Origin of the sequence: Mesorhizobium sp. B4-1-1 (assembly GCF_006439375.1) — a bacterium.
Taxonomy (GTDB): Bacteria; Pseudomonadota; Alphaproteobacteria; order Rhizobiales; family Rhizobiaceae; genus Mesorhizobium.
This window is the reverse complement of the sequence record NZ_VFTH01000002.1, coordinates 1-230686: the sequence shown is the minus strand read 5'-3', so window position 1 is coordinate 230686 and position 230686 is coordinate 1. Positions and strand designations below refer to the sequence as shown.

Below are 230686 nucleotides of genomic sequence, written 5' to 3'. Positions count from 1 at the left end.
CGGCTCGGTGACGACGCCCAAGGGTTTCAAGGACGCTTACGACCAGTATCGCGAAGGCGGCTGGATGGGGCTTGCAGCGCCTGCCGAGTTCGGCGGCCAGGGCCTCCCTTACGCCGTCCACACCGCCGTCTCTGAATATATGATCTCCGCCAACATGGCGTTGATGATGTATCCCGGCCTGACGCAAGGCGCGATCGCGGCCATCGTCACCCACGGCACGGACGAGCAGAAGGCGACATGGCTGCCCAGGCTGATCGAGGGCACCTGGACCGGCACCATGAACCTGACCGAGCCGCATTGCGGCACCGACCTCGGCCTGCTGCGCACCAAGGCCGTTCCCAACGGCGACGGCACCTACAGGATTTCCGGCCAGAAGATATTCATCTCCGCCGGCGAGCACGACATGTCGGACAACATCGTCCACCTGGTGCTTGCCCGCGCCGAGGGCGCGCCGGAAGGCGTGAAGGGCATCTCGCTGTTCATCGTGCCGAAGCTCAAGCTCGATGCCTCGGGCAATCCCGGCCAGCGCAACACGCTCTCCTGCGGCTCGATCGAGGAGAAGATGGGCATCCACGGCAACTCGACCTGCGTCATGAATTATGACGAGGCGGAGGGCACGCTGCTCGGCGAATTGAACGGCGGCCTGAAGGCCATGTTCACGATGATGAACGAGGCCCGCCTCGGCGTCGGCCTGCAGGGGCTTTCGGTCTCCGAGATCGCCTATCAGAACGCGGTCTCCTACGCCAAGGACCGCCTGCAGGGCCGCTCGCTGTCGGGCGCCAAGGCGCCGGACAAGAAGGCCGACCCGATCATCGTCCATCCCGACATCCGCCGTTCGCTGATGACCATGAAGGCGTTCAACGAGGCCGGCCGCGCGCTGGCGTTGTGGACGGCGATCAAGTCCGACGTCGCGCATCGCTCCGGCGACGACAAGGACCGCCAGGCGGCCGACGACTACACCGGCTTGATGACGCCGGTGGTCAAGGGCGTGCTCACCGATAAGGGTTTCGATCATGCGGTGATGGCGCAGCAGGTGTTCGGCGGCCACGGCTACATCGAAGAGCACGGCATGAGCCAGTTCGTGCGCGACGCCCGCATCGCCATGATCTATGAAGGCGCCAACGGCATCCAGGCGCTCGACCTCGTCGGCCGCAAGCTGGCGCAAAATGGCGGCCGCGCCGTGCAAGCCTTCTTCAAGGAAGTCGGCGAGTTCTGCGAGGAAAACCGCGCCGACGAGAAGATGGCGTCCTTCACCAAGGCGCTGAAGAAGGGTCTCAACGATTTGCAGGCGGCCACCATGTGGCTGGTGCAGAACGCCATGGCCAAGCCCGACAATGCCGGTGCAGCCTCGACCGATTACATGCATCTCTTCGGCCTGGTGGCGCTGGGCTACATGTGGGCGCAGATGGCGAAGTCGGCGCAGGCGAAGCTCGCCGAAGGCGCCAATGGCGCTTCGGCGTTCTACGATACCAAGCTGGTGACCGCACGCTTCTTCATGGAGCGCGTCATGCCGGAGACGGCGACGCGTCTTGCCCGCATCTCGAGTGGCGCGGACACGCTAATGGCGTTGCCGGCGGAAGCGTTCTAGGTTTGTCGGGCCGGGATCGCCGGTCCACCAAAATCGGAACGCGGAGGAAATCGTGGCGACAAATCCAGCCGAAATTCTTGGCCTGCCGAAGCCCGCCTGGGCGGCGGACGAAGTCGGCATGCTCTACGACATGGCGTCCCGCTTCATGTCGGAAGAAATCGCGCCGCGCTATGACGAGTTCGAGAAGAACGAGATGTTCGACCGCGAGAGCTGGCTGAAGGCTGGGGCCGCCGGCTTGCTCTGCGCTTCCATGCCGGAGAAATACGGTGGCTCGGGCGGCACCTTCGCCCATGAGAGCGCCATCATCGAGGCGATCGGCCATGTCGGCGTCGACGGCTTCGGCATCGGACTGCACAATTCGATCGTGGCACCCTACATCCTGCATTACGGCTCCGAGGAGCAGAAGCAGAAATGGCTGCCCAAGCTCGCGACCGGCGAGCTGATCGGCGCCATCGCCATGACGGAGCCCGGCGCCGGCTCCGACCTGCAGGGCGTCAAGACCCGCGCCGAGAAGGACGGCAACCATTACAAGATCAGCGGCTCGAAAACCTTCATCACCAATGGCCAGCTCGCCAACCTGATCATCGTCGTCACCAAGACCGACCCGGACAAGGGCGCCAAGGGCACCTCGCTGATCGTCGTCGAAACCGGCGAGGTCGAGGGCTTCGAGCGCGGCCGCAATCTCGACAAGATCGGGCTGAAGTCGAACGACACCTCCGAGCTGTTCTTCAACGACGTGCGCGTGCCGACCTCGAATCTGCTCGGCCACGAAGAGGGCAAGGGTTTTGTCCAACTGATGCAGCAGCTGCCGCAGGAACGGCTGCAGATCGGCACCGGCGCGATCGCCATGATCGAGCGGGCGCTGGCGCTCACCATCGACTACGTCAAGGAACGCAAGGCCTTCGGCAAGGCCGTCATCGATTTCCAGAACACGCAGTTCAAGCTGGCCGAATTGAAGACCGAGGCGACCATCGGCCGCGTCTTCTACAATGACTGCGTCGCCCGCCACATCGATGGCGGGCTCGATCCGGTGACCGCTTCGATGGCCAAATACTGGCTCAGCGACCTGCAGGGCAAAGTCGTCGATGAATGCCTTCAACTGCATGGCGGCTATGGCTACATGAATGAATATCCGATCGCCCGCATGTACCGCGACGCCCGCGTCCAGCGCATCTACGGCGGCACCAACGAGATCATGAAATTGCTGATCGGGCGCTCTCTCTGAGCGCGGCGGCCGGCAAAGCCAAGGAGCACGAAAATGACTGAGGCTTACGTCTATGACGCCGTGCGCACGCCGCGCGGCAAGGGCAAGAAGGATGGCTCGCTGCACGAGGTGCCGGCGGTCAGGCTCGCCGCCAGGACGCTCGAGGCGCTGCGCGACCGCAACGGGCTCGACACCGGCACTGTCGACGACATCATCTTCGGCTGCGTCGACCCGGTCGGCGAGGCCGGCTCCGTCATTCCGCGCGCCGCCGCCTTCGAGGCCGGCTACGACACAAAGGCGCCCGGCATGCAGATCTCGCGCTTCTGCGCCTCCGGCCTCGACGCCATCAATTTCGGCGCCGCCAAGATCGCGCAAGGCGCGGACGAGATCGTCATTGCCGGCGGCGTCGAATCCATGTCGCGCGTCGGCATGGGCATGTCCGGCGGCGCCTGGTTCATGGACCCTTCCGTCGGCCTGCCCGGCTGGTTCGTGCCACAGGGCATCTCGGCCGACCTGATCGCCACCAAATACGGTTTTTCCCGCGACGACGTCGACGCCTATGCCGTCGAGAGCCAGAAGCGCGCCGCCAAAGCCTGGGCCGACGGCCGTTTCAAGTATTCGGTGATCCCGATCAAGGACCAGAACGGCCTCACCATTCTCGACCATGACGAGCACATGCGGCCCTCGACCGACATGCAGTCTCTGGCCTCGCTCAACCCGTCCTTCGTCATGCCGGGCGAAATGGGCGGCTTCGACGCGGTCGCCGTGCAGAAGCATCCTGAGGTCGAGGAGGTCAATCACGTCCACCACGCCGGCAATTCCTCCGGCATCGTCGACGGCGCCGCCGCCGTGCTGCTCGGCTCCAAGAAGGCCGGCAAGGCGATGGGGCTGAAGCCCCGCGCCCGCATCCGCGCCTTCGCCAACATCGGCTCGGAACCGGTGCTGATGCTGACCGGTCCGGTCGACGTCACCGAGAAACTGTTGAAGCGTGCCAAGATGAAGCTGTCGGACATCGACCTGTTCGAGCTCAACGAGGCTTTCGCTTCGGTCGTGCTGCGCTACATGCAGGCCTTCGACATCCCGCATGACCAGATCAACGTCAATGGCGGGGCGATCGCCATGGGCCATCCGCTCGGCGCCACCGGCGCCATGATCCTGGGCACGGTGCTGGACGAGCTGGAGCGCCGCGACCTCAACACCGCGCTGGTCACGCTGTGCATCGGCGCCGGCATGGGCACCGCCACCATCATCGAACGCGTCTGACGGGGAGAGAAGAAGATGACCTATACCAATTTCACCCTCGACACCGACGCCGACGGCATTGCGCTGATCACCTGGAACATGCCGGACCGCTCGATGAACGTGTTCACCGAGGAGGTGATGCGCGAGCTCAACGCCATCGTCGATCATGTGGCCGGCGATGCCGCCATCAAGGGCGCCGTCATCACCTCCGGCAAGGACAGCTTCTCAGGCGGTGCAGATATCACCATGCTGCAGAAGATGCTGGCGACCTTCGCTGCCGAGAAGGAGAATGATCTCGACAAGGCGACCAGGACTCTGTTCGAGAATGCCGGCTACATGACCGGCCTGTTCCGCAAGATCGAGACCTGCGGCAAGCCGTTTGTGTCGGCGATCAACGGCACTTGCATGGGCGGCGCCTTCGAGATGTCGCTTGCCTGCCACGGCCGCGTCGCCGCCGATTCCGACAAGGTGAAGATGGCGCTTCCCGAGGTGAAGATCGGTATTTTCCCCGGTGCAGGCGGCACCCAGCGCGTGCCGCGGCTGACCGACCAGCAGCAGGCGCTGCAGATGCTGACCACCGGCCAGAACCTGACGCCGCAGAAGGCGAAGGCGATGGGCCTGATCCACGAGATCGCCGAGCCTTCGAAACTCGTCGAGACCGCCAAGGCGATGATCAAGAACGGGCTGAAGCCGGTCGCTCCCTGGGACGAGAAGGGTTTCAAGCTGCCCGGCGGTCCGATCTATTCGGCCGCCGGCGCCAATCTCTGGCCGCCGGCGATCGCCATCCTGCGCCGCGAAACCTACGGCAATTATCCGGCCGCGGCCGCGATCCTGAAATGCGTCTATGAAGGCCTGCTGGTGCCCTTCGACACGGCGCTCAGGATCGAACAGCGCTATTTCACCGAGATCATGCAGTCGGAGGAGGCGGCGGCGATGATCCGCTCGCTCTTCCTGTCGCTGCAGGAACTGAACAAGGGCGCGCGCCGCCCGGCCGGCGTGCCGGACACCAAGTTCAAGAAGATCGGCATCCTCGGCGCCGGCTTCATGGGCGCCGGCATCGCCTATGTCACCGCACGCGCCGGTATTCCGGTGGTGCTGCTCGACCGCGATCTGCCCTCGGCCGAGAAGGGCAAGGCGCATTCCGACAGCCTGATGGCCGATCAGGTCAAGAAGGGCCGCGCCAAGCCGGAAGACAAGGACAAGCTTCTGTCGCTGATCACGCCGACGGCGGATTATGCCGACCTTGCCGGCTGCGATCTCGTCGTCGAGGCGGTCTTCGAGGATTCAAGCGTCAAGAAGGAAGCCACCGAGAAGGCGGAAGCGGTGCTGAAGTCGTCGGCGATCTTCGCTTCGAACACGTCGACGATCCCGATCACCGCTCTGGCGAAGAACTCGGCGCGGCCGAAGAACTTCATCGGCATCCACTTCTTCTCGCCGGTCGACAAGATGATGCTGGTCGAGATCATCCTTGGCAAGAAGACAGGCGACAAGGCCTTGGCCGTCGCCTTCGACTTCGTGCGCGCCATCAAGAAGACGCCGATCGTCGTCAACGACACGCGCGGCTTCTACGTCAACCGCTGCGTGCTACGCTACATGTCGGAAGCCTACAAAATGCTGATCGAGGGTGTGCCCGCGCCAATGATCGAGAACGCCGCAAAGGCTGCCGGCATGCCGGTCGGCCCGCTGGCGCTGACCGACGAGACGGCCGTCGACCTTGCCCAGAAGATCATGAAGCAGACCATCCGGGATCTGGGCGAGAAGGCCGTCGATCCCAGGCAGATGGCGCTGATCGACACCATGGTCGACACGCATGGCCGCTTCGGCCGCAAGAACGGCAAGGGTTTCTACGACTATCCGGCCAAGCCGGCGAAGAAGAAGCTGTGGCCGGGCCTCAAGGACCTCTATCCGCAGCTCAACCCCGACAAGGTTGACTATGAGGAGCTGAAGCAGCGCCTGCTGGTCGCCATCGCGCTGGAAGCGGCGCGCGTGATGGAAGAGGGCATCGTCACCGATCCGCGCGAGGCGGATGTCGGCTCGATCCTCGCTTTCGGCTTTGCGCCCTTCACCGGCGGCGCGCTGTCCTACATCGACGGCATCGGCGCCAAGCGTTTCGTCAAGATCGCCAAGGGCCTGCACAAGAGATACGGCGCCGAGTTCAAGGCGCCGAAGCTGTTGCTCGACATGGCCGAGAAGGGCGAGACCTTTTACCAGCGCTTCGACCCCTACCAGAAGGGTGAGGTCAAGCAGGCGGCCTGACCAGCCCCGAATACTATGTTCCGGGCGTATGGCGCGCACGATGGCCACGGCGTCCAGCCGTGGCCCCTATCAGGTCGGCAATGAAGCCGGCTGGCGTTCCGGGGCCTGCCGAGCGGGCGTTCATGCTCTCGCATCGCAACCTGCGCGAACAGGCCAAGGCGGCCTGATCGTGCAAGACGGTCCGTCGGTCGCGTCAGGCAGAAGCGCCGAGCAGGAAATCGGTCACTTCGTCCGAAAAGCGCATCTTGCGGTCTTCGAAGACGACACAGCCCGTGCCTTCGGGATCGGGGCGTCCGGTCGGCATCCCATGCGCCGCAAGCGCTTCGGCGCAGCCGACCCAGTCGCCATTCGGCTCGGGCTCGTTGACAGACGCCCAGGCCAGCGTTCCGCGCGAATTATCGCCATGGCCATGCCGCTCCCTCCAGTCCGCGCCATGGTCGAGCAGGAACCGCGTGAGGCTGGCATCACCGCGAAACACGGCGTGGTTCAGCGCGGAGGCGTCCCAGTCGCCGCCGCGAACGGCGATCGGCCAGCCCAGCGTGACCATGACCTTGACTGCTTGCGCGCAGCCTTGCGCGGCAAGTTCCGGCAGCAGGCGCAACTGCCGGTCCGACAGGGAGCCCGGCAGGCCGGGCCGCCTGGCTTTGATGTCTCGCGCCATCGCTTCGTCGCTCGCCGCGCAGGCTGCAATGAAGCGCTCGTCGTCGGGAAGAGGACCGTCGTCCCATTGCCTCAGCAAGGCGGCAACGTCGGTCAGTCCAAACCGCAGCGCCGTCCGGTAGGCGCTGACCCCGTCAGGTGTCCGGACAGAGGGATCGGCGCCGGCCGCAAGCAGCGCTTCGATATGAGCGGGAGACCGCCGTCGCCGGATGGACCACAGCAGCGGCGTCCCCCAATCGGATGTGGGCTCACTCCCGGCCGGTTCGTTCGGATTGGCATCGGGAGCGGCAAGCAGGAGACGCAGCGCCTCGATGCTGTCGAGATCGAGGACCCGGTAGAGCGCGTTGGAGCCGGTGACGCGCGCGCCGGCCTGGAGAAGAAGCCGCGTGCAGGCCGGGTTCTCCAACGAATGATAGAGCGACTCGCCATCGTTCGGGTTGGCGCCGGCATCGAGCAACAGGTTCGTCAGCGCGGGATCGTGATTTTGTCCGGCCGCGCCGTAAAGCGCGGAAAGCAGGAAACTCTCCGACGGCCTTGCAAGACTGTCCGGCGGCCACCGGCTGCCGGCCGCCTGATCGGGATCGGCACCGGCTTCGAGCAGCAGCCTGGCCGAGGCGTGGAGAGCGTCGCGAAAGCGCGGCAGCCGCACAAGGCTTGAATGCGTCACCGCGACCAGCGGCGGCAGGTTGAGCGGGCCGCCGGGCCGATTGACCCATCCGGCATCCCGGATCGTCATGTCGCGCAGCCCGGCCGCGTCGCCGATTGCGCAGGCGAGATAGGCGTCGCCGCCAACCAGATCGGGCTGCTCCTCGACCATGCGGGCGGCAGCGGCCGGGCTCGCCCGGTTGGTGCTGCCGCTGATGTCGCCGGCATAGACGAGGCCTGCCCAGTTGCGGATCGAACCGGCGCGGTCGGCGCCGTAGCTGCGACGCACCGCGACGAAGCGGCTCATCTCCGTCCAGGACGGGAAGCCGTATTCGCGCGCCAGGCAGGATTGAGCATCATGGAGGCGTAGGCCGAGTGCGCCGATCGCGGCGTCGTCCTTGCCCATGGCCGCCGGCAAGGCTTCGCGAAAGCGGGCGAGTGCTGTTGCGTCGCCGCGTCTACAAGCGGCGAGCAGTTCCTTCGCCTGCTTCTTCAACATGTCGAGATTGGGACGGTTGGGGAGTTGGCTCATGAAAACCTCCGTGCGCTTGTCGCCGAAGGTCCGCAAATCGGCTGCACAAAGGTTTGGCTACCAGTTCATCGAGGCAAGTGGGTTCAACCCTTCCCGCGGACCCGGATGCGGCTTGCACCGCGACCGAACCATAGAGTCATTCCGCGGCATGGGTCAACAAGTCGGCCCACCTGCGTCACGTCGAGAAATTGCGACGACATTCCGTCGTGGCACGGGCAGTCAGACTTTCTTGAGTTCCGCCGGTCGTGTCGGTGGACAATCACATGGCCACGCGCTAGACAGCACTGAGGTATTTTTTCCTGTTCTGAAGGAGAGCGCGCGTGCTCTCACACGACCGCGTATGGGCCGCAATCGACGCTCTCGCCGAGCGCTATTCGCTGTCGGCTTCCGGTCTTGCCCGGCGCGCGGGCCTCGATTCGACGGCCTTCAACAAGTCGAAGCGCCTGTCTTCCGACGGCCGGCCGCGCTGGCCCTCGACCGAATCGCTGGCCAAGATCATCGAGGCCACCGGCGCTTCGCTGGAGGAATTCACCGGACTGGTCGAAGGACGCGGCGGGGCCTCCGTCGCCCAATATCGCAGCGCGGTCCCGTTGCTCGGCTTCGCCCAGGCCGGCGCGGGGGGCTTCTTCGACGATGCCGGCTATCCGGCGGGGCAGGGCTGGGATCTGGTCGAGCTTCCGGCGCGGGCGACCGAGACGTCCTACGCGTTGCAGGTCCAGGGCGATTCCATGCTGCCGCTCTACCGCAATGGCGACGTGCTGATCGTCGAGCCTGGCGCACCGACCCGCAAAGGCGACCGCGTCGTCGTCAAGACCACCGCCGGCGAGGTGATGGCCAAGGTGCTCGACCGGCAAACGGTGAAATCGATCGTGCTGGTTTCGCTCAACCCCGCCCACCCGGACCGTGACATCCCGACGCGCGATATCGAATGGGTGGCGCGCATCGTCTGGGCGAGCCAGTAGGTCCGGACCGGTGCGGCTTCTTCAAACAGCCCTGGCGGTTCTGGCGCTTCCGGTCATGGCGGCGCTCGTCGTGACCGGCGGGCGTGCAATCAAAGGCCATGAGAGCACGATCGCGGTGGATCAGATCGATCCGGACGCGCTTGCAGATCCAGGCACTGAGACGCCGCCGGACGAGCCGGCGACCTCGGCCATTCCCGCGCCCGCCGCTCCGCAGCCACCTGTTTATTCGAGGGCCATCGATCCCCAAGTGGTGGCGCCGCCTGCTCTCTCGGGCAACGAGCTCGAACGGGTGGAACCGCGCGCGCCGCTCAGCGAACTGGCGCTGGCCGGGCCGCCCAAGCCGCCCAAAACGAAGATGCCAGGCGACTGGAACGGCACGAAATTGTTCCAGCCGGTCGCCACCGCCGCCGGGCTGATCGAGTCGAAGGGCTATGCGGTCGCCGTGTCCGGCGTGGACGTCGTCAAAGCCGATGAAACCTGTAGCGACGCGGGCAAGACCTGGGCCTGCGGCGCGCGGGCCAGGACAGCTTTCCGCGCCTTCCTGCGCGGCCGGGCGGTCGCCTGCACCGTGCCGCCCGAGGGCGGGCGCGACACCATTTCCGCCGAATGCCATATCGGCAATCAGGACATCGGCCAGTGGCTGGTCGAGAATGGCTGGGCACGCGCCGCGCAAGGCGGTCCCTATGTCGATGCCGAGAACAAGGCCCGCACGGCCAGGAAGGGTATTTTCGGGTCGGCGCCGAAGCTCGACGGTCTGCCGGCGCTGCCGGCCGCGCCAGGTCCGGCGCAGGTTGCGCCGGATTCGATCCTGCCGGCCGATGGCGGCGACGTTACGCCGCCAACTGACCAGCCAGCGCCCGCTCAATGAGCGCGCGTGTCTCGGCAATGCCGTAGAGCGCCGCGAAGGAACCGAAGCGCGGCCCGCGCTCCTGGCCGATCAGCACCTGGTAGATCATCTGGAAGAAGGCTACCGACACGCCGGGCCCGCCCTCCGGGCTCAGCTTGGAATGATCCTGGTAGCGCTCGATCTTGCGCGCGACGTTGAGCGCCGCGTTCTGGATCGCCTCGCCGTCGGCGCCCTGCGGCAGCGCGGCGAGCGCGTCGGAAAGCTTGGCCAGCGCCTCGCGCTCCACCTCGTCGGCGGCGCGGAAAACCTTGGTCGGCTTCACGAAATCGTCGAAATAGCGGATCGCGTAGCCGGTCAGCCGGTCGAGTTCCGGATGCGTCTTCGGCGTCACGCCCGGCGCATGCCGCGAGATGAAGCCCCACAGCACGGCCTTGTCATGCGCGTTGGAGGCGCTCACCAGGTTGAGCAGCAGCGCGAACGGCACTGGCAGGTCGATGGCCGGCGGGTTGCCGTCATGCATGTGCCATACAGGGTTGCCGAGCCGCTCCTTCCAGTCCTGGCGCGGATAGGCGCCAAGGAAAGCGTAATACTCGTCCACCGCCTTCGGGATGACGTCGAAATAGAGCTTCTTCGCCTGCCGCGGCCGCTGGTACATATAGAGGCCGAGGCTCTCCGTCGGCGCATAGGTCAGCCATTCGTCGATGGTCAGCCCATTGCCCTTCGACTTCGAAATCTTCTGGCCTTCCTCGTCGAGGAACAGTTCGTAGACGAAATGCTCCGGCGCGCGTCCGCCGAGGATGTTGCAGATGCGGTCGTAGGTTGCCGCATTGGTCTGGTGGTCCTTGCCGAACATCTCGAAATCGACGCCGAGCGCCGCCCAGCGCATGCCGAAATCCGGCTTCCACTGCAGCTTCACATGGCCGCCGGTGACCGGCAGCGTCGTCTCGGTGCCTTCGTCGTCGAAGGTGATGGTGCCGGCCTTGGCGTCGACCTGCTTCATCGGCACGTAGAGCACGCGGCCGCTCTTCGGCGAGATCGGCAGGAAGGGGCTGTAGGTCGCCTGGCGCTCCGGCCCGAGCGTCGGCAGCATCACGCCCATGATCTCGTCGTAGCGCTCCGCGGCGCGCAGCAGCACCTCGTCGAAGCGGCCGGCCTTGTAATACTGCGTCGCGCTGGCGAATTCGTAGTCGAAGCCGAACGTATCGAGGAAACGGCACAGCATCGCGTTGTTGTGGTCGGCGAAGCTCGCATAGTCGCCGACGAACGGATTGGGCACCGAGGTCAGCGGCATATGCAGGTAGGGTTCCAACGCGGCGCGGTCCGGCACGTTCTCCGGGATCTTGCGCATGCCGTCCATGTCGTCGGAGAAGCACAACAGCTTGGTCTTGACCTTGTCCTGCGTCAGCACGCGGAAGGCGTGGCGCACCATGGTCGTGCGCGCCACCTCACCGAATGTGCCGATATGCGGCAGGCCGGACGGGCCGTAGCCGGTCTCGAACAGCACGGTTTCGGGAAAGTCCTTGCCCTTGTAGCGGGCGATGATCTTCTTGGCTTCCTCGAACGGCCAGGCCTTGCTCTCGGCCGCCGCGGCAAGCATCTCGGGATTGAGATCGATGATGTTTGATCCCGTCATGTCAAAGTTCCAGTCATGGCCGTCTTCGCGGCGGATAAGGATTTGTCGACCGGTCTCTAGGCGCGCGAGACCGGAGCGTCAACGATTTGCGGCGGTTTTCCTTGCGGCGCCACAATCGCGCTCCTACGTTCGAGCCTCACTTTCAAGGAGTGTTGAATGCCTTTACTGACGCCGCACGAAGCCCTGATCTATCTGATGGTCATCACTTCGGCTTCTGACCGCGACATGACGGATGTCGAGCTGGCGCGGATCGGCGATGTCGTCCGCTCATGGCCGGTGTTCGTCGATTTCAACCACGACAGGCTGATCAATGTCGCGCAAGCCTGCCAGAAGGCGTTGCATGACAAGGACGGGCTGGAAGGCGTGCTCGCGCGCGTCGCCGAGGCACTGCCCGAGCGGTTGCGCGACACGGCCTACGCCGCCGCCTTCGAGGTCGCCGCCGTCGATCTCGAAATGCGCATGGAAGAGGTCAGGGTGCTGCAGCTCGTCCGCCTCAAGCTCGATCTCGATACGCTGACCGTCGCCGCGATCGCGCGGGCGGCCAAGGCGCGCCTGCGCACTCTCACCTGAAGAAGCCTGCGGGCTTAAAAGAAGCTGACAGGAAAATATCGAAGGTAGAACTCGGCGAAGCTGCCCTTGATCGAGATTTCCTGCAGCGCGTAGTCGAAGGCGGCGGCAAGCGCGGTGTCGCTCTTGCGGGTGGCGATCGCCATGCCCGAGCCCAGATACTCCGGCGCCAGATACGGACCGCCGGCGAAGCGGCAGCAGCCGGCGGCGTCCGAACCGCCCAGCCAGAAGGCGAAGCGCATGCCGTCGCCGAAGGCGGCGTCGACCTTGCCGGCCTTGAGGCCGGCATAGAGGTCTTCCGGTGTGTCGAAGGTCACCACCTGCACGGTCTTGAAGTAATCACGCAGCATTTTCTCATGCGCCGAGCCGGCGATGACGCCGACCCGCTTGCTGCGCAATTTGTCGAGGATCGGCTCGGCGAAGGCTTGCGCCTTCGGCATGATGAAGCGCGCTGGGAATTGCATGTAGGAGCGCGAGAAGGCGTATTTCTCACGGCTCTCCGGCGTCGCGGCGATGCCGGCGATGATCGCTTCGCCTTCGCCCTTCTGGAGAGCATCCTCCAACTCGCTCCACGGCAAGGCCTGGACCTGGCATTTCTCGACGACGCCCAGTTCCGCGCAGATCGCCCGCGCCAGATCGATATGGAAACCCGACAGGCGGCCAGCGCCGTCGAGGAAGTTGAAGGGCGGAAAATCGGTGGTGGTGAGGAATCTGAGCCGCGGCAGCGCGGAGAGGTCGGGCTTCGGCAGCCGCTCCTTGGCGTCCCACAGCACCGGCACCTGCGGCTCCGCCGCCTGAGTCGCATCGGCGAGAGGCAACGCGCCGCCCACCAGCGACATCAGGGCCAGAAATATCCACCGCAAGATCACGATATGGCTCCGCGCTTGTCCCTGTTCCTCGGCTTTTCGTATGAAAATGGGGCAGGCACAACGGTTTTTGATTTCAAGCCGCCGAATTAGGCGTATGATTCAGCGCGTTTGCAAGTGACCTGCGTGCCGGAAGGGGGAAGCTACCGGCTTTGCTGAGGCAATTGCGACCCGAGGTTGATGGCGAAGGGGTGTTCGGGCATCTACCGTCGGCAACGAGAAAAATAGAAGCAACATGGGGTAGATGTTGCGATGGGCCTGTTTGACAGAACTCTGGAATACATAGACCAGTTGCAGCATGCTGGCACCGCAGCCGCGGTCTGCGAGAGGCTGCTCGGCGTCACCTCGAACTTCGGCCTGACCGCATTGATGGCGGGAACCGTGCCGCAGCCGGGCACGCCGCGTGGCCGGCAGAAACAGCACGTGATGCTTTGCGATTGGCCCGGCGATTGGCTGGAGCGCTATGTGGCGCGCAACTATGTCGATCACGATCCGGTCGTCAGTCACATGAAGCAGCTTCAGGCCCCGTTCCAATGGGGGGACGCTTCCAAGAACGCCCTGATCGACAAGAGCAGCGACGAAGTCATGGGCGACGCCCGCGAGTTCAAGCTGCGCGACGGCCTGGCATTTCCGCTGGTCACGCTCGATAGCCAGATCGTCATGGTCTCGCTGGGTGGCGAATCCGTGGAATTGTCGGATGCGGAATTCGGAATGGTGTCGCTCGCCTCGACCTATGCGATCGGCCGCGCCATGCAACTGCACACCAAGGCCGACAGCGTCATCGATCACATTGAATTGACGGCGCGTGAGCGGGAGTGTCTGCAATGGGCCGCCGTCGGCAAGTCCGAATGGGAGATATCTCAAATTTTAGGCATCTCGGAACACACTTCCGAGAAACATCTTCTTAACGCCAAGAGCAAACTGGGCGCAGCCAACCGTGTGCAGGCAGTCGCGGAGGCGATTAGACGTGGCTATATTAGCTAGGTCGGCCGTGCCGACCTAGAAGTTCTTGCCTGCGCATTCGCGCAATATTTTAAGGGACATCACGGCCGTATCTTCCTCTTAAGCCTAGGAGACGGCTAATGCTTTTTGCCCTTACCACTCAGGAACTGATGGAACGTCCCGACCTGTGGGAGGCGGTCCATCGCTTGCGCTACAAGATCTTCGTCGAGGAGATGGGATGGACCGATCTCGATCGTCCGGACCAGCTCGAGATCGACCAGTTCGATCATGACGAGGCCGAGCACCACCTCGTCATCCGCAATGGCGAACTGGCTGGCTACCAGCGCATGCTGCCGACCACACGGCCGCATCTGCTCACCGACGTGCTGTCGGATCTCTGCGAGGGACCTTCCCCCTCGGGGCCGAATGTCTGGGAACTGACCCGCTACGCGGTGGCTCCGGGTTTTCGCGACGGCAAACGCGGCGTCTCGACGGTCGGCACCGAACTGATCGCCGGCTTCGTCGAATGGGGCCTCAAGCGCTCCGTCAATCAGGTCATCATCGAGTTCGAGCCGATGTGGGTCCTGCGGGCGCTGCAACTGCACTTCCTGGCAAAGCCGCTCGGCTACCAGCGCACCTATGGCAACCAGCAGGTCGTGGCGACGCTGCTCACCTTCACCGAGCATACGCTCGATGTCGTGCGGGCCCGCCGCAACCACCACCTGCCGGTGCTGAACCGGGGTTATCCCGGTCTGCTCGGCCTCAAGCAGGCTTCGTGATGGAGGCGGTCATGAATTTCCATCCCGAACCGGAACTGCGCGGCCATACGCTGGTCGTTACCGTGTCCTCGCATGATGGCCGGCCGGTGCTCGACAGGCATGCCTATGCGAGCCTTGCCAGGACCTTGCACGAGGCAGCCGTCAATGACGAGGTCCGTGTCGTCATGCTGCGCGGCCTTGCCGGATGCTTCTGCCTTGGCGGCGACTTCTCGGAATTTCTCGATGCCAGCAAGCACCGAGAGTTGATCGCCGCCGTCACCGACATGTTCCGCATGTTGGCGACCTTCCCCAAGCCGGTCCTTGCCTGCGTCGACGGCGATGCCGTCGGTGTCGGCTGCACCATCCTGTTCCATTGCGACATGGTGATCGCTTCCCGGGGCAGCACCTTCAGGGTGCCGTTCGTCGATTTCGGCCTGGTGCCGGACGCGGCGACCAGCATCCTGGCACCCCAGAAGCTCGGCTATGCCGGCGCTTTCCGCTTCTTCTGCCTGGGCGATACGCTGGGCGTCGAAGACGCCAGGGCGCTCGGCCTGGTCGGCGAGATCGTGACGCAAGGCAGCGCCGAGGAAGCGACGCTGGCGAGGGCAAAACAGCTGGCCAAGAAGCCTGTGGCGGCACTCCTGCAGACGCGCAGCCTGCTCAAGGGCGACACGGACGTCTTGTGCGACCGCATCGACCACGAGATCACGCTGTTCCAGCAGGCGCTTCAGGATGACACGACGCTGAAGCGGCTGCAGCGGATCGCCCGCCTGGCTGCCTGAGCGCCTGGCTTAAAAACCTCAGCGCCGCGCGAGCCGAAAGGCGCGCGGCGCTGTAATTCGTCTGGAACTGCATAGCAACGCAGATCGCTCAGGCCAGCGCTTCCTGGTGCGGGGCAACACCAGAGCAGTTCCCGGAAAAGTGTGAGCGGTTTTCCGTCCGGAATTGCGTAAAAACAAAGAGATAGGCGTTTCGCCGTTTCCATGAAACGGGGAAAAGCACTAGTCCTTCAGGAATTCCGGTCCGTCGCCGATGATCTTCTTGTCGGACTTGCCGATGGCATCGAGGTCGCGGCCGTCATAGGGCAGGGAAGACAGGATACGCTGGATCACCGCGAGCCGGGCGCGGCGCTTGTCGTTGGCCCGCACGACGATCCAGGGCGAGAATTCCTTGTGCGTGCGCTCGATCATCTGATCGCGCGCCTTGGTGTAGTCGTCCCACTTGCCGACGCCGGCGATGTCGATCGGTGAGAACTTCCAGTTCTTCAGCGGCGACCAACGGCGGTCATGGAACCGTTCGAGCTGGGTCTCGCGGCCGATGTTCAGCCAGAATTTGAAGAAATGGATGCCCTCGTTGGAGATCATCCGCTCGAAATGCGGCGTCTCGTCGAGAAATTTCTCGTGCTGCTCCGGCGTGCAGAACCCCATGACCGGTTCGACGCCGGCGCGGTTGTACCAGGAGCGGTCGAAGGTGACGAACTCGCCCGAGGTCGGGAAATGGTCGACATAGCGCTGGTAATACCACTGCCCCGCCTCGGTCGGCGTCGGCTTGGTCAGGGCGACGTTGCGCGCCGTGCGCGGGTTCAAATATTGCCGCAGCACGAAGATCGTGCCGCCCTTGCCGGCCGCGTCGCGCCCTTCGAAAAGCGCCATCACCCGCTTGCCGGTGGCCTGCAGCCAGGCCTGCGCCTTGACCAGTTCGATCTGCAGAGCCTCGAGCTCTTTTTCGTACTCCTCGCCTTTCATCTTCTTGTCGTAAGGATAGCCGCCGGCGGTGAGCTTGTTGTCCTCGATCCAGTCCGGGAGCACCGGATTGTCGATGTCGAACTCGCGCTCCTTGCCGCCGATCTTGATCTTGATCGGTGCCGTGGCCGGCACCGCTTCAACCGTTTCCTTGGCCTTTTTCATCCAGACGAACCTTTCCAGTTTGCGGACTCATGCTATGGAGCCTGTGCAGCGCAGCGCGCATTCGGGCGCAAAAACGCTGTAGCATTTTGATTTTGCGCATGAACCTTCGCGAAAATCGATCCTGATTTTCAGGGTCCCATGCGTCAGGCCGGTCCAGCGAGCCGCTGGCCGGTCGAACGGGATGCGGGGTGGCGCGGGCCTATGGCAGAGACGGGCGCGGGACAAAACAACAGGGGGCAAGCCTTGGCGGCGCGGCTGTCACGCAACCGCTGGCTGCTTGGCGCGGGTGTTCTCGCGGTCCTTGCCGTTTATTTTTTCGCCGGCGCCTCCGTCTATGTGCTGATGCTGGCCCTAGCCGCGCTGGCGGCTGCCGCGATGCTGCCGGCAAATGCCGAACGCCAGCCAGCCGATACGGGAGCAGCGATCGAGGCAAGCGGGCTGCAGCGGCTGTCCGGCGAGTATCTGGCGGCCGCCGTCGCCGATCCGCTCATCATATTCGATCGCTCCGCCGCCATGGTTCACGCCAACGCCGCCGCCTTCGCCGCCTTCGGCGGGCTGGCTCCGGGGATGTCGCTGGCATTGAAGTTTCGCGCGCCGGAAATGCAGGCGCTGCTCGACGGCATCCTGTCGGGACAGGTCGCCGCCGATGCGGTCGACTACACAGAGAAGCTGCCGGTGGAGCGGACATATCGGGTCAGCGCGTCCACGGTCGGCCATGCCACCGGCCTTTACGTGCTGGTGTTCAAGGATCAGAGCGAGACGCGTCGCATCGATCGCATGCGCGCCGATTTCATCGCCAATGCCAGCCATGAACTGCGCACGCCGCTCGCCTCGATCGCCGGCTTCATCGAGACGCTGCGCGGGCCGGCCCGCAACGATCCGGCGGCGCGCGACCAGTTCCTGCAGATCATGCAGAACCAGACCGGCCGCATGGCCCGCCTGATCGACGATCTGCTCTCGCTGTCGCGGTTGGAGATGAAACCCTATCTGAGGCCGGGCACGGAGGTCGATCTTCGCCAGACGATCGATAGCGTCATCGATTCGCTCGGGCCGCTGGCCGGTGAGAACGGCGTCGTCATCGAGCGGGAATTCGCCAACGGGCCGCTCGTCGTTCCCGGCGATCGCGACGAACTGTTCCAGGTTTTCGAGAATCTCCTGGAGAACGCCTGCAAATACGGCCAGTCAGGCGGGCACGTCACCGTATCGATCGCCGGCGGCGAGGATAGCCAACAGCCTGGCTTCGACGTCACGATAAGGGACTATGGTCCGGGCATTGCCGAAGAACACATCCCGCGCATCACCGAGCGCTTCTACCGCGTCGATGTCGAAAACAGCCGCACCCAGAAAGGCACCGGGCTTGGCCTTTCGATCGTCAAGCATATATTGACCCGTCATAACGCAAGGTTGTCGATCAAGTCGGAAGTCGGCAAGGGCGCGGCGTTCACGGTTCATTTGCCGGCTCGCTGATCGTGTATCGGTTGCCAACCGCGATTTTCTTCTTTCTGTCATGCGGTTCGCGTATCAGCGACGGATTGAGGGAACGCACCAGCCGGCATAAACCGGGAAGGCATATCCATGCAGTCCGTCCATATCGCCAGTGCCTATGATGAAGAGCTGAAGTTCCTGTCGAAGCGCATCGCTGCGATGGGCGGCCATGCCGAGCGCATGGTCGAACAGGCGGTTGCGGCCCTTGTGAACGTCGACCATGGCCTCGCGCAGAAGGTCATCCAGGACGATCTCGTCCTCGACGAAGGACAGCGCGAGATCGACGACAAGGCCATCATCATCATCGCCAGGCGCCAGCCGATGGCGACGGACTTGCGCGAGATCGTTGGCGCGATCCGTATCTCGGCCGATATCGAGCGCGTCGGCGACTTGGGCAAGAACGTCGCCAAGCGCGTGGCCTCAGTCGACGGCCGCCAGCCGAACAGTCTTTTCCGCGGCCTGGAGGCCCTTGCCAATCTGGCGCTGACGCAGCTCAAGGACGTGCTCGACGTCTATGCCTCGCGCTCGGTCGAGGGGATTGGCCTCGTGCGCGACCGGGACGACCAGATCGACGCCATGTACACCTCGCTATTCCGCGAGCTTTTGACCTACATGATGGAAGATCCGCGCAACATCACGCCCTGCACGCATCTTCTATTCTGCGCCAAGAACATCGAGCGCATCGGCGACCACGCGACCAATATCGCCGAGACCATCTACTATATCGTCACCGGCGACCAGATGCCCGCGGACCGGCCGAAAGGCGACAAGACCGACAAGGTTGTGCTTCCGGGCATGGTATCGGCTAAGTGAACCGGCGCCTCTCGAACGGCGTTCTAATATAGGCTAAGCTCCTCCGAGCAATTCCAGGAAAAGTGTGAAACGGTTTTCCGTCCGGAATTGCGTGAAATAAGAAGATTGGGCGGTTCGCCGTTTCGATGAAACGGTGAAACGTTCCAGGGACAGCGATTTTGTCAGTCGCAGTCTCGGGAGGTTTGCGATGGAACAAGTTCGAAACCTGACCCCGGCCCTAACGTCGGGCATCATTGCATCCAGCGTCTATTCGGGCGGCAAGCGCATCGCCGACATCACCATCGAACAGGCCGGCGAATGGGCGGCAAAGCCCGGCCATGTCGTCTGGATCGGCCTGCTTGAGCCCGATCGCAACCTTCTGCTGCGCGTGCAGGCGCAATTCCACCTGCATGATTTGGCGATCGAGGATGCCGAGCATCCGCATGCGCGCCCGAAGATCGAGCAATATGGCGACGCCCTCTTCATCGTTGCCCGCACCGCGCAATTGATCGACGGTCGCGTCACTTTCGGCGAGACGCATCTGTTCGTCGGCACCGGCTACATTGTCAGCGTCCGGCACGGCCCGTCGACCTCTTACGCCGCCGTGCGCCAGCACTGGGAGAGCTGCCCGCATTCGCTCGCCAAGGGCGAGGACTTCGTCCTCTACGCCATCCTCGATTTCATCGTGGACAACTACATGCCGGTGCTGGAGCAGATCGAGGACGAGGTGGAGGCGATCGAGGACAAGGTGCTTTTGAAGCCGATGACAGGTTCCGATATCGAGCGGCTTTACATGCTGCGCCGCGATCTGCTGCGCCTGCGCAATGCGGCGCTGCCGCTGGTCGAGGTCTGCCGTCGGCTGACCAGCGCCGACCTGCCGCAGATCCATGCCGCCATGCATCCGCTGTTTCGCGACGTGACCGACCACATCCGCACCGTGCAGGAAAAGATCGACTCGCTGCGCGAGGTTCTGGCCTTCGCCTTCGAAGCCAGTCTGCTGGTGGGGCAGAGCCAGGAAACCGCAATATCCAAGAAGCTCGCCTCATGGGCCGCCATTCTGGCGGTGCCCACGGCCTTCGCAGGCATCTACGGCATGAACTTCTCCGACATGCCGGAACTGAAGATGGAATACGGTTATCCAATCATCCTGCTGGTGATGGCCGCGATCTGCTCGTTCCTGTACTGGCGGTTCAAGAAGAATGGGTGGCTGTGAAGAGAGCGAATAGCGAATAGGGAACAGCGAAAAAAACGGCTTGCTCCCTGTTACAGAAGCCAAGCCGTTCTATTCGCTATTCGCTATTCGCTATTCGCTATTCGCTATTACCTTGCCCGGCGCCGCTCGCCCGCCGGCTGGAACGCCACCCGGGAATGATACTTGCAATAGGGTCCCGTTTCGGCGGCGTCGTTGCCGCAGAAGTTGAAGTCTTCCGACAGCGGATCTCCGTTCGGCCATTTGCAGGTGCGTTCGGTCAGCTCGACGAGTTGCAGATGCCGCGAGATCGGCACGACCACGTTCTCGACCGGTCGGATATAGTGGCGCGCGACCGGCTCGGCGTCGAACTGCACCTGCAGCGCGGTGGCGCCGATGGTGGCGGTCACGTGACGCGCGGCACTTGAAGCGCGGGCCACCGATTTCTGCATCGAGGCGCCTTGCGTCGCCTTCTTCTGGCGCGCCGGGGCGGCCGTCGCGCGGCCGCGGCCCGACAGCTTCAGGCGATGCACCTTGCCGATGACGGCGTTGCGGCTCACTCCGCCAAGCTGTGCGGCAATCTGGCTGGCGCTCAGACCCTCCGACCACAGTTTCCTGAGAAGTTCTACCCGCTCATCAGTCCAGTTCATGGGGCCGCGCTCCTGCTGAGGCGTGCGGTAGTCAGAATCCGTTCCCGACCCGGCTTCCGCCGGGCAAACAACACCACATATACCGGGTGATCTAGGTCCGCCGCACGAAATCTAGTTATTTCTCGACTACAAATACCTTAAGCGCTGACTCGGTGACAAGAGTCCCCAGGGCAACACGATTCGGTTTTTTCGGTTTTCCCCAACTTGCCGGTCTACTTATGAGCCGGCGTGGCGTCGGAGGATCGCCACGCGCTTCTGCGTGACGTTTTCGTTGACTTCATGGCCGAAAAACATGATAAGCCGCAAAGGCCGCCGCATTGGCGGCTTTTTTGATTTCCGGTTCCGGAGATGCATATAATGAGCGGTTCGGCGCTTTACGAGACCTTTGCTCGCGCCCCCCTGGCTTTCGACCGCGGGGAGGGGACCTGGCTGGTCACCGACAAGGGCGAGCGATATCTCGACTTCGCGGGCGGCATCGCGGTGAATTCGCTGGGCCACGGCCATCCGCATCTGGTTGCGGCGCTCACCGAGCAGGCCGCCAAGCTGTGGCACGTCTCCAACCTCTATGAGATCCCGGAGCAGCGCCGGCTGGGCGAGCGGCTGGCCGAAGCGACCTTTGCAGACAAGGTGTTCTTCACCAATTCCGGTGCCGAAGCGCTGGAATGCGCCATCAAGACGGCCCGGCGCTATCAATTCGTCAAGGGCCATCCCGAGCGTTTCCGCATCATCACGTTCGAGGGTGCCTTTCACGGCCGCACGCTGGCGACGATCGCCGCCGGCGGCCAGTACAAATATCTCGAAGGCTTCGGTCCGAAGGTCGAGGGATTCGACCAGGTCGCTTTCGACGACATCGACGCCGCGGAAAAGGCGATCACGCCGGAGACCGCGGCGATCCTGATCGAGCCGGTGCAAGGCGAGGGCGGCATTCGCCCGGTGCCGACGCAGTCCTTGAAGCGGCTGCGGCAACTCTGCGACAAGCACGGCCTGCTGTTGATCTTCGACGAGGTCCAGTGCGGCATCGGTCGTACCGGCAAGCTGTTCGCGCATGAATGGACGGGCGTCACGCCCGATCTGATGGCGATCGCCAAGGGCATCGGCGGCGGTTTTCCGATGGGCGCCTGCCTTGCCACCGACGAGGCGGCGACCGGCATGACGGCCGGCGTGCACGGCACCACCTTCGGCGGCAATCCGCTGGCGATGGCCGTCGGCAACGCCGTGCTCGACATTGTTCTGGCCGACGGCTTCCTCGAGGACGTGCAGCGCAAGGCGCTGCTTCTGAAGCAGGGCCTTGCGGCGGTGGCCGATGAATTCCCCGACGTCATCGAGGGCATCAGGGGAACCGGCCTGATGCTCGGCCTGAAATGCGCCATGCCCAACACCAAGGTGAACATGGCGCTGCGCGACCAGCACCTGCTTGCCGTGCCGGCGGGCGACAATGTCATCCGCCTCCTCCCGCCGCTCACCGTCACCGACGAGGAGATCGGCGAGGCGCTGGAGCGCATTCGCGGCGGCGCCAAGGGCCTGACCGACGCGACTGCGGCCGAAGCCGCCAAATAATTTCTGGAACCTGCCGATGAGCGTTCGCCACTTCACCGATCTATCCGCCGTTTCGGCGGGCGACCTGCGCATCATGCTGGACGACGCGGTGGCGCGAAAGACCAGGCTCAAGGCGGGCGAGCGTTCAAAACCGCTCGATGGCAAGGTGCTGGCCATGATCTTCGACAAGCCGTCGACGCGCACGCGCGTATCCTTTGATGTCGGCATGCGCCAGCTCGGCGGCGAGACCATCATGCTGACCGGCACCGAGATGCAGCTCGGCCGGTCGGAGACGATCGCCGACACGGCAAAGGTGCTGTCGCGTTACGTCGACGCCATCATGATCCGCACCACCTCGCATGACCGGCTGCTGGAGCTCACCGAGAACGCCACCGTTCCGGTGATCAACGGGCTGACCGACGACACGCATCCCTGCCAGCTCATGGCCGACATCATGACCTTTGAGGAACATCGCGGGCCGGTGGCCGGCAAGACCTTCGCCTGGACCGGCGACGGCAACAATGTGCTGCATTCGCTCCTGGAAGCCTCGGCGCGGTTCCGCTTCAGCCTCAATGTCGCTGTGCCGGAAGGCAGCGAGCCTTTCGAGAAATATGTCGACTGGTCGAAAGCCAATGGCGGCAAAGTCCGGTTTTCCAGGTCCGCCGAGGAGGCCGTCGACAAGGCCGACTGCGTCGTCACCGACAGCTGGGTCTCGATGGGCCAAGAGCATCGCGCCCGCGGCCACAACGTCTTCCTGCCCTATCAGGTCAATGCGGCGCTGATGGCAAAGGCCAGGCCCGATGCTTTGTTCATGCACTGCCTGCCGGCGCATCGCGGCGAGGAGGTCACCGACGAGGTGATCGACGGGCCGCATTCGGTGGTCTTCGACGAGGCCGAGAACCGGCTGCACGCCCAGAAGGCGGTGCTGGCCTGGTGCCTGGGCGCTTGAGAAGGGCCGAGCTGACCGCTTCCGGCCCGATCGGGCTCAACTTGATCTGGGGATATGTGATGCCTATTTGCGGGCCATCACGTAAATTGAACGCGCTTCGACGCATGCGGCTCACCGGGCGGCATGGCTGCGCCCCGGAGTATTGTCATGTTGGAAACCCAGACCTTGGCTGAACATAAACCCCAACTCGGTGAATTCGGCTTCGCCGGCGACGATCACGTCGTGCCTTACGAGGTCGCGCCGCTCGATGTGCGCGGCCGCACCGTGCAGCTCGGGCCGATGCTCGACGCTATTCTGAGCCGCCACAATTATCCCGAGCCGGTCGCCCGCCTGCTGGCGGAAGCCTGCGTGCTCACCGTGCTGCTGGGCACGTCGCTGAAATTCGAAGGCAAGTTCATCCTGCAGACCCGCACCGACGGTCCGGTCGACATGCTGGTGGCTGATTTCACCACGCCGCATGCGTTGCGCGCCTATGCGCGCTTCGATGCCGACCGGCTGCAGGCGCTGACCGCCGCCGGCGAGACCTCGCAGCAGACGCTGCTTGGCGACGGCGTCTTGGCCTTGACCATCGACCAGGGCGCGCATACGCAGCGCTACCAGGGCATCGTCCAGCTCGACGGCACCTCGCTGGAGGATGCCGCGCGCACCTATTTCCGGCAGTCGGAGCAGATCCCGACCGAGATCAAGATGTCGGTCGCCAAGCTGGTCACGCCCGGCCCGGCCGGCGCGCGCGAGCAGTGGCGCGCCGGCGGCATCCTGGCGCAATTCCTGCCGCAATCGCCGGAGCGCATGCGCGTCCCCGATATTTCCGGTGGCGACGGCGATCCGCGTGACGTCGTGGACCACCCGGCCGACAATTCCTGGCAGGAGTTGCTGGCGCTGCTCGGCACGATCGAGCCGACCGAGTTGATCGACCCGACGGTGGGCGCCGAGCGGTTGCTCTATCGGCTGTTCCACGAACACGGCGTGCGCGTCTTCCGCGGCGTGCCTGTCGCCGACCAGTGCTCCTGCTCGCGCGACAAGATCCGCGGCATTCTCGAAGGCTTTTCGGCCGAGGAGATCAAGGACTCGACCGAAGACGGCGGCATCCATGTCGCCTGCGAGTTCTGCTCGACGCAATACGACTTCGACCCCGCCGAATTCGTGAAGTAGGAACCTTTCCTTCTCCCCGTTTCACGGGGAGAAGGTGTCACGAAGTGACGGATGAGGGGCGGCGCCAACCTCGAAGAAGATTACGCCGGCACCTCAAGGCTTTCGTCCGAGCTCGAAGGCAATCTCGAGAAGTCGGCGCCGCCCCTCATTGCCCTGCCGGGCATTTCTCCCCGTGTAGTGACGGGGAGAAAGGCCTCAATTCACCGTGCGCCTCGTCCCCGGCATATCGAGCGAGAAAGCCGGAATGGCGATATCGAACGTCTCGCCGCGGCCGTTGCGCATCGTGTAATGGCCGACCATGATGCCCGACGGCGTCGAGAGCGGGCAGCCCGAGGTATACTGGTAGCTGTCGCCGGGATTGAGTTCCGGCTGGTCGCCGACGACGCCAGCGCCGCGCACCTCCTCGACCCGGCCCCGACCATCGGTGATGTGCCAGTAGCGCGACACAAGCTGCACGAACTCGTCGGAGCGGTTGTCGATCGTCACCTGATAGCCCCAGACATAGCGGTTCTCGGATGGATCGGAGCGGTCCTCCAGAAAGAAGGGCCTGACCAGCACTTCGATGTTGCGCGTCACTGCGCGATACATGGGCCACTCCGGTTGCCGCCGCGGAATATATGTCACGCTCCGCTCTTGTTAGACGTAGCGCCGACCATCCTGCCAGCCTTGTAAGCGCAGGTGCCGAAAAACAATGTCATTTAAGTGACACATGACAATGTTGGTGTGCACAAACCGTGCCGGGCGACTCGAACGCTGTGTAACTGATGAAACGGCCGCGTGCGGCCCAGGGCAATTCCAGGAAAAGTGTGAGCGGTTTTCCGTCCGGAATTGCGTAAAAACAGGGAGATAGAGTGGTTCGCCGCTTCCGTGAAACGGTGAAACTCTCTATCGGGAGTGACCAGATCTCGATGGAACTGACTCTCGCAGCCGGCCTGGCTTCGTCAGCCCTTCTTTTCTCCAATCTCGCCAGCATCCTGCTCGCCTCGTCGCGGCTGAAGCGGCGGCATATCATTGCGCTGCCGGCCGCCGCGCAGCCGGTCTCGATCATCGTTCCGTCGCGCGGCGTCGAGCCGTTCACGCAGGAGACCTTGCAGCGCGCCTTCTCGCTCGATTGGCCGCGCTACGAGCTGATCTTCTGCGTCGCGCATGCCGAAGACCCGGTGGTCAAGCTGATCGATGCGGCGATCGCGCGCTATCCGAAGGTGCCGGCGCGGCTCCTGATCGGTGACGACCGCGTCAGCGCCAATCCCAAGCTCAACAACTGCATCAAGGGCTGGCAGGCTGCGCGGCACGATTGGGTGGTCCTCGCCGATTCCAACGTGCTGATGCCGAGGGATTATGTCCAGCACCTGATGGCGGCATGGCGCCCGGATACCGGCCTCGTCTGCTCGACGCCGGTCGGCTCGCGGCCGGACAGGTTTTGGGCCGAAGTCGAATGCGCTTTCCTCAACACGCTGCAGGCGCGCTGGCAGTATGCCGGCGAGGCGCTTGGGCTCGGCTTCGCCCAAGGCAAGAGCATGCTGTGGAACAAGCCGATGCTCGATGCCAATGGCGGTATCCAGGCTTTGGCCGCCGAGATCGCCGAGGACGCAGCCGCCACCAAGCTGGTCAACAGCCTGGGCCTGCGCGTCAATCTCGTCGCTTCGCCTTTCGAGCAGCCGCTCGGCCAGCGCCGGCTCGCCGAGATATGGTCACGCCAGGCGCGCTGGGCGCGGCTGCGCCGCGTCACCTTCCCGCTGTTCTTCGCGCCGGAGATCCTGACCGGCGCCGCGATGCCGCTGCTTCTCGCGCTGATTTCGGCCGCAACGGCCGGCGTCAGCCTGCCGACCACGGCGCTCTGCGTGCTCGCGGCCGCCTATCTGCCGGAATGCCTGCTTGCCTGGGCAAAAGGCTGGTACCTGTCGCCGCGCAGCGTCACCGCGATGCTCACGCGCGACGCGATGCTTCCGGCCATCTGGGTGCGCGCCTGGTTCGGCGGCGCCGTCGAATGGCGCGGCAATGCCATGACCATCCGCACCAAGGCGATGACCGAACTGGAGGAGCTTGCCTGAAGTCCTGTGTAGCGACGGTCGCCGCTACAGGTCTTATTTGGCCGCCTTCAGCGCCTGCTCGATGTCCTCCAGCAGATCGTCGGCGTCCTCCAGGCCGACGGAGAGCCTGAGCGTGCCCGGCCCGATGCCGAGTTCGGCCCGCGCGTCGTCGCTCAGGTTCTTGTGCGTGGTCGTCGCCGGATGGGTGATCAGGCTCTTGGCGTCGCCGAGATTGTTCGAGATCAGCACGATGTCGAGCGCGTTCTGCAAGGCGAAGGCCGCCTGCTTGCCGCCCTTGACGTCGAGGCAGATCAGCGTCGAGCCACCCGACATCTGCTTCTTGACGATATCGGCCTGCGGGTGGTCGGCCCGGCCCGGATAGATGACGCGGGCGATCTCCGATCGGCCGGCGAGGAAATCCGCGATCTTGCCGGCGCTCTCGGTCTGCTGGCGCACGCGCAGCGGCAGCGTCTCCAGGCCTTTCAACAGCGTCCAGGCGTTGAAGGGCGACAGGCTGGGGCCGGTGTGGCGGAAATAGTCGTGCAGGTTCTCGTCGATCCATTTCTTGTCGGACAGGATGACGCCGCCAAGGCAACGGCCCTGGCCGTCTATGTGCTTGGTCGCCGAATAGACGACAATATGGGCGCCGAGCTGCAGCGGCTTCTGCTGCAGCGGCGTGGCGAAGACATTGTCGACGATCACGCGCGCGCCGATCGAATTGGCGAGCTTGGCAACCGCGGCGATGTCGACCACTTCCAGCGTCGGATTGGTCGGGCTTTCGAGGAAAAACAGCTTGGTGTTCGGCCTTATCGCCTTTTCCCAATTGGCGATGTCGGTGCCGTCGACCAGCGTCGCCTGGATGCCGTAGCGCGGCGCCAGCGTCTCGACCACCCAGCGACAGGAGCCGAACAGGGCGCGCGCCGCAACGATATGGTCGCCAGCCTTGGCGCTGCACAGCAACGCGGCTGAGACGGCCGCCATGCCGGAAGCGGTAGCGCGGGCATCCTCGGCGCCTTCGAGCGCGCACATGCGCTTTTCGAACATGTCGACCGTCGGGTTGGCGTAGCGCGAATAGATGAAACCGGGCTCCTCGCCCTTGAAGCGGGCTTCCGCGGCTTGCGCCGTCTCGTAGACATAGCCCTGGGTGAGGTACATCGCCTCGGATGTCTCGCCGAAGCCGGAACGCAGCGTTCCGCCATGCACGAGTGCCGTCTGAGGTTTCCAGTTGCGCTTTTTGGTGCTCATAGCCCTGCTTCCAGACACAAAAAAACCGGCCGCGAAGTCGCAACCGGTCCATATAGCCTTGCGGCTCGACGGTCCTTTAGCGACTTGTTTAACGTGGCTGCAAGCCGACCGGCCAAATCACCACGGGATAACGACCCTTTAGACCCGCGCCGCGCTTGCGTCAATTGCCGGCTTCATTAAGAGGTTTGTACCAGCAGAGCGGAGTAAGACTTTGCGGCAGACAGGCATTCTTCCCGACCAGGATATTTCCGCGCTGTTCCAGTCCGCCGCGCTGAAGTCGCCGCGCGCGCTGGACACCAACCAGATCCAGCCGGCCAGCCTTGACCTCAGGCTCGGCGACACGGCCTTCCGCGTGCGCGCCTCCTTCCTGCCCGGCCCCGATCATCGGGTAGCCGACAAGCTCGAGCGGCTGAAGTTGCATGAATTCAGCCTCGCCGAGGGCGCGGTGCTGGAGACGGGTTGCGTCTACATCGTGCCGCTGCTCGAAAGCCTGGCGCTGCCCTCGAATGTGTCCGCTTCCGCCAATCCCAAGAGCTCGACCGGGCGGCTCGACATCTTCACCCGGGTGATGACCGATCGCGGCCACGAGTTCGACAAGATCGCCGCCGGCTATCACGGGCCGCTCTATCTCGAAGTCAGCCCGCGCACCTTCCCGATCGTCGTGCGGGCCGGCTCGCGGCTGTCGCAGATCCGTTTTCGCACCGGCAACGCGGTGCTTTCGGAAAGCGAGCTGCGCGACCTTCACCGCGCCGAGATGCTGGTCGCCACCGAGCCGCCCAATATTTCAGGCGGCGGCATCGCGCTCTCCATCGACCTCGACGGCGACAAGGACGGCCTTGTCGGCTACCGCGGCAAGCACCACACCGGCCTCGTCGATGTCGACAAGCGCGCCGCGCAGGATGTCGTCGATTTCTGGGAGCCGATCTACAAGAGCGGCGCCGGCGAACTCGTGCTCGACCCCGACGAATTCTACATCCTGGTCAGCCGCGAAGCCGTGCATGTGCCGCCGCTCTATGCCGCCGAGATGACGCCTTTCGATCCGCTGGTCGGTGAGTTCCGCGTCCACTATGCCGGCTTCTTCGACCCGGGCTTCGGCCACTCCGCCGCCGGCGGCAGCGGCAGCCGGGCGGTGCTGGAAGTGCGCAGCCACGAAGTGCCGTTCATCCTCGATCACGGCCAGATCGTCGGCCGCCTCATCTACGAGCACATGCTGCAGCGGCCGCAGGCGCTTTACGGCAGCGACCTCGGCTCGAACTACCAGGCGCAGGGCCTGAAGCTCTCCAAGCATTTTCGCGCCGCGCGCTAGTCTAAGGTCTGAGCTGCTGATCTCCCCTTGGGGGAGATCACGCTCTCACAACGCCTTCACCGCCACCTTGACCGGCTTTTCGATCTCCAGCGGATTGCGCAGCGGCAGGCCGAAATCCGGCGCCTCGATCTCGAACATATCGCCGGCCTCGGTCCTGATGCCGTCGGCAAACGACAGCGTCGCCGTGCCGAACATGTGCACATGCACGTCGCCCGGCTGGCGGAAGGCCGAATATTTGAAATGGTGATGCTCGAGATTGGCGATCGTGTGCGACATGTTCGCTTCGCCCGACAGGAACGGCTTCTCCCAAAGCAGCTTGCCGTCGCGCCAGATGCGCGATGCGCCGCGGATGTCGGCCGGCAGGTCGCCGATCAGGATCTCGGGGCCGAACGAGGCGTTGCGCAGCTTGGAATGGGCAAGGAACAGGTAGTTCACCCGCTCCGTCACGTGGTCGGAAAACTCGTTCGACAGCGTGAAGCCGACGCGGAACGGCGCGCCGTCATCGCCGATGACATAGATGCCTGCGATCTCCGGCTCCTCGCCGCCGTCCTGCGCGAAAGCCGGCGACATCAGGGGCGCGCCGGGGGCCACCGCCATCGTGCCGTTGCCTTTGTAGAACCATTCCGGCTGCACGCCGACCTGTCCCTTGGCCGGCTTGCCGCCTTCCAGCCCCATGCGGAACATCTTCATGGAATCGGTGAGGTCCTCCTCGCCGCCCTCGCTGAGCTTCTTGTGCATGGAATCGCGCGTCGCCGCGGAGCCGAGATGCGTCAGGCCCGTGCCGGTGAGATGCAGATGCGCGGGATCGGGGTGGTTGATCGGCGAGACCAGCCTGCCCCTCTTGTAGGCGGCATCGAGATCGACCGTCTCGCCATAGCCCTTGCGCTCGATCAGCGCTTCGAGCCCGGTGCCAGTGCGCGCGGCCTCCATCGCCAGCGAATAGACGCTGCGCGCGCCGTTGATGATCCTGGTCTTGCCGCCGCCGTTGCGGGCGACGACGCGGATCGTCTCGGCGTCGTCGAGGATCTGGGAGATCAGCATGTTGAAATCCTCTCTCATTTTGCCGGCCGCCCGCGGGCAAGCCTTGACTGGCGCGGCGCGGAGCGATCCCCGCCACGGTTGAAACTCTTCGTCCGGATTGCGTTCGCGAGCCTGGTCCTTGCTGGGCCCTCGGCGCCGACGGGTTGCCGGCAGCTTCGCGATCTGAAACCCGTATGCCTCCTTAAATCCGCTTCCGGCCTTCAGGCCTTGTTCTTGTTGTAGACGTCGAAGATCACGGCCCCGAGCAGCACCAGGCCCTTGACCACCTGCTGCCAGTCGACATTGACGCCCATGATCGACATGCCGTTGTTCATCACGCCCATGATGAAGCCGCCGACGACGGCGCCGATCACCTGTCCGACGCCGCCCATCGCCGAGGCGCCGCCGATGAAGACAGCCGCGATGACGTCGAGCTCGCTGCCGAGACCCGCCGCCGGCACCGCCTGGCCGAGGCGCGCCGCGATGATCAGGCCGCCCAGCGCCGAAAGCACGCCCATGTTGATGAAGACCAGCAGCGTCAGCCTCTCGGTATTGATGCCCGAAAGCTGCGCGGCCTTGGCGTTGCCGCCCATGGCGTAGATGCGGCGGCCGATGGTCATGCGCTTGGTGACGAAGACGAACAGCGAGATCAGCACGCCCATCACCAGCAGCACGACCGGCAGGCCCCTGTAGCTCGCGAACTGGAAGACCAGGAACAGCGCCAGCGCGCTGCCGACCAGCGTCTTGACGACGAATAGCGGGAAGGGCTCCGCCTCATAGCCATGCCGCTCGCGCTTGCGCCGCGTCCTGAAGCCGAAATAGGCGTAGGCGAGCACCGCGACCAGGCCCAGCACGATCGTCGTCATGTGCAGCGTCAAGCCGCTGCCGACGATGGTCTTGCCGGCGGCATTCACCGTCGGCGGGATCAGCGTCAGCGGGCCGATCACGTCCGGGATGAAGCCCGAGCTCAGTGCCTTGAAGCTGTCCGGCAGCGGGCCGACCGAGGAGCCTCCGCCAAGCAGCGCCTGGCAGATGCCGCGGAAGATCAGCATGCCCGCCAATGTCACGATGAAGCTCGGTATCCGGTGATAGGCGATCCAGTAGCCTTGCGCCGCGCCTATGAGACCGCCGACGATCAGGCAGACGATCGAGACCACCAGCGGATTCGAGAATATCCCGAGCGGCCAGATCACCATCATCATCGCCGCCAGCGCGCCGATGAAGCCGGCGACCGATCCCACGCTGAGGTCGATATAGCCGGCGACGATGACCAGGAGCATGCCGAGCGCCATCACGATGATGAACGAGTTCTGCTGCACCAGATTGCTGAGGTTGACCGGTTTGAACAGCGTTCCCGACGTCGTGTACTGGAAGAACAGCATGATGACGATCAGCGCGATGATCAGGCCGTATTCGCGCAGGTTCGTCGTCAGTGCCGAGACGGCGACGCGCGGTCCCTGCTTGACGTCCTCGGCGACGCCGCTCTGCGGCGCGGGAGCGCTGTCTGTGCTCATGATGCTTTTCCTTCTCCGCGAACGATGGCGCGCATGATTTTTTCCTGGCTTGCGTCGCTTGCCGCCATTTCGCCGACGATACGCCCTTCATTCATCACATAGATGCGGTCGGAGATACCGAGCAGTTCAGGCATTTCCGACGAGATGACGATGATCGCTTTGCCCTCGGCGGCAAGGCGCGCGATGATCGTATAGATTTCGTACTTCGCGCCGACGTCGATGCCGCGGGTCGGCTCGTCCAGGATCAAAACTTCCGGATCGGCGAACAGCCATTTGGACAGCACGACCTTCTGCTGGTTGCCGCCCGACAGGTTGCCGGTCAGCTGGTAGACGCTGGAGGCGCGGATGTTGGTCTTCTTGCGATAATCGTTGGCGACGCTCATCTCGCGCATGTCGTCGATGACGCCGCGGCTCGAAACGCCACCCAGATTGGCCAAAGTCACATTGTGCTTGATATGGTCGATGAGGTTGAGGCCGTAGGTCTTGCGGTCCTCGGTGACATAGGCGATGCGGTTCTCCACCGCCTTGCTTACCGTCGAAAGATCGAGCGGCTTGCCCCTGAGCAACACCTCGCCGCTGATGCGCCGGCCGTAGGAGCGGCCGAACAGGCTCATCGCGAATTCGGTGCGGCCAGCGCCCATCAGCCCGGCGATGCCGACAACCTCGCCCTTGCGCACATTGATATTGATGTTCTTGATCACCTGCCGCTCGGCATGGATCGGATGGTAGACCGACCAGTCCTTGACCTCGAAGATGACCTCGCCGATCTTTGGCTCGCGCGGCGGGTAGCGATCGTCGAGCGAGCGGCCGACCATCGAGGTGATGATGCGGTCTTCCGAGATGTCCTTCCTCGGCAGGGTCTCGATGGTGCGCCCGTCGCGGATCACCGTCACCTTGTCGGCGACGCGGTTCACCTCGTTGAGCTTGTGCGAGATCAGGATCGAGGTCATGCCCTGGCGCTTGAACTCGAGCAGAAGGTCGAGCAGCGCCTGGCTGTCCTTTTCGCTGAGCGACGCCGTCGGCTCGTCGAGGATCAGAAGCTTCACTTCCTTGCTCAGCGCCTTGGCGATCTCGACCAGCTGCTGCTTGCCGACGCCGATGTTGGTGATCAGTGTCTTGGGATCTTCGTTGAGGCCGACCTTCTTGAGCAGGGCGCTGGTGCGCGTCTCGTTGGCGTCCCAGTCGATGACGCCGTAGCTGGCGTGCTCGTTGCCGAGGAAGATGTTTTCCGCGATCGACAGCATTGGCACCAAGGCAAGCTCCTGGTGGATGATGACGATGCCGATATGCTCGCTGTCGTGAATGCCTTTGAAATTGCATTCCTGGCCGCGAAAGATGATCTGGCCCTCATAAGTGCCGGATGGATAGACGCCCGACAGCACCTTCATCAGCGTCGATTTGCCCGCGCCGTTCTCGCCGACGACGGCGTGGATCTCACCTTCCTCGACGCTGAGATTGACGTTCGACAACGCCTTCACGCCGGGAAACGTCTTGGTGATGTCGCGCATCTCCAAAATCGTCGAGGCCATCAGGATCTGCTCCCTGGCGCACGCCTCCCAAATCGGAAAAGGCTCATGCGCAAAATCAACATGCTGCGGCGGTTTCGCGTTGCGGATCGGCGCGTGACGCTGCAGAAGCCGGCAAAAACAATACCGGGGTCGGCTCTGAACGAAAAGGGGCCCCGCGTTGCGCAGGACCCCTCCCTTCGAGGCTGGACTACTTCAGCTCGTCGGCCTTGATGTAGCCGGAATCGACGACCTGCGCCTGGTAGTTCGACTTGTCGACCTCATGCGGCGTCAACAGGATCGAGGGAACGACCTTGACGTCGTTGTTGTAGGTCTTTTCGTCGAGGCCGTCCGGCTTGCCGCCGGAGAGCACCTTGTCGACCAGCTGCACGGTGGCCTTGGCCAGTTCGCGGGTGTCCTTGAACACGGTCGAATACTGTTCGCCCGAGATGATCAGCTTGACCGAGGCGGTCTCGGCGTCCTGACCCGTCACGATCGGCCAGGGCTGCGCATCCGTGCCGTAGCCGACGGCGCGCAGCGAGGCGGTGATGCCGCGCGACAGGCCGTCATAGGGCGACAGAACGCCATCGACGCGGCTGCCGTCCGAATAGTTGGCCGAAAGCAGGTTGTCCATGCGCGCCTGGGCGGTGGCGGCGAGCCAGCGCAGCGTGCCGACCTTGTCCATGCCCGTCTGGCCGGACTTGATCTTGATCGAGCCGTCGTCGATCAGCGGCTGCAGGACCGACATGGCGCCGTTGTAGAAGAAGAAGGCGTTGTTGTCGTCCGGCGAGCCGCCGAACAGCTCGACGTTCCACGGCTTGGTGTTCGGGAAACGCTCCTTGAGGCCCTTGACCAGCGAGTTCGCCTGGATGACGCCGACGCCGAAATTGTCGAAGGTGGTGTAGTAGTCGACGTTGCCCGTCTTCTTGATCAGGCGGTCGTAGGCGACGACGACGACGCCTGCGTCATTGGCCTTCTGCAGCGCGTCGGCCATGGTGGTGCCGTCGATCGAAGCGATGATCAGCGCCTTCGGGCCCTTGGTGATTTCGTTTTCCAGCTGGCTGAGCTGGTTCGGGATGTCGTCCTGCGCATATTGCAGGTCGACGGTGTAGCCGAGCGCTTCGAGCTGGGATTTGACGGCGTCGCCGTCATTGATCCAGCGCTGCGAGGTCTTGGTCGGCATCAGCACGCCGACGAGACCCTTGTCGGCGGCATGCGCCGAATAGGTCATGGCGGCGATGCCAAGGGCCGCCACGGCGGCCAGCGTCTTGATGATCTTCACGATTACTCTCCCTGGTTGATGGACGCGACACCTCGGGGCTTCGCGGGCCGCGCAACCGAACAGGTGCGCTGGCGCGCCACTGTCGGCTTTATCGATCTCCGGTATCCTCCCAATCGGCCCCGCGGCGCACTTTAAATCGATACGAATTTGCTCGTTGCCGACCGTTGCGCCTCGGAACGCGCGAAGGGTGGGTCCCTTTGACATAACTGTCAAATGCGATCTTTGCTGGTTGCTATATCGAAACTGATATAACTTAAGGAGCTCATAGAAATCCGGATAAGAGACCGAAACCATGGCGGCATTGCGCGATCCCGATGCGATTTCAGGGAGTTACGAGAAGTTGCCGGGAGATGGCGAGACGCTGCTGCGCAGCGGCCTCAGTCTTCGCCATATGCGCATGATCACCGCCCTGGACGATCACGGACGGGTGAGCGCCGCCGCCCAGGTCATGAACATCTCCCAGCCGGCCGCCTCGCGCATGATCGCCGAGATGGAGGCGGTGCTCGACGTGAAGTTGTGCGAACGGCTGCCGCGCGGCGTGACGCTGACCCCTTATGGCCAGGCGCTCGCTCGCCGTGCCCGCTCCATTTTGCTCGAGATGCGGGAGGCTGACCGAGAGATCTCCGAGCTCAAGGCCGGCAAGGGCGGCTCGGTCTTCCTCGGCGCGGTGACGGCGCCGGCGATCGAATTGGCCGTGCCGGCGATCCGCGAGATCCGCCGCATCTATCCGCGCATCGAGATCACCATGCAGGTCGAGACCTCGAACGTGCTTGCTCGCGAGCTGATCGCGTCGCGTCACGACTTCATCATCGCCCGCGTCCCCGACGACCTCAATCCGCGGCTCTTCGAATCGCGCGTCATCGGCGTCGAGAAGGCCTGCCTCATCGTGCGCCGCGGCCACCCCTTGGCGAGCGGCCGGATGGTCCGGCTGGAGGAGACGGCGAGCTATGACTGGGTGTTCCAGTCCGGCGGCTCGCCGCTGCGCCAGGCCATGGAAAGCAACTTCTTGAACCGCGACATTCCGCTGCCCGACCGCATCCTCAACACCTCTTCGCTGTTGCTCACCTTGGTGATGGTGGCGCAGTCCGACGCCATCGCGCCGGTCTCGATCCAGGTCGCCAAGTTCATCCAGGGCGGCGACGGGCTGGCCGGCGCCATCGATGTCGTGCAGACCGAGTTCGACATCGAGGTCCGGCCCTACAGCCTGATCACGGTCAAGAACCGCGTGCTCTCGCCCGCCGCCAAAATGCTGCACGACTTCATCCTGCGCGAAGTGGGGTAATGGAACGAGAATGCTACTTGTGCGTTCAAACCGATCGGCCGCTCGCTGGAGCCCGTTGCGGGTGAGGGAAGGCTGCCGATGCTCAACAGCTCGGGAGGTTTCGATGGAACGTCGGTTGTTTCTGACCGGAATGCTTGGGGTTGCGGGGGCGGCAGCGCTTGCAAGCCTGGCCGGACCAGCCAAGGCGGTTGCCGGCATCCCCAAAGGCAACGGGATTCTCGATGAATTGGACAAGCCGGATCCGGCCATCTACGAGGAGGATGACCAGGCCGATCTGCTGCAGCCAGCTCAGTATTACCGCCGCCGGTATTACCGTGACCGGTACTACCGCCGCCGCCGTCGGCGCGTTTGGAGACGGGTCTGCCGCCGCTACTGGCGCTATGGCCGGCGCCATGTCCGCTGCTGGCGCCGCCGCGTCTGGCTCGGCCTCCGGCTCTAGGTCATGGCAACCACCTGCCCGGGGCCTGTCGGGTGAATCGCTGACTGGGTCTTGCGTTGGTGTGCAAGACCCAAAACGCTCGCTTTACAACAGCCGAATTCACCCTCGCGCAAACTGATCGGCCTGAGGGTCGACCCGTGCAATTGCGCCCCGCGATCCCCGGCAGTCGACCCGAATCGGTCGCGTAATTTGGCCCCTTGGTGACGTCTGACTCGAACCCTTGCAGCGCAAGCTTGTCGGGCGACAAGGAATCCTGGACAGACGCTGCATAAAAATCAACGGGTTAGCTCCCTGTAGCGTCATTTTCATGGACTGATTTGGCCACAAAAGATTGGACGTTTGTCCTAACGCGTCAACAATTAATGGACTCGCGACGGACCTAGCCCCCGTTACTACCTTCTGTACGGTGCGATCGTATCAAACGCGTGCTGAATCTGAGGGCGCAAATGCTCGATGAGCTGAGAGATGTGATGCTGTAAATGTGAATTTTCTGCTGCAGCGTGCTGCTTGTCGAGGTCGCGCAACTGCTGAAGAAGTTCAGCATGACGAACACGCGCCTTCTCGATCTTTGCCAGCGTCAAGCGACTCATTCCGGCAAGTCGCAATGGATTCAACGAAACGAGCGAGTCCTCGAGATGACCAAGCTTGTTATAGGTATCCATTGATGTCTCCTTGCCAAACATTTGATAGGCAAATAATCCTATCTTCGAGGTCGAAAGTCAAGGAAATCGGTGAAGTGGCTCATCTAGCGTGCGGGACGCACTGTCGCTATCAATCGGCTAAGCGCCCCGCCGAGGTGATCGGCAATGCCGGCTCCGCCACGCACAGCATTGCTGCCGGGGAGGAAGCTGACGACGCAACGGACGGGGGCAAGAGCGCCGCGGCCGAATAGTCGCAGACGCTTTGGTCGACGGATGATCTTTGCGAGAAGATAGACGCCGTTGCACATAAGCCGAGCAAGCGCGGTCCTTACAAGAAGACCCTCACTGACTAGGACATATTGAAAACTTCGCGGAGACGATGCAAGGCATCGTCAGATAGAACCTGCGCAATTATCTCAACCGTGGCAAACTCTCCTGAGCCACGCTGCTCAAAGAGAAAATAGCCACTTGTGTCTGCTATTTCTTGGCCAGACATAGAGATGCGTCGCTCAGTAAGCGGAGCCAAACATAACGTTCTACCCTCTTCTAGATTTACGCTAAAATACAATTGGTCCATCATAGGGCACCGGAGGGCGAATCATGGTCGAGCAAAAGACACATCGGCTTGTCGAAAAACCCCAAATCTCTGCGCGATTCCTCGCTGACTATATGTCGGCTTCACCGATAAAGCGCCGCTCAATACTTGCTGGCTGCAAATACCAATCACTCGCTCGGGTCGTCCAACATAACGAGGCGAAGCAGAACATAGCCAAATTCCTTCGAACGGAGAATCCCCAGATTTCAGACCTCAAAATTGCTGCTGAAAAATTGAGGGTACGGTTGGCGGACGATGAGTTTGACCGCGATCTCTACGACCACAACGCTGATTACATTGACCGATTTGTAAAGAAGGCAGACGATATTGAGCTGCCCCCAGACGCCGAACGGTTGGTGCCTGGCAAAAGCCCCGCGATGATCCTCGGCAATGTGAAGGTCACAGCCGACCTTCAGATGCGACTGAGGCGATTGACCAAAACCAACAAGGTCAAGATCGGTGCGTTGACGCTTCGCTATTCGAAAGGGAAGGCATTGAGGCCAGAAACCGGCACATGGCAGTCAGCCTTTCTCATGGGCTATCTTGGCCTGACGAATATTGAGGATGGCGCGGAGCCGGAGCAGAAACTTTGCATCACCATTGACGTCTATGGCGGCGTATCTCACTGCGCGCCGACCGATAGCGTAACCAAGTTCAAGCACTTGGAGGCTGAATGCCTAGGGATCGCAGAGCGGTGGGACAAAATACCGCCACCGGCCAAAGCCGTGTTCTAATTTCAAATTGAGACACTACCAGAATGCGCGTGCGGCTCACATGCCGGCTGCCTTTTGCAAGGATGAGCCACAACAGAGCGCAACGATAAGGCGCAACGTTCGAGCCAATCGAAAGTTCGCTCTTGGGACCCGGCTAGGCCCTCCAATGGATAACTTTGGCTGATGGTAGCCCTCCCACCCGAGCGAGCACGGATCGATGATTTCCGCCACAAAACTTGAAATGTCTCGTCGGCCAGAGCCAGCATTTTTTCGGAAACGGAACTTGAGATCAGCAGCGTGGCGACTGTGTCGGGTTGCTGGCTCTGATATGTCATTAAAAGGCGGACCCTTCCTCCGATCCCGAGGATGGTAGCTTCGCTTTCACCTTCAAACCAGCGCAGGCAATGGCCATAGTTAGAGGTCAAAAAACGTGCTCTCATTTCGCTGAAGAAGCTAGCGGCAAAATCATTGCCCTGCCTCAGGGCAGGCAGGATACGCGCGATGTCGGATCGGCGGACGATCGTTACGCCAACTTGACGGGTGCTGAAAACAATGGGAACTCCCAGCGATTGAAGCTTGGCAGGTAGTTTGCAAAGAGGACATTGCAACTGCTCAGCGAAGAGCTTTGCCGGCGTAAACTCACGAGCAAACTTATCAAGCGACTGAACGTTTACCGACCAAGCTTTTCCAGACTTTACTTTGCCGGCAACTACGCGCAATCTGACCAGATTCTTGACGACATCAGGTTGAACACAAAGGCGCGCAGCCGCCTGCCCTGCTGTCACATGTCCAACGTCGAGAGTTGTGCGTCGCATCCGATGAATCTTTGGGCGGAGGACAAAGATTGCGGTCAAGCCACGCTTGGTTGGATCCCACCCCGATATTGGCAGCTCGCCACTTAGTACTCGTCTTACGGCCGTCGCGTAGGAGCATTGCGCCACCCGTTGATACTGCTCAAGCGTCAAGTTCTGTTGATGCGTTCCGTCGGTGGGGGTCCGCACGCTCAAATTTTCTATCAGGCAGCGTATTGCCTCACCATCGTACTTGGCTGGATTGCCAGCAAAGCCCCTAAGAAGGGGCTTGACGAGCCGCGCTTTTCGGAGGGCCGCAAAGCGTCTGCCGTCGACGCCAAGCACTTCTGCTGCCGCTTCTTGACTGCATATCTTAGACGTCACTCCGGAAATCACATCGGCGTTCAAATTCGCAATGGTATCACCGCACGCGATCACAAGTTGTCGAACTTCGGATGATCTCAGCTTCAAGGATTTCGCGATATTATCAATATCGCGAACAGCAGGATCGGGCTCGGCTTCAGCTCGAAGTCGCTTACGCCTGATCGATGGATCCATTGCGACAAGGACCCCGCTCATATGTTCGCGCAGTTGGGCGACGCTCTTGAGGCGACGATAGTTGTTCATCGGGGAGTGGAGCCAGCCCAGCAGATGGCGTGGGTTTTTCGAAGTAAGTTTCCCGTTGATGAAATAGGGACCTGCTCGTACATATTCGCCACACAAGTCGCCCAGCGACTTGTCTGCCAGCAAGAAGCGAACCCCATGGTCAGCAGCTATCTGCGTAGTCTGCATGCGGCTAGGTTCTGGCCGCTCCGACCGCCAGCCAAATTGGGCCATATCGCCGATTACAGCACTCAGGAATATGGCATCGGTTAGGTCGAGAGCGTCCAGCGATGATAGCTTTAGGCGTGGGAGAATACCCAAACGACCACCCAGATATCGAGCTAGGCCGGGCCCTCTGAGTTCACCGCTTGCACTTTCTGCTGGCGTTGATGGAGAGCCTGCCGATCGGCCCCACGCCCACACCATTCCATTCTTTTCGACCGACATCTCTTGGCCATGAACCGGGCAGTGCGAAATTGCCACGATGTCGAACCAGAACCTATGATGCGACGATTCTTCGAGGCATTTGGAACAGTACCGGCGATGGCGCGTCGACCAGTCGCAACCGATCCTGAGACGCTCTCCTCGTACGTAGACTGATCCACGATCACCCATCACCGGAGTTGCGTCGCGTAGGATATCGAGCCCGGGAATAGGAAGCTCCTCACAGAAGCTCAGCATCTCCTGCGGTTTGATGTTTCGCCCATTGATGCCAAGAGCCATAGCAAAGGGTCGGATTGACACTTGGCCGTTTAGCGCGGCGAGTCTCAGAAAGAACCCATGTGCAGGTTCATCGGCAAGAGGATGAATGCCCCAGCGGCTAACAACGGGCACGAGCCGTTCTGAATCAACTCGATCAAGCATGCGCAACGCTTTTCTTGGAGAGCGCGCGTTGCGCGGCTGACAAGGGCAGTTCAGTTTGGTCGACCGGTCTCAAGCTCCAATCGTCGACAAAGGGGTTAAAGGTTGTCTTCGGTGGCTTAATGGCGCTGTAAGCCATGGCAAGATGCTCGAAAGTCACGTGCTCGCAGCCGTCGTTGATCGCAAGACAGCCCGCTTGGAATAGGAAGTTCTTTAGCTTGCCGATGATCCCATCGGAAACCCAATGAAGACGCTGTGCGACGGCAACTGATCCCAAGCCTGACTTTTTGCGAAACGGCATGCCGTCGTCGAACATGTCGCACAAGAGTCGAAACGACTTCCGCTCGTCATCACTATCCCATGTGTAGGGATGAAGGTGGGCATGTTGCAAGCCGCCGCGCCCGACAAGCTGCTTGTCGTTGGCCAGGATTTGATACGTCTCTGGAAGGCCGATGCAGATGATGTTGAGAGTGTCGAGATTGAGGATTTTACGAAGCAGGCGCTTCACGTCCACCGCCAAACGAATATTCCGGCTGTCGCACACATCTTGGAACTCATCAAAGATCAAAAGTTGCACCTGATGATATTTCAGCCCCTCAAGGATGTTGTTGGTCAGCAGGGCATTGTTCATGCGCTGGGAGTGAAGCATGCCGAGAGCGTTGGCGAGGTTCTCGAGGACAGGTCTCATGCCTCCCGTCGGTGCCGTTTCGACCAAGAGAACTGGAAAGATCATTCCCTTTTCGCCTTCAGCAGGCGGAAATCGCCGGACATACGCCGACGCGGCAAAGGATTTACCGGTCCTGCTATCTCCCACGATCGCGGACACGCACCCCGTATCGTGGATGCCGCCTTTGACCGGCATGTGAAATCGCGCCAAAGCTTCCATCCCATCGACGAGCCGGTCGTGATTGATGATCAGTTTTTTGAGGATTGACTGCCGCTCTGCCGCAGCCAGTTGTGCGGTTCTTAGCCGGTCAGACGTTTCGCCCATCTGATACGCTCCATGCTTTACGCTTCTTGAACTCTTCCAAATCTTCCATTTCGTCGAGCGACGTGCCCGCAGTTTCCGAGCCGAGGCTTACGAGGTTCGTCGTGATTACCGCCCCTTCGACTTCTTTAGTCTCTTGTGCCGTGGCCCGAGCTGTAGGCTGAGGGGACAGCGAAGCTGCGAGCGGCCGTGAGGCCTCCAAGAACGGTAGATCCGACCCGAGGAAATCTGACGCAGCCGTATCCGGGACGGTTACGACGTGACTTGCCAAACGGTAGGCTGACTCCTTCTGCAAAAACCGCGCGAGCTTCTTCTGGACCGTCTTTGGGCGTTTGCCGAGGAGGCGTGTCACCAGGTCAATCAATTCGGCACGAACGCGCACCAAAGCGTGGATGTCTACGCTTCCTCGCATTTGTTCTCTGGCCCGTGCCAGGATGACACGATGCTGGTGAAGCGTAACGCTTGATGCATACTGTTGATGTGCAGCGGTCGCCGGCACACGGATGATTTCACCAGCGTGGTGATTGACCACACTGATCTCCCCCAACCGATAAGGATCGCGTGCAATCCTATATTTGGTCGAGACTCGTCCTTCTCGCCTCAGCCCATGCCGCGGGTCTGTCAGTAGCGCTGACAATTCTGGGCTCTCATATTTGATGTAGTCCCAAGCTATGCCCTCGCGTTGTACGGTTCGGTACTGCGTGTCTCCAGCGAGCGACGTGAACAAGTCTCGGTTGGGTGGAAGAGATGCCGGACATTTTGCTGCAAGCTCGTTCCACACCTTCGACGGGATGTCGCCGTGACCACGAATGACCCCCAGACCCTTCGTTATGCGTTGGTGATAATCGTCACAGATCCACTTCGTGATAACGCCTTCGAGTTCAGGAAGTGTCAGAGTCGCCGTGCCAAGGTTCTCATAATCTCGTCTCGCGAGGACGTTCTCCAACGTGGTTCCGGGCAGGAGGTGTAGAAGGCCCAACCCCATCGATCGGAAGAACCTTTCTAACGCTCCCTTCATCCAAGGAGACCGTCGCGGTAGTCGCTCGATATTGATACCAAGCTCTCGCCCGGCCTCGGCGATGTTGTTGCCTATGAAATGGAAGGCGTTGTCGACCCAGAGGTTCTCGATGCGCCCATAGCAGGGCCAATCGCTGGATACTCCTGCCAGGCTGTCCGGTGACTTCGGATAGATTGCATGTCGCAACCCCTCGAGGAATGAAGCGTAACTTGGCGCTTCGAAGCCGATCGAAAAGCCGGCGATCATAGCCGTTGCCCGGTCCCGAAATACTACCACATCAGGACGTCCGAAAATGCAGCCGCGCTCTCCGTCGACGACAATCACGTCAAGGGTGCAGTGGTCAACCTCCACGTCCTCATATGGCCTCGCGGGTCGAGGACGTGTGGAGTAGGTTCGATTATTATTGGCAGCAAAATGCGGGCCGCGCTTATAGTGGTCGCGGGTCTGCCTATCAATCTGGGCGCATCTACGCTGAAAGGTTCTTTCGGAGGGCGGTACCAAGCTACCGTCTGACGCTAGGAGCTTCGAAGGTAGGGTGCTCTTGTCGAGCGATGGTCCGACCGATTCGTCAAACTCACGAATGGCTTCGCAAACTTTTGCGTATGCCGTGCCCTTGGTCATGCGGTTGACTGAGAGCCATAACTCTATCCCGCATTGTATCGCGTCTTCCTGCCAAGTCGGCAGATGCGGTCCTCGTCTTCCCTTGAGATAGTGACGATCAGAATAGGCGGCAGTGCCAAAGTGCTCGCCGAACTGCTCCGCTTCGTCAAGCCACGAAAGGACCGTTGTGAATCCGGGCGCTTTCTCGCCACGTCGCGACGCCAGGTCTTCGATGACGGGTCTAAGTATCGATCTGGACCGCCGGAGATGGTCGCCGAGCTTGCGGCACTCGTCTACGTAGGCATGCTTTCGAAGATTCTGGCCGTGAGTTGTCTCACTTGTCAACAACGGCGACCGGGGGACGGTGACGGACTTGGCCCCTGCAGCCATACGTTCGACCACAAAGTCCCCTGCCGACATGAGCGCCCCGATCTGCGCGTCCGAAAGGAGAGCTGGGCGTGCGTTCTGCCGGTCGATGAAAACCCACTGATCTCCTAGGCGCTGCTGCACGAAATAATGGCGGTCATGCATCTTGATCTCGGAGAAAAGTGGGATCTCAAAAGATCGTGCTCCCTCGGGCGTGTTCAACGCGGATCCCAATTCTCGCGCCGCCTCTCTTCCGTTCATCGAGAAAGCGCCTCAGAAAAGGTCGACGTTTCGCTCACCGGCTGCGCCAGATCGAACTGGGCCTTACCTCGGTAAACCAGCGCCATGATAGTGGCGAAGACCGATGCCTTCGGCGCCGGCATGATGCGATACAATTCTCCGAGCGTGTGTGGGCGAAGCCGGATTGCATCGCCAAGACGGAGTGCCAAGTCAGGGTCGTCGGCTCCGCGTGCGCGGCTGACGATGACCTTGCAGTTCGAAAGTCGCGGCTCCTTCCGGATGTCGAACTCCGTCAGCACGCAGAACCGAATACCGTGATCATACCAATATGCTTCGCGGATCAGATGCTCCTTCTCGGCCCAGTTCGTCTTTGCCCGGAGAGCCGCTGCCTTTCCCTCAAGCACCACGATTTCGCCGTAAGTTGTTCGGGCGACGACGTCTGGAGTGTAAGTGCGCCGTTGGAAATGACCGTGTTCCGCAGGAGCGAAGTAAACGAGGGAGTGTGCCTCAAGCGCGAAACTCTCAAATGAGGGGTCCGCTTCCAGCAGAGTATGGAGATCACGCTCCAGCAACGATCCGTGCTGACGAGAACCTAACAGCTTTGATGCGCACGACATCCCGACGATCAATCCGCGGCGACTAAACCTCAGAGGCTGGCGCATTCGGGATGGGGCCTCACAAAGCCCGAAATATTCGGGCGTGATCGAGGATCGCGGCCGCATTCAGCCTCCTGTTGTTTTTGCCACCTCCGCACCTTGTTGCTTCGCGGCGGGTGAGTTTCCCTGGGTTAAGATTTTTATCCGAACGATGTCAAATGATTTCATAAGATCAGTTTTTTAAATTATGATGTAAAGAATTGCTGGACAGGCAATGCCGTCTATAGCTATCCGAGAATTAACCAAGTAAGGTTATGGTTAAGAAAAATTTATACTTGCAACGGTGCATAAATGTGGTAGGAGTCTGCCCGACAACATGGATTATTGAAATGGAATGCGACTTTCAGGAATATCCTTTGCTGGGGCTGGCTTCCGGCCGCCTGCCATGGCGACGACAATTCACTGAGGTGGGCACAGGCGCGCTGTCGGGGCACTTAGGCCGCTTCACGCCGCGCGGAAACTGACATCCAGAACTGACTCACCCGATTGAAAAGGCCCTGCAAATGAATGCGTACGCAATTCTGCAAAATCTGCAGCTCGCGATCTTCGATTCTGAGGAGGAATTCTTCAGGTATTACCTGTCCTTGGGGCCTTACATGGCTTCCAACGAAATCCCGTATAAGGATGGAAGGTTCATCCAGTTTTTTGAGTGTTCTTTCGCTCGTGATCGTCTCTCTGACTTGACGGAAATCGACTCGAACACACTGGACGATTGGGCGAAATCAGGGATCCGGATTATGCCGGAAGGCAAAAGGCGGCCTTGCTCCTCCGATGTCGCCAGACTCTGCGCTATCCGCGATATGTTGGCTCTCGATATCCCGCTCCTTCACGCAGCGAACATCGCCGGGAAGGTTTCCCAAAGCATCCTATATCATGCGCTACGGCGGTCAGCGTCGCTCACCCGCGTGATCAAGGAATCTGAAACAGGAATGTTTCGAACAGTTGCTTCAAGTCTGGGAACCGACGAGGCGATCCTAAGCCGCGCCTTTGTCGATCGGACCGGAAAATTCGCGGTTATCAAGCAGGCAAACCTTGCGGTTAAGCTTAGGAGGCGGATTTCGGATGACGAGCATGCGAGGGGCGTTGTCCTCGATCTCGATGCCGCCGGAAAACGGCTTGCAGAGCGGGCAGGCAGCTTCCTCGCGAAGATGGCGATCCGCTTGCCCAGGCGAGGCAACTCTGCGTCACACGATTTGGTGGCAATGGCGGCTTTCCCGACGCTCCAATAGCTCTCAGCAACGACATCGTTTCTAAGCGGTGTCGTTGCTGGCTCTGAGCACGCATCAGAAGAGGACGACTATGCATAAAGACATTTCTTTCCTTGACGACGGATTTTCGCTTGTAACAGGGGCTTCGCTTCAGCGGTTTCCCGAGGCCATTCCGGCATTTCGTGGCATTTTCATTCTGTTTGTTAAAGATGGTCAAGAAATATTGCGCAAGTCCAACTGCAACGTCGGTGACAACTCATCATATTGTGGAGTTGGATACTTTCACCTGTTCACAGGTCAGACATTTGATCTGCGACAGGAATTGCAGCAACATTTGGTTGGGATGGCGTTGACGTCTGCTTTCAAAACGGCCCTCATCGCACTTCAGTACGAGCATCTCTCGATCTGGCCCGAGATGGACGCATTGATGGGAATTATGGACAGGAAGTTGGGGCTATTCCTAAAAGACAACCTTTTGGTCGCTTACAAGCACGAGAAGATTTCTAAAAATGGCGAGGCTGATCTGATTGAAAGGTTGGGCGGTCCGCTCAACCTTGGGTCCAAATTTCAAAGGGCACAGCTGGCAAACTTGAAGGCACTTCAACAGAAATTTCGAGAGGAAATGTTTGGCCCTGTTTTTCCCGTTTAGGGCAATCAGGGCGGGAACTCAGCAGACGGAGCGACACATGGCCTATTTCCCGTCTAATCCTGTCAGGGCGACACCGCCGGTCATCGCTAGGGACGAATGCTAGCACCCGGTCGGTTAGGAATGCGGCGCCGGACAGCCGCTGCGAAGACAGACAGTCTTCAGGATATAGCGAACTATCCAGCGTCAGAGCATCAACTCACTTCTCATAGGATGATAAGGCTTCGACAATAGCGGTGGCTCGAATGAGAGCTGTGCGAGCGGCGGAGAGTTCAATTGCCAATTCGAACCCTTGCCGATCGGCCAGCCGCATTACCGTCCTCATTACCGCTGGCGAGTTCCTAGCCAGTAGGATGAGGTGCAATCCTCCAGGCCCATGATCTCCGTTCAACCAGTGCCTTGCACTACGGTCACTCGCACCCGTCCAGAGCATTACGGTTTTCGTCGCTAACCGGCTGGTGCCGACCTCGGTTGCCAATGCTTTGGCAACTGCAGCCGCATAGGCGATTTCGGTCGCGTGAACGGGTCCCTCTGGAAGTTTATTGCCGCTTTTCGGAAACATATTTCCGGCTCCTTGAGCTAAAGTATCTTGCAGCTTCCTGCTTTTCCGCACGTGGCCCGAGATGGTAATCAATTGGAACCAGACGGGTGGGAGCGAAGCCCGGGCCCCGCGTTCCAGGATTCGAGCCGCCCAATACGTTCGCATGTCGACTGAACACCAGAAGTATTCGACCGACAACCAAGCGTCGGCAATACAGCGGTACGCTGATGCGCGCGGCTTCGAGATCGTCCGGACTTATGCGGACGAGGGCAAAAGTGGCCTACGCCTCGTTGGAAGGGACGCCTTGCAATCCCTGCTGGGCGACATTGAAAGCGGTCGCGCGGACTACGCAGCAATCCTTGTTTACGATGTCAGCCGATGGGGACGCTTTCAAGACCCTGACGAAGCGGCCGCTATCGAGCTTAGATGCAAGCACGCCGGAATCCGCGTGCACTACTGCGCCGAGCAGTTTGAGAACGACGGCAGCATTGGCTCTTCCATAGTGAAAACCGTCAAGCGGGCGATGGCCGGCGAATACAGCCGCGAACTCTCGGTGAAGGTTTTCGCAGGTCAGGCCCATCTGATCCGGCTCGGGTTCCGGCAAGGTGGCGCCGCCGGATATGGCCTGAGGCGGATCCTTGTCGATCAGAACCACAATCGAAAGGCGGAACTTGGACGAGGCGAACAAAAAAGCATCGCGACCGACCGGGTCATCCTGATCCCTGGACCGAAACATGAGGTCGACACCGTCCGAGAGGTCTATCGCAAGTTCGTAACTGAGAACCGTTCCGAGCTGGAAATTGCCCAGGCTTTGAACGCTCGGGGCATCATTTCAGACCTAGGTCGGCCTTGGACGCGAGGAACGGTCCATCAGCTCCTCATTAACGAGAAATACATCGGAAACAACGTTTGGGGGCGTACGTCGTTCAAGCTCAAACAGTCGCATGTTCAGAATCCAGATGACGCCTGGATACGCGCCGATGGGGTGTTCGAGCCGATTGTCGACAAAGATTCCTTCATCCGGGCCCAATCCATTATAGCGGCAAGGTCCGAGCGTCTGTCGGACGAGGCCATGCTGGGCCTCCTCGGCACAATTCTGGCCACGAACGGCTATCTCTCCGGCATCATTATCGACGAGGCAGAGGACTGCCCCTCGAGCAGCTCGTATCTGTCGCGCTTCGGCAGCTTGCTTCGCGCCTATGCTCTCGTCGGGTTCGTTCCGGATCACGACTATCGCTATCTGGAGACAAACCGAGCCCTGCGACGCATGCATCCTAATGTGGTGGCAGAAGTGATCCAGGGAATTAGGGCGGCCGGAGGAACTGTCGAACAGGAACCGTCAACGGATATGCTGACGGTGAACCACGAGTTCACCACCTGCATTGTAATCGTCAGGTGCTTCCATACTGGGGCGGGTTCACTTCGCTGGAAGCTGCGGCTGGATACGGCGCTGAACCCCGATTTGACGGTCGCAATACGCATGGACCCAAGAAACGCTCAGCCGCGCGACTATTACCTGCTTCCCCGTTTGGACATGCATACGGCCGTCTTGCGCCTCTGCGAGCACAACGGGCTGTCACTCGATGCATACCGTTTCGATACTCTCGAAACCCTTTATGCAATGTCGCAACGAACTCCCATAGAGGAGGCAGCGTGATGACCGCAATGCCGGCGCAGCGGGTTGAGATGATCCCAGTCGATAGGATTGCGGTCGTCAATCCCAGAATACGCAACAAACGAGTCTTCAGAGATATCGTCGACAACATCTCTGAAATCGGCCTCAAAAGGCCGATTACAGTCGCGCGCCGGCCCGAGGCGGGAGGACCGTATTACGATCTGGTTTGCGGACAGGGTAGGCTGGAGGCTTACAAGGCGCTTGGCCAACAGCAGGTCCCAGCTCTTGTCGTCACTGCCGACCCCGAAGACTGTCTCGTAGCCAGCCTGGTGGAGAATTGCGCTCGGCGCAAACATCAAGCCATCGATCTTCTGAACGATATCGGCAGAATGAAACAGCAAGGGCACCCGATACCTGACATTGCAAGGAAGACGGGACTTACGACGGAGTACGTTCATGCCGTGGTCAAGCTTCTTGAGAAGGGTGAGCAACGCCTTCTGCGAGCGGTCGAATCTGGCCAGATCCCCTTCAGCGTCGCGCTTGATATCGCCGAGGCGGATGACCAGGATATACAGAGCGCGCTTCAGAATGCTTATGAGAAGAACCTTCTTCGCGGGCGAAAGCTGCTTGCGGCGAAACGGCTTGTGGAGCAACGGCGCGTTCAGGGCAAGCGCCTGAAGAGCAATCCTCATTTGAAACCAAGGAAGCTTTCGACCGATGCCCTCGTTCGCGCGTATCAACAGGACACTGATAGGAAACGCCTGCTGATCAGGCGTGCGCAGGCGGCGAGCAACCGCCTCATTTTTATCGCTGAAGCGCTGCGAAGGCTGCTGCAAGACGAAGAGTTCCGGGACCTTCTCACCAACGAGGGGCTAACGAGCTTGCCCAAGAATTTGGCGAAGCGTCTAGACCGGTTAGAGGCATCAAATCCATGAGCACAGCGGCAAAAACAGCTCTCGTGAAAATCGCATTCGAAAAAGCGAGCCTCCGTATTTCGATCGATGAGATACTGCCTCTTAGGCAACTCACCCCCTCGGTATTAAAGTCCGTGAAGTATGCCCAGATCGCTGCTTCCATTGCCGAGGTCGGCATCATCGAGCCGCCGGTGGTGGTCAGGGACGGCACTGACAGAAATCGCTTCCACCTGCTTGACGGCCACATACGCGTAGACATCCTGCGAGCGCGTGGCGAGACCGAAGTCGTGTGCCTCGTGGCCACCGAAGACGAGGCGTTCACATACAACAAGCGCATCAGCCGGATAGCTATCATCCAAGAACACAAAATGATCCTGAAGGCCATTGAGAAAGGCGTGTCTGAGGAGCGGCTCGCGCGGGCATTGAACGTCAATATAACCAGCATCCGCCACAAACGCAGCCTGCTGGAGGGCATCTGTCCGGAAGTCGTGGACTTGCTTAAGGACAGACACGTGCCGATCAACACGTTCGGAGAGCTGAAAAAACTGAAATCGATCAGGCAAATCGAGGCAGCCGAGCTGATGATAGCAATGAACAAATACTCGATCAGCTACGCGAAATCTTTGGTCGCCGCGACGCCCGAGAGCCAGCTGGTGAGGGGCACCAAGACGGTAAAGGGCTTAAGCCAACAGCAGATCGACATGATGGAGGGCGAATCCGCCACACTCGACCGAGAGTTCAAAGCGATTGAGCAGGATTATGGAAGCGATCATTTGGATGTAATCCTCGCCACCGGCTATGTGGCCCGGCTACTCGAAAACGCCAGGGTGGTGCGGCACCTGGCACACCGCCATCCGGACATTCTCGCGGAGTTCCAGAAAATCGCGGAAGTGCAGAAGGCAGCGTGACCTGGAGTGAACCGCGATAAGCCCGGAGACCGCGGCGAGGATTGCAATCCTAGGGTCGATTGCAGGTGAATGCCGGCGGAAGCGCCCGATCTCACCTGGTCACTGACCAGCGCCCTAACATCGCGTCGGCTAGCCGACTTGCATTATTTCCGCACATTCTTGGCGCCTCTCACGAGCAGCACTAGTGCTTTGTGTGTATAACAAGGGTTCGGATTCTCACGCTGCTTAAACCCTCTTGAAGATAACGCCTCGATGTGGTTGTCATCCAGCGGGGAGTGCTGGAATGTCCTTGAAGAAACTACCATTTGTCAGTTCGGTGCAGTTGGCGCGGATTGACGAGAGCCACGTGATTCCGACTGCATTGTTCTACGAAGGGAAAAAGCCGCATGTCGGCCGAGACGCGCGCGAACGTTGCACCTCTCCTGAACTGCTGATCGAAGATTTCAAGATCGAACTCGGGAACAATGACCCAGACCGTTTGGTCAGCCGTTCCAGCTTGACTAATGTTCCGCGACGCACGCCGGTAGGGTTAGCCAAAGACTTCTTCGATGAGACACTAAAGAAGATAAACGGCTGGCTTGCTTCGCAAGGGTTGCCCGTCCCGACGCGGATTCTAATCGCCGAGCCTCTCTCCCTCGGGGGCTCTGAACTCGCAGACGAGTCATGGCTCTCTCATTATCGAAAATCCATCAAGAAGGCTCTTTACGGGAAATTCGAAGAGATTGACTTCATGCCGGAGCCCTTCGCGGTCTTCCAGTACTATCGATATGGTCTACGCCATCCGGCTGTTGCGGAGCAAAGAAAGCACGTCGCACTGGTTCTTGATTTTGGTGGCGGAACTTTTGATGTTTCCGTGGTTGAAACGACGAAAGCTGGCGACATCAGTGGCGGCGGGGTCAACTCACGGCCTCTAGGCGCGACCTCTATCCAGGTTGGAGGTTTCTTCATCAACAGGATTCTGGCCGAGGACCTATTATTCTCGGTAATCGGACCTCGCGTAGAGAAATCCAAGGTGCGGAAGGCGCTCACCTTCTTCTATGAGCACAAGAATGCCGATGAAGAAGAAATGGGTGAATGGAGCGAGGAGAAGAGGGCGTTCTTCAAACATATGAAGGTATTGCTTCAGGAGGTTGAGCGCGCGAAGATAGCGATTTGTAACAGTATTGCAAATTGGAGTCTTTCGGCTGACTTGTCGGGGATAGCCCCTTATCCTATTTCAATTCCGGTAGATCCGTTCGATGAGCGCTCAGCTCGTGGGAACAAGAGGCTAGATGCTGCCAAAATACAGAAAGTTTACACGGATCGCGTGTGGTCAGAGAAGCTTCGAGATGCGGTGTCTCGAACAATTGACAGGTCAAAGGACGACCTGGCCGGGCAAGATATATCGGTCGTTTTGCTATCAGGAGGATCGTCAAACATCCGGTGGCTCCGATCTTTGCTTGAACGAGATCTGAAGTCTCAGCTTGTTAATGCTCAGATATTGGAGCTAAACGAGAATTTCGCGGAAATAGTGGCGAAGGGCCTGGCGACTGAATGCGCGCGTCGGTACTACACTGGCGGTCAAGGTGATTTTCGTGCTGTAACCTACAACCGCCTTTGCTTGCTCCTCAGACCTGATGAAGGAGAGCTTGAGAGAAAGCGCTTTAGACCAGTCAGCGAAAACCTAAAAGATGACGGGCGCGAGCCAAAGGAATATGACGACGCGGTATTGCTTCCCGCAGCGAGTAGCCTGCGGGGGCTTATGGGCCAACCTTTGCGCTGGAAGGTCCGCCTTTCCAAACCGCCCAAGCACAACTTGAATTACTATTTCATGCGGTCGTCTTTCGACCCCGATGACTTGGAATCGCGCCATAACATTGTCGAGACTAAGGTGCAAACTCCACGGGGTGCCGTATTCCAACAAGGGATCGAAATCGAGCTGGTCGTGCGGGAGGACGGCACAGCTGAGCCGCGCTTTTTTTATGGGAAGGACAATCTGAGAGACGGAAGCAGTGCCGTTGGCAACCCATTTTTCATGGACATGACGTTTGCTGCCGAAGAAGTACAAGGGGAAACATATCTCGGCTTTGATTTTGGAACGAGCACGTCAGCCTGTTCATTCGTGAGCAGTGCTGACATCCAGTGGATTGAAGAGCGATCAAAAAGCGCCAATTGGCTTGAGCTAGCCGAGCTTGTGAGTGAGCTGCCCTATCCCGCAGCAGCGCCGTTGGCCAGGTATATGTCCGAGAAGGATGCACTCCGGCGGCTTGACCGAGGTAGAGAAGCGGTCGAAGCAATGCTGACGTTGTCAGCCTACTTGGTTCTGGCAGAGCACTGTACCTTAGCGAAGGTGAACAGCTCGCATTTTAAGGGGATGGGACATCGTTCGGCAGGTCCCCTTTGGGCAATTCTGAAGAATTGCCTTAAGACCGCACGCACCGATCTGCCCTATTGTTCAGCGTTGCTGCCCTTGACCCAAAAGCACTTGCCCACAATAAACCAGTGGATTGATCAGATTGCCAATTCAAAACATGGACGTAGCTCAAACGTAGACTATGTGAGCTTCTTGGGTCTGCTGGGTAACGTTATTGCCAAGGCGTTTAGCGACAGTTGTCTAGGCGTGTTCGAGGGAGTAACCCCGAAAAGATTTAGCCAGGGAAGTTTCAAAGGGCTGTTCCGAGAGTTGCGAGGTCCATCACAGACGTTCATTCATGTACATGAATACGAGGGTCTCATCCCGTTCTCTGATGAGGATGTCTATGTTGCCAACCCGAAGAATGGAACGGCGATCAACCTTGCCCCATGGTATCTTTGGGGGCTAAACGCTTCCGGTCACCACAGTGAGATCGACCTCTTCGAGTATGACACCTCCAAACCAAATGGGTTTATTTTCAAATCCGTGCAGCCAGGCGGCGAGTTCATGATTTCGCCAGATGGGCAGTTGGAGGGTACGGCAGCTTTCATATCCGCAATGCGTGAGCGGGAGCAGCACAGAGATTTATTGCGAGGTTTGGCATTCTCCGGACTGGAATAATGACGCAACATCGGGGGGTGGCAGATAACGCCTGAGATTTGGTGACTGGCGTTTAACATAACACGCCTGCTCGGACTTCTTGGCGGATCTGATATTCAAATTGCGGATCCAATGTTTGAAAGGCCGCTCATCTTGATGGCAGGTATTGCGGCAACGCGGCTCAAGGGAGACGATCCGCCCTTCGATGACGTGGTGCGAGGCAAGGCTATCTACACGTGTGGCTTGTGATTTGGCGAAACCGGTCTACGGTCAGGTCGCATGAAACCGAGCGGGTGGCTGCGCTTTATTTGGGCATGACGGAACCGTTCGCGCTGATCGCATCCGCGAGAGCGGTGACAACATGATCAGAAATGTTTAGTTCAATCAGCTGGTGCTCGATATTAAGGACGTAGTCCATTGCTTTCCCGTCTGTGCCACGCGCGCGGACAGCCATGTCGGCGAGTTCACTCGCGGGAAGATCAGGAAGCAGGTTCTTGCCGCGATACAGCGACGTGATGGCATTCACTTGCCGTCCGTCATGAAGCCGAAGGGCAACGGTGAAAAAGAGGAAACCACCCTCGCGTTCTTTCAGATAGGCGAGTGCATCGGCATCGTCGGCAAAGCCAAACGCAATGCCAGTGCATACTGCCCCCTCTGTTTCCCTGATGTTCAGTGTGGGGCCTGGCTGCAGCTTCGTTCCCCAGTTCCGAACCGATGCCTTGTTGAAAGCGCGGCTGTATCCTTTTAGGTCGGCGACCTGACGCTCCGCGCACTCAAACCGCGCCTCCCAGCCGTCCCACATCAGCGAGCCGTATCCGAATAGCCACCTCATACTTCAGCCCACAGATCATCCGGCCCCAGATAGCGCAGCGCAACCTTCCCGCCCTTCATCACGGTGGTTCTCAGGAGGCCGCAACGTCCCGGGCTCAAGATACGATCGACGGTGCCCAAAGGCCGAAATTCGGCATCGGTCACAATCGTCTGACTATCCTCTTCATCTTCGATCAGGCGTAGCGGGGTGCCTTCTGACGGCGCGTCGTCTGTCCATGTGACATCACAGACTTCCCGTTCGGCAGACCAGCGTGCCGAAGATGTATGAACGACGCTCTGGATGTACTCGAGCCACAGCCGGTGCGTTTCTGGCGTCGGGAACGCCCTGTCTTCCGTGGCCTTCCGGACTTCAGGGATTCGCAGCCACCGACGCAACGACTTTGTGGAATCAAAATTCGGGTCCATGTCCGCAATGATCTTTATGGCCGCGCTGCGCGATGCAAAGCCGGTGCGCATGATCAGCGCTGCCCTCACATCAAGCGAACCGGTCTCAACAGCTGCTACGGCAACGCCAAGTTCCATATCCTCCAGCGTCGTGTCGGGCAGCCCTTTGGTCGGCGCAAGGATGTCACCATTGGCCATCCCTCGCACACGAACGGATTCCATCGCCCAGGGCAGCATGTAGACAAACCCCTGCTCGACAAAGCGTAGCACGGAGTCCTGATCCTCTGCTACGAAGCTCTGCAGCGCCTGACCACGAAGCCAGGCATCGAGAATCGCCTTCCAGTTCTTGGGAAGATTATCCGGTACAAAAGGCACGATCGCGAAAACGATCTTTGCAAAATCAGTGATCGCCTTGATCGCCTTAATGTCATCCTTGCTCAGGATCGCGCCATTAGCCTCAACTAGCAGCTGGTTGAGCTTGGGCGAGTTCGCATCAAGCGCCTTGCCCGTCGTAAGCCCGACACCAGATAGGAAGTAGCCTTTGCGCTGCTTAGGCGTGCTGTTAGCCCAGATGAGTTTTGCGCGGCCTAGAAGGACGGCCCGGTACACCTCATGCTGATTGGCCCTCCGACGCGCAAGCCGACGCTGGAACAGCGACGAGTTCAGCACATCGTCCAGCGCATCTTCCAGATCGGCCTCTGCAACATCGCCATCGCTCAGCAGGCTGAGGATGGCCGTATCCAAACTGGCCAGATGACTGTTCCACTGCACCTGTCCTGCGGCGGCTGCTTCAGCAGTTTCCGCTCTCAGTCGTACAAAATCCCATGCTGACGTGTTGTTGAGCACGTATTCACTCAAGCCCTTGACCGATTTGTCACCGGTCCGAAGAGCCAGGCGCGCAAGCAGGGTAAAAATCAGGCGAAGCAGACCACTTTCCATCTCGTGACCGGCCTGGTTTGCGATAAGCGCGTTCCACTCGGCTTTTCCCGTCATCTGATTGTCGTACATAGGGAAGAGCACCAGCCCCTCCACATCGACATAGGCGCGACCCGCGCGACCCACGATGTTCCTAAATTCCGACGAGGCCAGCTCTTTGCGGTTTCGCTTGAGGCCATGGAAAATCACGGCAGATGCAGATAGGTTTAAGCCCTGTGCCAGCGTTGGCGAAGATATTGTCACGGGGAGAATACCTTCCCGTAGCAGCCGCTCAACTTCCTTGCGGTAGGGCGTGGGCAATGCGCCGTGATGTACCGCAACCCCAAGCTCCAGGCATTTTAGCAGGTCGTGATTCGGGCCAAGCCACTCCGCACCGATCGCGAGCGCATCGGCCAGGACAGCCTTATCCCCCTTGAACAGAGATCGAAGCGCGCCCTGGCGATGCAGGGACACCACAGCTTCCGCAAATGGTTGGACCGATCGGCGTAGCGGACAGAAGATTAGCGCAGACTGACCCTCCTCCACCGACCGCCAAGCTGTTGCAAGGCACAGCTCGCGCTGATCACGCGGAAACTGCGTTCTGCGACCTTTCGGAACAAAGCCTCTAATATAGTTCTCGACCCAAGGAGCTTCATCGCCAATGCGCGCATCAAGGCGCGCATGTGTGCCCCGCCAAGTGACCTCGCCATAGCGCAGTCTTGTGGGGCGCCAGTTTTTTCGAATTAATCCATCCTTGGCGTCACCCGTCAGCCAGTTACAGAAGTCATCAAGCTGGTCGCCATCGGGCAGTACGGCGGACAGACACACGATGCGTCGGCTGCCGGCATCGCTTCTGCGCAGCAGCCGCTGGATCTGGACCTCGTAGCGGATTTCACGCTCGCCAAGCCCGATCATGTGGCCTTCGTCGAGAACGACGAGCCCCACATCGTCCAGCAGCGATGGATCATTGCGCAGCGCGAAATCCAGTTTCTCGGGCGTGGCTACGATCACATCGCGGTCCTCGAAGAAACTGGAATCCGTTTCCGATACACCAATGCTGCCGTAGAGGCTTGACACTGTTTTGCCCAGCGGGGCCAGCGTCTTCTGCAGCGATACCTCGGTCTGGGCTGAGAGGGCCCGCAGCGGCGTTACAAAGACGACACGCTCGCCCTTCGCAAGGGCGCGAAGAATGCACAGCTCTGCGACACGGGTCTTGCCGGCGCTTGTGGGCAGTGAAACAACCATATTACCATTGCTGCTGATCGCCTGCTCAACCGCGTCCAGCTGTGAAGGCCAAAGCTCGATTTCGGCACGCGAACGCCGTAGGGCCGAGGCGACGAAGAGCTCACGCAGCTGCTTCCATCCCTCCGCGTTATCTAGATTGTTTGGACTTAGCGGCAGGCGTTGATGAAAACTCGTATCCCACAGATCGCGTAGCAGATGGGCGGTCAGACGGTGGCACCACCACTGCGGAACCATGCTGACCCCGGCTGCTTCCTCGCGACCAATATCGACGCGGTCAACTGCCTGTCCCATCAGCTCTGCATCTCCGCGCTCGAGTGCAAGGAAAGCCATCGCAAGCGCGCCCAGCAGATTGTCGGTCAGTGCCAGATCGATGACATCGGCACCGACGTCTTCGTCGTCATCGCCACCATCATCAGTAATCTCGTCGCCGGTCGGGATGGCAGCCAGCATCTCCGTCAGATGGCCGTCTTCAGCACTGCCTTCCCGTCGCCACTCAAGAATCTCTTGCTGCGCCCGATCGAGGTCGCGCAGCATCAGAAGCGCAAGGCAGCGTTCTCCACGCGAAAGATTGGCATCGTCGATGGTGGCCCGCAGCATCGAATACGCGCGCGCAGAGTAACGGCCAAGGTGATAGGCGGCGGCCGCCACAAAGCGGTGAAAATCCCGATCCGGATTCGGCGCACCGTGCGCCACGAGGGATTCCAGGGCTTCGCCGGCCTGCTCAAAGGCGCTGCGGGCAACATCGGAGTTTCCGTCTCCGTCAAGGAGACGCAGGCCCATATCCAGAAGACTATATCCGTAGGACAGCAGGTCATAGGAAAGCTGGGCCGCAAAGTTCGGAGCATCCGGCGGCAGTTGTCCGTCACGCCAGATCAGCGACCGGGCCTGGCCACGTGCCAGCAGACGGCCGCGGAAGCCACCCTCGGTGGCCGTACGGACCGCAGACTCGATGGCCTCATTTCCCGTCGGCATTCTTGATCACCTTTCCAAATACCGATCTGATGAACTTCTGGTGGTCCTTGACACGAAGACCGACAACACTCTGCGCAACCTGTCCAGTGTAGGTCTGTACGTTCGCGCCCAGCAGGTTCGATGCATCGTTGCCCGTGAAGGCAAAGATCATGTGCGAGACCTGCGAAAGCTTGATGCCATCCCGCCAGAGCGCGTCGTCTATGAGGTCCGCAAGCTCATCGTTTCCTTCCTCGTGCAGGCGGTCTGCAATGAACCCGAGGGCGTGCGCCGAAGGACGTGAATGGGATTTCTTCAGTGCCGTGCGCGCGGTATCCAGAACCTTTGCCGTTATGTTGGCGGCGCTTTTGACCTCGCCCTTCAGGAAGCGGATATTTCCTGCGCCGGCGGCCGGCTGTATGCCAACCAGGTCATCACCGCGCATCGCCATGTTGCGGTGATCTTTCCAGCGCAGCTTGTTGATACTGGTTCCAAATGGTGTCGATTCCTGCACATAGGTCGCACCCAGGATTTCACCAAGGTCGCCGGAGCGCACCTGCGGGGACTTCGGAAGCTTCTCTTTGAGGTGTGCAGCGGCCTTCGTCTTCCCCAGACGTTTCAGCAGCTTCGCTGTGCGTTCATCTGACGCATAATGTGAAGGCACAACCGCCGCTACTGTATCACTAGCAACGTCAAACTTGCCGCTTTCCAGCTCAAGAACCGTGAGGTGGTGTTTTCCTACCTTCTCGCTTTTGATTGTGCACCAGTCTGTTATTTTTGTCATTTTCAGCCCCACAGCTGGCACCAAATCGCATCTATCGGGCCGCAAGTATCAGAAACAGTGTTCCTTGACTATAACCGGCCCTAAGCTCTAACACGACACAGTCGTCAGGTCGTCATCATGTATGGCCTTACTCTTTGCCATCGGGCGCAGCGGGCTATTTTCACACTTTGGCATAGAATGACGGAGGTCCGCTTTTTGCGTTGAGTGTCGTAGCAGCCGACAGTCTGTCTGCTTTCTACCCCTAAAGCCAAATGCGGAACGTTGGGGGGTAGGTTTTGGAAACTGACTGTGGTCGTCGAAGGCTGGGATTAAGGTATCGGATGCGGCGCTGAGCCCCTCGCGTTTGCCGCGGCTAACTAGTTTTACGCAGCCGAAACCCGCCGGTCTAACCAGCGTCCAAGCAGGACGGACATGGTGGTTTTGGGCCGAATCGAACGGCTGACCGAGTTGTCGAGGTAGGCGCCGACGAAGCGCAAGCGCCGTCAAGCCAAGAATCGGGTATCGGCGCACGCTTCTGGGAAAAGCTGACGACCCTGGCACGTCCTCTATCAAGACGATGAAAGCGACGAGCAATGACGCGTCATACGATCAGAACACTTTTACGAGGCTTGGCGCCTCGCAATCCAACGATATGGTATCTACAATCCATTCACTGGACGGGGCGCAATTGCTGGCCTGCTCCCTCACGGGCCGCACAATGTCCGTGATGTGTTGGCTACGAACATCCTCAAGCGGACAGGCTCTTATGAACAAGCGAGCTACGCCATCAGGACACTCCCGATATGGTTGCGCATCATTACGGGCGTTTCCTGCCCCAGGACAAGGCCGCTCTCGCAGCGCGGATATTGAACCAAGTGTGGGAGGCGGCATAGCCCAGTGCAGCTACAATGTAACTTTCTTTTCGCCGCGCGTATCCGGTCTAAGTGGCGGCTTTACGAAGGGGGTGCCCTCTTGGCACCTTGGCCCACGCGTTAGGCGAGGCAAAGGACGGACGAGGAGCCAGAAGGCCGCCGGGTCTCGGCGCGTGTAATCGTGCTAGATCAATCACAATCTCGGTGGAAGTGGCTGGCATTCCTTGCTATGCCTTGGCCTCGCATGGGGAAAGATTCGCGTCTATCGAGCCCAAGAAGAACGAAGTTCGGTTCCTCGTTTTAGCTTGCCCGCAAAGTGCTGGGCAAGAATTGGATGAGCGTTGCCGATGAAGGACCGTAGGTTCGTAGATTTGTTCTCTGGATGCGGTGGATTGTCGCTCGGGCTCTCGATGGCCGGCATGCAAGGCCTGTTCGCAGTTGAGCGCGACCATATGGCATTCCGGACCTTCCATGCGAACTTCGTTTCCAAGTCCTCCAATAGGGGCCATGCTTTTGAATGGCCGACTTGGCTTGAACAACGTGCTTGGGGCATTGACGAACTGTTGGAGGAGCACAAGGCCGACCTGTTGGAGCTGCGCGGCAAGGTCGATGTGCTCGCGGGTGGGCCGCCGTGCCAGGGCTTCAGCTTCGCCGGGCGGCGGGTCGAGGATGACCCGCGAAACCAGCTTTTCCACAAATATGTCGAAGCGGTCGACGCGATCCGGCCCGCGGCCCTCATCCTAGAGAACGTACCCGGGATGCGCGTCGTGCATCGGCCCTCGAACGTCGTCGAGTTGCAGGTCGGTCCCGCGCCCAAGAAGCGTTCCTTCTACGACAGGCTCGTCGAGAGCCTGGATGGTGTTGGCTACAGGGTCGAGGCAGAGCTGGTCGACGCCTCTCGCTTCGGGGTGCCGCAGAAGCGGTCTCGCCTCATTGCCATTGGAGTCCGGCAGGATCTGGCAGGCTGGCTGGAAGGGGGTGTTCGTCGCCTCTTCGAACTGCTCGAAGAGGTTCGCGCATCCCAGCTCGAGCAGCTCGGCCTGCCTGACGCTATATCCGCCAGGGAAGCGATCTCGGATCTTGAAATCGCCGGAGTGCAACTACGCCCTTGCGAAGATCCTGAGTCCCCTCGCGGCTTTCAGGAGGCGCGCCGGGGCGAGCCTGCAACTCGCTATCAACGCCTTATGCGCGGCGATCACGAGCGCCAGCCTGATAGCATGCGCCTCGCCCGGCACCGCGACGACGTGCGCGAGCGCTTTGGGCGAATCCTTGCGGAATGCCGGCGTGGTGTCCGCATGGACGACGAAGCGCGGCGCGGCTACGGACTGAAGAAACACCGCATCTACCCGATGTCTCCGACTGAACCGGCGCCAACGATTACGACGCTTCCAGACGACGTGCTGCATTATTCAGAGCCTCGCATCCTGACGGTCCGTGAGAGCGCGCGTTTGCAATCCTTCCCGGATTGGTTCCAGTTCAAGGGCAAGTTCACCACTGGCGGCGATCGCCGAACCAAGGAATGCCCTCGCTATACCCAGGTCGGTAACGCGGTGCCGCCCTACCTCGCGCGGGCAATCGGAAGTGCACTCTGCAAGGCGCTCGACGAGATAGAGATTGGCAGGAAGGTCTTCGGGCAGGCCCGAAAGCGCCCGACCATGGCGGCGTTAGGCTAGCGCATGGAGATCACCGAAACCGCGGCGACTTACCCTGCGCAATTGCTCAGGTGGGCGGGAAACCGCTCCGGCGGTGTCCGTCGCTTGTTCGATGAGAAAAGCGGCCGGCCGGGTGCTGCGGTCTTCAAGACGAACCTGCTATCGCGCCTCCAGCAATGGTGCGCGGACATTGGCGCCGGCAAGGAGGGAACGCCGCGGGTCATTCTCCTCGTCGGTGGGCCGGGCAACGGCAAGACCGAAGCAATCGAGTCGACGATGATCTGGCTCGACGCTGCCCTCGGCTGCGACGGTAAGCTGCTCAGCGCACTTGAGATCGCCTTCAGACCCGAGGGAGAGAAAGTACCGCGGACGATCACGATCGATGCAGGGGCGTTTGCATCGCGGACCAGAAGCCTGCCACTTTCCATTGTTCAGGACGCCTCGGTCATCGCAGGCTCGTCGGGCCAGTCGCCGGCCATGATGCTCCTTAGCGAGCTGGCATCCGCAACCACGGATTCGCGCGAGCTTTACCTTTGCTGCGTAAACCGAGGCGTGCTCGACGATGCGCTTATAACTGCCATCGAGGCAGGCGCGGACGAAGCGCGCAGGCTTCTGGAATGCACCAGCCAGGCGGTAAGCCTGTCGCCCGACGCTCCTGCCTGCTGGCCTCTCGACGATTATCCGGACGTTGCAGTGTGGCCGATGGACATGGAGTCGCTGCTCGCTGGTACCGAGAACGGCGACCCGGCTCCGGCCGTCGAGATCTTCCGGAAGGCCATTGACGCCAGTCTCTGGCCGCAGCCGGGCACGTGTGCCGCCGGAGCGCATTGCCCATTTTGCGGAAGCCGGTCGCATCTCGCGCAGGAGCGGCCGGCAGCAGCGCTGCAGCAGATGCTAAGGTGGTTCGAGATAGGGAGTGGGAAGCGGTGGAGTTTCCGTGACTTGTTCTCGCTCGTTTCATACCTGCTGGCAGGGCATCGCGAGGATGCTTCCCTCGACGAAAGTTCCCCATGCGAATGGGCGGCGTCACTCCTGCAGCTTGACCAGGAGGCCGTGGCAAACGCTCGCCCGCGCAAGGACAGCTCCACCGCCCTCTTCCGGCTCGTCGGCTCGCAATACCAGCACGCCCTCTTCCACGGCTGGGACAAGGAGGCGGGTCAGGCCCTGCTGCGCGACCTCACCGAGCTCGGCCTCAAGGAAAACAACACTGCCATGGGTCTGCAATGGTTCCTTGCGTCTCGTAGAGCTTCCTATTTGCCAACAATGATCTCCGGCCTACTTGACGGTTTCGACCAGCTGCTCGACCCGGCGCTGGCAAGCCCAGAAAGCGAGGCGGCGGCAACGCACGGAAGGACCTACGTGCTCCGTGACTTCGACACACGGTTTAGCCGCTCGGTCGCTGAGGGGCTGGACCACCTCAAGAAGTCGCGCGTGCTCTCCGGCATCGAGACCGACCTCCTCGGTAGGCTTGCTGAGCTGGATTCCTTCCTCTCGAAGCAGCAGGTGCGCCGGAAAAAACCTGCCGTCGCCACTCGCGTGCAGCGTCTAGTCCGTGATTTTGCCTGCCGCTTGGTACGGCGGAGCATTGGCGCAAGGACCGCTACTGTCTTGGATGCTGAGGTGCTTCGTGAATTCCAGAAGATCGTGGACGATGGCGGCGATGGGGTCTTCGAAGTGGCGCGGGATGTAGAGCGGCTCCTTAACAAGAATCAGGACTTTGAGGTGTCACTTACGACGACGTTCGGGCAGCCATTGCCCCCACCGACGAGGCGCGCGACGCTTGTCGTCCAACGGCGCCACGTTCAGCCAACAGATACCGTGCAGGAGGGACGCCCACGCTCGCCGCTCCGCTTCCTGGAAGTCGGCGATGGCGCGTCAGCCCAGAAGATCGCCCTGACCTACGACCTATTCAAGGCAGTGAAGGAGGTCGATCGCGGCATGTCGGTCGCGTCCCTTCCGCGGTCCGTCCTTGCGCTACTTGATACAACGGGCGCTCGCCTTGGCGGTCCGATCGTCCGGGATGCGGTGGTACTACCTCGCGCCGAGATCAGGCTCGGCACTGGCGGAATCACTGTCCAGCAGCGGCGGGAGGGATTTGGCTTGCTCAGGGAGACTGGGCGGCGATGACGTTTGCGCAGTTCCGCGATGCACCATGGGCGAACTCGCACGAAGCCTACTCGAAGGCACGGCTAGCGATGACGCCAGCGCCGGAATACGCCAGCTCGGAGGTGATCCTCTCCTCCGTGTACCGGGTGATCGGCCTCGAGGGCGCGACCGAACGTACGGTGCCACAGAGCGGCCGCGATCTCGACCGCGCGATCAAGCGTGCTCGGGAACGCGGAAAGGGACCTGACCGCTCCACTCTTGACCCGGATTCCTTCAGCTCATTGCTCGGCTCTATCCTTGAAAGCCCAAAGCTCCCGAACCAATCGACCAAGCGCTTCCTCCAGGTGATGCCGCTGGTGCCGCAGCTGAGCGTCTTCTCTGGGTCGGCGCGACTGGCTGGCAATCCTTGGACCGCCGGCCAGCTTGTCAAGCGAATGGTTTGGCTGGGGTCCAGCGATTCGGCTGCAGCAGAGGCTATCTGGCGAGCCTTCTTCGAGGCGCTGTCAGTTGGCACCGAGGATGATGTGTTTGCCCGGTTCCTGCAAGCTGAGGTGGAGGCGTGGGTGCCGAAGCCCAACTGGCATCTAGCAACCCCGCGCGCCGACCCCGTAATGGCGAGGGATGACGCCAGCATCGACGTGTTTCCCGCGCGCCAGTTCGTCCATGACGTCCGGGCCGTGATCGCGGCAAAGTCGGCAATGACGCGCCGCCAGTGGACCAGCTTGCTGGAGGCTGTCATTCGCCTAGGTGCGGTCGCCCACGTCGTTTGGCTGTGCGAGGTCCACTCTCGCGCGTGGATAGCGCTGTCTTCGGCCCTAGACGGAGAAGGTCCCGAGGGCGCGGAGGCCTCGCGCGTTGCATTGTACCCCGAGCGCCTCGCTTGTCTTCCCTACGGAAACAAGGCCTTGCCCTCGATCCGAGACAGCGTCTCCCGCTTCCTTGCTGCGCGCCTCGGTATTAATACAACCCTGTGGGCTTTGGATTCATTAGGGATCGCGCCAGCGGATGGCCTGTCGTCCTCGCATGGCCTGGCGGAACTTTGCGACCAAGTCCGCGCAAACCGGACTCGCCTCGAAGGGACCGGGGTTCGGGATGTCGTTGCCAGTCTAGAGGACAGGGAAACGCGCACGCTCCTTTGCCGGAAAGGCATCGGCTCGAATATTAACGAGTTCGTCCGACACGTGCTTGGTCAGCGCCAAACAGCTAATCCCACGCTCAGGGGCTACGACCAAGGTTACGTCCTGAAGAAGGCTGGCGCCAGTGCGAATAGCCCGTGGATCGTGTCTCTCGGCCCGGTGGCCGTACTTGCACTGGTGCATTGTTCCCTTGCTGGCGTTGGCGGCCCTCGATCGGTCCACCGGCTCGCCCAGCATCTGGCGCAATATGGTGTCAGCATGGCCCACAGGGACATCCCCCAGAATGACCTCGGCCAGCAGCTGAGGATGCTCGGCCTCGTGCTCGACAGCCCTGATGCTGAGAGCGGCATGCTGCTCGTGCCGCCGTTCCGGTTGTCGCCGGTTAGCGGAAGGGGGCAGCCATGAATGCAATCGCGCAAGCGCTTGCCGACTATGTTTCTGCGCAGGTAGGCATCGCGCCACCGGATCGCAGGACTACGGGGCAGGCTGAGGTTAGGCTTGTCTTCCACGGGCCGCCGCTCGAGATCCTCTCGAAGGTGTTCGACCATCTCGTCCGCGAAGCCGAGTCCGTTGCGGGATCGCGGCCGCCCTATCTTCTGCAGGTTCCGCGTGCACAGCTGCCAGGGGGAAACCCTGGTATCGGTGAGTCGGGCAGATGTGACGAAACGCATTTGCTGGACCTCAGGAACCTACCCGAGCTGCCGAGCTTCGTGGCACTCGTGCCGCCGGGCGAGCACAGTATCCTGTCCGTGTCGTCGACGACCGACAGGTTTGGGGTCGCGGAGGCCAGCAACGGAGGAAACGCAACTTTCGAGAGCTGGTGGGACGACGCCTTCGTCCAACGCGTCGTCTCCGATGGCCTCGCGCGCGCCGGCTTGACCGAGGCAATGGTGGAAGAAGGTCGCCTGCTAGTCGAAGCCGCTGCTCGCGCGGCCGACGAAGTGGACCCCGACCGCTCTGTCCGCAAGGGGGCGTGGAACGTCGTCGCCCGGCTGTTCGCGATCGACCGGGGACTCAGCCTCTCGGCTGGATTTGGAGTGAGCCTAGCGTGCGGGGTGCCTCCACGGCGCGATGGGTCCCTGTCGGCTCGCGACCAGCTTGGAACGCTGGACAAGATTGCCGACGCGATGGCTGACGGGTTCCGCAATGGCATCGACCGTCTGGCAGACGGTGCCACGGACGATGAGCGGGCCGCGCTCGAGCAGTTCCACGCCCATATAAGGGCAGGCTGGCAGGTCCAGAGCGCCTTCGATCGTGCGACCGCGGCCTTCTATGCGCCGATGCAGGGCCTGGAGCTTGGCCGTCCGCCAGACTGGTGGAGCTTTCTGGACGTCGAGAAGTGGTCGGAGTTACTCGCCGAGGAGCCGGCGGTCTCTGGCGACATTGTCATGGAATGCGTCAACGCAATTGCTGCGCTTGGGAAGGCAATGCCTGCCATTGTAACGGATCGGGTCGACCTGAAGTTCACAACGAAGGGTAGCGATCAGAGCGGTGCCCGAGTCGAGGTGCAGCGCACACCGGCCGGTGGATCAAAGGGGATAGGTGAGATCGAGGCCGACTCCGACAAGGTTCTGTCGGACGCGGCTCCGCCGCAGCACAAGAATCCGATTAGCTACAAGGCGACGGCCGAGGGATTCAAGCCGGGCTCGATTAAGGTCGTGTCGCTAGCGACGTGGCAACCCGGAATACTCGTAGGTTGTCGTCTAGCAAGGAAGTTCACCGGTCCTCGCAAGCCCGCGAGGGGTGCCGCGCGAAATGGAGCCGACTGGGAATCGAGCCTTACATTGCCAGGTCAAGGTCGCTATGAGCTCCTCGTCTTTGTTTCGCCCGGAATTGAGCTAGAGCTATCGGCGACGAGCACTGCGGAGCAAGCGGACGGGCGGGCCGAGGCGGCTACGCAACTGGTGGTGCGCGGCCTCCGGGATTCGATCTTCCAGCTCGAGGTCGAGGCGGAAGGGAACCTGCAGGTCGACTTCAGGTTTGGCCGCCCGATCCGGGATGGCTCGTTCTCCAATGAGACTTGCCGCGTCTACCTGACCTGCGAAGACGTGCCTGAAGTTGGGTGCCGAAGCGAGTTCGAACGCCTCATACGGGCCAACAGGCGCCCGATCGAGCCTTTCGACGCCAAGGCGGTTATCCAGGTCAACCGCGCGGTCCGATCGACGATGCTCCAGGACTGGCTGCTGGCGCCCGAATCCGTTCGGCATTCCTACCAGCCAATTGTGCTAGCGGAGGACTATGGCGAGCACTGGGCGCCGCCAAGGTGGGGATTCGAGACTGGGCCCATCATGTCCGGAGGGAAGTTCATCTGCGACCCGCGCCCCGCGCCTGACGAATTCAATCCGCCGGAGGAATTCCTCGCCTTGCGCGAGGAGATTGCCAATCGCGTGCGTGGGGACGGCGACCAGTCCGGGGTCTTCGAGATCGCCCGACTTGGCGAGTGGGCCGCGCGCGATGAAGGGTTCAGAGCGGTCGTCGAGCGGTATGTTGATGCATATCATGCCTGGCTAGCTGCAGCACCCGAGGTCGCTTCCTGGTGCGATGTCGTCGCCGTGTCCTCGCTTGATGGAAGCGGTCGCAGCCTGACCCGGGTGCCGGATGCCATCCTGCTCTCTCCCTTCCATCCACTGCGGGTGGGCTGGCATGTGGTGGCGCAGGGTGTCCTGTCTGACGCCGACGAGCAAGGCAAGCCATGCCCTGCCGCCAGTGTGCTCGACCCTGACTGCGTCCCCGATATCATGACCTTGTTCGTGCGATCGCCATCGGGGGTGGACCAGGTCGAGTACCTCGCGGTCGAAAATGGCACCGACTATTGGTCAGTGCTTTGGAACGGGTCGAACCTCGCGAGCCTTGCTCGCCGGTCAATGGGCGCCCCGTTTGGCGACGAGTTCGGAATCAGCGTTGGCGGCATATCGGTCGGCTTCAGCGCCGCCCAGGTCGTCAGGGCGCTAGATGACGTCTCCGAGCTGCTTGCCGCCAAGCCGGTATTCTCGATCGCTGTGTCAAGTGCCGGTGGCGCCACGGATGCGTGCAACGACGGGCTCATCGAATGGTGCACGACACGCTTCCAGCCGGAAGCGAAGCGGCCGCGCTCGCGAGCAACAGGACAAAGATTGGTCGAGATATTCGACGACAGAACGGATGATGCCCGCCCGGATGATGCCAAGATCGCTAACCTATCCGAAGATACGCGGAATGCCGTTCGCTGGTACAGCGTCCAGCCACCCCGCAGCATCCCTGACCTCGGGATCATTGCGCAGCTCGACATGACCGAACCGGGGATCGCGGCAGTGGATCAGCGGACCCCGCTCGGCTTCGGCGCCTTATCACGGCACCGGATCCGCCGGCAGCTGCCGCGCATATTCCTCAATGAGTCCCGCCAATCCACTCCGCCGGCACAGTCCGGCGATGTTCTCGCCGACAAGATCGGTGGATTGACCGCAGCAATGGAGAACCTGTCGGCAACCCGAGTCGGCCTGCAATTCGCCCCTAATGTGCACGAGGTAAGGCACATGCTGCAGGGACGGCGGACCGACTTCGTGGCAGTATCATCATCGGCGATCGATCCCGCATGCTTCCTGGGGGGCTGGCTCGATGGAGCCTACCTCTGGGACTATGAGTTGCCGTCCTATTCCCACCGCTCCGGCGACACAAATGGCTACTATCTCATTTCGCAAGTGACCGATGCCGACCGGGAAGCGCTTGCCAAAGCCCTCGACCGCCTGCCGGGCTGCAAAGGCATAGAACCAGCCAAGGTCAAGGATGTGCTGCTCGAGGTGGCTCGGCGGGGCATTCCGACGATCAAGGGCCTCGCAGGCGACGATGCGGGCGCGACGGGTGACCTTGGCGTCCTCGTTGCCGTCCGGCTCCTTCAGGACAAGTTCCGAGCGGAGGCTGGTTGTTCCGGTGGAGTGCTCCCTGTGCTCAAGGGAAGCGAGGACGAGCCGGCGATCGCGATCGTGGTCCCAGTCGATCCATTCCGAGGATACATCGGGGACCTTTGCCGTACTCTCGGGAAGGACCGGAAAGACCTGACGCTTCTAAGACCTGACTTGATGGTATTAGGCATCGACTTCGCCGGCGGGCTGCGCATCAAGCTGACGCCGATAGAGGTCAAGTGCAGGCCCACGGCTTCCTTTGCGGCAGGCGATGCCGTCGAGGCGCTCGAGCAGGCCAAGGCACTATCATCGCTGCTTCACGCGATGGCACCCCATCCCGATCAGCCCCGACTTTGGGGGCTGGCTTTCCAGCACCTGATGCTTTCGATCATCGGATTCGGCATGCGGGTCTACAGCCAACAGGACGATGTCAAAGGGCACTCCGCCGAATGGTCGAAACTGCATGAACGAGTCGCGAAAGCGATCCTCGACGGCGATGACTGTGTCGAGATCGACCAGCGTGGCCGCCTTGTCATTGTAGACGAATCGCCATCGAGCGCGCCGCGCGACCATGATGGTGATGGGTTCGATGAGACGATCGTCATAGGGCGCGAGGACGCGGGCCAGATCGTGGCGGGCGATCCTTCGAGCTTCTACGCCATGGTCAAGGCCCGCGTGGGCGACTGGGCGCTCATGCCCGTGCCCGCTGGCCAGGTAGCGAAGGCTGACTCCGACGAGAGCGGGAAGCCAACGACACTGGCGTCGCCCCCGGTCGAAGCGCCACCAGATGAAAGCAATGGATCGGAAAGCGATCCGGCTTCACCGACGTTGCCGCCAGCCATCTCCATTGTCACTAATTCGCCCTCGGCGGCCGTGGATTGCAACGCGGAGGAGCAAGGCAGCGGGGTCGTCCTTGAGGTTGGAAAGGCCGTCGATGGCTTCAAACCGAGGGAGCTATCGCTCAATATCTCGGACACGAGGCTCAACCAGTTGAACATGGGCGTGGTCGGGGACCTCGGGACAGGCAAGACACAGTTGCTGAAGTCGCTCATCGCGCAGATTTCTGCTGCAGGTCCAGCGAACCGAGGGATACGACCGCGCTTCCTCATTTTCGACTACAAGCGGGACTACAGCAGCGAGGATTTCGTCGCGGCTACGGGCGCGCGCGTGGTGCGCCCCCACCGCCTGCCGTTGAACCTTTTTGACACTAGGACCATCGGTGACGTCCCCACACCTTGGCTCGACCGGTTTCGCTTCTTCGCCGACGTGCTTGGCAAGATCTATCCCGGCATCGGCCCGGTCCAGAGGGATAAGCTCAAGCGCGCGGTGCGGGAAGCATATGACGCAGCTCCGCAAGGGGCGCCCCCGACGCTCCGCGACGTCCACGCGGCCTATGCTGCGATTCTGGACGGAAAGTCCGACTCGCCAATGGCGATCATCGACGATCTCATGGATATGGAGATCTTCGAGCCGGATCAGACGCGGACCGTACCGTTCGACCAGTTCCTCAACGGCGTCGTTGTGATCGCGCTGGATGCCCTCGGGCAGGACGATCACAGCAAGAACATGCTCGTGGCGGTGATGCTGAACATGTTCTACGAGAACATGCTGAGGACGCCGAAGCGGCCATTCCTCGGAAGCAACCCGCAGCTCCGGGCAATCGACTCGTACCTGCTGGTCGACGAAGCTGACAACATCATGCGTTATGAGTTCGACGTACTCCGAAAGCTACTTCTCCAGGGTCGTGAGTTCGGCACTGGTATAATCCTAGCCTCGCAATACCTGCGGCACTTCAAGGCGGGTGCTACCGACTATCGCGAGCCGTTGCTGACCTGGTTCGTGCACAAGGTCCCAAACGTCACGGCGGCAGAGCTGTCCGCGCTCGGGCTAGCGGCAAGCGCGGGCGAGGTCGCAGAGCGCGTGAAGACGCTAGCGAACCACCAGTGCCTGTACAAGTCGTTCGACGTTCCGGGAGAGATCATCCGCGGTTTCCCGTTCTTCGAGCTTCTGCAGACCCGACTGCCTCGAGAGGAGTAGCGACAGCGGTGGCCGACTTCCTTTCCCCAGAGCAACGCTCGGAACGGATGTCGCGCATCCGGTCGAAGGATACGTCGCCGGAACTGGCACTGAGGCGGGCGCTCCATGCACTTGGCTTGCGGTTCCGTGTGCATTATCGGCGCCTGCCAGGGAAGCCGGACATCGCCCTCCCGAGATTCAAGACCGTCATTTTGGTACACGGCTGCTTCTGGCATCGCCATGCTGGATGCAAGATCGCGTCGACGCCGAAGAGCAAGACGCCATTCTGGCAGGAGAAGTTCGACCGCAATGTCCAGCGCGACCAGCGAAACACTGCGGCCATCGAGGAGCTTGGCTGGAAAGTGATCGTCGCCTGGGAGTGCGAACTGGGATCCCAGCGAAAGGCGGAGGAGGTTGCTCGGCGCGTTGCGTCGGAGATCGGCCAAAGGCGCCCAGCCTAGCCGGCGCCGTTCGGTCCGCGCTTTGGCCGATTTATCTGCGACAGCGTACAGAAAATTGCAGAATCAGCCTAAAAGCACGCCGCGATCACGGGTCCAACCTTCTGCGACGGAGTCCACACTTCTATGTCGTCCGACAAAGCTGGAGCGGGTAGCGGGAATCGAACCCGCGCGTTCAGCTTGGGAAGCTGACAAGCTACCATTACATCATACCCGCGCGAGCCCTCGTTACCATGATGGCGGGGCCTCAAGCAATCGGCAAAGCGGAGCCGGCGGCGGTACTGCTTGATGGTGGCCTGTCGAGTGCATATCTCTGATGTCGCGCTGCCGAATCGGGCGGCTCGAACCGGAGAATGGCCTTGTCCGCAATGACGCGCTTTCTTGGCGACACGCCGCTCAGGGTGTTCCTGAAGCTGCTGGTGGTCTCCTTCCTCGTCGGTCTCGTCATGCATGCCTTCGGCTGGTCGCCGATGGACGTCTTCTATGGCATCCGCCAATTCTTCGTCGATCTGTGGAATCTCGGCTTCCACGCCATCGACCGCTTCCTGGGCTATATCCTGCTCGGCGCGGCGATCGTGGTGCCCGTGTTCATCCTGCTCAGGATCGCCAGCTACAGGAAATAGCTCGGCGCAGCATCACGCATATCGGGAGGCGACCTCGAACAGGATGGCGTGCCGTGCGGCCAGCGCCGGCACGTCGGTCGAGTAGCCGCCGCCGATGACGCCGCAAAACGGCACGCCCTGTTTACGGAAATGGCCGATGACCATGTCTTCGCGAGCGCTGAGGCCATCGTCGCTCAGTGCCAGCCGACCGAGCCTGTCCTCGGCATGGACATCCACGCCGGCATTGCAGAAGACGAGGTCCCAGCGCCTTTGCCCGGATAGATCCGGCAGGATGGCGGCGAGCCGCTCGAGATAAGCGCCGTCGCCGGTGCCGTCCGGCAAGGCGACGTCGAGGTCCGAGGCGATCTTGCGCACAGGGTAATTGCGCTCGCCATGCATGGAAAAGGTGAAGGCGCGAGGCTCGTCCTTCAGGATGTCGGCGGTGCCGTCGCCCTGATGCACGTCGAGGTCGACAACCAGCACATTTTCGACGGCGCCTTCGGCCAGCAGCGCCAGCGAGGCGACGGCGACATCGTTGAAGGTGCAGAAGCCGGCGCCTTGCGCGCGCCTGGCATGATGGCTGCCGCCGGCCGCGTTGCAGGCGATGCCGTGTCTCAGCGCCAGCCTGGCGGCCAGCACCGTGCCCGCGGTGGCAAGCTGCGCCCTCAGCGACACGCGCGGACCGACCGGAAAGCCGATCTCGCGCTCTATTGTCTCCGGCACCTGGCAGGCGATTACCTGGTCGACATACTCGGCCGCGTGCGCGAGCTTCAGCCGTGCGGCGGGCGCCGGTTCCGGCATCGAGAGCGCGCCCGGTGCGGCCAGCCCGCGCATATGCAAGGCTTCCATCAAAAGCGGATATTTGCTCATCGGAAAGCGGTGGTTGACGGCGAAGCCGGCGTCATAGTCGGGGTGATGGACGATCTGCAGCGGCATGGATCGGGAGGCCTGCGCCAGCTCTGGGCAATTCCAGGAAAAAAGTGAAACGGTTTTCCGTCCGGAATTGCGTAAGGCCAGCGGAAAATTCGGTTGGCAGTTCGGCGGATGGTGGTTGCGTGGCGCCGGCAAACTGAGGCACATCGGGTTCACGATCAAGCCGCAATCAGCCAGGCAGCAATGGACGCAACCCAAGCCAGCGCCAGATCCTTCGCGGTCACCAACCGCTCGGTGCTGGCGATCGCCGTGCCGATGACACTTGCCTATCTGACGACGCCTCTGCTCGGCATCGTCGACACGGCGGTGGTCGGCCAGTTCGGCGACGCGGCCTTGCTTGGCGGCCTGGCGGCGGGATCGCTGGTCTTCGACGTCGTCTTCACCACGTTTAATTTCCTGCGCTCCGGCACCACCGGCCTCGTCGCCCAGGCGTTCGGGCGCGGCGATTCGCTGGAGGAACAGGCGGTGCTGTGGCGCGCCGTGCTGATCGCGGTCGTCGCGGGCGTCATACTTGCCGCCCTTTCGCCGCTCTTTGCCGTCGCCGGCCAATGGTTCATGGGCGCCGAGCCGCGCGTCAGCGCGGCGATGTCGGTCTACATTCGCATCAGGCTGCTGGCAGCGCCTTTCTCGCTCATCAACTACGCCATACTCGGCTACGTGCTGGGGCGCGGCGAAGGCGGGCTCGGGCTGATGCTGCAGGCGGTGCTCAACGGCATCAACATCGCGCTCTGCTTCCTGCTCGGCCTCGAGCTTGGCTGGGGCGTCGCCGGCGTCGCCTGGGCGACCGTCACCGGCGAGTTCCTGGCCATGCTGCTTGGCCTTGCCATCGTGCTCAACCGTTTCCGCAAGCTGGAGCGGCCGTCACGCCGCCGCATCCTCGACCTCCCGGCCTACCGGCGCATGCTGTCGCTCAACCGCGACATCATGATCCGCTCCTTCTCGCTGCTTGCCGCCTTCGCGCTGTTCACCAGGCAGGGCGCGCAATTCGGCACAGTGACGCTCGCCGCCAACGCCGTGTTGATGAACTTCTTCCTCATCGCCGGCTATTTCCTCGACGGTTTCGCCACCGCCGCGGAGCAGCTGGCCGGTCGCGCCATCGGCGCGCATGCGCCGGCCCCGTTCCGGCAGGCCGTCCGGCTGACGCTGATCTGGGGCTTTTGTCTCGCCGGCATCGCCACGCTCATCCTGTTGACCGCCGGCACCAGTCTGGTGGCACTGGTGACGACGTCTCCAGAAGTCCGCGCGGTCGCCGACACCTATCTGCCCTGGGCGGCCTTCACGGCGCTGAGCGGCGTGCTGGCCTTCCAGATGGACGGCGTCTTCATCGGCGCTACCTGGTCACGCGACATGCGCAACATGATGCTCTTGTCGTTCCTCGTCTTCAGCGCCGCGCTCATCACCCTGGCCCCGGCCTTCGGCAATAACGGCCTATGGGCATCGCTGCATGTCTTCCTGCTGGTGCGGGGAGTGAGTTTGCTTGCGGTGCTCAGGCTCAGGGTACGCACGGCATTTTAGTGCCGATTGTTTCAGCTCGGGCTAAGTGCCGGCGTTTCTCAGCTCCAGAGATCGGTCGAGAGGTACTTCAGGCCGGAGTCGCAAATCACGACAGCGATCGTCTTGCCTGATTGATCGCCGCGCAGGAGACGTAGCGCGGCGGCCACATTCGCTCCCGAGGAGAAGCCGCCGAAGATACCTTCGCTGCGCGCGAGCAGGCGCGTGGCCTCGCGTGCTTCATCGCCGGAAATCTGAAGATAACCGTCGACGGGCGCGTTGTTCAGAAATGCCAGGTCCGGCATGGCGTAGCCGCCGCCTTGAATGGGATGTTCGGGCTGGGTGACCGTCTCTCCCGCGGCTGCCGCGGCGCCCTTCGGCTCGACGATGAAGCACTTGATCAGAGGGTTGCGTTCCTTCAGCGCCCTTGCCACCCCGGCATATGTGCCGCCCGAGCCGATGAAGTCGACGAATGCATCGACGGCGCCATGGCTGGCGTCCCAGATTTCCGGCCCGGTTCCGTGATAATGCGCAAGCCAGTTCCCGTCGCGATGGAACTGGTCGGCGCGGTACGCGCCACGTTCCGCCGCAACCGCTTTGGCGGCCTGCTCGACGAGCGCGAGATCGCCACCCGAGACCTGCCCCGGCACCGACCCCGGCAGCTGGTCCGCGAGGATGACTTCCGCGCCGAGCGCCGTCATCATGCGTGCACGCTCCTCGGAGTTGCCCTTCGACATCACGGCGACGAAGGGGTAACCCCTGACGGCGCAAATGATGGCGAGCCCAGTGCCCATGTTTCCGGAGGTAAGCTCGACCACCGTTTGACCCGGCTTGATGGCGCCGGATCTCTCGGCCTCCTCGATTATTCCAAGTGCCGCACGGTCCTTCTTGGAAAAGCCTGGATTGAGATATTCCAGCTTGGCGAGGATTGCGCCGTCGACGCCCGCCCGCGCCGTCAGCCTGTCGAGCCGGACCAATGGCGTTCCACCGATCGAGTCAACGACGGAGTCCAGAATTTCGGCCATCGTTTGCCCTTCTGATTGGCGGGAACTCTCAGAGTTGTTCGGACCATCTTGCGCAGCCGGTGTCGCGCAGCTCTCCGATGGATTTGAGGTGTTCCCTCTCCGCAAAGCGCGCCATGCCGGCAACGATGCGCCCCGGCAGCGCCGGGCCGGCATAGATCATGCCGGTGTAGAGCTGGACGAGGTCGGCGCCGGCGCGGATCTTTTCCAATGCGGCCTCGGTGGAATCGACGCCGCCGACACCGATAATGGCCATGTCGGGTCCGAGCAGCTTGCGCATGCGAGCCAGCACAGCGGTGGAACGCCCGAACAGCGGCTTGCCCGAAAGGCCGCCGGCTTCACCGGCCGCGGTCGCGCTCCGCAACCCGGTCCGCGCCAGCGTCGTGTTGGAGACGATGACGCCATCGATTTTCTTCTCGGCGACCTCGGCGGCGATGTCTTCGAGTTCCGCCTCGACGAGATCCGGCGCGATCTTGAGGAAAACCGGCGGCTGCGCCGACGCGGCCGCACGCGCGGCCATCACCCGCGACAGCAATTCGCCGAGCTGCTCGCGCGCCTGCATGTTGCGAAGGCCTGGCGTGTTGGGCGAGGAGATGTTGACCGTCAGGTAGGAGGCATGTTGCGCGAAGCGGGCGACGCCGCGCTCATAGTCGGCGATGCGGTCGGCGCTGTCCTTGTTGGCGCCGATGTTGACGCCGACGATACCTGGACGGCCCTTGCGCGCGGCAAGCCGTTTTTCGGCCGCCGCATGGCCTTCATTGTTGAAGCCCAGCCGGTTGATCACCGCTTCGTCCGCCGTCAGCCGGAAGATGCGCGGCTTCGGATTGCCGGGTTGCGGCAGCGGCGTGATGGTGCCGACCTCGGCGAAGCCGAAGCCAAGCTCCAGCAGCGCGTCCGGCACTTCGGCGTTCTTGTCGTAGCCGGCGGCCATGCCGAGCGGATTGGGGAAGTCAAGGCCGCAGAGGCTGACTTTCAGCCGCGCGTCACGCGTCGGCAGCCGCGCGCCGCGTGGCGAGGTCCCGCCAACCGGAAGCCCGCAGCGCAGCGCCGCGATCGACAGGCCGTGCGCGGTTTCCGGATCGAAGGAGAAAAGCAGTTTCTGGCCGATCCGGTCGAGCACGCTCATTCGCCCTCCAGCGCGGGGAATTCGTGACCGCCGGCGCCGTGCGGCAGCGGTTTCACCCAGAGAACGGCATCGAGAGCGAGCGCGGCGTAGAGATGCGGGAACAAGGCTCCGCCGCGCGACACCTCGTATTTCAGCGCATCCCCCAGTTTGGCCCCGTCGATGGCGATCAGCAGCAGGTCCGTCTGTCCGGCGAAATGCTTGGCCGCCGTCTCGCGCAGCTGACCGGTGGTGGAGAAATGGATGAAGCCGTCGGCGATGTCGATCGGCGCGCCGGTGAAGCGCCCGTTCCTCTCGGCTTCGCGCCAAAGCGCCTCGGGCGCGATCTTGTAGATAATCTGAGACATTGTCGCGCTATAGTCCGAACCGAAGGTAGGGGGAAGGCTCGAGCTCGACTCTTCCCCATTTCCGGCGCAAACCTGTGATATGCCGCCTTCACTGGCTCATGGAGGAACAACATGCGTCTGCAGCACATCCTGATCCCCGCGGCGCTTTGCTCGCTGGTTGCCGCTTCCGCCTATTCCGAGGAGACCGACCACTACCGCTTGGAGAAGTCCGCCGACGGTTATGTCCGCATGGACACCCGAACCGGCGCCATGTCGATCTGCGAGGAGCGCTCCGGCCAGCTCGTCTGCAAGATGGCCGCCGACGAGCGCGCCGCCTACCAGGACGAGATCGACCGGCTGGACAATTCGGTCAAGGCGCTCGACGCGCGCGTCGCCAAGCTCGAGAATTCGCTCTCCGCCCGGCTGGAATCCAACCTGCCCAGTCAGGAGGATTTCAACAAGTCGCTGGGCTACATGGAGCAGTTCTTCCGGACCTTCAAGGACATCGTCAAGGACATGGACAAGGACGATGGTGACGGCGGCACCAAGCTGAATCAGAAGACCTGAACCGGGGGCGCGGCCGAGCCGTCCTGGGGAAAACCCCGAGTGCGGCCTTTGCCGCTTGAAAACGCGCCGCGTCGCCGCATAATCATTCCGGTCCCCGCAAGAAGCACACAACGATGATGGGATCGGGGGAGGAATATTTGCCGTCGGGCCACACTTTCGTCATTGCCGACGACCATCCGCTTTTTCGCGGCGCGCTGAAGGAGGCGCTGGCCGGCATCGGCGACGTCGCCGCCATCCATGAGGCTGGGGATTTCGAAAGCGCCAAGGCGCTGGTGGTTGCCAACGAGGATGTCGACATGGTGCTGCTCGACCTGTCGATGCCGGGCGCCAGCGGCCTGTCCGGCCTGATCTCCCTGCGCGGCATCCATCCGGCGGTGCCGCTGGTGGTGGTATCGGCGCATGACGATCCCGTCACCATCCGCCGCGCGCTCGATCTCGGCGCATCCGGCTTCATCTCCAAATCGGCGAGCATGGAAGAGATACGCGCCGCCGTGCAGGCGGTGCTTGCCGGCGATATCGCGGCACCCACGGGCATCGAGCTCGGCGTCGAGCGCGATCCCGAAATCTCCGACCTGATCAAGCGGCTGCAGGCGCTGACGCCGCAGCAGACGCGGGTGCTCGGCATGCTGGCGGAAGGCCTGCTCAACAAGCAGATCGCCTATGAGCTCGGCGTTTCCGAAGCCACCATCAAGGCGCATGTCTCGGCCATCCTGCAGAAGCTCGGCGTCGACAGCCGCACCCAGGCTGTCATCCAGCTTTCGAAGATCGGCGGCGACCCGCTGCAGCCGGTCGGCTGATCATTCCGCCGCCGGCGCCAGCGGCCTGACACGCGCCATCATCGAGCGCAGCACCGCCGGCTTCAGCGGCTTGTTGACGACCGGAATGTCGAGCCGGTCGGCAGCCGAGCGCACCTCGCTGGAGCGGTCGGCGGTGACCAGCACGCAGGCAAGGTCCCGTCCGTAGGCGGCGCGCAGTGTGGCGATCGCATCGAGCCCGGTGCCGCCGTCGAGATGATAGTCGGCAAGCACCAGGTCAGGCTTCGGCGCGCCGGGGTCCAGCAGATCGCCTAATCCCGAAGCCGTCTCGACATGGCATCCCCAGCCTTCGAGCAGCAGCCGCATGCCGTCGAGGATGCGCGCGTCATTGTCGATGCACAGCACATTGAGCCCGGCAAGCGTCGAGGCGGAGCGGGCCGGCGCTTTGCCGGCCTCGCGCGGCGGCGCGGCGACCGCCGCGACAGGCAGGATGACGGAAAAGCGCGTGCCCCTGCCGGGGTTGGAGTAGATGCGGATCTCGAGCCTCAGCACCCTGGCGATACGGTCGACGATGGAGAGCCCCAGGCCAAGGCCTTCGGCCTCGCGCACGCCCTCGTCGAGGCGCGTGAACTCGTGGAAGACCGTGTTGAGCTTGTCGCCGGCAATGCCGATGCCGGTGTCGATCACCTGGATCTCGGCCAGTTCGCCGCGTCGCCGCACTCCAACCAGGATGCGGCCCTGGCGCGTGTATTTGATGGCGTTGGAGACGAGGTTCTGGATCAGCCGGCGCAGCAGGTTGCGGTCGGTCATGACGCCGAGCGAGGATGGGATGATCGTGAGTTCGAGCTTCTTTTCAGCGGCAAGCGGGCGGAAATCATTGCCGATCTGGCCGAGCAATCCGCCGAGGTTGAAGGCGGCGTTCTCGGGCTTCATGGCGCCGGCGTCGAGCCGCGAGATGTCGAGCACGGCGCCGAGGATGGTCTCGACCGATTCCAGCGAGGATTCGATATTGATCGCGGCCTTGCCGGCCGGTCCCTTGCCCGCCTTTTCGATCAGCGACGAGCAATAGAGCCGGGCGGCGTTGAGCGGCTGCAGGATGTCGTGACCGGCGGCGGCCAGGAAGCGTGTCTTGCCGAGATTGGCTTCCTCGGCCAGCATCTGCGCCTGCGCCAGCTCCTCGTTGACGCGCGTGAGCTCGATGGTGCGGGTCTTGACCCGCTGCTCCAGTGATTCATTGGCCCGCTTCAGCGCCAGGTCTTGCTCGACGCGGCCGGAAATGTCGGCATAGGTGGCGACGATGCCGCCGTCGGGCATCGGGTTGGAGCGCAGCTCCAGGATGCGGCCGCTGGTCTTCAGCTCCATCTGCCATGGGCCGGCGAAACTGGTCAGCCGGTTGAGCGTCGTCACGCGCTGGTCGGCGGGGATATCGCCGCGCTCGGCGAGATGGCGCAGGATCCGGTCGAGCGAGACGCCGACCTGGCCCATCTCGTCCGGCAGGTCGAACAGCAGCCGGTATTGCCTGTTCCAGCAGATCAACCGGAAATCGCGATCGAAGACGGTGATGCCTTGCTCCATCTGGTCGAGCGCGATCTGAAGCAAGTCGCGATTGTGCTGCAGCGCCTCGGTGGCGTCGTCGAGCAGCTTGAAGGCGTCCTTGGAGTCGCGGTCGTTGCGGCGGAAGAGCAGCGACAGGATCAGCCGCGCCGAGGAAGAGCCGACGGCGCTCGCCAGCAGCTGCTCCGAGAAGCGGATGACATCCATGCTGGCCTGTTCGGTACCGTGCAGGGAGACTTTCGCGTCCCTTTCGAAGGATTGGAACGAGCGCTCCGTGCGCTCGACGCCGAGATAGCGCGAGATCGTATCCTTCAGGTCGTTGACGGTGACGGCAGTGCGGAAGCGTCTGAGGCTCGGCATCGGGCTGGCCTCGCGCGGCACGAAGATCGCCGCCTGGATGCGCTCCAGCGGCACGGATGCGCGGGACAGGGAGCCGAGGACAAAAAACAGCGCGTTGACAGAGAGGCTCCACAGCACGCCATGGTTCAGCGGCTCGCCGACGGTGCCGAACAGCGCCTGCGGCCTCAGTGCCTCGAAGCCGAACAGGCCGTGGACGACGATGTCGGTAGAGGGACCGACGAGCGAGGGGAGCAGCAGCGTGTAACCCCAGACGGCAATGCCGGCGACCATGCCGAGCGCGGCGCCCCGGCCATTGGCGCGGCGCCAGATCAGGCCGCCGATCAGCGCCGGCGCGAATTGCGCGATCGCGGCAAACGACATCAGCCCGATCGACGACAGCCGCGCGCTGTTGGTGCTCTCGCGATAGTAGAGGAAGGCGATGAACAGCATGATGAAGATCGAGGCGCGACGCACATTGAGGATGAGCGTCGACCAGTCCTCGTTCTCCGAGGAGCTGGTCTTGAGCACGCGGCGCACGAACAGGGGGATGACGAGATCGTTGGAGATCATGATCGACAGCGCGACGCTCTCGACGATCACCATGGCGGTCGCCGCCGACAGGCCGCCGACGAAGGCGGCCATCGCCAGCAGGTCATGCCCGCTGAGCAGCGGCAGCGACAGCACGTAAAGGTCGCTGCTGGTCCTGGCGCCGACCAGCGACAGCCCGGCAAAGGCGATCGGCAGCACGAAGAGGTTGATCGCCACGAGATAGAGCGGGAACACCCAGGTCGCCGTGCGCAGCTCCGCCTCGCTGCGGTTCTCTACGATGGTGACGTAGAACTGCCGCGGCAGCATCAGCACGGCAAAGCCGCTCAGGCCGGTCAGCACCAGCCAGGTGGCCAAAGAGGTGCTGTAGCTCATGGCCTGGCGCACCTGGCCGTTTCCGGCGAGCTTGGCGAACATGTCGCCGGGCCCGCCGAAGATCAGGAACGTCACCATCAGGCCGATAGCTATGAATGCGGCGAGCTTGACCACGGTCTCGACCGCTACCGCGAGCACCAGGCCGTCCTGATGTTCGGTAGCGTCGGCATGGCGGGTGCCGAACAGCACCGCGAACAGCGCCAAAAGCATCGCGACCACGAGCGAGATGTCGCTGACGAACGGATCGAAGGAGGGCGGCGAGCCGGTATAGTGCTCGACCATCAGGCTGACGGAGCCCGAAATCGCCTTCAACTGCAGCGCGATATAGGGCACCGCGCCGATGGTCGCGATCAGCGTCGCGATCGCCGCGACGGTGAAGCTCTTGCCGTAGCGGGCGCCGAGGAAGTCGGCGATCGAGGTGATCTTCTCGCTTTTTGCCAGCCGGATCATGCGGCTGAGCAGCGGGAAGCCGAACACGAAGACCAGCACCGGGCCTGTATAGATGCCGAGGAATTCGAGGCCGCGCTCGGAGGAAAGGCCGACCGAGCCGAAAAAGGTCCAGGACGTGCAATAGATGGCGAGGCTGAGCGCATAGATGAAAGGCCGTGCCCGGCCCAGGCCGATGGTTGCCGCACGCCGGTCGCCGACGCTGGCGATGGCAAAAAGCAGCGTCACATAGGCGATCGCGATGATGACGACGAACCATCCTAACACGGTCCGCACTTCCTCCCTGTCCGGTTCCTACAACGCAATCACAGCTCCAACCGTGAGTCCATCGCGGCTTTTGGCGCATATGTGCTTGATGACGCGGCGTAAACACAAACCGGTGCTTTCGCCTTTTTTCCGGTTTTGCGACCGGGGGTTTTTGTTATTGTGGGCCCGGGCCGGCGCCGAAGGACACTGGTGAGGCGGCAGCGCGGCCTGTTACGGCAAGGAGGGACGAATGCTGAAAGAATTCCAGGAATTCATCTCCAAGGGCAATGTGATGGACTTGGCCGTCGGTGTCATCATCGGCGCTGCATTCGGCAAGATCGTCGATTCATTGGTCAACGACATCATCATGCCGATCGTCGGCGCGATCTTCGGCGGGCTGGACTTTAACAATTACTTCTTCGGGCTGTCCTCGAACGTCCATTCGAGCGCGCTGGCCGATGCCAAGAAAGAGGGCGCCGTCTTTGCCTATGGCAGCTTCATCACGGTCGTGCTGAACTTCCTGATCCTTGCCTTTATTATCTTCCTGATGGTCAAGGCCGTGAACAATATGCGCAAGCGTCTGGAGCGCGAAAAGCCCGCCCCTGCCGCTGCCCCGCCGCCGGCCGACGTGCAGCTTCTGACCGAAATCCGCGACCTGCTAGCCAAGAGATAACGCAACGCGCGCACTTCTGGACCAAAACCCCGGTCGCCTGCGGCCGGGGCTTTCTGTTTGCCGCTGTCGTAAAAGGGGCTAGCAGTCACGAAAAACCGGACGGATTCTTGCATGACCCTGATCCAGACCTTGCGCACCGAAGCCCGCGCTGCGCCCGAAAGCGGCATCGTCGCCGTCGTCAATCACGGCCGCCTGCGCGAAGGCCTGATCCCGCTCTGGGCCGGTGAGGGCGATCTGCCGACGCCGGCCTTCATCAGCGATGCCGCCGCCAAAGGACTGGCGGACGGCGAGACGTTCTACACTTGGCAGAAGGGCATTCCCGCGCTCAGGCAGGCGCTCGCCCGCTACTACGCGAGGCACTTCGGCAGGACCTTCGCCGAGGAAGAGTTCATCGTCACCGGATCCGGCATGCATGCCATCCAACTGGCCATCGACGCGATCGCCGGCAGCGGCGACGAGGTGATCTATCTCTCGCCCGCCTGGCCGAATTTCGCCGCGGCCGCCGGCGTGGCGGGCGCCGTGCCGGTGCCGGTCACCCTCGACCAGTCCGGCAATGGCTGGTCCTGCGACGTCGACAAGATCGCCTCCGCGATCACGCCGCGCACGAAGCTGTTGTTCATCAACACGCCGTCCAACCCGACCGGCTGGACCGCCGACAAGGAGACGCTCCAGGCTATCCTCGATCTCGCCCGCCAAAAGGGCCTGTGGATCATTGCCGACGAGATCTATTCGTTGTTCCACTACGGCCATGGCCGCGCGCCGTCTTTCCTTGACGTGGCCACGCTCGACGACCGCATCCTGTTCGTCAACAGTTTCTCCAAGAACTGGGCGATGACCGGCTGGCGCGTCGGCTGGATCAAGACCCATCCCGCCTTGCAGCAGGTGTTCGAAAACCTGATCCAGTACTCGACCTCGGGCGTCGCCCAATTCATGCAGCGCGGCGCGGTCGCAGCCCTTGACGAGGGCGACGGCTTCATCACCGAACAGGTGGAGCGCGCGCGTGCCGCCCGCGATCTCGTCTGCGGCATTCTGGGCGAAACCGGCAAGGCGCGTTTCACCGTGCCGCAGGGCGCCTTTTACCTGTTCTTCAGGGTCGACGGCCTCACCGATGCCCGAAAAGCCGCCTTCGACATCGTCGACAACGCCAATGTCGGCGTGGCGCCCGGCACCGCCTTCGGCTCCGGTGGCGAGGCCTTCCTCCGACTATGCTTCCACCGTCGCCTCGATCAGCTCGAGGAAGCGGCGCATCGCCTGGCGAGGTGGATGAAGACGGTGTGAGGTCGCAGTCGGCGGGAAGTGTTTGTTTGCGAACCCTTTTTCTGCACCGCTTCGTTCTTGGGCAGACGTGACGGCATGGATTCCAGGGTCTGCGCGCGTCGCTTCGCTCCTTGCTTCGCCCTGGAATGACGACGGAAGGACGGCCTCGGACAATCTCCAACGTTTGCGATTGTCGGTTGGCAAAATGGACGTCGTCATCCTAGGGCGAAGCAGTCGCGAAGCGACGTCGCGGAGACCCTAGGATCCATGCCGTGACTTAGGAGCGGCGCAGCGTTGGAGAACGAGAAACAGTGATAAGCGGAGCGCGGCCAGCGCTCCGACAGCTGCAAGTCACCCGCCTGACTTCGGCACCAGGAGCGGAATGATCCGATCGGTCTTGGCGACAGCGGGACGGCCGGAGTTGGCATAGGGAATGCCCAGCGCATCCCAGGTCTCGACCAGCGCGTCCTGCAATTCGGCGATCAGCGCGTCCGAATGGAACGGCGTCGGCGTGATGCGCAGCCGCTCGGTGCCGCGCGGCACGGTCGGATAGTTGATCGGCTGGATGTAGATGCCGTGCACGCCGAGCAGGCGGTCGCTGGCCATCTTGCAAAGCTCGGGGTCGCCGACCAGCACCGGCACGATATGGGTGGCCGATTCCATCACCGGCAAGCCGGCCGCCGCAAGCACCTGCTTGGTGCGCGCCGCCTGGCGCTGCTGCGCGTCCCGCTCGGCCTGCGAGCGTTTGAGGTGGCGGATCGAGGCGGTGGTGGCGGCGGCGATGGCCGGCGGCAGCGCGGTGGTGAAGATGAAGCCCGGTGCATAGGAACGCACGGCGTCGATCACAGCGCTGGTGCCGGTGATGTAGCCGCCCAGCGTGCCGAAAGCCTTGGCCAGCGTGCCCTGGATGATGTCGATGCGGTCGGCCAGGCCTTCGCGCTCGGTGATGCCGCCGCCGCGCGGTCCGTACATGCCGACGGCATGGACCTCATCGATATAGGTCATGGCGTTGTAGCGCTCGGCGAGCTCGACGATCTGCTTGATCGGCGCAATGTCGCCGTCCATCGAATAGACGCTTTCGAAGACGATCAGCTTGGCGCGTTCGCGCCCGGCCGCCTGCAGCAGGCTTTCCAGATGCGCGACGTCGTTGTGGCGGAAGATCTTCTTTTCCGCGCCCGATCGGCGCACGCCTTCGATCATTGAGGCATGGTTCAGCTCATCCGAGATGATCAGGCAGTTGGGGAGCAGCCGCGCGATGGTCGAGATCGAGGCCTCGTTGGAGACGAAGCCCGAGGTGAAGACAAGGGCTGCTTCCTTGTCGTGCAGGTCGGCGAGCTCATGCTCCAGCTCGACCAGCGGGTTGGACGTGCCGGAGATGTTGCGGGTGCCACCGGCGCCCGAACCCATCTTGCCGGCCGCGTTCTGGAAGGCGGCGATGACATCCTCGTTCTGGCCCATGCCGAGATAGTCGTTGGAGCACCAAACGGTGATTTCCTGGGCGCGGCCGTTGGAACGCCAGATGGCGCGCGGGAACTTGCCCACCATGCGCTCGAGGTCGGCGAAAACGCGGTAGCGACGCTCGGCGTGGAGCTGGTCGATCGCATCTTCGAAGAACCGCTGGTAATTCATGTCCACTTCCCAATTTTGCGGCGGATAATAGTCACTGCCCCATGCCGCGTCCACCGGACCCAACCGGTCAAAATGCCACGCCTTTACCCTGTTCCTAACGATGCCGGATCGTGGCCTATTCCCGGCTGTTTGAAGCGGTCTTGTTTCAGTACGATGCCTCGGGCGGGAGGAACTGTTACGGACTTAACACTGTAGGGAGGCCAATGCATATCGCCCAAAAGTGCACAGCGGTTTGGGCGAACGACATAGGATTTAACGGGCTTGCGGCGGGGTTTCCAGCACGGTGGCTGTTGAGACAGTTTCCGATAAATCTTGATCAGCGAGGTAGATGATGACGGTTTTGGTGACGGGCGGTGCCGGCTATATCGGCAGCCACATGGTCTGGGAGCTGCTGGACGCCGGCGAGGGCGTCGTGGTGCTCGACCGGCTTTCCTCCGGATTCGAATGGGCGGTGGCCCCCGAAGCAAGGCTGGTCGTCGGCGATGTCGCCGATCGTGACCTGGTCGGCCGGATCATCCGCGACAACAAGGTCGATGCCATCATTCACTTCGCCGGTTCGATCGTGGTGCCGGAATCGGTCGCCGACCCGCTCGGCTACTACGAGAACAACACCTGCAAGACCCGCACTCTCATCGAAACCGCGGTGCGCGAGGGCGTGCCGCACTTCATCTTCTCCTCCACCGCCGCCGTCTATGGCGGCGCAGGGCTGGAGCCGGTGCGCGAGGATGCTCGCCTTGCACCGGAATCCCCCTATGGCCTCTCTAAGCTGATGAGCGAGTGGATGCTGCGCGATGCCGCCCTGGCGCACGACATCCGCTACACGGCGCTGCGCTATTTCAACGTCGCCGGCGCCGATCCAAAGGGCCGCACCGGACAGTCGACGCCCGGCGCCACGCATCTGATCAAGGTCGCCTGCGAGACCGCGCTCGGCAAGCGCCCCTTCATGCAGGTCTTCGGCAATGACTATCCGACGCCGGACGGCACATGCATGCGCGATTACATCCATGTCAGCGATCTCGCCGCCGCGCACCGGCTGGCGCTGCAGCGGCTACGCGCCGGTGGCGAGAGCCTCGTCGCCAATTGCGGCTACAGCCACGGCTATTCCGTGCTTGAGGTGATCGACAGCGTGCGCCGCGCCTTCGGCCATGACTTCGATGTGCGCATGGGCGACCGCCGTCCGGGCGACGCCGCCGCCGTGGTCGCCAATTCCGAGCTTGCCCGCAAGGAACTCGGCTGGACACCGCAGCGTGACGATCTCGACTTGATCGTCAACGATGCGCTGGCATGGGAACGCATTCTGACGACCAAGAACTCCGTTCGGACCTGAGCAACTCTAGGAAAAGCGTGTAGCGGTTGGATTCGGCGGCTTCGCCGTAGCCTTCCGTCCGGAATTCCGTAGTGAACTGAGCTGTTGGGCCAAGGGCTCGTCCGGCGCGTTTGGACGCGGTATTGAGCCTCATGCAGCGGCGCGCGGAGGCGCGCTGCCCTGTTCGATCCTGAGGGGACGGCATGAAAGTCTTGGTTCTCGGCGCCGGCGTGGTTGGCACAGCGGCCGCCTATTATCTGGCAAAGGACGGTCACGAGGTGACGGTTATCGAGCGCCACGAGGCGGCGGCGCGCGGCACCAGCCAGTCGAATGCCGGCCTGGTCTCGCCGGGCGACGCAACCGCCTGGGCCTCGCCCGCCGCGTTGAAGACCTTCCTGCGCGCGCTCTGGAACCACGACCTCGGCATCAAGGTCAGGCTGCGCCTCGATCCCTACTTCTATGCCTGGAGCCTGCGTTTTCTGCGCGAATGCACGGTGAAGCGCCTGCGCGCCAATACCGATATCAAGCTCAGGCTGGCACTCCACTCCCGCGCGTGCATCAACGCGCTGTCGGAGGCGACCGGCATCCATTACGACGAACGCAGGAAGGGCATTCTCTACTTCTTCCGATCGCAAAAGAGCCTCGACACCGGCACCGACAATTACCGCTATCTCGGCGAGCACGGCCTGCCGATCGAGATCGTCGGCCGCGAGCGCCTGGTCGAGCTGGAGCCGGGCCTTGCCGGCGTGAAGGAAAAGATCGCCGGCGGCATCTATTCGCCGATCGACCAGACAGGCGATTCCAAGCAGTTCACCGACAGGCTCGCCGCCTATGCCGCCGAGAAGCTCGGCGTCAAATTCCTGTTCGGCACGACGGTCCAGGGCTTCGACATCGAGGGCGAACGGGTGCGCGCCGTCATGACCTCGGCTGGCCCGGTTAAGGGCGACGCCATCGTCATCTCCATGGGGCCGGAAAGCGGCCTGCTCGGCCGCCGCTACGGCATCGACCTGCCGGTCTACCCGGTGAAGGGCTACACCGCGACGATTCCCCTGGAAGACGAAAGCAAGGGGCCGACCATGGGCGGCGCCGACGAGGACCGGCTGATCGGCTATTCGAGGCTCGGCAATCGCCTGCGCATGTCCTCGACGGCCGAATTCACCGGCTTCGACCGCAGCTTCAAGCCCGGCGATTTCAGAACCATCCTGGAAACCGGAAAGGATCTTTTTCCGGGCGCCTTCGACGAGAAGAAGGCCGTGCTCTGGGCCGGCCTGCGGCCGATGATGCCAAACTCGGTGCCGGTGATCGGCCAGGCGAAATACCGCAACCTCTATCTCGACACCGGCCACGGCCATGTCGGCTGGACCATGGCCTGTGGCTCGGGACAGTTCCTGGCCGACGTCGTCGCCGGCCGCAAGCCGCAGATCGACCCGCGGGGACTGCTTTACGGGGCGGCGCGCTGAGAGATCCTTAATTGCCGAGGTCGGCGCTGCCCCTCATCCGCCTGCCGGCACCTTCTCCCCGTTGAACGGGGAGAAGAGAGCTGGCCGCGATGCCGGCATCCATTTTGCAACGCTGGCGATTGGCGAAGCCGTCGACGACACAGCTTTTTTCTCCCCGTCACTATACGGGGAGAAATGCCCGGCAGGGCAATGAGGGGCAGCGCCGACTGTCAGATAGTGGTCGATTACGTCTGAACAGCCGACTGCCACGCCCTTACATAATCGCGCCAGGCGCGCTCGGACGGAGGCCTGGTGCGCTCACCCTTGTCCATGACGGCGGCGCCATCCGACGCCAGCAGCGCGGCGCCGATGCTGGTGCCGGTCGAGGTCTCCGATGCAATGACGGGCCTTCCCGTCGCTGCCGCCAGCATCCGGATGAAAAGCGGGTTCTGCGCGAACGGTCCCTCGACGGTTGTCGGCCCCTCGCCGCCAATCAGCTCCAGGCAGGTCACGGTCATCAGCGCCAGATAGAATGAGATGGCGGCGAAGCGTTGGCCGGAGTCCAGGTCGTCGGCGTTACACCATTGCGCGGCGCGATGCGGAAACGGTCCGGAGCCCTGCTGAGTGGACGGCAGCAGCAAAGCTTTCCGCGCCAGCACAGCGACAACGTCGTCTTCGCTCCATTCCTGTGGGTGGCCGTCGGTCAAAAGCGAGAACTCGCGTCCGCCCATGAAACGCGCCGACGGCACGGCATCGCCGAGCGCATTGACGTTGACCAGTGTATCCCGCGCCGCATCGAGCTCGACCTTCCGGCCGCCTACCGCCATCGATATCACCCATGTGCCGGTCGAGACGACCGAGAAGGGCGGTGCGTCGGACAACAGATGCGGCAGCAGCGAGGCGTTGGAATCGTGCAGTCCGCAGAATACGGGCGTCTGCGGGTCGAGCCCTGTGCGTTGCGCCAGCTCCGGCAGGATCGGGCCAAGCCGATCCTTGGCTGGCCGCACCGGCGCCATCAACCGGCGCCAGCCCATCCTGTCGACCAGCGAGGAATAGTTGGACGTCCAGGGATTCCACAGATCGGTGTGGCAGCCGAGCGACGTCACCTCATTGGCGGCGACACCGGTCAGCCGCAGCGTCCAGTATTGCGGATACATCAGCATCGCGGCGGCCTTGGCGAATTCCGCCGGGAAGCGCTTCTGCTGCCAGAAGAATTGCGCGCCGAGATTGAGGCCGATCGGCAACCGCGGCGTACCGGTTTCGGCGAAGGGCGCACGCACGGCGTCGTAGTCGGCCGCGAGCTGGCCAGGGCCGTCGAATTCATAGTCGAGCACCGGCAGCACCAGTTCGCCTGATCGGTCGACCAGCGCGCCGGTCGCGCCATGTGTGGTGATCGATATCGCATCGATCCGCTGTTCGCGGTTGAGATCGGCCAGGCTGTCGAGGATGAATGTCCACAGCGCCTCGACATCGTGATGCGGGTAGGGCGCCTGCCGCACAGGAGCATTGGCGATACGGCACAGTGCAATCTCACGCAGCGTCCCGAGATCGACCAGCGCCACCTTGGCGTTGGTCTTGCCTATATCGATGACGGCGACGATCATGCCATATGGAACACGGTTTCCAGCGGCACGGCCACCGGCTCGTTGTCGGGTTTGGTCTCTATGAGGTCGGCCATATGCGCCCACCAGCGCTGCATCACGGGGTGCTTCGGAAGGTCGGCCATGCCGTGGTCATCATGGCGCCACAGCACCCCGAACAGGATGTTGGTCTCCTCGTCGAGATGGATCGAATAGTCGGAGACGCCGGCCTGCTTCAGCAGATCAACCAGCTCAGGCCAGATCTCGTCATGGCGCCGCTGGTACTCGGCCTTCATGCCGGGATTGAGCTTCATCTTGAAGGCGTATTTCTCCATCAGGCGAAGCGTCCCTCGCGCAGCCGGCGCCAGATAATGGGCAGCGCGATGACGATGATCAGCAACAGGCCGATGAAGATCGACATGACGATGCCGGGCACGTTGAGCAGTCCGAGGCCGAACGTCACCAGCCCCATGATGAAGGCGGCGAGCACGACACCCAGAATGCTGCCGGCACCGCCGAGGATCGAGACGCCGCCCAGCACCACCATGGTGATCGCCTCGAGCTCGTAGCCCTGCGCGATCGACGGCCGCGTCGAACCGAGCCGCGAGGTGATCAGCACCGAGGCGATGCCCGACATCAGCCCGGTCAGGCAGAACAGGATGAACTTGATGCGGGTAACGCGCACGCCGGAGAACTGGCAGGCCACCGGGTTGTTGCCGATGGCGAAGACCCGGCGACCGAAGCTCGTACGGTGCAGGACGAACCAGTAGATCAGTGCCGCGACCAGGAACAGCGCCAGCTCGAACGAGAAGACCCACCAGACATAGCCCTGGCCGAACAAGGCGAAGCTTTCCGGATAGCCTTTGTAGGCCTGGTCGCCGAGGATGATGAAAGCGATGCCGCGGAACAGGCTCATCGTGCCGATGGTGACGACGATGGAAGGCAGGCCGAGGCGGGTGACCAGCAACCCATTGAAGGCGCCACAGGCGAGGCCAACGACGATGCCGATCGCCACCAGCACCGGGGTGCCGGCGCCGGCCTGCACGGCCATGCCCATCATCGTCGAGGATAAAGCCACGATCGCGGCAACCGAGAGATCGATCTCGCCGGAGATGATCAGCAGCGCCATGGCTAGAGCGATCAGCCCCTTTTCGGTGAAGTTGAAGGTCAGGTCCGACAGCGACCACGGATCGAGGAAATAGGGCGAGGCGAAGCTGTTCACTGCGAAGATGGCGACCGCGATGACGACCAGCAGCGCTTCCCAGGAGAAGATCGCCGAGGACAGCGGCTTGTCGAGCCGGTCGGGGATGTGGCGCGGGGCAGGGGTGTCGGTCATGCCGCTTCCGCCTTTCTGAGGATGATGCGGCCCTGCCGGCGCTCGCCGCGCGCGTTGAGCACCACGGCCAGGATGATGGCGCTGCCCGAGATCGCCATCTGCCAGAAGGGCGAGATGTTGATCACCGGCAGCGCGTTGGAGATGATGCCGAGGAACAGCGCCCCCAGCACGGCGCCGCCGACCGAGCCGATGCCGCCGGCGATCGAGATGCCGCCGATGACGCAGGCGGCGATGATGTTGAGCTCATAGCCGTTGGCGACCTCGACCGAGGCGATCACATAGCGCGAGATCCACAGATAGCCGGCAAGCCCGCCGATCATGCCGGAAATGCAAAAGACGATGAATTTTGTGCGGCCGACATCGATGCCGGCATAGACCGAGGCGGTTGGGTTGACGCCGATGGCGTAGATCGAGCGGCCGATCGCGGTGCGCGTCATCACCAGGAAGAACAGCGCAATCACGACGATCGCGATCCAGGACAGCACCGGCAGGCCGAGGAAGGCAACGCGCTGGAAGTTGATGAAGTCCTGGCTCATCTGGTCGGCATTGACCCAGGCGCCGCCGGAGACGACGAAGGTGGCGCCCCGATAGATGGTGAGCGTGCCCAGCGTCACCACGATCGACGGGATGCTCAGCCGCCACACCAGGAAACCGTTGATCGCGCCGAGCACCAGGCCAACCAGCAGTGCGATGACGATCAGCACCGGGATCGGGATCGCCGGGTGCGCTGCGTTGAGCATGGCCACCACCATTCCGGTGAAACAGAGGTTGGAGGCCATCGACAGATCGACCGAGCGCGTCAGAATGACCACCATCTGTCCCAGCGCCAGGATCATCAGGATCGAGGTGTCGTTGAACACCTGGCGCAGATTGGCGGGGTTGGCGAAGCCGTGGAAGCGCGTCGAGATCAGGCCGATCAGCACGACGATGCTGGCAAGCAGCCAGATCTCGCGATATTTGAGGAAGCTCTTCATGCCGCGATCCCCGCTGCCGTCCGAACCAGCGTTTCGGCGTCGAGATCCTTGTTGTCGTAGGTCGCCGCGATACGGCCTTCGCGCATGACCACGACGCGGTCCGACATGCCGAGGATTTCGGGCAGCTCAGACGACACCATGATCACCGACAGGCCTTGCGCGACCAACTCGGCCATGAAGCCGTGCACGGCGGCCTTGGAGCCGATGTCGATGCCCTTGGTCGGCTCGTCGAGGATGATCACCTTGGGCGCGGTCGCCAGCCATTTGGCGATGACCACCTTCTGCTGGTTGCCGCCGGAAAGCGTGCCGACATCCTGGCTGAGCGATGAGGCGCGCAGGTCGAGCCGCTCGGTGTAGGAGCGGGCGAGTGCGAGCTCCTCCGCCAGCCGCAGCACGCCGGATTTCGAGGTGCGCGCCAGCGAAGGCAGCGACACGTTCTGGAAGATCGGCAGGCCGATGACCACGCCCTGCTTGCCGCGTTCTTCGGGCACATAGACGATGCCGGCCTCGATCGAATCCGCAGCCGATTTCGGTGCGATCGTCCGGCCGTCGAGTGAAATCGCGCCCCGGCTCGTGCGGGTGATGCCGGCGATCGCCTGCATCACCTCGCTGCGCCCGGCGCCGACCAGCCCGTAGAAGCCGAGGATCTCGCTCTTGCGCAATTCGAAGCCGATATCGTCGAACTCGGTCGGATGCGACAGGCCGGAGACGGACAGCACCGGCGCGCCGATCTTCGGCTCGCGTTGCGGAAAGATGTGGTCGACATTGCGGCCGACCATCATGCGTACGATCTCGTTTCGGCCGGTGTCTTTCAGCAGGCCTTGGCCCACCATCTCGCCGTCGCGGAAGACGGTATAGCGGTCGGCGATACGGTAGATCTCGTCGAACTTGTGGCTGATGAACAGCACGGCCTTGCCTTCGCTCTTCAGGAATTCGATCAGGAGAAAGAGCTCCTCGATCTCCTTCATTGAAAGGGCAGCGGTAGGCTCGTCCATGATGACGATGCGCGCATCGATCGACATGGCGCGGGCAACGGCGACAAGGTGCTTGTTGGCGATGCCGAGATCTCTCAGTCGTGCATCGGCGTCGATATGGCCGGCGCGCATCGTCTCCAGCACCTCGCGCGCATTCTTGCGCATGGTGCGCCAGTCGATGGTGCCGAAACGGGTGCGCGGCGCGTGGCCGAGGAAGATGTTTTCGGCAACCGACAGATCGTCGAACAGCACGGTTTCCTGATGGATCGCGGTGATGCCGTGGCCGAAGGCGGCATGCGCGCTGGGCAGCGTCGTGGCCTGGCCGTCGATGCCGATCTCGCCCGAGTCGGGCTGGTAGACGCCGGTCATGATCTTGACCAGCGTCGACTTGCCGGCGCCGTTCTCGCCGATCAGCGCCGTCACTTGTCCCGGAAAGAGCGACAGGCTGACATTGTGCAGGGCACGCACGCCCGGGAAACTTTTCGAGATGCCCGTGAGCGTCAGGCGAGGAGAGGTGCTTTGGGCCGGGCCTGGAGGCTGGGGCCGCTCCGTCTCCATTTCGCGCTGGGCTGTCGTGTCCATATCCGTATCAGGCCCTGAGAGAAGGTCGGTTTGAAGATGCGGCGGGAATTGTCCCGCCGCAGGAGCTTGAAGTCGACCGGGATCAATAGATCTTGGAGAACTTCTCGATGTTGGTCTTGTCGAACTGGAAGGGCGGAGCCATCGCAGCCGAGTTGGTGTCGTCGAGCGTCACCTTGCCGACGCGGCCGATCGACAGTGTAGCGCCGGGCTTGGCCTCTTCCTTCTTCACCGCCAGGTCATGGGCGAGGTAGATCGCCGAGTAGCCGAGATCGATCGGGTTCCACAGCGCGACAGCCTGCGAAGCGCCGTTGTCGATGAACTTCTTGAACTCGGACGGCAGCGCCAGCCCGGTGACGTTGACCTTGCCGATAAGGTTCTCGTCGGTGACGACCTGCGCGGCGGCGACGACGCCGACGGTGGTCGGCGCGATGATCGCCTTGAGGTTCGGATAAGACTTCAGCAGGCCCTTGGCTTCATCGGTGCTCTTGGCCGAGTCGTCATCGCCATAGACGGTGGCGACCAGCTTGATCTTCGGGAACTTCTCCGGCAGCACCTTCTTGGCCGCTTCGATCCAGGCATTCTGGTTGGTCGCCGTCGAGGACGCCGAGAGGATCGCTACGTCGCCGCCTTCCGGCAGGTAGTCGGCTGCGAGCTTGATGATCGTCTCGCCGATCAGGCCGGTGTCGGACGGGTTGAGGTGGAGCTGGCGGCCTTCTTTGGCGACGCCCGAATCCCACGAGATGACGGTGATGCCGCGCTCCATGGCCTTCTTCAGCACAGGCACCAGCGCATCGGCGTCATTGGCCGAAACGGCGATCGCATTGACCTTCTGCGCGATCAGCGAATTGATCACTTCGATCTGCGCTTCGGCCGTCGCCTTGGTCGGGCCGGTGTAGATGACATCGACATCGCCCAGTTCCTTGGCTGCTTCCTCGGCGCCCTTGTTGGCGGCGTCGAAGAAGCCATTGCCGAGCGACTTCACCACCAGCGCGATCTTGACGTTCTCGGCATAGGCGGCATTCACGAACATGGCGGCTGAAAAGGCCGCCGTAACCAGCAGTTTCTTCAAAAAGCTCATCGAATATCCTCCCTTGAGCGTTGCATTCCATCGCCGCTGCGGGCGTGAGTTTCCCTCAGGCCTGCAGTGAAGATTCTTCCTTGTCGCTTGACTGTCTGCGGGCGACGATCAGCGCCACGCCCGCCGTTTCCAGCATCTTGGCCTCGCGGTCCTCGATGCCGTCGTCGGTGATCACGGTCGCGATGCGCGACAGCCCGCATAGGATCAGGCTGGAGCGCATGCGGAATTTCGAGGAATCGACCAGCACCACCAGCTCGTCGGCCTGGTCGATCAGCTTCTGTTCCGCCTGGATCAGCAGCGGATCGCCTTCCATCAGTCCGAGCGGCCCCAGCCCCTGCGCGCCCATGAACATGCGCCGCGCATAGAAGTTGCGCGTTACGTCGTTGTCGAATGGCGACAGGATGATGTTCTGCTCGCGGTAGATCGTGCCGCCGGACAGCATCACCGTGTTCTTCGAGTGCTTGAGCAGATGCTCCGCGATCGGGAAGGAGTTGGTGAAGATCGGCATGCGGCGGCCGGTCAGGAAATGCACCATCTGGAAGGTGGTGGTGCCGCCATTGATGATGATCGGCTCGCCGTCCTTGCACAGGTTCACCGCTTCCCGCGCGATCGCCCGCTTCTGTGTGGCGTTCAGCGTTTCGTTGACCGAGAAGGGCCGGCCGGCAAGGCCGATGAACTGCGGCGGCGAGATCGCCTCGGCGCCGCCGCGCACCCGGCGCAAGCGTTTCTGGACATGGAGGGCCGCGATGTCGCGCCGGATCGTCGCTTCGGAGGAGTCCGTCAGCTCGACCATTTCCTGCACCGTCACCACGGGTTTTTCCTGGACGGCGGACAGAATGATCCTGTGGCGCTCTTTCTCGTGCATGGTTCCTCCCTGCCAAGCATCAGGCCTTAGAAAACGCGCAGTGTCAATCATTTCCGATCAAATATTTTCTTTGTGCAGTGCGATATGATCGATATTGATCGTTTGTGATTGACAAGCGCGGAGCTTGCGTAGACATTCCCGGGCGAGAAATGAGGGGTGCGGCGTTCGCGCTCCAAGGGAGGATACCTATGCTCGACAAGCGCTCCGGCTCGCGCCTCGCCAATCTTTGGGACGATGCAAAAGCCGAAGGGATGAGCGGTCCCGAGCTCCTGGTCTATCGCTCGAATACGCTGGGGTCCGACAAGCGCGTCACCAATTACGGTGGCGGCAACACCTCGTCCAAGGTCCGGCAGAAGGACCCGCTCACCGGCGAGGAGGTGGAAGTCCTCTGGGTCAAGGGCTCCGGTGGCGACAGCGCCTCGATCAAGCTTGACGGTTTCGCCACGCTTTACATGGACAAGCTGCGTGCCATCAAAGGTCTTTATCGCGGCGTCGAGCACGAGGACGAGATGGTGGGCTACCTGCCCCACTGCACCTTCAACCTCAATCCGCGCGCGGCCTCGATCGACACGCCGCTGCACGCCTACGTGCCGAAGGCCTGCGTCGACCACATGCATCCCGACGCCATCATCGCGGTCGCCGCGGCCAAGGATTCCAGGGCGATCACCAAGGAGATCTTCGGCGACGCCATCGGCTGGCTGCCCTGGAAGCGGCCGGGCTTCGAGCTGGGATTGTGGCTGGAGAAATTCTGCCTCGAAAACCCCGAGGCCAAGGGCGTCGTGCTCGAAAGCCACGGCCTGTTCACCTGGGGCGACACGCCGAAGGAATGCTACGAGACGACGATCTCGGTGATCAACCAGGCGATCGACTGGTTCGAGCGCAAGTCGCAGGGCAAGGCGATCTTCGGCGGCGAGGCGGTCCAGTCGCTCGACGCATCGGCGCGCCGCGCCATCGCCGCCAAGCTGATGCCGAGGATCCGCGGCCTGATCTCCGAACAGAGCCACAAGCTCGGCCATTTCGACGATCAGCCAGCCGTGCTCGAATTCGTCAATTCGAAGGACCTGCGGCCGCTGGCGGCGCTCGGCACATCATGTCCCGACCACTTCCTGCGCACCAAGATCCGACCGCTGGTGATCGAGTTCGATCCGGCAAAGCCCGATGTCGACGCCGTCATCGCGCGGCTCGCCGAAGACATTGCCGCCTATCGTGTCGGCTACCAGGCCTATTATGACAGCTGCAAGCATCCGGACTCGCCGGCCATCCGCGATCCCAATGCCGTGGTCTATCTGATGCCCGGCGTCGGCATGTTCACCTTCGCCGGCGACAAGGCGACTGCGCGCATATCCGGCGAGTTCTATGTCAACGCCATCAATGTCATGCGCGGCGCCTCGACCGTCTCGTCCTATGTCGGCCTGCCCGCGCAGGAAGCCTTCGACATCGAATACTGGCAGCTCGAGGAAGCCAAGCTCCAGCGCCTGCCGAAGCCGAAGGCGCTGGCCGGCCAGATCGCGCTGGTCACCGGCGGCGCCGGCGGCATCGGCCGCGCCACCGCCAACCGGCTGCTGCGCGAAGGCGCTTGCGTTGTGCTCGCCGATATAGACGAAGCTGCTTTGGCCAGCGCCAATGACGAGCTCTCGAAGGCTCACGGAAAAGACTTCGTCCGTCCGGTGCGCATCGATGTCACCTCCGAGGAACAAGTGCTTTCCGCCTTCGCCGAAACGGCGGTCGAATTCGGCGGCATCGACATCCTCGTCTCCAATGCCGGCTTGGCATCCTCGGCGCCGATCGAGGAGACGACGCTGGCGCTGTGGAACAAGAATATGGACATCCTGTCCACCGGCTATTTCCTCGTCTCGCGCGAGGCTTTCCGCCTATTCCGCGCCCAGAAGATCGGCGGCAACGTCGTCTTCGTCGCCTCCAAGAACGGCCTTGCCGCATCGCCGAATGCGTCCGCCTATTGCACGGCCAAGGCGGCCGAGATTCACCTGGCCCGCTGCCTGGCGCTGGAGGGCGCGGAGGCACAGATCAGGGTCAACGTCGTCAATCCGGACGCCGTGCTGCGCGGCTCGAAAATCTGGACCGGCGAGTGGAAGGAACAGCGCGCCGCCGCCTACAAGATGTCGACCGACGATCTCGAGGAGCATTACCGCTCGCGCTCGATGCTGAAGCGCTCGGTCTTCCCGGAAGACGTTGCCGAGGCGATCTACTTCTTCGCCTCCGACATGTCGGCCAAATCGACCGGCAACATCGTCAACGTCGACGCCGGCAACGCGCAAAGTTTTACGCGATAAGCTTCCTTCTCCCCGTTCAACGGGGAGAAGGTGCCGGCAGGCGGATGAGGGGCAGCGCCGGCCGAACGTATTCTTGGGAGGAATAGCCTTTGTCCGAGACCATCATTTCCGTCGACCTCGTCGCCAGCCACAACGCCGCGCGCAAGCCCGACCTCGAGCGCGATTACGCCTCGCTCGGCGAGCGCCTCGACCGGCGCGGCATCGCCATCGACGCGATCCGCGACAAGGTCGAGAAATTCGGCGTGGCGATCCCGTCCTGGGGCGTCGGCACCGGCGGCACGCGCTTTGCCCGTTTCCCCGGCGCCGGCGAGCCGCGCGACATCTTCGACAAGATCGAGGACTGCGCCGTCATTGCCCAACTGACGCAGGCGACGCCGACCGTTTCGCTGCACATTCCGTGGGACAAGGCCGATCCGAACCGGCTGAAGCAGGCGGCGTCCCGCTTCGGCCTTGGGTTCGACGCCATGAACTCCAACACCTTCTCCGACGCCAAGGACCAGAAGCTCTCCTACAAATTCGGCTCGCTCTCGCATGCCGATGCCGGCACGCGCCGCCAGGCGGTCGAGCACAATCTCGAATGCATCGAGATCGGCAGGACGCTCGGCTCCAAGGCGCTGACGGTGTGGATCGGCGACGGCTCGAATTTCCCTGGCCAGGTCAATTTCGCCAAGGCGTTCGAGCGCTATCTCGACGCCATGCGCGAGATTTATGCCGGCCTGCCGGCCGACTGGCGGCTGTTCACCGAGCACAAGATGTATGAGCCGGCCTTCTATTCGACCGTCGTGCAGGACTGGGGCACGAATTACATCATTGCCAGGGAGCTCGGCGACAAGGCCTTCTGCCTGGTCGACCTCGGCCACCACGCCCCCAACGTCAACATCGAGATGATCGTGTCGCGGCTGATCCAGTTCGGCAAGCTCGGCGGCTTCCACTTCAACGATTCCAAATATGGCGACGACGACCTCGACGCCGGCTCGATCGATCCCTATCGGCTGTTCCTCGTCTTCAACGAGCTGGTCGATGCCGAGCTCTCCGGGGCGGACAGCTTCAACCCGGCGCACATGCTCGACCAGAGCCACAACGTCACCGATCCGATCGAAAGCCTGATGCTGTCGGCGGTCGAGGTGCAGCGCGCCTATGCGCAGGCGCTGCTGATCGACCGCAAAGCGCTGGATGGCTTCCAGGAGGAGAACGACGCGCTGATGGCGACGCAGACACTTAAAAGCGCCTACCGCACCGATGTCGAGCCGATCTTGGCGATGGCCAGACTGCGCACTGGCGGCGCGATCGATCCGGTCGCGGCCTATCGCGAGGCCGGCTACCGGGCCAAAGTCGCGGCCGAGCGGCCCGCAGTCGCCGGCGGTGGCGGCGGCATCGTCTGACAGGCAGATATCGGATTTGATCTGGTCCAGCGCCATTGGCGGTGGACAGGTCCGCCGGCAGGGTCTTTCCTGTGCGTCCCCAACGCCAGGAGCACCGCCATGCCCTTGACCCGTCGGACGCTGATCGGCGTCACCCTTTCGCTCGCAATTGCCCTCGCGCCGCCGACCATCGTCCTCGCCGCCTCGCCGCAACCGGCCAAGGGCGAGCACGGCATGGTGGTGACGGCCCAGCATCTGGCGACCGAGATCGGCGTCGGCGTGCTGAAAAAGGGCGGCAATGCGGTCGATGCCGCTGTTGCCGTCGGCTATGCGCTCGCCGTCGTCTATCCCAATGCCGGCAACATCGGCGGCGGCGGGTTCATGACCGTGCGCATGAAGGACGGCCGTACGACCTTCCTCGATTTCCGCGAGCGCGCGCCGCTCGCCGCGACCAAGACCATGTATCTCGACAAGGACGGCAATCCGGTGAAAGGCGCCAGCCTCGACGGCTACCTGGCGGTCGGCGTGCCGGGCTCGGTCGCCGGCTTCGAGATGGCGCGCGAGAAATACGGCACGCTCACCAGGCAGGATCTGATGGCGCCGGCCATTGCCTACGCCAAGGACGGCTTCGTGCTCAACCAGGGCGATGCCGCGTCGTTCGCAGACGGCGCCGATCGTCTGGCAAAGGATCCCGCGGCCGCCGCGGTCTTCCTGAAACCGGATGGCAAGCCTTACGGGATTGGCGAGAGGCTCGTTCAGCCGGACCTCGCCGCCTCGCTGTCGGCGATCTCGGAAAAGGGGCCGGACGCCTTCTACAAGGGTGCTATCGCGGACGCCATCGTCAAGGCGAGCGGCGCCAAGGGCGGCGTTCTTGCCAAGGGCGATTTCGAGCAATATGCCGTGCGGGAGCTGAAGCCGGTGACCTGCTCCTATCGTGGCTACGAGATCATCTCCTCGCCGCCGCCGAGCTCGGGCGGCGTCATCATTTGCGAAATCCTCAACGTGCTCGAATTCTATCCGCTGTCCTATCTCGGCGCCGGATCGGCCGAAACGGTCCATGTCATGGTCGAGGCCATGCGCCATGCCTATGTCGACCGCAACTCGGCGCTGGGCGACCCGGATTTCGTAGACAATCCGGTCTCGAAACTGCTCGACAAGAACTATGCCAAGGACATCCGCGACAAGATCGATCCGTTCCGCGCCGGCGTGTCGAAGGACCTGATGCCCAAGGGTTTCGGCGAGTCGAAGGAAACCACCCACTATTCGATCATCGACAATGACGGCAATGCGGTCGCCGTCACCTATACGCTGAACGGCTCCTTCGGCGCCGGGGTCGTCGCCGACGGCACCGGCATCCTGCTCAACAACGAGATGGACGACTTCACCCAGAAGCCCGGCGTGCCGAACCTCTACGGGCTGGTGCAGGGAGAGGCGAATGCCATCCAGCCGAAGAAGACGCCTTTATCCTCGATGAGCCCGACGATCGTGACCAAAGACGGCAAGCCGTTCATGGTCATCGGCAGTCCGGGCGGTTCGCGCATCATCACCATCACGCTCGAGGCGATCGTCAATGTCATCGACCACGGCATGGACATCCAGCAGGCGATCGACGCGCCGCGCATCCATCATCAATGGCTGCCGGACACCATCTATGTCGAACCGTTCGGGCTTTCGCCGGACACGGAGAAGCTGCTTGCCGGCATGGGCTATCACCTGGACTTGAGCGACAAGACCTGGGGGCAAGCCGCCGGCGTTCTGGTCGGCGGCAAGAGCCTCAGCGAGATCGAGAAGGGCGGCGGCGCGCGCTACAACGGCGCCATCGACAGCCGCGCGGCCGCGGGCGAGGCTTTGGGGTATTGAAGCATGATCCCAAAAAGCGGGAACGGATCATGCTCAGATAAAATTACACGACCAGCGTGATGGTCGAGGCGATCAGCATCACTGCGGCGATGGCGACGAACAGCGCATAAATGCGCGGCCGGTCTAGCAGCAGCGCATTGCCGGAAATCCAGGCCGCCGTGGCCCCGCCAAGCGCGAACAGGAAGCCGTTGCGGTGGCCGAAGGACATGGAGGCGGCCATCAGGCCCCCGATGATCAGCGCGCCGAAGACGATGATGACGGCGACCGCGTATTTCTCGAAATCATTGCCGCCGCCCATCGCCGGCCCCATCGCATTGAGATTGGGCAGGTCGTCCGGGTCGAAAGGGTTGGTCGAGCCGTATTCGTCTTGACCGAGGGATTCGCGCATTATTCGTTCTCCGCTGAGCGGCAACAAACCATCAACGCCTGCCGAGCGCAACCCGGCAACGCCGCCACGGCGACGCGTTCGCCGCCCGGCTGATGCCCGAGTGCCACGGTTTCCCGGTCGGTTTCAACGAGGCAGCGGCACTGCGGTTCCACCTGTTTGATCTACCTGGAAAAATCGCTGCGCACGATGCCGTGCCGCTGCAGCTTGTCGTAGAAGGTCTTGCGCGGAATGCCGAGCGCCTCGATGGTGCGGCGGACGTCGCCGTCATTGCGACCAAGTGTCTCGCGGATAATTTCGGCTTCGTAACGATCGAGTCGTTCCGGCAAGGGCATGGGGGTGCCGATCTCCGTTGCCGTGGGGGAAGACGCTTCGGCAACGTCGTCCAGCCCGAGCACGAAGCGTTCGGCGAAGTGGGCGAGTTCGCGCACATTGCCGGGCCAGTCATGTTCGCCGAGATGGCGCTGAACCACGGCGGAGATCGCCGGCACGGCGCGCCGGAAGCGGGCGGCGGCGCGATCGGCGAAGTAACCGAACAACAGCGGCACGTCGTCCCGCCGCTCGCGCAGCGGCGGGATCGAAAGCGTCACCACATTGAGCCGGTAATAGAGGTCCTCGCGGAAATTACCGCGCTGGCCGGCGTCGCCGAGATCGACCTTGGCTGCGGCAACGACGCGCAGGTCGACCGGCCGGATCTCATTGGTGCCGAGCGGCGTCACCTCGCGCATTTCGAGCACGCGCAGCATCTGCACCTGCGTCGCGGGCGGCATGCTCTCGATCTCGTCGAGGAACAGCGTGCCGCCGCTCGAATGCTCGATGCGGCCTACGCGCTTCTTCTGCGCGCCGGTGAAGGCGCCGGCCTCGTGTCCGAACAACTCGCTTTCGATGACCGTCTCCGGCAGCGTGCCGCAATTCAGAGCGACGAAATTGCCCTTGGCGCGGCGGCTCCAGCGATGCAGCAGGCTCGCCACCACCTCCTTGCCCGAACCGGTCTCGCCGGTCACCAGAACGTCGACATCGGTGTCGGCTATCTGCCGCAATGTCCGGCGCAGCCGCTCCATGGCCGGCGTCTGGCCGATCAGCGGCAAGCCTTCCTGCGCCTGCTCGGCCGCCTCGCGCAAGGCGCGGTTTTCCATCACCAGGCGGCGTTTTTCGGCGGCGCGGGCAACGCTCTGCGCCAGCCTGTCGGCAGCGAAAGGCTTGGTGATGAAGTCGTAGGCGCCGTCCTTGATCGCCTTCACGGCCATCGCGATATCGCCATGGCCGGTGACTAGGATGACGGGAATATCGGGGTCGAGCCTCAGCACGCGGTCGAACAACTGCAGCCCGTCGATCTCCGGCATGCGGATGTCCGACACCACCACGCCGGCGAAATCCCTGTCGAGCGCCGCCAGCGCTTCCTTCGCCACGGCGTGGGCCGACACCGCAAAGCCGGCAAGCTCCAGCGTCTGTCTTGTCGCCTTGAGCAGATCGCTGTCGTCATCGATCAGGATCACCGGGGCTGGATCGTGCTTCGTCATGCAGCGCCGGCTTTCGAAAGGTGGATGATGAAGCGTGTTCCCTGGCCACTGCTCGAAACCTCGATGCGCCCGCCATAGTCGGTGACGATGTCCTTGGAGATGACAAGCCCGAGCCCCAGGCCTTTTTCCTTGGAGGTGTTGAAGGGCGTGAACAGCGATTTCAGGATCGCGGACGGAATGCCCGGGCCGTTGTCCGAGACGATGAGCGCGACGTCATCGCCGGTCTCGGCCGCCGAAACCTCGACTTTCGCGTCGTCGCGGCCATCGAGTGCCTCCAGCGCGTTCTGGAAAAGGTTGATCAGCACCTGCTCCAGCCGCAGCCGGTTGCCCATAACCTTCAGCGCCGCCGGCGGCAGCGTGATCGCCAGCGCATCCAGCCGGCCGGCGAAGCGGCTCCTGAGCAGCACGACGGCGCCTTCGATCACGCCGCGCAGTTCGACTGGTTCGGCGGCGGTGCGGCCCTTGCGGGCGAAAGCTTTCAGCTCTTCGGTGATGGAGCCGATGCGCTCGGTCAGCGCGGCGATGGCACCAAGGTTTTCCTCGGCTGAGGCGCTCTGCTTGCGTTCGAGGAAGACGCGCGCATTGTCGGCATAGGCGCGGATCGTCGCCACCGGCTGGTTGATCTCATGCGCGACGCCGGCGGCGACCTGGCCAAGCGTGGCAAGCCGGTTGGCCTGCACCAGTTCCTGCTGCATCACCTGCAGCCTGGCTTCGGTGCTGCGATGGTCCGCGATCTCGGCCTGCAGCCGGTCGCGCGCCAGGCTCAGATCCTGCGTGCGCTCGATGACCCGGCGCTCGAGCTCGGCGCGCGCGGCCTGTTCGGCGGCAATCCGCATCTGGCCGGATTGCCGGCGCCACAACAGATAAGCGGCAAAGGCAATGAGCGGCACGAGGACACCGAGCACCAGGAGCCGCATCTCGCGCTGCGCCGCCGCGACCGGTGCTTCGGCAGGAAGGAGATAGTCGAGGCGCCAGGGTGTCGACGGCACGGCGGTGGAAAGCCGCAGATATTCCGCATCGCTGCCGCCGGGCGTGATGGCCTGGACAAGCGCGACATCGGGGCTGAGCGGTTGCGGTTTCGTGATCGGCAAGGGCACCAGCGGCGCATCGCCGAATTGCTGGCTGGCGCGGATGTCGGCCGTAACCGGAGCGGCCAGCGGCGCCGTCGTCATGAAACGCCAGGAGGGCACGCTCGTGATCAGCACCACGCCATGCGCATCGCTGACATAGGCCGGGCGGTTCGCCTCGTGCCAGTCGGCCTCGAGCTGGTCGAACTCCATCTTGACGACGACGACGCCGAGCGGCCCCGAAGCGCCGTCGACGCGGCGCGAGATGTAGAGGCCGGGACGTTTGCTGACATTGCCGAGCGCGAAATATTCGGCCGTGCCGGTTTCCATCGCGACAGAGAAATAGGCGCGAAAACCATAGTCGTTGCCGACGAAGCTCACCGGCTCGCGCCAATTGCTGGAGGCGATCGCCAGGCCGTCCGTGCCGGTGACATAGAGCACCGAGGCCTTGGTGCCCGATACCAGCCCTTCGAGCTTGCGGTTGAGCACGTCGATCGATGCGGGGTTGCGCTCCGTCAGCGCATCATGCACCTGCTGGTCTTCCGACAGGAGCAGCGGCAGCGCGCGAGGATTTTCCAGCACCGCGCGCAGCAGCGCGACTTTGAGGTTGGCGTCCGTGCGCCCTTGCGCGGCCAGGGTCTCGATCTCGGCCGAGCGACCATAAAGCCCGGCGCCGTAGAGCGCCGCGAGCACGATCAGCAGCGCCACCGCCGTAAACAGCAGCCAGGTGCGCCGCGCCCGCCCGGCAAGCAGTTCGGGCGTTGGGGCGAGGGCAGCGGCCGGGCGTTGCAGCATGCTACATCTGTGCATGATTTCGCACAAAGCGCAATTCGATCTATGCGGATAACCGCACTGGCCTTCTCCAAGGCTCTTGTCGCGGGCTCAAAAAATCCAACAAAATCAATAAAAGCGAGACTTCGGGCATCATCTGGCACGCGGGTTGCAAATGCATCCGCAGCAGCCGCGAGGCTGTGGAGGTCAACAGCCCCCTGGGAGGTCGAGCGTCTCGATCGGGGGCCGAACGGAGGACATCATGCAGACAGCAATCGCTGCCGCCGAACCGCGCGGCAAGGTTCCCTTTTACCGGCATCTCTATGTGCAGGTCCTGGTGGCGATTGCCGCCGGTATCCTGCTTGGCCATTTCTACCCCGACCTGGGCGCATCGCTGAAACCGCTTGGCGACGCCTTCATCAAGCTGGTCAAGATGGTGATCGCGCCGGTGATCTTCCTCACCGTGGCGACCGGCATTGCCGGTGTCTCCGACCTGCACAAGGTCGGCCGCGTCGCCGGCAAGGCGATGATCTATTTCCTCGTCTTCTCGACATTGGCGCTCGTCGTCGGCCTCGTCGTGTCGAACGTCATTCAGCCCGGCGCCGGCATGCACATCAACCCGGCGACTCTCGATCCCTCGAAAGTGGCGACCTTCACCGAGAAGGCGCATGACTCTTCCATCGTCGGCTTCTTGATGAACATCATCCCCGACACCATCACCGGCGCCTTCGCCCAGGGCGACATCCTGCAGGTGCTGTTCTTCTCGGTGCTGTTCGGCATAGCGCTGGCGCTGGTCGGCGAGCGCGGCCGCCCCGTGGTCGATTTCCTGCAGGCGCTGACCTCGCCGGTCTTCCGCCTCGTCGCCATCCTGATGAAGGCGGCGCCCATCGGCGCCTTCGGCGCCATGGCCTTCACCGTCGGCAAATACGGCATCGGCTCGATCGCCAACCTCGCCATGCTGATCGGCACCTTCTATCTGACGTCGCTGCTCTTCGTGCTGGTCGTGCTCGGCACTGTGGCATGGTATAACGGCTTCTCGATCCTCGCGCTGATCCGCTACATCAAGGAAGAACTGCTGCTGGTGCTCGGTACCTCGTCGTCGGAAGCAGCACTTCCGGGCCTGATGGCCAAGATGGAGCGCGCCGGCTGCAACCGCTCGGTGGTCGGCCTGGTCATCCCGACCGGCTATTCCTTCAACCTCGACGGCACCAACATCTACATGACGCTGGCAGCACTTTTCATCGCCCAGGCGACCGACACGCCGCTCACCTTCGGCGACCAGATCCTGCTCTTGCTCGTCGCCATGCTGAGCTCGAAGGGTGCGGCCGGCATCACCGGCGCCGGCTTCATCACACTGGCCGCAACGCTCTCGGTCGTGCCCTCCGTGCCGGTCGCCGGCATGGCGCTGATCCTCGGCGTCGACCGCTTCATGTCGGAATGCCGCGCGCTCACCAACTTCGTCGGCAACGCGGTCGCGACCGTCGTCGTGGCGCGCTGGGAAGGTGAGCTCGACCAGACCAAATTCGCCGCCGCCATGGCCGGCCAGTTGCCGGAAGAAGCCGACCTCGCGTTGTCGGGCGGCCTGCAGCCTGCCTAGCCAACCAGCATCCTCCCGATGCCGAACAGGTCGCGGCAATCGCCGCGGCCTGTTCATTTTGTCGGCCGCCGCATAGGCTGCGCGCGCCGGATTCCCGGCGAAACATTCAGCCGAGAGGCAGGTCGATGAGCAGCGCGTATCCCGAGATCTATCTTGTCCGTCATGGCGAGACGGAGTGGAGTCTCTCGGGCAGGCATACCGGCCGCACCGACATCCCCCTGACCGCGAAAGGCGAGGAGGCCGCGCGCGGCGTCGCCGAACGCCTCGAGGGACTGACTTTCCAGGCCGTCTGGTCGAGCCCGTCGCAGCGCGCCTTCGACACCTGCCGCCTCGCCGGTTTTGGCGAGCGCGCGGTCAAGAAGCCGGACCTGCAGGAATGGGATTACGGCGCTTACGAAGGCGTGACGACCAAGGAGATATTGTCCAAGCGTCCCGGCTGGCAGTTGTTTCGCGACGGCTGCCCGGGCGGCGAAACGGCGGCCGGTGTCGGCGCCCGCGCCGATACCATCATCGCCGGGCTGCGCGCGGTTGCCGGCAATGTGCTCATCTTCTCCAGCTCGCATTTCCTGCGTGTGTTCGCGTCGCGCTGGGTCGGCCTGCCGCCGGAAGGCGGCGAGCATTTCGTGCTCGACACCGCCAGCCTCAGCATCCTCGGCTACGAGCACGACCTGACCGAGGCGGTCATCCGCCGCTGGAACCAGAAGTAGCCCCGCTGGATGGCAGCCCAGGTGCCTCTGGCCCGTGGATGACGAAGCTGAGACGTTTCGGCTAGACTCCCATCATCGCCAGTTCCTCCGCGGTCAAATGCCGCGCCTTGCCCTTGGCAAGCTCGCCGAGCTGCAATCCGCCGATCGCCACCCTGATCAGCCGCGGCACCTCGATGTCGAAAGCGCCGAGCAGCCTGCGGATCTGCCGGTTGCGTCCCTCGTCGAGCACGATCTCCAGCCACGCCGTCCGCCCGCCGCTGCGCAACAGCGCGATCGAGCTTGCGGTGAGCAGCTCGCCGTCGACGACCGCCCCTTGGCGAAAGCGCTCCAGCATCGCGTCGTCGGGCAAGGCCGCGATCTGCACGTGATAGGTCTTGGCGACATGCGAGGCGGGGTCGAGCAGACCGTTCGCCCAGCGCGTGTCGTTGCTCATCAAAAGCAGCCCTTCGCTCGCCTTGTCGAGGCGGCCAACGGGCGACACGAAGGGCAGGTCGAGCCCTTCCAGGCAGTCATAGACGGTGCCGCGGCCTTCGGGGTCGTCGCGGGTCGTGACCAGGCCTCGCGGCTTGTTGAGCATCAGATAGACCTTACGCTCGGCAACGACGCGCTCGCCGTCGACGGTGATGCGGTCGCGGCCGGGATCGATGCGCAGCAAGGCATCGCGCACCGTCACGCCGCCGACCCGCACCCGCCCCTCGGCGACGAAACGCTCGGCCTGCGTGCGTGAGCAGAAGCCAAGCTTGGAAAGCGCTCGGGCGAGGCTGACCTTTGGTGTTGCTGATCGTCGGTCGGGTTGGCGTGCCACTGTCTCTGTCTTCGGACTTGCTCAAAACGCTGCAACCGATGCCACGCCTGGCGAGATCGGCGCAAGCGGCTCCATTACCCGGTTCGGGTCGCCGGTTTCACTCCTGCGGCGCGCTCAACCGCCGGTAGGAGATGCCGTCGAACGTTGCCGTCACGAAGCTTTTGACCGACATCTTGCGCTTGCGCCCGTCGCTGCAGGCGTAAAGCGGCCAGCCGGCCTCGCTGCATTCGCTAGCCATGCAGATGCGGGTCACGCAGTTGCCTGCGGTCAGCCGGAAGCCACCCTTGCCGGCAAAGCCCTGCAGCAGACTGCCATCCGAGGAACGCCATGTCCGTTGTTGGAATTCAGGCCGCAGCAGCCGGGGCTCGAGGGGGGCGGCCAAACCGGCCTGGTCCGTATGGCCCGAATATTGAAGCCGGTAGCGCGCCATGCCGGTCGTGTATGCGGTAACGAGATCGGATTGGCCCGAATATGCCGCCGACAGCTCGGGATGATCGAAAAGATGGGACGCGCGTGTCTCCGCCTCTGACGGTCTCGTCAGGGCAGCGATGGCAACCATGGCCAGGCAGAAGCGCAACATCTCGATTTCCGGCAGCCATACCGATCCGGCGTGCCGGCTTGCCCGGCTGCCTGCGCTTACCATCTTTCCAATCGGATTTTCGCGCAAGCGCCGGTTTTCGGGTGTCGTAAGGCGCCCTCGCTTTCGTCAGCTGTTGGCGGCCGGCAGCAGCTCGAACAGGTGGGCGCCGTTCTCGCGCCCTCGGTCGATATAGCCGATCACGCGGAACCATTTCGCTACGTCGGGCCTGTCCAGCCAGCTGCGCGAATGCACGGGAAGGTTGCCGGCGAGCGCCTGGACATGGCGGATGTGGCGCTTGCAGAAGCGGACCGTCGAGGCGTTGAAGAAATCCTCCTGCGCGGCAAAGAGCGTATCGGCGGCGTCCGCATGCTCGTGCCAGGCGATGATCGCCACCGTCCTGTCGTCCTGGACAAGCGCATGCGCCCGTCCTTCCTTCAGGTTCATCATCAGATTGTCATAGGCGCTTTTGCTGTCCTTGCCGGCCGCCACATACTCGTCCGACATTCGCTTGGACAGGCCGTGGAACACATCTTCCAGATCTCCGACCGTCGCCGCGCGTGCTCTCATTTCTCCTCCTGACAGCCCGCTGGCAGTTTGCCCCAAGGAAGGGGGATCACCAAGAAAACCAAATCCCCGATCCGGGCCATGCGCGCAATCTCATTTCGCACGGAAGGGTTCAATCGCTGACCGCGCTCGCATATAAGCATTGGCTTGAGATCGCATTTCCATTGTTGGATACTGGCGGTCTACCGGGCCTGGCCGGACCCGCTCGTTCTCTCGGCAGCGTTCTCAATGGCGGCCATGATCGATCTGATTGAAACCATCTACGAGGCGGCCTTCGTCCCGGAGCGGTGGAACACGGTGCTCCAGAAAACGGGCGGCCTGTCGAACTCGGCCAGCGCCCAGGTCTTCTTCTTCAGCGACGACGGCCCGCCGCGCGGAACGACGCTCGACAATTTGCGGCCGCTGTTCGACGAGTTCATCAAGGGGGATTTCTGGAAGTTCTGCGACAGTGTGCAGAAGATGTGCGGCTTGCAGCCGGCGAGCTTCGTACGCGTCGACGACTTTATGAGTCCCGATGAGATCGAGCGCGATCCGGCCCGTATCATGCTGCGGCAATTCGGCATCGGCGCGCATCTGTGCACCGCGATACCGATGCCGACCGGCGAACTGGCGACCTTCGTCTTCCAGAAATGGATCCGGGACGGCGGCTTCGCGCAAGGCGAGGTCGACGGGCTCGATGCGCTGCGGCCGCATCTGGCCCGCGCCAGCCTTGTCGCCGGCCGGCTGCGGATGGAGCGGGCGGAGGCCGCCACCTCGGCGCTCGACCTGCTTGGGTTGCCGGCAGCCGTGTTGTCGGCCAATGGGCGCGTCATGGCCACCAACCCGCATCTGGACAGGCTCGACACGGCCTTCCTGCCCGTGGCCTATGGCGGACTGGCAATCGCCGACCGCGACGCCAACCGGCTGTTCCAGCTGGCCGTGACCGGCATGAGCCGCACCGACAATTCGGTCGGGTCGATACCGGTGCCAGGCATCGGCGGCGAGGCGCCTTTCGTCGTCCATCTGTTGCCGCTGCGGCGCTCGGCGCACGACATTTTCGGCAACGCCGACATCCTTGTGATGGCCACGCCCGTCAAGCCGAGCGCGCTTGTGCCTTCGGCGAGCCTGCTCAACGCCTTGTTCGATCTGACGCCGTCGGAGGCACGGCTGGCAGCCGATCTTGCCGCCGGACTCACTTTGGCGGAAACGGCCGCGCGTGGCGGCATCACCGTCAAATCCGCCCGGACCTATCTCGAGCGCGTCTTCCAGAAAACCGGCACCCATCAGCAGAGCCAGCTGGTCGCCATGTTGAAGACGCTGCAGCCGCTGGCCTCACCGCCGCAATGACAGGACTGCGTTGGAGCGGCGGAAGAAAGCGTATCGTTGAATTCGTCGCCAGCCTGCCATAAAAGGCGCAGGCTTTCGACTGGCTGAGGCTGCAGCGTTAGGGGTATGCATTGACGTCGAGCAGGCCGATCCTGATCACCGGCGCAGCCGGCTTCATAGGTTTTCACCTTTGCCAGAGGCTGCTTGCCGAAGGCCGGCAGGTTGTCGGCCTCGATTCCATGAACGAGTATTACGACGTCGCGCTGAAGCAGGCGCGGCTCGAGCGGCTGAAGGCGTTCCCGAATTTTCGTTTCGAGCATGTCGATCTCGCCGACCGCGACGGCATCTCGGGGGTCTTTGCGTCGGTCGCGCCGGAGATCGTCGTCAACCTCGCCGCGCAGGCGGGCGTCCGCTATTCGCTGGTCAATCCGCACGTCTATGCGCAAAGCAATCTCAACGGCTTCCTCAACATCCTGGAAGGGTGCCGGCAGGCCTCGGTCGGCCATCTCGTCTACGCTTCGTCGAGCTCGATCTATGGCGGCAGCACGCGCATGCCGTTCTCGGTGCATGATTCCGCCGACCATCCCCTCAGCCTCTATGCCGCCAGCAAAAAGGCGAACGAGCTGATGGCCCACACCTACAGCCATCTGTTCGGGCTGCCGACGACGGGCCTGCGCTTCTTCACCGTCTACGGTCCGTGGGGACGGCCCGACATGGCCTTGTTCATCTTCACCAAGGCCATCCTCGCCGGCCAGCCGATCGACGTTTTCAACCATGGCAACATGCAGCGGGATTTCACCTATATCGACGACATCGTCGAGGGGGTGGTCCGCGTCATGCGGCATCCCGCGGCGCCCAACCCCGATTGGAAAAGCGCTGCGCCGGACCCGGCGACGAGCACCGCGCCGTTCAGGATCCACAACGTCGGCGACAGCTCGCCCGTCGAGCTCAGCCGGCTCATCGACGTGCTGGAAGACGCGCTTGGGCGCAAGGCGATCCGCAACATGATGCCGCTCCAGCCGGGCGACGTTCTGGCGACCTTCGCCGATGTCACCTCGCTGGAAGAGGTGATCGGCTTCAAGCCCAAGATCCCGATCGAGATCGGCGTCCCGCGCTTCGTGGAATGGTACCGGGATTTCTACCAGGTCTGACTGGGCGCCTGCCGCCGCGACAATATACTAGCGGTCGGTCGTGGACGCTTGCCTGTCGATCCAGAGCGCAATCAGCGTGCAGGCGGCGCCCGAAAGCAGGTAAGCGCCGGCGGCGATAAGGCCGAAATTGCCGGCTAGAAGCAGCGCGGCAAGCGGCGCGAAGCCGGCGCCGAACATCCAGGCCAGGTCCGATGTGACCGCCGAGCCGGTATAGCGGTGCTGGCGCGAGAAGCTCGATGCCACGACGCCCGAGGACTGCCCGAAGCTCAAGCCCAGCAGGATGAAGCCGAGCACCATGAACACCGTCTCGCCGACGGTGCCGCCGTTGAGAAGCTGTGGGGCAAAGCCGCTGAAAGCGGCGATGGCAACGGCGCCGCCGCCGAGCAGGGCACGCCGTCCGACACGGTCGGCCAGCGGCCCCGATGCGACGATAGCCGCGATGCCGAACAGCGCGCTCACCGCCTCGATGACCAGGAAACGTTCCGGGCCCTCATTGGTGAACAGGAACACCCAGGATAGCGGGAACACCGTCACCATATGGAACAGCGCAAAGCTCGCCAGCGGCGCGAAGGCGCCGACCACGACGTTGCGTCCTTCAGTCCGAACCATCTCCCTGATGCGCGTCGGCTGCAGGTCGCCGCTCTCGTAGAGTTTCGAGAATTCGGGCGTGACCACGATGCGCAGCCTGGCAAACAGCGCCACGACGTTGATGGCGAAGGCGACGAAGAAGGGATAGCGCCAGCCCCAGGCAAAGAAGTCGTCGGCCGAGAGGTTGGCGACGAAGAAAGCAAATAGCGAGCTTGCCACGATGAGCCCGATCGGCGCGCCGAGCTGCGGGATCATAGCATAGATGCCGCGCCGGTTTTGCGGCGCGTTCAGCGCCAGGAGGGAGGGCAGTCCGTCCCATGTCCCGCCGAGCGCCAGCCCCTGCAGGAAGCGGGTGAGCGCCAGCAGCCAGGCGGCGACCGCGCCGACATCCTCATAGGAGGGCAGGAACGCCATGGCCACCGTCGAGGTGCCGAGCAGGAACAGCGCGATCGTCAGCTTGGCGCCGCGGCCATAGGCGCGGTCGATCGCCATGAATAGCACGGTGCCGAACGGGCGCGCGATGAAGGCCAGCGCGAAGATGGCGAAGGAGTAGAGTGTTCCGACCAGCGGGTCGTGCGTTGGGAACACAAGCTTGGGGAACACGATCACGGAAGCGATCGCATAGACGAAGAAATCGAAGAATTCCGACGTCCTGCCGATGATCACGCCGACCGCGATATCGCCCGCGCTGACCTGGCCGTGATGCGAGCCGATCAGCCTGCTGTCAGTTTCGGCAGTCGAAGTTTCAGCCATCGTTTCCGTCGCCACCGAGCTCAAGTTCGGAACGCGATTGTCATCGTCCCGATGCGATGTTGTCGTCATCCAGATGCGATGTTGTCGTCATCCCATTATGCGTGCACACTTTCGCGAAAGCCATACCGGCTGGGCATTGGACAAATTGTCCAATGTCGTCGCCGTGCCTGCGGCAGTAGCCGTTGGTCCATATCGCATCGCAACCTGCAAAGATCTTGCTGCAGGGCCATCGAGGGCAGCGTTTGATGAGACGATCCGGACTCTTGCTTCTTTTTCCGCTCGCCGTGCTGCTGAGCGGTTGCGATCTGGTCGTACTGGCGCCCGCGGGCGATGTGGCAGTGCAGCAGCGCGACCTGCTCGTCGTCTCGACACTGCTGATGCTGCTCGTCATCGTGCCCGTCATGGCGCTGACCGTGCTGTTTGCCTGGCGCTACCGGCAGTCCAGCACCACGGCGACCTATACGCCGGACTGGGACCATTCGACCAAGCTGGAACTGGTGATCTGGGCGGCACCCCTGCTTGTCATCATCTGCCTGGGCGCGCTCACCTGGCTCGGCACCCATCTGCTCGATCCCTACCGGCGCATCGACCGGATCGAACCAGGACAGCCGGTCACCCAGAACCACAAGCCGCTCAAGGTCGAGGTCGTCGCGCTGGATTGGAAATGGCTCTTCATCTATCCCGATTACGGCATTGCCTCCGTCAACGAGCTGGCGGCGCCGGTCAACCAGCCGATCGACTTCCGCATTACCTCCTCAACGGTGATGAACTCCTTCTACATTCCAGCTCTTGCCGGGCAAATCTACGCCATGCCCGCCATGGAGACGAAGCTGCACGCCGTCATCAACCGTCCGGGCACCTATACCGGCTTCTCGGCCAACTACAGCGGCGCCGGCTTCTCCGGCATGCGCTTTGTGTTTCACGGCCTCTCCGGCCAGGCCTTCGCCGATTGGGTGACGCAGACCAAGAGCGCGCAGGCCACGCTCAACCGAGACAGTTATCTCGAGCTCGAACGTCCGAGCGAGAACGAGCCGGTCCGCTACTACGCCTCCGTCGATCCCGACCTCTTCGGCGCCATCCTCAATTTGTGCGTCGAGCGCGGCAAGATGTGCATGAACGAGATGATGTCGATCGACGCCAAGGGCGGCTTGGGGCTCGCCGGCGTGCGCAACACCCTGCCGCTGCAATATGACAAGCTTGCCCGGCGCGGCGCGGTGTTCGGCAACGATCCGTCCTATGTCGCAAGCATCTGCACGGCGGAGGAAGCGGCCGCCGCCTCGCGCGCGGCCCGCGATGCCGACGCGAAATACTGGCCGGTGCGCGATCTTTCGCCATTGCGCGGGGCAGGGCTGCTCAGTCCAGGGGCAGGCCGCCGCCGCGCCGACGCCAAGACGCCGTCGCTCGGGCTGCTGCGCTTCGAATTGTGAGGAATGGCGGATGCCTGAGACGCTGACCAAATTCATCTTCGGCCGCCTCACTCTGGAGTCGCTGCCGCTGCACGAGCCGATCGTCGTCGGCACCTTCATCGCGGTGGCGCTCGGCGGTGCCGCTGTTCTTGGCGCCATCACGTATTTCAAGCTCTGGGGCTATTTGTGGCGCGAGTGGTTCACCAGCGTGGACCACAAGAAGATCGGCGTAATGTACATGGCGCTCGGCCTCATCATGCTGCTGCGCGGCTTCTCCGACGCCATCATGATGCGCCTGCAGCAGGCCATCGCCTTCAACGGTTCCGAGGGCTACCTCAACGCCCATCACTACGACCAGATATTTACCGCCCATGGCGTGATCATGATCTTCTTCGTGGCGATGCCTTTCGTCACCGGGCTGATGAACTTCGTCGTGCCGCTGCAGATCGGCGCGCGCGACGTCTCCTTCCCCTTCCTCAACAATTTCAGCTTCTGGATGACGGTCGGCGGCGCCATCCTGGTCATGGCCTCGCTGTTCGTCGGCGAATTCGCCCGCACCGGCTGGCTGGCCTATCCGCCGCTCTCCGGCATCAATTACAGTCCCGACGTCGGCGTCGATTACTACATCTGGGCGCTGCAGGTCGCCGGCGTCGGCACGACGTTGTCCGGCATCAACCTGATCTGCACCATCATCAAGATGCGCGCCCCCGGCATGACGATGATGCGCATGCCCGTCTTCACCTGGACCTCGCTCTGCACCAACGTGCTGATCGTGGCGTCCTTCCCGGTGCTGACGGCCGTGCTGACGCTGCTCGCGCTCGACCGCTATGTCGGCACCAACTTCTTCACCAACGACTTCGGCGGCAACCCGATGATGTATGTGAACCTCATCTGGATATGGGGTCACCCGGAGGTCTACATCCTCATCCTGCCGCTGTTCGGCGTCTTCTCCGAAGTCACCTCGACCTTCTCCGGCAAGCGCCTGTTCGGCTACACCTCCATGGTCTACGCCACCGTGGTCATCACCATCCTTTCGTATCTCGTCTGGCTGCACCACTTCTTCACCATGGGCTCCGGCGCCAGCGTCAATTCCTTCTTCGGCATCACCACGATGATCATCTCGATCCCGACCGGGGCGAAGATATTCAATTGGCTGTTCACCATGTATCGCGGCCGCATCCGCTTCGAACTGCCGATGATGTGGACGGTGGCCTTCATGCTCACCTTCACCGTCGGCGGCATGACCGGCGTGCTGCTTGCCGTGCCACCGGCCGACTTCGTGCTGCACAACAGCCTGTTCCTGATCGCGCATTTCCACAACGTCATCATCGGCGGCGTGCTGTTCGGCCTGTTCGCCGGCATCGCCTATTGGTGGCCGAAGGCCTTCGGCTTCAAGCTCGATCCGTTCTGGGGCAAGGTCTCGTTCTGGTGCTGGGTGCTCGGCTTCTGGTTCGCCTTCATGCCGCTCTATATCCTCGGCCTGATGGGCGTGACGCGCCGCATGCGCGTGTTCGACGATCCCTCGCTGCAGATATGGTTCGTCATCGCCGCCTTCGGCGCCGTGCTGATCGCCTGCGGCATCGCCGCCTTCCTGGTCCAGATCTTCGTCTCCATCCGCAAACGCGCGGAACTGGTCGACGTCACCGGCGATCCCTGGGACGGACGCACGCTCGAATGGTCGACCTCCTCGCCGCCGCCGGCCTACAACTTCGCCTTCACGCCAGTCATCCGCGACAACGACGCCTGGTGGGACATGAAGAAGGCCGGCTACCGGCGTCCTCTGTCCGGCTTCAAGCCGATCCACATGCCGAGCAACACCGGCACTGGCGTGATCCTCGCTGTCTTCAGCGTCGCGCTCGGATTCGGCCTGATCTGGTACATGTGGTGGCTGGCGGCGCTGAGCTTCGTCTGCCTCATCGCCACCGCGATCGGCCACACCTTCAACTACCACCGCGACTTCGACATCCCGGCTGCCGAGGTCGCGCAAACGGAAGAGGCGAGGACGACGCTCCTCACCGCTCAGGGGGCTAGGGCTTGAGCATGGCATCGACGGCGATCACGGCCGATACCGCACCGGTCTTCCATCTGGAAGAGGAGCATGCGCACGCCGAAGGCGGCAGCACCATGCTCGGCTTCTGGCTCTATCTGATGAGCGACTGCCTGATCTTCGCCATGCTGTTCGCGGCCTATGGCGTGCTGGGCGGCAATTACGCGGCGGGTCCGGCGCCGAAGGACCTGTTCGATCTCGGCCTGGTGGCGGTCAACACCACCATGCTGCTGCTCTCCTCGATCACCTATGGCTTCGCCATGCTGACCATGGACAAGGGCCGCGTCGGCGCGACGCAAGCATGGCTCGCCGTGACCATGCTGTTCGGCCTGGCGTTCCTCTCCATCGAGCTCTACGAATTCGCGCATATGATCCATGAGGGCGCGACGCCGCAGCGCAGCGCCTTCCTGTCATCTTTCTTCACTCTGGTCGGCACGCACGGCCTGCATGTCACCTTCGGCATCGTCTGGATGGTGACGCTGATGGTGCAGGTGGCGCGATACGGCCTCATCGAGGCCAACCGCCGCCGGCTGATGTGCCTCTCCATGTTCTGGCACTTCCTCGACGTCGTCTGGATCGGCGTCTTCACCTTCGTCTATCTGATGGGGATGCTCAGATGAGCGCTCATGATCATGCCGATCACGACCACACCCATGGCGGCGCCGCGCACGGGTCGCTGAAGGGCTACCTGATCGGCTTCGTCCTGTCGGTGATCCTCACCGCCATCCCGTTCTGGATGGTCATGGCGGGCGCCATCGACAACAAGCAGGCGACAGCCATCATCGTCATGGCCTTCGCGGTGGTGCAGATCGTGGTCCACATGGTCTTCTTCCTGCATATGAATCCCGCCTCGGAAGGCGGATGGTCGATGCTGGCGCTCATCTTCACGGTGATCCTCGTCGTCATCGTGCTCAGCGGCTCGCTCTGGGTGATGTACCACCTCAACGCCAACATGATGCCCGGGCTCCACGAGATGCGGGAGATGCCATGAGCCCCGTTTCGGGCGTGAGTGTGTCGGGCGTGGAGAGGGCCAAAGTCAAGGCAAAGGACATGATCGGCCGGACAAGTACTGGCTCTCATGCCGTCTCGAAGGGCTCTGCGTCGCGATTCTTGCTTGCGCTGGCTGGGCTTCTCGGCGTCGTGGTGTTTCTCGGGCTCGGGATTTGGCAATTGGAAAGGCGGGTCTGGAAGCTCGACCTGATCGCTCGCGTCGACCAACGCATCGATGCTCCCGTCGTCGATGCGCCCGGGCCGCGGGACTGGAGCGGGTTGAGCGCGCCTGACTACGAATATCGCCATGTGCGGTTGACCGGGCGCTTTGAGGGCGGTGCCAACACGCTGGTGCAGGCGGTGACTGTGCTTGGCGGCGGCTATTGGGTGCTGACGCCGATGCGCGGCGACCGCGGTTTCACGGTCCTCGTCAACCGCGGCTTCATCCCGCAGGAACGCAGGGCCGAGTTCGAGCGGGAGGGTGGCGGGTTCACCGCGACGGCGACGGTCGACGGGCTGTTGCGCATCAGCGAACCGCGCGGCGGTTTCCTGCGCAGCAACGATCCGGCGGCCAATCGCTGGTATTCGCGCGACGTCGACGCCATCGCAAAGGCGCGCGGTCTGGCGGATGTCGCACCGTATTTCATCGATGCCGGAGCGTCCGAGCCAGCTGGCTGGCCGCGCGGCGGGCTCACCGTCGTCACCTTCCGCAACAGCCATCTGGTCTATGCTTTGACCTGGTTTGCCCTGGCAGTGATGCTGGCGATCGCCCTCGCCAGGCCGATCTTCGCCGGACGTCGGAAGCGAGACGCGGCAAGATGAACATCTCGATCGCGCGGTTTCATCGCGACAAACCGATCTTGACGGTTCCGGCCGCCGGACAGGGAGGCGCCGCCTCGAATTCCGACGTGACGAACAGGAAGAACCTGCTGCTCCTCATCCAACTGCGCTGGCTGGCGGTGGCGGGGCAGGTGCTGACCGTCCTGGTGACGCAATACTGGTTCTCGATCCCGCTGCCGCTCGCCGAGATGGCTGGCGTCGTGCTTTTCCTCGTCGGGCTCAACATCTTCAGCCTGCTGGCCCTGCGCGGCAATCGTCGCATCTCCAACGCGCAGCTCTTCGTCGCGCTGATCTTCGACATGGCGGCGCTGACGACTCAGCTTTACCTGAGCGGCGGCGCCTCGAATCCGTTCGTGTCGCTCTATCTGCTGCAGATCACGCTCGGTGCCGCTCTGCTGGCGCCATGGTCGACCTGGATCCTGGTGGTGGCCGCCTCGGCCTGTTTCGTCTTCCTCATCTTCGTTTTCCAGCCGATCGCGATCCCGCATCATGGCGGCAGCGACCTCCTGGCGCTGCATCTGCGCGGCATGCTCATCTGCTTCGTGCTTGCGGCCGGCCTGATCGTGATCTTCATGACGCGCATCAACCGCAACCTGCGCGAACGCGATGCCTACCTCGCCGACCTGCGCCAGCGTTCGGCCGAGGAAGACCACATCGTGCGTATGGGCCTGCTGGCCTCGGGCGCCGCGCATGAACTGGGCACGCCGCTTTCGACAATATCGGTCATCCTGTCCGACTGGCGCCAGATGCAGGGCATCAAGCGCAACCGCGAGCTTTCCGAAGATGTGGCCGAGATGCAGGCGCAGATCGAGCGCTGCAAAAACATCGTCACCGGCATCCTCATGTCCTCCGGCCAGGCGCGGGGCGAGGGCACGATCCGCACCACGATCCGCCGCTTCCTCGACGATCTCGTGCAGGAGTGGCGTTCCAGCCGCCAGCCCTTCAAGCTGGATTACAGCAACGGTTTCGAGCCGGACGAGCAGATCGTATCCGACACGGCGCTGAAGCAAGTGATCTTCAATGTGCTCGACAATGCGCTGGAAGCATCGCACGATTGGGTCGGCATCACTGCCGAGCGGCAGAATGAGAAGCTGGTGCTCTCCGTCGAGGATCGCGGACCGGGTTTCGACAAGGATATTCTGGCCGCGCTCGGCCAGCCCTATATGTCGAGCAAGGGGCGGCCAGGCGGCGGCCTGGGCCTCTTCCTGGTGTTCAATGTGGTGCGCAAGCTCGGCGGCGACGTTTCGGCGCGCAACATGGCCGAGGGCGCCCGCGTTATCCTTTCGCTGCCGCTGGCGGCGCTGACCGATGGAGACGATCGTGACATCTGATCGATCCTTGTTTGTCGTGGAGGACGATGCAACCTTCGCGCGGACGCTCAAGCGTTCCTTCGAAAAGCGCGACTACGATGTCGTGGTCTGCCACGATCGCGACGCGCTGCTCGTCGCGCTGGAAACGGCCGTTCCGGTCTACGCCGTCGTCGATCTCAAGCTCGGGGCGGGATCGGGTCTCGAATGCGTCAAACTGCTCAGCGCCCGCAATCCGTCGATGCGGATCGTCGTGCTGACGGGGTTTGCCAGCATCGCCACGGCTGTCGAGGCGATCAAGCTCGGCGCGTGCCATTATCTGGCCAAGCCCGCCAACACCGATGACATCGAAGCCGCCTTCGGCCGCGCCGAGGGCGACGTTTCGGTGCCGCTCACCAGCCGCCCCACCTCGATCAAGAACCTCGAATGGGAGCGCATCCACGAAACGCTGGTCGAGACGGGCTTCAACATCTCCGAAACCGCGCGCCGGCTCGGCCTGCACCGGCGCACGCTCGCCCGCAAGCTCGAGAAGCGCGTGGTGCAGTAGCGACGCGCCGGGCTACTGCTCGACGGCCACACCCAGCACCGAGACGCAGTCGCCCGCCTTGACCAGGCCTGGGAAGTGACGCGCGGCGAGCAGCCCCGACATCCTGGCCCTGATCTCCCGCGGCGTCTGCCCGGTGCGCCCGACCGGATGGATGCGCGCCACAACCTGGCCGTCCTCCACGGGCTCGCCGAGATCGACCATCGTCTCGATCATGCCGTCATCCTCGGCGAAGGCGAAGCAATCGCCCGACGGCATGTCCAGCCACTGGGTTCTGCTCTTCTCGACCGCACCGTCGACGATGCCGGCATGGCGGAGCACGTTGAGAATGCCGCGCCTGGCAATCCGCACCGTCTCGGCGCGAGACGTTCCGCCGCCGCCGAGTTCGGTGGTAACGAAGACCTTGCCCATCTCCTCGGCGGCCGTGTCGTACATGCCGACCGCGTCGATCTCGGTCATGCGCATCGAGAATGGCGCCGAGAAAGCCTCGACCGCGGCGAAGGCCTTCTTCTCCTGCGCCTTGTCTGGCAGCGTATGCGCGGCGCAGAAGGGCACGAAATCCAGCGTCTTGCCGCCGGAATGGAAGTCGAAGACGATGTCCGCGCGGGGAAGCAACTCGCGCTGGAAATAGTCGGCGATCTTCTCGGTCGCCGTGCCGTCCGGGCGGCCGGGGAAGGAGCGGTTCATATTGCCCTTGTCGATCGGCGAGGTGCGCGTGCCGGCCCGGAACGCCGGATAGTTCATCGCCGGCACGATGATAACCGTGCCGGAGACGTTTCTCGGATCGAGCGTGCGGGCGAGTTCGTAGAGCGCCAACGGCCCCTCGTATTCGTCGCCGTGATTGCCGCCGGTCAGCAGTGCCGTCGACCCCTTGCCGTTGCGCACGACGCAGACCGGGATCATCACCGAGCCCCAGGCGGAATCGTCGCGGCTGTAGGGCAGGCGCAGGAAGCCGTGCTGGACGCCGTCGCGCTCGAAGTCGACGGTCGGTGCGATCGGCGACGGACGCAAAGCGGACATCGGCTCAGTCCTTCACAAAGAGCTTGCGCGGCACATTGGCCAGGCATTCGACGCCGGTGTCGGTGATCAGGATCGACTCTGTGATCTCCAGCCCCATCGTCTCCAGCCACAGGCCCGTCATGAAATGGAAGGTCATGCCGGGCTTGAGCTCGGTGCGGTCACCGGGACGCAGGCTCATGGTGCGCTCGCCCCAATCCGGCGGGTAGGACAGACCGATCGAGTAGCCGGTGCGGTTGTCCTTGACGATGCCGTATTTCTTCAAGACGGCGAAGAATGCGTTGGCGATGTCCTCGCAGGCATTGCCGGGCTTGGCGGCGGCAAGGCCTGCTTCCATGCCTTCCAGCGTCGCCTTCTCGGCATCGAGGAATTCCTGCGTCGGCTTGCCGAGGAAGACAGTGCGCGACAGCGGACAGTGGTAGCGGTTGTAGCAGCCGGCGATCTCGAAGAACGTGCCTTCGTTCACCTTCATCGGCTTGTCGTCCCAGGTGAGATGCGGCGCCGAGGCGTCCGCTCCCGACGGCAAGAGCGGCACGATCGCCGGATAGTCGCCGCCGATGCCGGCGACGCCGCGCGTGCCGGCATCGTATATCTCGGCGACCAGATCGCATTTGCGCATGCCGACTTCTACTTTGTCGACGATGCGCTGGTGCATCGCTTCGACGATACGGGCGGCGTTGCGCATGTACTCGATCTCGGTCGGGCTCTTCACCGCGCGCTGCCAGTTGACCAGCGCGGTGGCGTCGGCGAAACGGGCATTGGGCAAATGCTTCTGCAGCGCCGCGAAGGCGGCGGCCGAAAACCAGTAATTGTCCATCTCGACGCCGATCGTGAGCTTGTCCCAGCCACGCTCGGCCAGCACGCTGGCAAGGTAATCCATCGGATGCCGCTCGGTCGACTGCACATAGTGGTCGGCGTAGCCGATGATGTTGTCATGCGCGAGATAGGCGGTGCGCTTGGCGCCGTTGGCGTCCTGGCCGCGGCCGTACCAGACCGGCTCGCCGGAAGGCGGCACGATGACGGCCTGATGCACATAGAATGACCAGCCGTCATAGCCTGTCAGCCAGGCCATGTTGGAAGGATCGCTGACGATCATCAGATCGACGCCTTTAGCCTCCATGGCTTTTCGCGTCTTGGCGAGGCGATCGGCAAATTCGCTCCGCGAGAATTTCAGGTTTGGCTGCATTTTGTTGTCCTCGTTTGTTGGGCCTGGCGGCCAGCATCAACTTTCGAAATTGAGCCCGGCATTGGTGGCGCGCGCACGGTCGCGAGCCAAAGTGGCGATTGCCGTGTCCTGCACGCCGGTGCCGGTGAGATCGGCGATGGTGATGTCGCTGGCCGAGCGCCGTCCGGGCTTGCTGCCGGCGATGATCTCGCCGAGTTCGGTGACCTCAGCGTCGGCCGTCATCACGGCAGCCTCGATGGCGTGATGAAGTTCGCCCAGACGCCGCGTCTGCTTGGCGCTGTCGGCGACATAGAGATCGGCCATGCGCAGGATCGCCGGCGCGATCTCGTTCTTGTGCTCGGCGTCCGAGCCCATGGCGGTGATGTGCTGGCCGGCGGTGACGAAACCGGCCTTGATCAGCGGTTCGGTCGCCGGCGTGGTTGTGACGATGATGTCGGCGCGGGCTGCCGCGTTCGCCGCATCCGGCTCGGCCCGCACGGCAATGCCCAGTTTCTTGCGCAAGCGCGCGGCGGTCGCCTCCGCCTTGGCGGCGTCGCGCGCCCAGATGCGCGCTTCCTCGATCGGCCGCACGAGCCGCAGCGCTTCCAATTGCAGGCCGGCTTGCAAACCGGCGCCAAAGATCGCCGCGACCTTGGAGTCTTCGCGCGACAGATGCCTGGCCGCGACCGCACCAGCGGCGGCGGTGCGGATATCGGTCAGATAGCCGTTGTCGAGCAGCAACGCCTCGACCACACCGGTCTTGGCTGAAAGCAGCACCATCATGCCGCCGCCGCTCGGCAGGCCCAACGTCGGATTGTCGAAAAAGCCGGAGCTTATCTTGACGGCGAAACCGTCTATGCCGGGCACATAGGCGGACTTCACGTCGACCTCGCCGCGATGCTCATGAATGTCGAGCCTGAGAATCGGCGGCATCGCCACCGGCAGCGTGGCCAGGGCACGAAAAGCGTTCTCGACGCAGGCAACGGCGTCGAGGTCGAGTGTCACGATCTTGTGCAGATCACTCTCGCTGAGAATTGTCATCCGGCTCATGCGGTGCGCTCCGTTGCTGTGGCCGCCTCGCCGCAGACAATGCGACGATGCAGAGCCATGTCGATGTTGTGGCCGGAGAGGATGAGGACGGTCGGGCCGTTCGTCGAGACCTTGCCGGCAAGCAGCGCGCCGATGCCGACGGCGCCGGCGCCTTCGACGATCTCGCGCTCCTGCTCATAGGCATGGCGGATACCGGCGGCGATCTCGTCCTCGGCAAGCAGGACGACGTCGTCGAGCAGGTCCCGGCACATGGCGAAGGTCAGTCGGTTGTCGAGGCCGATGCCGCCGCCAAGCGAGTCCGCCAATGTCGGCAGTTCCTCGACCTGCACCGTGCGGCCGGCATCGAGGCTGGCTTTCATCGCGGCACCCAGCGCCATCGAGATGCCAATGACTTTGGTGCCTGGACTCACCCCCTTGACCGCCGCCGCGACGCCGGACGCCAGCCCGCCGCCGGAGAGCGGCACCAGCACCGCCGTGGTATCTGGAACCTGCTCCATGATCTCCAGGCCAAGCGTGCCTTGGCCGGCAACGATATCGGGATGATCGAAGGGCGGCAGCATGACCAGCCCTTCCTCGGCCACCAAGCGGTCGACCTCCTGCTGGGCGTCGTCCTGGCTGTTGCCGACGATGCGGACATCCGCGCCGAGGCGACGGATGGCGTCGAGCTTGTTTTGCGGCACCAGCTGCGACATGCAGATCACCGCGCGGACACCTTCGAGCTTCGCCGCATGGGCCAGCGCGCGACCATGATTGCCGGTCGAGGCAGCGACGACGCCGCGCGATTTCTCATGCGGGCTCAACGCGGCGATGGCGTTGGAGGCGCCGCGCAGCTTGAACGCGCCGGTGGTCTGGTGGTGTTCCAACTTGAGATGAACCGGGCTGCCGGTGCGCTCCGACAGGCTTTGCGACAGCACGCAGGGTGTCCGCTCGATCTTGCCGGCAATGCGTTCGCGCGCTGCGCGAATATGCTGAAGCGTAACTGGCATTTCGATCACTGCGCCAGGGGCTTGGTCCACAGCCGGCCGAACTCCGGTCGCGGCGTGTCGTCTCCGCACAGCCGCAGGCAGTTCCAGGCGCTGGCCTGGTTGCTGGTGACGACCGGACGCCCGATCGCCTCTTCCATGCCGGGAACGGCGAGCGCGGCGCGCAGCGCGGTGCAGGAGACGAACAGCGCATCGGCCTGGGGATGCATGACCTTGCGCGCCATCTCGACGAGGGACACCGGCGTGATCCGCGCCATCTCGCGGTCGTCCTCGAAGCCGAGGCAAGAGAAGCTCTGGATGTCGAAGCCGTGTGACGCGAAATAGGCTGCCATCGGCCGGCTGGTCTCGACGGTGTAGGGCGTGAGGATGCTGATGCGCTTCACGCCGAAGGCGTTCAGGCCGCGCATGCCGGCCATCGGCGGGGTGACGACGGGAACGCCTGGCTTGGCCGCCTGGATGGCAGCTTCGATCTCGGCATCGCCGATCACCACGGAGGCCGAGGTGCAGGAGTAGCAGATCGCATCGAGCGGCTCGTCCGGCAGGATGAGCGCCGCGCCGGCCGAAAGCGACGGCTGCATCTTGCGCAAATTCTCCGGCGTGGTCGGGTTGGCGTAGGGGATGCGCGCGACATAGACGCCGACGCGTTCGCTCGCCACCATGCGGCGGAAATCCACCTCGCTGGTGTGGTCGGTCGCAAGCGCAATCAGCCCGACGCGCTTTTGCAGCGGACGCGCGTCCAGCGCGGGGCGCGCCGTTTCGAGGCGGATCTCAGGCAAAGGTTTCATGACTTTCATCTTTCGATCCTGCCATAGCGATGCTCCAGCCAGCGCAGCAGAACGACCGAGCAGAGGCTGATGACGAGGAAGAAGGCGCCGACCAGCGTCATCGGTTCGATGTAGCGGTAATAGGTGTTGGCGACGCTCTTGGCCTGGTTCATCAGTTCCAGCACCGTGATCGCCGAAAGCAGCGGCGTCTCCTTGAACATGGCGATGAAATAGTTGGCCAGGGCCGGGATCATCGGCGGGATCGCCTGCGGCAGAATGATGTGCGTCCAGGTGTGCCGGCCATTGAGATTGCAGGCCTTGGCCGCCTCCCACTGGCCGCGCGGCACATTGTCGATCCCGGCGCGATAGACCTCGGCCGTATACGTGCCGTAGTGCAGGCCAAGCCCGATGACGCCCGCCACCAGCGGCGGCAGCAGGATGCCGATGTCGGGCAGCACGTAGAAGATGAAATAGAGCTGGACCAGGAGCGGCGTGCCGCGGATGAACTCGGCGAACCAGCCGACCCCGCGTGCGACGATCCGGTTCTCCGAGCGCCGCGCCAGCGCGATCCCAAGCCCCACGATCGCGGCCAATATCGAGCCGAGCACCGTCGCCAGGATGGTGATCTTCACCCCTTGGATCAGGGTCGGCATGATCTCCCAGACGAAGTTCCAATCCCAGTCCATCAGACACGCACCCCATCAAGCCCGCGCGCCATGCGGCGTTCCAGCGTGCGAACGCCCCAGGAGATGATCAGCGCCAGCGCGAAATAGATGACCAGCACGCAGACGAAGGGCATCAGCGTGCTGCCGGTCTGCGAGCGGACTACCTGCGCCTGGAAGGTCAGGTCGGCGAGCGAGATCAGCGAGACGACCGACGTCGCCTTGAGCAACTCGATCGCGTTGTTGCCGAAGGTCGGCAGCATGACCAGCAGCGCCTGCGGCAGGATCACGTGGCGCATGCCTTGCCAGCGGCCGAGATTGAGCGCCGTGCAGGCCTCGTATTGCTCGCGGGCGACCGACAGGATGGCGCCGCGCACCACCTCCGCCGCGTAGGCGCCGACATTCAAGCCCAGCGCCAGCACGCCCGCCTGCAGCGGTGTCAGCGACAGGCCGGCGAAAGGCAACACGAAATAGGCCCAGAACAACTGCACGAAGATCGAGGTGCCGCGGAAGAATTCAATGTAGACCGTGGCGATCGCGCGCAGGATGAAGAAGCGCGACACGCGCCCCATGCCGGCAAGGAAGGCCATGATCAGCGCGAGCACCGACCCCATCAGCGTCAGCTCGATGGTGACAAGCGCTCCCTGCAATATCAGGCCGAGATAGCCGGACCACTGGGTCATAGGGTTCCAACGTTTGCGGTTAGCTTCCTTCTCCCCGTAAACGGGGAGAAGATGCCGGTTTGCCCTCCGTAGCTGCAGCACAGCTGCTGCGCAGGACGGGCAGGCGGATTGGGGGCAGCGCTAACCTTGAAATGCTTGCGCCGCCCCTCGTCCGGCTCTTCGAGCCGCCTTCTCCCCGCAGGCGGGGAAAAGGCAAAAGAGCGTTTACTTCGCCGAGCAGAGCTTCTCGCGCGTCGTCGACATCGCGGCCGCGGCCGAGAAGCCGTAAGGCTCGATGATCTTGGCGAACTCGCCGGACTTCTTCATCTTGGCGAGCTCGACATCATAGGCGTCGCGCAGCGCCTCGTCGCCCTTCTTGAAGGCGGCGCCGTCGCAATAGACCGGCGCGCCGACCACCGGGGCGATGACGTCGAGGTTCGGGTCGTTGGCCTTCTTGACCAGGTCGTTGATCGAGAGCACCGGCAGCGAATAGGCGTCGATGCGGCCGTCCTGCACCATCTTCAGACCGCTCTGGCCGTCCGGCACGACGATGACGCGGTCGCGCGGCACGCCGGCATTCAGCGCCAGCTTCTCCTCGGTGCCGCCGCCAGGCGCGCCGACGGTCGCCGATGTATCCTTGGCGATGTCCTCATAGCTCTTGAAACCCTTCGGATTGCCCTTCTTCACCAGGAGCGCCTCGGCATCGCAAAGCACCGGCTCGGAATAGGCGACCGCCGCGCAGCGCTCCGGCTTCATGAACAGGCCCGCGGTGACGACGTCGAAGCGGCCCGCCTGCAGGCCGGGGATCATGGCGCCATATTCTGAGATGGAGGCCACGACATCCGCGACGCCGAGCCGCTTGAAGATCTCGCGCGCAACGTCCGGAGCCGCGCCCGAAACCTTGCCGTCGGCGGCCACCGCCGTATAGGGCGGCTCGTTGGCGATGGCGAGGCGGGCGAAGCCCTGCGTCTTCAACTGCTCGAGCTTGCTGTCGTCGGCCGAACCCGCGCTCGTGGCGGCGAGCATGGAGGTCAGCGCGAGGCCGGCGACGCCGGCCAGAATGGCAAGTTTCTTCATTGTTCCCAACTCCTTGTTTCTCTTCTTGGTTTGCTCGATTGCGGCGACTGCATCGCCTCGGGACGACTGCGTCGCCCGTTTGCATTGCGGTCAGACACGATGTCCGGCCGCGATGATCTTCTTCAGGAAGCTCTGCGTTCTTTCCTGTTTGGGATGGCGGAAAATCTCATCGGGCTTGCCTTCCTCGACGATCCTGCCGCGGTCGAAGAACAGCACGCGGTCGGCGAAGTCGTGGGCGAAACCCATCTCATGGGTGACGAGCAGCATCGTCATGTCGGTCTCGGCGGCGAGCTTGCGCATGACGTTGAGCACTTCCTCGACGAGCTCCGGGTCGAGGGCCGAGGTGACCTCGTCGAACAGCATGATCTTGGGCGACAGCGCCAGCGCCCTTGCGATCGCCACGCGCTGCTTCTGGCCGCCGGAAAGCTGCGCCGGCATCGCCTTCGCCTTGTCGGCGAGGCCGACCATGTCGAGCAGCTCCATCGCCCGCTTCTCGGCGGCGGCGCGCGCGACGCCCTTGGTCAGCATCGGCGCCAGGGTCACATTGTCCATGACGCATTTGTGCGGAAACAGATTGAAGAGCTGGAAGACCATGCCGATCTTCTGGCGCATCCTGGCCAGATGCCGCTCGTCGGCCGGCAGCAGCCGGCCGTTGCGCTCCATGTGGTAGAGCTGCTCGCCGTCGACCTGGATGTGACCGCCGTCGATCTTCTCCAGCGTCATCAGGATGCGCAGGATCGTCGTCTTGCCGGAGCCGGACGGACCGATCAGCGCCAGCTTCTCGCCGGGCATGACCTGCATCGACAGGCCGTCCAGCACCTTGAAGGCGCCGAAGCTCTTGGAAATCGCATCGACCTTGATGATGGGCGCGGGCAATCCATGTCCTCGTCTGGAGAAGCCTATGCCCTTAACGATGCGAAACGTGCTAAATCATGTCAATTGGGAAAATAATATCATGACAATATTTCCAGCGCGGCGCAATTTCAGGGCAATCCGAATTCCATTTGTGCATCAGATGGCGAGCAGGAGATGCTCCGGATCGCCGAGCAACAGCTTGGCGACAACGCTCAGGCCCGCGCGCAGTTCCCCTTCGGTGGTCGATCCGAGAGAGATGCGCACGGCCGGATGCCATGGCGTGTGGGCGATGCGGAACGACGTGCCCGGCGCGATAGCCACGCCGCGCAGGCGCGCCTGCGAAACAAAGCTCTCCTCGGCGCGGTCGCCCGGCAGTTCGAGCCACAGATGCAGCCCGTCGCGGTGGACGCGATAGTCGACGCCTGCCAGCATTTCGGCGGCAATCTCCTGGCGCCGCTTCAACGCCTGACGCTGCCAGTTGACCAGTTCCATCGCCGTGCCGTCGCTCACCCAACGCGTCGCGATCTCGGCCACCATCGGCGTCGCCATCCAGTTCGAGACGAGATGACGGTTGGCGACGGCTGCGACATAGCGGTCCGGCACCGCGAGGTAGCCGATGCGCAGGCCGGGCACGGTAATCTTGGTGAAGGAGGTGACGTAGAGCGTGCGCTCCGGCGCAAAGGCGGCAACCGCCGGCGATCGGCCTTCGACCAGCGGGCCGAGCACGTCGTTCTCGATGATGGCGATGTCGTGCTTGCGGGCAACCGCCGCAATCTGCTCGCGACGGGTGGCATCCATCAAGGTCGCCGTCGGGTTAATCACCGATGGCTGGACGAAGACTGCGCGAATGTCTGACAGGCGGCAGGCCTCGTCGAGCGCTTCGGGGATCAGCCCGTTGCCGTCGATCGGCAGGCCTTCGAGGTTGAAGCCGAGATAGCGCGCAAGCGGGATCAACGTGTGGTGGCCGATCGCCTCCGTGGCGACCGTAGAGCCGGGCGGCGCCACGCTCATTAGCGCTACCGTCATGCCGGCGGTGGCGCCGTTGGTGAGGTTGATATTCTGTGGCGATGCCTCCAGCCCGCAGAGCTTCAGCCATTCGACCGCGACGGCGCGGTGGCGCGGGAAAACCATGTTCGGCCGGAACGACAGCGCCGAGCTCGACGGCAGGTTCTCGGCCAGCCAGCCCAGTGCTTGCTTCAATTTCTCAAGATGCATCGGCTCGCAGACCGGCTTCAGGATCGAGAGGTCGATGACCTCGCCCAGCCGTTCCGGAATATAGGGCGGCTCCGGTTCCCTGCGCTGTGTCTGCACGAAGCTGCCGCGGCCGACCTCGCCGGAAATCAGCCCGCGCCGGATCAGTTCCTCATAGGCGCGGCTGACGGTCTGTACCGAAAGCTTCAGATCGTCCGCCAGCCGGCGGTGCGTCGGCAGCCGCGTGCCGTTGGCCAGCCGACCATCATGGATGGCGCGCGCGAACTGGTCGGCCAGCGAGAGATAGGCCGGGCGGCGGATGAGAGCAGGATCTGGCTGCCAAAATGTCATGACTTATTAGAGAGCGAAATCAGTGCAATTGACAATCGAAATAATGCATCGTCATGGTGTCCGCGACGAAAGGCGAATCCCGCATGGCGGCAACGAAACTCGACCCGATCGATCTCAGGATTCTCGACGCGATCCAGCGCGACGGGCGCATCACCAAGCTGGCGTTGGCCGAGAAGGTCGGCCTCTCGCCGACGCCGTGCTGGATGCGGCTGCGCAAGCTCGAGAAAGCGGGCATCGTGTCCGGCTACCACGCCGCGATCGCCATGCGCGCTATCGCGCCGGTGGCGACGGTGCTGATGGAGGTGACCCTGGCCAATCACCGCCAGGCGGACTTCGATCGTTTCGAGCGGGTCGTGCGCGATGTTCCGGAGATCGTCGCCTGCTGGTCGGTGGGCGGCGGGGTCGATTATGTCCTGAAGGTGATGGCGCGCGACATCGATGCCTACCAGCGGCTGGTCGACAGCCTGCTCGAACGTGAGATCGGCATCGACCGCTACTTCACCTACATCGTCACCAAGACGGTCAAGGACGAGACGGTGCTGCCTGTGGCCGACCTGCTGCCGGATCAATGAAAGCGCCATCGTCATCCTCGGGTCTACGCCGCGTCGCTTCGCTCCTTGCTTCGCCCGTGGATGACGACTTTGAGGAGGCTCAGCCAATTTTTACGGTTCGGCGCCGCCTGCTGGCCGGCCAGCTAGAGAGTTCGTCTGCTTCCGCGCGCCAATAGAGACAATCTCTCTACCAACAGCCGCTGAAACAGTCCCATTCTTTGCCCGACACGGCCGATGCTTCGGCATCGAATGGAGACGCCGATGTCCGCGCATTTTGCCCGCACCAACCACCATGAAGCGCTGGACCGGCTCGCCGATCGCCGGCTGCTGCGTGCGCTCGCCTATGTTGACGGCCACTGGACGGCGAGCGAAGCGGCGGCAAGTTTTGAGGTTACCGATCCGGCCACCGGCGCTACCGTCGCCTTCGTGGCCGCGCTCGATGCCGATCAGACGACAAAGGCAATCGACGCCGCATCCCGCGCCCTGCCGGCCTGGCGCTCGGCACTGCCGCAGGAGCGCTCGAAGATCTTGCGGAAATGGTTCGATCTGATCATCGCCGCCAAGGACGACCTCGCGCTGCTGATGACGCTTGAGCAGGGCAAGCCGCTGAAGGAATCGCTCGGCGAGATCGACTATGCCGCCTCCTTCGTCGAATGGTATGCCGAGGAAGCGAAGCGCCTCAACGCCGAAAGTGTAACCAGTCATCTGCCGAATGCCGAGATGTCGGTGCGCCGCGAGCCGCTCGGTGTGGTCGGCGTCGTGACGCCGTGGAATTTTCCGTCGGCCATGCTCACCCGTAAGGCCGCCGCAGCGCTTGCCGCCGGCTGCACCATCGTGGCGCATCCGTCCTCGGAAACGCCGCTGTCGGCTTTGGCGCTGGCCGAGCTCGGTGAGCGCGCCGGGCTGCCGGCAGGCGTCTTCAACGTCGTCACCGGCGATGCGCGCACGATCGTCGCGGCGATGTGCGCCGACGCCCGCGTTCGCGCCATGAGCTTCACCGGATCGACCGAGGTCGGCCGTCTGATCGCCGCGCAGAGCGCGCCGACTATGAAACGTCTGGTGATGGAGCTCGGCGGCCATGCGCCGCTGATCGTGTTCGACGACGCCGACATCGACAGGGCTGTGGCGATCGCGCTGGACGCCAAGTTCGCCACCTCGGGCCAGGATTGCCTTGCCGCGAACCGCATCTATGTCCAGCGGCCGACCTATGATCGCTTCTGCGCCGCTTTTGCCCGCCGCGTCGAGCAACTCCGTATAGGCAACGGTCTATCCGCGGATGCCGATATCGGGCCTCTGATGCACGAACGTGCCGTCAAGAAAGTGGAGGAGCAGGTGGCCGATGCGCTTAACCACGGCGCGCGCTGCCTGACCGGCGGCAAGCGCCACGCTGCCGGGCCGCTGTTCTACCAGCCGACGCTGCTCGTCGACGTGCCGGACGAGGCGCTGATCATGCGCGAAGAGACCTTTGGCCCGGTCGCCGCGGTGACTCCGTTCGACGATGAGGCCGAAATCATCGCCCGCGCCAATGCCACCGAATATGGCCTGGTCGCCTATGTCGTCACCGAGAACGGTGGTCGCCAGGCGCGCATGGGCCGCGCCCTGGACTACGGCATGGTCGCGATCAATCGTGTCAAGATCACCGGCGCGCCGATCCCGTTCGGCGGTGTCAAGCAGTCCGGCATCGGCCGTGAAGGCTCGCGCCACGGCCTCGAAGCTTTCACCGATCTCAAGTACCTTTGCCTGGACGTGGCGTAGCCCATCCAGAAATTTCAGGAGAAAAAAATGCTCGAACAATCCAACGAACTCTCCGCCTGGGATCGCGATCACTTCTTCCATCCCTCGACGCATATGGGCACGCATGCGCGCGGTGAATCGCCGGCCCGCATCATGGCCGGCGGCGAAGGCGTCACCGTCTGGGACAACACCGGCAAGAAGAGCATCGATGCCTTCGCCGGCCTCTATTGCGTCAATGTCGGCTACGGCCGCCAGAAGATCGCAGATACTATCGCCGAGCAGGCAAAGAACCTCGCCTACTATCACGCTTATGTCGGGCATGGCACCGAAGCCTCGATCACGTTGGCCAAGATGATCATCGACCGCGCGCCGAAGGGCATGTCGAGGATCTATTTCGGACTCTCCGGCTCCGATGCCAATGAGACCAACATCAAGCTGATCTGGTACTACAACAATGTGCTGGGCCGGCCCGAGAAGAAGAAGATCATCTCGCGCTGGCGCGGCTATCATGGCTCGGGCGTCATGACCGGTTCGCTGACCGGGCTGGAGCTGTTCCACAACGCCTTCGACCTGCCGCGCGCGCCGATCCTGCACACCGAGGCGCCCTATTATTTCCGCCGCGCCGACCGCTCGATGAGCGAGGAGCAGTTCTCGCAACATTGCGCCGACAAGCTCGAGGAGATGATCCTCGCCGAAGGTCCGGACACGGTCGCGGCCTTCATCGGCGAGCCGATCCTAGGCACGGGCGGCATCGTGCCGCCGCCGGCCGGTTATTGGGAGAAGATACAGGCCGTGCTGAACAAATATGACGTGCTGCTCGTCGCCGATGAAGTGGTGACCGGCTTCGGTCGTCTCGGCACCATGTTCGGCTCCGACCACTACGGCATCAAGCCGGACCTGATCACCATTGCCAAGGGCCTGACCTCGGCCTATGCGCCGCTGTCGGGCGTCATCGTCGCCGACAAGATGTGGCAGGTGCTGGTGCAAGGCTCCGACAAGCTCGGTTCGCTGGGCCATGGCTGGACCTATTCGGCGCATCCGATCTGCGTTGCCGCAGGCGTCGCCAATCTCGAACTGATCGACGAGATGGACCTGGTGAAGAATGCCGGCGAGACCGGCGCCTATTTCCGCGCCGAGCTGGCCAAGGCCGTCGGCGGCCACAAGCATGTCGGCGAGGTGCGAGGCGACGGCATGCTGGCGGCGGTCGAATTCGTGAAGGACCGCGACGATCGCGTTTTCTTCGATCCTTCACTGAGGATCGGGCCGCAGGTCGCCACGGCACTTGCCGGCAGCGGCGTCATCGGCCGCGCCATGCCGCAAGGCGACATCCTCGGCTTCGCGCCGCCGCTCTGCCTGACTCGCGAGGAGGCCGACATCGTCGTGGCCAAGACCGCCGATGCCGTGAACGGCGTGTTTGCCAATCTCTGAAAATCGACCTGTGAATGCCATGACCGATACCCTCCCCGCCACCATGGCCGCCGTGCTGCTCACCGGGCACGGCGGTCCGGAAAAGCTCGTCTATCGCACCGACGTGAAAGTGCCAGCACCCGCCGCCGGCGAAGTGCTGGTCAAGGTCAGCGCCTGCGGCATGAACAACACCGATGTCTGGGTGCGGCAAGGCGCCTACGGCACCGAGGAGGATGCGGCTGCCGTGTCGACCTGGCGCCGCCAGGGCAACACGCTCACCTTCCCGCGCATCCAGGGCACCGACACGGTTGGCACCATCGTCGCTGTCGGTGACGGCGTGTCCTCCGATCGCATCGGCGAGCGCATCATGGTCGACTTCTCGATCTACAACCGCGACGACGATTCGCTGGCCGACATCGACTATATGGGCCACGGCCGCGATGGCGGTTATGCCGAATACCAGGCGCTGCCGGCCGAGAACGCGCATGTCGTCGACACTGATCTGAGCGATGTCGAGCTTGCCACCTTCTGCTGCGCCTATCTCACTGGCGAGCAGATGCTGGAACGCGCCGCGCTGAAAGCCGGCGAGCGTGTGCTGGTCACCGGTGCCTCCGGCGGTGTCGGTTCCGGCATCGTGCAACTGGCTCGGGCACGCGGCGCCATCCCCTACGCGGTGGCCGGCAAGGGCAAGGAGCAGGCCGTGCTCGACATCGGCGCCGAGAAGGTGATCACGCGCGGCGTGGCCGATCTGCCGGCCGCCGTCAACGAAGCGACTGGCGGCCAGCCGATCGACGTGGTCGCTGATCTGGTCGGCGGCGCCATTTTCAACGACCTGCTGCGTATCCTGCGGCCGGAAGGCCGCTACACCACGGCTGGCGCCATCGCCGGGCCGGTTGTGCAGCTAGATCTGCGCACCATGTATCTGAAGCAGCTGCAGCTCAACGGCTCGAGCCAGGGCACGCGGGCCGATTTCCGCCGCATCGTGCGCTACATCGAGGAAAAAAAGATCAAGCCACTGGTCGGCGGCGTCTACAAGCTTTCCGATTTCCACCGCGCCCAGACCGACTTCATGGGCAAGGACTTCGTTGGCAAGCTGGTGGTGGTGCCGGATGCGATGTGGAGCGGCGCCTGACCTTGGGGCGGCTCTGACGGGTCAGCCGAGGGGCACGCCGTGTAGTGGACCATCGCCGACATGCCGGACGTCGCCGCTGTTGACCTGTCCGGCTAGGGCATGATCCCGAAAAGTTTCGCTATACCTCCCATTACAAAACGCTATTTGACGGAGGGGACCCTTCCGGTGCGATGGTATCGGAAAAGCAGGATAAGGAGCGAGCCATGCCAGGCGCGCTGGAGGGAACAACTGTCGTCTCGCTGGAGCAGGCCGTGGCCGCGCCCTTGGCGACGTCGCGGCTGGCCGACGCCGGCGCGCGCGTCATCAAGCTCGAGCGCCCCGAGGGCGATTTCGCGCGCGGCTATGACGATTACGTCCACGGCCTGTCGAGCTATTTCATCTGGACCAACCGCGGCAAGCAGTCCTGCACTGTCAACCTGAAGCGACTGGATGATCTGGCGCTGGTCGAAGCGATGCTCGCCACGGCCGATGTGTTTATCCAGAACCTGGTGCCCGGCGCCACCGACAGGCTGGGCATCGGCAGCGCCGACCTCAGGCGGCGGTTCCCCCGGCTGATCGTGTGCGACATCGGTGGCTATGCGCCGGCAACGCCCGATCACGATCGGAAAGCCTATGACCTGCTCATCCAGGCGGAAGCGGGTCTGGCGGGTGTCACGGGATCGGCGACGTCGGGCCCGACGCGCGTCGGCATATCGATATCCGATATCGCCACTGGACAGGCCGCCTATGCCGCCATCCTCGAAGCCCTGATCATGCGCGCTCGGACCGGGGAAGGGGCTCACCTGCAGGTCTCCTTGTTCGACACCCTCGCCGAATATATGAACGTGCCGTACCTGGCGCGCCATTACGGCGGCAAGGAGCCCAGCCGGCTCGGCCTCGCCCACCCTTCGATCGCTCCTTACGGGCTGTTTCGCGTGAGCGATGGGGAAATCCTGATCGCCGTCCAGAACGAACGCGAATGGGCCGTCTTCTGCGAGAGCGTTCTGCGCCAGCCGTCGGTCGCGACGGATCCGAGATTCGAACGCAACGTGCTGCGCATCAAGAACCGCGAGCCGCTCGACGCATGTGTGCAGGCGATCCTGGCGCCCTATACCAAGTCCGCACTATGCGAGCTGCTGGACCAGGTGCGCATTGGATATGGCCATGTATCGACCATGGCGGATCTGGCGGCGCATCGCAGCGCGACCAGGATTGCGATCGAGACCGCGGTTGGTCCCGGTCGAGCTTTTTGCGCCGTCGGTCACGGTCGATGGCAAGCGCCCCGCACTGGGCAGGGTGCCCTCGCTTGGTGAACATGATGTGGCTTTGCGGCGGGAGTTCGGTCCGCTGGACACGGCAGGATCCCAACGGATAGGGAATGCAATGCTATGAGCCTGACCGCGACCTGACCCGGTTGATCCGCGAAAAGCCGATGACCGAAAGCGATCTGCAATGGGCATCGCTGTTCGTCCTGGATACGCTCGGCTGTGCGCTTGGCGCGTTGCCGACCGAACCTGGCCGCATGCTCAAGGCGGTCGCGCCGCCGGCGCAGGCGGATACGGCTCGCAAGGCGTTCTATCTCGGCGGTTTGTCCCACATCCTGGAGATGGACGACCTGCACCGGGATTCGGTGACCCATCCGGGAAGCGTCGTCATTCCCGCGGCCTGGGCCGTGGCCCACGATCGCGACCTTGGCGGCGAAGCTTTCCTCCGCGGTTCTCGCGGGATACGAAGCCTGCTGCCGCGTCGGCATGTCCGTTGGCAAGAAGCATTACCGGGTCTGGCACAACACCTCGACCTGCGGGCCGTTCGGCGCGGCCTTTGCCGTGGCCGATCTCCTAGGCCTCGATGACGACAGAACCGTTTGGGCGCTCGGCAACGCCGGAACCCAGTCGTCGGGACTTTGGGAGTTCCTCGCCGAAGGCGCCATGAGCAAGCATCTTCACACTGCCCGGGCAGCGGAGTCGGGCGTGCTTGCATCGTTCCTGGCCAGGGAAGGATTCACGGGCGCGCAAAACATCCTGGAGGGCGAAAAAGGGTTCTACGCGGGCCTGTGTCCAGACCCAATCCCGGGGGCTGTGACGGCCGGGCCTGATCGGGCCTGGCAGCTGACCAACACCTCGATCAAGCCTTGGCCCTGCTGCCGTCATACCCATCCGGCGATCGACGGCGCCATCGCCTTGCACGGCGAGATAGCCGGCGAAGCCATCGCCAAGGTGGAGGTCGGAGCTTACCGGGCCGCGCTTGACGTGTGCGACCGGCCCACCCCCGACGATCCCTACAGCGCCAAATTCTCGCTGCAGCACACCGTGGCGATCGCCCTGGCGGACGGTCGTGTCGACCAGGCAAGTTTCGATGCCAATGCCCGGCAGCGATGGCCGGCGAACGCAAGAAAGTCGACGTCGAGCTGGCGCCGAAGATCGAGGCTGCGTACCCCGAATCGTGGGGCGCCGAAATCGTGGTGGAGACGGCTTCCGGCCGGCGTCTTTCCGCCGCGCGACACGACGCCAAGGGAGATCCCGGCAATCCGGTGACGGTGGCCGAGCTCTCCGAGAAAGCGCGCGCGCAGCTCGTCGCTGGCGGTAGTTCGCAAGCCCGCGCCGACGAACTGATTGGCGCTATCCTTGCACTGCCCGACAACCGTCCGGTGCGCTCGCTGGGTTTGTTTGAAATCGCTGCAGATGCGCGTCCCCAGGCGCGTGCCGCGCGGAGCGCCTGATGTTCAAGGTTGTCGATAATGAGGAGATCCGCGAGGCTGCGTCTGCGAGCGGTTTCCGGGCGAAAGCTCGACGTCGACCGCGCCTACCCGCTGGATTTCGTCAACGCACTGACGGAAGCGGGCTATCTCGCGACGCTGATCCCGGAGGAGTATTGCGGGGCGGGCCTGGCGCTTTCGGCTGCGGCCGCCGCTGGAGCTGCACTACCCCGCCTATGTTCGTGACACTGCGGGCAGCGCCTGGTACGGCGAGGATATTGCCGCTCAAGCCATCCAGGATTTCAGGCGTTCAAGCATAGGTTCCGTCAGCGGGGTGGATTTCCGCTCCGCAAGATTGAAGAAGACCGTCTTGGCGGCGAGCTTCGCCGCGAGCTCGCCGCCATGCAGCCTGCGCATCTCGTAATCCGTCTGGATGGAGGTGCGGCCGATAGTGCGGATCGTGCCGAAGATTTCCACGATGACCCCGGACGCCACCTCGCCGACGAAGTCGATCTCGTGCCGGACGTCCGCCCATCCCCTGTCGGCCCATTCGGGCGTCGTCGGCGCCCATCCGGTCGCCTGTCCGAGCAGGATGTTGATGGCGTCGTCGAAAAAGGCGACGTAGAACCGCGTCGTCATGTGGCCCATCATGTCGCAATTCCAGGGCTGAATCACAGCTCTCGTCAGTAAGATCATTTTTGCTCCCGATAACTCGTCCGATGCGACCGCTATCTAGCGGGGATTGGTTGCCTCTGTGGAGAGCCTAATCGATGGCCGGACCTCCGGCGGGTCGATTTTTTTAGAGCGACGGCAGGACGCTCCGGATGTGACTGGCAAACGCCTCGACGGCCGGCGATCTCGTGGTCTCGGCGAAGGCGACCAGAACGCCGAGCCGGGATAATCTCGGAAGCGGCGCATTGAGGATGAAGAGATCCGACGGGACGGCCCTCTGCGTCATCACGCTTATCGCAAGGCCGGACCGCGCCACCGCGATCAGGCCGGTGAGGCTGTTGCTGGCATAGGATATCTTGTAGCGCAGTCCGGCGCGTGACATGGCATCGCAGGCCGCCTTGTGGTCCATGGCGTTCGATGCCGGCAGAGCCAGCGGCACGGTCTCGCCGAACTCGTGCAGCTCCAGTGTCGGCTTGCTGCCGACCCAGACCATCGCTTCCGTGCGCACGACCTCCCTGGGGGCGCTCGCGTCCGGAATGGAGACGAGCGCCAGGTCGACCTGGCGCGCATGCAGCAGATTGTGCAGCTCGACGGTCGGCGCCGACACCACCTTGATCTCGATGTCCGGATAAAGGCTCCCGAAGCTTCTCAAGAGCGTGGGAAAGAAGGCGCTCAAATAGTCCTCCGGGCTGCCGAAGATGATCGATCCCTGCAGGCCCTTGCCGGAGAAAGCCGAAACCGCCTCATCGTGGATTTTGAGGATGCGCTCGGCATAGGCAAGGAAGCGCTCGCCGCTGCCGGTGAGGCGGACGCCGCTGCCGCTCCGATGGAACAGGCTCTGGCCGCCGAGCGCATCCTCGAGCCGCTGTATCTGCATCGTCACCGCCGATTGCGTCCGCCCGACCTGCAGGGCGGTGGCGCTGAGCGTTCCCGAATGCGCCGCGCGGACGAAGGTCGCCAGCAATCTGAGATCGAGGGGTGCGGGCATATCAATTCCATTGATATCGGAGTCCGATATCTATCAATTTTACTGCTGTAGCGCCAGACGCTAATCTTCGGGCCTGCGTTTTGGCGAGGCTGCGAGATGTCAAGAAATCTGGATAATGCCTTCTGGTCGTCGGCGCGAAAGCACCTCATCCGATATGGCGGCGCCTTCGAGCCGGCCATCATCGAGCGGGCCGAAGGCTCGTTCGTCTACGACGCCGATGCCCGGCCCATACTCGACTTCACCTCCGGCCAGATGAGCGCGTTGCTCGGGCATGCGCATCCGAGGATCGTCGCGACGGTGCGCCGCCAGGTCGAAACGGTCGCGCATCTCTTCAGCGGCATGCTGTCCCGCCCGGTTGTCGAGCTTGCCGAGCGCCTCGCCGCGCTGGCGCCCGGCCTCGACAGGGCGCTCCTGCTTTCGACGGGGGCGGAGTCGAACGAGGCGGCCATCCGCATGGCGAAGCTGGTGACCGGCAGGCACGAGATCGTCGCGTTCTCCAAAAGCTGGCACGGCATGACCGGCGTTGCGGCTTCCGCCACCTACAGCGCCGGGCGCAAGGGCTACGGTCCCGCGGCGGTCGGCTCGATCGCGATTCCCCCGCCGAACAGCTTTCGCCCGCGCTTCAAGAAAGCCGACGGCTCGCTCGACTGGGCGGCCGAGCTCGATGACGCCTTCGCCCTGGTCGACAGCCAGTCGACCGGCAGCCTCGCGGCTTTCATCGCCGAGCCGATCCTGTCGAGCGGGGGCATGCTGGAGCTGCCGCAGGGCTATCTCGCGGCGCTGAAGCAGAAATGCCGCGAACGCGGCATGCTGCTCATCCTCGATGAAGCGCAAACCGGCGTCGGCCGCACCGGCGACATGTTCGCCTTCCAGCGCGACGGCGTCACGCCGGACATCCTCACTCTGTCGAAGACCATCGGCGCCGGCCTTCCGCTGGCGGCGGTCATGACGACGGCCGAGATCGAGGAAACGGCGCATGAGCGGGGCTTCCTGTTCTACACCACCCATGTGTCCGATCCGCTGCCGGCCGCCGTTGGCGTGACCGTGCTCGATGTCGTGGAAGAGGAGCGCCTTGTCGAGCGCGCGCGCCATCTCGGAAGAAGGCTTTTCGACGGCCTGTCCGACCTGAAGCAGCGCTTCGAGTGCGTCGGCGACGTGCGCGGCCGCGGCCTGATGCTGGGGGTCGAGATCGTCAAGAACGGAGAGAGCCGCGAGCCCGATCACGAGCTCGGCGCGAAAATTGCCGCGGAAGCATTCAAGCGCGGACTGAGCATGAACATCGTCAAGCTCCCGGGCATGGGCGGCGTGTTCCGCATCGCTCCGCCGCTGACGATTTCCGAGGAAGAGCTCGACCTCGGATTGCGCACGATCCGCGACGCCATCGAAGCGGTGCTGTCCGGGAGCGGCGGCCGCATGGCTGCAGAGTGACGGACCGGGGCCGATGAACGAAGCGGACATGACCGAACAGGCCGCGGGCGACGCGTCGGACGAGAACGCGGCGACCGGCACCATCCGCGTGCTTGTCGCCAAGCTCGGGCTGGACGGGCACGACCGCGGCGCCAAGGTGGTCGCGCGGATCCTGCGCGATGCCGGCATGGAGGTCGTCTACACCGGCCTCTACAAGTCTCCGGACGAGGTCGTGGCGGCGGCGGTCCAGGAGGATGTCGACGTCATCGGCGTCAGCCTCCTTTCCGGCTCCCATGTTCCGTTGTTCCGGGAATTGGGGCGCTGCCTGCGCGAGCAGAAGGCCGACCACATCTTCGTCGTCGCCGGCGGGGTTATTCCAGAGCAGGATTATGCCGCTTTGTGGGACAGCGGCGTCGACGCGATCGTGCCGCAGGAGGCGCGGGCCGAACTGATCGTGACGACGATCAGGGACCTGATCGCCGCTCGTGGCCGCGTATGACCGTCTTCACGCCCTCGAGACCGGTGAGGCGCGCGGCATACAGGCCCTCGATCGAGCTCGTGCCCGAAATCCTCGCGGGCAACGTCGCGGCCATCGCCCGCATGATCACCCGCGCCGAGGCCGGCTATCCGGAAGCCGCGCCCGCGCTGGCGGAGATCTACGGGCATACCGGCAAGGCGCATGTCGTCGGTATCACCGGCGTTCCGGGAGCCGGCAAGTCCACGCTTGTGTCTTCTCTCATCCGGGCATTCGCGTCGGAGGGGCACAAGATCGGCGTCGTCGCCGTCGATCCGAGCAGCCCGTTCTCCGGCGGCGCGATCCTCGGTGACAGGGTGCGCATGAGCGAGGCGGCCTCGTCCTCGCAGGCTTTCGTCCGCAGCATGGCGACGCGCGGCCATCTGGGCGGCCTTGCCCGATCGACGCTGCAGGCGGTCGATGTTCTCGATGCCGCCGGCTACTCGCCCATCATCATCGAGACCGTCGGCGTCGGCCAGGACGAGGTGGAAGTCGTGACGGCGGCGCACAGCATCGTCGTTCTTTCGGCGCCTGGCCTCGGCGACGACATACAGGCGATCAAGGCCGGCATTCTCGAAATCGCGGATATCCATGTCGTCAGCAAGGCCGACAAGCCGGAAGCGGCGGCGACCGTTTCGGCCCTGCGCGGCATGATGACCCTCGGTACCGAACGGACGGGGTCGAAATGGACGCCGCCGGTCCTGCCGGTCAGCGCGGTCTCGGGCGAGCGGATCGGCGAGCTGAAGGACGCCATCTCCAGGCACTGGTCGCATCTGCACGACAGCGGCGAGCTGGCCGAGCGGCAGCGGGGCATTTGTCGGACGCGGATCCTCGGCGCGGCCAAATATCTTTTCCAGCGCAAGTTCGATGAGCGGGCCGGCGAGGTCGGAGAGCACATCCAGGCCGTCGTGAACAGGGACATGGACCCCGGCGGCGCGGCCCGCCTTCTGCTCGGCTGGACGAACGAGGCGCAAGCAACATGAACCTGTTCTCGCAAACCGCGATCGAGGACATCCGCGAAAAGCAGGCCGCGTGGGAGGAAAAGGAACTCGCCGCCGCGCTCGGCAGCAGGCCCGAGGAAAAGCCGGCCTACGAGACCGAATGCGGCATTCCGCTGAAGCGCGTCTACACGGCCGCCGACATCGCCGACATTCCCGCCGACGAGTTGGGTTTTCCCGGCGCCTATCCCTTCACCCGCGGAGCCTATCCGACGATGTATCGCGGCAGGCCTTGGACCATTCGGCAGGTCGCCGGCTTCGGCAATCCCGAGGCCACCAACCAGCGCTACAAATACATGATCCAGACCGGTCAGACCGGGCTCTCCACCGATTTCGACCTGCCGACGCTGCTCGGCCTGGACTCGGACGATCCGAGGGCCTTCGGCGAAGTCGGGCGCGTCGGCGTCGCCATCGACACGGTCGATGATGTCGACCGGCTGTTCGACGGAATAGACCTCGAAAAGATCTCGGTCTCGCTCACCATCAATCCGTCGGCCTGGGTGGTCTACGCCATGTATGTCTCCGTCGCCGAACGGCGCGGCTGTGACCTCCATAAGCTGGCGGGCACGCTGCAGGCGGACCCGCTGAAGGAGTATGTGGCGCAGAAGGAGTGGATCTATCCGGTGCGTCCCGCGGTGAGGCTGCTGCGCGACTTGATCATGTACAGCGCCAGGGCGACGCCGAAGATCAATCCGATCAGCCTCAGCGGCTATCACCTCTCGGATGTCGGCGGCAACGCGCTGCAGGAGATCGCCTTCATCATGGCCTTCACCATCGCCTATTGCGAGGAGGTCACCGGCGCCGGCATGGACATCGACGACTTCGCGCCCCGGTTGTCCTTCTTCTTCATCAGCCACCAGGACTTCTTCGAGCAGATCTGCAAGTTCAGGGCGGCAAGGCGGGTCTACGCCAAGATCATGGCGCAACGCTTCAAGGCCAGGAAGCCGGAGTCCATGCGGCTGCGGGTGCATGTGCAGACCGCGGCGATGAGCCTGACCAAGGTCGAGCACCATAACAATCTCATGCGCACGGCCATCCAGGCGCTCGGCGCCGTGCTGGGCGGCTGCCAGAGCATGCATACCAACGGCCTCGACGAGGCCTTCGCCATCCCGACCGAAGAGGCCATGAAGCTGGCCATCCGCACCCAGCAGATCATCCGCGACGAGATCAACGTGACCTCCGTGATCGATCCTCTCGGCGGCTCCTATTTCATCGAGCGTCTCACCCGCGACATGGAGACAGAAATCTGGAAGCTGCTGGACGAAGTCGACGAGCGCGGCGGCGCCGTGAAACTGGTCGAGGAAGGCTGGTTCCAGCAGAAGCTCGCGGACTCGGCTTACGCCACGTTCCAGAAGATCGATGCCGGCGAAAAGATCTCGGTCGGCGTCAACCGGTACGTCGACGAGACCAGCCGATCGGCCGAAGTGCACATCCATCCTTATGACGAAGAGTGCACGCAGCTGCAGATCGACCGCCTGCAAGCGGCGCGGGCGGACCGTGACAACGCCCGTGTCCGGGAACTGCTGAAGGAACTCGCCGAGCAAGCGAGGTCCGACGACATCAATCTTCTGCCGAAGACCATCGAGGCCGTGAAGGCGAAGGCGACGCTTGGCGAGATCTGCGCCGCGCTGCGCAAGGTCTGGGGCGCTTACGCCGAACCGATGATCGTTTGAGGAGGACGCCAAGATGGGCGATGCCAAGATGGGCGCAGTCATTTCCAGGCACGACGGCGCAATCGCCTGGGTCAAGCTCAACCGTCCCGAACGGCTGAACGCCATGAACAGGCAACTCGTCGACGACCTGTCCGAGGCGCTGGCGCGAGCCGAAGCGGACCCGTCGATCCGTGCCGTCATCCTGCACGGCGAAGGGCGCGCCTTCTGCTCCGGCGACGACCTCAAGGATCTCGACTCCCAGACCACTTCCGAGGCCACGACACAGGCCTGGGTGGACGCCATCCAGAACATCACTTTGCAGATCATGCAGTCGCGCAAGATCGTCATTGCCGCGGTGCATGGCTGGTGCGTCGGCGGCGCGCTCGAATGGGCGGTGAATTGCGACTTCACGCTGTTCGCCGACAATGCGCGCTGGTTCTTCCCCGAAGTCAGCTACGGGCTGTTCGTCACCGGTGGCGTCACCGCCCTGTTGACCAAGCAGACCGGGCCGCAGGTCGCCAAGGAACTGATGATCCTGGGCGAGAAGCACGATGCCAGGAAAGCGCTCGAGGTCGGCATCGCCTGGAAACTCTGTCCCGAGGCGCAATTGCTGGACGAGGCGAGGAAACTCGCTTTGGCGATAGCGGAGCGTCCGGAAAGCGCGGTGGCGGACATCAAGCAAGCCATCAACAACGGCTTCCACTCTTCCCTTGCCGACGCAATGGCGCTCGAGACCAGGGCCACGGTGAGCGGTTTCCTCTCCCCGGATGCGCAGGCACGGGCAAAGAATTTTTGATCCATGACCATGCTTGAACTCGCCCCGTCCTTCCACATCCCCGGCCAGCACGACGACGATTTGGAGAACCGGGTGCTGCCCAAAATCCTGCTCAAGCAGGCCGAGCGCCTGGGCGACAGCCCGTTCATCGACATTTGCGGACGCTCCGCCGGCTTCGAGGAGATGCAGATCGTTTCGGGGCGGCTGGCGCGCGGCCTGCGCGGCCTCGGCATCGGCAAGTCCGATCGCGTGGCGATGCTGTTGCCCAATTGTTTCGAACTGGTCGCGGCGTGGTTCGCGGTATCGAGCTTGGGCGCCATCGAGGTGCCCAGCAATCCAGGCCTGAAGGGCGACTTGCTTTGCCACAACCTGAACAATTGCGGCGCCGAAGTCCTGGTCGCCGACGCCAACGCGCTGGACGAGCTCGCCAGGATCCAGGACCGCCTGCCGGACCTGCGCACCCTCATCCTGGTCGGCGTCGATCCGAGCGAAGCCCGGGCGGCCGGCATCCGGATCGGCCGCATCGTCGGCTTCGAGGAATGCATGGCCGGGCAGCCGGGTTTCGACCTCGCCGACATCCACTATTCCGACCCGATGGCGATCCTCTACACCTCGGGCACCACCGGTCCGGCCAAGGGCGCATTGATGTCCCATCATCACTGCTATTCCTGGGCCGCGGCCATGGCTCTCAATCTCGGCTACACGACCGCTGACAGCTATTTCTCGGCATTGCCGCTGTTCCACACCGATGCCCAGATGTTCGGCGTCTACCTGCCGCTGATCTACGGCACCCGCACAACATTGGTCGACGGCTTCAGCGCGTCGCGGTTCTGGGACCAGGTGCGCGAAAGCGGCGCCTCGGCGACGAACCTGCTCGGCGCCATGGCGGTCATCCTGTCGCGCCAGCCGCCGTCCGATGGCGACGGCGCCAACCCGGTGCGCATATGCCAGTGCATTCCCATGGTGCCGGACAAGGAAGCGTTCGAGCGGCGCTTCGGCATGCGGCTCGTCACCGGCTATGGGCAGACGGAGACAGGTTTCGTCACCCTCGACACGGTGGGGGATACGAAAGCGGGTTCCTGCGGCCGCCCGCACCCCGATTGGGAGGTGGCGATCGTCGATGAGCGGGACCGGCCCCTGCCGCATGGGTCCGTCGGCGAGATCGTATCGCGCCCGCGCAAGAACTGGAGCATGTTTTCCGGCTATTACCGGGCGGACGCCAAGACGGTCCAGACGCTCCGGAACCTTTGGTATCACTCCGGCGACGCCGGTTGCCTGGACGAGGATGGCTGGCTCTATTTCAAGCACCGACTGAACGAGGCGATCCGGCGGCGCGGCGAGAACATCTCCGCCTACGAGGTCGAGACCGTCGCCGAAAAGCACCCCGACATCGTCGAAAGCGCCGCATTCGGCATTCCGTCGGAGTTCACCGAGGAAGACATCATGGTCGTGGCCCAGCGGCGGCCTGGCTCCACGCTGGGGGCGGCCGACCTGCTGGCGCATTTCAAGGCAATGGCGCCGCGCCACATGGTGCCGCGTTACATCGAGATCACCGACACGCCGCTTCCGCGAACGCCGACGGAAAAGATCGCCAGGACCGCGCTGCGCCAGCAGGGTGTCGGCTCCGCCACATTCGATCGGGGCGAGCGCTAGCCAGGTCGAACGCAGGCAGAAGGAGGACGGAGCCCTACGCAATGCAGCGCCGGATGATCGCCCCCTGTTTCATGAACGACACGCTCGAATGCCTTCGCCGCCACAATGTCGAGGCGGAGCCTCTACTGGCTCGCGTCGGGCTGCCGCCAGTGATTTCCGAGCCGATCTCGGCCGAACAATATGGCGCGCTCTGGCATGCCGTCGCGCAGGAGATGGATGACGAGTTCTTCGGCGAAGGCGCCCGGCCGATGCGGGCCGGCAGTTTCGCGCTGCTTTGCCAGGCGCTGCTCACCACCGAGACGCTCGATCATGCCTTGCGCAGGGGCCTGCGCTTCCTGCGCGCCGTGCTCGACGATCCGCATGGCGAGCTGACCGCCGGCAACGGGCTCGCCGAAATCAGGCTGAGCGATTCCGGGCCGCTGCGCTCGGCCTTCGCCTATCGTACCTTCTGGATCATCGTCCACGGCGTGAACTGCTGGTTGGTGGGCCGGCGTCTCCCGATCCGCTGGGTGGATTTCAAATGCAGCATCCCGCCGACGGGGAGCGACTACCGGCTGTTCTTCGGCGCGCCGGTGCGCTTCGACCAGCCCGAAAGCCGCCTCGTCTTCGACGCCGAATTCCTGAAGCTGCCGGTCATCCGCGACGCCTGCGCGCTGCGCGAATTCCTGCGCAGGGCGCCGGCCAACATTCTGGTGCGCTACCGCCATGACGAGGGGCTCTCGGCGGCCATACGCGGACGCCTGCACGCCACCGCGCCGGCGGCGTGGCCGAGCTTCGACCGGCTTGCCGCCGGCATGCGCATGCAGGCGCCGACCTTGCGTCGCAGGCTTCAGTCCGAGGGCCAGAACTATCGCTCGATCAAGGACGAGATGCGCAGGGCCCTGGCGATGGAGGCCCTGCTCAACGGCAGCCGCAGCGTCGCCGATCTCGCCGCCGACATCGGCTTTTCCGAGCCGAGCGCGTTCCACCGCGCGTTCCACAAATGGACCGGCAAGAGCCCGGCCTTGTTCCGCCGCGAGGCCTCGTCCGACGCCGATCCGCGCGACAATGCATCCGCGAATTAGCAGGCGAGCGACGCATTCCCGAAACATTGCAAAATCGATCACAAAATCTGGGTCTTAAGGTCATCGTATGCCACTTCGCTTGCAGCCAATATGCCCTGAAGACGGGGCATTTTGGGTGCGGATTGAAGGCAAGACATCTCTGGTGAAGGGACCTGCTCCGGCCTCATGTCCTGACCCGCTCGCCTGGGCCTGACCTTGCCCAACGGCAGAAACCGGCCCGCCCAATTCAAGTCAGCTCGATGCGTCGGACGTGGGCATCGCATCGAAGCCGCAACCAGTGCCCACCACGAAAATGGGAGCCTCATATGAAAAAATATCTTTTGTCGGCGGTGGCAGCGGCCGCGCTTGTCGCCTTCGCGGGCAACGCCTGGGCGGACATCGTCATCGGCGTCGCCGGGCCGATCACCGGTCCGAACGCGGCTTTCGGCGCGCAGTTCCAGAAAGGCGCCGAACAGGCGGCCGCCGACATCAACGCGGCCGGCGGCGTGCTCGGCCAGAAAATCAAGATCGAGATCGGCGACGATGTCTCCGATCCGAAGCAGGGCATTTCGGTCGCCAACAAATTCGTCGCGGACGGCGTGAAATATGTGGTCGGCCACTTCAACTCGGGCGTGTCGATCCCCGCCTCGGAAGTCTATGCCGAGAACGGCGTGCTCGAGGTATCGCCGGCATCGACCAATCCGCAATATACCGAGCGCGGCCTTTGGAACGCCTTCCGCACCTGCGGCCGCGACGACCAGCAGGGCAAGGTCGCGGGCGACTATATCGCCGCGAATTTCAAGGACGCCAAGATCGCCATCGTCCACGACAAGACGCCTTACGGCCAGGGCCTCGTCGATGTCGCCAAGAAGGATCTGAACGCCGACGGCATCACCGAGGTGATGTATGAAGGCATCAATGTCGGCGACAAGGATTTCTCCGCGCTCATCGCCAAGATGAAGGCGGCCGGCGTCATGCTGATCTATTTCGGCGGTCTCCACACCGAGGCGGGCCTGATCATGCGCCAGTCGGCGGACCAGGGTCTGAAGGCGACGCTGTTCTCGGGCGACGGAATGGTCTCGAACGAGCTTGCCTCGATCGCAGGCGATTCGGTTATCGGCACCTTGAACACCTTCTCGCCGGACCCGCGGAAAAACCCCGCCGCCAAGGACATCGTCGAAAAGTTCCGTGCCTCGGGTTTCGAGCCGGAAGCCTACACGCTCTACTCCTACGCGGCGGTCCAGATCGTCGCCGCCGCGATCGACAAGGCGGGCTCGGCCGACGACGCGCAGAAGGTCGCCGCGGCCATCAAGGCAGGCGGCCCCTGGAAGACGGCGATCGGCGACATCGGCTATGACGAGAAGGGCGATATCACGCGCCCCGACTATGTCATCTACGAATGGAAGAAGGGCGCGGACGGCAAGCCGACTTACGCCGAGAAGTAAACGCCGCGCAGGCGGGTGAGCCCGAGGATGCCCGGCTGAGACCGGGCGTCCTTGCGGGGATCGCATCTGCCCAGGTCATTGCGGCGCCCGGGCCTCTGAGCTATTTTAGCAGTTTATTGGATGCGCGATCTGCCTCGCAGGCGCATTCGTTGCCGTTTTGGCAGATTGTGAAGTCTTTAACAGACCGCGATGCCGCAAGCTGCGTTCTTGTGGCCGACAGGTCATAGCGGTTAAGGATTTTGCCATGCTGCGACGCTGCGCGCTGATTGCAGCCTTGATCCTCGTGGGCTTCACGGCGGTGCCGGCGCATGCCGATCGAAGGATTGCGCTTGTCATCGGCAATTCCGAATACCGCGAAATCCCGGCCCTCAAGAATCCCGACAAGGATGCGGAAGACGTGTCGAACACGTTCCGGCTGGCCGGCTTCGATGTGTTCGTCGCCAAGGATCTGACCAAGCTCCAGTTCGAGAAGGAGTTCCGCAATTATCTCGCGGCGGCGGACGGCGCCGATCTGGCGGTCGTCTACTATTCGGGACACGGCTTTCAGATTGGCGGCGAGAATTTCCTGATCCCGGTCGATGCGTCGCTCAAGGATGCGGCCGACATCGAGGTCCAGGCGGTCAAGCTCGACGATGTCCTGCAGCAATTGCGCGCCAAATCGAAGATCCAGGTGATCATCCTCGATGCCTGCCGCAACAACCCCTTCCCGCGCAAGGATTACTGGCTGCGCGACCAGTTGATCGCGGCCGGAGGCACCGGCCTTGCGCAGGTGAAAAGTTCGCTGAACACGCTGATTGCCTTCGCCACCGAACCCGGCGCGGTCGCCTATGACGGCTCCGGCGACCTCAGTCCGTTTTCATCCGCCTTCTCCCGTCGCGCTCTGGCGCCGAACCAGGAGATACGCTCGGTGATGGCTGCCGTCCGCCGCGACGTGGTCGAGGCCACCAAGGGCGCGCAGGTTCCGTGGGAGAACTCCTCGCTGATCGACGAGGTGGTGCTGATGCGCCGCGCCAACCGGCCGGCTTTGCCGCCGGTGCTGGAAAAGACCGTGCCGTCGGGGGTCGGACCGGTCGCGCTCGACCTGCCGGTGCCCGTCGATGTCGACGGCGGCGCGGTCAGCATCAGCATCGAAAGGTCGCCGGCGCTGGGGCGCCTGATCCTGGACGGCAAGCCGGTCGCGACCGGCGAGCCGATAGAGGGCGAGGATCTGCCGCGGCTTCAGATGGATGTGCCGAAGGGCGCCGACGCCGAGGATCAGGTCGATATGCTGGCCTATGCGACGCATGACGAATGGGGCGGCGGATCGCAGGGCATCCTGGTATTCCGGGTCAAGAATGGCGAGGGCGCCGCCGGCAAGCAGCTTGTGGCCTCGCTGGAGTCCGAGCAGAAGCAGGAGGTGGTGGAGCGGGGCATCCACATCGCCGGCGCCGCCGAAGCGATCGACAACCGCGACGTCAAGATACCCGTCGGCGTCGGCCCTGTGCCGCTGAAACTGGATGTCCCGACCAAGGATCCCGGCGTCAGCCTGAAGCTCGCGAACTATCCGGCAACCGGAACGCTGTCCCTGCCGGATCGCACCTTGTCGCCGCAATCGAGCCTGATGGCCGATGAAGTCGATAAACTGCGCTACGAACCGCAGATAGGCGCCGCAAAACCGTTGATCGTCGGCTTCGACATCATAGCCGACAACACACCGTCAAAGCCGGCGACGATGAAGCTGTCGCCGAGCGCCGATCCTTGCGACACGCGGGCAGGCGAGCCTTTGGACCTGCAGGGCGTCGTTCCCGGGCTGTTGCCGAACGAGATCGGCGCCGGAGCGGTGGAGGCATGCCAGGCGGCGGTGAAGACCTATCCCGATGTCGCGCGCTTCCACTACGAGCTCGGGCGCGCGCTGCTCGCCGTTGGCAAGGTTGAGGAGGCCAAGAAGGCGATCGAGGAGGCCGCCGACAAGGGACATGTCCGCGCGTTGTTCGAGCTTGGCTACCTCGTCGCGTCTGGAATAGGAACCGCTGTCGATCCAACGAAAGCGAACACCTTCTATTCCGCTGCATCCGACAAGGGAGATCCTTACGGGATGACGGCGTGGGGCCGCGCCTTGTTCAATGGCTTCGGAGTCCAGCGCGACGCGAGTAAGGGATTGGACTTGCTGCTCAAGGGCGCGGCGATGGGGCATACCTATGCGATGAACGAGCTGGCTTCGATTTTCACGGACGGCCGCAATGGAGTGCCTGCTGATTACGCCCGCGCGGTTGCCTTTCTCAAGGCGGGCGTTGAGCGGCAGGACATGTATTCGATGAACCTTTTGGGCCGCAACTATCTCACCGGCAAGGGCGTCGAACAGGATCCGAAACAGGCGCAGGCGCTTTTCCAGAAGGCGATGGATCTTGGCCAGCCCTATGCTCCTGCCAGTCTTGCACGCATGTACAGGGATGGTGTTGGTGTGGCGCTGAATTTGGACGAAGCGCAAAGGCTGTTCGAATTGGCAACCACCCGTGGCGACTATTCCGGTGCGTATGATCGGGCGGCTATCGAGATGCAGAAGGGCAACAAAGCCGATCAGGCTGTGGCTGTCCGGTATCTCGCATTCGCGGTCGGGCTTGATCTTCGTGACGAACTGCCGAGTGCAAAGACGACACTGGCGCAGTTTGGTCCAAAGCCGAAGACGGCAGCCCTCAAGCAGTTGCGCTCGGAACTTAAATCGAAAATTCCGGCGGATGGCTCGGTCGACGACCAATTGATCAAGACGGCCAGAGCTGTCTGGGAACAAGCCAACCCGCGTCGAGACTTGTTCTGATCAATCAGGAGGTAAGGTGGTGGGCAGGGCATTGAAACAGGCAATCATCGCAACGATCCTAACCGGTGCCTTGGCGACCGCAGGGTGCACCACCGTGCCCCCTAGGGTGGAGCCGGCACCGACGGTAAAGCACCGAACCAAGGTTGTTCGTACGACAACCGCGCCGAAGGTCATCAAACGGAAAAAGGTGATCGTCAAGAAACCGATCGAACCCGTTCAAAACGAAACGCCGCCTGTCATTGCGCCCTTGGGCGGAGGTGGCGCAGGTGGAGGTTCCGCCGGAGGCGGTCACAGTTGGTGACGAGGGTCGATGGAGACAAGCCGATCTCTGAATGGTTGATCGCGCTTTCGCTTCATCTAGAACCGCTCGCCAAGCCCGGCCAATTGCTCTATGCTCCCGTCACGTGCCGGTATCGAGATCGGGTTGTCCTGGCGGGGGCGTTCCATGTTCGAAGTCGTCGCATTCTGGCGAAAAATGCTAACCAAGGCCGCGGCTTTTGGCTTGATCGTTGCCGCGCTGCTGGTCTTCGGATCGCAGGCTGCGAGCGCCGCACCCAACTGGACGCTCGATCCGTCCGCTTCGGTGCTCACCTACCAGTCGGTGAAGAAGAACACGATCGTCGAGACCAACAAGATCAGGAACATCACCGGCACGCTGAGTTCCGCCGGCGATGCGAAGATCAGCTTCGACCTCAATTCCGTCGACACCGGAGTCGACCTGCGCAATGTCCGCATGCGCTTCCTGTTTTTCGAGACCTTCACCTATCCGACGGCCGAGGTGACGGCGAAAGTGGATCCGGCGGCGTTCGCCGACCTGCCGACCAAGCGCCGGGTGAAGACGACATTGCCGTTCCGCCTCAGCCTGCATGGCGTCGACAAGGATCTCGAGGCGAGCGTCGTCGTCACCATGATCGGCGATACCCAGGTTTCCGTCGCTTCGGAGGCGCCCGTCGCCGTCCACGTCGAGGATTTCGGGCTCTTGCCCAACATCGACAAATTGCAGCAGGCCGCCAACGTGACCAACATCGTGCCGACCGCTTCGGTGTCGTTCGATTTCGTCTTCACCGCCGACGGCGGCAAGCCGGCCGCCGTGCAGACCGTCGCCGCCGGTGCCGCCGAGGTCGGCCCCGTCGCCACCGATGCCGCGAAAGCCAATTTCAGCGACGAGGAGTGCCTGAACCGGTTTGCCGTGCTCTCGCGCACCGGCGCCATCTATTTCCGTCAGGCGAGCGCAAGGCTCGACGCGAAGAGCCGCCCGCTGCTGGCTGAGGTGGAAGGTGTCGTCGGCAAATGCCCGGCCCTCAAGGTCGAGGTGTCCGGCTACACCGATTCCGACGGATCGCCCGAGGCGAACAAGGCGCTCTCCGAACGGCGCGCCCAGGCGGTCGCCGACGCGCTGCTTGCCGATGGCGTCCCGCGCAACCAGCTCAGCTCGGCCGGCTATGGCGAGGACAAGCCTGTCGCCGCCAACGACACGCCCAAGAACAAGGCGCTCAACCGGCGGATCGAATTCTCCGCAAGCAAGCTCGCCAATTGAGGTGGCGGTGAGTTCCGCTCCGATCGCCTTTTGCGGTGGCATGTTTCGCGCCGCCGGACTTGTGGCGCTTGCCTTGCTCCTGACGTTGACGGCCGCGAACGCCGAGCGGCGTGTGGCGCTGGTGCTCGGCAACTCGCAGTACCAGCACGCAGCGCCGCTCCTCAATCCGGCGCGGGATGCGCAGGCCATGGCCGATCGGCTCAAGGACCTCGGCTTCGAGGTGGTCTCCGGCTTCGACCTCACCAAGCAGCAGACACAGGCTACGGTCGGGCAGTTTGCCAAGCAGGTGCGCGGCGCCGACATCGCGCTTTTCTTCTATGCCGGCCATGGCCTGCAGGTCTCCGGCAAGAATTATCTGCTTCCCGTCGATGCCGCGCTCGAGGATGAGACCTCGCTCGATTTCGAGGCCGTCTCGGTCGATTTCATCCTGCGCCAGATGTCGCGCGAGACCAGCATAAGGCTGGTTTTCCTGGACGCATGCCGGGACAACCCGCTCGCCGAGGTGCTGGCAAAGACTGCCGGCATCAAAGGCGCAAGCAGCGGCCTTGCCGAAATCCCGATCGAGAATGGCGGCGCTGGCACGCTGGTCGCCTTCGCCGCCAGCCCGAACCAGCTTGCCTATGACGGGTCGGGCGACCACTCGCCCTTCACCACGGCGCTGCTCCAGCATGTCGGCGAATCCAACGTCTCCATCACCGAAGCGATGAACAGGGTGACCAGCGACGTCTTCAAGGCCACAGCCGGCAAGCAGCGTCCCTGGATCAACGTCTCGCTGACCACCGAGGTCGTCCTGCACAGGGTCGATCTCAATGCGCCGCTGATCGTCGGCGAGGCAAACGGGCCGCAGGCCGAAGCGGGCTCCGAGACGCGCAACACCGGCGCGGCACCCGGCCAGGCCGATCAGCTTGCGCTCGATGCGCTGCGCGCAAAGATCCCGAAGCTGGCGACGGACGGCCCGATCCTTTTCGATCGCCCGGTCAAGTTCGGCGACCCGGCGATCGACGGCAAGAGCATAGCCCAGTTGATCAAGGGGGAGCCGCTTTTCAGTCCGGTCGAAGGCCTCGACAAGTCGGTCTGGCAAGGCAAGCACTGCGACGGCTGCCACGAGTGGAACGAGACCCGCCTCTGCGAGCAGGCGAAGAATTTCGCCGCCAACGACGTCTCCGTCCTGCGCCTGCAACATCCGCTTGGCACCCGCTTCAAGGTCGCTTTGGCCAGATGGGCGCAAGGCGGCTGCCAGTGAGCCGGAAAACCTCTAATGCGCGTCGACCGATTGTCGTTGCGCCTCCATCTCCACCATCTGGATGCCCATGTCGACGAAGGCGGAAAGCACGCCAAAGCGGTCCGCGGTCGAGACGCGCGCCAGCCCCGCCAGGATCCCGGCGTTGACGGCGTGGGCGGCGGGAAATCCGGTCGAAAGCATATCGAAGGCCGGGTCACGCCATGCCGCCGACAGCGCGATCCACGCAGCCGGCGTCGTTGGAGACGGGTCGACGACATCGCCTAGCGCCGCTCGATGGCGGGGATTGCCGGGCTCGCCGACCCAATCGTTGACGAGCGCCAGCAATTCGAGGTCCCTATCGGCAAGGAGTTCTGAGAGATGGCTCAGGCATTCATGCCCCCACCAGACCGCGGCGCGATCGGGCAGCAGATAGGCGCAGAACGTGACGGCTTCCTCCGGCACGCGTCCGGCGAGCAGGGCGCGGCAGAATTCCAGCGGGGGTTGATTGGCGGCAGGCGATTTCATGTCCCGGGCGATCGCGGGACAGGCAAGAAACAGATCCCTTGCGGTTCTGTATCCGAGTTCGTTGGCCATGGCTGCCACACCCCGAGAGCCAGCTGACAAGCACTCAAGCCTTTAGCCGAGAGCCGGTCAAGCCTTAGCTTTTAGCAGGTGGCGGCCGTTGGCAACGTGCGCTTGGTCACAGACAATCGTTTCAAGGTTTGATATGGTGCGCACCAGCGAAACCCGCTCAAACAGGAGTGACGGTCATGCGGTGGGGCAGCTCAGCCTTGGCATTGGCGGCCGTGCTTTTTTCAACGCACGTTTACGCCGATCCGCTTCAGAAATCGGAAGATATCGTAAAATTCTTCGCCGGCCAGGGTAATCTTGGCGCGTCACGCGGTATCTGCGTCGGCACCGAGGAAGAGTGCAAGAGCAAGGCCGAGAAGAACGAGGCGCCGCCTCAAAAGGCCGGCCTCGACATGATGATCAATTTCGCCTTGGATTCGGCCCAGCTCGACCAGACCGCGCGCACGGAACTGGACGAGTTCGCCAAGGCGCTGAAGGACAACCGGCTGAGCACGTTCAGCTTCGTCGTCGAGGGCCATACCGACGCGACCGGTACGGATCGCTACAACCAGGACCTGTCGCAGCGAAGGGCGCAATCGGTGGCGGCCTTCCTGGCGGCGAACGGCGTTCAATCTACCCGGCTCGAGCCGATCGGCGTGGGCAAGTCGCATCCGCGCGTCGCCAATCCATACGATCCGGTCAACCGTAGGGTGGAGATGCGGATCAGGACGCAATAGGCGGCCGGCCCAGGCCAGTCAGCTCATAGCGAACTGCCGATGCGAGCGCTGCCGCTAGCTCTCATCCTCGATCGGTTCTTGAGTGCGCCGCCCACCGCAATATCAACGCGGTCTTGCACAGCCGAGGCCTTCGCGGCACTAGACCGTGCAGCGATTTACCACTCGTTTACGATATTAGCGCAACCTGATATTTGGTCATGCTGGTACAGCGTACATGCCCAAAAGCCCTAGCGCCGATTCCTTCAGCGCTGGGGCTTTTTACGCATGATCCATTCGACTATGTTGGGGTCGACATAATCGTCTCCGGTCACGATACGGACCAGCTTCGTTGCGCGCGGCCGCCATTGATCTTCAGGAACCTTATCCTCGTCGACCCAGCGCTTGAACGCTTCGCGCATGACGTCGAATTCGAAGTATGAACCGTTGTCGTTGGATTGCTTTTTGACCATGGCGGGCAACGTCGAATTCTCTGAAATGTTCCAGCCTCAGATGCGGGCCTCGCCACTTACCCGAACCGTTAACGATATTTGTTGCTCTACGGATCACTATAACATGAGTGAATCCTAATGGAGGTTTTGTGGATGGTGCGGCGCAATTCAGGCAGGCAGCGCGGTTTCCGTCCATGCCCAGGTTCGTCAAATATAGTCCCCGCGTCGAAAAACGTTGTTGCTTGGTGAACCGAGAACTAGCCGGGCTCGAGCGTATCCTGGATCGAACCTATCAGCGCGGCGATCGCCTGCTTGTACTTCTCGAATTCCGGGGAGGTCTGCCGGACTTCGGTCGTGGTTGTCGTCGGCTGGCCCTGGTCGGTGACCACGCGCGGCGCTTTCTGCCCCATCTTCCGCTCCGCCCAATCGATGACGTAGCTGGCGCTCTTGCCGGTCAGGAACGGGTTGGCCTGGATGACGGCTGATCCGAGCACGGCGGTCAGTTGTGAGGAACCCGGTGCCGCCAGCACCTGATGCGCGCCTTCCATGCCGAGGAAATGGCAAAGATAGAGGCGTCCGGCGGTGATCTGGTGGCCGCGGGCGCGCAGATAGGCTTCCCCTTCGCGCGCGAGGTTGCGCACCATTTCACGCGACAGCGTGGCGTCGTAGCGAAGCGCAAGCAGATCGGCGGTCGAAAGCGAGCGGGCGAGGTCGGGCCGATAGGTGTTCATCATCCGGATCCAGGTCTTGGAGATGAACTGGCCGGCGCCGGTTGCCGAGGAAAGCGGGTTCTTGGCGCGCGCGCTGCCGCCGCTTTCGACATGCACGATCCGGTCGGTCAGCGTCTCGACCGCGGCATCGCCGGAGCCGCCGGAACTGACGGACACGGCTGTAGCGACCGAGGTGACAGTGCCCAGCGGATCGATCGCCTCGCCGTTCTGGTAGAGCTCGAAATGCAAATGCGGGCCGGTCGAAAGCCCCGTAGTGCCGATATAGCCGATGACGTCGCCGGCCTTCACCTTGGTGCCGACGGCGCTGGCGATGGCGAATTTCTGCATATGCGCGTAGCGCGTCTCACGGCCGTTGGCATGCGTGATCTTCACCAGATTGCCATAGCTGCCGCCATCGCCCTGGAACGAGATCTCGCCGTCGAAGGCGGCCATGATCGGAGTGCCGACCGGCGCCGCCCAGTCGACGCCCTTGTGGATTCGAACCGTGCCCAGGATCGGGTGCTTGCGCGGGCCGAAGGTCGAGGTCATCACTCCGGCGACCGGCGTGACCATGCCGTTGGTGACGGTCAGCGAGCGGACCTGGTCGTCGCCGGTCACGCAGGCATACTGGCCGTCGCCCTGCTGGAAGACGAAACAGTCGAGGCTCTTGTCCGTGCCCTGGACGCCGACATAGAGCACCCGTCCCGAAATCTCGCCCTGGCCGCGCGGCGTCTGCGAATAGATCAGCACCAGGCGCTGGTCCTCGCTGGCGAAGGCGTCGAGATCCTGTCCCCGCGACAGATACATGATCGCCTCGCCGATGACGCTGGTCGGCACCTTGTTGCGCGCCGCGGTCGAGTAGATCGCGTCGAGCAGGCGGTACTGCCGCTTGGGCCCGCCCTGGTCGGAGGCGCCGGAATAGTTGAAGAGGTCCTCGCGCACCCAGGGATCGACACCCGACACGAAGGCCCCGGCCGCATTGCGGGTCAGCGTGCCGACATAGACGTTCTTGGCATAGATGGAGACCTGCATCAGCGACATGGTCGTCGTCTCGCGGTTCGGCCGGAACCCGCGCATGGCCACGACAAAGCCGGACTCCAGCCCGTCGCGGTTGAACAGCGTCTTCAGCGCTTCGCCCGCAAGCTTCGCGTCGTCGGCGGAGAAATGCGCGTCGAGCGCCACGCTGTCCAGGCTGCGGTCGTTGAGGATCTTCACAAAGGTGTCCTCGGTCGCCTCGAAGCGTTGGTATTCGCTGGCGACGGTCGCAACGGTCGTGTTGTTCTCGATCGCGGTTTTCGTGAAAGCGGGAAGGGCAGCTTCGCCCTGGTCGATGGTCTCGCCCCAGCCGGCCTCGGGGTCGTCGGCATCGGCTTTGGGCGCTGTACCGGCGTCGCTCTCGTCCGGCGCCGCCTGGAGATCATTCTGCAGGTCGCCTTGCGGATCGCCTTGTTGACCGTCCGGCGCCGCGGCCGGAGCGGGCGGGGCCGGTTGCTCATCTTCCGGCTCCGTTGCCGAAGGCTTGGGAGCTGCCTGCCGCTGTGCCTGGAAGAAGGCGAAATCCTCCTGCGTCGACGGGATCGTCGTCATGAACTTTTCGCTGGCGCTCAGCATCACGTCGGAGAGGATGTCGATCTGCGGCGAAGCCGCGGAACTGTCGAGCTCGGCCGGACGCGCGACGGTCTTGCCCTTCGTCGCGGTGTCGGCATCGGGCGCCAGCGTGATCCACATCGGATCGCCGGCGAGATCGATGATCGCCGGCACATAGACCGAGGCGTCGGGCGGCACGTCTTCCATGTCCTCGACGGGATGCAGCTCTTCGTCCTCGTCGCCGAACGACCAGTAGTCCCTGGTCAGATAGAAGCCGGTGGCTAAGGCGACGACTGCGAGCGTGGCAAGGCCGGCAAAGGCCCGCCGCCAAAGCTTGCGCCGTTGCGCGGCCAGGCGCGCCTGCTTCTTCTGTCTGAAGCTCGTGTCGATCGAGTGCGTCACGGGCTGTTTCCGGTCAGGAAATAGGTCCAGCGCACCTGCTCGAGCGTGTCGACCTCGACGAAGCGCGCCGCGATATGGCCGCGCTGCCAGCACGCGTCGATGCCACGGATCGAGAAGCGCCGCCGGTCGATGCACATCTCGGTCGAGCCGTTGAGGATCGCGTGGCCGAAGACGTCCGTCGCGTAGAGGTAGATGTAGCGGTTGGTCAGCTCCTCGCGGATGACGTTGACGCACTGGTTGGCGCCGATCGTCCACCAGCCGTCCGTCTGGTCGGCGTTGTCGACCTTCTGTCCGACGGCGAGATTGACGACGTCGAGCGTCTGGTTGCAGACGGTGAATTCGGCGTGCGCCTTGCCGGGCGAAAGGATCGAGAACAGCGCCGCCCCGAACAGCGCCGCAAGCGTCATGCGGCCCGGGAACGGCAATCGGAGCCGGCTACGCTGCTTGCGTGGCGGGGGCTGGTGCAAAGAACGCAAGGTGCGAAGGTTCATCGGCGTTCATGCTATCCGCCAAGCCGGAAATAGGTGGCCGTGGCGGAGAACTGCGATCCGTCGGCCTCGATCTCCTCGAGGATCCTGGGCAAAAGCTCCGAGGCCGGCGTCGGCCTGGAGAACATGGCGGCCTGGATGTCCTTGGGCCCGGTGATCACCAGCATGATCTGCGGCACCGCCTTGCCGGCTGCCTTGTCCGCGGCGGCGAGGCCGATCGGGATGTTGAAGGTCACCTTGTCGGCTTGCGGCACCATGCGGTCGTCGAGGTTGAACGCCACGCCCTTGTGGTCGATCAGCATGATGTTCGAGACGAGCCCGCCGCCCGTATAGAGCGCGCCGCTGACCGGCGAGCCGTCCGGCACCGATGTCCGGTCCAGCACAAGCTGCGGCTTCGCGGCCGAGCTCCGGTCGAGGAAGCGAAGGAAAGTGGGCACTCCGCACTGGGACAGGGTGATGAGGCGCACGCTGATGTCCGGCTCGATGTGGAACCTCGTCTGGAAATCGCTGAGCAATTGTTCGAAGGATTGGACCGCCGTCCCGTATCCCTCGATCGCGGGGGAAGCGCCGGGTCCCGATGTCACGTTCGCGTAAAAACAGCTGCCGCCGCTGAAATCGCGAACCCAGGAGCGCTGGTCGTTCCACTTGACCGTGTTCTCTTCCAGTGACGGAAGCGCCGGCTTTGGCACATTGATGGCAACGTCAGTATCCGGCTGCTTGGTCGCTGGCGGCTGCGGTTGCTGCGCCGGCTGGGTTGGCGTGGTCGGCGCTTCAGTCTGGCTGGCTGTCGAGGTCTGTGCCTTCGGCTCCGCCGGCGACGTGGTTGGCTGCGCCGGCGCCGGACTCTCCGGAGCGGGGGGCGGGGAAGCGTTCGGCTTGGGCAGCTTGGAAAGCATGTCAACGAGGTCTTTTACGCTGGGCTTGGCTGCCGGCGGATTCGCCTCCTGCGCCGGCTTGTTCTCAGCCGCCTGGCTCGGCTTCGGCGTCTTGGCCGCCGGCTCGCCCGTCGGCTGCGCCGGCTTTTGGCTTTCGGCGGCCGTTGGTGCGGGAGCCGGCGCAGGCGTTGGCGACTGCTGCGCCAAGGGCTGCACGGGTTTGGTCTCGACCTGAGGCGTCTTTGCCTCGCTCTCCGGCTGGGTGGCTGGCGGTGTCTCCTGCTCGACGGGCGTCTTGGCCTCCGCATCGGGTTGTGCAGATGGCTTCGCGCTATCAGGTCTCGGTGGTTCCGTCTGAGGCGCGGCCGGCGCCTGCGGCTGGGGTTTCGGCGCCTGCGGCTGCTGCGCTTCGGCCGCTGGTTTGGCGGCTTCCGCGACCGGTTTCGGCGTCAGCGCCGTGGATGTCTCCGTCACCGGCGGAGGTGCAAGCACCCCGCCGAAATAAAGGCCGCCCCCCACCAGCACCGCGAGCGCCGCGACGCCGCCGGCGATGGCCGGCATCCGCGAAGCCTGTTTGGGCGCGGCCGGCGCGGACGTGCTGGCCGGTGCGGCAGCCGGTGCGGGCCGTTGCTCCGACAGGTATGCAGGGCGCACATGCTCGACGAAGCGCGGCTCGCCGGGAGGCGTCGGCGGCTGGGGTTTGGAGTCCGGTGGCGCCGTCCAGCCGGCGCGCGGCAAACCGGAGCGTTCGCGTGCGCCAAACGACACCGGCGGCGGCAATGTCGCCTCGAGATCCTCGCCGCGCGTCGCCCGGGCGATCTCGCTCATGCTGGCCGGCCGGTCGCGCGGATCCGGCTGCAGCATGGCCGAGATCAGGTCGTGGAAATCGGGATCGATATCCGACAGGTCCGGCACGGTCCGGCGCTTCTCGATGACCTCGTATTGCGAACCGCTCATGTCGAGCGGCTTTCCGCGCAGTGCCGCGGCCAGCACCAGCCCAAGGCTGTAGATATCAGACTGCTCGCTGACATCGCCGCCATAGAGGCCAAGCTGCTCGGGCGAAACATAGTTGTATTTGCCGGCGAATTTTCCGCCGATCAGCGTTTCGCCGCCGACGGTCGCCGAGCGCGCGATGCCGAAATCGATGATCTTGGCGCGCTCCACCCGGCCGCCGGGCAGGATGATGTTGTCCGGCGAGAGGTCGCGATGCACGGCGCCCGCCTGATGCACGGCGCTCAAGCCGGAGGCGAGGCGATGGCAAAGCCGGCGCACATCGTCCCCCTGCATCGGTCCGCGCCGCATGATGTCGAACAGCGACTCGCCGTCGACGAACTCCATCGCGAGATAGGGACGGCCGATCCCCGTATCGATGGTGAAGACGTGGTAGCGCACCACTGCGTCATGCGACAGATGGTTGAGGATCGACGCCTCCTTGCGGAACAGCGACAGGATCGTCTGGTCGCGCGCGAATTCTGGCAGCACGATCTTGATCGCCACATGGTCGCCGGTCTGGATGTTGTGGCCGCGATAGACTTCGCCCATGCCGCCGGAGGCGATCTTCTCGTCGAGCTCGTAAATGCCGCTGAGCTGCGTGCCCACCCCGGCATAGATGACGTTCGTCGAAATCCGCGTCTTGTCGTCGTCGCTCATCTGGCCAGGCCCTCCACTGCGGACCGATCCGGATGGAGCGCGCCGTTGCGCCCGCCGCCGATCTTCACGAGTACAATGGTCACATTGTCGGTTCCGCCGCGCGTCAGCACCATGTCCAGCAGGATCTGGCAGGCCGCCCGCGGCGTGGCGGATTTGACCTCGGCCTCGATCTCGGCGTCGCTGACATGCGCGGTCAGTCCGTCGGTGCCCAGGACGAAAACGTCGCCCGCCATAAGCTCGCCCTGCTGGAAATCGATCTCGAGCTCGTCGCTGACGCCGACCGCATGCGTGATCACGTTGCGGCGCGGCCAGGTGCGCGCTTCCTCCGCGCTGATCATGCCGCGGTCGAGCAATTCCTGCACCTCGGTGTGATCCTTCGAAACCTGGAAGATCGAGCCGTTGCGCACGAGATAGATGCGGCTGTCGCCGGCCCACAGGCAGGCGAAACGTCCATCCATGGCAAGCAGGGCCGCGAAAGTGGAGCCGATGGTGATGCCGCGCGAGCGCGATATGTCGCGGATCTCGGCATTGGCGCGGCTGAGCCGGTCCTCGAAGCGGGCGCGAAGGTCCGGCGCGGAGCTCGCAATGCCGATCGTTGCCAGATGGTCGACGATGCTGGCCGAGGCGACTTCGCCGGCCTCATGCCCGCCCATGCCGTCGGCCACCACCCAGAGCCCGGTCTGCGGTTCGATGAGGTAATTGTCCTCGTTGTGATCGCGCACGCAGCCTTTGTGGCTCACGCCGAAGCTTTCGATGGGGAGGGCGACAGTGCTCAATTTGCCACCAAGCGCTTCGCGAGCGTCCTCTGTGACCAGCCACGGGCCGCGTGCCCAGGCCACTCTGCCACAAGCGCATACATTAGAGTACCGAAATGAAGGCTCGCTCCAGCCATGTCAAAACGCCTTTGGACAGCTGAAGCCGGACAAGGCCGGCAGCAGCAGGGGATCGGCGCCCGAGCCGGTTTGGATCGTGTAGGCGACATCGCGTCCGCCGATCACGAAGCGGGCTTCCGTGTTGGCGCCGTCGCCGGTGATGGTCGCCTTGTCGAAAAGCCGCTTCAACGCCCACGGCCCTTCGAATTTGAGCGCGGACTCGCGACCGGGCATTTCCGGCACGAGGCTGAGGCTCGCCGATCCGGAAGTGGCGCCGCTCGGCCATGTCACGATGCTCGGCGCGTTGCCGGCCTGGGCGCTCTGAACCGTCTGCCCGTCGACATTGAGCACAGCGCTGTCGACTTCGCTGTTCAGCGACGTGGGCGTGATGGTGATCGAGACCGAAGGCACCGAGCCGCCGGAAGGGAAGAAGGCGCTACGGATTTCCGCGGCCGACTGGAACGCCTTCAAGGTCGACTTGGCCAGGTCGCGGCTGGAACGGGCGTCCTGTTTCCAGGTCCATTCCTGGCCGGTCATGTCGATCAGCGGCGCAAGATTCTGCGCGAAGAAACGGTCCATCAGCCCGCCCGGCGCGAACAGCTTGGTGAAATCCGCCATCGAGATCTCGTCTGTGCCGTCGCGGGTGAAGGGATAGCGGCCATTGACCGCCTCCTCGCAGGCGCGCGTCACCGTCTGGTCGAGGTTCTGGTTGAGGTTGGCGATGGAGGTCTCGGCGACATTGCCTTCGAACTCGTCCGCCGCCGCGTTGACCATGCGCGCCAGCGGTTTCGGCAGGCGCGAGACATTGGCGCGCAATGTCGAGATCTGCAGTTGCAGGTTGGCGTTGACGCGCTCGGTCTGTGTGGGGACATCGGCCGCGAGCTTCAGGCTCTGGAAGATGTCGTGGAAGTTCTGCGTCAGCGCATCGAGCGGCCGGCGTCCGGCGGCCCCGCCGACCAGCGCCTGGAACGAGCGGAACTGCGCCTCGACGCTCGCGCCGGCATTCTGCGCAACAGCCGAGCTAGCGCCCGCGCGGCTTTGCGACTTGCCGCCAGCGATCTGCAGGCCGATGCGGGCGAGGCCCTTGGCCATGCTGGCGGGGTCCTGCTGCGCCGCGCCGGTATCGCCCTCGGCGGCGCTGTCCTTCGTCAATGCGGTTTCATCGGCGATCGCGGTGAAGAGCTGGTCGAGAGGCGAGTCCGGCGCGGCGACGGCGGAGAGCGCCAGATATTGCGGCTTGTCCTTCAGCATCGCCTTGAGCTTCAGCTGGTCGAGCACGCCGTTCCAGGCGGCGGCGAATTCCTTGCCGTAGCGGTCGATGAGCTCGGGGCCGAGCTTGGGCAGGTCCTGGTCGATGCCGCCCTGTTCGCCGCCGCCGCCAAGCACCCATTGATCGTCCACGAGCATCTGCGCGATGCGCGACAGCTGCGGCAGGAAGAAGCGATTGAACCCGCCGCGCGTATAGAGGCCGGTGACCTGAAGATCGGCAAGCTCGCTGCCGTCCGTGCGCTCGAACAGCAACTGCGCTTCCGGACCGGCTCTCGCGGCGATGGAGAAGTCCTTGAGCCTTGCGGCGTAGACCGCCGACTTGATCTGCGCCCAGGCGCGGTCGGCGAGACTCATGCGCCCGAGCGAGCGCTGCGCGGCCTCCACCAGCGGCTGGTTGAGCTCGAAGACGGGATCATAGGCGTCGTCGAGCGCAAGCATGGCGCGCAGGTGCTTTTCGAGCTGCGCGCGGCCCTCGCGGTTGTTCTCGCCGGGGTAGCGGTTCTGTTCCCAATCCTGCTTCATCCACGAGACAACCAGTTCGTCGTCGACCTTCGGCGCCTTGCCGCCCAGCATCAGGTAGATCTTTAAAGGCTCATAGAGCGCGACGGGGTCGGCCATCCTGGCCTGGATCGTCCGCTCCGCCTGCACCAGCAGCCGCGAGCGGAAGGTTCGCTCCAGCGCTTGCCGGTAGGCAGTCTTGGAGGCCGACAACAGCCTCTCGCGCTGGCTGAGCCCGAACGTCTCCTCGATCGGCTTTGCCTGGTCGCCGTTTTCGAAGCCGGCCGGCAGGTTGCGCAACTGGTCGAGCGGACCGATGACGTTTTCGAGGTCGACGTCGGTCACCGTTGTGCTCTTCAGCAGCGTATCGGCGCTGTCGCGATAATGCGCCATGGCCTGCCTTGTGGAGGCGATCAGCTGCTTGTTGGCGAAGAAGCTGAGGCCCAGCACGCCGAGCGCCGCCAAAGCCGCCAGCGCGATCGCGGCGAGGCCGCCGAACCTCGCGAGCCTGGCGCGCCGCTCGGAGGCCCTGTCGAACGAGACCCAGCCCGATTCGGGGAAGATCACTTTGGCCAGCAGATCATGCAGGAAGAAGCTCTTGCCGGCGCCGGAGAGATGCGCTTGCGAAGCACTGCCGAAACTGCGGCCGATCGCGCCCAGCACCTGGTCGAAAGGCGTCCCTTCCTGGGTGCCCGAGGAGAAATAGAGCCCGCGCAGGCTGACATTGACCTGGCTGCGCGAGGTGTCGAACAGGCTGCCGACGAACTGCGTTATCCGGGCCTTCAGCGCGCCGAACTGCGCCGGGAAGCCGAACAGCGTGATCCGCGCTACCGGGTCGGCCTCTTCCTGCAGGCGGTCGGCGACCTCTTCGGCGAGCCGCTTCGCCAGTTCGTCGAAGGCTGCGGGCGCCTCGCCGGCCATGTTCCTGGTGCGGTCGGCCGTCTGGAATGTCGCGCCCCACACCTTGCGCCTGCGCGACTCGTCGAAATCGCCGAAATAATCCATGAAGCCGCAGATGAGATCGGCCTTGGTAAAGAGCAGATAGACCGGGAATTGGATCTTCAGCGTCTCGTGCAGTTCGCGCAGGCGGCTTCGGATCTCGGTGACATGCGCGTCGAGCTGCCGGTCGTCGAAGCCGATCAGGTCGGCAAGGCTGATGGCGAGGATCACGCCGTTGATCGGTTGCCTGGTGCGGTGTTTCTTGAGCAATCCCAGGAAGGCGAGCCAGCTTGCCTTGTCGCGCTCGCGGTCCGACTCCTGCGTCGTATAGCGGCCGGCCGTGTCGATCAGCACCGCCTCGTCGGTGAACCACCAGTCGCAGGACCGCGTGCCGCCCACGCCGGCCACCGGCTGCGCGCTGCCGGAACCGGCAAGCGGAAACTTCAGTCCGGAATTGACCAGCGCCGTCGTCTTGCCGGCGCCGGGCGGGCCGATGACGATGTACCAGGGAATGTCATAGAGGAAATTGCGCTTGCCGCTCGTCCGCTTCAGCGTCGCGATCGCTTCGCTCATGCGCGCTTCAAGCACCTGGGAATCGTCGTTGCGCTCGTCGCTGCGCACGATCGCCGTTTCGAGCGCCTTTTGCGCCTTGCGCCGCTGCCAGAAGCGGACCCCGTAGAACAGCGCGAGCGCCACGATGGTGACGCCGATGAGCCTGGCCCTGAGCCACGCAGGCGCAAGCGGGCGTGTGTCGGCGAAGCGGATCAGCGGCCCGGCATACCAGACCGCCGCCGAGAAACCGGCAAGCGCAAGCAGGCTGAAGATCCGCAGCGTCCAGCGCATCAGTTACCGTTCTCCGCGGAGCCGTTCTGCAAGGTCTCCTGTTTCGGGATCATCATGGCGACGCGGCGGTTCTTGGCGCGGCCGTCCGCCGTGCCATTGTCGGCGACCGGCTCGTCCTCGCCCTTGCCCTCGGCACTGAGCCGCGACGGGTCCTTCAATTGCGTGGCCACCATCGCCTGGACGGCCTTCGCCCGGGCGACGGAAAGATCGAAATTCGATTTGAACGCGCTCGATTTCTTTGGCTTCACATTGTCGGTGTGGCCGACGATCTTGATCGGCCCGGGTTCGGCGTCGAGCGCCGTGGCGATGTCGGCCGCGATCGGCTGGAATTGCGGCTTCAGCTCCGCCTGGCCGGGCGCAAACAGAAGCTGGTTGTTGATCTCGACGACGATGAACTCGCCCTTCTCGCCGACGCTCAGTCCGCCGCCGGCGATCTCCTTGGCAAGCGCCGCGCGGATGCGGTCGATCTGCGTCGTATCGGGAATTGCGGGCGGTGGGCTGGCTTGCGCCGGCTCAGTGGGCGCCGCCACGCTGGCGCGCTCTATGGTGACGGGCGTCGAGGGGTTGAGCGCCAGCAACTCGCCGGCGGTCGCATCGCCTTCATCGGTGATCAGCACCCGCAGTCCGAAGAAGGCCGCCGTCACCAGCGTCGCCGCGGCGGCCGCGAGCGCCCAGAGCGGCAGCCGCGCCCTTGGCTTCGGCAATGCCGCAGCCATGCCCTGCCAGCGGGGCGAGACGTCGTCGGCGGCGCGCGGCTTGAAGTAACGCAGCGTGTCGTAGACGTCGCGCCGGACACGCTCGAGCGTGTTTCGCTCGCCCGCAAGCCCGCGATACTGGCCCTCGAAGCCCAGCGAAAGGCATGCATGCATCAGTTCGAGCAGGTTGTAATGCGCTTCCGGCTTGGCGAGGACGTTGTTCAACGCTTCGTAGAAGCCGGCGCCCGTCGTCTGGGCCTGGAAGAACTGCGCCACAAGGCTGTGCTGAAGCCAGCTGTCCTTGCTCGGCCATGGCAGATTGCCGACAAGGTCGTCGGCGGTTCCACAAAGGGCGAATTTTGCGATTCGCGCGTCTTCCTCGGCTACGCCGGCTTTCGCGATTGCAAGCTCGAAGGTGTCGATCGCTTCGGCTATATGCTCCGCCAAGGGCGCCGCTTGCCGTTCGACCGGCACCAGCCGCAATTGGCCGAGAAGCATCAGCAGCGGCGCCGCGGCGGCAAGGATCGGATTAGCCGCGGCATATCTCACGCCGCCGGCGGCGTCGAGCAGGGCATCCTGCTGCACCCCCGGCGCCGCATTGGCCTCTGCTCCCGGGGTAGGTCCCTGAAAGAGCACCGTTCCGGACGACCAGCCGGTGGGCATCTGCCGGCCGCCGCCGGGATCGAACACCGTCGATTCGCGGGAAGGCGACGGAGCGGGCCGAACGCCTTCCGGACCGGAACTCCCGGCAGCCGCGAGCGGTCGTTGCTTCGGCCGCGGCGCGCGGATGACGGTTTTGTCCAGCGGCCTGGAGGGATCGTCCTTCGAGCTCATCGGCGACGACCCGCCGTCGAATTGCAGCGAGCAGGTCTTTGCCAGGCAAAGCGCGCTTCAGGCAGAGCGGGCCGCATGGAAAGGCTCATCTCGCCGAAACATGACATTGCTGCACACGCCCCAAGCCACGCCGCGTTGCCCGCCAGGCAGGCATCCCTGCCCATTCTAATCGCCCGGGCATTCAATTGAAACGGGGCCGCCGATTGAAATCGGAAAGCAAGATGATCGAAGAGGCGGCTTCTTCTATGAGAACCGTCACATACAGCCGGCGCGGTCCGTGCCGATCCAGGTTATTTCTGCTTGTCGGCCTTGGCGTAGGCTTCGGCGAAATAGGCGAGGAAGACATCCAGCATGCCGTTCTCGTGCTTGTCTTCCATCGTCCGCCATGTCGCGACAAGCGCATCCCAGGCCTGGCTTTTCCTGGACGAGAAGGACGCCGGCGGAATTTTCCTGGCGATCGCCTCTGGCGACAGGTCGTCAAGCAACCGCGACAGCGCGGCCTGCATGGCGGCGTAGGTCGCGATTTCGTGCGCCTTCAGGTCGCGGAACGCGTCTTCGACACTATGCCTGGCGTCGAGATAGCCGGCCCTGCGCTTGGCGAACATGATCTCCAATATGTCGTCGGTGCCCGGCACGAACTTCAACGGATTGTTGTCCTCGGCGCCGATCATCGTCCGGTTCGAGCTCTTGGCGAGCACCTTTGCCGCCGCGCGCGCCTTGAGCAGCAGGGACAGTTGCTCGACCGTGGTCCTCAGCACCGCGCCGATCTCGGTCGCGACGTCATGCGGATCACGCGCCTGCAGCAACTCCGGCGCGATGCCCGCCGCCTTGGCGATCTCCCGCAATATCGCGTCCGCCTCCGCGGGTCGGTTGGCCTGAACCGCCGGGCCGGGCTGCAGCGCCGAGGATGTCGAGACGGGCGCCGCCCCGGCCGGGCGCTGCTCCGCCGGATTGAAGAAAGGCTCATGGCCGAGATCCAGGGGGCGGCCGGTCGAGGATGGCAGCTCACGTTGCGTCGATCCGGTCCTTGTCTGAGGATGTCCGGTCGCGGCCCGTTCGTCTTCGATCGAAACACCGACGACATAACGGCCGATCAGCAGCCGGTCGCCCTGGGCCAGCCGGTGCGGCCCGCTCATGCGCTGGCTGGAACCGTTGACGAAAGTGCCGTTGCGCGACAGGTCGTAGAGCCAGAACGAACCCGCCTGGTAGCGGACCTCGCAATGCCGGCCCGAGATGAACTTATCCGGATCGGACAGCGTCCAGTCGCAATTCTCGCGGCCAATCTCGAAGCTGCGGTCGCGGGTGGCGTAGCTGGCGGCGGTGCCGGCCGGCAGCCTGTCGACATTGCTGATCTGGAGCGAGATGAACATCCGGAAGCGTCGCCGAACTTGGTCAACAAATGCTTATCTTTCGCGCAATTCCAGGCGGAAAGCCGCCAGGAGCCTTCCCGGAATTGCTCCGGCATTCTAGCAGCTTGCAAGCCGAGCGGGAGAGGAACGTTTCACACCGGCGCATGGCCAAGCTTTAGCCATCGCTGTTATTTGGCCTCCCCCAAACATGTGCTAGGCTTGCAGCCCTACGGTGCGGTGAATTCGAACGCTCCCGAACGTGATGCAGTTAATAGAGCGGGGGTTTCAAACCATCACACTGGCGGCCGCGTCGAGGAGGGGCACGACCCATGCCGAACGAACGTGCCACGGTTGTACAGACGCCGGCTGGCGCCGATCTGACCTTCACCCATCTCGTCGGCCGCGACGAGATCAGCCGTTGTTTCGCCTATACGGTCGGCTTCGTCTCGAAGAATCGTGACGTCGATCCGCTGAAGATGCTGGGCGGCGTCGTTTCGGTCGAGGGCGAATCCGATCCGAAGCGCTGGTTCAGCGGCCTCGTGTCGGATTTCAAGCTGACCCGCATCGAGGACCGGCTGGCCTTCTATGAGGCAACCGTCAGGCCTTGGCCCTGGTTCCTCGGCAACACCACCGACTGCCGTATCTTCCAGAACATGACGGCGGTGGAGATCGTCGAGAAGATATTCTCGAAATACGGCATCGCCAAATTCGAGAAGCGGCTGCAGGGGTCCTATCCCGCGCGCGAATATTGCGTTCAGTACGATGAAAGCGATCTCGATTTCGTGCAGCGGCTGCTCGAGCACGAAGGCATCTTCTATTTCTTCGAGCATGACGAGGGCAAGCACACGCTTATCCTCTGCGATGCGATGAGCAAGCTGAAGCCGGCGCCTGGTTACGAGAAGGTGCTCTACAATTTCGAGGGCCACGCCTCGCGGCGCGACGTCGAATACATCACGGAATGGATTCCTGGCAGCGCGGTGCGGCCGGGCGCCTACGCCCATACGGACTATGATTTCGAGAAGCCCGGCGCCGATCTGATGACGAAATCCGCTCAGCCCTTCGCTCACAAGGAGGCCTCGGGCGAAAACTATCGTCAGCCCGGCGCACATCTCGATGTCGGGCGGGGCGACAAGATCGCCGGAATCCGCCGCGAGGAACTTCAGGCAGTGCATCAGCACAGCACGGCGGTGGGTACCGTGCGCGGCCTTTTTTCCGGCTGCAAGTTCACGCTGGAGAGTTTTCCACGCGACGACCAGAACCAGGACTATCTGGTGGTCAGCGCCGAATACCGGCTGTTCGACCCGGGCTACCGGACCCAGAACGAGGCCCACAACGAGAATTTCAAGGTGGTGCTCGGCGTGGCGCCGACCAAATTGCCCTATCGCCCACCGCGCATCACGCCGCGGCCGATCATGCGCGGTCCACAGACGGCGACCGTCGTCGGCCCTTCGGGCGAGGAAATCTTCACCGACAAATATGCGCGCGTGAAAGTGCAGTTCCACTGGGACCGGCTCGGCAAGAAGGACCAGAACTCCTCATGCTTCGTGCGCGTCTCGCAAACCTGGGCCGGCAGCAACTGGGGCTTCATTCAGATCCCGCGCATCGGTCAGGAGGTCATCGTCGATTTCATCGAAGGCGATCCGGACCTGCCGATCATCACCGGCCGCGTCTACAACGCCTCGCAGATGCCGCCCTACGGGCTGCCGGGCAACGCCACGCAGTCGGGCTGGAAGTCGAATTCCTCGAAAGGCGGCGGCGGTTACAACGAGCTGATGTTCGAGGACAAGGCGGGCTCCGAGCTGGTCAACTTCCAGGCCCAGAAGGACCACCACCTGCTGATCAAGCACGACCGCAACAAGACGGTCCAGCATGACCAGTCCGATCGCATCGACCACGACGCCAAGCATTCCGTCGGCCACAACCTCGACGAGGACGTCGGCAACAACAAGACCGTCAAGATCGGCGTCGACCAGACCACCAACATCGGGTCAAACGACACCGAAACGGTGGGCGCGAACCGTTCGTTGACGGTTATGGCCAACGAGACGATCCATGTCGTCGCCAACTCGACGGAGAACATCGACGCCAACCATTCGCAGACGGTGGGCCTCAATCAGACGGTCACGGTGGGTATCGCGCGCGTCGACACCGTGGGCGCCGCCGAAGCGAGGACCGTGGGTGCCTCACAGACGAATACGATTGGGGCGACGCGGTCGGTAAGTGTGGGGATCAGCCAGAGCCATACCATTGGCGCCGGCGACTCGTGGACCATCGGCGCGGGGCAAGATATCAGCATCGGAGCCGGACAGACCATTGCGATCGCCGCGTCACAGGCGACCGATGTCGGCGCCTCTCGCTCCACCAACATCGCATCCAATGATGCCACCGACATTGGTGGCGGGCATATGCTCAAAATAGCCAAGGGCAGCAAGATCGACGTCGGCGAGAGCGGCGTTATCGAGGTCGGCAAGAATTTCACGCTCGACGCCAAGGAGAGCATCACCCTGAAAACGGGCAGCGCACAGATCGTGATGAAGAAGGATGGGACGATCATCATCGAGGGCAAGGATATCACCGTCAAGGGCTCGGGCAAGATCAACATCAAGGCCTCGAGCGACGTGATCATCAAAGGCTCGACGATCAACGAGAATTGAGGGTGGCGATGAGCAAGGTCAGGGCCAAAATCGACGGCGTGGTGATCGGTGCGTTCCTGGGGTTCGGAGAGGAGTCCCCGCTGGTTGTTTTTCCCGGCAATCCGGAGAAGACGGCGTTGTCCGCTCGCAGCCTGTGCGAATTGTCTTCCGATATGATCGGCTGTGAGGTGGCCTTGCTGTTCCAGGAGGGTGACCCTCGCAGGCCTTTGATCGTCGGCCGGATCATCGAACCCAACCGCGCCAAGACGGCTCCGCAAGTTATCCGTGACGGGCAGCATGTGCGGATCACCGCCGAGGAACGCCTGGAACTGAGATGCGGCAAGGCGACTATCCTGATGGAGGCGGACGGCCGCATCACCATTCGTGGCGCTCACATCACCAGTCACGCCAGCGGCGCGCAGCGCATTCGCGGCGGCTCGATCAATCTCAACTGATGGTGTCGGCAGGCGAACAGCTCTTCGTCTCGGCGCGACGCGTCGCGGTGGAGGCTGTGCGCCAGCACGTCGAGCAGGCCGCGTTTCTATGGGCACAGCGGGACAGCTGGGGCCAGAAGGATCCGCCGGACGAGACGGTGATCGGCGAGATCGGTGAACGCATCGAGATCAATCTGGATGGTCTGCGGATCGCCGGCGCGGCCGCATGGCCGGCAGCCGAACGACAGCTCAAGGACTTTCCGGACAAAGGCGAGTTCTTCGTCATTGGCTGGATGGCGATCGAGCAGGGCGACCCTTCCCGCATGGAGGAGGGCGTGGCGGCGGCAAAAGACGTGGACGAGCGCCGCGGTCTGATCGGCGCCATGGGCTGGCACAAGCCGGCGAAAATAGCGCACCTCGTTCGCGATTGGCTGGTCGCGCCGGACGCGTTCAAGCGCTATCTCGCGGTGGGCGCCTGCCTTGAGCACGGCGTCGACCCCAGTAAATTGCTCGATCGCTTAGTCAACGATCCCGATGCGACGACGCGTGCATTCGCCTTACGTCTGGCCGGCCGGCTGAAGCGAGCCGATCTCGCGCGGGAGATGGCGTCGGCACTGGAGTCCGGGCACGGAATCGTGCGGCTTTGGGCTGGATGGGCGCTGACGGAACTGGGCTCCGGCGATCTGGCGCGAGCCGAGTTGCGCAAGGCGGCTGTCGCCGGCGGACCCGACGCGCTGACTGCCTTGCGCGGCGCCATCAAGGCTGGTCCTGACAAGGACGTGCGTAGCTGGATGGGCGGGTTGATGAAATCGGCCGCCACCGCACCGCTTGCCGTGCGGGGTATAGGTATGCTGGGTGATCGTGCGATCCTGCCGTGGCTGATCGAGCGAATGAAAGAACCCAATGTCGCCGTCGCGGCTTGCGCGGCATTTCTGGAGCTGTTTCCGGAAGCGCGCGCCGAGACGAAGATGTTCACCGTCGATCCGACGGATTTGGGACCGGCGTTTGCAGAGTTTTTCGACGATGAGTTGGTGGGCGTCGCTGTTCCGGATCGGGTGGAATCCTGGCGGGCCCAAAACCGCGTGGCATAATCCTAGGGTAGAAGCGGATGGCCAAAGAAGTAGCGCTGACCGGGCTGATACTTTCCTCGTGGATTACCGTCGAAAAATTCCTCAAGAGTGGCTATGACGGCTAGACGGTCTGGGCGCCCTAATTCATCAAAGAACGAAGAACAATTCACGCCCGTATTCGCTTCAAATAGAAGCCTGACACGATAAAACCGCTCGCTCTGCAAATTTCCATCTTCCGCCTGCGCCAACATCCGCGTTGCGAGTCTTACGACATCGAACGTCTCGCTTTCGAATATTTTGGTCCCTTGAACCGAACGAGAGAGCGCGTCTCGCAGAGGCACAGCAAGATTCACGATACGCTGATGCTCGATTTCGGCGCCGCCGCCGCCGAAGATCTCCTTGTTTGCGGCTTCCAGCAAATAGGAAAGCTCACGCAGCGTCTGATCCCCATCCTCCTCGGGGTCTGTGCAGCGTCCGTATATCTTTAGCAGCGGGTCGACCGCACGCAGGTCGCAGGACAGCCCGAGCAATAGCGATATATTGTACCGGACCCACCGTGTATCGATGCGTTCCTGAAAGACACTCAGCGCTTTCTGCACATCTTCCCATCTGCCAGCAGACGCGATGATGTTGACGCCCGCCGACCAGATCAAGCTTTCAGTACTGCGCATGAGAATTGGAGCGACGTGGTGCGTCTTGGAGAAATCACCCTGTCGGCAGAGCAGATTTATGGCATAAATCCGCTGCCAGTCGGAACCCTGCACGATCGGCTCGACGTCAGTCAGCTCGTTGTTTTCCTCAATGAAGAATCCGAGAGCGAGCGGCCGGAACGGTTGATCGGAAGCGAAATTTTCTTGTGTCAAACGCCAATCCTCGATGTCAGATCAGGCTGCCGGTTCCGGTCTCAAGATCCCCCTGCAGATCCTCGATCACGTCGCATTCGGGGCCACCCATCATATTGGCAGGGACGACATTATTCGGGTCGTTGCATCCGCCAGCCTGTTTCGGTGTTATATGATTCCGCGACGTGCCGCTCACCGCTGGTTTTCCGGTTCTCGCTGACCAAACTGCATCGATGCGCATCTTCTTTGTATGTCCAAAATCCTTTGCGCATAGCCCCGATGTCGTCAGAACATCGCCAGGATTGTCCGGATCTGGATGTCGTTTACCTGGCGGTATCTCGAAATGGATGGCGCAACCACTCGTCTCACTGGGATGGACGTTGTTGCAGCCAGCCCCTCCGGCGCGACTGTTCGCTCGTGCCGCGCTTTTCGCCATCACGAAATCCTTGAATTTCTTCTCCATTTCGGTCTTGTTTGCGCCTGCCGGCAGCCGATCGACGCGTGATTGCCAGAATTCCGTCGATGTGACTGCCTTGTAAGGCTTCTTGGGCGTTTCAGTGCTGTCCGGATCGCGCTGCCACTCATGCAACGCATCGCCGCAGCAAGGGCAAACACCGACGTCAATGGCATATTGCGAATCGGCGAGGTTCTGCATTTCCAACGACACAAGCGGTGCGGTCGTGGTCGCCGCCGAAGCATGATTGCTGGTCGTGATATCGAAATGCCGGCAGACATTCTTGTCTTCGAACTTGACGTCCATGCACCAGGCTTGGAAGTACGTTTTGCCGGTGATCTGATGCGTGACGACGTTGGCGCCAAAGGTACGAGTAGCAGCCTCGTCGCCGAGCACGGATTCCTGGTAGTAGGATTTTTGCGCCAGGGCGGCGCCTTCGCCGCCGATCTTCACGGTGCTGGAGCCGGACTTCAAATTGTTGGAAAACGAGGTATCCGGGTAAGGGATCGGAATCGGGCCAGCCGGCGGCGAAGGTGGCGACATGCACACGTCGGGAAACCGGGCAATAGACTTGTTCATGCCGTTCTCGGCGGCGATCTCCCACATTCCGGCGAAGACGTTCTTGGTCATCTCGCCCTCCTCAAGCTGAGACGATCGCGGCGGCGCGCCCGCCGAAGGCCATTGAGCTGCCATGCAGCGCTGCCAACGCGCCAGGCGCGTAGTTACGGCTGAAAGCCTGCTCCGCCCATGCAAGCTGGATCAGTCCCGCGGCCGCCCCGGTGTCGCCGATGCAGTCGGCGGCGTGCCACACCGGTTGTTCCGGCCGCGACTGGCGCATGTTGCGCATCTGCGCGATGACGAGTTCCTCGAAGGCATAGGATTCACCCGCCACGTCACTGAGGCGGAAGGCCACTTCGTGCATTTCGGTGCGCGCCGAGGCGAGCGCTGTCTTCAAGGCTCCCGCCAGTCCGTTGGCACGGAAAGGCTCCTCGCTGATCGCCGTTGCCGTCTCCTCGCCAAGCCCCAGACCGCGAATCGCGACATGGCGCGGCGTCAGCGGACGGTGGCTGACGACCGCCAGGCATGCGGCCTCGCCGGGGATCAGCCCGTCCGTCGTCACGCTCGTCTTCAGCCGCATATGGCGGTCGAGCCAAGCCAGCGTGCGGGCGTCGATGAGGCTGTCGATCGCGAGGACAAGGCATGCCGGAGCGCCTTCGTCGAGCATCTTGCGCGCCTGCATCAGCGCCGCGAAGGCGGCAGGCTGGCCGGCAGCGATATGCGCCGTGCGCCGCTCGTTCACCGCCGAGCCATCGGGAAAACGCAGGTCCGCGAACATGCCGTTCAGCCGCGCGCCGGGCGTTTCCTTCTCGCGGGTGCAAAGGATCAGCGGCATCTGCGCCCAGGGCAGCGCCGCTCTGATGTCGGGTTCGATGTGTTCCAGCACCAGACGCGCAAGCATGCGCAGCCGCTCAAGCCCGCGCCTGGATGGCGCGATGGCGTCGACGCGCGCACCGCGGATCGGTATCGCCATGCGGTCGCGATAGTCGAGTTCTTCGAACGCCGCGATGCCGGCCCGCAGCGCCGCGCAGGTCGCGGCGGCGCTGTAGCCGACCGGCGAAACGAGGCTGACGCAGCTGACGACAGTCATCGGCGTCGGCCTCGCAGCTTAGAGAGCGCAGCGATCGCCTCGCCAAGGCCGGCATAGTGCGGCTTGGCCGCAAGCTCTTTGCGCGGCGGCCCCACCTGGACCTGCTGCAGCCGCACGAATTTGCGCGGCAGCTTCACTGCCGCGCGCCCGACCAGCACGATCTTGCCTTCATGCGGGATCAGATTGAGCGTATCGGGGTTCACGACCTTGTGCTCTGTGTGATCGTCATACATGAATCTAACGGGCACCCCGAGCATCGGCACACTGACCTTGAACCGGCCCGAGTCGTTCATGTTCACGCAGCCGAACATCATTCCCGGGCTAAGCTTGTCGAGCCACTGGTCCTCCGGCGCCGCCTGAAAGTAGCGGTCGTCGAAATCCTGCGGCAGGAAGGGCAGCACGTTCTCCATCCAGTGTTTATCGTAGGTGCCGGCGTAGCGCGCGCGTTCCTTGGCAAAGCGTGGTACCGGGCCGAAGCCGATCGGGCGCGGCCGGTCGTTCCAGATGCGCATTCGCGATTGCGGGTGCTCGATACACGGTAGCGGGGTCCCATCAATGTCACTCTGGCCGACAAGGTAGCCGCTGCCGATCGGGTTGACGGCGTCGCCGCGGTGCTTCGCCAGATCAGGATCAGTTCGGTCGGTGCCGCCGAAGGCGAGGTGCCATGCCAAGGGCATCGAAACAAACGGCGTCGGCCGCGAGGCCTGGATGCCCAGCCCTCCTCTGAACCAGCGCCGTTGGCCTGTAACCACGGCGCGCTTGTCCAATCCCGGACCAACCAGGCGCACTTCGACCGATTCGGCCTGCCGCCCACGCGGTGCCATCGCCACTGCATCGAGCAGGACCTCGCATTTGGGCTTGACGGGAGCGAAGTCGGTTTCGACACGGATGGAGGTGAGCTCCGGATTGCCGTAGTGGGTATCGGCGTAGACGAAAGGTGACTGCTGCCGGCTCGGCGTGCAGTTGCCATGTTCGTCGACGTCGTATGTCGCGCGCACGACCGCGATGCAGAACTTCGCGCAGTGCTTGTCCTGATAGGGAAAAGTCTCCGCAAGAAACGGCGTGGTGTTCTGGCTGACGAACATCAGCTGGTCTCCCAACTCGCGGCGAAGATCTGCTCCAGCGTCGATTGCGGCGCCTGCGGATCGACGTCGAAAATATCCGAGTGCGCCGTCCACGCCACGAGGCCCTCGATGACATCGCCTTCGCCGCCGACAATTGGAACCGCCAGGGCGGCCAGCGCCGCGTCGAGCTCGTCGGGCGCCAGCTCGCCCTGCTGCGCGGCCAGGGCGGGGGTCTCGATGCTTTCGAACCATGCGTCCGCATAGGCCAGCTTAAGGGGCGCCTCCGGGAGCCTTGCGACGACGCTCAATGGAAATTGCCGGCCGACCCGGTCTGCGCTTTGCAGCACGATGCCCGCCGAGCCGCCGAAGGCACCAGGGCCACTGAGGAAGCGCAAGGCCGTGCTGGTCGGCCAGGCCTCGAGCCCGAACAGCGGCACGATGTGCTGCGCCAGCCAGCGGTCCCACACGCGCACGAAATCGCCCGGCAGCCGCCGCGTCACGAAATCGCCGGCGGCGGGCATCTTGCCGTAGAAGCCGGGCAGGATCAGATCTGTGGCGGACATGTGAACTTTTTGAACATTTCGAGCGTGTAGGGGTTTTCGACGCTGGCCGCCTTGAGCTCGAAATCGGCCCACATTCCCTTGGTGCCGAGCCGCAGGCTGTAGACGTCGGTGAGCTTGGTCGCGTTGAAGCGGCCGCCGCGCAGCATTCTCAGCCACGCCCAGCTGCCGGTCTCGTTGAGCATTATCTCAGGCGAGCCGTCGACCGGCTGGAAGGCGAGCGAGATCACGCCGGTGCCGTCCTTGCCGGGCCATGTCATCGGCTGCGGCCTCGTCGCGTTGTTGTAGTAGACAAGGTTCTGGCCATCGAGGTTGAGCGTTACTCGCGCCACGTTGGGCGACAGGTCCTTCGGCTCCAGCGTAAAATTCATCACAGGGCCGGTGCCGCCGGGGAAGAGATCGTCGCGGATGTGGCGCGCCTGTTCGAAGGCCGCCAGCGCCGCCGGGTCCAGGCCGAAATCGGCGCGCCATTTCCATGGCTCGCTGGCGGTGTCGACGTAGTTGATCAGGTGGTCGTTGGTGAAGGCGTCGATCAGCCCGGTCGGCCCGAACAGGCGCTGGAAGTCGCGCACATTGACGTCGACCGCGCTCTCCGGACTGAACGGATAGCGGTTGTTGAGCGCGGCCTGGCAGAAGGGCAGGATGTCCGCCCGCCAGATGGCGTTGAGCTCGTTGGTGACGGCCTTCTGCGACAGGCCGCTGGTGTCGCCGGCAATCCCCCCCAGCCAGTCGTTGATCGGCGAGGGAAGGACCTGCGCTTGTCTCGCAACCGCGCCTGTCAGTTCGGCGAGGCCGCCCTGCTTCTTGATGGCGTCCTGCGGGTCGGGATTGGCGGTCACGGTCTGCAGCACGTTGGACAGCGCCGTCAGCGCCACGACGGCGGCGTCGAGCGCCGGCGGTTGGCCGTCGACCTGGGTGATCGTGCCCTTGAGCGGCTTGAAATGCTCGGCCACCAGGCTGCCGGTCATGTCGACTTGGTCGGCCGAGCCCGCGCGGGGCAGCAATTTCGCGCCGGTCTTCACCACCTTGCCCAGTTTTCCGAGCTTGCTCAAGAGCTTCGAGCCGGTCTTGGCGGCGCCGCCGCTCTTGTCGTCGGCCCCCGCATCGTCCGAACGGGTCAGGTCGGTCTCCTGCACCACCGCGGTCAGCAGGCGCTTCAGCGCGGAGTCGGCGCTGGAAAGATCCTTAAGGTTTTCGCTCGCGACGTTCAGATCCGTCAGCGGCGCCAGCCGCATGTCGCGCAGGAACGAGTCCCACTGCGCGATATAGTCGTCGTAATAGAGCTTCAGGATGTCTTCCGACAGCGCCGAGACCGACGTCTCCGAATTCTCCGAGCAGCCGCCGGCAAACACGGCGCGGTCGAGCGCCGCCTGTCCGGCGACATCCTCGACCCGGTCGAGGATCGCGTCGTGGAAGCCGGCATAGGTGTAGGGGCCCGGCACACCCACACGCAGCGTTTTGTCGGAGCGGCGCGCGAACACCTTGGCGCCGTTCGGCCCGGCGAAATTGGCCGGCACCCATTCCTTGACGGCTGCCACCTCAGGATCGGCCAGGAGCTGCTTGTAGGCGCGCTCCGGCAGCGAGATCGTGCACACCGTCTTCAGCGCCTCGGCGACCAGTTCCTTGTCCGGCGCGATGTAGCTGTCGTCGACCGCCATGCGGCGGATGGCGGCAAGCTGGTGTTCTTCGGCGTCCGCGGTCGGGAAAGGTGCGGCCGGCGCGAATTGCGGCAGGCTGTTCACCCACCAGTTCTGGACGAAGTCGGTGTCCATCTGCGACAGCCCGGTCATCATCCGGTAGGCCTTCAGCGCGCCGAGCATGAAGTCCGGGTCGCGGATCTGCCGCCACATCGTGGCCTCCAGCAGCGCGACCATATGCGGCTCCAGCACGTTGCGCAGCGCATGGTCGTAGGTATCGGTCTGCGCGCGCACCAACTCGGCCGAAGCCGTCGGGCCGAGCAGGTTGTGGATTGCGTCCGGCGGTGCGGTGCGGGCCGTCGCCACCGCGTCCATCGCCGCCAGCGCGCCGTCCATGGTCGGCTGCTCGACCGCGGCCGGCATGGCGGCGACGTCGGTCAGGGGTTGCTGCAAAGCCTCGAACTGGCCGGCCTGCTCGGTGATCGCATTGCGGTTGTCGAGATAGGACCAGGTGAACAGTCCGCCGGCGAGCAAGGCGGCGAGCGCGCACGCGGCGGCGGCTCCGCGCCAGATCCAGGCGCGGCGGCGCTGCGCCAGCGGATCGAACGTGCCGAGGCCGGCCTCCTTGAAAATCACTTCGGTGAGCAGACTCCTGAGGAAGAAGCTCCGTTTCTCGACGCGCGCCGCCGGCATGGCGCGGCGCGGCGGCAGTCCGAAGGATGAGGAAAGGGCGGCGGTCAGCCGGTCGATCGGCGCGCCTTCCTGCGTCGCCGAGGTCAGATAGAGGCCGCGCAGCCAGGCGGCCTCCTCGTAGCGGCTTTCGCCGAACATCGCCTCGACCAGTACCTGGATCGGCTCGGAGAGGCTCGCGAGCTGCGCCGGGAAACGGAAGATCTCGGCGCGCTGGCCGAGCTTGTCCTCGTCCTCGAGCCGCGGCACCAGCCGCCGCTCCAGCTCGGAGGCCAGCCTGGCGAGTTCCGTCTGGATCGTGCCGGCGTTGACACGCGCGTCGAGCGGAAAAGTGGTTCCCCACACCTGCTCGCGCGCCGTCGTCGACAAGCCGCCGAAAAAGGCTTCGAAGCCCTTGATCAGGTCGGCCTTGGTCAGCATCAGGTAGACGGGCAGGCGGATCTCCAGCCGGTCGTTGAGTTCCGCCAGCCGGCGGCGGATTTTTCTGCCATGCGCCTTGATCGCCTCGTCGCCCTCCGACAGCGCGTCGATCGACAGCGCGACGATGACGCCGTTGAGCGCACGCCGGCCCCGATGCTTCTTCAGGAGATCGAGGAAGCCCAGCCATTCCGTCGCGTCCACGTCCGGCTGGCTTTCCTGCTGGACGTAGCGGCCCGCCGTGTCGATCAGCACCGCGTTCTCCGAGAAGAACCAGTCGCAATTGCGCGTCCCGCCGACGCCCTGCAGATCGTCGGTGAGGTCGATCGGGAAATTGAGGCCGGACTGGCGCAAGGCAGTGGTCTTGCCGGTGGCCGGCGGTCCGACGATCACATACCACGGCATCTCGCGCAGGAATTTGCGGCCGCCGAGCTTGCGCCGCTTGAGCTCGGCCATCACCTCGCCGAACTTGGCGCCGACGGCCGCGACGCTCTCCTCGCCGGGTGTGAGCTGCTTTTCGGCCACCGGCGCCGCGATCTCGGCGACGAACATGCGGTTGGCGCGGATTGCGCGGCGTTGCGCGACGATCAGCCAGATCAGCCACAGGATGATCAGCCCGGCGATGATGGCAATGCGCACATTGTCGGATTCGAACGGCGCGTAAGGGCCGACCTGCACGATCGGGCCGAACACCCAGATCAACAGCGAAAGCAGCGCGATGCCGATCAGCGTCCATAGGAATCGCGAGGTGATGACGGCCCAGAGGAAGCGCAGGATGAACATCTCAGAGCCTCTTCTCGACCAGGACCTCGACGCGCCGGTTGAGCGCACGGCCTTCGCGTGTCGAGTTGTCGGCCACCGGATCGGTTTCGGCGCGACCCTCGGAAGAGATGCTTTCTTGCGGCACGCCGGCCTGCACCAGAAGCTTGGCTATGGTTTCGGCGCGCGCTTCCGACAGCCGCTGGTTGCTGGCAAACGGGTTGGACTTTTGCAGGCGCACATTGTCGGTATGGCCGACGACGGTGATTTTCCCGATCAGCTCCTTGTTGTCCAGGATCACCTTGGCGATCGCTGCGATCAGCGGCTCGTACCCTTCCGTCAGCGTCGGCCGCGAAGACTGGAACAGCTCCGGATTGGAGGACTGGACGATCAGCTTGGCCAGCGAGACGCTCTCCGTGCCGCTCAGCGCCCCCTTGAGGTTGTCCGGCGCTTCGGCCTTGAATTCGGGCAGCAGCGCGAAATCGACGGGCTGGGGCGGTTCGGGCGCATCTTGCTGTGGCGCGGCGCGGGTGACGTCGCCGCGCGAGGCCGGCGGCAGCGTGCGCACCAGCGCCGAGAGTTCGACCGCCTGGCTGCTCAGGCCCATCGACAGGCCGATATAGGCAGCCGCGGCGACGACGATCGCCCCAAGCGCCATCACCCAGATCGGAACGATGAAGCGCTGCGGCTCGTCGGAGGCGATCACGCCTTTCCAGTTCGGCGACAGCGGCGCGTCCTCCGCGTCCGCGTTGCGCAGGAAGCGCGCCGCCGCCACGCGCACGGCGTTGAGCGAACGGTCGCCGGCGCGCCCGGGCACGCGATACTTGCCGCGGAAGCCGAGCGCGAGACAGTAATATTGCAGCTCCAGCATTTCCCGGTCGCGGTTGGGATGCCGCTCCAGCTCGTCGAGCCGCGTGAAGAACTGGGTGCCGGCGTCGACGTCGCCGCGCAGCATGACCACAAGCGGCTGGCGCGGCCAGGCGCTGGCGCCGCCCCATGGCGTGTTGAGCGCGAGATCGTCGAGCAGCGCCGCTACCGCCCATGCGGCCTGATCGGCGCGCTCCAGCGATGAACCGGCCGCAACCGCTGCATCGCGGGCCCGCACCAACTCGTCGAGCAGGCGCGTGCGCATGACTTCCGGGTTCTCCGGCGCCAGCGCGCTTTCGAGCTCGGGCGCGAATTCGAGCAGCGGCGCGAAGATGTTGATGAGCGTATTGGGATGGGAGCGCGCCCGTTTGACCGGCGCGCCCGGCGTCAGCGGCGCCATCGGCCGGGGCGCCGCGCCGGTCAGCCGGATGCGGGTGCGCTCGCGATCCTCCGACAGTCCGAAAGGATCATCCCGGCTCATGGCCTCACCTGTTCACCGAATAGCAGTCGACCTGCGGCTCGCTCGGCAGCACACCGGAAACGCCGATGACGAAGCCGGGGGCGTCGAGCAGCGAGGCCCAATGCTCGCTCTTCTGGTCGAGCTCCAGGCACAGCCGGTCGCCGTCATAAGGGATCTCGCGCGGCTGCGAATGAAGCGGTTTCAGCGGAATGCCAGGCAGGCGAGACTTCCACAGGCCTTCGAACTGGTCGGCGGATCCGACCGTCGCCTGGTTGACGAAGATCTTGCGCAGCGCGTCTTCCGAAAGCTCGGAGCCGACGCGGATGACGATGCGGCTGGCGACCAAAAGCTTCGGGTTGTCGATGCGCACCTTCCAGACATTGGTCGCGTGCCGCATGACCGGCAGCGCGCGCGATTTCGGCTCGATGTAGCGCAGGCTGAGGATGAGCGAACGCAAGGCGTCGGCCAGCGCCATATAGGCGGGGCCGGGCGCCATGTGGTCGTAGGGCGGCAATTCGCCGAGCCGCCGCGAGCTCGAGCCGTAGGTCGCCATCTCGCCGGCGAGGCCGGCAAGTTCGAGATACAGCTCGGCCGGATGGAAGACATCCTGGGCCAGCATATGGGCAAGGCGTGGCCGCGCGGCGTTGGCCAAGTGCAGCATCAAAAGGTCCTCGACGCTGCGCCCGGCCCCGCCCATCACCATCTTGCCATGCGCCTCGGCGATCTGGTCGAGGCCGGTGACGACCTCCTGCAGCAATTGCCGATACCAGTGGACGGCGCCGGTGATCAGCGTCGGCGGCAGGAAGGCCTGGTCGAGCGAGACGCCGCCGTCGGCGCGCACGCCCGTGATGTCGGCGACCGGCAGCGCGGTGTAGCCGCCGACCGATTTGCCGGGCGCCAGCAGCACCGCTTGCGGTCGGGCGATTTCGATTTCCTCGGGATCGGCGCCGCCCTGCACGGCATCGCGCACCGGGACGATCTTGCCGTGGTAGCGCGCGCCCGTCGATGCAGCATGCGCCGGATCGAATCCGACGCCGCCGGGCGGCTCGAGCGGCAACGCCACCAGCACCGGCCCGGCGCCGGTGTCGGCCGTGACCGGCAGCGGCTTCGGCGCGTCCATCAGTTCCGGGATGGAGAAGGGCGTGCCGTCCGGGAAGATGCCCCGGGCGGACACGATCGAGACCTGGCCGGCATCGAGCAGCGACTGGTCGAGCGTCAGCTGCTGGAATCCGAACGTATGGAGCTGGCCGGCCTGCAAGGCGCCGCGCACCATCCCCTCGAAGAACCGGTCCTGCTGCTGGAAGTGCTGGGTCCTGAGAAACAGGCCCTCGGACCACAGCACCCTGTTTGCGTCGCTCATGCCACTGCTCTCTGCACTGCCGTGCTTGTCTTGCCGTCAGGCGGAAATGCCGCCCTTGCCGAGGCTGACGTTGATGGTGAATTTCGAGCCCGGCGACACCGACTTGGTCGTGCGCCAGTTGCGTCCGCCAGGCTCGCGGATCAGCGCCACGAAGCCGAGCGCGGTGGCGTTCGGCTCGACCGTGATGGTCTTGGCCGCCGTTTTGCCCGGCGCGACCGAGATCGTGTCGGAGCCGATGAGGTCGGCCCCGAGCGCCGAGCCCGCATCGCCCTGCAGCGCGAAATAGTCGGCCGAGTTGAACTTGCCGGTGCTGGCAAGCCGCATTACCAGTACCGTCACCGGCCGGTCGCCGCCGCCCGGTCCCGGATTCATGCCGGCGCCGCCGGTCACGTTGACCGAGATGACCGATGGTTTCGGCGGGCCGCTCTGGCAAGCCGCAAGCAGCCCCGTCGCGCCGATGGCGACGATGAATTCACGTCTGTCGATCATGTCCCTACTCCTCTTCATATGCATCCCTGAAGTCTGCGCCGATCTCGCCCAGGAAGCTCGATTCCGCGCTCTGGGCGATGTCGCGATGGCGTTTCTGGTAAAGTTCCCACAGCTTGGCATTGCGCCCGCCGGCGAGCAGATTGCCGATCGCGGAATTGGACTTGAGCTCTTCTTCGATCGCGGCCGGATCGAAACGGTCGATCATGCGTCGCAGCGCCGCCTGCACGCCGCGCCAGGCGCGCACGTGATGCTGCGCGAGGTCCTTGACCGCGTCGCCGATCGCCGCCTCGCCGGAGAGAAAGCCGGGGCTGCGTTCCGCGATGATGGTGACGATGACATCCTCGACCGTCGGCAGGAATTTGAGCGGGTTGACCTCGGAGGCGCCGACCATGGTCTGGGCGACACGCGCGCTTCCCTTCTCTTCGGCGCGCTTGCGCAGGAGCTGCATCAGGCCATCGAGCATCAGCCGGTATTCCCGCCCGAACTTTTCCATTTCGGCAATCGCATCGCGCCCGGGAAAATCGGCCTCCTCGACGCCCATGCCGCGCAGGAACGCGGCGCGCAACGCTATCTCGCTGGACGCCGGTTGCGCCGGACGTGATGGCTTGGGCACCGGAACAGGGCGAGGTGGTGGCGCTGAGGGGTCGGCCGCCTGCGCCGGTATCTCCCATGGACGGGCCGCCTTCGGCTTCTCAGCGGGCCGCCCGTCGCGACCGGTTGCGTCGGCGCTGCTGCCGGAAGCGGGCGTCGCGGCTGGCCCGAAGCTGAAATCGTCGAAGCCGGACGGTTTCGGCGCGGGCTCGGGCATATCGTTGCGCGATGGCATCTCCCCGAAGCCGAAGGGGTCCGCTTGGGCGGCGTCAGGCTCTTCGCTCGAGGCCGGCGTCGCCACCGGATCGAGGCTGAACGGGTCGTCGAAGGCGGGCGAGCTGCGCTGGTTCGCGGCGCGATCGTAAGCCCCGGGCACAGGCTGTTCGAACGGATCGGGCAGCCCTGCCGGGCGCGGCCGCTGCGGCTCTTCCTCGACTTTGGCCGAGAAGAAATCGTCGCCGCCGATGCTGGGGGGCGTCCGCGATTGCGGCGGCGACCATGCCGGCCCGGCGTTGGCGACCGGCGCCTGACCGATCGAGGTGTGGCCAGCGCTGGGCTGCACCTCGACATGCAGCACATAGTCGCCCAGGCGCAGCCGCATGCCGCTTTGCAGGCGCGTCGACCTGCCGGTGCCGAGCGGGCTGTCGGAATCGTCGATGAACAATCCGCTGCTCGACGTGTCGGTGACGAAGTAGCCGTCGCGGCCGCCGCTGATCTTGCAGTGGGCGCGTGAGACGAACATGTCCGGATCGTCGATCTGCCAGCCGGCATCGGCGCTGCGGCCGATCACCAACTCGCCCTCGTCCAGCCGGGTCTGCCTGACCACCTGCGAGCGCGGGCCTTGTTCCAGGGTCAGCAGCAGGCTCATGCGGCCGCCTCCGCCATTTCCGGCCGCCAGCCGACGATGGTGCGCAACCTGAGATCGTCGGCGTCCCCCTTCTCGGCGGGCCGCGAAAGCCAGGAGGTTCGGCCAAGCTGGATGGTTCCCATCTTCGGCGAAGGCACGGCTTCACGCGCGAGCACGATCCTGAGATCGACATCGAGCGCTTCGCCGATCATGTCGCGCACTGCTTTCTTGAACAGGGCAAGGCGCCGTTCTCCGGGCAGGAAGGATTTGAAGTCGTCGAGACTCAGCGGTCCGACGCGCAATTCGATCCGGCTCTGCCGGCTGAAGACGCGCGGCCCGATCGTCGCGCCGCCGCCGATCGTCGCATAGGCCTTGCCGATACGGCTCTGCAGCGCCGCCGGAATGGTGATCCAGGCGGCGACGAATTCCTTGATCCGCACCGGCACCTTGAAGGCGGTGGCGAGAAACAGCGTCAGCCGCTCCGCGCCGTCGACCTGGTTTGCCAGCGATCCGGCCTGGCGCAGCCGCACCGTGTCGAGCTCGGGATCCTGCGTGCCGGGAAGGCCGATCCCGGCCATGGCTTCCAGCATGGCGCGGACGCGCCCGCCGACCGAACGTTCGACCTGCACCGCCGGATGCGCGTCCGCCCACGCGCGGTAATAGAGCGCGATCATGCGATGCTGCAGGATGTTGACGAAGTCGACGAAGGTCGTGTCGCTGGTCTGCTCGGCATCGGCGCCGGTGAACCAGCGCTGCGACAGTCGGTCGAGCACCCAGCGCGTCAGATGCAGCGGCATCGGCCCTTCCGGCCCGAGCAGGCCGAGATTGGCGACGGTCACCCGCGCCGGAGCCTTTTCGCCCACATCCTGGAATTTGATCACGTCCCGCGCCGAGAAGCTGAGGCGCACATGCTGGCCGATCCTTGCCGGCTCACGGTCCGCGGTTCCGGAATGCCCGAACAGGCCGCGCCGCTGCTCCAGGCGGCGCAGCAGCTCGAAGAAATCGTACCCCTCCGACAGCGGCTCCGCTCCGGTTGGGGCCAGCCGCGCTAGATCAGGTAGCGATTGCCGGGCGTCATCGGCCATGGCACATCCTCCTGCTTCTGCAGCAACCGCGTACGCGTCCGTACGAAACCATTTATCCCGGCATGGCGGGCGAACAACCGCGCAAGCAGGGCCGAAAGCAGCAGCGTGCTCTGGCCCGCCAGCACCGACTGGTCGACATGCAGCGTCACCTCGGTGCCGCGGCCGAAACACATCGGCCCGTCGATCTTGAGCCGCTCGATCACCGGCCGCGAGTCGATGCGGGTGATCGAATGCACGTTGCGGGCAAGGCTCGGATCGCCGCGATCGGCGTAGAGGTCGAGCAAGGCATGCAGCGGATCGACGCCGCGACCTTCCTTGGCGAGGCTGAGGAAATTGAGCGAGAGCTGCGCCACCAGCCGCCAGGCGAGATTGTCGGCGCGGGATTCGCCTTCGGCACCGGCCGGCAGCGCTGCCGGGATCGCCGGCTGCGGCGGCCGCAGCGCGCCGAGCAGCCGCACCGCTTCCACCGGATCGGCGGTCTCCAGCGTCAGCGCCGGCGTGTCGTCCAGGATCGGCAGGTCGCGGTTGGTGCAGAGCGCCATCACGTCGAGCCGTTTCAGCGGCCGGTTGGGCTGGCTTCCGGCCGGACGCGAGACGGCGAGGAACACGTCGTCGCCTGTGTAAGAGGTGCGGGTCAGGCCGTCGCGCCGCTCGTCCTCCGTGGCCCGGCGGGGGCGTCGCTCCGTGGAATAGACCCAGCCGCTGCCGCGGTTCTGCCCCAGGCTGAACAATTCCGGGATTATCGCCTCGCTGCCTTCAGCGTCGGCGTCTTCCACCCGGGTGACCCGGAAAATCTCGAAGTCGCGCGCCCGGGTGCGGTCGGCATGCAGCACCTGGCGCGTCCGGCGCGGGTCGATCTCGATGACGTTGCACTCGCGTTCGAAGAGATTGATGATCGGCGTTGCGAACAGCTCGAAATCGGCCACCGCCACATCGGCGAGTTCCGGCACCGGACGCCGGAACAGGAAGATGATCTCTATTGCCCCATCGCACTTGCGCACCACTGGCTGCAGGCCGGCGACGCGCACATAGTGGAAGCGCTCGGGGATCAGGAAATATTCGCGCAGCAGCCGGTATCCCTCGAAGGTCGGGCGGGTGCGCGGCATCAGCGCTTCATCGTCGCTTATGCCGATCATTTCGGGCTCGGGCAGCGCCGTGAGCGGATTGGTCTTGCCTTCCGCCCGCGCGCCGACGGCCGAGCAGGCGCCGAAGATCGCGTCGAAGAGGAGCGGCGCCTTGGTGCGCCCGGCGAAGTAGAGATCGAGCCGGTCGAGCGACAATTCGCTGAGCTTGCCCTTCCCGGTCCGGGTAAGCGCGATGCGGAATGCCGCTTCGCCGCGCACGCCGCCAACCGGCGCGATGCCGGCGGCGGCCAGCGCGCTGCGGTCCTGGAAATAGCTGACCGAATTGATCGCGATCGGCCACAGCGTGACCTCTTGCGCGGTGGTGAAGGTTGAGCGCGTCGAGAGCCCTGGATGCAAGCCGGAGACCAGCCGCGTGCCGCGCGCCACGGCATGGCCGGCGATCATCGACTGCACCTGCTGTCCGGGTTTCAGCACGGCCATCGCGGTCGCCGGCGCCGGCGTCACCAGGTCCGGATAGAGCACGTCGAGCACGGCGCGCGAAAAGCGCGAGCGCTCGGCGTCGACCTTGAGCCGCGTGCGCGCGGCAAGAAAGGCCACGCCGTCGAGCAGCCGTTCGACATAGGGATCGGGGCAGGGAACGGTGTCGAGGGAAAGGTTGCGGGCGACTGCCGGATGCATGTCGGCGAATTCCGCGGCCAGCGCGCGGATATGCGTCAGTTCCTCTTCGTAATACTCCACGAAGACCCGATCCATCTCAGGTCTCCCGGAATTCGGTTCGCGCCAGGCCGTTGTCGAGATTGATCGTGGTGCGCAGCCGCATGCGTTCCGGCGTCGGCGTCATGATCAGCACGGCGTCGATCTCGATCTTGAGGCCGACGGTCTTGTCGCCAAGCGTGACGTTGACGGTCGTGGCGCTTTCCTTGAGGCGCGGCTCGAAAGTGGCGAGCACCGCGCGGATCTCGCGCGCCAGCGTGTCGCGGTCGAAATCCCGCGACGAGCGGCCGGAAAACGACGGTACGCCGTAGTTGACGACGCTGCGGCGCACCTCCGGAAAGTCGGCGAGCGGCGGCAGCTCATCCAGCGGCTGTTCGTGCTCGGCGTCGGAAAGCATCGGTGCGGACTCGAAACGCTCGGTGTTGAACAAAGCCTCGATATCGCGCCGGACCGCTTCCCTGAGCACGCGCGCCGACACCACCACGCCGCGGCTTTCGATCTCTGTGCGATGTTCGGTCTGGAAGACCAGTCTGTGCAGTCGTCGTTTCTGCTCGGATGTCAGTTCGGCATCGGCATCGATGACGCGCGCGCTGCCGGCAAGAAGAGCCTCGACGCGCTCGGCGCCGAGTTCTTCTTCCAGCAGACGGCGCAGCCCGTCGATCTCCGACGTCAGCCCGGGCAAGTCGTTGACGAGGCGGTCCCAGAGGGAGGGCTGGACCGCCTCGCGCTTTGCCCGCGAACTGCCGGCAAGCTGCGCTTTCGCGCCAGGCCGCTTGGCCTCACTTGCCGACATAGACGTCCATTTCGATCTCGTCGTCCTTGTCGTAGACGAACTTGATCTTCTTGTAGGCGAAGCTGACTTCTTCCTCGATCAGGTCCGCCTCGTCGTGGGCCTGCCGCATGTCGTATTCCATGACGGAGGCGTCGGTGAGCGTCACGACCAGATAGTCGCTGGTCTCGCCGTCAATGGTGCGGCGGGCCGAAAACACCACTTCGTCCAGCGCCTTGTTCTCGAACAGCGCCTTCTTCAGGTAGGGCGACGACTTGTCGTAGTGCTTGAAGAATTTGATCATTCCCATCGACACGCGGCCGCGCCGCGACAGCGAATTGGGATCGTAAGGCGCGATCATCTTGTAATCGACGCCATGGATCTCGATTTCGTCCTCATGGCCGTCGCGCTTGCTCGGGCCCTTGATATCCGGGACTTTCAGGAAGCCGTCGATCTTCATCGAAGGCGCATCGGCTCTATCAGGCATTGTCTTTCTCCACCGCTAACAGATGACTTTGCGATTTTCAGCCCTTCACAGACGGCAATTCCGACACCAGCCGGAGCGAGGCGTTGATGCCTTCCAGCTGGTAGTGCGGACGCAGATAGAAACGGGCATTGTAGTAGCCGGGCCGGCCTTCGACGCTGTCGACCTGGACCTCGGCCGCGGCAAGCGGGCGCTTGGCGCGCGCCTTGTCGTCGGCAAAGGCAGGGTTGGCCAGCACGTACCGGTTGATCCATTCGGTCAACCAGGTCTCCATGTCGGTGCGTTCCTTGAACGAGCCGATCTTGTCGCGCGCGATCGCCTTGAGGTAGTGCGCGAAGCGCGAGACCGGGAAGAGGTAGGGCAGGTTGGCGCTCAGCCGTTCGTTCGACTGGGCGTCGGGGTCGACCAGCCGCCCGGCGCGGGTCTCGTCGTCCTGCAGCGAATGCGCGCCGATGAAGGCCGCGAGATCGGTGTTCTTGCGGTGCAGGATCGGCATCAGGCCGAGCTTCGCCAGTTCCGCCTCGCGCCGGTCGTCTATGGCGACTTCCGTCGGGCATTTCATCGCGATCGACCCGTCGTCGGTCGGGAAGGCGTGCACCGGCAGGTTGAGCACCGTGCCGCCGTTCTCGACGCCGCGGATCTGCGTTCCCCAGCCATAGAGCTTGTGGCTGCGGTTGATGTTCACGCCCATCGGGAAGGCGGCATTCATCCAGACATATTTGTTGTGGTCGCCGCCCACCTCTTCCTCGAAGGTGAAGCCCTTCACCGGAACGGTTTCAGAGCCATAGGGCAGGCGCGCCAGAACCCGCGGCATGGTAAGGCCGATGTAGCGGGCATCCTCGCTTTCGCGCAGCGATTGCCATGAGGCATAGGCCGGGTTGTTCACGATCATCTGCAGATCCTGCGGGTTCGGCAGTTCCTGCCAGCTGTCCATGCGGAACAGCCGTGGCGAGGCGGCGGCGATGAACGGCGTATGCGCCGAGGCGCAGACGCCGGAAATGTTGCGCAGCAACCCGACGTCGCGCGGATGGTTGGAGAATTCATAGGCGCCGATGATGCAGCCGATCGGCTCGCCGCCCAGCATCGAATACTCGTCCGTGTAGACCTTCTTGAAGATCGGGCTCTGGTCCCACATCTGGCCTTCATAATCTTCGAGCGTGTCGGCCAGCTGCTCCTTGGAGATGTTCATCACCCGGATCTTCAGCTTGGTGTCCGTCTCGGTGTTGTTGATCAGGTACCAGAGGCCACGCCACGTGCCTTCCATCTCGCGCACTTCCGGCGCGTGCAGGATCTCGTTGACCTGCGTCGTCAGCATCTTGTCGATGCCGGCGATCAGCGACTTGATCGACTTGATCGCATTGGACGAGATGGTCGTGGTCTCGGAGCGCGATTGCGCGGCAAGCGCCAGGTTGCGCACCAATTGTTGCAGCTTCTCGCTGTCGTCCTTCTTGACCTTGAAATCCTTTTCAAGGAGGCCGCTGAATTCGCCAAGGTCTATGGCTTCCGCCTCGGCGGTGGCGGCTGCGGTCTTTTGCTGTTCGGCCATGACTTACTCCTCGCCCTTGCCGTCATCCATCGCCTGGCTGGCGATCTTGCTCAGCAGCGGCTCGTTGTTCAGAAGCTGCGCTATGCGCTTTTCCGCGTCGACGCGGCCGTCCATGAAGCCAAGCAACTCCTCGAGCTGACGGCGCATCTTCAGGATCTCGGCCAGTTGCGGGACCTGCTCGGCGATCTTGTCGGGCGCGAAGTCGCCCATCTTGGAGAAGGTGAGATCGACCATGAGCTCTTCGTCCCGCTCCTGGCCCTCGGCCTGCGGCAGGGTGTTCTTCACCCGCGCCTTCACCCGCGGCCCCATCGCTTCCATGAATTTCGGGAAGCGGTTGGCGTCGGTTTCGACGAAGTTGCGGTCAAGCACCGACTTCGCCGCTTCCTTGGTCTGCGAAGCGCCCGAAAGGTCGGCCATCACAGCCATGACGAACGGCAGTTCGATCGTCGTCGGGCTGCCGTAGGTTTCAACGTCGTAGGCGATCTGCACGCGCGGCGCGCGGTTTCTTTCGATGACCTTCGCTTTGCTCTCTGCTGGCATGCTTTTCTACCTTTCATCCTTCTGAGCCGGCTTCTTGGGATCGGGGACGCCGGCAAGCTGCCGGAACTCCTTCAGCCCCGACGGGGCGAGATCTTCCATCAGTTCCACAAAATCCATGTGCACCATCCGGCGCACGCGCCGGGCGAGATGCGGGATGGGGCTGGACGGTTCGGTGCGGTCGTAGAAAGCGACCACGAGGTCGAGGCATTTGACGACCTCGTCGCGCGAGTTGATCCGGTCCGGCAGACCGGCGCCCGCGTCCACAGGGTTTGCCACACTTGCCATCGTCTCGGCTCCATGACCGTTGCGGGCGGGCATTGCTGGTTCCGCCGCCTGCGGAGCGGGCTTCGCGGCGCCGTTCGCCGTGGCGCCGCCACCGGAATTCCGCTCCAGCGTCGTCAGCAAACGCTGCAGGAACTTCTTCAATTCCGGGACGGTGGCGCCATGGCCTTCGATGCGGGCGTTGAGTGCGGCGTCCACCGCCTCAAGCGCGGCGATCGCGGCACGCGCGTCGGCCAGCAGCGACGTCATTACATCCGCTGCTTGATCGATTTGCGCCGCGCATCCGGTGCGCACTCGGTTCAACAATTGGTTGTGGGCGCTCGTCAGCGCCGCCTTTTCGGCGGTCCCGAGGCCAGAGGCTGCTTCCTGGAGCATGACGCGTTCGTCGAGCGCAGCCTGTTCCAGGTCCCGGCCGCTGATCGGCCCGATCGCGCGCGGGGAGAAGAAGGCCACCTGCCTGAGGTTCGCCAGCAAGCCTTCTTGGCCGTTTTGCAGATCGAGCAGCGCGTTGATGCGGCGTAAGGCAGCTTCGCGCGGCGCGCCCGTCCGCAGCGACGGATGCATCGTGTCCCAGTACTGCTCGAAGGTTCGCGCAATCAACGTCAGCCCCTGGGCGAGGCCGGCCAGCCCTTCCTCGTTGGCCAAGGCCCGCGCGACGATGACCAGCAGGCGCAGGTCCCGGCCGCGGGTGCGCAACTCTTCGGCCCTTTCGAGCACCGCCGCCCAGTCGACTGGACTGGACTGCGACGCGGGCTTGCTGTTGCCGTCATGGACAACCTTGAGCTGAGGCTCGGTCAGGCGCTCCAGCTCGTGAAAGGCCGGGTCGTTGCGCAAGTCCTCTCCCGACGGATTCGCACCGTTCAGAGGATTCAGCCAGAGTGCGAGATCAATCACACCAACCCCCAGCCAGCGGCCCTGAGACCCCTATGTGACGTAACGTTATCACCGGCCTCACGCGACGACAATTGAGCACCTGCGCAAAAACTAACGGAAGCTAAACGCGACCGCTTTTTCTTTGGCCAAACCCATTGCGCGATTGCCGGACCCGGTATGTGAAATGGCTCGCATAGCCCGGGCAGCAATCCGGTGTTTGTTGCAGCGAGTTTGCAGGGCTTGTGTAACCGGGCGGTGCCGCCTGGATGGATTCAAACGCCCCTATCCGTCACACGGCTTTGTCAAGCAGCCGCTTATATGGCAGGGTACGGTTGGCAGGTTGCGGGAGCAGGTTCGATGGAACAGCGCCGGTCATCGCAGAGCTTCAAGCGTAAGGAACTGGTTGCCAAGCTCAACGCCACGGGGGTGCGCGCCTTCAAGGCCGCGGCCGACACGGCCAAGCTGCGCGGCAATCCTTATGTCGAGCTTGTCCATTTCATCCAGCAACTGGTGCTGTCCGAGCGCTCGGATGTGCAGATGATCGTCGCCGACGCCGGTATCGATGCCAGCCGGCTGACGGCCGACATGACCCGCGCCATCGACAAGCTGCCCTACGGCGCCACTTCGGTGGAGGAATTCTCCGACCACATCTTCCACGCCATCCAGGAAGGATGGAACCTGGCGACGCTGGAGTTCGGCGTCGAAGAGGTGCGCAGCGCCCATATCCTGCTTGCCTGCCTGAAGACGCCGGTGCTGGAAGGCCTGGTGTCCAAGATCAGCGCCGAATTCGACAAGATCGACGCGGACGGTGTCGTTTCCCGCTTCGCCGATGTCACCGAAGGCTCTCTCGAAGCCGGCTCACCGCCCGCCGCGGCCGCTACCGAGACGCCGATGAAGCGCGGTCCGGGCGGGGATTCGGCGCTGGCGAAATACGCAACCGACCTCACCCAACGCGCCCGCGACGGCAAGATCGACCCTGTCGTCGGCCGCGATCCGGAGATCAGGCAGATCGTCGATATCTTGATGCGACGTCGGCAAAACAACCCGATCCTGACCGGCGAGGCGGGCGTCGGCAAGACGGCGGCGGTCGAGGGTTTTGCGCTGCGCATCGCCCAGGGCGACGTGCCGCCGACATTGCAGAACGTCAGCGTGCGCATGCTCGATGTCGGGCTGATGCAGGCGGGCGCCAGCGTCAAGGGCGAGTTCGAAAAGCGGCTGAAGGCGGTCATCGACGAGGTCCAGGCTTCCGAGGTGCCGATCATCCTGTTCATCGACGAGGCGCACACGCTGATCGGCGCCGGCGGCGCGGCCGGCACCGGCGACGCCGCCAATCTGTTGAAGCCGGCATTGGCGCGCGGCGAGCTTCGCACCATCGCCGCCACGACCTGGGCCGAATACAAGCAGCACATCGAGAAGGACCCGGCGCTGACCCGCCGTTTCCAGGTGGTCAAGATCGATGAGCCCTCGGAAGCCGTGGCCGTGCTGATGCTGCGCGGCGTTGCCGGCGTCCTGGAGCAGCATCACAAGGTGCAGATCCTGGACGAGGCAATCGAGGCGGCGGTCTCGCTTTCGCACCGCTACATCCCGGCAAGGCAATTGCCGGACAAGGCGGTCAGCCTGCTCGACACCGCCTGCGCTCGCGTCGCGGTCTCGCAACATGCGACGCCGGCCGAGGTCGAGGACATCCTGCGCCGCCGCCAGGCGCTCGAGGTCGAGAGCGGCATCATCGGTCGCGAGGCGGCGATCGGCATCGAGGTCGCCGACCGGCGGGCTCGCGTCGATGCCGGATTGGCCGAAACCGAGACCAGTTTGGCCGCTGCCCAGGCGCGCTGGGACCGGGAAAAGGCCTTGGTGGCCGAGATACTCGACCTGCGCGCAAAACTGCGCGGCGAGGGCGTGCCGCTCGACGAGGCTGCGGTTGAAGAGGCCGCCGCGGAGACGGGGAGCGTCGAGGGCGCGGCAAAGGCGCCCGAGCAAAAGGCGCCCGACGGCAAGGCTGCCGGTTCGAAGAAGGCCAAGGCCTCGAAAGCCAAGGCTGCAAAGGCCGAAACAGCTTCCGCCGAGCCGGCGGATGAAGCCGCCGCCGATCTCGCGCGGCTGCGCGAACTGATGGCCGAGCTTGCCGACGCGCAGGGCGAGACGCCGCTGATCCTGCCGTCGGTCGACCGCAATGCGGTTGCCGCCGTGGTGCAGGATTGGACCGGCATCCCGACCGGACGCATGCTCTCCAGCCAGACCGAGAAGGCGCTCAAGCTCGCCGCGACCCTGTCCGAGCGCGTGGTTGGCCAGGACCACGCTATGGAAATGATCGCCAAGCGCGTTCAGACCAGCCGCGCCGGTCTTGGCGCGCCGGAAAAACCGGTCGGCGTGTTCCTGCTTTGCGGCCCCTCCGGCGTCGGCAAGACCGAGACCGCGCTGGCGCTGGCCGAGACGCTTTACGGCGGCGAGCAGAACCTGATCTCGATCAATATGTCCGAATTCCAGGAAGCGCACACCGTCTCGACACTGAAGGGCGCGCCGCCCGGCTATGTCGGCTACGGCAAGGGCGGCATTCTGACCGAGGCGGTGCGCAGGAAACCCTATTCGGTGATCCTGCTCGACGAGGTCGAGAAGGCGCATCCGGACGTGCACGAGATCTTCTTCCAGGTCTTCGACAAGGGTATGATGGACGACAGCGAAGGCCGGCGCATCGACTTCAAGAACACGCTGATCCTGCTGACGTCGAATGTCGGCTCCGACGTCATCATGGACCGCACGAAGAATGGCACGGTCCGGACCGGCATCGACGATCTCGACACCGCGCTGCGCGCCCCGTTGCTGAAGGTGTTCCCGGCGGCCTTTCTCGGCCGGGTGGTCACCATTCCCTACTATCCGCTGTCGGATGCGATGATCGAGGCGATCGCCAGGCACCAGTTCGGCAAGATCGCCAGGCGCCTCAAGGCAACCAACGATGCCGAGCTGGTCATCGGCGACGGCGTGATGGACCTGGTCAAGGCGCGCTGCACCGAGATCGAATCCGGCGGGCGCATGATCGACGCCATCCTCACCAACACGCTGCTGCCGGAACTCAGCCGCGGCGTGCTCAACCGCTCGCTCGAGGGCAAGAAGATGGCGAAAGTCACCGTCGGCGCGTCGGCGGAAGGATTTACCTACTCGTTCGAATAAACCTTCATGGCGAGTGAAGCCGCCCTCAGATGGACCACAGCGCGCCGCCGTCGCAGGCGACGGCCTGGCCGGTGATGTAGGAGGCGCGGTCGGAGGCGAGGAAGGCGGCCAGCGCCGCGAACTCTTCGGGACGGCCGATGCGCTTGGCGGGTATGGCCTGGCTCACCTTTTCCAGGTCGAGCTTCGCGTCCGCCAGTCTCTCCGTCAGCGTATAACCCGGCATCAGCGCGTTGAAGGTGATGCCGTTGGCGCCCTCTTCCTTGCTCAGCGTGTTGATCAGTCCGTGGATGCCGGCGCGCAGCGAGTTGGAGAGCGCGAAGCGGTTGATCGGCTCCTTCGCGGCGATGGAGGTCACGAACAGCACGCGGCCCCATTTCTTCTCGCGCATCGAAGGCAGCACCGCCCGCACGATCTCCACCGCGCTCATGAACAGATTGTCGAAGGCGGCGCGCCATTGCTCGATCGTGATCTCGTCGAAGGGCGCGGTGGGCGGGCCGCCGGTGTTGACCACCACGATGTCCGGCGCGCCCAGCGTCGCCTTGGCCCGCTCTACAAGTTCCGTCGCCGCACCCGGCTTCGCGAGGTCGCAGACGAGCGCCGTCGCGCCGATCTCGCGGGCGGTCTGCTCCAGCGCCGCCGCGGTGCGGGCGCAGATCGCCACGCGCGCGCCTTCGTCCAGCAATTCCTTGGCCACGGCGCGGCCTAATCCTTTCGAAGCGCCCAGCACGAGCGCGTTCCTGCCCTTCAATCCAAGATCCATCCGTCCTCTCCGATGATGCCGCGCCTCAGGCGCCGCTGACCTCGACGCTGCCAAGGCCGGCAATGTCGAACCGATAGGAAAAAGCCTTGTCGGGGAAACGCGTGCGCACGATGCTGCCCGTCATGACGATGTCGCCCGCCTTCATGCCCCTACCGGAAGCGCCCAGATGGTCGGCCAGCCAGGCCAGCGGCTCATAAGGGTGACCGAGCGCATCGGCGCCGACCCCTCTGCCGATCTCGACGCCGTCCTGGTAGACGATCGCCTCGACTTTCTCCAGCGCTGCGGGCGGGGCGACGAAATTGCCCAGCACCACGCCGGCGTTCCAGGAATTGTCGGCGACCAGCGAGCGTACGTCCAGCACCGAATAATCGGCATGGCGATCGTCCACCACCTCGACCGCCGGGCAGACGCCGTCGACCGCCGCGGCGACCTCGTCGCGCGTGTAGGGTGCGGCGCGCGGCGCGAGATCGCGGCCGAGCCGGGCGCAGATCTCGAATTCCAGGCCGAGATGGCCGTAGCCTGTCAGCGAGAGCTTCGCTCCGCTATGCATCACCCGCCGCCCGAAAACGGCGCCGGCGACGGGATGGTCGATGCCGCACATGCTCTGCATGCTGTGCGAGGTCAGGCCGATCTTGTAACCGGCTATGCGATCGCCGCCGATAATCGCCCCGACATAGGCATCCTGCACTTTGTAGGCGGAGACGAGATCCGGCAATCCCTCGATCGTCACGAACCGGGTGTTGTCCTGATGGCCGCGCACCAGCGCCTGGGCAGCTTCAACGATATCGAATGCCATGTCGGATCCCTCCATTTCCGTTCGACAATTTGCTCAACGATTGCCGGACCAACGCGTGACAGGCCATCGACCTGAGGGGCGATATCGCTTGCACCAAGATTTCTCCGGCCTAGAGATTGGTCTCGTCGGGGTTGAGCACCACCATCGTCGACGTCTCGGCCACCGATGGGATCGATTGCAGCACGTTGCTGATGAATTCGCGAAGCGCCGCGATGTCCTTCACCCAGACCCGCAGCAGGTAGTCGATGTTTCCCGTCACCAGCAGGCATTCGGTGATCTCCGGATGTTTCGCTACTTCGTCCAGAAACTGGCCGGCACCTTCGGGGCCTTGCTGCCCCAGGCGCACGGAAACCATCACGCAGACACCGAGGCCCAGCGCCGCCGGATCGATCCGCGCCGCATACCCCTGGATCACGCCCATCTCCTCGAGCCTCTTCAGCCGGCGCGCGCAGGGCGTGGGCGAAAGGCCGACACGCTCGGCCAGCTCCACCGTCGAGATGCGGCCGTCCTGCCGCAGCTCGCGCAGGATGCGATGGTCGATACCGTCCAGTGCGATCATGGCGCTTTCAGCTAAAATTTCCCCCAACCTTGGTGACTATGCGCGAAAAGTTGGCGATGACAAACGAAATTTATCGTGAATACGCTTTGATAAAGCGATAAGCTCGATCGAAAATAAGGAGGAGGCCATGGCCGCTTATATGATCTGCACGATGAGGGTCCACGACCCCGAAACCTACAAGAAGTACACCGCGCTCACCCCTGCCACGTTGAAGAAGTATGGCGGGAAGTTCCTGACGCGGGGCGATCCAGTGACCACATGCGAGGGCGAGACCTTCACCGATCGGATGGTCATCCTCGAATTTCCGGACGAGGCCACGGCCCAGAAATGGTACAACGACACCGACTATCAGGCGGCGTCGAAGTTCCGCCGCGCCTCTTCCGACCGCGGACGGATGATCCTGCAGCAGGGACGCAGCGAAAGCGCCGCTCCCGACCCGCTCGTCTGAGCGGGCCAAGCCGTTGAGCCGGCAAAGTGCGTCCTTAATGCATGTCGCCCAGAAGTGTGCAGCGGTTCTGGGACAACGACATGCATAAAAATAAAAACTTAGAGTGCGATCCGGGGAACGCATCTTGCGATCCCCGGAAAAGTTCATGCTACAAACGCGAGCGGAACAGTGCGAGTTTTGCTTGAAACGCCGACCCGCTTCAGGTCGAACTTGCGAGGCAGAATTTGGCTCGTTGGAGGCCGGTCATGAGGGCGGAGGATTTGCAGGTCGCGCGGGAAGCGTATGAGAATTATGCGGAATTCTACCGCAAATCTTCCTACTCCGCCTTTCCCCAGCAGCATCGCACCATCCAGGGCACCGGGCGGTCCAGCATGATACTGGTCGAGCAGGGCAGGCATGAGCTTGCAGACCCGGCCGTGGAGGAAGTCGTCATATCGACGCCCCTGTCGGCACCGGCCTGTTCCTACGACTGGAACATGGGGGCCGGGTGGGCAGGGGGAAAGTCCCGCACCGGGGACCTCATCATCGTACCGCCCAACGTCGAGAGCCGCTGGCGCGTCGGCGGCCCCCGCAAGCTGGTCATACTGGCGGTGCCGGTCGGCCATGTTCGGGGCTTGCTTGGCCCGGAATGTCCCGACGACCTGTCATCGGCGCTCGAGCCGCTTTCCGGCTCCACCGCGCCCAACGCCGTGGTGAGCACGCTTCTTGAGCAGCTTTGGACGCTCGGCGATCCGGAAGGCCCGCTGGGTCGCATGCTGGCAGACAGCATGGTGCTTGCGCTGATCTGCCAGGTTCTCATCCTTGCGAGAGCCGGGACCCCGCATCCGGCCTCCGGCGCCTTCTCCCCGCGGGAATGGCGGCGTGTCTGCGACTATATCGACGCTCATCTGCAGGAGGAAATCGCGCTGGCGGACCTCGCCCATTTGGCCGGGTGGAGCGTGCGGCATTTCACACGCATGTTCCGCCAGTCCACGGGCCAGACCCCGCACAATTTCATTGTGCTGAGGCGCGTCGATCGCGCAAAGGACTTGCTGAGGAAACAGAAGCTGCAGCTGGCCGACGTCGCGCTCACCTGCGGTTTCGCCGACCAGAGTCATTTTACGACCTGTTTCCGCAAGGCTACCGGCCTGACCCCGCTGCGCTGGCGGCGCGAGCTTGTGTGAATGGATGGCCCGGCCCGGACCGGCGCCGGCCATGGCCGATCTGCGAAAGATCAATGCATGTCTCCCGAAAGTGGGAACCGGTTTCGGGACAAAGACATGCATAGAATCAATAACTAAAGCGCATGGAGCGAATCTGAAGGATCGCGACGCGCTTTAGGCCCTATCGCGCAAGACTTGCCTTTCCCGCTCGCGCTAGGCTCGCCAGTCGATGCGGATGAAGCCTGGAGAGATGCGATGAGCGACGACAAGTCCATGATCGGAACGAATATCGATTTCGATCGCGACGGTCTGCAGACAGGCACGCTGCGTTTGCCGCATTCAGTACATCGCTCCGCCTATGGCCACATCGCCATCCCCATCGCGGTCGCGAAGAACGGCGAAGGGCCGACGGTCCTTTTGACCGGCGGCGTCCATGGCGACGAATATGAGGGTCCGATCGCGCTGGCCCGGCTTGTTCGCGAGCTCGACCTTTCCCGGCTTTCGGGAAGGCTGGTCGTCGTCCCGGCGGTCAACTATCCCGCCTTTGTCGCCGGCACCCGCACCTCGCCCATCGACGACATCAACCTAAACCGCACCTTTCCGGGCAAGCGCAACGGAACGGCGACGGAGATGATCGCCCATTACGTGACCACCGAGTTGTTGCCGCGCTCGGACTATCTGGTCGATTTCCACGCCGGCGGCAGCTCGCTGCAATACCTGCCGACGCTGCTCGCGCCGCGCTGGTCCGATCCCGCGCAGAAGCAGCGCCTGGAAGAGTTCATCGACGCCTTCGATCCGCCGAACGTGGTGTATTTCGACAGCATCAGGGCATTGAGCGGCGAAGACCGCGTCATCGGCAACTATGCGCACCAGAACAATGTCTTCTTCGTCACCGGAGAGTTCGGCGGGGGGTCGACGGTCAATATCGAAGGGCTGGCCGTCGTGGAGAACGGCCTGCGCTCGGTGCTGTCGCATCTGAAGGTGCTGGCGCCCGCGGCATCCTTGCCGAAGCGCCGCGGCAAGGTCCGCCGGCTGGTGATGGACGATCCGGACCTCTATGCCTTTGCTTCACGCCGGGGTTTCTTCGAGCCGCGCTTCGCGCTCGGCGACGATGTGCCGGCCGGCGCGCTTGCCGGTCTGATCTACGATCTGGACAATCCGTGGGCCGAGCCGGTGCCCGTCCATTTCAGGCACGGCGGTTTCGCCGTCTGCATCCGCACCTTCTCGCTGGTGGAAGCCGGTGACTGCCTCGGTCACCTGGCGTCTCCCGCCTGAACGGCACCTCGGGTTGCGCGTGCACGGCCTGCCGCCCTCATCGACAATCAGGATATCCATAGCATGCATGACATTCCCGTCACGCGCGCCGCGGCGCGCAAGCCCATCCCGCAAGACCTCAAGGCGAGCTTCGGCGACTACTTCTCCGACCATATGTTCCAGATGGAGTACACGGAAGGACGTGGCTGGCACGATCCCCGCATCGTGCCGTTCGGCCCGCTGCAGCTCCACCCCTCATCCTCCGTCATCCAATATGCCCAGTCGATCTTCGACGGGTCCAAGGGCTATCGCCGCGAAGACGGCTCGATCCATCTCTTCCGGCCGCAGGCCCATATCGCGCGTCTCAACCGCAGCGCGGGCGAGTTGTGCATGCCGGCGGTCGACCCCGACCTCGTGCTTGCGGCGATGCGCAAGCTGATCGATCTCGATCGCGACTGGGTGCCGGCCAAGCGTGGCAACGCCATCTATGTGCGCCAGACCATGGTGGGAACCGAGGGCTACATGGTGGTGCGGCCTTCCAGGACCTATACCTATCTCATCTTCCTCTGTCCCGTCGGCTCCTATTATTCGGAGGGCGCGGGTCCGGTCCGCATCCTCGTCTCGGAGACGCGCGTGCGCGCGGCCAAGGGCGCGATCGGCTCGGCCAAGGCCGGCGCCAACTATGCCGCCAGCCTCAAGGTGGGCCGCGAGGCCGCCGCCGCGGGCTTCAGCCAGGTGCTGTGGCTGGACAGCGTCCAGCGCCACTACCTGGAGGAGGTCGGCACCATGAACATCATGGTGAAGATCGGCGGCCGCATCCGCACGCCGCCATTGAGCGATTCGATCCTGCCCGGCATCACGCGCGACAGCGTGCTCGCGCTCATGCGCGACTGGGGCATGGAGGTGGCCGAGGCGCCCATCGACATCGAGGACGTGATGACGGCGTCGAGGGCCGGTACGCTGGAGGAGATGTGGGGCGTGGGCACCGCTGCCGTGATCTCCCCGGTGGGCGAGCTCGCCTGGCGCGACGAAAAGATCGTCGTCAACGGCGGCCAGACGGGGCCGGTCGCGGCGAAACTGTTCGAGCACCTGACGGGGCTGCATGCCGGGACCGTGCCCGACAGCCATGGCTGGTCCGTCGCCGTGGACTGAGATGGATGCCGGTGGAGTCCTTCCTGCAAAATCCTGTCCTGAAGAGACAATACCGGCATTTGTGTTGCAATCACTATGACTGCTTGGGTTACAGGCCGGACACGAACGGTTAGCATGCGGGTTCCGGTAAGGAGTCGTGAACGCTGACATCCCCGGTCTGACCGTATCCCCACACCGGGAGTATACATGTATTCGGGACCGATCATCGATCCGCACCATCACCTGTGGGACCTTTCCATGGGCAAGCATCCATGGTTGCTGCCCACGGACCCTTCGGTGCAGGCGGTGGCCGGTCTTTCCGAGATTGCCACGGACTATCTCGTGGACGACTATGTGCGCGATTCCCGGGGCCACAACATCGTCGCCACGGTCCATATAGAGGCGTTGTGGGCCGGCGATCCCGTGGGGGAGACCCGCTGGCTGGAAACCCTGGACAAGTCGAAAGGCGTGGCCTCGCGTTACGTCGGCGGCGCTTCGCTGGGCAAGCCGGAAGCGGCAGACGCCATCGCAAGACAGGCGGCGTTCGACCGGTTGACCGGCATCCGGGGCATTTTGAGCTGGCACCCGGATCCCAAGAAATGCTTCGTGACCGACCCCGAACTCGGGCGCAATCCGCAGTGGCGCCGCGATATCGCGCGGCTGCAGGAACATGGGCTCAACCTCGAGCTTATGATGTATCCCTACCAGGCCGGCGTCGTGCGGGAGATCGCCGAGGCGCTTCCCGGCCTGCAGATCATCATCAATCATTGCGGCAGCCCGATCGATCGCGATCCGGAAGGCATGCAGCACTGGCGCGACGGCCTGAAGCACATCTCCGCTAGTTCGAACATCGCCATAAAGATATCGAACCCGGGCGCCTATGATCGCAACTGGACGCTGGAAAGCGTGCGCGACGTCGCCATGCATTGCATCGACTGTTTCGGTACCGAGCGCAGCATGTTCGGCACGGATTATCCGGTCTCGAAGATCCAGATGAGCTTCGACCAGATCTACGACACCTTCAAGAAGATCGCGGCCGTCCTGTCGCCACAGGAGCAATCGCAATTGTTCCACGACAACGCCAAGCGCTTCTACCGGCTTTGATCGGTAATCGCCGCGCCGAACCGGACGGACCAGGACAGACAATGGCACATTCCTCCGCAATCGAACTCTTGAGCCGGCTGGTCGGGTTCGACACCGTCAGCAGCCGGTCGAATCTGGAGGCGATCGACTTCGTCAAGGCCTACCTTGCCGGCTTCGGAGTGGAGAGCGTCGTCATTCCCGACGCGACGGGCACCAAGGCCAACCTGTTCGCCACGATCGGGCCGGCCGACCGGCCGGGTTATGTGCTGAGCGGCCATACCGACGTCGTCCCGGTCGACGGACAGGAGTGGTCGCGCGACCCGTTCAACATGTGGCGCGACGGCGACAGGCTCTACGGGCGCGGTACCTCGGACATGAAGGGTTTCGTCGCCTGCGCGCTGGCCGGCGTGCCCGCCATGCTGAAGGAGCCGCTTGCCGCGCCCATCCATCTTGCCTTGTCCTATGACGAAGAGGTCGGGTGCCTGGGCGTCCACGGCATCATCGAACACATGGCGAAGACCCTGCCGCCGCAACTCGCCGTCTTCGTCGGCGAGCCGACCGGCATGGGCGTGGTTGGCGGTCACAAGGGAAGCGCCGGCCTGCTGACGACCGTGACAGGCAAGGCCTGCCACTCGTCGCGCCCCGACCTTGGCGTGAACGCCATCTTCCATGCCATGGACCTTATGGGAGAATTGCGCTCCTACGCGAACGACCTTCGTTCGGCCCCCGAGGCGGACTCGCCGTTCGAGCTGCCATACACGACGGTGAGCGTCGGCGTCGTCCAGGGCGGCACGGCACGCAACGCCATACCCGGCGACTGCGCCTTCCAGTGGGATATCCGCGCTACTCGCGGCGGTGTCGTGGAGACGCTGGTCGAAAGGTTCCGGGCATTCAGCGACGGCAAGGTCGTTCCGGCCATGAAGGAAGGCTTCGCCGGCTCCGCCGTGGTGACCAATATCGCCTATGACGTTCCGCCATTTGTCCTCGATGCGGGCTCGCACGCCGAAACGCTCGCCAAGCGTTTTGCCGGCCGCAACGAGGTGACGACCGTGAACTATGGATCCGAGGCCGGCATCTTCCAGTCCGCCGGCATGTCGACCATCGTCTGCGGCCCGGGGCGCGACAGCGAGGCGCACATAACCGACGAATGGATCACCGTCGAGCAGCTCGAACGTTGTTTCGGCTTCATCGACCGGCTGATTGACCATGCGCGTCATGCCTGAGAGGGCATGCCGTGGAACTGAACATCGCAAAAAATGGGGAATGATCTCATGCAGAGGGGACTACTGAGACAGTTGCTTCTCGTCGGCGCGCTGAGCGCGTCGGCTCTGGGCACGGCAATGGGGGCGGCGGCGGCCGCCGACGTCGTCAAGATCGGCGTGCTCGCGCCGCTTTCGGGACCTTCGGCCTCCGACGGCGCGGACTTCGTCAAGGGCGTGGAGCTCGCCGTTGACGAAAAGAACGCCAACGGCGGCGTGGCCGGCCACACGTTCGAGATCATCTCGGCGGACGTCAAGGACGGGTCGCCCGACAACGTCAGCAGCGCGGCGCAGCGCCTCATAAACACCGAAGGCGTACAGGTCGTGCTGACCGGCTATGCCAGCCTGTCGCTTTTCGAGGTCGATCTCTTCGCCGATGCCAACATGCCCTACATCTCGTCCGGCCCGTCCGGTTCGTTTGCCGGCATCGTGAGCAAGGACCCGGGCAGCTACAATTGCTGCTGGTCGCTCTCGCCGTCCTACAAGGGCTACGAGACGGACGTGCTTCCCCTGTTGGAAGGGCTGATCGCCGATGGCAAGTTCAAGCCCGCGGGCAAGAAGCTGGCGATGATCTCGTCCGACAACCCTTATTCCAAGGTCATCTCGGAAGGCATGAAGAAGTCCTTCTCCGCTGCCGGGTGGACCGTGACCGTGGACGAAATGGTGCCGTTCGGCCCCGTCAACGACTGGCGCGCTATCCTTGCCAAGGTGCGGCAGGACCCGCCGGACCTCGTGGTCAACACCGACTATCAGCCCTCGAACTCCGCTCTGTTCCTGAAACAGTTCCTGGAACAGCCGACCCAAAGCCTGGTGTTCCTGCAATACGCGCCGTCGGTTCCCGAATTCGTCGACCTGACCAAGGAACAGTCGAACGGCGTCCTCTACAACCTGATCGGCGGCGCCATCGACTCGCCCGGCTGGCAGCGTGGGCAGGAAGTGCTGAAGAAGTTCCAGGACAAGTATAAAGTCGCTCCGGGCGTCTACGGCTCGGCTCTCTACGAAGAGGCCGAGATGTACTTCGCGGCGCTGGAGAAGGTCGGCGACCCCAAGGATCATGACGCGATCGGCAAGGCGCTTGGTGAAACCAAGTTCGACGCCGCGCCGGGGCCGGTGGAATTCGACCAGGCGACGCATCTCGCCGTGCAGGACGAGAACCACATTCCGGTGACGTTCTACCAGATCTGGGACGGCAAGCGCTTCCTGATCGGGCCGAAGAAATACGCTACGGGCGATTTCAAGCTTCCGCCTTGGATCAAGCAGTAGCAGAAGCCTTCCGGTCGGTACGCGAAAGTGTCCGATTTGCCGGCGCGGTCTATCGCGCCGGCAAATCTCCAAGGTACCGAAGCCCAACAGCGTTCCGCTTTCGTCAAAGCAGTCTTGCATGATTCTTACGGCTGAAAATCTCACCAAGTCCTTCGGCGGTTTGCGCGCGGTGGGCGGCGTCAGCTTTGCGCTGGCCGAGAACGAAATACTCGGCGTCGCCGGGCCGAACGGCAGCGGCAAGAGCACGCTGTTCAACATCCTGACCAACATTCCCTTTCCGGCCGACAGCGGCCGCGTCGTTTTCGAGGGGAAGGAGATCCAGAACGTGGCGCCGGAGGAGGTGAGCCGTTCCGGCATTGCCCGCACCTTCCAGCGCGAAAGCATCTTCGCCTCGCTGAGCGCTATCGACAATGTGCTGGTGGCCATCGAGCACAGCGGCAAGAGGCAGGGGCAGAGGCGGGACGAGATCGCCGCGATCGCGGTGCTCGACATGGTGGGCTTTCCCCAGACGCTGCACAACGCGCCGACCGCGACCCTTCCGATCTTCTTCCGCAAGATACTGATGATTGCCAGCGCCTTGGCCATGTCGCCGCGCGTGCTGCTGCTCGACGAACCGGCGTCGAGCCTGACGCCCGGCGAGATCGACCACATGAAGGCGCTCATTCTCGGGCTGCGCCAGCGCGGCATCGCCATCCTGCTCATAGAGCACGTCCTGCCGCTGCTGATGTCGGTCTGCGACCGGCTTATCGTCCTCGACCAGGGCCGGGTGATCGCCCAGGGGCTTCCGGCCGAAGTCGTTGCCGATCCGAAAGTGATCGAAGCCTATCTGGGGCAGGCACGATGACGGGCACGCTTCTCCTCGACGTCAGGGGCCTCGATGGTGGCTACGAGCCGCTGCAGATATTCCGCAAGATCGACCTTTCGCTGGTGCAGGGCGCGAGCGTGGGGCTGTTCGGCCCGAACGGCCACGGCAAGACGACGTTCCTGAGAACCTTGTCCGGTATTATCGATCCGTGGGACGGGGACATTTTCTTCGACGGCGTCCAGCTCAACCGGCCGGGTGCGCGCGGCAGCCGGCGCTGGCGCAATTTCAACTACGACGCCATAGCCCGGCGCCGGATGGATCCGAAAGCGGTGGCGCGTGCCGGGCTGATCCATGTCCCGCAGGGAAACCTGCTGTTCCCGGACATGACGGTCGCCGAAACGCTGTCGATTGCGCCCTATGCTTCACGCGGGCGCGCCAACGCGGCGGAGACGCTGGACACGGTCTTCCGGCTCTTTCCCCGGGTGCACGAGCGGCTCGGCCACAAGATACGCTTCCTTTCGGGCGGCGAGCGCCAGATGGTGGCCATAGGCGTCGGACTGATGGCGGCGCCGAAGCTTCTCATCCTCGACGAGCCGACGCTGGGCTTGTCGCCCAAGCTGCGCGGGGAACTCGCGTCGGCGATCCAGACCATCCGGGGATCCGGCGTGCCGCTGATCGTGGTCGATCAGGACATCGCCTTCCTCGAGGAGCTGATCGACACGCTCTACCTCTTCGATCACGGCCGCATCTCGCGACGCATCGAGAAGGCGGACATGCCCACGCATGAAGAGATCATGAAACTGATGTTCGGCGAGGATCACCATTGACCCTTGAGACGCTCAACCTGATCCTGCTCGGCGGCATCGTGCTGGGCGCTCTCTATGCGCTGATGGCGACCGGCCTGGCGCTCGTATGGACGACGCTCGGCATCTTCAATTTCGCCCATGGGACGTTCATCGCGCTCGGCGCTTACATCGCCTGGCAGATCGCCAGCACCGAAGCCTCGGCCGCCGGGCTGCTGGCCGGAGCGGCGGTCTCCATCATCGGCATGTTCGTCATCGGCATGCTCGTCTACTACCTCCTCATCAAGCCCTTCGAACGAAGCCCGGACATCGTGGTGAAATCCGTCATCACCACGCTGGCGGGCGCGACCATCCTGGAAAACGTCATCAACCTCGTCTGGGGACCGCGCAACAAGCAGCTTTCTCCTCTGCTCGGCGGAGACATGTCGCTCTTCGGCATCACCATATCCCGCAACGAGATGGCGGTGGTGGCACTGGCGCTCGTCATCCTGGCGGCGCTCGGCGTTTTCCTGCAGCGTGCGCCGCTTGGTCGCGCCATGCGCGCCGTGGCGCAGAACCGCGAGGCGGCGCAGCTGATGGGCATCGATGTCGAGCGGCTCTATGCGATCGCCTTCGGTCTGTCGGCGGCGCTGGCCGCGCTGGCCGGCATCCTGATCGGCTCTACCCGCTTCATGAATCCTTCGATGGGCTCCGACCCGCTGATGAAGGCGCTGATCGTGGTGATCTTCGGCGGCATCGCGCGCTTCACCGGCCCGATCTACGCGGCCTTCATCGTTGGCCTGCTCGAGGCTGTCATGACCTATCTCGTCGGCCTCTACTGGAGCCCGACAGTGCTTTTCGCCATCATGATCGTCGTGCTCGTCGCCAAGCCAGAAGGCCTGTTTGGCCGCTACAGGAAATCCGTCTGATGCGGTACAACCCGTCCTTCGCCCGCGGTTCCGGGCTGATCCCGGTTCTTGCCGTCCTGGCCGTGCTGGCGCTCGTGCCGCTGCTTTCCTCGAACATGTATCTGCGGCATCTCCTCGTGCTGGCCTTCATGTTCGGCATCGTGGCCTCGAGCTGGGACCTCAGCCTTGGGTATGGCGGCCTGTTCAATTTCGCCCATGTCGCGCTCTTCACCATCGGCACCTACGCGTTCGGGCTGGTCGGCCAGACTCTCGGCCTGTCGCCATGGCTGGGCATAGCGTTCGCCGGGGTCGCCGCGGGGCTTGTCGCGGCCCTCATCACGCTGCCCATCCTCAGGCTTTCAGGCATCTACATCATCCTGGTGACCATCGCGGCCTCGCAGGTGCTCTACCAGATCATCATCAGCCAATCCGACATCACGGGCGGCACGTCGGGCATGGTAAGCCTGCCGGCGCTCGATCTCTTCGGCTACCGCTTCAATCGCGGCGGCAAGGTCGGCTATTATTATCTGGCCCTGCTGATGCTGGTGGCCTCCACCATCATCCTCTACAAGATCACCCGCTCGCGTTTCGGCCGCGCCATCCTGGCCATGCGCGACCATAAATACTATGCCATCTCGCGCGGCATGTCGGAGACGCGCATCCGGCTGTTCACGCTGACGGTGAGCGCCGCGCTGAGCGGCGTGGCCGGCGGATTCTACGGCTCCTACATGCGCGTAGCCTCTCCCGACAATTTCGGCCTCGGGCTGCTTGGCCTGCTGCTCTCGATGCTTTTGCTCGGCGGTACCGGAACGATCTGGGGTCCGATCCTTGCGGCCTTCTTCGTGACCATGGTGTCGGAGGTCTTCGCTGCCTACGGCGCCTGGCGCAACATCATCATGTCGCTATTGCTGATCGTCATCCTGATCTTCTATCCGGGTGGCCTGTGGGCCTTGCTGCAGACATTTCGTGAAGCGCTCGACGTGGTCCGTTCGCAGGCGACGGCCAGGCTGCGCCGCCGCTTCGGCCTCGGCCAGCGGGAAGCGATGACCGGAGCGCGTGAGACGATCGTCGCCACCCGCCATGGCAGGATCGCCGTGGCCGACACTGGCGGCGACAAGCCGGCGCTTCTCTTCATTCACGGCAATTCCTCCGCCAAGGAAGTGTTCGCCAACCAGTTCAAGGCGTTCCGCGACCGCTATCGCGTGGTCTCCTTCGACCTGCCCGGCCACGGCGTGTCCGACAACGCCGATCCGGAAAAGGACTATAGCGTCGAGGCCTTCGCCGACGTGGCCGAAGACGTGCTCAAGGCGCTCGGCGCGGCAAACCCCTTTGTGTTCGGATGGTCGCTGGGCGGCTATATCGCCATCGAGCTTGCGGCCCGCGGCTATCCCGTGAGGGCGCTTGCCATTTCCGGCACGCCACCGCTCCGGGTCGTTCCGGAAGATGTCGGCCGCGCCTACGATGCAACCAGCCATTTCGTTCTGGCGAGCAAGACCTTCCTGTCGCCGGCCGAGAGCCGCGACTTCGCCGCGTCGACGACCGGTCCGAAAACGCCGGAGACGGCCCACCTCCATCGGGCCGTGCGAAGGACCGACGGGCGCGCCCGGGCCTATACGCTGGGCAAGCTCCAGATCGTGGACTGGCCGCGCCAGATGCGTTTCCTGCGCTCGGCCGCGATGCCATTCGCCATTCTGAACGGCTCGGACGATCCGTTTCTGAACCATCGGTATTTCCGGGACCTCAAGCTCGAGCAGTGGACCGGCGAGCCGGACGACATCCAGGACGGCAAGCACGCGCCTTTCCTGCTGAAACCGGCGATCTTCAACGAAAGGCTCGCTGCTTTCCTGCGCGCGGCCGAAGCAAGAAGCCGTCATGGCGCCGACGCGGTCGCCTGATGTCCTGAACGGGAAGCTGCCGTGAGTGTCGGGGCGCCAAGTTAAAGCGGTTCAGCTGCAGGGAACACTGCCTACGAAGGCTTTCGGCGCTTATCGGTCTCGTTGGACCAATGCCCAAAATTTGTGAAACGCGCGGAAGGGCGTTCCTATGCTTTGAATGGACACAGGTGTACATTCACGCTAAATGTGTGCTTGGCGCTGCTTTGCGGTGTTCGGCGCCACGGCAGGTATCTTGAGGGACGATCGATGCACATGTTCGAGCTGGAAGCCCGGCGACCAAGCCCTTGCGGTGGAGCGATGTCACTGGCCTGTGACGGCGATTTGGGCGCATGACGAGGCAGTACTCGGCGCTTTCGCTCTTCAAAGAGGGCATCGCCGGTCAGACCGGTTGGGAAAAGGCCTGGCGCTCTCCTGATCCGAAACCGCGCTACGACGCGATCATAATCGGCGGCGGCGGGCACGGCCTCGCCACCGCCTACTATCTCGCCAAAAATCACGGCATCACCAACGTCGCGCTCTTGGAGAAGGGCTGGATCGGAGGCGGCAATACCGGCCGCAACACGACGGTGGTGCGTTCGAACTACTTCTACCCGGAAAGCGCGGTGATCTATGGACTGGCCCACAGCCTCTACAAGAGCCTTTCGACGGACCTGAACTACAATGTGATGTTTTCCGCGCGCGGCATCCTCACGCTCGCGCACAGCGAATCCGCAATGGAAACCGCCGCGCGGTCGGTCAACGCCATTCAGGTCAACGGCATCGATTGCGAGTTGTTCTCGGTCGAGGACGTGCGTCGCGTCGTGCCGATCTACAATTTCAGCCCGGACACACGCTTCCCCGTCTATGGCGGCACCTGGCAGCCAAGCGGCGGCACCGCCCGCCACGACGCTGTCGCCTGGGGCTACGCCCGCGCGGCGAGCCGTCTCGGTGTCGACATCATCCAGAATTGCGAGATTTCCGATTTTATCATCGAGAATGGGCGCTGCCGCGGCGTCGTCACCTCGCGCGGCGCAATCCGGGCCGAGCGTACAGGCATGGCGGTGGCCGGCCATTCGTCGGTGCTGGCGGCGAAGGCGGGATTTCGGCTGCCGGTCAATTCCTATGCGCTGCAGGCCTGCGTGTCCGAACCGGTCAAGCCGATCCTCGACACAGTGGTGATCTCGCCGGACACCGGCGTCTATGTCAGCCAGTCGGACAAGGGCGAACTGGTGATCGGCGGTGCGCTCGACCGCATCCCGTCATACGGCCAGCGCGGCAATCTGCCGGTGCTGGAAAGCGTGATCGCCGGCATGCTTGAAATGTATCCGATCTTCGGCCAGCTGAAGATGATGCGGCAATGGGCCGGCATCGTCGACGTCGTCCCGGATTCCTCGCCCATCATCGGCGAGTCGCCGCTGCCCGGCCTTTTCCTGAATTGCGGCTGGGGCACGGGCGGCTTCAAGGCTATTCCCGCAGGCGGCACCCTGCTTGCCCATCTGCTTGCCACCGGCAGGCATCACGACATCAGCCGGCCTTTCGATCTCGACCGCTTCGCCCGCGGCCGCCTGATCGACGAGGCCGCCGGCTCCGGCATTGCCCATTGAAGGTGTAGAAAAGATGCAGCTCTTTCCCTGCCCGTTCTGCGGGCCGCGCGAAGAAAGCGAGTTTCACTATGGCGGCGAGGCCGGCAATCTCCGGCCCGACGGCAGCGATGTGACCGCCGAACGCTGGGCCGGTTATCTCCACATGCGCGACAATCCGAAGGGGCCGACGCGAGAGATCTGGGTGCATATGACATGCGGCGAGTTTTTCGCGATGAGCCGCGACAGCGTCAATCACAAGGTGTCGGGCTCTTCCGTGCTCGGCGAAGCGGAGCACGGCGCATGAGCGCTTCCCGTCTCACCACCGGCGGCAGCGACATCGACCGCGACTGCCCGCTGAGCTTCACCTTCGATGGCAGGCGTGTCGAGGGTTTTGTAGGCGACACAATCGCCTCCGCCTTGCTCGCGAGCGGCCAGGCCGTGGTCGGCCGCAGCTTCAAATACCATAGGCCGCGCGGCATCTGGGGCTCCGGCGTCGAGGAGCCCAACGCGCTGGTCGATGTCGAGAGCGCGATCGGCCGCGTGCCGAATGCGCGCGCCACGACCATGCAAGCCGTCGACGGCATCAAGGTCAAGAGCGTCAACGCTTCGCCGACGGCCGAGACCGACCGCAACGCCGTTTTGGATCGCTTCGCCCGCTTCCTGCCCGCCGCCTTCTACTACAAGACCTTCATGTGGCCGGACTGGCACCTGTTCGAGCCGCGCATCCGCGCCATGGCCGGACTTGGCGTCGTCGATCCGGACTGGAAGCCGCGTCAGGTCTCGGACCAGGTCAACCATCATTGCGACGTCCTGGTGGTCGGCGCCGGGCCCGCAGGCCTTGCCGCGGCAGCCAGCGCGGCGGCGGCCGGCCACTCGGTCGTCCTGGTCGACGACAGGACGCATCCCGGCGGGTCGCTGCGTCATCGCGCCGGTGAGATCGATGGCGTCGAGGGCAAGGCGTGGGTCGACGCGACAGTTGCCAGGCTGAAGAGCGGTGGCCAACTCGTGCTGAGCGATACGACCGCGTTCGGCCTTTACGATCACAATCTGGTCGCGCTCAACCAGCGCCACCCCGACGGCAGGCCGGACACGCTTTGGCGCGTGCGGCCCCGCCGCGTCGTGCTGGCGACAGGCGCGATCGAACGGCCCGTGCCGTTCGCCAACAACGACCTTCCGGGAATCCTCTCCGCCGACGCGGCGCTCAGCTATCTGCGTCGGCATGGTGTGCTTGTCGGCCGCGAGATCGTGCTCGCGACCAACAACGATAGCGCCTATGAGCCGGCCTCCGCGCTCGCCGCGGCCGGCGCTTCGGTGACGGTGGTCGACTGCCGGCGCGACGGCGGTGTGCAAGGAAGAGCCGATATTCGAGTCGTGGCTGGGCGCACGATCAAGGCGGCGCGCGGGCGCAATGCCGTCCAGGGTGTCCTGCTGGACGACGGCACGACGCTTGCCGCCGATTGCGTTCTCGTCTCCGGCGGCTGGACACCCACAGTGCACTTGTTCTCGCAGGCGAAAGGCAAGCTCGCCTGGAGCAACCAACTTGCGGCATTCATCCCCGGCGAAGCCATCGACGGGATTGGCGTCGCCGGCGCCGTGGCCGGCACGGTCTCGCTTTCGGATGCCTTGGCCAGCGGCGCCGCGGCGCCCGGCGAGTTCGGCTCGTCGACGCCGGCGCCTCGCGGCACGGGGGCGGAAGCATCGCTCGGCGTCGTCAACCTGTGGCCGAAACCCAAGGCCAAGGGGCGCGTCTGGATCGACTACCAGAGCGACGTCACCGCCAAGGATGTCGAGCTCGCGGCGCGGGAGAACTTCGTCTCGGTCGAGCACCTGAAGCGCTACACCACGCTTGGCATGGCGACCGACCAGGGCAAGACCTCGAACCTGAACGGTCTGGCGTTGCTGGCTGACATCACCGGGCGGGGCATCGCCGAAGTCGGCACCACGACCTACCGGCCGCCGTTCACGCCTGTCCCATTCGCCAGCCTTGCGGGAGCGCGCCGGGGCAGCATGCATGCGCCGGTCCGCCGGCTGCCGCTGGAGGCGAACCATCGCGCCGCCGGCGGGGTGTTCCAGGAATATGGCGGCTGGCTGAGGCCTGCCTATTATGGCGGCGGTGAAGCCGGCGCCTCGATCCAGGAAGAGGCGCGCCGGGCCCGGCAATCCGTAGCGCTCTTCGACGGTTCGACGCTGGGCAAGATCGAGGTGATCGGCCCGCGCGCGGCCGAGTTTGTCGACTTCATCTATTACAATACCATGTCGACCCTGAAGCCGGGCCATTGCCGCTACGGCTTCATGCTGTCGGAAAATGGCGTCGTCTTCGATGACGGCGTCCTGGTCCGCCTGGACGAGCATCGCTTCATCGTCTCCTGCTCGTCCTCGCATGTCGCCGCGGTCCACGCGCGCCTCGAGGAATGGCGGCAGGACCGCTTCGGCCGCGACGCGGTCTATATCCACAATGCCACCGCGCACTACGCCACTTTGACCGTTTCGGGTCCGAATGCGCGCCAGGTCGTGGAAGCGCTCGATCTGGGCGTAGCACTTGACGATGCCAGCCTGCCGCATATGGCCGTCGCCGCCGGCCGCTTTGGCGGCGACGAGGTGCGCATCGCCAGGGTCTCCTTCACCGGCGACCGCAGCTACGAGATCTCCATCCGCGCCGACCGGGCAGAGGCGCTGTGGGCGAGGATGCAGCGGGAGGGCCGCGCCTTCGACGCCGTTCTGCTCGGGCTCGAGTCGCTGATGATCCTGCGCGCCGAGAAGGGATACATCGTCATCGGCAAGGACACCGACGGAACAACCATGCCGCACGATCTGGGCGTCGCCGGACCTCGGACCAAACGCGTCAACGAGTTCGTCGGCCGCCGCTCGCTTTTCACCGAGGCGGGGAACAGCATGGACCGCAACCAGCTCGTCGGTCTTGCGCTGCGCCAAGGCGAGGCGCCGCTGGCGACCGGCGCGCATGGCGTGGAGAAGCGCGACGGCCGGCTCAGGAGCATCGGTTTCGTCACCTCCAGCTATCAGAGCCCGACCCTGGAACGCCCTGTCGCCCTGGCGCTCATCGAACGGGGCGCGGCGCGGCACGGCGAAACCATCGACGTTCAACATCTGGGTGTCGTGCGGCAGGCGACGATCGTTGCGCCTTGCGCCTTCGATCCGGAAGGGAGGCGGCTCCATGCGTAACCTTGCCGAAAAATGGCCGGCGGCGCCCGACTGGGCCACCGCCACGCTCAGCAAAGGCAGCGTCGGCGTGCGAACGCTTGGCGGGCTGAACCAGCTTCTGGTCAGCGGCGACCTTGCCGCCTGGTCGAAGGCTTCGGCGCTTGCCGGCGAAGGTGTCGGAGCTGGGGCAATTGCCTTCGGCGACAGATACATGGTGCGGATCGCGCGTGACCGCGTTCTTGCGGTCGGGGAACAGCCGTTCCCGGTTGCGGCCGGCTGGCACGCGGCCGGTTTCGCGGTGACGGCCATGGATGCCGGACTGCATGTCTTCGAGATCGAGGGGCCGGACCTGGATCGGCTGATCGCCAGGGGCACGGCGCTCGATCCCGGAGCGGCAAGCCGCTCGGCTTCGATCCTTTTTGCCGGCGTCGACGTTCTCTTCTACCGGTTCGGGAACCGCCATCGGGCGCGTCTCCACGTCGACCGGGGCCTTGCCCCGTATCTTTGGGAGTGGCTTGAACAAGTGCAAGTATTGTAGCGTGGTGGTTTCAGGTCTATCTAGCCGGCGTTCAAACTTGGCCAGCCCGCTATGTTCTCCGATTCCAATGCTGATGAAGTCGTGCGGCGGTCCGGTCTGATCGGCAACACCAAGGTGACGCGCGAGGACTGGATGAACCTCGCGCTGGAGACGTTGATCTCCGAGGGCGTGGAGGCGGTGCGCGTGCTGGCGCTCGGGCAGAAGCTCAATGTCTCCCGTTCCAGTTTCTACTGGTACTTCAAGAGCCGTCAGGACCTGCTCGACCAGCTGCTGGACTACTGGCGCAACAACAACACCCGGTTCATCGTCGAGCAGGCCGGCCGGCCGGCCGCGTCGATCACGCAAGCCGTGCTCAATATCTTCGAGTGCTGGCTGGACGAAACGCTCTTCAATCCGCGACTTGACTTCGCCGTGCGCGCCTGGTCGCGCCAGTCCGCCGACGTCCACCGGGTCGTGAACGAGGAGGACGACGCGCGCGTCGAAGCCATCCGGGCGATGTTTTCACGGCATCGCTACGAAGCCACGGAAGCGTTCGTGCGGGCGCGCGTGCTGTACTTCACGCAGATCGGCTATTACTCGCTCGAGATCGTCGAGCCGGTAAGCAACCGTCTCTTTCTGACGCCGGCCTACCTGCTCACGCACACGGGCGAAGCCCCTCGCGAAGGAGAGGTGGAGGCCTTCGCCAAAAAGATGCTGCCGAGACGTCCCGGCTGAGCAGTCCCGCCTCCGCGATCACATCAATTCAGATCGCGTGGAAACTCCTTGACCTCTTGGCGGTCGACCACGACCTCGTCACCGGCGCGTGCGATGAGATGCGTTTCCATGCGCCAGACATCGCCGGTGTGGATGGCGCACCGTCCCGTCGCGCTTTCGATAGGGCAGGCGAGTTGACCGAGGTCGCCGGAATTGAACATCTCGAAATAGCGACGCACGATGGCTTTGTTGGCTTCGGAGTCGGACATCGGCGGATCCTTCTTGGAACGGTGAGGCGGCTAAGCGCTTTGCGGATTTAGGATATGTTTTGCCGAAGCATCGCCGGCGGCGACCGCCTCATAGGCCTTCACCGCATCATCGAGCAGCCATTTCTTGACTGGCGACGGTCGCAACGCGCCGCTCTCGAAACCCGGCCGAAGCGCGTTCAGGATCGCCGCGATTTCGGCGCCTGTGAGCTTGGCGGTATCAATGCCGATCAAACGTTGCCGGTTGTGATAGAAATCCATCAGATCGAATTCGACGCGGCGCGAGCCGACGCTTGTGATCGCCACCTGGCGGCCGTCCAGACCCATCGACTTCATCGCTGGCTCGAAGACCGGCCCGCCGACGGCGTCCAACACAAGATTCACACCTTTGTTGTCGGTCAGCGCCGCCACCATGGCGGGCAGGTCTTTGGTCTTCGTGTTGATGAAGACATCCGCTTCAGAATCCTGGCTCATGTTGATGTCGGCGCCGATCACGCGAGCCTTCTTCCAGTGCGCAATCTGGATCGCCGCGCGGCCAACGGCGCCGGACGCACCGGTGATGAGCACTGTTTCGCCGACCCGGATATCACCTGCCACCACAAGCGCGGACCACGCCGTGACAAAGGGGACGCCGACGGTGGCGGCCTGTTCCATCGACAGGTTCGCCGGCATCTCCGAAAGCCAATCTTCCGGCACGGCGACGAACTGGGCGTGGGAGCCGTCGCGGCCGATACCGAAACCGGCGCCGTTGCCCCATACCGACTTGCCCGCCCACCGGCTCGAAGCTGTCACGACCGTCCCGGCATAATCCCGGCCAGGCGTGCGCGGCAGCGTCGGACTGAACACGCCGGAGACAAACTTCACGTCGCTGGGGTTGATCGCGGAAGCATCCACTTTCACCAACGCCTCGCCGGCTTGCGGGACAGGCATGGCAATGTCCTCGACGCTCAGGACCGAGGGCGGACCAAAGGCTGAAAAGCGAACGGCGCGCATCGTCGTCATCACCAGTCTCCAGAAATGAGAACCTTCACCGGGCTACACCCCGACGCGGTTGAAGAGCGATCGAAGGCTGGAGGAAGTCATGCGGGCAGTAGCCATGAGGTCCGAAAGGCGAAGCCCGCGGCAGCTTGGCTGCGGGCTTCGCTTGCTGTCAGGCACCGCCACGAGAGCCGAGCAACTGCCACTCCCAGGCGAGGCTTGTGCCGGTTGCTCCGCCATGATCGAGCAACACCTGGCCGAACGCCGGAACGGTCGTTTCCCGCGCCCAATCGCGCTGGAGTTCCGATGCAAACACCAGCCAGGTCAGCGGCACAGCGCCGGCCTGGATCATCCGTTGAACGCCGCGATCATGCGCTTCAGTACTGACGCCGCCGGAAGCGTCGGTCACAAAATAGACTTCCCAGCCTTCGCCAAGCGCCTGAATAACGGGGAAAGCGACACATATTTCGGTCCAGAGGCCAGCAATGACGACTTTCTTCCGGCCGGTCTTCTTCACCCAGTCGACGCAGGCCTTGTCCTCCCAGGTGTTGATAAAGGTCCGGTCGATCGGAACCTGATCGGGGAACACGTCCTGGATCGCCTTGAGAAGGTCGCCACCGCGATCCTTGATCACTGTGGTCAGAAGTGTCGGAACGTTGAAGGCCTTGGCGATCTTCGCAAGGGCGACCGTGTTGTTGATCATGGTCTGCGGGTCGATATTCCGAACCCCAGCAACCTGGAAAGCCTGATGATCGATAAGCACAAGGCAGCAATTTTCGGGCGTCAACATCGCCTCGAGACCAACCTTGGGGAATACTGCAGCGGCCATGTAATTTCCTTTTGTCGCTTTCGCGGACGGGCCTGCGCCCATCTGCATGATGGTTCAATCTTCAAATTCAGATGGTCGAACATGTGGTTAGTGCGTCGTCAGATTTGACCGTGATTGCCTGATGCGAACAGCCAGATACGGTCGAGCGCGACGTTCGATGTGATCGACAAGCGATCAGGAGGCGTGCGGACCGTCGGACCTGCCGTTGGCTCGCACTGCGAAAGAGGAGCGGTCGCGCGGCGAGGCCGTTGCCACGGTGAAAGGCCGATCGCTTGGCGGTGCCGATGAAGAAAGGGGACCTTGGATAGCCACGGCAGCGCGATGCTTCTTTAAGACCGCTGGAGTAGCCAGCGCCCTAGCTCGCGGTTCTTGGTTTCATGGCTCAATTTGACCTCAGTCGCCCGTGAATGAGCCGGCTTTCGATTTCTACTGCGCCGCCAGGGCCGGAGGCATCGACACAATGGGCGCGGCTGTATCTGTCGATGCAAAGGTGCCACCGTTCATGCCGTGGGATTGCCATTCGAACTGGTTGATCAGGAAAGAGGCAGCCGGGCCTGGAGGCATGTCCGTCCGGTGGATCGCAAAGAAGCGATAGTGACCGCCTTTGAAGTCCGGCAGGTCCAGCAAAACGAGCTTACCGCACGCGAGATCCTCGCGGATCATGGGTTCCGGCATCGTCCCCCAGCCAATACCCTCCCGAAGCAGCAAGTGCTTCGTGGCCAGATCGGCGACGCGCCAGGTGTGCGTGCCCATGACACCCAAATCCTCACCGGCAGTGCGCGAGGTCCGATCGGTAAGGACCAGCTGGACATGATGCCGCCCAGCTCCGAGACCATTTACTTGGCACGCCAGGGGATGGTCGGGTGCGGCGACTGGAACCAGATGAACACTTCCGACGCCAATCCGCTCCAGTCCGTCGATTTCCACATCGGGCGGCCCACGAACGCCAATCATCGATGTGCGATCAAGGACGAGCTGCGTCACGGCGCCCAATGCTTCCGCCCTCAGCTTGAGCGGGACGGTGGGAAATTCGTCGCGGAAACTCTTGAGCGCCGCTACGATGCGCGACGCCGGCAGCATCACGTCAAGGGCGACGTGGACCTCCGGTTCGAGGCCTTGATGAAGACCCTTGGCCTTCGCACGCAATCGATTGAAGCCCAGGGCGACATTGCGCGCTTCCGAAAGCAGCGCTCTGCCTTCGTCGGTGAGGCGGGGCCGGCGGGTGGAATCCCTTTCGAACAGCGTGACGCCAAGCTGCGCTTCCAGATTGGTGATCGTGTAGCTGATAACCGAAGTGGCCCGGTTGAGTTGGCGCGCCGCGCCCGCGAAACTTCCAACATCGATCACTGTTAGAAACACTCGCAACTGATCGAACGTTGGCGTGCCGGGATCAGACATACCGATTTCCTCGAACGGAAGACTCGAAATTTTACAAGTTTCGTACCCTAGGTCAGTAGCGCTAGCCTACGCAACAGACCACCCAACCGACGTTTGAGGGACCGAGCAAATGACTTATGCGATAATCGGATCTGGCGCTATCGGCCATGCCATCGCAACGCAGTTCGCGCGCCAAGGCATCGATGTAATGGTCGCCAATAGTCGAGGACCGTCGTCGCTCACAGACATGGTCTGCGCGCTCGGTCCCAACATCAGGCCTGCCGCCACCGGTGACGCGGCCCATGCGGACGTGGTGTTCCTTGCGATTCCCTTTGGTGCCATTCGTGCGTTCGTCGAGAACGCGGATGCCGCTGGTGCAAATTGGAACAACCGCCTGGTGATCGACGCGAGCAACGCGATCGACTTTCCGTCGTTCAAACCTGCCGACCTGGGCGGCCGGCTCTCAACCGAGGTCGTTGCGGAGGCGTTTCCCGGCGCCCGCGTCGTGAAGGCCTTCAATACAGTCCCGGCCGCAAAACTGGAAGCGCCCCCAGCGCAGGCGGGCGGACGACGTGTTGTGGTGTTGTCTGGCGATGACGGCAGCGCCAGGTCCCAAGTTGCCGCTCTCATCGAGCGACTCGGCTATGCGGCGCTTGACCTCGGCACCCTGCGGCAGGCCAGCCATCTGCAGCAGTTTGGCGGCACCCTGGTGGCTCAGGACCTGATCAAGCTGGCCTGATCTGGCCGCGCACCGAATAACGCAACCGGCAGCAACGGTGAAGCCATTGCCGCGAGAGTGAAGCTTCCGGCAGGAGCATGTCATGTTGAATGATTTCGATGGCAAGGTGGTTTTGGTCACTGGTGCCGGGTCGGGGATAGGTCGGGAGGCCGCTTTGGCGTTCGCCGCCCGCGGCGCCCTTGTCTTCGGCGCGGACATCAATGAGCAGGGCCTCGCGGAGACCCGGGCTCTCGTCGAAAAGGCGGGCGGTAAAGTGCAGGTCGCCCGGGTCGACGTTTCGTCGGAGGAGGACGTCGCGGTATTTCTCTCGCGCATCGCCGCCGACGCCGGTCGGCTAGACGCCGCCTTCAACAACGCTGGGATCACCGGCGGCGCGCATCGGATCGAAGACTATCCCACGGATGATTTCGACAGAGTTTTGCGCACCAACCTGCGCAGCGTCTTTCTCTGCATGAAGCATGAGCTTCCGCTTCTGAAGCGCAGCGGCGGCGGTGTGATCTGCAACACGGCCTCCGTTGCGGCACTGACTGGCCCGGGCGGGATGTGTGCCTACGCAGCGTCGAAACATGGCATTCATGGGCTGACGCGGGTCGCCGCGATGGAGAATGCCGCACATGGGATTCGAGTGAATGCCCTAGCGCCGGGGTGGACCGAAACCCCAATGGTCGTAACGGCGAGCGCCCAAAATCCATCCTTTGCGGCACAGACGACGAACGCCATTCCCGCCAAACGAGGCGGTAAGCCGACCGAAATCGCGGAAGCCGCCGTTTGGCTCTGCTCAAGCGCCGCAAGCTATGTTTTCGGCCAGATGCTGATTGTCGACGGGGGAATGACCATCGGCGGCTTCGCGTACTGATCAATTGTACCCATGGTGAGGGATGCTCCTTCTTCGGCAAGGAGGTCGGCCGCGACCTAGTCGGCATCGTGCGCTCGCCGGCGTCGGTTCCACGCAGCCCGCAGCCTGGTGCGCGCCGTAAACCTACGTCACCACGAAAGCTCCGTCACCCTTCGGCCGCGACACGCTGCGCGACCCGCCCCACAAAGGCACGGCAGTCAACTGTGCTTTGCTGCCAGCGCGGTTACTTTCACGCGCATGCCTTCGATTGCCAGATCGGCAACACCGACTGCGCAGCGCACCGGGCCTCGCATCATCTCGATCAAGTCGAAGAATCCCATTCATGGAGAGCAGAAATAAACCGATCGACCAGGTATTGGCGAAATACAACCACGCCTCAGTGCGAAGATGGTGATCTGGGCTCACCAGAGCGGGGGCGCAGCCCTCCTCTGACGGCATCGTTGTCGTTCGACCTCCGATTGGAGGTTTATGCGGAACCGCGCATGATCAACTTGGCTTCGAGCCGTTTGACTTCCGATCCGCCATCAAGCGCTTGAGGGCCATCCCCGATCCGCGCGAAAAGCATGTCCACACCGGCGGCGGCGATGCCGCGATAGTCCTGCGCCACCGTCGTCAGTGGCGGACATGTGAAGCGGCTCAGCGGGTGGTCGTCGTGACCCGCAACGCGCAATTCTCCATCCCCCTCCCGTCCGACTGGCTGCTTGCGCTCGAAGGCGGCGGCGATGACGCCGAAGGCAAGCCGGTCATTGGCGCACAGAACAGTCCTGGTCGGGAAGCCGCCATTGTCGAGAACGCGGCAAGCTTCCCGGTAGCCGAGTTCCTCGAACTCCCAGCCCTTGGCCTGGATCGGCAACACGATGGGCTCGAGATTGAGGCGCTCCATGGTCGCGATGTAAGACGCGCGGCGCTCCAGCGCGTTCTGGTTGACCGCCGGCATCTCCAGGAAACAGGGATGCTCCCCGGTGCGGCACAGATACTCGGTAATATTGCCGATGCTCTGTCGGTTGTCGGTTCCCACGAATGGTTGATCAACATTGACGCGGTTGTCGAGGAACACCATCGGCATCGCTTTCACGAGGCTGGCCAGCAGGGTCGCGTCCGTCTCGAAACCCAGCGGCGCCATAAGCACACCAGCAATATTGAGCGACATCAGCGTGCGCATCGCGCGGGCTTCCAGTTTGCGTTCCCCATGTGAGGACAGAACGATCGCCCAGTACCCTTCGGCAAGGCAGCGCATTTCGATCTGACGAACGACCTCCGCGTAGAATGGATCGGAAATGTGGGGAACGATGACGCCAATATTCTTCGGCTGCTTCCGGTTCATGCTGACAGCGAAGATGTTGGGCTGGTAGTCGTAATCCTTCAGCGCCTTTTCGATACGCGCCCGGGTCGACGGCTTCACGCTGTCGGGATTGTCGAAATATTTCGAGACCGTCGGCCGGGACAGCCCACTGGCGGTCGCAAACTCTTCCATGGTCCTGATCTTCGGTTCGCTCATGTTCGACTTCCCGCGCTTGAGACGCCCGTGAAGGGCGAAACAGGATTTTTCCATGCGTAAATTTATTTTTTTACCGAGACAACCCATAAAAGCGGTTGGCGGGCGATCGTTCCCGCTCATGGCAGAGCGAGAACGGCAGGCGCCTTGCAATTACTCGACCGCCCATCGGCATATTTATTATCACGTGTAAAAAAATAAATTGACACGTAGAAGAAAAATATGACATGTAAACCGCAGCCCGGGTTTCGGGCTGAATCTTGCCTCGGGAGTTGCCGCCTTGCAGCGGCAAGCGGGCGGGAACGCATCGTTCGTGTTCAGATCAGCAACGAGCCGGCCAGCACCGGCTTCATTCGGAGGAAATCATGTTTCGTAAAACGCTCGGCCGCATTTTTCTGTCCGGAACCGCCCTCGCCATGATGGCGGGCGTCGCTTCCGCTGAAGGCATCGGCGCATCGCTTCTGACCCAGCAGCACCCGTTCTACATTTCACTCGCCAACGCGATGAAGAAGGAGGCCGATGTGGAGAAGGTGCCGCTCGAAATCGCCATCGCCAATCAGGATCTCAGCAAGCAGCTTGCTGACGTCGAGGACTTCATCACCAAGGGCGTCAGCGTCATCATCATCTCCCCGGTGGACAGCAAAGGCGTACGCGCGGCCATCACCAAGGCCGAGAAGGCAGGCATCAAGGTCATCACCGTGGACATTCCGGCCAATGCCGCGGAAGTGACCTCTTTCGTGGGCACCGACAATTTCGCCGGCGGCGAAAAGGCGGCCGAGCTGATGGCGAAGTCCATTGGCGACAAGGGTAACGTCGCCATCATCGACTATCCGACGGTCCAATCGGTAGTGGACCGCGTCGAGGGCTTCAAGAAGGGCCTTGAGAAGCACCCTGACGTCAAGATCGTCGCGATCCAGCCGGGCATCACCCGTCCGGAAGCTCTGGCTGCCGCGCAGAACATGCTGCAGGCCAATCCCGACATCGTCGGCATCTTCGGTTTCGGCGACGATGCGGCCCTCGCCGCGGCGGCTGCCGTCAAGGCGGCCAAGCTCGAGGCCCAGGTCAAGGTGATCGGCTTTGACGGCATGGAAGAGGCCCGCAACGCCGTGAAGAACGACCCGGTGATGGTAGGCGTCATCGCCCAGTATCCGGACGAGATGGGCAAGGTGGCGGTCGAGACCGCCGCCAAGGTGATCAAGGGCGAGACCGTTCCGGCCAAGCAGCCGATCGTTCCGGGCGTCGTCACCAAGGACGGTGAAACCAAGTAGCCAGTTCGACGACGGCGGCTGGGAGGTGTCGCCGTTACCTCTCCACTCGATGGTGCGGTCGGATTGCCGGCACCATCGCGCCTGGAGAAAGGAAAAGTGGTTCGCTCGCCATGTCACCGGCGGGCGAGCCGCAAGGCAGTGGAGGAGCAACTCGTGACAGTCAACAACCCAAATCCCGATACCAACGGGTCGAGCGCCACCGACACGGTGCTCGAAATTCGCGATATCGCGAAATCGTTCGGCCCCATCGTGGCGCTCAAGCGTATGAACCTGACCGTGCGGCGCGGGCGCGTGCACACGCTGCTTGGTGAAAACGGTGCCGGCAAGTCCACCCTGATGAAGATTCTTGCCGGTGTCTTCAAGCCTACGTCAGGCAGCATCGTCCTGAACGGAAAACCCTATGTGCCGCAAAACCCGCGCGATGCCCGCGCGCACGGCATTTCCATTGTATTCCAGGAACTCAGTCTTTGCCGCAACCTGTCGGTGGCGGAGAATATCTTCGCCAGCCACGAGCCGAGCCATTTCGGCTTCATCCGGGAGCGCGAGTTGAATGCGGCTGCCCAACAACTCATTCGCGAGCTCGGCCTGCCGGTCGACGTCCGGGCCAAGCTCGGCGACCTTTCCATCGCCCAGCGCCAGCTTGTGGAGATCGCCAAGGGCCTCAGCCTGCCCGCCGACGTGATCATTCTCGATGAACCGACTTCATCGCTTTCGGACAGCGAGGCCGAGATACTGTTCACGATCATCGACAGGCTGAAGGCGCGGGGCAAGGCGGTCATCTACATCTCGCACCGCATGGAAGAGATCATGCGGCTGTCCGACGACATCACCGTCGTGCGCGACGGCGAGTATGTCACCACTACCGAAAAAAGCCGGACCAGCATCGACCGGCTGATCGCCCTGATGGTGGGACGCGAGATGAACAACATCTACCCACCGCGCCAGGCGCCGCGTCCCCCTGCTGAAACGCCTCCGATGCTGGCGACCAGGAACCTCACCGTTCCGGGCAAGTTTCGGGATGTCTCGATAGACGTCAAACCCGGCGAAGTCGTCGGTCTGTTCGGCCTCGTCGGCTCGGGCCGCTCCGATGTCATGAAAGCCCTGTTCGGCATGTACCAGCCGCAGGGCGAAATCATCCTCGACGGCAAACCGCTCACGCTCGCCTCGCCCTCGCAGGCCATCCGCAACGGCATCGCCTTCGTGACCGAGAACCGCAAGGAAGAAGGCTTGGTGCTGCCTCACAGCGTGGAGCGCAACACCAACATGGTGGCGCTGGGCCAGCTTGCGGGGCCTCTCGGCCTGATGCGCGCTTCGGCGGAGCGTGAAGCCGCCAAAAGCGAGGTGCGACGTCTGTCCATCAAGACTGCATCGATCGACACCATTGCCGGTTCGCTGAGCGGTGGCAACCAGCAGAAGATCGTGCTGGCCAAATGGCTCCTGATCAAGCCGCGGGTGCTGATCCTGGACGAGCCGACCCGCGGCGTCGATGTCGGCGCCAAATTCGAGATCTACCGCATCATCCGCGAGCTTGCCGCCAACGGTGCCGCGATCCTGATGGTTTCCTCCGAGCTTCCTGAAGTTCTGGGCCTCAGCGATCGCGTCGTGGTGATGCACAACAAGCAACTGGCCGCCGTGCTCGAAGCCGATGGCCTCACACCGGAAACCGTCATGAACTATGCAGCGGGGATGCACGCATGAGCAACGTCCAAGACATCCATAAGAAGGCCGCGGACGCAGAGGTCCGCCGCTCGTTTCTCAGGTCGCCGATGGTGCGCCAATATGGCGGCATCATTATTTCTCTGGCCGTGCTCTGCATCGTGTTCTCGGTGCTTAACCCGCGCTTCCTGGCCTTCAACAATTTCATGAACATCGTGCAGCAGGTGGCCGTGATCGCGGTTGCAGCCTACGGCATGACCTATGTCATCCTGCTGGGCGACATCGACCTGTCCATCGGCTCCATCATCGCCGTCGCCGGCATGGTGGCCGCGCAAGCCTTCAGCATGGGCTTCGGCTTCCTGCCGACGGTGCTTTTGACCTTGGCTGCCGGCGCGCTGATGGGCGGGCTCAACGGCGCGTTGTCGGCCAAGCTGATGCTACCCTCCTTTATCGTGACGGTAGCCACAATGGGCATCTACCGCGGCGCGGTCAGCCTGCCGACCAATGGTGCCCCGGCGATGATCGACAACGAGGCATGGCTCTCGATCGGCGCCGACAGCTGGCTGGGCATACCGATCATCATCTGGATCATGGCCGTGCTGTTCGTGATCAACCATGTCGTGCTGTCCAAGTCGATCTTCGGGCGGCAGATCTACCTGACCGGCGGCAACAGAGAAGCGGCGATCTATTCCGGCATCCGCGTCGACCGCGTCAAGATCATCGTCTTCATGATCTCGGGCGTCATGGCCGCGATCAGCGGCATACTGCTCTCCTCGCGTCTGTCTTCGGCTCAGACGAATGCCGGCATGGGCTACGAACTCGACGCCATCGCCGCCGTGGTCCTGGGCGGCACCTCGCTTGCCGGCGGCGTCGGCACGATGATCGGCACCATTCTCGGCGCTCTCATCATCGGGGTCATCAACAACGGTATGAACATGTTGTCGGTGCCTTACTTCTTCCAACTGATCGTCAAGGGCGTTGTCATTCTCGTCGCCGTCTGGCTCGATGTGCGCAGCAAGTCCGTCAGAACGTGATCGGGTGAAACATGAAGAAGATCATCACCATAGGCGAAATCCTCGTCGAGATCATGGCCGTCGAGCCGGGCCTTGGCTTCACCGCTCCGATTCAACTCGTCGGTCCCTTCGCGTCCGGCGCGCCGGCGATCTTCATCGATCAGGCGGCGAAGCTCGGCCAGCCCTGCGGCATCGTCAGCGCTGTCGGCAAGGATGATTTCGGCACGCTCAACGTCGAGCGTTTGCGCCGTGACGGCGTCGATGTCTCGGCCATCGGCATCCATGCAACCGCGGCCACCGGCAGCGCTTTCGTGCGCTACCGGCCGGACGGCAATCGCGACTTCATCTACAACATCCGCCACAGCGCCTGCAGCGCCATCGGCCTCACGCCGGAGGCGGAAAGGCTCATCGACGGCGCCGACCACCTGCATATCATGGGCTCGGCGCTGTTCTTCGACGGCATCGTGACCGCCATCTTCGAGGCCACCGCGCGCATCAAGGCCAGGGGCGGCACGGTTTCCTTCGACCCCAACATCCGCAAGGAAATGCTGGAACTGCCAGGGATGCGCGAAGCGCTCGCCCATGCGCTCGATAATACCGACCTGTTCATGCCGAGCGGCCAGGAGATCTTCCTTTTTACCAAAGCGGCCGACGAGAAGGCCGCGGTCGCTGACCTGCTCGACCGCGGCATCAAGGCCGTGTTGGTCAAGCGTGGCGCGCAGGGCGCCAGCTATTTCGACAGGTCCGGCGAAACCTTCGTTCCGGCATTCAAGGTCCAGGAAGTCGACCCGACCGGCGCCGGCGACAGTTTTGGCGCGGCCTTTGTGACGTGCTGGCTGCGCGGCATGGAACCGCGCAAGGCATTGATCGTCGCCAACGCCACCGGCGCGCGGGCGGTAAGTGTCAAGGGGCCGATGGAAGGCACATCCACCATGGGCGAGATCGAAGCGTTTCTGAACAAGCTTGGAGTTCCGGCATGAGCACCGACATCCTGAGCGGGCTGCCCGCACGCCACGCGAGCGGGCAGCGCAGCGGCATCACCTCGATCTGTTCCGCCCATCCGCTCGTCGTGGAGGCCGCTCTCCTGGAGGGAATCGCGACCGGCTCACCGGTGCTGATCGAAGCCACCTGCAATCAGGTCAACCAGGAAGGCGGTTATACCGGCATGACGCCCGCCGACTTTCGCCGTTTCGTCGAGGCCATTGCCGCTCGGCTGGGATTCGACACCGGACGCCTGATCCTGGGAGGCGATCACCTTGGTCCCAATCCGTGGAAGCACCTGCCGTCCGAGGAAGCGATGCAGCGCGCCGAAACGATGATGGATGTCTTTGTGCGCGCCGGCTTTACGAAAATCCATCTCGACACGTCGATGGGTTGCGCGGGTGAGCCGGTGGCGCTCTCAGACGCCCTGACCGCCGCGCGCGCCGCCCGCCTGGCGAAGGTTGCTGAAAGGGCGGCGGCCGAGGCCGGCTACGACCTGCCGGTCTACATCGTCGGCACTGAGGTCCCGATCCCCGGTGGGGCGATGGAGGCGCTCGATCACCTGGAACTCACCAAGCCGGAAGCCGCGCTCGAAACCATCGAGGTTCACCGCAGGGCCTTCGCCGCGCTCGGGCTACAGGATGCCTTCTCCCGCGCCATCGGCGCGGTGGTGCAACCGGGCGTCGAATTCGGCAACGAGAATGTCGTTGTCTACGACGGTTCCAAGGCTGTCGCCTTGCGCGGCGTCCTTAAGCAGATGCCGCAATTCATCTTCGAGGCGCATTCGACCGACTATCAGCCGCAAGAGGCGCTTTCGGCTCTGGTCCGCGACGGCTTCGCTATCCTCAAGGTCGGTCCCGGCCTGACCTTCGCGCTGCGCGAGGCGCTCTATGGCCTCGACCAGATCGCCGCCTTCCTGGACCGCCTGCCGGAGGAGGAAACTCTGCGCGGCAAGATGGAACGGTTGTTGTTGGCCGAGCCCAAGAACTGGGAGAAATACTATCATGGCGACGCCCAGGAACTGCGCCTGCAGCGCCATTTCTCCTACAGCGATCGCATCCGCTATTACTGGCCCCATCCGCAGGCATCCACTGCGGTCGACGCCCTGCTGCAGCGGCTGGACGGACGCGCAATCCCCGAGACGCTGATCAGCCAGTATCTCGGCCCGCTCTACCCCGCCGTTGCGGCGGGCAAAGTGAAAGCGACCCCAAAAGCGCTGATGGTGGAAGCGGTGCGCAACGTTGTGCGCAGTTACAACCACGCGTCATCACCAACTGCAAAGGTCTAATCTTGTCGGCCACAGCCCGGGGACATCAAAGGTCGAACGCCTCGCTTGCGGTCCCGATTCCGCAATCCACGGTGCCATGCGACCGCGGGGCGGACGCACGCAGTCAGGCTGAGCCGCGCAGCATGATCTCCGCATTCAAAAAGATCCGTTCGCCCTCGGCAGAATGGGCACCCATATCGCCACCGAGACGCTTCATCAGGATTTCAAGGGCCGTCCGGCTGATCAAATCGACGTCTTGAGAAACTGTGGTCAGGGGAGGGCAGGTATAGCGGGCGAGCAGGTGGTCATCATGGCCTGCAACTCTCAAGTCACAGTTTGCTTGATGCCCCACCGACAGCCCCATTTGATAGGCGGCGCCTATCAGGCCGAACGCGATTCTATCGTTTGCGCACAGAACCGTTTTACTGGGAAAGCGCCGGCCGCCTTTCAGAATGCGCATTGTTTCGTCAAAGGCGAACTTCTCAAAGTGCCAGGAATCGCTCGGCGTAAGATCGATCACCATTGGTGCCGCTCCGTGACGCCGCATGGCGTCGACATACGCCTGCTGTCTTTCGAAGGCGTTGTTGTTGACTGTGGGCATACCAAAAAAACAGGGCGGGGGCCCTGACCGGCAGAGGTAGTCGACAATTAGACCCACGCTCTGGGAATTGTTGGTTCCGACGAAGGAGGAGGTGTCGTTCAACGCCGAATCAACAAAGACCACGGGCATGCTTTTAACGACTTCCATGAGATTGGATTGGCGCGAGCTCGCTCCCAATGGGGCAATAATCACCCCTGCGATGTTCATGGATTTGAATGTCAGGAGCGCCTCCTCTTCCATGTCGGCCTTACCGTCCGAGGAAAGCACAAACGACAGAAAGCCCGCATCCCGCGCGATCACTTCGATCCTGCTGGTTAATCCCATATAGAATGGATCGGTCGGATCCGGCACAATCAAACCCAGCATGTTGCTGCGGCGGCGGTTGAGATTGACTGCCAAAATGCTGGGGCGGAAACCTGACTGGCGCAATGCAGCTTCGATCGCTATGCGCGTTGACGGACGGACCGAAGTTGGATCGTTGAAATATTTTGAGACCGTCGGTCGCGACAGGCCTACGAATTCAGAAAACTCCTCCATCGTCTTGATGCGCTTACGCATATCGCGTTTCTTTCGGCCGTACAGTCACCGGGTCTGTGACTTAAAAACATGCCGAATGTAAACAATCGTACGATTTGTCAATATCGCTAACCCGCCGCGGCCGCGACGAACTGAACCTTCATCGTGGTTGGATCGCCGCCCTTGGTGAAGAATGGCACCATTTCTGCAAGTGGCAACCGGTGCGTGACGAGCTTGGATATCGTCAGATCACGAGTAAGGAGATCCAACGCCTGAGGAATGTTTCGGTTTAGCGAGTGCGACCCAGCGAGCCGGATCTGGCGCCTAAATAGCTCAAAAGGCGCGAATGATGCCCTGGAGTCCGGTGGACAGACGCCGAATATTAGCGCGGCACCACCGTCCGCAACATATTGGATCATGCCCTCAACGACCGCCACGACCCCAGTGGCGTCCGCCACGAAATCAAAGGCTTGCTGTTCCTGTCGCAGCGCATCGGATCCGGCAGCAAAAGGCTCGAAACCAAAAGCCTGCACCATAGCCAGGCGGTTGTCGTTACGATCTGCAACGGCTACACGCGCCACGCCAATGGTTCTTAGTGAATTGGCCAATAGAAGGCCTATCGGTCCGGCACCGATCACCAATGCACTCTGCGGCAATCCCGATTGGCCGAGGACCCCAGCTGCGCCCAGACCGTTCATGACGCAGGCGAGAGGTTCGGCAAGAGCCGCCAGATCGAAAGGTAGCTGCCCGATATGATGTAGGTGCCTCGCATCGACAACACTGAACTGCGCAAAACCTCCGTTCTCCGTGACCCCGTAAGCCTTGAGATGAGCGCAAAGATTTGTGAGGCCTTTGCGACACTGCGGACACTGACCACAAGTAATATTTGGGTCAATGACGACCCGGTCCCCCGGCCGAATGCCGCTAACGTCGTCAGCGACCAATTCTACAACACCAGCGTATTCATGCCCTGGAACGAGGGGAAACACGCCCTTTCCATAACGGCCGTGCAGAACCTCAATGTCCGTATGGCAAAGGCCGGCAGCCTGGACTCTGACCATTGCATGCCCAGGCCTTAGGGCCGGAACCGGGACCTCCGTCTCCTGCACGATGCCTCTGTCGTGGAAAACGATTGCTTTCATTCTAGGCCTCGTCGACATTGGCATTCGTCATATCGGTCAACTCATCCACTGGCCGCCATCGACATTGTAGGTCTGGGCGACGATATACTCGGCGTCGTCACTGGCCAGAAACACGGCCATGCCCGTCAAGTCTTCTGCCTTGCCCATCCGTCCGAATGGGACGCCTTCGCCAACGATCTTCCTCTTCTCGCCGAGTGGGCGGTTCTCGTACTTCGCGAACAGCGCGTCGACGTGATCCCAGTGTTCGCCGTCAACGACACCCGGGGCGATGGCGTTGACGTTGATGCGATGCTTAATCAGGTCGAGTCCCGCCGATTGGGTAAGCGAAATGACGGCGGCCTTGGTGGCGCAATAGATGGCGACCAATGGCTCGCCGCGACGGCCGGCCTGGCTCGCCATGTTGATGATCTTGCCGCCCTTGCCCCGCGCGATCATCGAGCGGGCAGCCGCCTGCAGCATGAACAGCGTGCCGGCGACATTGACCGAGAACAGTTTTTCGTAACTCGCCCGGGAGATCTCGACGATCGGCGCCAAATCGAACAAGGCGGCGTTGTTGATCAGGATGTCGAGGCCGCCGGCCTTGTCCTCCACCGCCTTCACCGCCGCCTCGATCGAGGACTGATCGGTGACGTCGAGCCGGACCGCGTAAGCGGCAGAACCGATCGCCTGTGCCGTCGCTTCGGCCGCTTCGAGGTCGATGTCGGCAATCGCCACCGTGGCGCCTTCGCGCACATAGGCTTCGGCGAAGGCCCTGCCGATGCCGCGCGCCGATCCGGTGATCAGCGCCGATTTGTCTTTCAGCCTCACTGTCCCGTCCTCACTGGGCCAGCGCCTTGCCGTCGGCGCCGAAGCGATGGAGCTTGGCCTTGTCGGGAGTCAGGTAGACGGTATCGCCGTGTTTCACGCCGACCTCGCCGTCGGCGCGGACATTGACGGTGCCGATACCGTCCGCCTGGACGTGCAGGAAAGTGTCGGAGCCAAGATGCTCGGCGACGCCGACCGTCGCCTTCCAGTCGCCCGAGGTGGTCGAGATGTT

The 230686-nt window shown here is 63.3% G+C and carries 189 protein-coding genes, 1 tRNA gene, 5 pseudogenes and 1 riboswitch (1 of these 196 cut by a window edge); of the genes and pseudogenes, 104 read left to right on the top strand and 91 right to left on the bottom strand.

The genetic code is table 11. The features are described 5' to 3' along the window. The 4 genes in view from FJW10_RS03845 to FJW10_RS03830 are tightly spaced (at most 52 nt apart) and all read left to right on the top strand, a layout consistent with a single transcriptional unit that may run on beyond the window. Positions 1–1588, top strand: the 3' portion of a protein-coding gene (locus tag FJW10_RS03845) for an acyl-CoA dehydrogenase (protein WP_140898511.1). Its footprint begins 209 nt before the window's first position; 1588 of the gene's 1797 nt are visible here — the last part of the coding sequence; the start codon falls outside the window, past its left edge; it ends in the stop codon at positions 1586–1588. A 52-nt stretch (positions 1589–1640) separates the two neighbouring features. Then, positions 1641–2813, top strand: a complete 1173-nt coding sequence (locus FJW10_RS03840; RefSeq protein WP_140833903.1) for an acyl-CoA dehydrogenase family protein — start codon at positions 1641–1643, stop codon at positions 2811–2813. Positions 2814–2846: 33 nt separating this feature from the next. Then, a complete protein-coding gene (locus FJW10_RS03835) occupies positions 2847–4055 on the top strand; it encodes an acetyl-CoA C-acetyltransferase (RefSeq protein WP_140898509.1) in 1209 nt (402 codons plus the stop codon). A 15-nt stretch (positions 4056–4070) separates the two neighbouring features. Next, on the top strand, positions 4071–6290 hold the full coding sequence (locus FJW10_RS03830; RefSeq protein WP_140898507.1) for a 3-hydroxyacyl-CoA dehydrogenase NAD-binding domain-containing protein: 2220 nt from the start codon (positions 4071–4073) through the stop codon (positions 6288–6290). 193 nt (positions 6291–6483) lie between these two features. On the opposite strand, the gene FJW10_RS03825 is transcribed toward FJW10_RS03830, so the two are convergent. Further along, positions 6484–8127 carry a hypothetical protein gene (locus FJW10_RS03825; protein WP_140898505.1) on the bottom strand — a complete coding sequence of 548 codons (1644 nt, stop codon included), beginning with the start codon at positions 8125–8127 and terminating at the stop codon, positions 6484–6486. 320 nt (positions 8128–8447) lie between these two features. On the opposite strand from FJW10_RS03825, the gene FJW10_RS03820 reads away from it, so the two are divergent. Together FJW10_RS03820 and FJW10_RS03815 are read left to right on the top strand one after the other, a co-directional pair. Continuing rightward, on the top strand, positions 8448–9089 hold the full coding sequence (locus FJW10_RS03820; protein ID WP_140833909.1) for a helix-turn-helix transcriptional regulator: 642 nt from the start codon (positions 8448–8450) through the stop codon (positions 9087–9089). Positions 9090–9099: 10 nt separating this feature from the next. After that, positions 9100–9957 (top strand): thermonuclease family protein, encoded by an 858-nt coding sequence (locus FJW10_RS03815; protein ID WP_348639748.1) that lies wholly within the window; start codon positions 9100–9102, stop codon positions 9955–9957. On the opposite strand, the gene FJW10_RS03810 is transcribed toward FJW10_RS03815, so the two are convergent. Continuing rightward, positions 9920–11569: a lysine--tRNA ligase gene (locus tag FJW10_RS03810; protein WP_140898501.1), complete on the bottom strand. Its 1650-nt coding sequence runs from the start codon at positions 11567–11569 to the stop codon at positions 9920–9922. The two genes, FJW10_RS03815 and FJW10_RS03810, sit on opposite strands and share 38 nt — an antisense overlap. Positions 11570–11725: 156 nt before the next feature. Here FJW10_RS03810 and FJW10_RS03805 point away from each other — a divergent pair, with 156 nt between their 5' ends. Continuing rightward, positions 11726–12139 carry a tellurite resistance TerB family protein gene (locus FJW10_RS03805; RefSeq protein WP_140898499.1) on the top strand — a complete coding sequence of 138 codons (414 nt, stop codon included), beginning with the start codon at positions 11726–11728 and terminating at the stop codon, positions 12137–12139. A gap of 14 nt (positions 12140–12153) precedes the next feature. Here FJW10_RS03805 and FJW10_RS03800 read toward each other — a convergent pair whose 3' ends face one another. Beyond that, positions 12154–12975, bottom strand: coding sequence for a transporter substrate-binding domain-containing protein (locus tag FJW10_RS03800; RefSeq protein ID WP_140898787.1), 822 nt, complete (start codon positions 12973–12975; stop codon positions 12154–12156). A 279-nt stretch (positions 12976–13254) separates the two neighbouring features. Here FJW10_RS03800 and FJW10_RS03795 point away from each other — a divergent pair, with 279 nt between their 5' ends. The 3 genes from FJW10_RS03795 to FJW10_RS03785 all read left to right on the top strand — a co-directional run bounded on the left by FJW10_RS03795 (position 13255) and on the right by FJW10_RS03785 (position 15484). Further along, complete coding sequence (locus FJW10_RS03795) at positions 13255–13986, top strand: LuxR family transcriptional regulator (RefSeq protein ID WP_140833917.1); 732 nt, start codon at positions 13255–13257, stop codon at positions 13984–13986. A 98-nt stretch (positions 13987–14084) separates the two neighbouring features. Further along, positions 14085–14723: an acyl-homoserine-lactone synthase gene (locus FJW10_RS03790; RefSeq protein WP_140645276.1), complete on the top strand. Its 639-nt coding sequence runs from the start codon at positions 14085–14087 to the stop codon at positions 14721–14723. Positions 14724–14734: 11 nt separating this feature from the next. Further along, positions 14735–15484, top strand: a complete 750-nt coding sequence (locus FJW10_RS03785; protein ID WP_140898498.1) for an enoyl-CoA hydratase-related protein — start codon at positions 14735–14737, stop codon at positions 15482–15484. A 219-nt stretch (positions 15485–15703) separates the two neighbouring features. Here the strand turns inward: FJW10_RS03785 and ppk2 are convergent, their stop codons facing one another. Continuing rightward, positions 15704–16609, bottom strand: coding sequence for a polyphosphate kinase 2 (gene ppk2, locus FJW10_RS03780; RefSeq protein ID WP_140898496.1), 906 nt, complete (start codon positions 16607–16609; stop codon positions 15704–15706). 201 nt (positions 16610–16810) lie between these two features. Here ppk2 and FJW10_RS03775 point away from each other — a divergent pair, with 201 nt between their 5' ends. The 3 genes from FJW10_RS03775 (at position 16811) to FJW10_RS03765 (ending at position 20099) form a co-directional block, all read left to right on the top strand. Next, positions 16811–18076: an ATP-binding protein gene (locus FJW10_RS03775; RefSeq protein WP_140898495.1), complete on the top strand. Its 1266-nt coding sequence runs from the start codon at positions 16811–16813 to the stop codon at positions 18074–18076. 108 nt (positions 18077–18184) lie between these two features. Continuing rightward, complete coding sequence (gene phoU, locus FJW10_RS03770; RefSeq protein WP_140833926.1) at positions 18185–18907, top strand: phosphate signaling complex protein PhoU; 723 nt, start codon at positions 18185–18187, stop codon at positions 18905–18907. Between the two features lie 187 nt (positions 18908–19094). Continuing rightward, a complete protein-coding gene (locus FJW10_RS03765; RefSeq protein WP_140898493.1) occupies positions 19095–20099 on the top strand; it encodes a magnesium and cobalt transport protein CorA in 1005 nt (334 codons plus the stop codon). 107 nt (positions 20100–20206) lie between these two features. Here FJW10_RS03765 and FJW10_RS03760 read toward each other — a convergent pair whose 3' ends face one another. Beyond that, complete coding sequence (locus FJW10_RS03760) at positions 20207–20725, bottom strand: GcrA family cell cycle regulator (RefSeq protein WP_140898491.1); 519 nt, start codon at positions 20723–20725, stop codon at positions 20207–20209. 357 nt (positions 20726–21082) lie between these two features. On the opposite strand from FJW10_RS03760, the gene FJW10_RS03755 reads away from it, so the two are divergent. From FJW10_RS03755 to FJW10_RS03745, 3 genes are all read left to right on the top strand, one after another. Beyond that, positions 21083–22282: an aspartate aminotransferase family protein gene (locus FJW10_RS03755; RefSeq protein ID WP_140898489.1), complete on the top strand. Its 1200-nt coding sequence runs from the start codon at positions 21083–21085 to the stop codon at positions 22280–22282. Positions 22283–22298: 16 nt separating this feature from the next. Next, positions 22299–23210 carry an ornithine carbamoyltransferase gene (argF, locus tag FJW10_RS03750; protein WP_140833934.1) on the top strand — a complete coding sequence of 304 codons (912 nt, stop codon included), beginning with the start codon at positions 22299–22301 and terminating at the stop codon, positions 23208–23210. A 123-nt stretch (positions 23211–23333) separates the two neighbouring features. After that, positions 23334–24362: an Hsp33 family molecular chaperone gene (locus FJW10_RS03745; protein WP_140898487.1), complete on the top strand. Its 1029-nt coding sequence runs from the start codon at positions 23334–23336 to the stop codon at positions 24360–24362. 195 nt (positions 24363–24557) lie between these two features. Here FJW10_RS03745 and apaG read toward each other — a convergent pair whose 3' ends face one another. Then, on the bottom strand, positions 24558–24950 hold the full coding sequence (gene apaG, locus FJW10_RS03740; protein WP_140833938.1) for a Co2+/Mg2+ efflux protein ApaG: 393 nt from the start codon (positions 24948–24950) through the stop codon (positions 24558–24560). Between the two features lie 320 nt (positions 24951–25270). Between apaG and FJW10_RS03735 the strand changes: the two genes are divergently transcribed. After that, complete coding sequence (locus FJW10_RS03735) at positions 25271–26413, top strand: ceramide glucosyltransferase (RefSeq protein ID WP_140898485.1); 1143 nt, start codon at positions 25271–25273, stop codon at positions 26411–26413. Between the two features lie 33 nt (positions 26414–26446). On the opposite strand, the gene FJW10_RS03730 is transcribed toward FJW10_RS03735, so the two are convergent. Then, entirely contained in the window at positions 26447–27637 is a 1191-nt protein-coding gene (locus FJW10_RS03730; RefSeq protein WP_140898483.1) for an O-succinylhomoserine sulfhydrylase, read from the bottom strand. A gap of 56 nt (positions 27638–27693) precedes the next feature. Then, a riboswitch (SAM riboswitch) is annotated at positions 27694–27771 on the bottom strand. A gap of 77 nt (positions 27772–27848) precedes the next feature. Between FJW10_RS03730 and FJW10_RS03725 the strand changes: the two genes are divergently transcribed. Further along, entirely contained in the window at positions 27849–28943 is a 1095-nt protein-coding gene (locus tag FJW10_RS03725; RefSeq protein WP_140898482.1) for a 2'-deoxycytidine 5'-triphosphate deaminase, read from the top strand. 45 nt (positions 28944–28988) lie between these two features. Here FJW10_RS03725 and araD1 read toward each other — a convergent pair whose 3' ends face one another. From araD1 to chvE, 4 genes are all read right to left on the bottom strand, one after another. Further along, complete coding sequence (gene araD1 / locus FJW10_RS03720) at positions 28989–29984, bottom strand: AraD1 family protein (RefSeq protein WP_140833949.1); 996 nt, start codon at positions 29982–29984, stop codon at positions 28989–28991. Positions 29985–30184: 200 nt separating this feature from the next. Beyond that, positions 30185–31477: a multiple monosaccharide ABC transporter permease gene (mmsB, locus tag FJW10_RS03715; protein WP_140833953.1), complete on the bottom strand. Its 1293-nt coding sequence runs from the start codon at positions 31475–31477 to the stop codon at positions 30185–30187. Next, entirely contained in the window at positions 31474–33006 is a 1533-nt protein-coding gene (mmsA, locus tag FJW10_RS03710) for a multiple monosaccharide ABC transporter ATP-binding protein (RefSeq protein WP_140898480.1), read from the bottom strand. Before mmsA ends, mmsB begins: the two co-directional genes overlap by 4 nt. Before the next feature lie 187 nt (positions 33007–33193). Further along, positions 33194–34264: a multiple monosaccharide ABC transporter substrate-binding protein gene (chvE, locus tag FJW10_RS03705; RefSeq protein ID WP_140673347.1), complete on the bottom strand. Its 1071-nt coding sequence runs from the start codon at positions 34262–34264 to the stop codon at positions 33194–33196. Positions 34265–34556: 292 nt separating this feature from the next. On the opposite strand from chvE, the gene FJW10_RS03700 reads away from it, so the two are divergent. Next, positions 34557–35546 carry a LysR substrate-binding domain-containing protein gene (locus tag FJW10_RS03700; RefSeq protein ID WP_140898479.1) on the top strand — a complete coding sequence of 330 codons (990 nt, stop codon included), beginning with the start codon at positions 34557–34559 and terminating at the stop codon, positions 35544–35546. 103 nt (positions 35547–35649) lie between these two features. After that, positions 35650–35985: a protamine-2 (modular protein) gene (locus FJW10_RS03695; protein ID WP_140898477.1), complete on the top strand. Its 336-nt coding sequence runs from the start codon at positions 35650–35652 to the stop codon at positions 35983–35985. Positions 35986–36377: 392 nt separating this feature from the next. Here the strand turns inward: FJW10_RS03695 and FJW10_RS03690 are convergent, their stop codons facing one another. After that, on the bottom strand, positions 36378–36647 hold the full coding sequence (locus FJW10_RS03690) for a hypothetical protein (protein ID WP_015319278.1): 270 nt from the start codon (positions 36645–36647) through the stop codon (positions 36378–36380). Positions 36648–37226: 579 nt separating this feature from the next. Here FJW10_RS03690 and FJW10_RS03685 point away from each other — a divergent pair. Next, on the top strand, positions 37227–37955 hold the full coding sequence (locus FJW10_RS03685) for a hypothetical protein (protein WP_140898476.1): 729 nt from the start codon (positions 37227–37229) through the stop codon (positions 37953–37955). A 2-nt stretch (positions 37956–37957) separates the two neighbouring features. On the opposite strand, the gene FJW10_RS03680 is transcribed toward FJW10_RS03685, so the two are convergent. The 4 genes from FJW10_RS03680 to FJW10_RS03665 form a co-directional block, all read right to left on the bottom strand. Next, complete coding sequence (locus tag FJW10_RS03680; RefSeq protein ID WP_246674099.1) at positions 37958–39517, bottom strand: hypothetical protein; 1560 nt, start codon at positions 39515–39517, stop codon at positions 37958–37960. Between the two features lie 667 nt (positions 39518–40184). Further along, positions 40185–41180: a TniB family NTP-binding protein gene (locus FJW10_RS03675; RefSeq protein WP_140898471.1), complete on the bottom strand. Its 996-nt coding sequence runs from the start codon at positions 41178–41180 to the stop codon at positions 40185–40187. After that, positions 41164–43422, bottom strand: coding sequence for a Mu transposase C-terminal domain-containing protein (locus tag FJW10_RS03670; RefSeq protein ID WP_140898469.1), 2259 nt, complete (start codon positions 43420–43422; stop codon positions 41164–41166). The genes FJW10_RS03675 and FJW10_RS03670 overlap by 17 nt, the downstream gene beginning before the upstream one ends. Then, positions 43419–44123, bottom strand: a complete 705-nt coding sequence (locus FJW10_RS03665) for a hypothetical protein (RefSeq protein WP_140898467.1) — start codon at positions 44121–44123, stop codon at positions 43419–43421. The genes FJW10_RS03670 and FJW10_RS03665 overlap by 4 nt, the downstream gene beginning before the upstream one ends. Positions 44124–44560: 437 nt before the next feature. Here FJW10_RS03665 and FJW10_RS03660 point away from each other — a divergent pair, with 437 nt between their 5' ends. The 6 genes from FJW10_RS03660 to FJW10_RS03630 all read left to right on the top strand — a co-directional run bounded on the left by FJW10_RS03660 (position 44561) and on the right by FJW10_RS03630 (position 52902). After that, complete coding sequence (locus FJW10_RS03660; protein WP_140898465.1) at positions 44561–45286, top strand: hypothetical protein; 726 nt, start codon at positions 44561–44563, stop codon at positions 45284–45286. Between the two features lie 70 nt (positions 45287–45356). After that, positions 45357–45914, top strand: coding sequence for a hypothetical protein (locus tag FJW10_RS03655; RefSeq protein WP_140898463.1), 558 nt, complete (start codon positions 45357–45359; stop codon positions 45912–45914). Positions 45915–46534: 620 nt separating this feature from the next. Beyond that, positions 46535–48109, top strand: a complete 1575-nt coding sequence (locus FJW10_RS03645) for a recombinase family protein (RefSeq protein ID WP_140898460.1) — start codon at positions 46535–46537, stop codon at positions 48107–48109. Further along, the gene (locus FJW10_RS03640) at positions 48109–49002 is read left to right on the top strand and encodes a plasmid partitioning protein RepB C-terminal domain-containing protein (RefSeq protein WP_140898458.1); all 894 of its coding nucleotides are present in this window, start codon (positions 48109–48111) and stop codon (positions 49000–49002) included. Before FJW10_RS03645 ends, FJW10_RS03640 begins: the two co-directional genes overlap by 1 nt. Continuing rightward, positions 48999–49889 (top strand): plasmid partitioning protein RepB C-terminal domain-containing protein, encoded by an 891-nt coding sequence (locus FJW10_RS03635; RefSeq protein ID WP_140898456.1) that lies wholly within the window; start codon positions 48999–49001, stop codon positions 49887–49889. Before FJW10_RS03640 ends, FJW10_RS03635 begins: the two co-directional genes overlap by 4 nt. A gap of 283 nt (positions 49890–50172) precedes the next feature. Beyond that, a complete protein-coding gene (locus FJW10_RS03630) occupies positions 50173–52902 on the top strand; it encodes a molecular chaperone (protein WP_140898454.1) in 2730 nt (909 codons plus the stop codon). Between the two features lie 283 nt (positions 52903–53185). On the opposite strand, the gene FJW10_RS03625 is transcribed toward FJW10_RS03630, so the two are convergent. From FJW10_RS03625 to FJW10_RS03615, 3 genes are read right to left on the bottom strand one after another with little or no spacing between them, the layout of a single operon-like run. Continuing rightward, on the bottom strand, positions 53186–53713 hold the full coding sequence (locus FJW10_RS03625; RefSeq protein WP_140898452.1) for a gamma-glutamylcyclotransferase: 528 nt from the start codon (positions 53711–53713) through the stop codon (positions 53186–53188). Further along, positions 53710–57228, bottom strand: coding sequence for a DEAD/DEAH box helicase (locus tag FJW10_RS03620; RefSeq protein ID WP_140898449.1), 3519 nt, complete (start codon positions 57226–57228; stop codon positions 53710–53712). The genes FJW10_RS03625 and FJW10_RS03620 overlap by 4 nt, the downstream gene beginning before the upstream one ends. Beyond that, positions 57212–57988 (bottom strand): Hachiman antiphage defense system protein HamA, encoded by a 777-nt coding sequence (locus FJW10_RS03615; RefSeq protein WP_140898447.1) that lies wholly within the window; start codon positions 57986–57988, stop codon positions 57212–57214. The genes FJW10_RS03620 and FJW10_RS03615 overlap by 17 nt, the downstream gene beginning before the upstream one ends. Positions 57989–58487: 499 nt before the next feature. On the opposite strand from FJW10_RS03615, the pseudogene FJW10_RS30700 reads away from it, so the two are divergent. From FJW10_RS30700 to vsr, 6 genes and pseudogenes are all read left to right on the top strand, one after another. Then, a pseudogene (locus tag FJW10_RS30700) lies at positions 58488–58860 on the top strand (hypothetical protein); the annotation flags it as partial. Between the two features lie 326 nt (positions 58861–59186). Beyond that, the gene (locus tag FJW10_RS03605; protein ID WP_015319263.1) at positions 59187–60512 is read left to right on the top strand and encodes a DNA cytosine methyltransferase; all 1326 of its coding nucleotides are present in this window, start codon (positions 59187–59189) and stop codon (positions 60510–60512) included. A gap of 3 nt (positions 60513–60515) precedes the next feature. Further along, positions 60516–62618, top strand: a complete 2103-nt coding sequence (locus FJW10_RS03600; protein WP_015319262.1) for a hypothetical protein — start codon at positions 60516–60518, stop codon at positions 62616–62618. Next, complete coding sequence (locus FJW10_RS03595; protein WP_140898446.1) at positions 62615–64138, top strand: hypothetical protein; 1524 nt, start codon at positions 62615–62617, stop codon at positions 64136–64138. Before FJW10_RS03600 ends, FJW10_RS03595 begins: the two co-directional genes overlap by 4 nt. Next, a complete protein-coding gene (locus tag FJW10_RS03590; RefSeq protein ID WP_140898444.1) occupies positions 64135–69648 on the top strand; it encodes an ATP-binding protein in 5514 nt (1837 codons plus the stop codon). Before FJW10_RS03595 ends, FJW10_RS03590 begins: the two co-directional genes overlap by 4 nt. An 8-nt stretch (positions 69649–69656) precedes the next feature. Continuing rightward, complete coding sequence (gene vsr / locus FJW10_RS03585; RefSeq protein ID WP_015319259.1) at positions 69657–70088, top strand: DNA mismatch endonuclease Vsr; 432 nt, start codon at positions 69657–69659, stop codon at positions 70086–70088. Positions 70089–70228: 140 nt separating this feature from the next. Here vsr and FJW10_RS03580 read toward each other — a convergent pair. Continuing rightward, positions 70229–70302 (bottom strand) — tRNA-Gly (locus FJW10_RS03580). Positions 70303–70438: 136 nt separating this feature from the next. On the opposite strand from FJW10_RS03580, the gene FJW10_RS03575 reads away from it, so the two are divergent. Further along, positions 70439–70708, top strand: coding sequence for a DUF6460 domain-containing protein (locus FJW10_RS03575; protein ID WP_246674098.1), 270 nt, complete (start codon positions 70439–70441; stop codon positions 70706–70708). A gap of 12 nt (positions 70709–70720) precedes the next feature. Here the strand turns inward: FJW10_RS03575 and FJW10_RS03570 are convergent, their stop codons facing one another. After that, positions 70721–71623: a histone deacetylase gene (locus tag FJW10_RS03570; RefSeq protein ID WP_140898442.1), complete on the bottom strand. Its 903-nt coding sequence runs from the start codon at positions 71621–71623 to the stop codon at positions 70721–70723. A 180-nt stretch (positions 71624–71803) separates the two neighbouring features. On the opposite strand from FJW10_RS03570, the gene FJW10_RS03565 reads away from it, so the two are divergent. Continuing rightward, positions 71804–73135 (top strand): MATE family efflux transporter, encoded by a 1332-nt coding sequence (locus tag FJW10_RS03565; RefSeq protein ID WP_140898441.1) that lies wholly within the window; start codon positions 71804–71806, stop codon positions 73133–73135. 38 nt (positions 73136–73173) lie between these two features. On the opposite strand, the gene FJW10_RS03560 is transcribed toward FJW10_RS03565, so the two are convergent. Genes FJW10_RS03560 through FJW10_RS03550 form a run of 3 tightly spaced genes read right to left on the bottom strand, consistent with a single transcriptional unit; the run spans position 73174 to position 75603 of the window. After that, the gene (locus tag FJW10_RS03560) at positions 73174–74136 is read right to left on the bottom strand and encodes a cysteine synthase family protein (protein WP_140898439.1); all 963 of its coding nucleotides are present in this window, start codon (positions 74134–74136) and stop codon (positions 73174–73176) included. Positions 74137–74164: 28 nt separating this feature from the next. Beyond that, positions 74165–75259, bottom strand: coding sequence for a quinone-dependent dihydroorotate dehydrogenase (locus FJW10_RS03555; protein WP_140898437.1), 1095 nt, complete (start codon positions 75257–75259; stop codon positions 74165–74167). Then, positions 75256–75603: a DUF952 domain-containing protein gene (locus FJW10_RS03550; protein WP_140898435.1), complete on the bottom strand. Its 348-nt coding sequence runs from the start codon at positions 75601–75603 to the stop codon at positions 75256–75258. The genes FJW10_RS03555 and FJW10_RS03550 overlap by 4 nt, the downstream gene beginning before the upstream one ends. 111 nt (positions 75604–75714) lie before the next feature. Here FJW10_RS03550 and FJW10_RS03545 point away from each other — a divergent pair, with 111 nt between their 5' ends. Continuing rightward, complete coding sequence (locus tag FJW10_RS03545; RefSeq protein WP_140647389.1) at positions 75715–76149, top strand: hypothetical protein; 435 nt, start codon at positions 75715–75717, stop codon at positions 76147–76149. A 137-nt stretch (positions 76150–76286) separates the two neighbouring features. Continuing rightward, positions 76287–76946, top strand: a complete 660-nt coding sequence (locus FJW10_RS03540; protein WP_140898785.1) for a response regulator transcription factor — start codon at positions 76287–76289, stop codon at positions 76944–76946. Here FJW10_RS03540 and FJW10_RS03535 read toward each other — a convergent pair whose 3' ends face one another. After that, the gene (locus FJW10_RS03535; protein WP_140898433.1) at positions 76947–80432 is read right to left on the bottom strand and encodes a PAS-domain containing protein; all 3486 of its coding nucleotides are present in this window, start codon (positions 80430–80432) and stop codon (positions 76947–76949) included. Positions 80433–80661: 229 nt separating this feature from the next. On the opposite strand from FJW10_RS03535, the gene mscL reads away from it, so the two are divergent. After that, positions 80662–81084 carry a large conductance mechanosensitive channel protein MscL gene (mscL, locus tag FJW10_RS03530; protein WP_140898431.1) on the top strand — a complete coding sequence of 141 codons (423 nt, stop codon included), beginning with the start codon at positions 80662–80664 and terminating at the stop codon, positions 81082–81084. A 111-nt stretch (positions 81085–81195) separates the two neighbouring features. Further along, positions 81196–82362, top strand: coding sequence for a pyridoxal phosphate-dependent aminotransferase (locus FJW10_RS03525; RefSeq protein ID WP_140898429.1), 1167 nt, complete (start codon positions 81196–81198; stop codon positions 82360–82362). Positions 82363–82692: 330 nt separating this feature from the next. On the opposite strand, the gene hemA is transcribed toward FJW10_RS03525, so the two are convergent. Beyond that, on the bottom strand, positions 82693–83970 hold the full coding sequence (hemA, locus tag FJW10_RS03520) for a 5-aminolevulinate synthase (protein WP_140898427.1): 1278 nt from the start codon (positions 83968–83970) through the stop codon (positions 82693–82695). 331 nt (positions 83971–84301) lie between these two features. On the opposite strand from hemA, the gene galE reads away from it, so the two are divergent. Continuing rightward, complete coding sequence (gene galE, locus FJW10_RS03515) at positions 84302–85297, top strand: UDP-glucose 4-epimerase GalE (RefSeq protein ID WP_140898783.1); 996 nt, start codon at positions 84302–84304, stop codon at positions 85295–85297. A 182-nt stretch (positions 85298–85479) separates the two neighbouring features. Further along, positions 85480–86736 (top strand): D-amino acid dehydrogenase, encoded by a 1257-nt coding sequence (locus FJW10_RS03510; protein ID WP_140898425.1) that lies wholly within the window; start codon positions 85480–85482, stop codon positions 86734–86736. Positions 86737–86960: 224 nt separating this feature from the next. Here the strand turns inward: FJW10_RS03510 and FJW10_RS03500 are convergent, their stop codons facing one another. The 7 genes from FJW10_RS03500 to FJW10_RS03470 form a co-directional block, all read right to left on the bottom strand. Further along, the gene (locus FJW10_RS03500) at positions 86961–88319 is read right to left on the bottom strand and encodes an FGGY-family carbohydrate kinase (protein WP_140898423.1); all 1359 of its coding nucleotides are present in this window, start codon (positions 88317–88319) and stop codon (positions 86961–86963) included. Continuing rightward, positions 88316–88630 carry an L-rhamnose mutarotase gene (rhaM, locus tag FJW10_RS03495; protein WP_181177396.1) on the bottom strand — a complete coding sequence of 105 codons (315 nt, stop codon included), beginning with the start codon at positions 88628–88630 and terminating at the stop codon, positions 88316–88318. Before rhaM ends, FJW10_RS03500 begins: the two co-directional genes overlap by 4 nt. Further along, on the bottom strand, positions 88630–89631 hold the full coding sequence (locus FJW10_RS03490) for an ABC transporter permease (RefSeq protein ID WP_140898421.1): 1002 nt from the start codon (positions 89629–89631) through the stop codon (positions 88630–88632). The genes rhaM and FJW10_RS03490 overlap by 1 nt, the downstream gene beginning before the upstream one ends. Then, entirely contained in the window at positions 89628–90605 is a 978-nt protein-coding gene (locus FJW10_RS03485) for an ABC transporter permease (RefSeq protein WP_140898419.1), read from the bottom strand. The genes FJW10_RS03490 and FJW10_RS03485 overlap by 4 nt, the downstream gene beginning before the upstream one ends. Then, positions 90602–92137 (bottom strand): sugar ABC transporter ATP-binding protein, encoded by a 1536-nt coding sequence (locus FJW10_RS03480; protein ID WP_181177407.1) that lies wholly within the window; start codon positions 92135–92137, stop codon positions 90602–90604. The genes FJW10_RS03485 and FJW10_RS03480 overlap by 4 nt, the downstream gene beginning before the upstream one ends. A gap of 106 nt (positions 92138–92243) precedes the next feature. After that, on the bottom strand, positions 92244–93239 hold the full coding sequence (gene rhaS, locus FJW10_RS03475) for a rhamnose ABC transporter substrate-binding protein (RefSeq protein ID WP_140647400.1): 996 nt from the start codon (positions 93237–93239) through the stop codon (positions 92244–92246). 55 nt (positions 93240–93294) lie between these two features. Then, positions 93295–94104, bottom strand: a complete 810-nt coding sequence (locus tag FJW10_RS03470; RefSeq protein ID WP_140898415.1) for a DeoR/GlpR family DNA-binding transcription regulator — start codon at positions 94102–94104, stop codon at positions 93295–93297. Positions 94105–94292: 188 nt separating this feature from the next. On the opposite strand from FJW10_RS03470, the gene FJW10_RS03465 reads away from it, so the two are divergent. The 3 genes from FJW10_RS03465 (at position 94293) to ggt (ending at position 99616) form a co-directional block, all read left to right on the top strand. Beyond that, a complete protein-coding gene (locus FJW10_RS03465) occupies positions 94293–96395 on the top strand; it encodes a bifunctional rhamnulose-1-phosphate aldolase/short-chain dehydrogenase (RefSeq protein ID WP_140898413.1) in 2103 nt (700 codons plus the stop codon). Between the two features lie 89 nt (positions 96396–96484). Then, positions 96485–97777: an L-rhamnose catabolism isomerase gene (rhaI, locus tag FJW10_RS03460; RefSeq protein WP_140898411.1), complete on the top strand. Its 1293-nt coding sequence runs from the start codon at positions 96485–96487 to the stop codon at positions 97775–97777. A 99-nt stretch (positions 97778–97876) separates the two neighbouring features. Further along, complete coding sequence (gene ggt, locus FJW10_RS03455) at positions 97877–99616, top strand: gamma-glutamyltransferase (RefSeq protein WP_140898409.1); 1740 nt, start codon at positions 97877–97879, stop codon at positions 99614–99616. A gap of 43 nt (positions 99617–99659) precedes the next feature. Here ggt and FJW10_RS03450 read toward each other — a convergent pair whose 3' ends face one another. The 3 genes from FJW10_RS03450 to FJW10_RS03440 all read right to left on the bottom strand — a co-directional run bounded on the left by FJW10_RS03450 (position 99660) and on the right by FJW10_RS03440 (position 103383). Then, positions 99660–100004, bottom strand: a complete 345-nt coding sequence (locus FJW10_RS03450; RefSeq protein WP_140647415.1) for a hypothetical protein — start codon at positions 100002–100004, stop codon at positions 99660–99662. 161 nt (positions 100005–100165) lie between these two features. Further along, positions 100166–101521 (bottom strand): sigma-54 dependent transcriptional regulator, encoded by a 1356-nt coding sequence (locus FJW10_RS03445; RefSeq protein ID WP_140898407.1) that lies wholly within the window; start codon positions 101519–101521, stop codon positions 100166–100168. Beyond that, positions 101518–103383 carry a sensor histidine kinase gene (locus tag FJW10_RS03440; RefSeq protein WP_140898405.1) on the bottom strand — a complete coding sequence of 622 codons (1866 nt, stop codon included), beginning with the start codon at positions 103381–103383 and terminating at the stop codon, positions 101518–101520. The genes FJW10_RS03445 and FJW10_RS03440 overlap by 4 nt, the downstream gene beginning before the upstream one ends. 238 nt (positions 103384–103621) lie before the next feature. Here FJW10_RS03440 and FJW10_RS03435 point away from each other — a divergent pair, with 238 nt between their 5' ends. Together FJW10_RS03435 and FJW10_RS03430 are read left to right on the top strand one after the other, a co-directional pair. Continuing rightward, the gene (locus tag FJW10_RS03435; protein WP_140898403.1) at positions 103622–104956 is read left to right on the top strand and encodes a dicarboxylate/amino acid:cation symporter; all 1335 of its coding nucleotides are present in this window, start codon (positions 103622–103624) and stop codon (positions 104954–104956) included. 125 nt (positions 104957–105081) lie between these two features. Beyond that, positions 105082–105663, top strand: a complete 582-nt coding sequence (locus tag FJW10_RS03430; RefSeq protein ID WP_140898402.1) for a histidine phosphatase family protein — start codon at positions 105082–105084, stop codon at positions 105661–105663. Between the two features lie 61 nt (positions 105664–105724). On the opposite strand, the gene FJW10_RS03425 is transcribed toward FJW10_RS03430, so the two are convergent. The 3 genes from FJW10_RS03425 to FJW10_RS03415 all read right to left on the bottom strand — a co-directional run bounded on the left by FJW10_RS03425 (position 105725) and on the right by FJW10_RS03415 (position 107615). Then, positions 105725–106468 carry a pseudouridine synthase gene (locus FJW10_RS03425; RefSeq protein ID WP_140898400.1) on the bottom strand — a complete coding sequence of 248 codons (744 nt, stop codon included), beginning with the start codon at positions 106466–106468 and terminating at the stop codon, positions 105725–105727. A gap of 97 nt (positions 106469–106565) precedes the next feature. After that, a complete protein-coding gene (locus tag FJW10_RS03420; protein ID WP_246674097.1) occupies positions 106566–107048 on the bottom strand; it encodes a hypothetical protein in 483 nt (160 codons plus the stop codon). 126 nt (positions 107049–107174) lie between these two features. After that, positions 107175–107615, bottom strand: a complete 441-nt coding sequence (locus tag FJW10_RS03415; RefSeq protein WP_140834029.1) for a hypothetical protein — start codon at positions 107613–107615, stop codon at positions 107175–107177. 234 nt (positions 107616–107849) lie between these two features. Between FJW10_RS03415 and FJW10_RS03410 the strand changes: the two genes are divergently transcribed. Next, positions 107850–108938: a helix-turn-helix transcriptional regulator gene (locus FJW10_RS03410; protein ID WP_140898398.1), complete on the top strand. Its 1089-nt coding sequence runs from the start codon at positions 107850–107852 to the stop codon at positions 108936–108938. A 110-nt stretch (positions 108939–109048) separates the two neighbouring features. Beyond that, positions 109049–110068, top strand: coding sequence for an NAD-dependent epimerase (locus tag FJW10_RS03405; RefSeq protein ID WP_140898396.1), 1020 nt, complete (start codon positions 109049–109051; stop codon positions 110066–110068). Between the two features lie 27 nt (positions 110069–110095). On the opposite strand, the gene FJW10_RS03400 is transcribed toward FJW10_RS03405, so the two are convergent. Next, the gene (locus tag FJW10_RS03400) at positions 110096–111409 is read right to left on the bottom strand and encodes an MFS transporter (RefSeq protein ID WP_140898395.1); all 1314 of its coding nucleotides are present in this window, start codon (positions 111407–111409) and stop codon (positions 110096–110098) included. Between the two features lie 245 nt (positions 111410–111654). Here FJW10_RS03400 and cyoA point away from each other — a divergent pair, with 245 nt between their 5' ends. The 7 genes from cyoA to FJW10_RS03365 are packed head-to-tail and all read left to right on the top strand — an operon-like array spanning position 111655 to position 118546. Then, positions 111655–112836, top strand: coding sequence for a ubiquinol oxidase subunit II (gene cyoA / locus FJW10_RS03395; protein WP_140898393.1), 1182 nt, complete (start codon positions 111655–111657; stop codon positions 112834–112836). Between the two features lie 10 nt (positions 112837–112846). Beyond that, positions 112847–114853, top strand: coding sequence for a cytochrome o ubiquinol oxidase subunit I (gene cyoB, locus FJW10_RS03390; RefSeq protein ID WP_140834052.1), 2007 nt, complete (start codon positions 112847–112849; stop codon positions 114851–114853). A 2-nt stretch (positions 114854–114855) separates the two neighbouring features. Continuing rightward, positions 114856–115482, top strand: coding sequence for a cytochrome o ubiquinol oxidase subunit III (cyoC, locus tag FJW10_RS03385; RefSeq protein WP_181177405.1), 627 nt, complete (start codon positions 114856–114858; stop codon positions 115480–115482). Further along, the gene (gene cyoD / locus FJW10_RS03380) at positions 115479–115853 is read left to right on the top strand and encodes a cytochrome o ubiquinol oxidase subunit IV (RefSeq protein ID WP_140834065.1); all 375 of its coding nucleotides are present in this window, start codon (positions 115479–115481) and stop codon (positions 115851–115853) included. The genes cyoC and cyoD overlap by 4 nt, the downstream gene beginning before the upstream one ends. Positions 115854–115912: 59 nt before the next feature. After that, a complete protein-coding gene (locus FJW10_RS03375; protein WP_140898779.1) occupies positions 115913–116674 on the top strand; it encodes an SURF1 family protein in 762 nt (253 codons plus the stop codon). Further along, positions 116671–118023: an ATP-binding protein gene (locus tag FJW10_RS03370; RefSeq protein ID WP_140898392.1), complete on the top strand. Its 1353-nt coding sequence runs from the start codon at positions 116671–116673 to the stop codon at positions 118021–118023. The genes FJW10_RS03375 and FJW10_RS03370 overlap by 4 nt, the downstream gene beginning before the upstream one ends. After that, positions 118013–118546: a response regulator transcription factor gene (locus tag FJW10_RS03365; protein ID WP_181177394.1), complete on the top strand. Its 534-nt coding sequence runs from the start codon at positions 118013–118015 to the stop codon at positions 118544–118546. Before FJW10_RS03370 ends, FJW10_RS03365 begins: the two co-directional genes overlap by 11 nt. 12 nt (positions 118547–118558) lie before the next feature. Here FJW10_RS03365 and doeB read toward each other — a convergent pair whose 3' ends face one another. The 10 genes from doeB to FJW10_RS03315 all read right to left on the bottom strand — a co-directional run bounded on the left by doeB (position 118559) and on the right by FJW10_RS03315 (position 128320). Then, the gene (gene doeB / locus FJW10_RS03360) at positions 118559–119563 is read right to left on the bottom strand and encodes a N(2)-acetyl-L-2,4-diaminobutanoate deacetylase DoeB (RefSeq protein WP_140898388.1); all 1005 of its coding nucleotides are present in this window, start codon (positions 119561–119563) and stop codon (positions 118559–118561) included. A 4-nt stretch (positions 119564–119567) separates the two neighbouring features. Next, positions 119568–120746 (bottom strand): ectoine hydrolase DoeA, encoded by a 1179-nt coding sequence (gene doeA, locus FJW10_RS03355; RefSeq protein ID WP_140898386.1) that lies wholly within the window; start codon positions 120744–120746, stop codon positions 119568–119570. 36 nt (positions 120747–120782) lie between these two features. Beyond that, a complete protein-coding gene (locus FJW10_RS03350) occupies positions 120783–121775 on the bottom strand; it encodes a cyclodeaminase (RefSeq protein ID WP_140898384.1) in 993 nt (330 codons plus the stop codon). Further along, on the bottom strand, positions 121772–122761 hold the full coding sequence (gene eutB, locus FJW10_RS03345) for a hydroxyectoine utilization dehydratase EutB (protein WP_181177393.1): 990 nt from the start codon (positions 122759–122761) through the stop codon (positions 121772–121774). The genes FJW10_RS03350 and eutB overlap by 4 nt, the downstream gene beginning before the upstream one ends. Positions 122762–122766: 5 nt before the next feature. Then, the gene (gene eutA / locus FJW10_RS03340; RefSeq protein ID WP_140834245.1) at positions 122767–123543 is read right to left on the bottom strand and encodes an ectoine utilization protein EutA; all 777 of its coding nucleotides are present in this window, start codon (positions 123541–123543) and stop codon (positions 122767–122769) included. A 5-nt stretch (positions 123544–123548) separates the two neighbouring features. Beyond that, positions 123549–124208 carry an ectoine/hydroxyectoine ABC transporter permease subunit EhuD gene (ehuD, locus tag FJW10_RS03335; protein WP_140706240.1) on the bottom strand — a complete coding sequence of 220 codons (660 nt, stop codon included), beginning with the start codon at positions 124206–124208 and terminating at the stop codon, positions 123549–123551. Continuing rightward, positions 124208–124867 (bottom strand): ectoine/hydroxyectoine ABC transporter permease subunit EhuC, encoded by a 660-nt coding sequence (gene ehuC / locus FJW10_RS03330; protein ID WP_140898382.1) that lies wholly within the window; start codon positions 124865–124867, stop codon positions 124208–124210. The genes ehuD and ehuC overlap by 1 nt, the downstream gene beginning before the upstream one ends. 204 nt (positions 124868–125071) lie before the next feature. After that, the gene (ehuB, locus tag FJW10_RS03325) at positions 125072–125923 is read right to left on the bottom strand and encodes an ectoine/hydroxyectoine ABC transporter substrate-binding protein EhuB (RefSeq protein WP_140834085.1); all 852 of its coding nucleotides are present in this window, start codon (positions 125921–125923) and stop codon (positions 125072–125074) included. A 90-nt stretch (positions 125924–126013) separates the two neighbouring features. Continuing rightward, positions 126014–126799, bottom strand: a complete 786-nt coding sequence (gene ehuA / locus FJW10_RS03320) for an ectoine/hydroxyectoine ABC transporter ATP-binding protein EhuA (protein WP_140834087.1) — start codon at positions 126797–126799, stop codon at positions 126014–126016. A 135-nt stretch (positions 126800–126934) separates the two neighbouring features. Further along, a complete protein-coding gene (locus FJW10_RS03315) occupies positions 126935–128320 on the bottom strand; it encodes a PLP-dependent aminotransferase family protein (protein WP_140898380.1) in 1386 nt (461 codons plus the stop codon). An 83-nt stretch (positions 128321–128403) separates the two neighbouring features. Between FJW10_RS03315 and FJW10_RS03310 the strand changes: the two genes are divergently transcribed. From FJW10_RS03310 to FJW10_RS30690, 9 genes and pseudogenes are all read left to right on the top strand, one after another. Then, positions 128404–128892: an Lrp/AsnC family transcriptional regulator gene (locus FJW10_RS03310; protein ID WP_140643242.1), complete on the top strand. Its 489-nt coding sequence runs from the start codon at positions 128404–128406 to the stop codon at positions 128890–128892. 240 nt (positions 128893–129132) lie between these two features. Further along, a complete protein-coding gene (locus FJW10_RS03305; protein WP_140898378.1) occupies positions 129133–130626 on the top strand; it encodes an NAD-dependent succinate-semialdehyde dehydrogenase in 1494 nt (497 codons plus the stop codon). Positions 130627–130653: 27 nt separating this feature from the next. Beyond that, a complete protein-coding gene (locus FJW10_RS03300) occupies positions 130654–132033 on the top strand; it encodes an aspartate aminotransferase family protein (RefSeq protein WP_140898376.1) in 1380 nt (459 codons plus the stop codon). Positions 132034–132043: 10 nt separating this feature from the next. Next, the gene (locus FJW10_RS03295) at positions 132044–133144 is read left to right on the top strand and encodes an alcohol dehydrogenase family protein (protein WP_140898374.1); all 1101 of its coding nucleotides are present in this window, start codon (positions 132044–132046) and stop codon (positions 133142–133144) included. Between the two features lie 203 nt (positions 133145–133347). Beyond that, the gene (locus tag FJW10_RS03290) at positions 133348–134436 is read left to right on the top strand and encodes a CaiB/BaiF CoA-transferase family protein (protein WP_348639747.1); all 1089 of its coding nucleotides are present in this window, start codon (positions 133348–133350) and stop codon (positions 134434–134436) included. Positions 134437–134501: 65 nt separating this feature from the next. After that, a pseudogene (locus tag FJW10_RS30935) lies at positions 134502–134780 on the top strand (MmgE/PrpD family protein); the annotation flags it as partial. Positions 134781–134814: 34 nt separating this feature from the next. After that, positions 134815–135657, top strand: a complete 843-nt coding sequence (locus FJW10_RS03285; protein ID WP_281405108.1) for an MmgE/PrpD family protein — start codon at positions 134815–134817, stop codon at positions 135655–135657. Further along, positions 135543–135842: a hypothetical protein gene (locus tag FJW10_RS30930; RefSeq protein ID WP_281405109.1), complete on the top strand. Its 300-nt coding sequence runs from the start codon at positions 135543–135545 to the stop codon at positions 135840–135842. The genes FJW10_RS03285 and FJW10_RS30930 overlap by 115 nt, the downstream gene beginning before the upstream one ends. Positions 135843–135902: 60 nt before the next feature. After that, positions 135903–136031 (top strand): annotated as a pseudogene (locus FJW10_RS30690) (acyl-CoA dehydrogenase family protein); the annotation flags it as partial. 72 nt (positions 136032–136103) lie between these two features. Here the strand turns inward: FJW10_RS30690 and FJW10_RS03275 are convergent. Both FJW10_RS03275 and FJW10_RS03270 read right to left on the bottom strand, forming a co-directional pair. Further along, positions 136104–136514 carry a thioesterase family protein gene (locus FJW10_RS03275; RefSeq protein ID WP_140898370.1) on the bottom strand — a complete coding sequence of 137 codons (411 nt, stop codon included), beginning with the start codon at positions 136512–136514 and terminating at the stop codon, positions 136104–136106. Between the two features lie 103 nt (positions 136515–136617). Beyond that, on the bottom strand, positions 136618–137478 hold the full coding sequence (locus FJW10_RS03270; RefSeq protein WP_140898368.1) for a LysR family transcriptional regulator: 861 nt from the start codon (positions 137476–137478) through the stop codon (positions 136618–136620). 96 nt (positions 137479–137574) lie between these two features. On the opposite strand from FJW10_RS03270, the gene FJW10_RS03265 reads away from it, so the two are divergent. The 11 genes from FJW10_RS03265 to FJW10_RS03210 all read left to right on the top strand — a co-directional run bounded on the left by FJW10_RS03265 (position 137575) and on the right by FJW10_RS03210 (position 152539). Then, positions 137575–138906 carry an aspartate aminotransferase family protein gene (locus tag FJW10_RS03265; RefSeq protein ID WP_140898366.1) on the top strand — a complete coding sequence of 444 codons (1332 nt, stop codon included), beginning with the start codon at positions 137575–137577 and terminating at the stop codon, positions 138904–138906. A gap of 28 nt (positions 138907–138934) precedes the next feature. Further along, a complete protein-coding gene (locus tag FJW10_RS03260) occupies positions 138935–139384 on the top strand; it encodes a cobalamin B12-binding domain-containing protein (protein WP_181177403.1) in 450 nt (149 codons plus the stop codon). Then, positions 139381–140382 (top strand): methylmalonyl Co-A mutase-associated GTPase MeaB, encoded by a 1002-nt coding sequence (meaB, locus tag FJW10_RS03255; protein ID WP_140898362.1) that lies wholly within the window; start codon positions 139381–139383, stop codon positions 140380–140382. Before FJW10_RS03260 ends, meaB begins: the two co-directional genes overlap by 4 nt. After that, on the top strand, positions 140379–142070 hold the full coding sequence (locus FJW10_RS03250) for a methylmalonyl-CoA mutase family protein (protein WP_140898360.1): 1692 nt from the start codon (positions 140379–140381) through the stop codon (positions 142068–142070). The genes meaB and FJW10_RS03250 overlap by 4 nt, the downstream gene beginning before the upstream one ends. Before the next feature lie 13 nt (positions 142071–142083). Next, positions 142084–142845: an enoyl-CoA hydratase/isomerase family protein gene (locus tag FJW10_RS03245; protein ID WP_246674096.1), complete on the top strand. Its 762-nt coding sequence runs from the start codon at positions 142084–142086 to the stop codon at positions 142843–142845. A 3-nt stretch (positions 142846–142848) separates the two neighbouring features. Further along, positions 142849–144477, top strand: coding sequence for an AMP-binding protein (locus FJW10_RS03240; RefSeq protein ID WP_140898358.1), 1629 nt, complete (start codon positions 142849–142851; stop codon positions 144475–144477). A gap of 41 nt (positions 144478–144518) precedes the next feature. Next, positions 144519–145541: an AraC family transcriptional regulator gene (locus FJW10_RS03235; protein ID WP_140898356.1), complete on the top strand. Its 1023-nt coding sequence runs from the start codon at positions 144519–144521 to the stop codon at positions 145539–145541. 305 nt (positions 145542–145846) lie between these two features. Continuing rightward, complete coding sequence (locus tag FJW10_RS03230; RefSeq protein ID WP_140898355.1) at positions 145847–146965, top strand: branched-chain amino acid ABC transporter substrate-binding protein; 1119 nt, start codon at positions 145847–145849, stop codon at positions 146963–146965. 244 nt (positions 146966–147209) lie between these two features. Beyond that, a complete protein-coding gene (locus tag FJW10_RS03225; RefSeq protein ID WP_140898353.1) occupies positions 147210–149759 on the top strand; it encodes a caspase family protein in 2550 nt (849 codons plus the stop codon). A gap of 445 nt (positions 149760–150204) precedes the next feature. After that, positions 150205–151296: an OmpA family protein gene (locus FJW10_RS03215; RefSeq protein WP_140898349.1), complete on the top strand. Its 1092-nt coding sequence runs from the start codon at positions 150205–150207 to the stop codon at positions 151294–151296. 7 nt (positions 151297–151303) lie between these two features. After that, entirely contained in the window at positions 151304–152539 is a 1236-nt protein-coding gene (locus FJW10_RS03210) for a caspase domain-containing protein (RefSeq protein WP_246674095.1), read from the top strand. A gap of 12 nt (positions 152540–152551) precedes the next feature. Here the strand turns inward: FJW10_RS03210 and FJW10_RS03205 are convergent, their stop codons facing one another. Continuing rightward, positions 152552–153043 carry a hypothetical protein gene (locus FJW10_RS03205; protein ID WP_246674094.1) on the bottom strand — a complete coding sequence of 164 codons (492 nt, stop codon included), beginning with the start codon at positions 153041–153043 and terminating at the stop codon, positions 152552–152554. A gap of 245 nt (positions 153044–153288) precedes the next feature. Here FJW10_RS03205 and FJW10_RS03200 point away from each other — a divergent pair, with 245 nt between their 5' ends. Continuing rightward, positions 153289–153825: an OmpA family protein gene (locus tag FJW10_RS03200; RefSeq protein ID WP_181177391.1), complete on the top strand. Its 537-nt coding sequence runs from the start codon at positions 153289–153291 to the stop codon at positions 153823–153825. 242 nt (positions 153826–154067) lie between these two features. Here the strand turns inward: FJW10_RS03200 and FJW10_RS03195 are convergent, their stop codons facing one another. From FJW10_RS03195 to tagH (FJW10_RS03160), 8 genes are all read right to left on the bottom strand, one after another. Beyond that, complete coding sequence (locus FJW10_RS03195) at positions 154068–154283, bottom strand: hypothetical protein (RefSeq protein WP_140643195.1); 216 nt, start codon at positions 154281–154283, stop codon at positions 154068–154070. A 227-nt stretch (positions 154284–154510) separates the two neighbouring features. Continuing rightward, positions 154511–156952, bottom strand: a complete 2442-nt coding sequence (locus tag FJW10_RS03190; RefSeq protein WP_140898345.1) for a M23 family metallopeptidase — start codon at positions 156950–156952, stop codon at positions 154511–154513. Next, a complete protein-coding gene (locus tag FJW10_RS03185) occupies positions 156949–157443 on the bottom strand; it encodes a DUF1036 domain-containing protein (protein WP_181177390.1) in 495 nt (164 codons plus the stop codon). The genes FJW10_RS03190 and FJW10_RS03185 overlap by 4 nt, the downstream gene beginning before the upstream one ends. A gap of 11 nt (positions 157444–157454) precedes the next feature. Further along, on the bottom strand, positions 157455–159965 hold the full coding sequence (locus tag FJW10_RS03180) for a protein kinase (RefSeq protein WP_140898343.1): 2511 nt from the start codon (positions 159963–159965) through the stop codon (positions 157455–157457). Further along, on the bottom strand, positions 159962–160741 hold the full coding sequence (locus FJW10_RS03175) for a PP2C family serine/threonine-protein phosphatase (RefSeq protein WP_140898341.1): 780 nt from the start codon (positions 160739–160741) through the stop codon (positions 159962–159964). The genes FJW10_RS03180 and FJW10_RS03175 overlap by 4 nt, the downstream gene beginning before the upstream one ends. Positions 160742–160858: 117 nt before the next feature. Further along, positions 160859–164386, bottom strand: a complete 3528-nt coding sequence (tssM, locus tag FJW10_RS03170) for a type VI secretion system membrane subunit TssM (RefSeq protein ID WP_181177389.1) — start codon at positions 164384–164386, stop codon at positions 160859–160861. Further along, positions 164386–165915 carry a type VI secretion system protein TssL, long form gene (gene tssL / locus FJW10_RS03165; protein WP_140898337.1) on the bottom strand — a complete coding sequence of 510 codons (1530 nt, stop codon included), beginning with the start codon at positions 165913–165915 and terminating at the stop codon, positions 164386–164388. The genes tssM (FJW10_RS03170) and tssL (FJW10_RS03165) overlap by 1 nt, the downstream gene beginning before the upstream one ends. A gap of 290 nt (positions 165916–166205) precedes the next feature. Continuing rightward, positions 166206–167285, bottom strand: coding sequence for a type VI secretion system-associated FHA domain protein TagH (gene tagH / locus FJW10_RS03160; protein WP_140898334.1), 1080 nt, complete (start codon positions 167283–167285; stop codon positions 166206–166208). A gap of 308 nt (positions 167286–167593) precedes the next feature. Here tagH (FJW10_RS03160) and tssI point away from each other — a divergent pair, with 308 nt between their 5' ends. Genes tssI through FJW10_RS03145 form a run of 3 tightly spaced genes read left to right on the top strand, consistent with a single transcriptional unit; the run spans position 167594 to position 171422 of the window. Further along, positions 167594–169918, top strand: a complete 2325-nt coding sequence (gene tssI / locus FJW10_RS03155) for a type VI secretion system tip protein TssI/VgrG (RefSeq protein ID WP_140898332.1) — start codon at positions 167594–167596, stop codon at positions 169916–169918. 8 nt (positions 169919–169926) lie between these two features. Then, entirely contained in the window at positions 169927–170352 is a 426-nt protein-coding gene (locus FJW10_RS03150) for a DUF6484 domain-containing protein (RefSeq protein WP_140834147.1), read from the top strand. Then, positions 170352–171422, top strand: coding sequence for a HEAT repeat domain-containing protein (locus FJW10_RS03145; RefSeq protein ID WP_181177388.1), 1071 nt, complete (start codon positions 170352–170354; stop codon positions 171420–171422). Before FJW10_RS03150 ends, FJW10_RS03145 begins: the two co-directional genes overlap by 1 nt. 2 nt (positions 171423–171424) lie before the next feature. Here FJW10_RS03145 and FJW10_RS03140 read toward each other — a convergent pair whose 3' ends face one another. The 17 genes from FJW10_RS03140 to tssA form a co-directional block, all read right to left on the bottom strand. After that, positions 171425–172264 (bottom strand): hypothetical protein, encoded by an 840-nt coding sequence (locus FJW10_RS03140; protein ID WP_140898328.1) that lies wholly within the window; start codon positions 172262–172264, stop codon positions 171425–171427. Between the two features lie 16 nt (positions 172265–172280). After that, positions 172281–173327: a PAAR-like domain-containing protein gene (locus FJW10_RS03135; protein ID WP_181177387.1), complete on the bottom strand. Its 1047-nt coding sequence runs from the start codon at positions 173325–173327 to the stop codon at positions 172281–172283. A gap of 10 nt (positions 173328–173337) precedes the next feature. Beyond that, positions 173338–174345, bottom strand: coding sequence for a 3-oxoacyl-ACP synthase (locus FJW10_RS03130; protein ID WP_140898324.1), 1008 nt, complete (start codon positions 174343–174345; stop codon positions 173338–173340). Then, positions 174342–175430, bottom strand: coding sequence for a DUF2169 domain-containing protein (locus tag FJW10_RS03125; protein WP_140898322.1), 1089 nt, complete (start codon positions 175428–175430; stop codon positions 174342–174344). Before FJW10_RS03125 ends, FJW10_RS03130 begins: the two co-directional genes overlap by 4 nt. Next, entirely contained in the window at positions 175430–175972 is a 543-nt protein-coding gene (tagF, locus tag FJW10_RS03120) for a type VI secretion system-associated protein TagF (protein WP_181177386.1), read from the bottom strand. The genes FJW10_RS03125 and tagF overlap by 1 nt, the downstream gene beginning before the upstream one ends. Continuing rightward, positions 175954–179496 (bottom strand): type VI secretion system membrane subunit TssM, encoded by a 3543-nt coding sequence (gene tssM / locus FJW10_RS03115; RefSeq protein WP_140898320.1) that lies wholly within the window; start codon positions 179494–179496, stop codon positions 175954–175956. Before tssM (FJW10_RS03115) ends, tagF begins: the two co-directional genes overlap by 19 nt. A gap of 1 nt (position 179497) precedes the next feature. After that, positions 179498–180820, bottom strand: a complete 1323-nt coding sequence (tssL, locus tag FJW10_RS03110; protein WP_140898318.1) for a type VI secretion system protein TssL, long form — start codon at positions 180818–180820, stop codon at positions 179498–179500. 4 nt (positions 180821–180824) lie between these two features. Beyond that, positions 180825–182159, bottom strand: coding sequence for a type VI secretion system baseplate subunit TssK (gene tssK, locus FJW10_RS03105; RefSeq protein WP_140898316.1), 1335 nt, complete (start codon positions 182157–182159; stop codon positions 180825–180827). Between the two features lie 36 nt (positions 182160–182195). Further along, positions 182196–182648: a type VI secretion system lipoprotein TssJ gene (gene tssJ / locus FJW10_RS03100; protein WP_140898314.1), complete on the bottom strand. Its 453-nt coding sequence runs from the start codon at positions 182646–182648 to the stop codon at positions 182196–182198. Between the two features lie 4 nt (positions 182649–182652). Further along, the gene (gene tagH, locus FJW10_RS03095) at positions 182653–184107 is read right to left on the bottom strand and encodes a type VI secretion system-associated FHA domain protein TagH (protein ID WP_140898312.1); all 1455 of its coding nucleotides are present in this window, start codon (positions 184105–184107) and stop codon (positions 182653–182655) included. Beyond that, positions 184104–185171, bottom strand: coding sequence for a type VI secretion system baseplate subunit TssG (tssG, locus tag FJW10_RS03090; RefSeq protein WP_140898310.1), 1068 nt, complete (start codon positions 185169–185171; stop codon positions 184104–184106). The genes tagH (FJW10_RS03095) and tssG overlap by 4 nt, the downstream gene beginning before the upstream one ends. Then, positions 185135–187009 carry a type VI secretion system baseplate subunit TssF gene (tssF, locus tag FJW10_RS03085; protein ID WP_140898308.1) on the bottom strand — a complete coding sequence of 625 codons (1875 nt, stop codon included), beginning with the start codon at positions 187007–187009 and terminating at the stop codon, positions 185135–185137. The genes tssG and tssF overlap by 37 nt, the downstream gene beginning before the upstream one ends. 1 nt (position 187010) lies before the next feature. Further along, positions 187011–187763, bottom strand: a complete 753-nt coding sequence (tssE, locus tag FJW10_RS03080) for a type VI secretion system baseplate subunit TssE (protein ID WP_140834178.1) — start codon at positions 187761–187763, stop codon at positions 187011–187013. Continuing rightward, a complete protein-coding gene (locus tag FJW10_RS03075) occupies positions 187750–188199 on the bottom strand; it encodes an Hcp family type VI secretion system effector (protein WP_181166839.1) in 450 nt (149 codons plus the stop codon). Before FJW10_RS03075 ends, tssE begins: the two co-directional genes overlap by 14 nt. 64 nt (positions 188200–188263) lie before the next feature. Further along, positions 188264–189769: a type VI secretion system contractile sheath large subunit gene (gene tssC / locus FJW10_RS03070; RefSeq protein WP_140654756.1), complete on the bottom strand. Its 1506-nt coding sequence runs from the start codon at positions 189767–189769 to the stop codon at positions 188264–188266. Positions 189770–189772: 3 nt separating this feature from the next. After that, positions 189773–190309 (bottom strand): type VI secretion system contractile sheath small subunit, encoded by a 537-nt coding sequence (gene tssB / locus FJW10_RS03065; RefSeq protein WP_140898306.1) that lies wholly within the window; start codon positions 190307–190309, stop codon positions 189773–189775. Between the two features lie 6 nt (positions 190310–190315). Further along, a complete protein-coding gene (gene tssA / locus FJW10_RS03060; protein WP_140898304.1) occupies positions 190316–191485 on the bottom strand; it encodes a type VI secretion system protein TssA in 1170 nt (389 codons plus the stop codon). Positions 191486–191821: 336 nt separating this feature from the next. Here tssA and tssH point away from each other — a divergent pair, with 336 nt between their 5' ends. Next, positions 191822–194629: a type VI secretion system ATPase TssH gene (gene tssH, locus FJW10_RS03055; RefSeq protein ID WP_140898302.1), complete on the top strand. Its 2808-nt coding sequence runs from the start codon at positions 191822–191824 to the stop codon at positions 194627–194629. 25 nt (positions 194630–194654) lie between these two features. Here the strand turns inward: tssH and FJW10_RS03050 are convergent, their stop codons facing one another. The 3 genes from FJW10_RS03050 to FJW10_RS03040 all read right to left on the bottom strand — a co-directional run bounded on the left by FJW10_RS03050 (position 194655) and on the right by FJW10_RS03040 (position 196744). Then, positions 194655–195389 (bottom strand): SDR family oxidoreductase, encoded by a 735-nt coding sequence (locus FJW10_RS03050; RefSeq protein WP_140643150.1) that lies wholly within the window; start codon positions 195387–195389, stop codon positions 194655–194657. A 25-nt stretch (positions 195390–195414) separates the two neighbouring features. Beyond that, complete coding sequence (locus FJW10_RS03045; protein WP_181177385.1) at positions 195415–196185, bottom strand: fumarylacetoacetate hydrolase family protein; 771 nt, start codon at positions 196183–196185, stop codon at positions 195415–195417. A gap of 109 nt (positions 196186–196294) precedes the next feature. Further along, positions 196295–196744 (bottom strand): Lrp/AsnC family transcriptional regulator, encoded by a 450-nt coding sequence (locus FJW10_RS03040; protein WP_140898299.1) that lies wholly within the window; start codon positions 196742–196744, stop codon positions 196295–196297. Between the two features lie 127 nt (positions 196745–196871). On the opposite strand from FJW10_RS03040, the gene FJW10_RS03035 reads away from it, so the two are divergent. The 16 genes from FJW10_RS03035 (at position 196872) to FJW10_RS02960 (ending at position 214687) form a co-directional block, all read left to right on the top strand. Then, positions 196872–197192 carry a DUF1330 domain-containing protein gene (locus FJW10_RS03035; protein ID WP_140898297.1) on the top strand — a complete coding sequence of 107 codons (321 nt, stop codon included), beginning with the start codon at positions 196872–196874 and terminating at the stop codon, positions 197190–197192. Positions 197193–197437: 245 nt separating this feature from the next. After that, the gene (locus tag FJW10_RS03030) at positions 197438–198355 is read left to right on the top strand and encodes an AraC family transcriptional regulator (protein ID WP_140898296.1); all 918 of its coding nucleotides are present in this window, start codon (positions 197438–197440) and stop codon (positions 198353–198355) included. 234 nt (positions 198356–198589) lie between these two features. Beyond that, on the top strand, positions 198590–199609 hold the full coding sequence (locus FJW10_RS03025; protein ID WP_140898295.1) for a succinylglutamate desuccinylase/aspartoacylase family protein: 1020 nt from the start codon (positions 198590–198592) through the stop codon (positions 199607–199609). 63 nt (positions 199610–199672) lie between these two features. Further along, positions 199673–200740: a branched-chain amino acid aminotransferase gene (locus FJW10_RS03020; RefSeq protein ID WP_140898294.1), complete on the top strand. Its 1068-nt coding sequence runs from the start codon at positions 199673–199675 to the stop codon at positions 200738–200740. Between the two features lie 186 nt (positions 200741–200926). Continuing rightward, the gene (locus tag FJW10_RS03015; RefSeq protein WP_140898293.1) at positions 200927–201823 is read left to right on the top strand and encodes an amidohydrolase family protein; all 897 of its coding nucleotides are present in this window, start codon (positions 200927–200929) and stop codon (positions 201821–201823) included. 41 nt (positions 201824–201864) lie between these two features. Then, a complete protein-coding gene (gene argE / locus FJW10_RS03010) occupies positions 201865–203025 on the top strand; it encodes an acetylornithine deacetylase (protein WP_140898292.1) in 1161 nt (386 codons plus the stop codon). Between the two features lie 48 nt (positions 203026–203073). Further along, positions 203074–204324, top strand: coding sequence for an ABC transporter substrate-binding protein (locus FJW10_RS03005; RefSeq protein ID WP_140898291.1), 1251 nt, complete (start codon positions 203074–203076; stop codon positions 204322–204324). Positions 204325–204442: 118 nt separating this feature from the next. Continuing rightward, positions 204443–205168, top strand: a complete 726-nt coding sequence (locus FJW10_RS03000; protein WP_140898765.1) for an ABC transporter ATP-binding protein — start codon at positions 204443–204445, stop codon at positions 205166–205168. Beyond that, positions 205165–205956 (top strand): ATP-binding cassette domain-containing protein, encoded by a 792-nt coding sequence (locus FJW10_RS02995; protein ID WP_140898290.1) that lies wholly within the window; start codon positions 205165–205167, stop codon positions 205954–205956. The genes FJW10_RS03000 and FJW10_RS02995 overlap by 4 nt, the downstream gene beginning before the upstream one ends. After that, entirely contained in the window at positions 205953–206840 is an 888-nt protein-coding gene (locus tag FJW10_RS02990; RefSeq protein WP_140834214.1) for a branched-chain amino acid ABC transporter permease, read from the top strand. The genes FJW10_RS02995 and FJW10_RS02990 overlap by 4 nt, the downstream gene beginning before the upstream one ends. After that, positions 206840–208714, top strand: a complete 1875-nt coding sequence (locus FJW10_RS02985) for an alpha/beta fold hydrolase (protein WP_140898289.1) — start codon at positions 206840–206842, stop codon at positions 208712–208714. Before FJW10_RS02990 ends, FJW10_RS02985 begins: the two co-directional genes overlap by 1 nt. A gap of 329 nt (positions 208715–209043) precedes the next feature. Then, positions 209044–210297, top strand: coding sequence for a sarcosine oxidase subunit beta family protein (locus FJW10_RS02980; RefSeq protein ID WP_140898288.1), 1254 nt, complete (start codon positions 209044–209046; stop codon positions 210295–210297). A gap of 13 nt (positions 210298–210310) precedes the next feature. After that, positions 210311–210580 (top strand): sarcosine oxidase subunit delta, encoded by a 270-nt coding sequence (locus FJW10_RS02975; RefSeq protein ID WP_140706143.1) that lies wholly within the window; start codon positions 210311–210313, stop codon positions 210578–210580. Continuing rightward, positions 210577–213456, top strand: a complete 2880-nt coding sequence (locus tag FJW10_RS02970; protein WP_140898287.1) for a sarcosine oxidase subunit alpha family protein — start codon at positions 210577–210579, stop codon at positions 213454–213456. The genes FJW10_RS02975 and FJW10_RS02970 overlap by 4 nt, the downstream gene beginning before the upstream one ends. Beyond that, entirely contained in the window at positions 213449–213973 is a 525-nt protein-coding gene (locus FJW10_RS02965) for a hypothetical protein (protein WP_140898286.1), read from the top strand. The genes FJW10_RS02970 and FJW10_RS02965 overlap by 8 nt, the downstream gene beginning before the upstream one ends. A 51-nt stretch (positions 213974–214024) precedes the next feature. Beyond that, positions 214025–214687: a TetR/AcrR family transcriptional regulator gene (locus tag FJW10_RS02960; RefSeq protein WP_140898285.1), complete on the top strand. Its 663-nt coding sequence runs from the start codon at positions 214025–214027 to the stop codon at positions 214685–214687. A 23-nt stretch (positions 214688–214710) separates the two neighbouring features. Here the strand turns inward: FJW10_RS02960 and FJW10_RS02955 are convergent, their stop codons facing one another. From FJW10_RS02955 to FJW10_RS02940, 4 genes are all read right to left on the bottom strand, one after another. Then, on the bottom strand, positions 214711–214935 hold the full coding sequence (locus tag FJW10_RS02955) for a hypothetical protein (RefSeq protein ID WP_140898284.1): 225 nt from the start codon (positions 214933–214935) through the stop codon (positions 214711–214713). 30 nt (positions 214936–214965) lie between these two features. Beyond that, entirely contained in the window at positions 214966–215934 is a 969-nt protein-coding gene (locus tag FJW10_RS02950) for a zinc-binding alcohol dehydrogenase family protein (protein ID WP_140898283.1), read from the bottom strand. Positions 215935–216082: 148 nt separating this feature from the next. After that, positions 216083–216739 carry a hydrolase gene (locus FJW10_RS02945; protein WP_140898763.1) on the bottom strand — a complete coding sequence of 219 codons (657 nt, stop codon included), beginning with the start codon at positions 216737–216739 and terminating at the stop codon, positions 216083–216085. Positions 216740–217165: 426 nt separating this feature from the next. Beyond that, positions 217166–218137: a LysR family transcriptional regulator gene (locus FJW10_RS02940; protein ID WP_140898281.1), complete on the bottom strand. Its 972-nt coding sequence runs from the start codon at positions 218135–218137 to the stop codon at positions 217166–217168. Between the two features lie 109 nt (positions 218138–218246). Between FJW10_RS02940 and FJW10_RS02935 the strand changes: the two genes are divergently transcribed. From FJW10_RS02935 to FJW10_RS30685, 3 genes and pseudogenes are all read left to right on the top strand, one after another. Beyond that, a complete protein-coding gene (locus FJW10_RS02935) occupies positions 218247–218855 on the top strand; it encodes an NADPH-dependent F420 reductase (RefSeq protein WP_140898279.1) in 609 nt (202 codons plus the stop codon). An 82-nt stretch (positions 218856–218937) separates the two neighbouring features. Continuing rightward, a complete protein-coding gene (locus tag FJW10_RS02930) occupies positions 218938–219711 on the top strand; it encodes an SDR family NAD(P)-dependent oxidoreductase (RefSeq protein ID WP_140898277.1) in 774 nt (257 codons plus the stop codon). An 8-nt stretch (positions 219712–219719) separates the two neighbouring features. Next, a pseudogene (locus tag FJW10_RS30685) lies at positions 219720–219829 on the top strand (segregation and condensation protein B); the annotation flags it as partial. Between the two features lie 79 nt (positions 219830–219908). Here FJW10_RS30685 and FJW10_RS02920 read toward each other — a convergent pair. Beyond that, positions 219909–219995: pseudogene (locus FJW10_RS02920) on the bottom strand (RidA family protein); the annotation flags it as partial. Positions 219996–220177: 182 nt separating this feature from the next. Beyond that, complete coding sequence (locus FJW10_RS02915; protein ID WP_140837457.1) at positions 220178–221209, bottom strand: LacI family DNA-binding transcriptional regulator; 1032 nt, start codon at positions 221207–221209, stop codon at positions 220178–220180. 362 nt (positions 221210–221571) lie between these two features. On the opposite strand from FJW10_RS02915, the gene FJW10_RS02910 reads away from it, so the two are divergent. The 5 genes from FJW10_RS02910 to FJW10_RS02890 all read left to right on the top strand — a co-directional run bounded on the left by FJW10_RS02910 (position 221572) and on the right by FJW10_RS02890 (position 227412). Continuing rightward, positions 221572–222474 carry a substrate-binding domain-containing protein gene (locus FJW10_RS02910; RefSeq protein ID WP_140837455.1) on the top strand — a complete coding sequence of 301 codons (903 nt, stop codon included), beginning with the start codon at positions 221572–221574 and terminating at the stop codon, positions 222472–222474. 153 nt (positions 222475–222627) lie between these two features. Continuing rightward, the gene (locus FJW10_RS02905; RefSeq protein WP_140898275.1) at positions 222628–224172 is read left to right on the top strand and encodes a sugar ABC transporter ATP-binding protein; all 1545 of its coding nucleotides are present in this window, start codon (positions 222628–222630) and stop codon (positions 224170–224172) included. Continuing rightward, on the top strand, positions 224169–225164 hold the full coding sequence (locus FJW10_RS02900) for a ribose ABC transporter permease (RefSeq protein ID WP_140898273.1): 996 nt from the start codon (positions 224169–224171) through the stop codon (positions 225162–225164). The genes FJW10_RS02905 and FJW10_RS02900 overlap by 4 nt, the downstream gene beginning before the upstream one ends. A gap of 11 nt (positions 225165–225175) precedes the next feature. After that, the gene (locus FJW10_RS02895) at positions 225176–226123 is read left to right on the top strand and encodes a sugar kinase (RefSeq protein ID WP_140898272.1); all 948 of its coding nucleotides are present in this window, start codon (positions 225176–225178) and stop codon (positions 226121–226123) included. Further along, a complete protein-coding gene (locus tag FJW10_RS02890) occupies positions 226120–227412 on the top strand; it encodes a D-tagatose-bisphosphate aldolase, class II, non-catalytic subunit (protein WP_140898270.1) in 1293 nt (430 codons plus the stop codon). Before FJW10_RS02895 ends, FJW10_RS02890 begins: the two co-directional genes overlap by 4 nt. Positions 227413–227515: 103 nt before the next feature. On the opposite strand, the gene FJW10_RS02885 is transcribed toward FJW10_RS02890, so the two are convergent. From FJW10_RS02885 to FJW10_RS02870, 4 genes are all read right to left on the bottom strand, one after another. Then, complete coding sequence (locus tag FJW10_RS02885; RefSeq protein WP_140837445.1) at positions 227516–228550, bottom strand: LacI family DNA-binding transcriptional regulator; 1035 nt, start codon at positions 228548–228550, stop codon at positions 227516–227518. A gap of 86 nt (positions 228551–228636) precedes the next feature. Continuing rightward, complete coding sequence (locus tag FJW10_RS02880; RefSeq protein ID WP_140898268.1) at positions 228637–229650, bottom strand: zinc-dependent alcohol dehydrogenase family protein; 1014 nt, start codon at positions 229648–229650, stop codon at positions 228637–228639. A 36-nt stretch (positions 229651–229686) separates the two neighbouring features. After that, entirely contained in the window at positions 229687–230457 is a 771-nt protein-coding gene (locus tag FJW10_RS02875) for an L-iditol 2-dehydrogenase (protein ID WP_140898266.1), read from the bottom strand. A gap of 10 nt (positions 230458–230467) precedes the next feature. Then, positions 230468–230686: TOBE domain-containing protein (locus tag FJW10_RS02870; protein ID WP_140898264.1), on the bottom strand; the 219-nt coding region annotated here is incomplete at its 5' end.

What these genes read in the sequence shown, in the direction of transcription:
- FJW10_RS03835 (WP_140898509.1), top strand. Translation starts at nt 2,847, where the DNA reads ATGACTGAGGCTTACGTCTATGACGCCGTGCGCACGCCGCGCGGCAAG.
- FJW10_RS03830 (WP_140898507.1), top strand. Translation starts at nt 4,071, where the DNA reads ATGACCTATACCAATTTCACCCTCGACACCGACGCCGACGGCATTGCG.
- FJW10_RS03825 (WP_140898505.1), bottom strand. Translation starts at nt 8,127, where the DNA reads ATGAGCCAACTCCCCAACCGTCCCAATCTCGACATGTTGAAGAAGCAG.
- FJW10_RS03810 (WP_140898501.1), bottom strand. Translation starts at nt 11,569, where the DNA reads ATGACGGGATCAAACATCATCGATCTCAATCCCGAGATGCTTGCCGCG.
- FJW10_RS03805 (WP_140898499.1), top strand. Translation starts at nt 11,726, where the DNA reads ATGCCTTTACTGACGCCGCACGAAGCCCTGATCTATCTGATGGTCATC.
- FJW10_RS03800 (WP_140898787.1), bottom strand. Translation starts at nt 12,975, where the DNA reads ATGTCGCTGGTGGGCGGCGCGTTGCCTCTCGCCGATGCGACTCAGGCG.
- FJW10_RS03795 (WP_140833917.1), top strand. Translation starts at nt 13,255, where the DNA reads ATGGGCCTGTTTGACAGAACTCTGGAATACATAGACCAGTTGCAGCAT.
- FJW10_RS03790 (WP_140645276.1), top strand. Translation starts at nt 14,085, where the DNA reads ATGCTTTTTGCCCTTACCACTCAGGAACTGATGGAACGTCCCGACCTG.
- FJW10_RS03785 (WP_140898498.1), top strand. Translation starts at nt 14,735, where the DNA reads ATGAATTTCCATCCCGAACCGGAACTGCGCGGCCATACGCTGGTCGTT.
- ppk2 (WP_140898496.1), bottom strand. Translation starts at nt 16,609, where the DNA reads ATGAAAAAGGCCAAGGAAACGGTTGAAGCGGTGCCGGCCACGGCACCG.
- FJW10_RS03775 (WP_140898495.1), top strand. Translation starts at nt 16,811, where the DNA reads ATGGCAGAGACGGGCGCGGGACAAAACAACAGGGGGCAAGCCTTGGCG.
- phoU (WP_140833926.1), top strand. Translation starts at nt 18,185, where the DNA reads ATGCAGTCCGTCCATATCGCCAGTGCCTATGATGAAGAGCTGAAGTTC.
- FJW10_RS03765 (WP_140898493.1), top strand. Translation starts at nt 19,095, where the DNA reads ATGGAACAAGTTCGAAACCTGACCCCGGCCCTAACGTCGGGCATCATT.
- FJW10_RS03760 (WP_140898491.1), bottom strand. Translation starts at nt 20,725, where the DNA reads ATGAACTGGACTGATGAGCGGGTAGAACTTCTCAGGAAACTGTGGTCG.
- FJW10_RS03755 (WP_140898489.1), top strand. Translation starts at nt 21,083, where the DNA reads ATGAGCGGTTCGGCGCTTTACGAGACCTTTGCTCGCGCCCCCCTGGCT.
- argF (WP_140833934.1), top strand. Translation starts at nt 22,299, where the DNA reads ATGAGCGTTCGCCACTTCACCGATCTATCCGCCGTTTCGGCGGGCGAC.
- FJW10_RS03745 (WP_140898487.1), top strand. Translation starts at nt 23,334, where the DNA reads ATGGCTGCGCCCCGGAGTATTGTCATGTTGGAAACCCAGACCTTGGCT.
- apaG (WP_140833938.1), bottom strand. Translation starts at nt 24,950, where the DNA reads ATGTATCGCGCAGTGACGCGCAACATCGAAGTGCTGGTCAGGCCCTTC.
- FJW10_RS03735 (WP_140898485.1), top strand. Translation starts at nt 25,271, where the DNA reads ATGGAACTGACTCTCGCAGCCGGCCTGGCTTCGTCAGCCCTTCTTTTC.
- FJW10_RS03730 (WP_140898483.1), bottom strand. Translation starts at nt 27,637, where the DNA reads ATGAGCACCAAAAAGCGCAACTGGAAACCTCAGACGGCACTCGTGCAT.
- araD1 (WP_140833949.1), bottom strand. Translation starts at nt 29,984, where the DNA reads ATGCTGATCTCCCAGATCCTCGACGACGCCGAGACGATCCGCGTCGTC.
- mmsB (WP_140833953.1), bottom strand. Translation starts at nt 31,477, where the DNA reads ATGAGCACAGACAGCGCTCCCGCGCCGCAGAGCGGCGTCGCCGAGGAC.
- mmsA (WP_140898480.1), bottom strand. Translation starts at nt 33,006, where the DNA reads ATGGCCTCGACGATTTTGGAGATGCGCGACATCACCAAGACGTTTCCC.
- FJW10_RS03700 (WP_140898479.1), top strand. Translation starts at nt 34,557, where the DNA reads ATGGCGGCATTGCGCGATCCCGATGCGATTTCAGGGAGTTACGAGAAG.
- FJW10_RS03695 (WP_140898477.1), top strand. Translation starts at nt 35,650, where the DNA reads ATGGAACGTCGGTTGTTTCTGACCGGAATGCTTGGGGTTGCGGGGGCG.
- FJW10_RS03690 (WP_015319278.1), bottom strand. Translation starts at nt 36,647, where the DNA reads ATGGATACCTATAACAAGCTTGGTCATCTCGAGGACTCGCTCGTTTCG.
- FJW10_RS03685 (WP_140898476.1), top strand. Translation starts at nt 37,227, where the DNA reads ATGGTCGAGCAAAAGACACATCGGCTTGTCGAAAAACCCCAAATCTCT.
- FJW10_RS03680 (WP_246674099.1), bottom strand. Translation starts at nt 39,517, where the DNA reads ATGCAGACTACGCAGATAGCTGCTGACCATGGGGTTCGCTTCTTGCTG.
- FJW10_RS03675 (WP_140898471.1), bottom strand. Translation starts at nt 41,180, where the DNA reads ATGGGCGAAACGTCTGACCGGCTAAGAACCGCACAACTGGCTGCGGCA.
- FJW10_RS03670 (WP_140898469.1), bottom strand. Translation starts at nt 43,422, where the DNA reads ATGAACGGAAGAGAGGCGGCGCGAGAATTGGGATCCGCGTTGAACACG.
- FJW10_RS03665 (WP_140898467.1), bottom strand. Translation starts at nt 44,123, where the DNA reads ATGCGGCCGCGATCCTCGATCACGCCCGAATATTTCGGGCTTTGTGAG.
- FJW10_RS03660 (WP_140898465.1), top strand. Translation starts at nt 44,561, where the DNA reads ATGAATGCGTACGCAATTCTGCAAAATCTGCAGCTCGCGATCTTCGAT.
- FJW10_RS03655 (WP_140898463.1), top strand. Translation starts at nt 45,357, where the DNA reads ATGCATAAAGACATTTCTTTCCTTGACGACGGATTTTCGCTTGTAACA.
- FJW10_RS03645 (WP_140898460.1), top strand. Translation starts at nt 46,535, where the DNA reads ATGGTAATCAATTGGAACCAGACGGGTGGGAGCGAAGCCCGGGCCCCG.
- FJW10_RS03640 (WP_140898458.1), top strand. Translation starts at nt 48,109, where the DNA reads ATGACCGCAATGCCGGCGCAGCGGGTTGAGATGATCCCAGTCGATAGG.
- FJW10_RS03635 (WP_140898456.1), top strand. Translation starts at nt 48,999, where the DNA reads ATGAGCACAGCGGCAAAAACAGCTCTCGTGAAAATCGCATTCGAAAAA.
- FJW10_RS03630 (WP_140898454.1), top strand. Translation starts at nt 50,173, where the DNA reads ATGTCCTTGAAGAAACTACCATTTGTCAGTTCGGTGCAGTTGGCGCGG.
- FJW10_RS03625 (WP_140898452.1), bottom strand. Translation starts at nt 53,713, where the DNA reads ATGAGGTGGCTATTCGGATACGGCTCGCTGATGTGGGACGGCTGGGAG.
- FJW10_RS03620 (WP_140898449.1), bottom strand. Translation starts at nt 57,228, where the DNA reads ATGCCGACGGGAAATGAGGCCATCGAGTCTGCGGTCCGTACGGCCACC.
- FJW10_RS03615 (WP_140898447.1), bottom strand. Translation starts at nt 57,988, where the DNA reads ATGACAAAAATAACAGACTGGTGCACAATCAAAAGCGAGAAGGTAGGA.
- FJW10_RS03605 (WP_015319263.1), top strand. Translation starts at nt 59,187, where the DNA reads ATGAAGGACCGTAGGTTCGTAGATTTGTTCTCTGGATGCGGTGGATTG.
- FJW10_RS03600 (WP_015319262.1), top strand. Translation starts at nt 60,516, where the DNA reads ATGGAGATCACCGAAACCGCGGCGACTTACCCTGCGCAATTGCTCAGG.
- FJW10_RS03595 (WP_140898446.1), top strand. Translation starts at nt 62,615, where the DNA reads ATGACGTTTGCGCAGTTCCGCGATGCACCATGGGCGAACTCGCACGAA.
- FJW10_RS03590 (WP_140898444.1), top strand. Translation starts at nt 64,135, where the DNA reads ATGAATGCAATCGCGCAAGCGCTTGCCGACTATGTTTCTGCGCAGGTA.
- FJW10_RS03575 (WP_246674098.1), top strand. Translation starts at nt 70,439, where the DNA reads ATGGCCTTGTCCGCAATGACGCGCTTTCTTGGCGACACGCCGCTCAGG.
- FJW10_RS03570 (WP_140898442.1), bottom strand. Translation starts at nt 71,623, where the DNA reads ATGCCGCTGCAGATCGTCCATCACCCCGACTATGACGCCGGCTTCGCC.
- FJW10_RS03565 (WP_140898441.1), top strand. Translation starts at nt 71,804, where the DNA reads ATGGACGCAACCCAAGCCAGCGCCAGATCCTTCGCGGTCACCAACCGC.
- FJW10_RS03560 (WP_140898439.1), bottom strand. Translation starts at nt 74,136, where the DNA reads ATGGCCGAAATTCTGGACTCCGTCGTTGACTCGATCGGTGGAACGCCA.
- FJW10_RS03555 (WP_140898437.1), bottom strand. Translation starts at nt 75,259, where the DNA reads ATGAGCGTGCTCGACCGGATCGGCCAGAAACTGCTTTTCTCCTTCGAT.
- FJW10_RS03550 (WP_140898435.1), bottom strand. Translation starts at nt 75,603, where the DNA reads ATGTCTCAGATTATCTACAAGATCGCGCCCGAGGCGCTTTGGCGCGAA.
- FJW10_RS03545 (WP_140647389.1), top strand. Translation starts at nt 75,715, where the DNA reads ATGCGTCTGCAGCACATCCTGATCCCCGCGGCGCTTTGCTCGCTGGTT.
- mscL (WP_140898431.1), top strand. Translation starts at nt 80,662, where the DNA reads ATGCTGAAAGAATTCCAGGAATTCATCTCCAAGGGCAATGTGATGGAC.
- FJW10_RS03525 (WP_140898429.1), top strand. Translation starts at nt 81,196, where the DNA reads ATGACCCTGATCCAGACCTTGCGCACCGAAGCCCGCGCTGCGCCCGAA.
- hemA (WP_140898427.1), bottom strand. Translation starts at nt 83,970, where the DNA reads ATGAATTACCAGCGGTTCTTCGAAGATGCGATCGACCAGCTCCACGCC.
- galE (WP_140898783.1), top strand. Translation starts at nt 84,302, where the DNA reads ATGACGGTTTTGGTGACGGGCGGTGCCGGCTATATCGGCAGCCACATG.
- FJW10_RS03510 (WP_140898425.1), top strand. Translation starts at nt 85,480, where the DNA reads ATGAAAGTCTTGGTTCTCGGCGCCGGCGTGGTTGGCACAGCGGCCGCC.
- FJW10_RS03500 (WP_140898423.1), bottom strand. Translation starts at nt 88,319, where the DNA reads ATGATCGTCGCCGTCATCGATATAGGCAAGACCAACGCCAAGGTGGCG.
- rhaM (WP_181177396.1), bottom strand. Translation starts at nt 88,630, where the DNA reads ATGGAGAAATACGCCTTCAAGATGAAGCTCAATCCCGGCATGAAGGCC.
- FJW10_RS03490 (WP_140898421.1), bottom strand. Translation starts at nt 89,631, where the DNA reads ATGACCGACACCCCTGCCCCGCGCCACATCCCCGACCGGCTCGACAAG.
- FJW10_RS03485 (WP_140898419.1), bottom strand. Translation starts at nt 90,605, where the DNA reads ATGAAGAGCTTCCTCAAATATCGCGAGATCTGGCTGCTTGCCAGCATC.
- FJW10_RS03480 (WP_181177407.1), bottom strand. Translation starts at nt 92,137, where the DNA reads ATGGAGACGGAGCGGCCCCAGCCTCCAGGCCCGGCCCAAAGCACCTCT.
- rhaS (WP_140647400.1), bottom strand. Translation starts at nt 93,239, where the DNA reads ATGAGCTTTTTGAAGAAACTGCTGGTTACGGCGGCCTTTTCAGCCGCC.
- FJW10_RS03470 (WP_140898415.1), bottom strand. Translation starts at nt 94,104, where the DNA reads ATGCACGAGAAAGAGCGCCACAGGATCATTCTGTCCGCCGTCCAGGAA.
- FJW10_RS03465 (WP_140898413.1), top strand. Translation starts at nt 94,293, where the DNA reads ATGCTCGACAAGCGCTCCGGCTCGCGCCTCGCCAATCTTTGGGACGAT.
- ggt (WP_140898409.1), top strand. Translation starts at nt 97,877, where the DNA reads ATGCCCTTGACCCGTCGGACGCTGATCGGCGTCACCCTTTCGCTCGCA.
- FJW10_RS03450 (WP_140647415.1), bottom strand. Translation starts at nt 100,004, where the DNA reads ATGCGCGAATCCCTCGGTCAAGACGAATACGGCTCGACCAACCCTTTC.
- FJW10_RS03445 (WP_140898407.1), bottom strand. Translation starts at nt 101,521, where the DNA reads ATGACGAAGCACGATCCAGCCCCGGTGATCCTGATCGATGACGACAGC.
- FJW10_RS03440 (WP_140898405.1), bottom strand. Translation starts at nt 103,383, where the DNA reads ATGCTGCAACGCCCGGCCGCTGCCCTCGCCCCAACGCCCGAACTGCTT.
- FJW10_RS03435 (WP_140898403.1), top strand. Translation starts at nt 103,622, where the DNA reads ATGCAGACAGCAATCGCTGCCGCCGAACCGCGCGGCAAGGTTCCCTTT.
- FJW10_RS03430 (WP_140898402.1), top strand. Translation starts at nt 105,082, where the DNA reads ATGAGCAGCGCGTATCCCGAGATCTATCTTGTCCGTCATGGCGAGACG.
- FJW10_RS03420 (WP_246674097.1), bottom strand. Translation starts at nt 107,048, where the DNA reads ATGTTGCGCTTCTGCCTGGCCATGGTTGCCATCGCTGCCCTGACGAGA.
- FJW10_RS03415 (WP_140834029.1), bottom strand. Translation starts at nt 107,615, where the DNA reads ATGAGAGCACGCGCGGCGACGGTCGGAGATCTGGAAGATGTGTTCCAC.
- FJW10_RS03410 (WP_140898398.1), top strand. Translation starts at nt 107,850, where the DNA reads ATGATCGATCTGATTGAAACCATCTACGAGGCGGCCTTCGTCCCGGAG.
- FJW10_RS03400 (WP_140898395.1), bottom strand. Translation starts at nt 111,409, where the DNA reads ATGGCTGAAACTTCGACTGCCGAAACTGACAGCAGGCTGATCGGCTCG.
- cyoA (WP_140898393.1), top strand. Translation starts at nt 111,655, where the DNA reads ATGAGACGATCCGGACTCTTGCTTCTTTTTCCGCTCGCCGTGCTGCTG.
- cyoB (WP_140834052.1), top strand. Translation starts at nt 112,847, where the DNA reads ATGCCTGAGACGCTGACCAAATTCATCTTCGGCCGCCTCACTCTGGAG.
- cyoC (WP_181177405.1), top strand. Translation starts at nt 114,856, where the DNA reads ATGGCATCGACGGCGATCACGGCCGATACCGCACCGGTCTTCCATCTG.
- cyoD (WP_140834065.1), top strand. Translation starts at nt 115,479, where the DNA reads ATGAGCGCTCATGATCATGCCGATCACGACCACACCCATGGCGGCGCC.
- FJW10_RS03375 (WP_140898779.1), top strand. Translation starts at nt 115,913, where the DNA reads ATGATCGGCCGGACAAGTACTGGCTCTCATGCCGTCTCGAAGGGCTCT.
- FJW10_RS03370 (WP_140898392.1), top strand. Translation starts at nt 116,671, where the DNA reads ATGAACATCTCGATCGCGCGGTTTCATCGCGACAAACCGATCTTGACG.
- doeB (WP_140898388.1), bottom strand. Translation starts at nt 119,563, where the DNA reads ATGTCCGCTTTGCGTCCGTCGCCGATCGCACCGACCGTCGACTTCGAG.
- doeA (WP_140898386.1), bottom strand. Translation starts at nt 120,746, where the DNA reads ATGCAGCCAAACCTGAAATTCTCGCGGAGCGAATTTGCCGATCGCCTC.
- FJW10_RS03350 (WP_140898384.1), bottom strand. Translation starts at nt 121,775, where the DNA reads ATGAGCCGGATGACAATTCTCAGCGAGAGTGATCTGCACAAGATCGTG.
- eutB (WP_181177393.1), bottom strand. Translation starts at nt 122,761, where the DNA reads ATGCCAGTTACGCTTCAGCATATTCGCGCAGCGCGCGAACGCATTGCC.
- eutA (WP_140834245.1), bottom strand. Translation starts at nt 123,543, where the DNA reads ATGAAACCTTTGCCTGAGATCCGCCTCGAAACGGCGCGCCCCGCGCTG.
- ehuD (WP_140706240.1), bottom strand. Translation starts at nt 124,208, where the DNA reads ATGGACTGGGATTGGAACTTCGTCTGGGAGATCATGCCGACCCTGATC.
- ehuC (WP_140898382.1), bottom strand. Translation starts at nt 124,867, where the DNA reads ATGACCCAGTGGTCCGGCTATCTCGGCCTGATATTGCAGGGAGCGCTT.
- ehuB (WP_140834085.1), bottom strand. Translation starts at nt 125,923, where the DNA reads ATGAAGAAACTTGCCATTCTGGCCGGCGTCGCCGGCCTCGCGCTGACC.
- FJW10_RS03315 (WP_140898380.1), bottom strand. Translation starts at nt 128,320, where the DNA reads ATGACATTTTGGCAGCCAGATCCTGCTCTCATCCGCCGCCCGGCCTAT.
- FJW10_RS03310 (WP_140643242.1), top strand. Translation starts at nt 128,404, where the DNA reads ATGGCGGCAACGAAACTCGACCCGATCGATCTCAGGATTCTCGACGCG.
- FJW10_RS03305 (WP_140898378.1), top strand. Translation starts at nt 129,133, where the DNA reads ATGTCCGCGCATTTTGCCCGCACCAACCACCATGAAGCGCTGGACCGG.
- FJW10_RS03300 (WP_140898376.1), top strand. Translation starts at nt 130,654, where the DNA reads ATGCTCGAACAATCCAACGAACTCTCCGCCTGGGATCGCGATCACTTC.
- FJW10_RS03290 (WP_348639747.1), top strand. Translation starts at nt 133,348, where the DNA reads ATGCCAGGCGCGCTGGAGGGAACAACTGTCGTCTCGCTGGAGCAGGCC.
- FJW10_RS03275 (WP_140898370.1), bottom strand. Translation starts at nt 136,514, where the DNA reads ATGATCTTACTGACGAGAGCTGTGATTCAGCCCTGGAATTGCGACATG.
- FJW10_RS03270 (WP_140898368.1), bottom strand. Translation starts at nt 137,478, where the DNA reads ATGCCCGCACCCCTCGATCTCAGATTGCTGGCGACCTTCGTCCGCGCG.
- FJW10_RS03265 (WP_140898366.1), top strand. Translation starts at nt 137,575, where the DNA reads ATGTCAAGAAATCTGGATAATGCCTTCTGGTCGTCGGCGCGAAAGCAC.
- FJW10_RS03260 (WP_181177403.1), top strand. Translation starts at nt 138,935, where the DNA reads ATGACCGAACAGGCCGCGGGCGACGCGTCGGACGAGAACGCGGCGACC.
- meaB (WP_140898362.1), top strand. Translation starts at nt 139,381, where the DNA reads ATGACCGTCTTCACGCCCTCGAGACCGGTGAGGCGCGCGGCATACAGG.
- FJW10_RS03250 (WP_140898360.1), top strand. Translation starts at nt 140,379, where the DNA reads ATGAACCTGTTCTCGCAAACCGCGATCGAGGACATCCGCGAAAAGCAG.
- FJW10_RS03245 (WP_246674096.1), top strand. Translation starts at nt 142,084, where the DNA reads ATGGGCGATGCCAAGATGGGCGCAGTCATTTCCAGGCACGACGGCGCA.
- FJW10_RS03240 (WP_140898358.1), top strand. Translation starts at nt 142,849, where the DNA reads ATGACCATGCTTGAACTCGCCCCGTCCTTCCACATCCCCGGCCAGCAC.
- FJW10_RS03235 (WP_140898356.1), top strand. Translation starts at nt 144,519, where the DNA reads ATGCAGCGCCGGATGATCGCCCCCTGTTTCATGAACGACACGCTCGAA.
- FJW10_RS03230 (WP_140898355.1), top strand. Translation starts at nt 145,847, where the DNA reads ATGAAAAAATATCTTTTGTCGGCGGTGGCAGCGGCCGCGCTTGTCGCC.
- FJW10_RS03225 (WP_140898353.1), top strand. Translation starts at nt 147,210, where the DNA reads ATGCTGCGACGCTGCGCGCTGATTGCAGCCTTGATCCTCGTGGGCTTC.
- FJW10_RS03215 (WP_140898349.1), top strand. Translation starts at nt 150,205, where the DNA reads ATGTTCGAAGTCGTCGCATTCTGGCGAAAAATGCTAACCAAGGCCGCG.
- FJW10_RS03205 (WP_246674094.1), bottom strand. Translation starts at nt 153,043, where the DNA reads ATGAAATCGCCTGCCGCCAATCAACCCCCGCTGGAATTCTGCCGCGCC.
- FJW10_RS03200 (WP_181177391.1), top strand. Translation starts at nt 153,289, where the DNA reads ATGCGGTGGGGCAGCTCAGCCTTGGCATTGGCGGCCGTGCTTTTTTCA.
- FJW10_RS03185 (WP_181177390.1), bottom strand. Translation starts at nt 157,443, where the DNA reads ATGAACCTTCGCACCTTGCGTTCTTTGCACCAGCCCCCGCCACGCAAG.
- FJW10_RS03180 (WP_140898343.1), bottom strand. Translation starts at nt 159,965, where the DNA reads ATGAGCGACGACGACAAGACGCGGATTTCGACGAACGTCATCTATGCC.
- tssM (WP_181177389.1), bottom strand. Translation starts at nt 164,386, where the DNA reads ATGCGCTGGACGCTGCGGATCTTCAGCCTGCTTGCGCTTGCCGGTTTC.
- tssL (WP_140898337.1), bottom strand. Translation starts at nt 165,915, where the DNA reads ATGAGCTCGAAGGACGATCCCTCCAGGCCGCTGGACAAAACCGTCATC.
- tagH (WP_140898334.1), bottom strand. Translation starts at nt 167,285, where the DNA reads ATGTTCATCTCGCTCCAGATCAGCAATGTCGACAGGCTGCCGGCCGGC.
- tssI (WP_140898332.1), top strand. Translation starts at nt 167,594, where the DNA reads ATGCCGAACGAACGTGCCACGGTTGTACAGACGCCGGCTGGCGCCGAT.
- FJW10_RS03150 (WP_140834147.1), top strand. Translation starts at nt 169,927, where the DNA reads ATGAGCAAGGTCAGGGCCAAAATCGACGGCGTGGTGATCGGTGCGTTC.
- FJW10_RS03145 (WP_181177388.1), top strand. Translation starts at nt 170,352, where the DNA reads ATGGTGTCGGCAGGCGAACAGCTCTTCGTCTCGGCGCGACGCGTCGCG.
- FJW10_RS03135 (WP_181177387.1), bottom strand. Translation starts at nt 173,327, where the DNA reads ATGACCAAGAACGTCTTCGCCGGAATGTGGGAGATCGCCGCCGAGAAC.
- FJW10_RS03130 (WP_140898324.1), bottom strand. Translation starts at nt 174,345, where the DNA reads ATGACTGTCGTCAGCTGCGTCAGCCTCGTTTCGCCGGTCGGCTACAGC.
- FJW10_RS03125 (WP_140898322.1), bottom strand. Translation starts at nt 175,430, where the DNA reads ATGTTCGTCAGCCAGAACACCACGCCGTTTCTTGCGGAGACTTTTCCC.
- tagF (WP_181177386.1), bottom strand. Translation starts at nt 175,972, where the DNA reads ATGTCCGCCACAGATCTGATCCTGCCCGGCTTCTACGGCAAGATGCCC.
- tssM (WP_140898320.1), bottom strand. Translation starts at nt 179,496, where the DNA reads ATGTTCATCCTGCGCTTCCTCTGGGCCGTCATCACCTCGCGATTCCTA.
- tssL (WP_140898318.1), bottom strand. Translation starts at nt 180,820, where the DNA reads ATGAGCCGGGATGATCCTTTCGGACTGTCGGAGGATCGCGAGCGCACC.
- tssK (WP_140898316.1), bottom strand. Translation starts at nt 182,159, where the DNA reads ATGAGCGACGCAAACAGGGTGCTGTGGTCCGAGGGCCTGTTTCTCAGG.
- tssJ (WP_140898314.1), bottom strand. Translation starts at nt 182,648, where the DNA reads ATGATCGACAGACGTGAATTCATCGTCGCCATCGGCGCGACGGGGCTG.
- tagH (WP_140898312.1), bottom strand. Translation starts at nt 184,107, where the DNA reads ATGAGCCTGCTGCTGACCCTGGAACAAGGCCCGCGCTCGCAGGTGGTC.
- tssG (WP_140898310.1), bottom strand. Translation starts at nt 185,171, where the DNA reads ATGGCCGATGACGCCCGGCAATCGCTACCTGATCTAGCGCGGCTGGCC.
- tssF (WP_140898308.1), bottom strand. Translation starts at nt 187,009, where the DNA reads ATGGATCGGGTCTTCGTGGAGTATTACGAAGAGGAACTGACGCATATC.
- tssE (WP_140834178.1), bottom strand. Translation starts at nt 187,763, where the DNA reads ATGTCGGCAAGTGAGGCCAAGCGGCCTGGCGCGAAAGCGCAGCTTGCC.
- FJW10_RS03075 (WP_181166839.1), bottom strand. Translation starts at nt 188,199, where the DNA reads ATGAAGATCGACGGCTTCCTGAAAGTCCCGGATATCAAGGGCCCGAGC.
- tssC (WP_140654756.1), bottom strand. Translation starts at nt 189,769, where the DNA reads ATGGCCGAACAGCAAAAGACCGCAGCCGCCACCGCCGAGGCGGAAGCC.
- tssB (WP_140898306.1), bottom strand. Translation starts at nt 190,309, where the DNA reads ATGCCAGCAGAGAGCAAAGCGAAGGTCATCGAAAGAAACCGCGCGCCG.
- tssH (WP_140898302.1), top strand. Translation starts at nt 191,822, where the DNA reads ATGGAACAGCGCCGGTCATCGCAGAGCTTCAAGCGTAAGGAACTGGTT.
- FJW10_RS03050 (WP_140643150.1), bottom strand. Translation starts at nt 195,389, where the DNA reads ATGGATCTTGGATTGAAGGGCAGGAACGCGCTCGTGCTGGGCGCTTCG.
- FJW10_RS03045 (WP_181177385.1), bottom strand. Translation starts at nt 196,185, where the DNA reads ATGGCATTCGATATCGTTGAAGCTGCCCAGGCGCTGGTGCGCGGCCAT.
- FJW10_RS03040 (WP_140898299.1), bottom strand. Translation starts at nt 196,744, where the DNA reads ATGATCGCACTGGACGGTATCGACCATCGCATCCTGCGCGAGCTGCGG.
- FJW10_RS03035 (WP_140898297.1), top strand. Translation starts at nt 196,872, where the DNA reads ATGGCCGCTTATATGATCTGCACGATGAGGGTCCACGACCCCGAAACC.
- FJW10_RS03030 (WP_140898296.1), top strand. Translation starts at nt 197,438, where the DNA reads ATGAGGGCGGAGGATTTGCAGGTCGCGCGGGAAGCGTATGAGAATTAT.
- FJW10_RS03025 (WP_140898295.1), top strand. Translation starts at nt 198,590, where the DNA reads ATGAGCGACGACAAGTCCATGATCGGAACGAATATCGATTTCGATCGC.
- FJW10_RS03020 (WP_140898294.1), top strand. Translation starts at nt 199,673, where the DNA reads ATGCATGACATTCCCGTCACGCGCGCCGCGGCGCGCAAGCCCATCCCG.
- FJW10_RS03015 (WP_140898293.1), top strand. Translation starts at nt 200,927, where the DNA reads ATGTATTCGGGACCGATCATCGATCCGCACCATCACCTGTGGGACCTT.
- argE (WP_140898292.1), top strand. Translation starts at nt 201,865, where the DNA reads ATGGCACATTCCTCCGCAATCGAACTCTTGAGCCGGCTGGTCGGGTTC.
- FJW10_RS03005 (WP_140898291.1), top strand. Translation starts at nt 203,074, where the DNA reads ATGCAGAGGGGACTACTGAGACAGTTGCTTCTCGTCGGCGCGCTGAGC.
- FJW10_RS03000 (WP_140898765.1), top strand. Translation starts at nt 204,443, where the DNA reads ATGATTCTTACGGCTGAAAATCTCACCAAGTCCTTCGGCGGTTTGCGC.
- FJW10_RS02995 (WP_140898290.1), top strand. Translation starts at nt 205,165, where the DNA reads ATGACGGGCACGCTTCTCCTCGACGTCAGGGGCCTCGATGGTGGCTAC.
- FJW10_RS02985 (WP_140898289.1), top strand. Translation starts at nt 206,840, where the DNA reads ATGCGGTACAACCCGTCCTTCGCCCGCGGTTCCGGGCTGATCCCGGTT.
- FJW10_RS02980 (WP_140898288.1), top strand. Translation starts at nt 209,044, where the DNA reads ATGACGAGGCAGTACTCGGCGCTTTCGCTCTTCAAAGAGGGCATCGCC.
- FJW10_RS02975 (WP_140706143.1), top strand. Translation starts at nt 210,311, where the DNA reads ATGCAGCTCTTTCCCTGCCCGTTCTGCGGGCCGCGCGAAGAAAGCGAG.
- FJW10_RS02970 (WP_140898287.1), top strand. Translation starts at nt 210,577, where the DNA reads ATGAGCGCTTCCCGTCTCACCACCGGCGGCAGCGACATCGACCGCGAC.
- FJW10_RS02965 (WP_140898286.1), top strand. Translation starts at nt 213,449, where the DNA reads ATGCGTAACCTTGCCGAAAAATGGCCGGCGGCGCCCGACTGGGCCACC.
- FJW10_RS02960 (WP_140898285.1), top strand. Translation starts at nt 214,025, where the DNA reads ATGTTCTCCGATTCCAATGCTGATGAAGTCGTGCGGCGGTCCGGTCTG.
- FJW10_RS02955 (WP_140898284.1), bottom strand. Translation starts at nt 214,935, where the DNA reads ATGTCCGACTCCGAAGCCAACAAAGCCATCGTGCGTCGCTATTTCGAG.
- FJW10_RS02950 (WP_140898283.1), bottom strand. Translation starts at nt 215,934, where the DNA reads ATGACGACGATGCGCGCCGTTCGCTTTTCAGCCTTTGGTCCGCCCTCG.
- FJW10_RS02945 (WP_140898763.1), bottom strand. Translation starts at nt 216,739, where the DNA reads ATGGCCGCTGCAGTATTCCCCAAGGTTGGTCTCGAGGCGATGTTGACG.
- FJW10_RS02940 (WP_140898281.1), bottom strand. Translation starts at nt 218,137, where the DNA reads ATGTCTGATCCCGGCACGCCAACGTTCGATCAGTTGCGAGTGTTTCTA.
- FJW10_RS02935 (WP_140898279.1), top strand. Translation starts at nt 218,247, where the DNA reads ATGACTTATGCGATAATCGGATCTGGCGCTATCGGCCATGCCATCGCA.
- FJW10_RS02930 (WP_140898277.1), top strand. Translation starts at nt 218,938, where the DNA reads ATGTTGAATGATTTCGATGGCAAGGTGGTTTTGGTCACTGGTGCCGGG.
- FJW10_RS02915 (WP_140837457.1), bottom strand. Translation starts at nt 221,209, where the DNA reads ATGAGCGAACCGAAGATCAGGACCATGGAAGAGTTTGCGACCGCCAGT.
- FJW10_RS02910 (WP_140837455.1), top strand. Translation starts at nt 221,572, where the DNA reads ATGTTTCGTAAAACGCTCGGCCGCATTTTTCTGTCCGGAACCGCCCTC.
- FJW10_RS02900 (WP_140898273.1), top strand. Translation starts at nt 224,169, where the DNA reads ATGAGCAACGTCCAAGACATCCATAAGAAGGCCGCGGACGCAGAGGTC.
- FJW10_RS02895 (WP_140898272.1), top strand. Translation starts at nt 225,176, where the DNA reads ATGAAGAAGATCATCACCATAGGCGAAATCCTCGTCGAGATCATGGCC.
- FJW10_RS02890 (WP_140898270.1), top strand. Translation starts at nt 226,120, where the DNA reads ATGAGCACCGACATCCTGAGCGGGCTGCCCGCACGCCACGCGAGCGGG.
- FJW10_RS02885 (WP_140837445.1), bottom strand. Translation starts at nt 228,550, where the DNA reads ATGCGTAAGCGCATCAAGACGATGGAGGAGTTTTCTGAATTCGTAGGC.
- FJW10_RS02880 (WP_140898268.1), bottom strand. Translation starts at nt 229,650, where the DNA reads ATGAAAGCAATCGTTTTCCACGACAGAGGCATCGTGCAGGAGACGGAG.